Origin of the sequence: Nissabacter archeti (genome assembly GCF_018257325.1) — a bacterium.
Taxonomy (GTDB): Bacteria; Pseudomonadota; Gammaproteobacteria; order Enterobacterales; family Enterobacteriaceae; genus Chimaeribacter; species Chimaeribacter arupi.
The window spans coordinates 1-230,686 of sequence record NZ_JAERKB010000002.1 but is presented as its reverse complement, the minus strand read 5'-3'; the positions used below and the strand labels follow the sequence as shown (position 1 = coordinate 230,686).

Annotated in this window: 198 protein-coding genes, 1 tRNA gene and 1 pseudogene (1 of these 200 cut by a window edge); 99 read left to right on the top strand and 101 right to left on the bottom strand. The window is 58.8% G+C overall.

The window, feature by feature from the left end:
* Positions 1 to 694, top strand: partial view of a TIM barrel protein gene (locus JK232_RS03805; RefSeq protein ID WP_072927584.1) — the 3' portion only. 143 nt of this gene lie to the left of the window's left edge; the window shows 694 of its 837 coding nt (coding positions 144–837); its start codon lies off the left edge, out of view; the stop codon is at positions 692 to 694.
* Between the two features lie 145 nt (positions 695 to 839).
* On the opposite strand, the gene JK232_RS03800 is transcribed toward JK232_RS03805, so the two are convergent.
* From JK232_RS03800 to JK232_RS03775, 6 genes are all read right to left on the bottom strand, one after another.
* The gene (locus tag JK232_RS03800; RefSeq protein ID WP_420847728.1) at positions 840 to 1,814 is read right to left on the bottom strand and encodes an alpha/beta hydrolase; all 975 of its coding nucleotides are present in this window, start codon (positions 1,812 to 1,814) and stop codon (positions 840 to 842) included.
* A gap of 99 nt (positions 1,815 to 1,913) precedes the next feature.
* Positions 1,914 to 2,921 (bottom strand): zinc-dependent alcohol dehydrogenase family protein, encoded by a 1,008-nt coding sequence (locus tag JK232_RS03795; protein WP_072927588.1) that lies wholly within the window; start codon positions 2,919 to 2,921, stop codon positions 1,914 to 1,916.
* Between the two features lie 134 nt (positions 2,922 to 3,055).
* A complete protein-coding gene (locus tag JK232_RS03790) occupies positions 3,056 to 4,387 on the bottom strand; it encodes an MFS transporter (RefSeq protein WP_072927589.1) in 1,332 nt (443 codons plus the stop codon).
* Positions 4,388 to 4,746: 359 nt separating this feature from the next.
* The gene (locus JK232_RS03785; RefSeq protein ID WP_246538251.1) at positions 4,747 to 5,310 is read right to left on the bottom strand and encodes a PadR family transcriptional regulator; all 564 of its coding nucleotides are present in this window, start codon (positions 5,308 to 5,310) and stop codon (positions 4,747 to 4,749) included.
* A 139-nt stretch (positions 5,311 to 5,449) separates the two neighbouring features.
* On the bottom strand, positions 5,450 to 7,195 hold the full coding sequence (locus JK232_RS03780) for a tannase/feruloyl esterase family alpha/beta hydrolase (RefSeq protein WP_212588840.1): 1,746 nt from the start codon (positions 7,193 to 7,195) through the stop codon (positions 5,450 to 5,452).
* 263 nt (positions 7,196 to 7,458) lie between these two features.
* Positions 7,459 to 8,238: a siderophore-interacting protein gene (locus tag JK232_RS03775; protein WP_212588839.1), complete on the bottom strand. Its 780-nt coding sequence runs from the start codon at positions 8,236 to 8,238 to the stop codon at positions 7,459 to 7,461.
* A gap of 542 nt (positions 8,239 to 8,780) precedes the next feature.
* Here JK232_RS03775 and JK232_RS03770 point away from each other — a divergent pair.
* From JK232_RS03770 to JK232_RS03760, 3 genes are read left to right on the top strand one after another with little or no spacing between them, the layout of a single operon-like run.
* Entirely contained in the window at positions 8,781 to 9,506 is a 726-nt protein-coding gene (locus JK232_RS03770) for a gluconate 2-dehydrogenase subunit 3 family protein (protein ID WP_072927602.1), read from the top strand.
* A 56-nt stretch (positions 9,507 to 9,562) separates the two neighbouring features.
* Positions 9,563 to 11,332, top strand: coding sequence for a GMC family oxidoreductase (locus JK232_RS03765; RefSeq protein WP_072927604.1), 1,770 nt, complete (start codon positions 9,563 to 9,565; stop codon positions 11,330 to 11,332).
* A gap of 4 nt (positions 11,333 to 11,336) precedes the next feature.
* Entirely contained in the window at positions 11,337 to 12,608 is a 1,272-nt protein-coding gene (locus tag JK232_RS03760) for a c-type cytochrome (RefSeq protein ID WP_101834471.1), read from the top strand.
* Positions 12,609 to 12,683: 75 nt separating this feature from the next.
* Here JK232_RS03760 and JK232_RS03755 read toward each other — a convergent pair whose 3' ends face one another.
* A complete protein-coding gene (locus JK232_RS03755; RefSeq protein WP_212588838.1) occupies positions 12,684 to 13,886 on the bottom strand; it encodes a BaiN/RdsA family NAD(P)/FAD-dependent oxidoreductase in 1,203 nt (400 codons plus the stop codon).
* 317 nt (positions 13,887 to 14,203) lie between these two features.
* On the opposite strand from JK232_RS03755, the gene pitA reads away from it, so the two are divergent.
* Positions 14,204 to 15,703, top strand: a complete 1,500-nt coding sequence (gene pitA / locus JK232_RS03750; RefSeq protein WP_212588837.1) for an inorganic phosphate transporter PitA — start codon at positions 14,204 to 14,206, stop codon at positions 15,701 to 15,703.
* An 83-nt stretch (positions 15,704 to 15,786) separates the two neighbouring features.
* On the opposite strand, the gene uspB is transcribed toward pitA, so the two are convergent.
* Entirely contained in the window at positions 15,787 to 16,122 is a 336-nt protein-coding gene (gene uspB / locus JK232_RS03745) for a universal stress protein UspB (RefSeq protein ID WP_072927611.1), read from the bottom strand.
* 708 nt (positions 16,123 to 16,830) lie between these two features.
* Between uspB and uspA the strand changes: the two genes are divergently transcribed.
* A complete protein-coding gene (gene uspA, locus JK232_RS03740) occupies positions 16,831 to 17,271 on the top strand; it encodes a universal stress protein UspA (protein ID WP_072927613.1) in 441 nt (146 codons plus the stop codon).
* Positions 17,272 to 17,326: 55 nt separating this feature from the next.
* Here uspA and JK232_RS03735 read toward each other — a convergent pair whose 3' ends face one another.
* From JK232_RS03735 to JK232_RS03720, 4 genes are all read right to left on the bottom strand, one after another.
* Positions 17,327 to 18,154, bottom strand: coding sequence for a MerR family transcriptional regulator (locus JK232_RS03735; RefSeq protein ID WP_241506089.1), 828 nt, complete (start codon positions 18,152 to 18,154; stop codon positions 17,327 to 17,329).
* A gap of 165 nt (positions 18,155 to 18,319) precedes the next feature.
* Entirely contained in the window at positions 18,320 to 19,087 is a 768-nt protein-coding gene (gene rsmJ / locus JK232_RS03730; protein ID WP_101854230.1) for a 16S rRNA (guanine(1516)-N(2))-methyltransferase RsmJ, read from the bottom strand.
* Between the two features lie 3 nt (positions 19,088 to 19,090).
* Positions 19,091 to 21,133, bottom strand: a complete 2,043-nt coding sequence (gene prlC / locus JK232_RS03725; RefSeq protein WP_212588836.1) for an oligopeptidase A — start codon at positions 21,131 to 21,133, stop codon at positions 19,091 to 19,093.
* 117 nt (positions 21,134 to 21,250) lie between these two features.
* Positions 21,251 to 22,963: a multidrug ABC transporter permease/ATP-binding protein gene (locus tag JK232_RS03720; RefSeq protein ID WP_212588835.1), complete on the bottom strand. Its 1,713-nt coding sequence runs from the start codon at positions 22,961 to 22,963 to the stop codon at positions 21,251 to 21,253.
* Between the two features lie 310 nt (positions 22,964 to 23,273).
* Here JK232_RS03720 and JK232_RS03715 point away from each other — a divergent pair, with 310 nt between their 5' ends.
* Entirely contained in the window at positions 23,274 to 24,116 is an 843-nt protein-coding gene (locus tag JK232_RS03715) for a 23S rRNA (adenine(2030)-N(6))-methyltransferase RlmJ (RefSeq protein ID WP_072927620.1), read from the top strand.
* Between the two features lie 83 nt (positions 24,117 to 24,199).
* Here the strand turns inward: JK232_RS03715 and rnz are convergent, their stop codons facing one another.
* The gene (gene rnz / locus JK232_RS03710) at positions 24,200 to 25,117 is read right to left on the bottom strand and encodes a ribonuclease Z (RefSeq protein ID WP_072927622.1); all 918 of its coding nucleotides are present in this window, start codon (positions 25,115 to 25,117) and stop codon (positions 24,200 to 24,202) included.
* A 145-nt stretch (positions 25,118 to 25,262) separates the two neighbouring features.
* Here rnz and gorA point away from each other — a divergent pair, with 145 nt between their 5' ends.
* Positions 25,263 to 26,615 (top strand): glutathione-disulfide reductase, encoded by a 1,353-nt coding sequence (gorA, locus tag JK232_RS03705; protein WP_101834475.1) that lies wholly within the window; start codon positions 25,263 to 25,265, stop codon positions 26,613 to 26,615.
* Positions 26,616 to 26,680: 65 nt separating this feature from the next.
* Here the strand turns inward: gorA and JK232_RS03700 are convergent, their stop codons facing one another.
* The 4 genes from JK232_RS03700 to JK232_RS03685 are packed head-to-tail and all read right to left on the bottom strand — an operon-like array spanning position 26,681 to position 30,343.
* Positions 26,681 to 27,439: an iron ABC transporter ATP-binding protein gene (locus JK232_RS03700; RefSeq protein ID WP_072927626.1), complete on the bottom strand. Its 759-nt coding sequence runs from the start codon at positions 27,437 to 27,439 to the stop codon at positions 26,681 to 26,683.
* A complete protein-coding gene (locus JK232_RS03695) occupies positions 27,436 to 28,440 on the bottom strand; it encodes an iron chelate uptake ABC transporter family permease subunit (protein ID WP_101827773.1) in 1,005 nt (334 codons plus the stop codon). Before JK232_RS03695 ends, JK232_RS03700 begins: the two co-directional genes overlap by 4 nt.
* A complete protein-coding gene (locus JK232_RS03690) occupies positions 28,430 to 29,386 on the bottom strand; it encodes an ABC transporter permease (protein WP_072927629.1) in 957 nt (318 codons plus the stop codon). The genes JK232_RS03695 and JK232_RS03690 overlap by 11 nt, the downstream gene beginning before the upstream one ends.
* Positions 29,387 to 29,392: 6 nt before the next feature.
* Positions 29,393 to 30,343 carry a siderophore ABC transporter substrate-binding protein gene (locus JK232_RS03685; protein ID WP_072927631.1) on the bottom strand — a complete coding sequence of 317 codons (951 nt, stop codon included), beginning with the start codon at positions 30,341 to 30,343 and terminating at the stop codon, positions 29,393 to 29,395.
* A 356-nt stretch (positions 30,344 to 30,699) separates the two neighbouring features.
* On the opposite strand from JK232_RS03685, the gene JK232_RS03680 reads away from it, so the two are divergent.
* Positions 30,700 to 32,898, top strand: a complete 2,199-nt coding sequence (locus JK232_RS03680) for a TonB-dependent siderophore receptor (protein ID WP_072927633.1) — start codon at positions 30,700 to 30,702, stop codon at positions 32,896 to 32,898.
* Between the two features lie 64 nt (positions 32,899 to 32,962).
* Here the strand turns inward: JK232_RS03680 and tssD (JK232_RS03675) are convergent, their stop codons facing one another.
* On the bottom strand, positions 32,963 to 33,442 hold the full coding sequence (tssD, locus tag JK232_RS03675; protein WP_101857668.1) for a type VI secretion system tube protein TssD: 480 nt from the start codon (positions 33,440 to 33,442) through the stop codon (positions 32,963 to 32,965).
* Between the two features lie 279 nt (positions 33,443 to 33,721).
* Here tssD (JK232_RS03675) and arsC point away from each other — a divergent pair, with 279 nt between their 5' ends.
* Positions 33,722 to 34,156, top strand: coding sequence for an arsenate reductase (glutaredoxin) (gene arsC / locus JK232_RS03670; RefSeq protein WP_072927636.1), 435 nt, complete (start codon positions 33,722 to 33,724; stop codon positions 34,154 to 34,156).
* Positions 34,157 to 34,212: 56 nt separating this feature from the next.
* Here arsC and mqo read toward each other — a convergent pair whose 3' ends face one another.
* Positions 34,213 to 35,841 (bottom strand): malate dehydrogenase (quinone), encoded by a 1,629-nt coding sequence (gene mqo / locus JK232_RS03665; RefSeq protein ID WP_072927638.1) that lies wholly within the window; start codon positions 35,839 to 35,841, stop codon positions 34,213 to 34,215.
* A gap of 352 nt (positions 35,842 to 36,193) precedes the next feature.
* Positions 36,194 to 37,204 (bottom strand): alpha/beta fold hydrolase, encoded by a 1,011-nt coding sequence (locus JK232_RS03660; protein ID WP_072927645.1) that lies wholly within the window; start codon positions 37,202 to 37,204, stop codon positions 36,194 to 36,196.
* A 273-nt stretch (positions 37,205 to 37,477) separates the two neighbouring features.
* On the opposite strand from JK232_RS03660, the gene yhjD reads away from it, so the two are divergent.
* The 4 genes from yhjD to JK232_RS22925 all read left to right on the top strand — a co-directional run bounded on the left by yhjD (position 37,478) and on the right by JK232_RS22925 (position 41,638).
* Positions 37,478 to 38,536, top strand: coding sequence for an inner membrane protein YhjD (gene yhjD, locus JK232_RS03655; protein ID WP_079205189.1), 1,059 nt, complete (start codon positions 37,478 to 37,480; stop codon positions 38,534 to 38,536).
* Positions 38,537 to 38,864: 328 nt separating this feature from the next.
* Positions 38,865 to 40,187 (top strand): MFS transporter, encoded by a 1,323-nt coding sequence (locus JK232_RS03650; RefSeq protein WP_072927647.1) that lies wholly within the window; start codon positions 38,865 to 38,867, stop codon positions 40,185 to 40,187.
* Between the two features lie 119 nt (positions 40,188 to 40,306).
* Positions 40,307 to 41,086 (top strand): CDP-diacylglycerol diphosphatase, encoded by a 780-nt coding sequence (locus tag JK232_RS03645; RefSeq protein ID WP_101827776.1) that lies wholly within the window; start codon positions 40,307 to 40,309, stop codon positions 41,084 to 41,086.
* Between the two features lie 423 nt (positions 41,087 to 41,509).
* Positions 41,510 to 41,638: a hypothetical protein gene (locus JK232_RS22925; protein WP_276327348.1), complete on the top strand. Its 129-nt coding sequence runs from the start codon at positions 41,510 to 41,512 to the stop codon at positions 41,636 to 41,638.
* A 54-nt stretch (positions 41,639 to 41,692) separates the two neighbouring features.
* Here the strand turns inward: JK232_RS22925 and JK232_RS03640 are convergent, their stop codons facing one another.
* Together JK232_RS03640 and pdeH are read right to left on the bottom strand one after the other, a co-directional pair.
* Positions 41,693 to 43,768, bottom strand: coding sequence for an AsmA family protein (locus JK232_RS03640; protein ID WP_101827777.1), 2,076 nt, complete (start codon positions 43,766 to 43,768; stop codon positions 41,693 to 41,695).
* A gap of 159 nt (positions 43,769 to 43,927) precedes the next feature.
* Positions 43,928 to 44,719, bottom strand: a complete 792-nt coding sequence (gene pdeH, locus JK232_RS03635; protein ID WP_072927900.1) for a cyclic-guanylate-specific phosphodiesterase — start codon at positions 44,717 to 44,719, stop codon at positions 43,928 to 43,930.
* Positions 44,720 to 45,043: 324 nt separating this feature from the next.
* Between pdeH and kdgK the strand changes: the two genes are divergently transcribed.
* Positions 45,044 to 45,976, top strand: a complete 933-nt coding sequence (gene kdgK, locus JK232_RS03630; protein ID WP_212588834.1) for a 2-dehydro-3-deoxygluconokinase — start codon at positions 45,044 to 45,046, stop codon at positions 45,974 to 45,976.
* 88 nt (positions 45,977 to 46,064) lie between these two features.
* On the opposite strand, the gene JK232_RS03625 is transcribed toward kdgK, so the two are convergent.
* From JK232_RS03625 to hmsP, 3 genes are all read right to left on the bottom strand, one after another.
* Positions 46,065 to 47,549: a M16 family metallopeptidase gene (locus tag JK232_RS03625; RefSeq protein ID WP_072927654.1), complete on the bottom strand. Its 1,485-nt coding sequence runs from the start codon at positions 47,547 to 47,549 to the stop codon at positions 46,065 to 46,067.
* A 299-nt stretch (positions 47,550 to 47,848) separates the two neighbouring features.
* Positions 47,849 to 49,132: a dicarboxylate/amino acid:cation symporter gene (locus JK232_RS03620; RefSeq protein WP_072927902.1), complete on the bottom strand. Its 1,284-nt coding sequence runs from the start codon at positions 49,130 to 49,132 to the stop codon at positions 47,849 to 47,851.
* 209 nt (positions 49,133 to 49,341) lie between these two features.
* On the bottom strand, positions 49,342 to 51,384 hold the full coding sequence (hmsP, locus tag JK232_RS03615) for a biofilm formation regulator HmsP (RefSeq protein ID WP_212588866.1): 2,043 nt from the start codon (positions 51,382 to 51,384) through the stop codon (positions 49,342 to 49,344).
* A gap of 767 nt (positions 51,385 to 52,151) precedes the next feature.
* Here hmsP and JK232_RS03610 point away from each other — a divergent pair.
* Genes JK232_RS03610 through JK232_RS03580 form a run of 7 tightly spaced genes read left to right on the top strand, consistent with a single transcriptional unit; the run spans position 52,152 to position 63,433 of the window.
* Entirely contained in the window at positions 52,152 to 52,619 is a 468-nt protein-coding gene (locus JK232_RS03610) for a cellulose biosynthesis protein BcsO (protein ID WP_212588833.1), read from the top strand.
* On the top strand, positions 52,610 to 53,416 hold the full coding sequence (gene bcsQ / locus JK232_RS03605; protein ID WP_212588832.1) for a cellulose biosynthesis protein BcsQ: 807 nt from the start codon (positions 52,610 to 52,612) through the stop codon (positions 53,414 to 53,416). Before JK232_RS03610 ends, bcsQ begins: the two co-directional genes overlap by 10 nt.
* 18 nt (positions 53,417 to 53,434) lie before the next feature.
* On the top strand, positions 53,435 to 55,531 hold the full coding sequence (gene bcsA / locus JK232_RS03600) for a UDP-forming cellulose synthase catalytic subunit (protein ID WP_101834484.1): 2,097 nt from the start codon (positions 53,435 to 53,437) through the stop codon (positions 55,529 to 55,531).
* On the top strand, positions 55,531 to 57,921 hold the full coding sequence (gene bcsB / locus JK232_RS03595; protein WP_212588831.1) for a cellulose biosynthesis cyclic di-GMP-binding regulatory protein BcsB: 2,391 nt from the start codon (positions 55,531 to 55,533) through the stop codon (positions 57,919 to 57,921). The genes bcsA and bcsB overlap by 1 nt, the downstream gene beginning before the upstream one ends.
* Positions 57,908 to 61,879: a cellulose biosynthesis protein BcsC gene (locus tag JK232_RS03590; RefSeq protein WP_212588830.1), complete on the top strand. Its 3,972-nt coding sequence runs from the start codon at positions 57,908 to 57,910 to the stop codon at positions 61,877 to 61,879. The genes bcsB and JK232_RS03590 overlap by 14 nt, the downstream gene beginning before the upstream one ends.
* Before the next feature lie 6 nt (positions 61,880 to 61,885).
* Entirely contained in the window at positions 61,886 to 62,368 is a 483-nt protein-coding gene (bcsD, locus tag JK232_RS03585; protein WP_246538248.1) for a cellulose biosynthesis protein BcsD, read from the top strand.
* 60 nt (positions 62,369 to 62,428) lie between these two features.
* Positions 62,429 to 63,433 (top strand): family 8 glycosyl hydrolase, encoded by a 1,005-nt coding sequence (locus JK232_RS03580; RefSeq protein WP_212588864.1) that lies wholly within the window; start codon positions 62,429 to 62,431, stop codon positions 63,431 to 63,433.
* A 181-nt stretch (positions 63,434 to 63,614) separates the two neighbouring features.
* Here the strand turns inward: JK232_RS03580 and dppF are convergent, their stop codons facing one another.
* The 5 genes from dppF to dppA form a co-directional block, all read right to left on the bottom strand.
* Positions 63,615 to 64,628: a dipeptide ABC transporter ATP-binding subunit DppF gene (dppF, locus tag JK232_RS03575; RefSeq protein ID WP_072927662.1), complete on the bottom strand. Its 1,014-nt coding sequence runs from the start codon at positions 64,626 to 64,628 to the stop codon at positions 63,615 to 63,617.
* Positions 64,618 to 65,658: a dipeptide ABC transporter ATP-binding protein gene (gene dppD / locus JK232_RS03570; RefSeq protein ID WP_072927664.1), complete on the bottom strand. Its 1,041-nt coding sequence runs from the start codon at positions 65,656 to 65,658 to the stop codon at positions 64,618 to 64,620. The genes dppF and dppD overlap by 11 nt, the downstream gene beginning before the upstream one ends.
* A 10-nt stretch (positions 65,659 to 65,668) precedes the next feature.
* Positions 65,669 to 66,586, bottom strand: coding sequence for a dipeptide ABC transporter permease DppC (gene dppC / locus JK232_RS03565; protein WP_072927665.1), 918 nt, complete (start codon positions 66,584 to 66,586; stop codon positions 65,669 to 65,671).
* Positions 66,587 to 66,596: 10 nt separating this feature from the next.
* A complete protein-coding gene (gene dppB / locus JK232_RS03560; RefSeq protein WP_072927667.1) occupies positions 66,597 to 67,616 on the bottom strand; it encodes a dipeptide ABC transporter permease DppB in 1,020 nt (339 codons plus the stop codon).
* Between the two features lie 183 nt (positions 67,617 to 67,799).
* Entirely contained in the window at positions 67,800 to 69,407 is a 1,608-nt protein-coding gene (gene dppA, locus JK232_RS03555; protein WP_072927669.1) for a dipeptide ABC transporter periplasmic-binding protein DppA, read from the bottom strand.
* An 885-nt stretch (positions 69,408 to 70,292) separates the two neighbouring features.
* On the opposite strand from dppA, the gene budC reads away from it, so the two are divergent.
* From budC to JK232_RS03540, 3 genes are all read left to right on the top strand, one after another.
* A complete protein-coding gene (gene budC / locus JK232_RS03550; RefSeq protein ID WP_072927670.1) occupies positions 70,293 to 71,057 on the top strand; it encodes a meso-2,3-butanediol dehydrogenase in 765 nt (254 codons plus the stop codon).
* Between the two features lie 56 nt (positions 71,058 to 71,113).
* Positions 71,114 to 72,652: an FAD-dependent oxidoreductase gene (locus JK232_RS03545; RefSeq protein WP_072927672.1), complete on the top strand. Its 1,539-nt coding sequence runs from the start codon at positions 71,114 to 71,116 to the stop codon at positions 72,650 to 72,652.
* A gap of 392 nt (positions 72,653 to 73,044) precedes the next feature.
* Positions 73,045 to 73,194: a Hok/Gef family protein gene (locus tag JK232_RS03540; protein WP_072927674.1), complete on the top strand. Its 150-nt coding sequence runs from the start codon at positions 73,045 to 73,047 to the stop codon at positions 73,192 to 73,194.
* A 183-nt stretch (positions 73,195 to 73,377) separates the two neighbouring features.
* Here the strand turns inward: JK232_RS03540 and JK232_RS03535 are convergent.
* The 4 genes from JK232_RS03535 to JK232_RS03520 all read right to left on the bottom strand — a co-directional run bounded on the left by JK232_RS03535 (position 73,378) and on the right by JK232_RS03520 (position 76,534).
* Positions 73,378 to 73,454, bottom strand: a tRNA-Pro gene (locus tag JK232_RS03535).
* Between the two features lie 95 nt (positions 73,455 to 73,549).
* Positions 73,550 to 75,226, bottom strand: a complete 1,677-nt coding sequence (eptB, locus tag JK232_RS03530) for a kdo(2)-lipid A phosphoethanolamine 7''-transferase (protein WP_072927675.1) — start codon at positions 75,224 to 75,226, stop codon at positions 73,550 to 73,552.
* Positions 75,227 to 75,461: 235 nt separating this feature from the next.
* Entirely contained in the window at positions 75,462 to 75,887 is a 426-nt protein-coding gene (locus tag JK232_RS03525; RefSeq protein WP_072927677.1) for an organic hydroperoxide resistance protein, read from the bottom strand.
* Between the two features lie 182 nt (positions 75,888 to 76,069).
* Positions 76,070 to 76,534, bottom strand: a complete 465-nt coding sequence (locus JK232_RS03520; protein ID WP_072927679.1) for a MarR family winged helix-turn-helix transcriptional regulator — start codon at positions 76,532 to 76,534, stop codon at positions 76,070 to 76,072.
* Between the two features lie 256 nt (positions 76,535 to 76,790).
* On the opposite strand from JK232_RS03520, the gene JK232_RS03515 reads away from it, so the two are divergent.
* Positions 76,791 to 77,393 carry an HD domain-containing protein gene (locus JK232_RS03515; protein WP_212588829.1) on the top strand — a complete coding sequence of 201 codons (603 nt, stop codon included), beginning with the start codon at positions 76,791 to 76,793 and terminating at the stop codon, positions 77,391 to 77,393.
* On the opposite strand, the gene JK232_RS03510 is transcribed toward JK232_RS03515, so the two are convergent.
* Positions 77,384 to 78,853: an alpha/beta hydrolase gene (locus JK232_RS03510; protein WP_212588828.1), complete on the bottom strand. Its 1,470-nt coding sequence runs from the start codon at positions 78,851 to 78,853 to the stop codon at positions 77,384 to 77,386. The two genes, JK232_RS03515 and JK232_RS03510, sit on opposite strands and share 10 nt — an antisense overlap.
* Positions 78,854 to 79,084: 231 nt before the next feature.
* On the opposite strand from JK232_RS03510, the gene atzF reads away from it, so the two are divergent.
* The 10 genes from atzF (at position 79,085) to JK232_RS03460 (ending at position 92,631) form a co-directional block, all read left to right on the top strand.
* Positions 79,085 to 80,926, top strand: coding sequence for an allophanate hydrolase (atzF, locus tag JK232_RS03505; protein ID WP_212588827.1), 1,842 nt, complete (start codon positions 79,085 to 79,087; stop codon positions 80,924 to 80,926).
* A 10-nt stretch (positions 80,927 to 80,936) separates the two neighbouring features.
* Positions 80,937 to 84,569 carry an urea carboxylase gene (gene uca / locus JK232_RS03500; RefSeq protein ID WP_212588826.1) on the top strand — a complete coding sequence of 1,211 codons (3,633 nt, stop codon included), beginning with the start codon at positions 80,937 to 80,939 and terminating at the stop codon, positions 84,567 to 84,569.
* Between the two features lie 39 nt (positions 84,570 to 84,608).
* Positions 84,609 to 85,349 carry a GntR family transcriptional regulator gene (locus tag JK232_RS03495; protein WP_072927687.1) on the top strand — a complete coding sequence of 247 codons (741 nt, stop codon included), beginning with the start codon at positions 84,609 to 84,611 and terminating at the stop codon, positions 85,347 to 85,349.
* 139 nt (positions 85,350 to 85,488) lie between these two features.
* Positions 85,489 to 86,760, top strand: a complete 1,272-nt coding sequence (gene urtA / locus JK232_RS03490) for an urea ABC transporter substrate-binding protein (protein ID WP_072927689.1) — start codon at positions 85,489 to 85,491, stop codon at positions 86,758 to 86,760.
* A gap of 58 nt (positions 86,761 to 86,818) precedes the next feature.
* Positions 86,819 to 88,378: an urea ABC transporter permease subunit UrtB gene (gene urtB, locus JK232_RS03485; RefSeq protein WP_246538274.1), complete on the top strand. Its 1,560-nt coding sequence runs from the start codon at positions 86,819 to 86,821 to the stop codon at positions 88,376 to 88,378.
* Entirely contained in the window at positions 88,378 to 89,469 is a 1,092-nt protein-coding gene (urtC, locus tag JK232_RS03480; RefSeq protein WP_072927692.1) for an urea ABC transporter permease subunit UrtC, read from the top strand. Before urtB ends, urtC begins: the two co-directional genes overlap by 1 nt.
* Complete coding sequence (gene urtD, locus JK232_RS03475) at positions 89,459 to 90,253, top strand: urea ABC transporter ATP-binding protein UrtD (RefSeq protein ID WP_175558134.1); 795 nt, start codon at positions 89,459 to 89,461, stop codon at positions 90,251 to 90,253. Before urtC ends, urtD begins: the two co-directional genes overlap by 11 nt.
* A 9-nt stretch (positions 90,254 to 90,262) precedes the next feature.
* Entirely contained in the window at positions 90,263 to 90,961 is a 699-nt protein-coding gene (urtE, locus tag JK232_RS03470; protein WP_212588824.1) for an urea ABC transporter ATP-binding subunit UrtE, read from the top strand.
* A gap of 404 nt (positions 90,962 to 91,365) precedes the next feature.
* Positions 91,366 to 91,554 (top strand): hypothetical protein, encoded by a 189-nt coding sequence (locus JK232_RS03465; protein WP_072927696.1) that lies wholly within the window; start codon positions 91,366 to 91,368, stop codon positions 91,552 to 91,554.
* A 264-nt stretch (positions 91,555 to 91,818) separates the two neighbouring features.
* Positions 91,819 to 92,631, top strand: coding sequence for a hotdog family protein (locus JK232_RS03460; RefSeq protein ID WP_212588823.1), 813 nt, complete (start codon positions 91,819 to 91,821; stop codon positions 92,629 to 92,631).
* Between the two features lie 110 nt (positions 92,632 to 92,741).
* Here JK232_RS03460 and JK232_RS03455 read toward each other — a convergent pair whose 3' ends face one another.
* Positions 92,742 to 92,990, bottom strand: coding sequence for a GlsB/YeaQ/YmgE family stress response membrane protein (locus tag JK232_RS03455; protein WP_072927699.1), 249 nt, complete (start codon positions 92,988 to 92,990; stop codon positions 92,742 to 92,744).
* 406 nt (positions 92,991 to 93,396) lie between these two features.
* Here JK232_RS03455 and bhsA point away from each other — a divergent pair, with 406 nt between their 5' ends.
* From bhsA to JK232_RS03440, 3 genes are all read left to right on the top strand, one after another.
* Positions 93,397 to 93,654, top strand: a complete 258-nt coding sequence (gene bhsA, locus JK232_RS03450; RefSeq protein ID WP_072927700.1) for a multiple stress resistance protein BhsA — start codon at positions 93,397 to 93,399, stop codon at positions 93,652 to 93,654.
* A gap of 192 nt (positions 93,655 to 93,846) precedes the next feature.
* Entirely contained in the window at positions 93,847 to 94,470 is a 624-nt protein-coding gene (locus JK232_RS03445) for a LysE family translocator (protein ID WP_072927702.1), read from the top strand.
* 188 nt (positions 94,471 to 94,658) lie between these two features.
* Positions 94,659 to 95,684 (top strand): SDR family oxidoreductase, encoded by a 1,026-nt coding sequence (locus tag JK232_RS03440; protein WP_241506093.1) that lies wholly within the window; start codon positions 94,659 to 94,661, stop codon positions 95,682 to 95,684.
* 62 nt (positions 95,685 to 95,746) lie between these two features.
* Here JK232_RS03440 and yfcF read toward each other — a convergent pair whose 3' ends face one another.
* Positions 95,747 to 96,376: a glutathione transferase gene (gene yfcF, locus JK232_RS03435; RefSeq protein WP_072927704.1), complete on the bottom strand. Its 630-nt coding sequence runs from the start codon at positions 96,374 to 96,376 to the stop codon at positions 95,747 to 95,749.
* 149 nt (positions 96,377 to 96,525) lie between these two features.
* On the opposite strand from yfcF, the gene JK232_RS03430 reads away from it, so the two are divergent.
* From JK232_RS03430 to yicI, 5 genes are all read left to right on the top strand, one after another.
* Complete coding sequence (locus JK232_RS03430) at positions 96,526 to 97,101, top strand: DedA family protein (RefSeq protein ID WP_212588822.1); 576 nt, start codon at positions 96,526 to 96,528, stop codon at positions 97,099 to 97,101.
* A 305-nt stretch (positions 97,102 to 97,406) separates the two neighbouring features.
* Positions 97,407 to 97,703, top strand: a complete 297-nt coding sequence (locus JK232_RS03425) for a hypothetical protein (protein WP_072927707.1) — start codon at positions 97,407 to 97,409, stop codon at positions 97,701 to 97,703.
* Between the two features lie 370 nt (positions 97,704 to 98,073).
* Positions 98,074 to 98,649, top strand: a complete 576-nt coding sequence (locus JK232_RS03420; protein WP_072927709.1) for a DJ-1/PfpI family protein — start codon at positions 98,074 to 98,076, stop codon at positions 98,647 to 98,649.
* A gap of 254 nt (positions 98,650 to 98,903) precedes the next feature.
* Positions 98,904 to 100,271 (top strand): glycoside-pentoside-hexuronide family transporter, encoded by a 1,368-nt coding sequence (locus JK232_RS03415; protein ID WP_101834529.1) that lies wholly within the window; start codon positions 98,904 to 98,906, stop codon positions 100,269 to 100,271.
* 13 nt (positions 100,272 to 100,284) lie between these two features.
* Complete coding sequence (gene yicI, locus JK232_RS03410; protein WP_101834513.1) at positions 100,285 to 102,612, top strand: alpha-xylosidase; 2,328 nt, start codon at positions 100,285 to 100,287, stop codon at positions 102,610 to 102,612.
* Positions 102,613 to 102,726: 114 nt separating this feature from the next.
* Here the strand turns inward: yicI and JK232_RS03405 are convergent, their stop codons facing one another.
* From JK232_RS03405 to xylF, 7 genes are all read right to left on the bottom strand, one after another.
* Complete coding sequence (locus JK232_RS03405; protein WP_072927712.1) at positions 102,727 to 102,873, bottom strand: Hok/Gef family protein; 147 nt, start codon at positions 102,871 to 102,873, stop codon at positions 102,727 to 102,729.
* Positions 102,874 to 103,233: 360 nt separating this feature from the next.
* Positions 103,234 to 103,380 carry a Hok/Gef family protein gene (locus JK232_RS03400; RefSeq protein WP_072927712.1) on the bottom strand — a complete coding sequence of 49 codons (147 nt, stop codon included), beginning with the start codon at positions 103,378 to 103,380 and terminating at the stop codon, positions 103,234 to 103,236.
* A 360-nt stretch (positions 103,381 to 103,740) separates the two neighbouring features.
* A complete protein-coding gene (locus JK232_RS03395; protein ID WP_072927712.1) occupies positions 103,741 to 103,887 on the bottom strand; it encodes a Hok/Gef family protein in 147 nt (48 codons plus the stop codon).
* Positions 103,888 to 104,172: 285 nt separating this feature from the next.
* Entirely contained in the window at positions 104,173 to 105,351 is a 1,179-nt protein-coding gene (gene xylR / locus JK232_RS03390; RefSeq protein ID WP_072927715.1) for a D-xylose utilization transcriptional activator XylR, read from the bottom strand.
* A 152-nt stretch (positions 105,352 to 105,503) separates the two neighbouring features.
* Positions 105,504 to 106,685, bottom strand: coding sequence for a xylose ABC transporter permease XylH (gene xylH / locus JK232_RS03385; RefSeq protein ID WP_072927717.1), 1,182 nt, complete (start codon positions 106,683 to 106,685; stop codon positions 105,504 to 105,506).
* Complete coding sequence (locus JK232_RS03380; protein ID WP_072927719.1) at positions 106,663 to 108,204, bottom strand: xylose ABC transporter ATP-binding protein; 1,542 nt, start codon at positions 108,202 to 108,204, stop codon at positions 106,663 to 106,665. Before JK232_RS03380 ends, xylH begins: the two co-directional genes overlap by 23 nt.
* A gap of 95 nt (positions 108,205 to 108,299) precedes the next feature.
* Complete coding sequence (gene xylF, locus JK232_RS03375; RefSeq protein ID WP_212588821.1) at positions 108,300 to 109,295, bottom strand: D-xylose ABC transporter substrate-binding protein; 996 nt, start codon at positions 109,293 to 109,295, stop codon at positions 108,300 to 108,302.
* A 380-nt stretch (positions 109,296 to 109,675) separates the two neighbouring features.
* Between xylF and xylA the strand changes: the two genes are divergently transcribed.
* The 4 genes from xylA (at position 109,676) to JK232_RS03355 (ending at position 114,703) form a co-directional block, all read left to right on the top strand.
* Positions 109,676 to 110,995 carry a xylose isomerase gene (gene xylA / locus JK232_RS03370; RefSeq protein ID WP_072927722.1) on the top strand — a complete coding sequence of 440 codons (1,320 nt, stop codon included), beginning with the start codon at positions 109,676 to 109,678 and terminating at the stop codon, positions 110,993 to 110,995.
* Positions 110,996 to 111,098: 103 nt separating this feature from the next.
* On the top strand, positions 111,099 to 112,553 hold the full coding sequence (gene xylB, locus JK232_RS03365; protein WP_101835212.1) for a xylulokinase: 1,455 nt from the start codon (positions 111,099 to 111,101) through the stop codon (positions 112,551 to 112,553).
* A 139-nt stretch (positions 112,554 to 112,692) separates the two neighbouring features.
* Positions 112,693 to 113,715, top strand: a complete 1,023-nt coding sequence (locus JK232_RS03360; protein ID WP_072927725.1) for a cysteine hydrolase family protein — start codon at positions 112,693 to 112,695, stop codon at positions 113,713 to 113,715.
* Between the two features lie 22 nt (positions 113,716 to 113,737).
* Positions 113,738 to 114,703, top strand: coding sequence for a GlxA family transcriptional regulator (locus JK232_RS03355; protein ID WP_072927726.1), 966 nt, complete (start codon positions 113,738 to 113,740; stop codon positions 114,701 to 114,703).
* Here JK232_RS03355 and JK232_RS03350 read toward each other — a convergent pair.
* Positions 114,696 to 115,691 (bottom strand): acyltransferase, encoded by a 996-nt coding sequence (locus tag JK232_RS03350; RefSeq protein ID WP_101827796.1) that lies wholly within the window; start codon positions 115,689 to 115,691, stop codon positions 114,696 to 114,698. The two genes, JK232_RS03355 and JK232_RS03350, sit on opposite strands and share 8 nt — an antisense overlap.
* A 221-nt stretch (positions 115,692 to 115,912) precedes the next feature.
* On the opposite strand from JK232_RS03350, the gene JK232_RS03345 reads away from it, so the two are divergent.
* Entirely contained in the window at positions 115,913 to 117,151 is a 1,239-nt protein-coding gene (locus tag JK232_RS03345; RefSeq protein WP_072927728.1) for an MFS transporter, read from the top strand.
* A gap of 65 nt (positions 117,152 to 117,216) precedes the next feature.
* Here the strand turns inward: JK232_RS03345 and exaC are convergent, their stop codons facing one another.
* From exaC to fdhE, 4 genes are all read right to left on the bottom strand, one after another.
* A complete protein-coding gene (gene exaC / locus JK232_RS03340) occupies positions 117,217 to 118,755 on the bottom strand; it encodes an acetaldehyde dehydrogenase ExaC (protein WP_072927730.1) in 1,539 nt (512 codons plus the stop codon).
* 263 nt (positions 118,756 to 119,018) lie between these two features.
* Positions 119,019 to 119,624, bottom strand: coding sequence for a glutathione S-transferase (locus JK232_RS03335; RefSeq protein WP_072927731.1), 606 nt, complete (start codon positions 119,622 to 119,624; stop codon positions 119,019 to 119,021).
* Positions 119,625 to 119,667: 43 nt separating this feature from the next.
* The gene (locus tag JK232_RS03330; protein ID WP_241506135.1) at positions 119,668 to 120,345 is read right to left on the bottom strand and encodes a DcrB/PsbP domain-containing protein; all 678 of its coding nucleotides are present in this window, start codon (positions 120,343 to 120,345) and stop codon (positions 119,668 to 119,670) included.
* 129 nt (positions 120,346 to 120,474) lie between these two features.
* Entirely contained in the window at positions 120,475 to 121,404 is a 930-nt protein-coding gene (gene fdhE / locus JK232_RS03325) for a formate dehydrogenase accessory protein FdhE (RefSeq protein WP_072927733.1), read from the bottom strand.
* Positions 121,405 to 121,560: 156 nt separating this feature from the next.
* Here fdhE and fdhD point away from each other — a divergent pair, with 156 nt between their 5' ends.
* The 3 genes from fdhD to yiiM all read left to right on the top strand — a co-directional run bounded on the left by fdhD (position 121,561) and on the right by yiiM (position 124,022).
* Positions 121,561 to 122,400 (top strand): formate dehydrogenase accessory sulfurtransferase FdhD, encoded by an 840-nt coding sequence (gene fdhD, locus JK232_RS03320; RefSeq protein WP_072927734.1) that lies wholly within the window; start codon positions 121,561 to 121,563, stop codon positions 122,398 to 122,400.
* Between the two features lie 186 nt (positions 122,401 to 122,586).
* Entirely contained in the window at positions 122,587 to 123,210 is a 624-nt protein-coding gene (gene sodA, locus JK232_RS03315; RefSeq protein ID WP_072927736.1) for a superoxide dismutase [Mn], read from the top strand.
* 128 nt (positions 123,211 to 123,338) lie between these two features.
* Positions 123,339 to 124,022, top strand: a complete 684-nt coding sequence (yiiM, locus tag JK232_RS03310) for a 6-hydroxyaminopurine reductase (protein ID WP_072927738.1) — start codon at positions 123,339 to 123,341, stop codon at positions 124,020 to 124,022.
* 39 nt (positions 124,023 to 124,061) lie between these two features.
* Here yiiM and JK232_RS03305 read toward each other — a convergent pair whose 3' ends face one another.
* The 6 genes from JK232_RS03305 to JK232_RS03280 all read right to left on the bottom strand — a co-directional run bounded on the left by JK232_RS03305 (position 124,062) and on the right by JK232_RS03280 (position 130,738).
* Positions 124,062 to 124,424 (bottom strand): YibL family ribosome-associated protein, encoded by a 363-nt coding sequence (locus tag JK232_RS03305; protein WP_072927916.1) that lies wholly within the window; start codon positions 124,422 to 124,424, stop codon positions 124,062 to 124,064.
* Positions 124,425 to 124,544: 120 nt separating this feature from the next.
* Positions 124,545 to 125,126 (bottom strand): mannitol operon repressor MtlR, encoded by a 582-nt coding sequence (mtlR, locus tag JK232_RS03300; protein WP_072927740.1) that lies wholly within the window; start codon positions 125,124 to 125,126, stop codon positions 124,545 to 124,547.
* A 105-nt stretch (positions 125,127 to 125,231) separates the two neighbouring features.
* Positions 125,232 to 126,377, bottom strand: a complete 1,146-nt coding sequence (gene mtlD / locus JK232_RS03295; RefSeq protein WP_072927741.1) for a mannitol-1-phosphate 5-dehydrogenase — start codon at positions 126,375 to 126,377, stop codon at positions 125,232 to 125,234.
* 195 nt (positions 126,378 to 126,572) lie between these two features.
* Entirely contained in the window at positions 126,573 to 128,501 is a 1,929-nt protein-coding gene (locus JK232_RS03290; protein WP_072927743.1) for a PTS mannitol transporter subunit IICBA, read from the bottom strand.
* Between the two features lie 523 nt (positions 128,502 to 129,024).
* A complete protein-coding gene (locus tag JK232_RS03285) occupies positions 129,025 to 129,810 on the bottom strand; it encodes a DsbA family protein (RefSeq protein WP_072927744.1) in 786 nt (261 codons plus the stop codon).
* Between the two features lie 211 nt (positions 129,811 to 130,021).
* Complete coding sequence (locus JK232_RS03280) at positions 130,022 to 130,738, bottom strand: DUF3053 domain-containing protein (RefSeq protein WP_072927746.1); 717 nt, start codon at positions 130,736 to 130,738, stop codon at positions 130,022 to 130,024.
* Between the two features lie 317 nt (positions 130,739 to 131,055).
* Between JK232_RS03280 and JK232_RS03275 the strand changes: the two genes are divergently transcribed.
* A complete protein-coding gene (locus tag JK232_RS03275; protein WP_072927748.1) occupies positions 131,056 to 131,340 on the top strand; it encodes a helix-turn-helix domain-containing protein in 285 nt (94 codons plus the stop codon).
* A 122-nt stretch (positions 131,341 to 131,462) separates the two neighbouring features.
* On the opposite strand, the gene glyS is transcribed toward JK232_RS03275, so the two are convergent.
* Positions 131,463 to 133,532 (bottom strand): glycine--tRNA ligase subunit beta, encoded by a 2,070-nt coding sequence (gene glyS, locus JK232_RS03270; RefSeq protein WP_072927750.1) that lies wholly within the window; start codon positions 133,530 to 133,532, stop codon positions 131,463 to 131,465.
* A 9-nt stretch (positions 133,533 to 133,541) separates the two neighbouring features.
* Complete coding sequence (gene glyQ / locus JK232_RS03265) at positions 133,542 to 134,456, bottom strand: glycine--tRNA ligase subunit alpha (protein WP_072927751.1); 915 nt, start codon at positions 134,454 to 134,456, stop codon at positions 133,542 to 133,544.
* Between the two features lie 293 nt (positions 134,457 to 134,749).
* On the opposite strand from glyQ, the gene JK232_RS03260 reads away from it, so the two are divergent.
* A complete protein-coding gene (locus JK232_RS03260) occupies positions 134,750 to 136,081 on the top strand; it encodes an MFS transporter (RefSeq protein WP_072927753.1) in 1,332 nt (443 codons plus the stop codon).
* A 238-nt stretch (positions 136,082 to 136,319) separates the two neighbouring features.
* Complete coding sequence (locus JK232_RS03255; RefSeq protein WP_072927755.1) at positions 136,320 to 137,030, top strand: GntR family transcriptional regulator; 711 nt, start codon at positions 136,320 to 136,322, stop codon at positions 137,028 to 137,030.
* A 3-nt stretch (positions 137,031 to 137,033) separates the two neighbouring features.
* On the opposite strand, the gene JK232_RS03250 is transcribed toward JK232_RS03255, so the two are convergent.
* Positions 137,034 to 138,233: an enolase C-terminal domain-like protein gene (locus tag JK232_RS03250; protein ID WP_212588820.1), complete on the bottom strand. Its 1,200-nt coding sequence runs from the start codon at positions 138,231 to 138,233 to the stop codon at positions 137,034 to 137,036.
* A 292-nt stretch (positions 138,234 to 138,525) separates the two neighbouring features.
* On the opposite strand from JK232_RS03250, the gene JK232_RS03245 reads away from it, so the two are divergent.
* From JK232_RS03245 to tssD (JK232_RS03225), 5 genes are all read left to right on the top strand, one after another.
* A complete protein-coding gene (locus JK232_RS03245; protein WP_101827801.1) occupies positions 138,526 to 139,917 on the top strand; it encodes a PTS transporter subunit EIIC in 1,392 nt (463 codons plus the stop codon).
* Between the two features lie 177 nt (positions 139,918 to 140,094).
* Positions 140,095 to 140,457, top strand: coding sequence for a tlde1 domain-containing protein (locus tag JK232_RS03240; RefSeq protein ID WP_246538246.1), 363 nt, complete (start codon positions 140,095 to 140,097; stop codon positions 140,455 to 140,457).
* On the top strand, positions 140,454 to 140,993 hold the full coding sequence (locus JK232_RS03235; RefSeq protein WP_072927761.1) for a hypothetical protein: 540 nt from the start codon (positions 140,454 to 140,456) through the stop codon (positions 140,991 to 140,993). Before JK232_RS03240 ends, JK232_RS03235 begins: the two co-directional genes overlap by 4 nt.
* A 177-nt stretch (positions 140,994 to 141,170) precedes the next feature.
* Positions 141,171 to 141,704 (top strand): hypothetical protein, encoded by a 534-nt coding sequence (locus tag JK232_RS03230; protein ID WP_072927762.1) that lies wholly within the window; start codon positions 141,171 to 141,173, stop codon positions 141,702 to 141,704.
* A 1-nt stretch (position 141,705) separates the two neighbouring features.
* The gene (tssD, locus tag JK232_RS03225; protein WP_212588819.1) at positions 141,706 to 142,191 is read left to right on the top strand and encodes a type VI secretion system tube protein TssD; all 486 of its coding nucleotides are present in this window, start codon (positions 141,706 to 141,708) and stop codon (positions 142,189 to 142,191) included.
* A gap of 43 nt (positions 142,192 to 142,234) precedes the next feature.
* Here tssD (JK232_RS03225) and JK232_RS03220 read toward each other — a convergent pair whose 3' ends face one another.
* The gene (locus tag JK232_RS03220; protein WP_072927765.1) at positions 142,235 to 144,232 is read right to left on the bottom strand and encodes an autotransporter outer membrane beta-barrel domain-containing protein; all 1,998 of its coding nucleotides are present in this window, start codon (positions 144,230 to 144,232) and stop codon (positions 142,235 to 142,237) included.
* A gap of 222 nt (positions 144,233 to 144,454) precedes the next feature.
* Positions 144,455 to 144,625, bottom strand: coding sequence for a YgdI/YgdR family lipoprotein (locus JK232_RS03215; RefSeq protein ID WP_165698478.1), 171 nt, complete (start codon positions 144,623 to 144,625; stop codon positions 144,455 to 144,457).
* Positions 144,626 to 144,806: 181 nt separating this feature from the next.
* Here JK232_RS03215 and JK232_RS03210 point away from each other — a divergent pair, with 181 nt between their 5' ends.
* The 7 genes from JK232_RS03210 (at position 144,807) to JK232_RS03180 (ending at position 152,439) form a co-directional block, all read left to right on the top strand.
* Entirely contained in the window at positions 144,807 to 145,370 is a 564-nt protein-coding gene (locus tag JK232_RS03210) for a DNA-3-methyladenine glycosylase I (protein ID WP_072927767.1), read from the top strand.
* The gene (locus tag JK232_RS03205) at positions 145,367 to 145,801 is read left to right on the top strand and encodes an N-acetyltransferase (protein WP_072927768.1); all 435 of its coding nucleotides are present in this window, start codon (positions 145,367 to 145,369) and stop codon (positions 145,799 to 145,801) included. The genes JK232_RS03210 and JK232_RS03205 overlap by 4 nt, the downstream gene beginning before the upstream one ends.
* Before the next feature lie 164 nt (positions 145,802 to 145,965).
* Complete coding sequence (locus JK232_RS03200; protein WP_072927770.1) at positions 145,966 to 146,628, top strand: OmpA family lipoprotein; 663 nt, start codon at positions 145,966 to 145,968, stop codon at positions 146,626 to 146,628.
* A gap of 107 nt (positions 146,629 to 146,735) precedes the next feature.
* The gene (locus JK232_RS03195; RefSeq protein WP_212588818.1) at positions 146,736 to 147,740 is read left to right on the top strand and encodes a LacI family DNA-binding transcriptional regulator; all 1,005 of its coding nucleotides are present in this window, start codon (positions 146,736 to 146,738) and stop codon (positions 147,738 to 147,740) included.
* A gap of 132 nt (positions 147,741 to 147,872) precedes the next feature.
* Positions 147,873 to 149,999: an alpha-galactosidase gene (locus JK232_RS03190; protein ID WP_212588817.1), complete on the top strand. Its 2,127-nt coding sequence runs from the start codon at positions 147,873 to 147,875 to the stop codon at positions 149,997 to 149,999.
* A 59-nt stretch (positions 150,000 to 150,058) separates the two neighbouring features.
* A complete protein-coding gene (locus tag JK232_RS03185) occupies positions 150,059 to 151,333 on the top strand; it encodes an MFS transporter (RefSeq protein ID WP_101827807.1) in 1,275 nt (424 codons plus the stop codon).
* Positions 151,334 to 151,413: 80 nt separating this feature from the next.
* Positions 151,414 to 152,439 (top strand): LacI family DNA-binding transcriptional regulator, encoded by a 1,026-nt coding sequence (locus JK232_RS03180; protein WP_072927776.1) that lies wholly within the window; start codon positions 151,414 to 151,416, stop codon positions 152,437 to 152,439.
* Positions 152,440 to 152,442: 3 nt separating this feature from the next.
* On the opposite strand, the gene JK232_RS03175 is transcribed toward JK232_RS03180, so the two are convergent.
* Positions 152,443 to 152,688, bottom strand: coding sequence for a helix-turn-helix domain-containing protein (locus tag JK232_RS03175; protein ID WP_072927777.1), 246 nt, complete (start codon positions 152,686 to 152,688; stop codon positions 152,443 to 152,445).
* A gap of 101 nt (positions 152,689 to 152,789) precedes the next feature.
* Between JK232_RS03175 and JK232_RS03170 the strand changes: the two genes are divergently transcribed.
* The 7 genes from JK232_RS03170 (at position 152,790) to JK232_RS03140 (ending at position 160,956) form a co-directional block, all read left to right on the top strand.
* The gene (locus tag JK232_RS03170; protein WP_072927779.1) at positions 152,790 to 153,044 is read left to right on the top strand and encodes a helix-turn-helix domain-containing protein; all 255 of its coding nucleotides are present in this window, start codon (positions 152,790 to 152,792) and stop codon (positions 153,042 to 153,044) included.
* Positions 153,045 to 153,203: 159 nt separating this feature from the next.
* Complete coding sequence (locus tag JK232_RS03165; RefSeq protein ID WP_072927780.1) at positions 153,204 to 153,956, top strand: sugar phosphate isomerase/epimerase family protein; 753 nt, start codon at positions 153,204 to 153,206, stop codon at positions 153,954 to 153,956.
* Between the two features lie 23 nt (positions 153,957 to 153,979).
* Positions 153,980 to 154,915, top strand: coding sequence for a sugar kinase (locus JK232_RS03160; RefSeq protein ID WP_101835267.1), 936 nt, complete (start codon positions 153,980 to 153,982; stop codon positions 154,913 to 154,915).
* A gap of 125 nt (positions 154,916 to 155,040) precedes the next feature.
* Complete coding sequence (locus tag JK232_RS03155) at positions 155,041 to 156,309, top strand: MFS transporter (RefSeq protein ID WP_072927783.1); 1,269 nt, start codon at positions 155,041 to 155,043, stop codon at positions 156,307 to 156,309.
* Between the two features lie 116 nt (positions 156,310 to 156,425).
* Positions 156,426 to 157,403 carry a glyoxylate/hydroxypyruvate reductase GhrB gene (gene ghrB, locus JK232_RS03150; RefSeq protein ID WP_072927785.1) on the top strand — a complete coding sequence of 326 codons (978 nt, stop codon included), beginning with the start codon at positions 156,426 to 156,428 and terminating at the stop codon, positions 157,401 to 157,403.
* Positions 157,404 to 157,534: 131 nt separating this feature from the next.
* Positions 157,535 to 159,595: an alpha-amylase gene (locus JK232_RS03145; RefSeq protein ID WP_212588816.1), complete on the top strand. Its 2,061-nt coding sequence runs from the start codon at positions 157,535 to 157,537 to the stop codon at positions 159,593 to 159,595.
* Positions 159,596 to 159,705: 110 nt separating this feature from the next.
* Positions 159,706 to 160,956 carry a valine--pyruvate transaminase gene (locus tag JK232_RS03140; RefSeq protein ID WP_101827810.1) on the top strand — a complete coding sequence of 417 codons (1,251 nt, stop codon included), beginning with the start codon at positions 159,706 to 159,708 and terminating at the stop codon, positions 160,954 to 160,956.
* 70 nt (positions 160,957 to 161,026) lie between these two features.
* On the opposite strand, the gene ibpB is transcribed toward JK232_RS03140, so the two are convergent.
* Together ibpB and ibpA are read right to left on the bottom strand one after the other, a co-directional pair.
* Entirely contained in the window at positions 161,027 to 161,473 is a 447-nt protein-coding gene (ibpB, locus tag JK232_RS03135; RefSeq protein WP_072927789.1) for a small heat shock chaperone IbpB, read from the bottom strand.
* A 182-nt stretch (positions 161,474 to 161,655) separates the two neighbouring features.
* Positions 161,656 to 162,066: a small heat shock chaperone IbpA gene (ibpA, locus tag JK232_RS03130; RefSeq protein ID WP_072927791.1), complete on the bottom strand. Its 411-nt coding sequence runs from the start codon at positions 162,064 to 162,066 to the stop codon at positions 161,656 to 161,658.
* Positions 162,067 to 162,392: 326 nt separating this feature from the next.
* Between ibpA and JK232_RS03125 the strand changes: the two genes are divergently transcribed.
* A complete protein-coding gene (locus JK232_RS03125) occupies positions 162,393 to 162,731 on the top strand; it encodes a YceK/YidQ family lipoprotein (RefSeq protein ID WP_175558136.1) in 339 nt (112 codons plus the stop codon).
* A gap of 20 nt (positions 162,732 to 162,751) precedes the next feature.
* Here the strand turns inward: JK232_RS03125 and JK232_RS03120 are convergent, their stop codons facing one another.
* The gene (locus JK232_RS03120) at positions 162,752 to 164,035 is read right to left on the bottom strand and encodes a YidR family protein (RefSeq protein WP_212588862.1); all 1,284 of its coding nucleotides are present in this window, start codon (positions 164,033 to 164,035) and stop codon (positions 162,752 to 162,754) included.
* Between the two features lie 337 nt (positions 164,036 to 164,372).
* Here JK232_RS03120 and JK232_RS03115 point away from each other — a divergent pair, with 337 nt between their 5' ends.
* Both JK232_RS03115 and JK232_RS03110 read left to right on the top strand, forming a co-directional pair.
* The gene (locus JK232_RS03115) at positions 164,373 to 164,519 is read left to right on the top strand and encodes a Hok/Gef family protein (RefSeq protein WP_212588815.1); all 147 of its coding nucleotides are present in this window, start codon (positions 164,373 to 164,375) and stop codon (positions 164,517 to 164,519) included.
* A 301-nt stretch (positions 164,520 to 164,820) separates the two neighbouring features.
* Positions 164,821 to 165,027 carry a Hok/Gef family protein gene (locus JK232_RS03110; protein ID WP_338086289.1) on the top strand — a complete coding sequence of 69 codons (207 nt, stop codon included), beginning with the start codon at positions 164,821 to 164,823 and terminating at the stop codon, positions 165,025 to 165,027.
* Between the two features lie 95 nt (positions 165,028 to 165,122).
* On the opposite strand, the gene yidA is transcribed toward JK232_RS03110, so the two are convergent.
* The 5 genes from yidA to dnaA all read right to left on the bottom strand — a co-directional run bounded on the left by yidA (position 165,123) and on the right by dnaA (position 172,217).
* Positions 165,123 to 165,938 (bottom strand): sugar-phosphatase, encoded by an 816-nt coding sequence (yidA, locus tag JK232_RS03105; protein ID WP_072927797.1) that lies wholly within the window; start codon positions 165,936 to 165,938, stop codon positions 165,123 to 165,125.
* 178 nt (positions 165,939 to 166,116) lie between these two features.
* Complete coding sequence (gene gyrB / locus JK232_RS03100) at positions 166,117 to 168,531, bottom strand: DNA topoisomerase (ATP-hydrolyzing) subunit B (protein WP_072927798.1); 2,415 nt, start codon at positions 168,529 to 168,531, stop codon at positions 166,117 to 166,119.
* 19 nt (positions 168,532 to 168,550) lie between these two features.
* Entirely contained in the window at positions 168,551 to 169,639 is a 1,089-nt protein-coding gene (recF, locus tag JK232_RS03095; RefSeq protein ID WP_072927800.1) for a DNA replication/repair protein RecF, read from the bottom strand.
* Between the two features lie 84 nt (positions 169,640 to 169,723).
* The gene (gene dnaN / locus JK232_RS03090; RefSeq protein ID WP_101835239.1) at positions 169,724 to 170,824 is read right to left on the bottom strand and encodes a DNA polymerase III subunit beta; all 1,101 of its coding nucleotides are present in this window, start codon (positions 170,822 to 170,824) and stop codon (positions 169,724 to 169,726) included.
* 4 nt (positions 170,825 to 170,828) lie between these two features.
* Entirely contained in the window at positions 170,829 to 172,217 is a 1,389-nt protein-coding gene (dnaA, locus tag JK232_RS03085; RefSeq protein WP_101827813.1) for a chromosomal replication initiator protein DnaA, read from the bottom strand.
* A gap of 679 nt (positions 172,218 to 172,896) precedes the next feature.
* On the opposite strand from dnaA, the gene rpmH reads away from it, so the two are divergent.
* The 5 genes from rpmH (at position 172,897) to mnmE (ending at position 176,741) form a co-directional block, all read left to right on the top strand.
* Entirely contained in the window at positions 172,897 to 173,037 is a 141-nt protein-coding gene (gene rpmH, locus JK232_RS03080) for a 50S ribosomal protein L34 (protein WP_015842368.1), read from the top strand.
* An 18-nt stretch (positions 173,038 to 173,055) separates the two neighbouring features.
* A complete protein-coding gene (gene rnpA / locus JK232_RS03075; protein ID WP_072927804.1) occupies positions 173,056 to 173,415 on the top strand; it encodes a ribonuclease P protein component in 360 nt (119 codons plus the stop codon).
* Positions 173,379 to 173,636 (top strand): membrane protein insertion efficiency factor YidD, encoded by a 258-nt coding sequence (gene yidD, locus JK232_RS03070; protein WP_072927806.1) that lies wholly within the window; start codon positions 173,379 to 173,381, stop codon positions 173,634 to 173,636. The genes rnpA and yidD overlap by 37 nt, the downstream gene beginning before the upstream one ends.
* Before the next feature lie 2 nt (positions 173,637 to 173,638).
* Positions 173,639 to 175,279: a membrane protein insertase YidC gene (gene yidC, locus JK232_RS03065; RefSeq protein ID WP_072927808.1), complete on the top strand. Its 1,641-nt coding sequence runs from the start codon at positions 173,639 to 173,641 to the stop codon at positions 175,277 to 175,279.
* Between the two features lie 97 nt (positions 175,280 to 175,376).
* Complete coding sequence (gene mnmE, locus JK232_RS03060; RefSeq protein WP_072927810.1) at positions 175,377 to 176,741, top strand: tRNA uridine-5-carboxymethylaminomethyl(34) synthesis GTPase MnmE; 1,365 nt, start codon at positions 175,377 to 175,379, stop codon at positions 176,739 to 176,741.
* Positions 176,742 to 176,817: 76 nt separating this feature from the next.
* Here the strand turns inward: mnmE and JK232_RS03055 are convergent, their stop codons facing one another.
* From JK232_RS03055 to JK232_RS03035, 5 genes are all read right to left on the bottom strand, one after another.
* Entirely contained in the window at positions 176,818 to 177,831 is a 1,014-nt protein-coding gene (locus JK232_RS03055; RefSeq protein ID WP_212588814.1) for an ABC transporter permease, read from the bottom strand.
* The gene (locus JK232_RS03050; RefSeq protein WP_072927813.1) at positions 177,828 to 178,832 is read right to left on the bottom strand and encodes an ABC transporter permease; all 1,005 of its coding nucleotides are present in this window, start codon (positions 178,830 to 178,832) and stop codon (positions 177,828 to 177,830) included. The genes JK232_RS03055 and JK232_RS03050 overlap by 4 nt, the downstream gene beginning before the upstream one ends.
* Positions 178,833 to 180,344, bottom strand: coding sequence for a sugar ABC transporter ATP-binding protein (locus JK232_RS03045; protein WP_072927815.1), 1,512 nt, complete (start codon positions 180,342 to 180,344; stop codon positions 178,833 to 178,835).
* A 60-nt stretch (positions 180,345 to 180,404) separates the two neighbouring features.
* A complete protein-coding gene (gene rhaS / locus JK232_RS03040) occupies positions 180,405 to 181,391 on the bottom strand; it encodes a rhamnose ABC transporter substrate-binding protein (protein WP_079205195.1) in 987 nt (328 codons plus the stop codon).
* Between the two features lie 467 nt (positions 181,392 to 181,858).
* The gene (locus JK232_RS03035) at positions 181,859 to 183,754 is read right to left on the bottom strand and encodes a methyl-accepting chemotaxis protein (protein ID WP_212588813.1); all 1,896 of its coding nucleotides are present in this window, start codon (positions 183,752 to 183,754) and stop codon (positions 181,859 to 181,861) included.
* A 332-nt stretch (positions 183,755 to 184,086) separates the two neighbouring features.
* Between JK232_RS03035 and JK232_RS03030 the strand changes: the two genes are divergently transcribed.
* Both JK232_RS03030 and JK232_RS03025 read left to right on the top strand, forming a co-directional pair.
* Complete coding sequence (locus tag JK232_RS03030; protein ID WP_072927818.1) at positions 184,087 to 184,812, top strand: 4'-phosphopantetheinyl transferase family protein; 726 nt, start codon at positions 184,087 to 184,089, stop codon at positions 184,810 to 184,812.
* Positions 184,813 to 184,901: 89 nt separating this feature from the next.
* Complete coding sequence (locus JK232_RS03025; protein ID WP_101827815.1) at positions 184,902 to 185,489, top strand: NADPH-dependent FMN reductase; 588 nt, start codon at positions 184,902 to 184,904, stop codon at positions 185,487 to 185,489.
* 70 nt (positions 185,490 to 185,559) lie between these two features.
* On the opposite strand, the gene JK232_RS03020 is transcribed toward JK232_RS03025, so the two are convergent.
* Positions 185,560 to 186,897: an NCS2 family permease gene (locus tag JK232_RS03020; protein ID WP_072927821.1), complete on the bottom strand. Its 1,338-nt coding sequence runs from the start codon at positions 186,895 to 186,897 to the stop codon at positions 185,560 to 185,562.
* A gap of 232 nt (positions 186,898 to 187,129) precedes the next feature.
* Here JK232_RS03020 and yieH point away from each other — a divergent pair, with 232 nt between their 5' ends.
* Positions 187,130 to 187,807, top strand: a complete 678-nt coding sequence (gene yieH / locus JK232_RS03015) for a 6-phosphogluconate phosphatase (RefSeq protein WP_101835269.1) — start codon at positions 187,130 to 187,132, stop codon at positions 187,805 to 187,807.
* 9 nt (positions 187,808 to 187,816) lie between these two features.
* On the opposite strand, the gene JK232_RS03010 is transcribed toward yieH, so the two are convergent.
* Positions 187,817 to 189,691 carry a bifunctional sugar phosphate isomerase/epimerase/4-hydroxyphenylpyruvate dioxygenase family protein gene (locus JK232_RS03010; RefSeq protein WP_212588812.1) on the bottom strand — a complete coding sequence of 625 codons (1,875 nt, stop codon included), beginning with the start codon at positions 189,689 to 189,691 and terminating at the stop codon, positions 187,817 to 187,819.
* A 251-nt stretch (positions 189,692 to 189,942) separates the two neighbouring features.
* On the opposite strand from JK232_RS03010, the gene JK232_RS03005 reads away from it, so the two are divergent.
* Positions 189,943 to 190,587 carry a TetR/AcrR family transcriptional regulator gene (locus JK232_RS03005; protein ID WP_072927921.1) on the top strand — a complete coding sequence of 215 codons (645 nt, stop codon included), beginning with the start codon at positions 189,943 to 189,945 and terminating at the stop codon, positions 190,585 to 190,587.
* Positions 190,588 to 190,660: 73 nt separating this feature from the next.
* On the opposite strand, the gene phoU is transcribed toward JK232_RS03005, so the two are convergent.
* The 5 genes from phoU to pstS form a co-directional block, all read right to left on the bottom strand.
* Complete coding sequence (gene phoU, locus JK232_RS03000; protein ID WP_072927825.1) at positions 190,661 to 191,392, bottom strand: phosphate signaling complex protein PhoU; 732 nt, start codon at positions 191,390 to 191,392, stop codon at positions 190,661 to 190,663.
* Between the two features lie 53 nt (positions 191,393 to 191,445).
* Positions 191,446 to 192,222, bottom strand: coding sequence for a phosphate ABC transporter ATP-binding protein PstB (gene pstB, locus JK232_RS02995; RefSeq protein ID WP_072927826.1), 777 nt, complete (start codon positions 192,220 to 192,222; stop codon positions 191,446 to 191,448).
* A 60-nt stretch (positions 192,223 to 192,282) separates the two neighbouring features.
* Positions 192,283 to 193,170: a phosphate ABC transporter permease PstA gene (gene pstA, locus JK232_RS02990; RefSeq protein ID WP_072927828.1), complete on the bottom strand. Its 888-nt coding sequence runs from the start codon at positions 193,168 to 193,170 to the stop codon at positions 192,283 to 192,285.
* 1 nt (position 193,171) lies between these two features.
* Entirely contained in the window at positions 193,172 to 194,128 is a 957-nt protein-coding gene (gene pstC, locus JK232_RS02985) for a phosphate ABC transporter permease PstC (RefSeq protein WP_072927829.1), read from the bottom strand.
* Between the two features lie 80 nt (positions 194,129 to 194,208).
* The gene (gene pstS, locus JK232_RS02980) at positions 194,209 to 195,249 is read right to left on the bottom strand and encodes a phosphate ABC transporter substrate-binding protein PstS (RefSeq protein ID WP_072927831.1); all 1,041 of its coding nucleotides are present in this window, start codon (positions 195,247 to 195,249) and stop codon (positions 194,209 to 194,211) included.
* Positions 195,250 to 195,531: 282 nt separating this feature from the next.
* On the opposite strand from pstS, the gene JK232_RS02975 reads away from it, so the two are divergent.
* From JK232_RS02975 to JK232_RS02950, 6 genes are all read left to right on the top strand, one after another.
* Complete coding sequence (locus JK232_RS02975) at positions 195,532 to 195,870, top strand: hypothetical protein (protein WP_212588811.1); 339 nt, start codon at positions 195,532 to 195,534, stop codon at positions 195,868 to 195,870.
* A 214-nt stretch (positions 195,871 to 196,084) separates the two neighbouring features.
* Complete coding sequence (locus JK232_RS02970) at positions 196,085 to 198,481, top strand: DMSO/selenate family reductase complex A subunit (protein WP_212588810.1); 2,397 nt, start codon at positions 196,085 to 196,087, stop codon at positions 198,479 to 198,481.
* The gene (locus JK232_RS02965; RefSeq protein WP_212588809.1) at positions 198,478 to 199,107 is read left to right on the top strand and encodes a DMSO/selenate family reductase complex B subunit; all 630 of its coding nucleotides are present in this window, start codon (positions 198,478 to 198,480) and stop codon (positions 199,105 to 199,107) included. Before JK232_RS02970 ends, JK232_RS02965 begins: the two co-directional genes overlap by 4 nt.
* Positions 199,100 to 199,954: a dimethyl sulfoxide reductase anchor subunit family protein gene (locus JK232_RS02960; protein WP_072927837.1), complete on the top strand. Its 855-nt coding sequence runs from the start codon at positions 199,100 to 199,102 to the stop codon at positions 199,952 to 199,954. The genes JK232_RS02965 and JK232_RS02960 overlap by 8 nt, the downstream gene beginning before the upstream one ends.
* Before the next feature lies 1 nt (position 199,955).
* Positions 199,956 to 200,834: a 4Fe-4S binding protein gene (locus JK232_RS02955; RefSeq protein ID WP_212588808.1), complete on the top strand. Its 879-nt coding sequence runs from the start codon at positions 199,956 to 199,958 to the stop codon at positions 200,832 to 200,834.
* Positions 200,835 to 200,859: 25 nt separating this feature from the next.
* Entirely contained in the window at positions 200,860 to 201,459 is a 600-nt protein-coding gene (locus JK232_RS02950) for a molecular chaperone TorD family protein (RefSeq protein ID WP_212588807.1), read from the top strand.
* A gap of 163 nt (positions 201,460 to 201,622) precedes the next feature.
* Here the strand turns inward: JK232_RS02950 and JK232_RS02945 are convergent, their stop codons facing one another.
* The 19 genes and pseudogenes from JK232_RS02945 to ravA form a co-directional block, all read right to left on the bottom strand.
* Positions 201,623 to 202,459, bottom strand: coding sequence for an alpha/beta fold hydrolase (locus tag JK232_RS02945; RefSeq protein ID WP_101827822.1), 837 nt, complete (start codon positions 202,457 to 202,459; stop codon positions 201,623 to 201,625).
* A 40-nt stretch (positions 202,460 to 202,499) separates the two neighbouring features.
* Positions 202,500 to 202,754: pseudogene (locus JK232_RS02940) on the bottom strand (carboxymuconolactone decarboxylase family protein); the annotation flags it as partial.
* Positions 202,755 to 203,049: 295 nt separating this feature from the next.
* Entirely contained in the window at positions 203,050 to 204,879 is a 1,830-nt protein-coding gene (gene glmS / locus JK232_RS02935) for a glutamine--fructose-6-phosphate transaminase (isomerizing) (protein ID WP_101827823.1), read from the bottom strand.
* 201 nt (positions 204,880 to 205,080) lie between these two features.
* Positions 205,081 to 206,451 (bottom strand): bifunctional UDP-N-acetylglucosamine diphosphorylase/glucosamine-1-phosphate N-acetyltransferase GlmU, encoded by a 1,371-nt coding sequence (glmU, locus tag JK232_RS02930; protein WP_212588805.1) that lies wholly within the window; start codon positions 206,449 to 206,451, stop codon positions 205,081 to 205,083.
* Positions 206,452 to 206,755: 304 nt separating this feature from the next.
* Positions 206,756 to 207,169 carry a F0F1 ATP synthase subunit epsilon gene (locus JK232_RS02925; protein WP_165698480.1) on the bottom strand — a complete coding sequence of 138 codons (414 nt, stop codon included), beginning with the start codon at positions 207,167 to 207,169 and terminating at the stop codon, positions 206,756 to 206,758.
* Positions 207,170 to 207,198: 29 nt separating this feature from the next.
* Positions 207,199 to 208,581 (bottom strand): F0F1 ATP synthase subunit beta, encoded by a 1,383-nt coding sequence (gene atpD / locus JK232_RS02920; RefSeq protein WP_072927848.1) that lies wholly within the window; start codon positions 208,579 to 208,581, stop codon positions 207,199 to 207,201.
* Between the two features lie 32 nt (positions 208,582 to 208,613).
* Positions 208,614 to 209,477, bottom strand: a complete 864-nt coding sequence (atpG, locus tag JK232_RS02915) for a F0F1 ATP synthase subunit gamma (protein WP_072927850.1) — start codon at positions 209,475 to 209,477, stop codon at positions 208,614 to 208,616.
* A gap of 61 nt (positions 209,478 to 209,538) precedes the next feature.
* Positions 209,539 to 211,080 (bottom strand): F0F1 ATP synthase subunit alpha, encoded by a 1,542-nt coding sequence (atpA, locus tag JK232_RS02910; RefSeq protein WP_072927851.1) that lies wholly within the window; start codon positions 211,078 to 211,080, stop codon positions 209,539 to 209,541.
* A gap of 12 nt (positions 211,081 to 211,092) precedes the next feature.
* Positions 211,093 to 211,626: a F0F1 ATP synthase subunit delta gene (gene atpH, locus JK232_RS02905; protein WP_072927853.1), complete on the bottom strand. Its 534-nt coding sequence runs from the start codon at positions 211,624 to 211,626 to the stop codon at positions 211,093 to 211,095.
* Between the two features lie 14 nt (positions 211,627 to 211,640).
* Positions 211,641 to 212,111 carry a F0F1 ATP synthase subunit B gene (gene atpF / locus JK232_RS02900; RefSeq protein WP_072927854.1) on the bottom strand — a complete coding sequence of 157 codons (471 nt, stop codon included), beginning with the start codon at positions 212,109 to 212,111 and terminating at the stop codon, positions 211,641 to 211,643.
* A gap of 61 nt (positions 212,112 to 212,172) precedes the next feature.
* Entirely contained in the window at positions 212,173 to 212,412 is a 240-nt protein-coding gene (atpE, locus tag JK232_RS02895) for a F0F1 ATP synthase subunit C (protein WP_004093904.1), read from the bottom strand.
* A gap of 48 nt (positions 212,413 to 212,460) precedes the next feature.
* Complete coding sequence (atpB, locus tag JK232_RS02890; RefSeq protein ID WP_072927856.1) at positions 212,461 to 213,243, bottom strand: F0F1 ATP synthase subunit A; 783 nt, start codon at positions 213,241 to 213,243, stop codon at positions 212,461 to 212,463.
* 38 nt (positions 213,244 to 213,281) lie between these two features.
* The gene (gene atpI, locus JK232_RS02885) at positions 213,282 to 213,665 is read right to left on the bottom strand and encodes a F0F1 ATP synthase subunit I (RefSeq protein ID WP_072927857.1); all 384 of its coding nucleotides are present in this window, start codon (positions 213,663 to 213,665) and stop codon (positions 213,282 to 213,284) included.
* A 654-nt stretch (positions 213,666 to 214,319) separates the two neighbouring features.
* On the bottom strand, positions 214,320 to 214,940 hold the full coding sequence (gene rsmG, locus JK232_RS02880) for a 16S rRNA (guanine(527)-N(7))-methyltransferase RsmG (protein ID WP_072927922.1): 621 nt from the start codon (positions 214,938 to 214,940) through the stop codon (positions 214,320 to 214,322).
* Between the two features lie 108 nt (positions 214,941 to 215,048).
* A complete protein-coding gene (gene mnmG, locus JK232_RS02875; protein WP_072927859.1) occupies positions 215,049 to 216,938 on the bottom strand; it encodes a tRNA uridine-5-carboxymethylaminomethyl(34) synthesis enzyme MnmG in 1,890 nt (629 codons plus the stop codon).
* 379 nt (positions 216,939 to 217,317) lie between these two features.
* Positions 217,318 to 217,761, bottom strand: a complete 444-nt coding sequence (mioC, locus tag JK232_RS02870; protein WP_072927860.1) for an FMN-binding protein MioC — start codon at positions 217,759 to 217,761, stop codon at positions 217,318 to 217,320.
* A gap of 91 nt (positions 217,762 to 217,852) precedes the next feature.
* Positions 217,853 to 218,314 carry a transcriptional regulator AsnC gene (gene asnC / locus JK232_RS02865; protein ID WP_072927924.1) on the bottom strand — a complete coding sequence of 154 codons (462 nt, stop codon included), beginning with the start codon at positions 218,312 to 218,314 and terminating at the stop codon, positions 217,853 to 217,855.
* Between the two features lie 101 nt (positions 218,315 to 218,415).
* On the bottom strand, positions 218,416 to 219,876 hold the full coding sequence (gene viaA, locus JK232_RS02860; protein ID WP_101835257.1) for an ATPase RavA stimulator ViaA: 1,461 nt from the start codon (positions 219,874 to 219,876) through the stop codon (positions 218,416 to 218,418).
* Between the two features lie 3 nt (positions 219,877 to 219,879).
* Complete coding sequence (gene ravA / locus JK232_RS02855; RefSeq protein WP_072927864.1) at positions 219,880 to 221,391, bottom strand: ATPase RavA; 1,512 nt, start codon at positions 221,389 to 221,391, stop codon at positions 219,880 to 219,882.
* A 263-nt stretch (positions 221,392 to 221,654) separates the two neighbouring features.
* Between ravA and kup the strand changes: the two genes are divergently transcribed.
* The 7 genes from kup to rbsR all read left to right on the top strand — a co-directional run bounded on the left by kup (position 221,655) and on the right by rbsR (position 229,519).
* Positions 221,655 to 223,523, top strand: a complete 1,869-nt coding sequence (kup, locus tag JK232_RS02850) for a low affinity potassium transporter Kup (RefSeq protein ID WP_072927865.1) — start codon at positions 221,655 to 221,657, stop codon at positions 223,521 to 223,523.
* A gap of 157 nt (positions 223,524 to 223,680) precedes the next feature.
* Positions 223,681 to 224,100: a D-ribose pyranase gene (rbsD, locus tag JK232_RS02845; RefSeq protein ID WP_212588804.1), complete on the top strand. Its 420-nt coding sequence runs from the start codon at positions 223,681 to 223,683 to the stop codon at positions 224,098 to 224,100.
* Between the two features lie 8 nt (positions 224,101 to 224,108).
* Positions 224,109 to 225,626 (top strand): ribose ABC transporter ATP-binding protein RbsA, encoded by a 1,518-nt coding sequence (rbsA, locus tag JK232_RS02840; RefSeq protein ID WP_072927868.1) that lies wholly within the window; start codon positions 224,109 to 224,111, stop codon positions 225,624 to 225,626.
* Entirely contained in the window at positions 225,619 to 226,587 is a 969-nt protein-coding gene (rbsC, locus tag JK232_RS02835; protein ID WP_072927869.1) for a ribose ABC transporter permease, read from the top strand. Before rbsA ends, rbsC begins: the two co-directional genes overlap by 8 nt.
* 32 nt (positions 226,588 to 226,619) lie before the next feature.
* The gene (gene rbsB, locus JK232_RS02830; protein ID WP_072927871.1) at positions 226,620 to 227,507 is read left to right on the top strand and encodes a ribose ABC transporter substrate-binding protein RbsB; all 888 of its coding nucleotides are present in this window, start codon (positions 226,620 to 226,622) and stop codon (positions 227,505 to 227,507) included.
* An 80-nt stretch (positions 227,508 to 227,587) separates the two neighbouring features.
* The gene (gene rbsK, locus JK232_RS02825) at positions 227,588 to 228,514 is read left to right on the top strand and encodes a ribokinase (protein WP_212588803.1); all 927 of its coding nucleotides are present in this window, start codon (positions 227,588 to 227,590) and stop codon (positions 228,512 to 228,514) included.
* Positions 228,515 to 228,517: 3 nt separating this feature from the next.
* Positions 228,518 to 229,519 (top strand): ribose operon transcriptional repressor RbsR, encoded by a 1,002-nt coding sequence (rbsR, locus tag JK232_RS02820; RefSeq protein ID WP_101827826.1) that lies wholly within the window; start codon positions 228,518 to 228,520, stop codon positions 229,517 to 229,519.
* Here rbsR and JK232_RS02815 read toward each other — a convergent pair whose 3' ends face one another.
* Positions 229,520 to 230,209 carry a FadR/GntR family transcriptional regulator gene (locus JK232_RS02815; protein WP_072927875.1) on the bottom strand — a complete coding sequence of 230 codons (690 nt, stop codon included), beginning with the start codon at positions 230,207 to 230,209 and terminating at the stop codon, positions 229,520 to 229,522.
* Positions 230,210 to 230,686 lie beyond the last annotated feature (477 nt).

Genomic DNA, 230,686 nt, shown 5'->3' with positions numbered 1-230,686 from the left:
CGGCCTGAGCACCGGCGAGGTCAGGGCGCTGGCGCAGCAATACGGCATGGACATCATCACCATTAACGCGCTGGGCCGCTTTAACCTCGGGGCGGAGCGCGACAAGGTCTGGGCCAATGCAGAAGCAATGTTGCAGGAAGCGCAGGCGATCGGAAGCCGTGGGCTGATCCTCTGCCCGCATTGCAGCGCCGGTGATGCGCGCAGCGCGGAACAGAAGCAGCAGGAAACACTTCAGGCGCTGATCGCCCTTGCGCCGCTGTTCAAACAGTATGGCGTGACCGGGCTGGTGGAGCCGCTGGGTTTCGGCATCAGTTCACTGCGCTCCTCATTGCTGGCCCAGTCCTTGATCCGGGATTCAGCCGCGCCTTATAAACTGGTGATCGACACCTTCCACCACCATCTGGATGAGGTGGATCAGGCCGCGTTTGATCAGCAAATGGCGATGGAGAGCATCGGGCTGGTGCATCTTTCCGGCGTGGAAGACCCGCGTGACAAATCCCTGCTGACCGATGAAGAGCGCATCATGCTGAGCCAGGGCGACCTGCTGAAAAGCAAACAGCAGGTGGATAACCTGGAACGGCTGGGGTATCAGGGGATCTATTCGTTTGAGCCGTTCTCCTCGGTGCTGGAAAACTGGCAGGAAGCGGATATTGAGCGTGAAATCAAACAAAGCATGGCGTTGATTCAGGGCTGAGGCCACTCGTCAGCTGAGGCCGTTATTGGCGTGATCTGACTGCCCGGCCGCTGTTATGGCCGGGCATTTCTGCGCTGTGCGTGTCAGGCGCGGGGGGAGCGTGTCAGACGAGGTGTGGCAGACGAGATGTGTCAGGCGAGGCGCGTCAGGCGAGGTATGTTTTCAGCGCCTGTGCCGCCTGCGACAACGCCATTTTCACCGCCGGCACCTGGCTGAGCGGGTTCAGCAGCCCGTAATCATGGATCAGGCCGTTATAGCGCACCAGCGTGGTTTCCACCCCGGCTTCATTCAGCTTGCGCCCGTACGCCTCGCCCTCATCACGCAGCACATCAAATTCCGCCACCTGAATCAGGGCGGGCGGCAGCCCGGCAAGCTGGTCAGGCGTGGCCCGCAACGGCGACGCGTGCAGCTCCACGCGCTTGCTCTCATCCGTGGTGTAGTTGTCCCAGAACCATTTCATCATGTTGCGGCTGAGGAAAAAGCCTTCCGGGTAAGACTGGTAAGATCCGCTGTCAAACGCGGCATCCGTCACCGGCCAGAGCAGCAGCTGGAAACGCACATGCGGCGCGCCCTGCTCTTTTGCCATCATCGCCACCACCGCCGCCATATTGCCGCCGACGCTGTTGCCCACCACGGCCAGCCGCCCGCCATCAAGGTTCAGCTCTGCGCCGTGGCCCGCCACCCAGCAGGTCGCGGCATAGGCCTGATGAATAGCCACCGGATATTGCGCCTCCGGGGAGGGCATGTAGTTAACGAACACGGCCGCCGCGCCGCTCTCCACCACCAGATCGCGCACCAGCCGCTGATGCGTCGGGAAATCCCCCAGCACCCAGCCGCCACCGTGGAAGAACATAAATACCGGCAGCATACCCACCGCCCCTGCCGGCCGCACCACGGTCAGGCTGAGATCGTGCCCGCCGCTGTTCACGGTGCGCTCCGTGATCTCCACGCCGGAAAGGTCGACCGCTACGGCGTTCTGCGCATCGGTCAGCACCTGCCGCGCCGCTTCCGGTGAGAGCTGCTCCATCGGCGGGCCACCAGCAGCGTTCAGCTGGCTGAGAAACTGCTCAATATGGCGGTCGGTCGTGGCCTGTTCCGGGGTTATCGCGTTGCTCATGATGTTCTCCTGGGAAAGTGGGACGGGTGAAATCAAAAGATCAGGCGGCCTGAGCGCAGTGTGCAGGCTCAGGCCGCCCGTATGGCGTGGGGTGACGCCGGGTCACTGTTCAATAACGATTTTGCCCATATGCTGGCCGGAATATTCGTAGTTAAAGGCGTCTGCCAGTTCCTCAAGGGCAAAGGATTTGTCGATAAACGGCGTGACGCGGTTGGCGTCCAGCGCGCGGATCATCTCCTGCTGATGGCGGCGGCTGCCCACGGTGATGCCGCGCAGCGCCGCCTGTTTGGCCATCAGCTGGGCGGTGGGCACATCACCCGCCAGCCCGGTAAAGACGCCAATCAGCGCGATATGGCCGCCGATGGCTACCGCATCGATGGAGTTCGCCAGCGTGCCCGGCCCACCGATTTCAATCACATGGTCAACGCCGCGGCCGCCGGTCAGTTCCCAAATCTGTTTGCCCCAGTCCTGGTGCTGACGGTAGTTCACCCCGGCATGCACGCCCATCGTTTTCAGGCGTGTGAGTTTTTCATCAGATGAGGAGGTGGCAAAGACGCGTGCGCCCATCATCTGGGCCAGTTGCAGCGCAAACAACGACACACCACCGGTGCCGAGGATCAGCACATCGTCCCCCGCTTTTAACCCGCCGTTGACCACCAGCGCGCGCCAGGCGGTCAGCCCGGCGGTGGTAAGTGTGGCAGACTGCGCATGGCTCCAGCCCTGCGGCGCAAGGGTGAAGAACCGGGCCGGGCGCACCACCCAGGGCGTAGCATAGCCGTCAATGCCGTCGCCCGGCGTGCCGGAAAACCCGGTCACCGGGCAGGGGCCATCTTCCCAGTCCGGGAAGAAACAAGAAACCACATGGTCGCCCGCTTTCAATGTGGTGACGCCCGCACCGACGCTCTCTACCACGCCCGCGCCATCAGACAGCAACAGCCGCCCGGCCTCTGAGGACATCATCCCGGCCGCTACCGCGTAATCATGGAAGTTAAGGGAGTTGGCGTGGATGCGCACCCGCACCTCACCCGGCCCCGGTTCGCCCGGTTCCGCTACCTGTTCAATCACAATATTTTCGATACCGGGCGTTTGCCCTCGTTTGGCTGCTTTCATTGGATACCACGCTGATTGCTGAAGAGAAAAAGGGGAAACTGTACGGCCCCGCCTGTTTCAAGGGTAGTTCAGGCTGGTTTGTCCGGGAAAGAAAAAGGCACCGCGAAGGGTGCCTGCAGGAGAAAGGAGGCCGGTTACACCTTGAGTTCCATCCGTTTAATCTCGCCGACCACAAACAGGTAGCAGACCATCGCCATCAGCGCGGAACAGCCGACAAAGATCAGCGCGGCGTTGAATGAATGCAGCTCGCTGACCAGGTAGCCAATCACCAGCGGGGTGACGATCGAGGCGACGTTACCGAAAACGTTAAACAGGCCGCCGCACAACCCGACAATCTCTTTCGGTGCGGTGTCGGCAATCACCGGCCAGCCCAGCGCACCAAACCCTTTGCCGAAGAACGCCAGCGCCATCAGCGCCACCACCAGCGTGGTGCTGTCGGTGTAGTTGCACAAAATAATGCTGGACGCGAGCAGCATCCCCAGCACAATCGGCAGTTTACGCGCCAGCGTCAGCGACATCCCGCGTTTGATCAGCGAATCAGAGAACAGGCCGCCCGCCACCCCGCCGATAAAGCCGCACAGCGCCGGGATCGAGGCCACCAGCCCGACTTTCAGGATCGACATCCCTTTGTCCTGCACCAGATAGATCGGGAACCAGGTCAGGAAGAACCAGGTGATGGTGTTGATAAAATATTGGCCGAAGAAAATGCCGAGCATCATCCGGTTCGCCAGCAACTGTTTGAGGTAACCCAGTTTCGGGCCACCGCCCGCTTTTTTCGCCTGCGGGTGATCCATGTCAACTACCGCGCCGCCCTGCGCCACGTATTCCAGCTCACTTTTGGACATCCGCGGGTGGTCGGTCGGGTTGTGGATATATTTCACCCACACCGCCGTCAGCACAAAGCCTATCGCGCCCATCACGGTGAACACATGTTGCCAGCCCCAGGCGTAGGTCAGGTAGCCGAGCAGCGGCGAGAAGATCGCCAGGGAGAAGTATTGTGCCGAGTTAAAAATCGCGGAGGCGGTGCCGCGCTCTTTGGTCGGGAACCAGGCGGCGACAATACGCGCATTGGCCGGGAAAGAGGGAGCCTCAGAAAAACCGAGCATAAAGCGCATGGCAAACATCGAGGCCGCCGCCCAGGCCAACGGCACCAGATGCACAAACCCTTGCAGGAAGGTAAACAGCGACCAGAAAAACAGGCTGTAGGTATAGACCTTTTTAGAGCCGAAGCGGTCAAGCAACCAGCCGCCGGGGATCTGCATCAATAAATAGGCCCAGCCGAATGCCGAAAATATATAGCCCATCGACATGGCGCTGAGGTGCAGTTCTTTACCCACCGCGCTGCCGGCAATAGAGAGGGTGGCGCGGTCAGCATAATTGACCGCCGTCACAATAAAAATAATCAGTAAGATCAGATAGCGGGTGCGATGGCCCTTTGCTGCCGCTTCAACGGTCGTGACGCTCATCTCTTGATCCTCAAAGTGATTGATTTTTTGCCTTTTATTCGGCACAGCGGCATCAGCCCGCCGCCGCGGGAAATAATGGGGGTAATAAACATTCAGGAAAGAAATGAAATCTTAAAGGACATTCATCCGAATACCATTGTGCAAATGTACAATTCACGCGATGAATAAAAGCCGATAAATATCGGGATGCCTAAAGCAATGCGCGATAGATCGCACATTGCTTTTTTAATGGCCGCCAGCAAGGAGGAAAAAGCGTTTTTTCAGCACCGGATCACAAATAATGCGATATGTGCCGGCGCACAAATAAAGGGGAAAGGGTAACGTGCCGATGACACAAGGTACGTCTAACGCAAGGTGCGTCAGCTGCGCTCAATCTCTTTGGCGGTGCGGTCAAGGCTGTCAATAATGGCGTGCAGCGTCTCAGCGGATAAATTCTCTTTCGATAGACGCATATTCAGCGCAGTGCGGAAATTATTAATGGCGCGTTCAATTTCCGGGATAGCGCGGTTATTGGCCAGTACCGTCAGCGCATGTAACCGCCCGGCGGCGCGCGCCAGTGTTTCCCGGTTTTCCTGCAAGAAGGCGGCACCCTGTGCAGTGAGGCGGTAGGCTTTTTTTCCGCCGGCATGATCAAAGGCGTCGATATACCCCATCTCTTCCATCAGCGTGAGATTAGGGTAAATAATGCCGGGGCTGGGCGCATATTCCCCACCGGAGCGATCTTCAATCGCCTTAATTAATTCATAGCCATGTGCCGGGCGGGTTTCCAGCGCCGACAGCATCAGCAAACGAATATCATTGGCATCGAATAATTTTTCACGGCGCTGTTTTTTGCCGCCCATTCCCTGCCTGCGATCGCTCCGTGCTTTTTCACCGGCAGAAAAAATAAGCGGGGCATCGGCATGAGTAACGGGATTTTTCATAGGTCACGGCACAGGCAGGGAAACAGCCCCGAAGCATATCGGGGCAGCCTGCGGATTACAAGGCGCGCGGCCGCCATCGGGGCCGGAAATAAAAGGAGGCTGGAAATAAAATGGGGCAGCCTGTGCTGCCCCAGTGGGATTATTCAATAAAGGTATAAGGCGTGTAGAAATCTTCGCCCAGCCAATGATACGTGTCATATGTCTGGTGCAGGGGCTTACGGACGTAGCTGTCAGCGCGGTTCACATCCCCTTTGCCGCTGTATACCGCGTAATCCGGGTAGGGGAATACCGGGCGTGAGGCGGCATTGGCCGGGACAGTTTCCAGGCGCATCGGTGGCTGTTGGTGCCCGGCGGCCTGCGGCGGCGGGGTGCCTTTCTCCATCATCGGTTGCCCAAAGCTGTTTTTCTGCTGCGGCGCCGCCTGCCAGGTGGTGATGGCCTGCGGGGCGTGGCCGCGCTCCACCCAGTTGACCATTGGGGTAAGCAGGTCGAGCAGGCTTGGGCCTTCACCGCCGGAACAGTGGTACATGCCCGGCAACAGGTAGAGGCGCTCAAAGCTGTCGCGTTTCGCCTCGCCCAGCGTTTTACCCACCGCCGTGTGGTAGGCCACTGAATTCAGCGGTGAAATATGCGGATCGGCCCAGCCGTGCCAGATGATCAGCTTGCCGCCTGCGGCAGCAAACGCCGACAGATCCGGGTTGGTGGCGTCATACAGCGGGTGCAGCGCGCGCAGGGCATCAAAGGTTTCACGGGTGAAGCGCAGATCCTCCAGGGTATAGCCTGCCGGAGGGTTGTTCACAAAACTTATGGTCTTCAGCGCCGGCAGCGCAATATTACGGCTGAAGATCGGGTCATTGGCGGCCTGCGGAATAAACACCCCGGCCCAGGCCAGCTCCGAGCCAAACTGCGGCCCGCCGACAATCATTTTCTGCCCGCTCCCTTCCGCGCGCGGGCCGTCATACAGGCGGCGCAAGGTCGCAACCTGAAGCCCGGACAGGCAAGAGGAGGCATTGTCACCCGCCTTGCAGCGCAGGCTGGAGACATCAAAATGGCACGCCTGCGGATCCGCGATCAGTCCATCTTTCTGGCCGTCCAGGGCGTCACAGTGCGCCAGCACCGCCTGGTGGATCAGCGGCAACTGGGCCGCCGTGATGATCGCCTTGCCATCGCTGCCGGTGTTGGTCACCGCCTGCCAGGCATGGTAGAGCGCGTTCTGCGACTGGAAGTTCATCGCTGCCGCGCCGGCAATCACGCCGTTGAAATCCTGCGGGTAACGCTGGGCTTCCATCAGTGCTTCGCGGCCGCCGTCTGAGCAGCCGTCAAAGTAAGCGTAGGCCGCCGGGTGGTGGTAAAACGCCTCAATAATCTTCTTCGAGGCCACCGCCGTCAGGTGCACGCCGCGGTAAGCGAAATCTTTACGTTTTTGCGCATCGTTGCCGAAGTCTTCCTCTTCCTGGGTGTGGCCCATATTGGTCGAGGCGATGGCGAAACCATTGCTGTTAAGCGGGGCGCAACCCGCTGCCGCGCCGGCCTGCAAATCAATCCGGCCACACAGCCCGCCGCAGCCCACTTGCAGGAAGCGCTGGCGCCAGCTTGCCATCGGCAATGCTACCCGGAAGCCAATGGCCGGGGCCAGCGTGCCCTCCACCATGCAGAACGCTGCGCCGTTCTGCGTGGTCTCGGCGGCAGAGGTAATTTTGCTGCCTGCGCCGCCTATCCCCGTCAGGTCAATATTCGTCAGTGTTGCGCAGCCGGTGGCGGGTTTAATCACAGATAAAGCCGGAACCGGGTTTTCTGCGCTGTGCGCATGGCCACTTAGCCCGCCCATGCCTGCCGTTATTAAGGCAAAGATCGCGCGGTAATACTTATTACGGGTAAACACCATGATTGTTCCTTTTTATTTTATGCCGCCTTCAGCATACCTTTTTACCCACATCCTTAATTCCGGCGTTATTACGTGATGGCGTCAGGCTTTTTTCAGAAAATGAAACAGGATATATCCGGGGAATAACCTTACCCGTTTTTTTTGCAGGGATGCAGCGTGATAAAAATAACGCATGGGGTTCAGGCTATTTTGAATAGCCGCCGCAGGAAATAACCCGGTAAGGCGCACGGGAAATAAGGCTCCCCGGCCAGGGAGCCGGAGAATTATTTCTGATGCCAGTAGGCCACAGCGCGCAGCCTGTCCGGGTTTACGCCCCGTTCAATCAACTGGTCGCTGATCGCTTTCACCCCTTCCCCTTCACCGGTGACCCAGATGAAACTGTCTTCCGGCGGCAGCGCCAGTGCGGCCATGCGGGCGTTAAGCTGTGCAGCATCCGCCGGCAGCCATTCGCACTGCACATGATCCAGATCCGCCAGATAGGCTTTCGCTTCCGGGCGGTGGAGGCTGACGAGCACCGTCAACGTAATGTGCTGATGCGGGGCCAGTGCCAACAGGCGGCGGCGTAACGCCGGCAAACCGGACTCATCACAAAGGTAAATCTGGTGCGCGTAGGTTTCCGGCACCACCAGCGAGCCGCGCGGCCCGCCCATCGCCAGCCCGTCCCCCGGTTTGGCGGCCACAGCCCAGTCACTCGCCAGGCCCTGCGCATGGATGAAGAAATCCACCGTCAGTTCGTTCGTCGCCGCATCAAAATGCAGCGGCGTGTAGTCACGTGAGGCCGGGCGCTGGTCACCCCAGACGATGCCCTCCGGCGTCACCTGCGGCAGGTGCAGCTCGCCGGTTTCCCGATCGGGGAAGAAAATTTTGATGTGGTCATCGAACCCGGCAGAGCTGAAGCCCTTGAGCTGGTCGCCGTGGAACACGATCCGGCGGAAGCAGCCGGCGACGGTGTCCGCCTGTTTTACGGTGATCTGCCGGAACACCAGCGGATTGCGCACGCGGGTGGGTAATGGGGTTAAAGCTGGGGAAGTAGAGTGCTGCATCACGGGGCCTTCTGGTTGAAATAGGAACGTACAGGAGAGGTGCCACCGGGCGGTTCATCACTGCCTGCGGGCGTAAAATATATCTTAGATGTATTTTCACCACAATATCGGGCAGCGGCACGGCGTAGTAAAGTCCTGCCGGTTTCCGGCCGATACTGAGTGTGAGTGCTGCGTTTCTTTTAACATTTCTGTCATATAAACGCGAAAGCGGCCTCATTCGTAACCCTGAAAGCTTGCAGATTGGCAATCAGTAAACCCCTTTACCGAAAAGTGCGGTGCATTGTTACATTTTCAGGCGCAAGGCAGGAACCGGTTCCAGTGCAGGGGTGTGATATTTATCACACTGATATATAAGAAATAGTTAATGAATTTGGCTTTTTAAATTGGTGGGTTTTTAGCCAACTTATTGAATTATATTTACATTTATTCGTATCTTGTAATTCCATTAACATTTTCAGGTGTAGTCCGGCTATGTAAACTAACGAACTTTTAAAGATACCTATAAAAAATTAACAACCCTTTAATGTGAGACACCTCCTTTTATGCTTCTTCAAAAAGAGACTTCCCGACGCAAGTTCCTGCTTGGGTCGCTGGCTGCATTGCCATTAAGCGGCATGATTCTGAAAGGCCTGACAGCCGCAGAAGCCGCTGAACTGGCTGCCCCGGAGCTGGCAGACTACAAACCGATCTTTTTTGGCCCTGAGGAGTGGGCATTTATCCTCGCGGCGACCGATCGCCTGATCCCGGCCGGCGGCAAAGGCAAAGCGCCCGGCGCGCTGGAAACCAATGTGCCGGTGTTTATCGACCAGCAACTGCACGGCGATTTCGGCGAAGAGATTTACATGCAAGGGCCGTTCAATGCGCACGCCCCGGCCACCATGGGTTACCAGCTGCCGTTCCGCCCGCAGCAGATCTATAAAAACGGTATCCGCCTGGTGAATGCCTGGAGCCAGGCAACGCACCAGAAACCGTTCCACCAGCTCTCCCAGCAAGAAAAAGATGACGCCCTGACGCAGATGCAGAAAAACGGCATCGATTTCGCCACGCTGGGCGAAAACGACCTGAAAGCCTCGCATTTCTTTAACCAGCTGCTGACCGATACCAAACACGGCTACCTCTCTGACCCGATTTACGGCGGCAACAAAGGGATGAAAGCCTGGATCGCCATTGGCTTCCCCGGTGCACGCGCCAGCTATCTGGAGTGGGTGAAGCAACACAACATCCCTTATCCGCTGGGGCCGGTGAGCCTGCAGGGCGCGCGTGCCTGAACCGGGCAGCCGTGAGGTGTTTTTAAGCAATTTTTGTGATTTTTACAGGGTAAATGATGGCACAGCTGAATAAAGAAGAAGTCGACGTTGTCGTGGTCGGCCTGGGCTGGGCCGGCTCGCTGATGAGTATCGAGCTGGCAATGGCAGGATTAAAAGTGCGGGCGCTGGAAAAAGGCGCGGACCGTACCTATGACGATTTCGCCTATCCGAAACCGGCAGACGAGTACGCTTACGGCGTGCGTAACAAAGTGATGACCACCCCGGCGGAATCTGCCGTGACGGTGCGCTATACCATGCAGGACACCGCCCTGCCGACCCGTAAATGGGGCGCGTTTGTGCCCGGCGGCGGCGTAGGTGGCTCCGGCCTGCACTGGACCGGGGTACTGATCCGCCCGACGCCGATTGACCTGAAGCTGAAAACCTATGCCGATGAGGCGTACAAGCCGGGTATCCTTCAGGACGATATGCGCGTTATGGATTTCCCGTTCACCTGGGATGAGATCGAACCCTATTTTGACAAGTTCGAGCGCATTTGCGGCCAGTCCGGTAATACCGGTAACCTGCGCGGCAAGATCCTGCCGGGCGGTGACCCGTTCGAAGGCCCGCGCTCCAACCCGATGCCGCTGCCGGCGCTGGATGACACGCTCAACAACGTGATGTTCGCGGAAGCGGCGAAAAAGCTCGGTTACCACCCGTTCCCGAACCCGTCCGCCGCGGTTTCCCGTGCCTGGACCAACCCTTACGGCAACCAGATCGCGCCGTGTAACTACTGCGGCTATTGCAGTAAATACCCGTGCCTGAACTACTCCAAAGCCTCGCCGCAGACGGCAGTGATGGACGCGCTGAAGCGCATGGACAACTTCTCCTACGAAGTGCACGCCAATGTGCTGAAAGTCGAACTGCATGATGACAAGAAAACCGCCAAAGGCGTGACCTACATCGACCGGGACGGCAACGAGTGCTTCCAGCCGGCGAAAATCGTGGTGCTGAGCAGCTTCCAGCTCTACAACGTGCATTTGATGCTGCTCTCCGGCATCGGCAAGCCTTACAACCCGGTGACTGAAGAGGGCGTGGTTGGCCGTAACTATGCGTTCCTGAGCAACGGCGGCGCGACGCTGTTCTTCAAAGACAAAAACTTCAACCCGTTCGCCACCTCCGGCCCGACCGGGCAGATGTTCAATGACATCTCGCCGGGCAACTTCGACGGCCCCGGCCTTGGCTTTATCGGCGGCGCGAAGATCCACAGCTCACAGGCCACCGGCACCCCGATCGGTACCGCATTGCCGAAAGGCGTCCCGAGCTGGGGCACCGGCTGGAAAGAGGGCCTGGAAGAGTGGTACGGCCATTCGATGAAGATCAGCATCACCACCACCTGTATGTCGTATCGTGATATCTACCTCGATCTCGATCCGAACTACACCAATGAGCATGGCCAGCCGCTGCTGCGCATGACCTTCAACTGGAAGCAGAACGAGCTGAAGCTTCAACAGTACCTGAAAGGGATTGTGGGCAACATCGCCAAAGAGCTGAACCCGGACAGCATGAGCATGAGCTTCCTGCCGATGGACGCCACCTTTGACCTCACCAAATACGTCTCCACCCATAACGTGGGCGGCGCGGTGATGGGCGACGACCCGCGCACCTCAGCGCTGAACCGTTACCTGCAAAGCTGGGACGTGCACAACGTGTTTGTGCCGGGCGGCAACGCCTTCCCGCAGAACTTCCAGGCGAACCCCACCGACACCATCGGTGCCATTACCCTGATGGCGGCGCAGGCGATCAAGGAACAGTATCTGAAAAACCCCGGTCCACTGGTGCAGGTGTAAGCACATGAAAATGTTAACAATGAAACGTTTTTTTAAAGTAAGCGCGGTGGCGCTGGCAGCCGGTTTCGCCTGGCAGGCGCAGGCGGCGGATGACGCGCAACTGATTAAGCAGGGTGAGTACCTGTCCCGGCTCGGTGACTGCATGGCGTGCCACTCGCTGCCCAACAAACCGGCCTACTCCGGCGGCCTGGCGATCGAGTCCGATCTCGGCACGATCTACTCCACCAACATCACACCAGACAAGAAGCACGGTATCGGCAATTACAGCGAGCAGCAGTTCTCGGACGCGGTGCGCAAAGGGGTGTTGCCGGACGGCAGCCACCTCTACCCGGCGATGCCGTACCCGGATTACGCCAAAATCAGCGATGAGGATATGCACGCGCTGTACACCTACTTCATGAAAGGGGTACAACCGAGCGCCGAGCAGCCGCCGGAAACCGATCTCAGTTTCCCGTTCAACCAGCGCTGGGGCATGATGTTCTGGAACTGGGTATTTACCACGGACACGCCGTTCAAGCCGATTGGCGGCGCGTCAGCGGAAGTTAACCGCGGCGCTTATATCGTGGAGAGCCTCGGCCACTGCGGCAGTTGCCACACTCCGCGCGGCCTCGGCATGAACGAGAAAGCGCTCGACAGCGGCGAGGATAAGTTCCTCTCCGGCGGCAGCCTGAACCACTGGGATGTGCCGTCCCTGCGCGGCCTGCCGCGCTGGACGGAGCAGGAGATCGTGGATTACCTCCAGACCGGGCGTAATGACAAAGCGGCAGTCGGCGGCGAAATGACCTCCGTGGTCGAGCACAGCTCCTCGCACATGACGGAGGCTGACCTGAAAGCGGTGGCGGCTTACCTGAAGTTCCTGGGCGGCAACCCGGCCCTGCCGGCACGCAATGAGAAAGCGGCACAGGCTACCGAAGCCAAACTCACGGCAGCGAAAAACCTGAGTGAAGGCGAGCGCCTGTACCTCGACAACTGCGGCGCCTGCCACTTTGTCAGCGGCAAGGGCGCACCGGGCATCTTCCCGGAGCTGGACCAGGCCACCATTGTGAATGCGGATGACCCGACCGGCCTGATCCACACCGTGCTGGCCGGCGCGCAACAGCCTTCCACCGCGAAAGCACCGTCCACGCTGGCGATGCCGGGCTTCGCGGCGCGCCTGAGCGATGAAGAGGTGGCCGCGCTCACCACCTTCATTCGTCAGGGCTGGAGCAACCACGCTGAGGCCGTGACCAAAGAACAGGTCGCTGACGTGCGTAAGTCACTGCATCACAAAGAGTAATGCGCCCCCCCGATGGCGCGGGGGACATAAAACGCGGATAAGCAAAAGGGCCTCATCATGAGGCCCTTTTTGTTTTTACGGCTGCTGTTCCGCCACCAGCGCCTGCGCACAGGCCCAGGCGCTGCTCCACGCCCACTGGAAGTTATAGCCGCCCAGCCAGCCGGTGACATCCACCACCTCGCCGATAAAGTAGAGCCCCGGCACGTTGTTCGCCATCATGGTTTTGGAGGAGAGCGCGCGGGTGTCAACGCCGCCCAGCGTGACTTCGGCGGTGCGGTAGCCCTCGGTGCCGTTCGGCTGCACCCGCCACGCCTGCAGGCTCTCTACCAGCGCCGCCTGTTGCGGCACGTTAAGCTGCCTGAGGGTGACGTCCGGCAACTGCCCCAGGGTTTGCAGGCACTCCACCAGCCGCTTCGGCAACTGCTGCGCCAGCGTGTTTTTCAGGCTCTGGTTCGGGTGCGCGCGGCGCTCCTCATCCAGAAACGCTGCCAGATCCAGATTCGGCAGTAAGTTAATGCTCACAAACTCACCAGGCTGCCAGTAGCTCGAGAGCTGGAGGATCGCCGGGCCGGAGAGGCCGCGGTGGGTAAACAGGATGCTCTCTTTAAACGCCACGCCGTTTTCCGCCGTGACCACCGACGGCACCGACACGCCGGACAGCGTTTGCAGGTGCTCCAGCAGCGGCTTGTGCAGGGTGAACGGCACCAGCGCGGCGCGGGTCGGCAGCACCTTCAGGCCAAACTGCTCCGCCAGTTTATACCCAAACGGCGATGCCCCCAGCCCCGGCATCGATAACCCACCGGACGCCACCACCACTGAGCGGGCGCTCACTTCGGCACCGTTCAGCGCCAGCGTGTAGCCGCCGTCACCCTGTGTGACCGCCAGCACCTCACTGCGCAGGCGGATCGTCACCTTGCCCTTCTCACACTCTTTCAGCAGCAGGTCAACAATTTGTTGCGCGGAGTCATCACAAAACAGCTGGCCGAGGGTCTTTTCGTGGTACGCGATACCGTGGCGGTTAACCAGATCGATGAAATCCCACTGGGTGTAACGCGCCAGTGCCGATTTGCAAAAGTGCGGGTTTTGCGAGAGGTAGGCGGCCGGTTCGGTGTACATATTGGTGAAGTTGCAGCGGCCCCCGCCGGACATCAGGATTTTACGCCCGGCCTTTTTGCCGTTATCCAGCAGCAGAACGCGGCAGCCTCCCTGCCCGGCCAGCGCAGCACAAAACATCCCGGCTGCCCCTGCGCCGATCACCACCACATCAAACTGTTCCACTGCCTTACCTCTTGCTTATGAAGTCACTGATTTTACGCGCTATACCTGAATTTTCTGCTACATATAAAGAAGCACCGAATCGCTTCGGGCAGAATATTCAGGCGGCAAATTGTATGTCTGCCCTGATGGAAGTACCAGCGTAAGCAAACGTTAAAAAGCGTAAGCCTTATTAACAGTATGATTCCTTTTAAGTTTTCTTAAAAATACCGTGAGCCTGGCAACGTTTTTGTCAAAAAAATGACATATTTTGCTTTCCGATACCCCCCCTTGTCGCGGATAATGCGCCGCGTTCATGTCCACCAACTGGCGTAACGCTTATGCTACATCTGTTCGCTGGGCTGGATTTCCATACCGGCCTGTTGTTAGTCCTCGCGCTGCTGTTTGTGCTGTTCTATGAAGCCATTAACGGTTTCCATGACACGGCAAATGCGGTAGCCACTGTGATCTATACCCGTGCTATGCGTTCGCAAATTGCGGTCGTAATGGCGGGTTTCTTTAACTTCCTTGGCGTCATACTCGGCGGATTGAGTGTTGCTTACGCTATTGTCCACTTATTGCCTACCGATCTGCTGTTGAACGTGGGGTCTTCCCACGGCCTGGCGATGGTCTTCTCCATGCTGCTGGCAGCGATTATCTGGAACCTCGGTACCTGGTATTTTGGGTTACCGGCCTCCAGTTCCCACACCCTGATTGGTGCCATCATCGGCATCGGGCTGACCAACGCCATCATCACGGACAGCTCCGTGGTCGACGCGCTGAACATCCCGAAAATGGTCAGCATTTTCCTGTCGCTGATTATCTCTCCGCTGGTCGGCCTGGGTCTGGCGGGTGCGGTGGTGTTCCTGCTGCGCCGCTACTGGAGCGGCACCAAGAAGCGCCGCCGTATCCACATGACCCCGGCAGAACGCGAAAAAGTCGACGGCAAGAAAAAGCCGCCGTTCTGGACGCGTACCGCCCTGATCCTCTCCGCGATTGGCGTCAGCTTCTCGCACGGCGCGAATGACGGCCAGAAAGGCATCGGCCTGATTATGCTGGTGCTGATTGGGGTGGCTCCGGCTGGCTTCGTGGTCAACATGAATGCCACCGGTTATGACATCACCCGTACCCGTGATGCCGTGGTGCACCTGCAACAGTATTATCAGCAACACACTGATGCCCTGTCGCATATTGCCGTGCAGAAGCCGCTGGTGCCGACGCCGGAAGAAACCCTGCCGGATACGCCGAAAGAGTTCCACTGTGACAGCAGCCGCGCGCTGGAGGCGATTAACCGCGCCCAGACGTTGCTGACCAACCTGGCCAGCTACAGCGACCTCTCCGTAGACCAGCGCAACCATATGCGCCGCCTGCTGATGTGCGTGGCGGATACCGCTGACAAGGCGGCCAAGTTGCCGGGCACCTCTACGGAAGACAAGCGCTTCCTGAGCAACCTGCGCACTGACCTGCTGGCGACCGTCGAGTACGCACCGGTCTGGATCATTCTGGCCGTGGCGCTCGCGCTCTCACTGGGCACGATGGTGGGCTGGCGCCGTGTGGCGACCACGATTGGTGAGAAGATCGGTAAAAAAGGCATGACCTACGCCCAGGGCGTCTCCGCGCAGATGACCGCGGCGGTGTCGATTGGCGTGGCCAGCTACACCGGTATGCCGGTTTCAACGACCCATGTGCTCTCCTCTGCGGTTGCCGGCACCATGATCGTGGATGGCGGCGGCGTACAGAGCAAAACCGTGAAAAACATCCTGCTGGCGTGGTTCCTGACCCTGCCGATTGCGATTGTGCTTTCCGGCGTGCTCTACTGGCTGGCATTGCAGGTGATTTAACCTCCGTTGCCACCGGCCTCGTCGGGCAACATGCAAAGAAAAGGCGACCCTCCGGGGTCGCCTTTTTTATGCCCGTACCGTACTCAGTACCAGATCATCATCGCGACCAGACTGATGACCACCAATCCGCACAGGGCGCTGGTCAAAATAAACTGCCCGCGAACCCTGGCACAACGGCGGATAAATTCAGGATCATGATGATCAAGATAACGTTGGGAATAGATATAACGCACCAGCCTGATCTGTTTGCTGGGCTGCCCATGTGACGTGAAGAATCCCCCGCCATCCACATACTGATAAAGCAGCGGATCGCAGCCACGCAACACCACCAGCAATGCCCGCAATGAAGAAAAATAGCGCGCCATATTAATCACACATACCACACACAATGCCCAAAACAGCGCAACAGTACTGATCATGATCCCCCCTCAGGGCACCGCTCCCAAAGCCGGCCTGGCCGGTAGGGAACGCACTCGCCCCGCGTCTGCTTGACTCCTGACATACCGGGGCGTTTACCTACCCTCGCCCCTGGATCATCTTTTTGTTGAGCTACCGCCCCCGGCACACGCCGGGCGGTGGCTCCTTATTGAGTGTAGAAAATGAAAAAGTAAAACGGCGTGCCTGTTCATAACAATTTGTTCGAAGCCTGCCGTTTTTTCGCCGTTGCCGTGCTGTGCGCCGCCGGGATCATACCCGGATGCATAAGCGGGACTGTGTGTTGCAGCCGCACGTGACCCCCTTCACGCCCCTGCCACAGCACGGCGGGATTACCCCCGGATTAATGATAAAATCTGGAGTGCCCCAAAGGCGCTATACTTAGCTCATGCTGCTGATATTTCTCACACTAACGCGCGCTGAAAAGGAAAAAAGGGTACTTTTCAGGCGTTAAGGTGTAAAAAAGAGGTAAGCCGCCGTCATGGCGGGGCTGCCGCAGGAGAACAGGATACGCAACAAGGTGTTAAAGGTTGCCGTTGAGGGTGAAAAGCAGCGAGTGCGTTACGCGGCCGGGAACGGCGCGAACAGGTAAAACAATAATGATTCAGACGGGGCTGGCCGCAGCGCATTCTGCTTCCGGGCAGCGCCTCAGAGAGTGATTTTTTAACCGGCTTTATGGAAGGAGTACACTTATGGCTTACCAACATATTCTGATTGCTGTTGACCTGTCCCCGGAGAGCAAAATCCTGGTCGACAAGGCGGTTTCAATGGCAAGACCTTACAATGCCAAAGTCTCCCTGATCCACGTCGATGTTAACTATTCCGACCTCTACACCGGCCTGATTGACGTCAATCTGGGGGATATGCAAAAGCGTATCTCTGAGGAGACCCACAACGCGCTGACGGAGCTGTCGACCAACGCGGGCTACCCGGTGGCGGAAACCCTGAGCGGCAGCGGTGACCTGGGCCAGGTGCTGGTGGACGCGATTAAAAAATATGATGTTGATCTGGTGGTATGCGGCCACCATCAGGATTTCTGGAGCAAGCTGATGTCTTCAGCCCGCCAGCTGATTAACACCATCCACATCGACATGCTGATTGTGCCGTTGCAGGATGATGAAGACGACGAGTAAGGCAGCAAACAGCCTCAGGCTCTGCCGGACGCCCGCGAATGCGGGCGTCTTTTTTTCAGGCAGGCAGATCGGTGACGTTATCCTGAATCTCATTGTCATTCTCCGCCGGCAGAACCAGAGCGTTGGCCGGGGCCATTAACACCGAGGTTGCCGCCGCGCCTACCAGCATCACGGCCAGCCCTTTCGCCAGCCAGGCGTCAAACTGCACCTGCTGCGCCACGGTCAGCGGTTTGTCTGACCAGATAAAGAAATTCTCGGCCTGATAGCGTTCCAGCTCCGGCTCCGGCAGCGGATAAGGCAACAGCTCGACCCGCAGCCCCTCACTGACCAGCCGGATCGCTTCCAGCCACAGCTCCAGGCTGTCTTTGACCTGCCAGGCCAGCAACAGCACCGGCGCACCGGGCCGTTTGCGGGCCGTGTGCATGGCGAAACTGGCATATTCCATGATCGCCACATCCAGCATTGCCCGCTGTTGCAACAGCGCCGATTGGCGGCCGGAACTCAGGAACAGCCGCAGTGGGCGCAGAATATCGTTGACCAGGTTCTCAGAGGGAATTTCACGCCCGTAACGCCACAGCAGATGGCGCAGTTTGGCCGTCTGATGGTGCTCAAGGTGGTAAAGCAGTGCTTCCTGTTGCGCCTGCCAGCCCTGGGAGACCTGTTTTGCATCACCGGTTAAAATGGCACGGATTTGCGTCAGCGGCACCCCGCGTGATACCCAATGCAGGATAATGTGCGCGCGTGAAAGATCGCTGTCTGAATAACGTCGTTTACCGTCTTCACCCTGCAGCGGCTTCAGCAAGCCATGCCGCTGCCAGGAGCGCAGGGTGACCGGGTTGACACCACAAAGTTGTGCCACGACGTCGATACTATAGAGTGCCATGCCGGTTTCCTTAAGTGGGATGGGCGTTTTTTGAACCATACAGGAAAATGCTGCGTTAAAGGAAACTTCTTCGCAACATGAAGGGAAAACAGGCAGAAATGGTGTGCCCCTGCAGCGAAAACGGGGCACATGGCCAGCCGGCGATCCTATACCGTATTCACTGACTTATGACTTGTCCGCTGGGTCAGCGGTGCCGGGATAGAGATCAAACCGGTGGGATTTGGTTTCAATGGCGGCCTGGGCGGCAATGCCGGCCAACGGCGGTGCGTAATCCGGGCGTTTTACCACCACCCGTTTGGACGCCAGCGCTCTGGCTGGAGCCAGCAGCCCGTCAGCATCAAGATCCGGCCCCACCAGGGACTGGAATACCCGCATCTCTTTTTTCACCAGCGCACTCTTTTGCCGGTGCGGATACATCGGGTCGAGGTAGACCACTTCCGGCCGCGGGGTGATGCCTGCCAGCGCAGTCAGGCTGGAGGCGTGCAGCAACGTCAGGCGCTCACGCAGCCAGGGGCCGATTTCTGCATCCTGATAGCCGCGTTGCAGGCCGTCATCCAGCAGGGCGGCCACCACCGGGTTACGCTCAAGCATCCGTACCCGGCAGCCCAACGCCGCCAGCACAAATGCATCACGCCCCAGCCCGGCAGTGGCATCCACCACGTCCGGCAGGTAACTGCCCTTAATGCCCACCGCTTTGGCGACCGCCTCCCCGCGCCCGCCACCGAAACGGCGGCGGTGTGCCATCGTGCCGGTGACGAAATCCACATAGATGGCGCCCAGTTTCGGCTCATCACGCTTGCGCAGTTCGAGACGTTCCGGTGTCAGCACCAGCGCCATCACGGCGTTATCGTCAGAGGTGAGTTGCCAGCGCGCCGCCAAAAGCGATAAGGCGCCGGGATCGGCGCCTTCTTCACAAAGTAAACAGATGCTCACAACTCAGCCTTTGATGCCGTAGTGGCGCAGCATTGCATCGATCTGCGGCTCACGGCCACGGAAGCGTTTGAACAGCGTCATCGGCTCCTCGGAACCGCCGCGCGTCAGGATGTTCTCCAGGAACGACTGGCCGGTTTCGCGGTTAAAGATCCCTTCTTCCTCAAAGCGGGAGTAGGCATCCGCTGAGAGCACTTCCGCCCACAGGTAGCTGTAGTAACCTGCGGCGTAACCCCCGGCGAAGATGTGGCTGAACGCGTGCGGGAAGCGGCCCCAGCTCGGGGACGGCACCACCGCCACCTGTTTTTTCACTTCAGCCAGGGTCTGGAGGATTTCTGCGCCTTTGGCCGGGTCATACTCGGCATGCATACGGAAGTCGAACAGGCCGAACTCCAGCTGACGCAGGATAAACAGCGCCGCCTGGTAGTTTTTCGCTGCCAGCAGTTTGTCGAGCATCTCTTGCGGCAGCGGCTCGCCGGTCTGGTAATGGCCGGAGATAAAGGCCAGCGCTTCCGGCTCCCAGCACCAGTTTTCCATAAACTGGCTCGGCAGCTCCACGGCATCCCACGGCACACCGCTGATCCCGGCGACGCCGGCGGTGTCGATTTTGGTCAGCATATGGTGCAGGCCATGGCCGAACTCATGGAACAGCGTGGTCACTTCGTTATGGGTGAACAGCGCCGGTTTGTCGCCAATCGGGCGGTTGAAGTTACAGGTCAGGTAGGCCACCGGCTTTTGCAGCTCACCGTTGGCTTTACGCAGGCTGCCGGCGCAATCGTCCATCCAGGCCCCGCCACGTTTGTGCTCACGGGCGTAGAGATCGAGGTAGAAGCTGCCGCGCAGTTCACCGCTTTCATCAAACAGGTCAAAGAAGCGTACTTCCGGGTGCCAGGTATCGACGTCGTGGCGCTCTTTGGCGGTGATGCCGTAAATACGTTTCACTACCTCAAACAGGCCGCCCAGCACGCGCTGTTCCGGGAAGTAAGGGCGTAACTGCTCGTCACTGATGGAGAACAGGTGCTGTTTCTGCTTCTCGCCGTAGTAGGAGAGATCCCAGGCTTCCAGCGTCTCAACGCCGTAATGCTCTTTGGCAAAGGCACGCAGCTGCGCCAGCTCCTGCTCGCCCTGCGGACGGGCACGTTTCGCCAGATCCTGCAGGAAGTCGAGCACCTGTTGCGGGCTTTCCGCCATTTTGGTTGCCAGGGATTTCTCAGCAAACGAGGCAAAACCGAGCAACTGGGCCAGTTCGTGGCGCAGCGCCAGTTCTTCGGCCATCACGGCGCTGTTGTCCCATTTGCCGGCGTTCGGCCCCTGGTCGGAAGCGCGGGTGCCGTAAGCACGGTACATCTCTTCACGCAGCGCCTGGTTGTCACAGTAAGTCATCACCGGCAGGTAGCTGGGGATGTCCAGCGTCAGCAGGTAACCTTCCTGATCTTTTGCCTGCGCCAGCGCCTGGGCGGCGGCCAGGGCGCTTTCCGGCATGCCGGCGAGCTCGTTGACGTCAGTAATCAGCTTGCTCCAGCCCATCGTGGCATCCAGCACATTGTTGCTGTAAGTGGAGCCGAGTTCCGACAGGCGGGTCGAGATTTCACCGTAACGCTTCTGCTTTTCCGGTGACAAGCCAATACCGGACAGTTCGAAATCACGCAGGGCGTTGTCCACGGCTTTCTGCTGCGGCGCGGTCAGGCGGGCAAAATTCTCGCCCTCTTTCAGGTCACGGTAAGCCTGGTACAGGCCGGCATGCTGGCCGACCCAGGTGCTGTATTCAGAGAGCAGCGGCAGGCACTGTTCATAGGCGGCGCGCAGCTCCGGGCTGTTTTTCACGGAGTTCAGGTGGCTTACCGGCGAGAAGATGCGGCTCAGGCGGTCATCAGACTCCGCCAGCGGCTGGCACAAATTGTCCCAGGTGTACGGCCCGCCTTGTGCGACCACGCTTTCGACCGTTTTGCGGCACGCATCCAGCGCGGATTCCATCGCCGGCACAATGTGTTCAGGTTCAATTTTAGAGAACGGCGGCAGGGTAAAAGGCGTCAGCAATGGGTTTGTCATAAGGCAGTCCTGTTTATCGTTGTGGGCCGGTTGCGCGCAATCCGCTTCCGGCTGTCAAGGCGCCTCAGCGCCCTTCTGTAAGGCCAATAAGTAACATGAGGCCAAGTGTAGTGAAAATCAATGCACCCCGCTGCCCGGCTGTACACTCTCTGCAGGTGCGTGGTGGCCTTCGCCGGAGAGGGCAGCCTGGTCAATCTGCGCCACGGCATCCCGGCTGGCGGCACGGCGCGCCTCGCCGGTGAGTTCATGCAATTGCCCGGTGCGCATCTCCAGCAGCCGGTCAGCGTGCTCAAAATAGTGGTCGTCGTGGCTGATGGCGAGCACGGTTTTGCCCATCGCATGGAGTTGCGGCAGCAGTTCACGGTAGAAGGTGCGGCGGAATTGCGGGTCCTGATCCGCAGCCCACTCATCCAACAGCAGGATGTCACGCTGTTCAGCCACCGCCATTAACAGCGCCACACGCTTGCGCTGCCCCTGCGACAGCTTCAGGTTGGTAACCTGCCCCGCCTCCCAGGTAAGTTTCTCTGCCATTTTCAGCCGTTGCAGCCAGCTTTCTACCAGCGCGGCATCCGGTTCACTGCCCTGCGGCCCCATCGCCCGGCCAAACAGGTGGAAATCGGTAAACACCGCCGAGAACAACGCGCGGTAGGCGGGCAGCGTGTCTGCCGTGACCGGCACGCCGTCCACCAGCAGGGTGCCGGACGTCGGTGTATACAGCCCGGTCAGCAGCATCGCCAGGGTCGATTTGCCGCTGCCGTTGCCGCCAATCAGGAACACCAGTTCGCCCCGGCGCAGCGTCAGGTTCACCGGGCCGACTTCAAAACCGGCCCCGGCATAGCGGAAGGTCACGTCACGCAGCTCCAGCGTCTGCCAGTTTTTGGCCGCGACGGCGGTGGGGAAGCCCGGCTGGTGCGGCACCAGCTCCAGCGCCTTGAGCTTGCGGAACGCCACCTGCGCGCTGAGCAGCACCGGCAGCGCGCCCACCGCCTGCAGCAGCGGGGTACGCAGAAACAGCAGCGTCAGCGAATAGGTGGCCGCCACCGCAGTGTTGGCCCAGCCGAGGCGGTTAGCCATAAAGAACACCGCCCCGATGGCGCCCAGCATCATGATATTTGACCAGTTCACCGCACTGAGGTGGAAAGTGTCAGCGCGGATCACATGGCAGCGGTACGCCTGCGCATGCTGCTGGTACTCTTCTTCAAAGATATGGCGCGCGCGGCTGCGGTTCAGCGTCAGCTCTTTGCGGCCGTCAATCACCGTCTGGTAGTCCTGATAGAGGGCATCTTCCGCCTCACGCACACTGCTCAGGTGGCGGTAAACCCGCGCCACCAGCAGCCAGCCGCCCACGATGGTCACGGTCAGCCAGAGCGCGGTCACCACCAGCATTTTCGGCGAAAGCCAGCCAAGGTAGAGGGCGCAGCCTATCGTCAGGATGATGCCCTGCAACAGCTCCGGCAGGCGCACAAACGCCAGCGTGATGTTGCGGATGTCACTGCTCAGGCTGGCCTGCAACTGGGCGCTGCCGATCTGCTCAATACGCGCCACGTGCGTATCCAGGATCCGTTTGATGTACTCGCCGCGCAACTGGTAGACGAAATGGTGCCCCAGCGTGGTCAGCGCCAGCTGTGACCCAAGCGTCACCGCCATCAGCAGCACCAGGAAGCCCAGGAATTGCGGCAGCACCGCCAGTGAGCCGTCAAACCGGTTGATTAACTGGGTATTAATGAACGCAATCAGGCCAATACCCAGCGCGGCACTGGCCAGGCTGAGCAGAATCACCATCAGGAAAGGCCAGCGATACTGGCGGTACACAACGCGCAACAACTCCATAGGCTTTTGCTCGGTCAATGGATTTCAAGGAGTTGCATTGTAATCGGGAGGGGGGTGATAGCAAGGGGAATAGCAGGCGGCGAACGTTTCCTGGAACCTGTCTCGCAGAGGGCAAAAGGCTTTTCCCTTTTTCACGGCCAGACAGTTTATACTGTGCGTCATGCCTCCCCTGCAGAATACCGCAGGGCGTTTGCTTTATCGCCCCCGGCGCACCCTGTGCGCCTGCCGCCTGCCAGGCGGGTGCGGTGCGGCGATTGCCATTTTGCCTGATGTCGCAGTGCATCCTTAAAAACCGGAACCCATTACCGCCATGCTTAGTTACCGCCACAGCTTCCACGCCGGCAACCACGCCGACGTGCTGAAACATACCGTTCAGAGCCTGATCATTGAGTCGCTGAAGGAAAAAGAGAAACCTTTCCTCTATCTGGACACCCACTCCGGTGCCGGGCGTTACCAGCTCAGCGGGGAACATGCGGAACGCACCGGGGAATACCTGGAAGGCATTGGCCGCCTCTGGCAACAGGAAGATCTGCCGGAAGAACTGGCACCGTACCTGGAGGCAGTGCACGCCTTCAACCGCACCGGCACGCTGCGTTACTACCCCGGCTCGCCGCTGATTGCGCGCCACCTGCTGCGCGAGCAGGACAAACTGCACCTGACTGAGCTGCACTCCAGCGACTACCCGCTGCTGCGCAGTGAATTCCAGAAAGATGAGCGGGCAAAAGTGCTGAAAGCGGACGGTTACCAGCAACTGAAAGCGCAATTGCCGCCGCTCTCCCGCCGTGGGCTGATCCTGATTGACCCGCCGTATGAAATGAAAACCGACTATCAGGACGTGGTGAAAGGGATTCAGGAAGGCTACAAACGCTTTGCGACCGGCACCTATGCCCTGTGGTACCCGGTGGTTATCCGCCAGCAGATCAAACGCATGACGCGCGACCTGGAAGCCACCGGCATCCGCCGCATCCTGCAAATTGAGCTGGCCGTGCGCCCGGACAGCGACCAGCGCGGCATGACCGCCTCCGGCATGATTGTGATCAACCCGCCGTGGAAGCTGGAACAGCAGATGAACAACGTGCTGCCGTGGCTGCACAAGGTGCTGGTGCCGTCCGGTAACGGCCACACGCTGGTGAAATGGATTGTGCCGGAGTGATGGCCCGCCGTGCCGGGCAACCCGGCGCGGCACAGCGTTTTACGCGCAGGTTTTTATGCGCATACGACAGGGGCGGAATGCCGTCACACCTCAAACACGGCGAAATCACGCGCCAGTTCGGTATTGGGGAAAATGGCCCGGCACTCTGCCAGTAACTGCTCGCACTCGGCAAAACCGTAGCGCGAGCTGAAATGGGTGGCGATCAGCCGTTTCGCCCCGGCCAGCCGGGCAGCCGTAGCAGCCTGCACGGTGGTGGAGTGGCCGCGGCCGTTGGCCTTTTCTGCCATCGCCGCCTCTAACGTCGTTTCGTGCACCATCAGATCCACCCCGTCCGCCAGCAGGTCGGAAACCGGTGTGGGGGCCGTGTCCCCAAAAATCGCCAGCGATTTCCCTTTAGTGGATGGCCCGAGATAAGCGCTGCCGTCAATCACCCGGCCATCGGGCAGCGTCACGGTTTCGCCCCGTTTCAGTTGCTGGAACCACGGCCCGCGCGGCACGCCGTCCGCTTTCAGCCGTTCGCCATCCAGGTAGCCCGGCTTGTCATGCGCCTCAATCCGGTAGCCGTAACACTCCACCACATGGTTCATTGGCCAGGCCGTCACGCGGACGTTGCCGTCATCACACACTTCACCGGCACCTATCTCCACGATCTCCAGCGGGAAGGTCACAAAGGAGCTGCTGAGGGTCAGGCTGGTGTCGATAAACGCCCGGATGCCCTTTGGCCCGTAGACTGTCAGCGGCTCGGTGATCCCGCCCATTGAGCGGCTGGTGAGCAGGCCCGGCAGGCCGAAAATGTGGTCACCATGCAGGTGGGTGATGAAGATTTTTTCCAGCCTGCCCGGTTTCAGCGGGCTGCGCATGAACTGGTGCTGGGTGCCTTCACCGCAATCGAACAGCCAGGTGCCGCCGCTGCGGGCATTGCGCAGGGTCAGGGCAATCGCCGTGACGTTACGCTGCAAACTTGGGGTACCGGCACAGGTGCCGAGAAAGGTCAGGTACATGCTATGCTTCCACTTTGTTAAACGTCTGTATCCGAATAGATCGTTGTCGCCCTATCACAATCATAGGCGCAAACTTTGCGGCAATCGGCAGACTGGCGTTAAACTCTACATCAATTTTTCTTCTCATCTTTATGGAACACTTTCGATGACCAAACATTATGACTACCTTGCAATTGGTGGCGGCAGCGGCGGCATCGCCTCAATTAACCGTGCAGCCATGTACGGCCAGAAGTGCGCGCTCATTGAAGCCAAAGCGCTGGGCGGCACCTGCGTCAACGTAGGTTGTGTACCGAAAAAAGTGATGTGGCACGCCGCACAGATCGCTGAAGCGATCCATAACTACGGCCCGGATTACGGTTTTGACACCACCGTCAACGCGTTTGACTGGAAAAAACTGGTCGCCAACCGTACCGCCTACATCGACCGTATCCATACCTCCTACGACACTGTGCTGGGCAAAAACAACGTCGACGTGATCCGCGGCTATGCGCGTTTCGTTGATGCGCACACCGTAGAAGTGAACGGTGAGAAGATCACGGCTGACCACATCCTGATCGCCACCGGCGGCCGCCCGAGCCACCCGGCGATTCCGGGCGCGGAATATGGCATCGACTCTGACGGCTTCTTCGACCTCGACGAAATGCCGCAGCGCGTGGCCGTGGTCGGCGCGGGTTACATCGCGGTAGAGATTGCCGGTGTGATGAACGCCCTCGGCGCGCAGACCCACCTGTTTGTGCGTAAGCACGCGCCGCTGCGTACCTTCGATCCGCTGATCGTCGATACGCTGGTGGAAGTCATGAACACCGAAGGCCCGTCGTTGCACACGGAATCTATCCCGAAAGCGATCGTGAAAAATGCCGACGGCAGCCTGACGCTGGAGCTGGAAAACGGCAACAGCTTCGAAGTGGATTGCCTGGTGTGGGCGATCGGCCGTGAGCCGGAAACCGACAACCTGAACCTGTCCGTCACGGGTGTGGAAACCAACGAAAAAGGCTACATCAACGTCGATAAATACCAGAACACCAACGTTCCGGGCATTTACGCCGTGGGTGACAACACCGGTGCCATTGAGCTGACCCCGGTTGCCGTGGCCGCCGGCCGCCGCCTTTCCGAGCGCCTGTTCAACAACAAGCCGGACGAGCACCTGGACTACAGCAACGTCCCGACCGTGGTCTTCAGCCACCCGCCGATTGGTACTGTCGGCCTGACTGAGCCGCAGGCGGTTGAGCTGTATGGCGAAAGCGAAGTGAAAGTGTACAAATCCGCGTTTACCGCCATGTACACCGCAGTGACCCAGCACCGCCAGCCGTGCCGCATGAAGCTGGTCTGCGTGGGTAAAGACGAGAAGATTGTCGGTATCCACGGCATCGGTTTCGGCATGGACGAAATCCTGCAAGGCTTCGCAGTGGCGCTGAAAATGGGCGCAACCAAGAAAGATTTCGACAACACCGTGGCGATTCACCCGACGGCGGCAGAAGAGTTCGTTACCATGCGCTAAGCGCGGCGTAACCTGTAAAAAAGGCCGGAGAATTCCGGCCTTTTTTGTTATCTGTACCAGGGCAATCAGCGGTAATAGATGGCAACCGGGCGGCCGCGCACCTGTTCGATGCTGACCTCGGTGTCAAAAATGGCCTCCAGCACTTCCGGGCGCATGATGGCGTCCGGCCCGCCGCGGCAGACCACCCGGCCTGCTTTCATCGCGATGATGTGGTCTGAGTAGGCGGCAGCGAAATTGATGTCGTGGATCACCAGAATAATGGTTTTATGCAGCTCATCCGCCGCACGCCGCAGTTGCTTCATCATCGACACCGCGTGCTTCATGTCCAGGTTGTTGAGCGGCTCATCCAGCAGCACATAGTCGGTGTTCTGGCAAAGCACCATCGCCACATACGCCCGCTGCCGCTGGCCGCCGGAGAGCTCGTCGAGGTAACGATCCTGGAGCGGCACCAGGTCAAGGAACGCCAGCGCAGTCTGGATATGCTGACGATCTTCGTCGTTGAGCCGCCCCTGCGTGTAGGGGTAGCGGCCGAAGCCGACCAGATCGTACACCGTGAGGCGGCTGGTGAAGTGGTTCTCCTGCCGCAGCACTGACAGCCGTGTCGCCATCTGTTTGCCGGGCGTGCGCGCCACATCCAGCCCGCCCACCAGCACCTGCCCGGCATCCGGCGTGAGCAGGCGGCCAATCACCGACAGCAGGGTCGATTTTCCCGCCCCGTTGGGGCCGATGATGGACGTCACGCCCCCGGCCGGGATGGTTTCGGCAATCGCCTGCAATACCGGCGTCTGGTGGTACTGCTTACTGATGTTCTTTATCTCAATCACACGGCCGCCTTTTTGATCAACAGAATGATAAACAGCGCGCCGCCGATGAACTCAATCACCACCGACAGCGTGCCCGCCATGTTCAGCAGGCGTTCCAGAATCACCTGGCCGCCCACCAGCGTAACCGCGCCAATCAGAAACACGCCCGGTAACAGGTGGCGGTGCCGCGCGGAGCCGATGAGCTGATAGGCGAGGTTAGCCACCAACAGCCCAAGAAACGTCAGCGGCCCCACCAGCGCGGTTGACACCGCCACCAGCAGCGACACCAGCAGCAGGATCAGCGTGATCTGTTTCTGATAGGCGATGCCCAGATTGATGGCAGTTTCCCGCCCGAGGGCGATCACATCCAACTGGTGGCGCATCCGCCAGACCATCAGCGCCACCAGGGCGCAAAGCCCGGCAGCCAGCGCGATGATTTCCGGCGCGGCACGGGTAAAGGTGGCAAAAATGCGCCCCTGCAAAATGGCGAAATCCCCCGGCGAGAGCAGGCGTTGCAGCAGCCCGGAGAGGCTGCGGAACAGGGTGCCGCACACCAGCCCCACCAGCAGCACGCGGTGCAGGTCGATGCCTGCCCCGGCCAGCAGCCAGCGGTAAAGGAACAGCGAGAACACCAGCAGCAGCAACGTGTCACAGAGGAATTTCCCGCTGACGCCCAGATGCGCCAGGCCGTTGGCATCAATCAGAAAAATCAGCAGGGTCTGGATCAGGATAAACAGCGCTTCCAGCCCCATGATGGAGGGCGTCAGGATGCGGTTGCCGGTCACGGTCTGGAACAGCAGCGTCGCCGTGCCGGAGGCAAATGCCACCAGCAGCATGGTCGCCAGCACCAGCCCGCGGTGCGTCAGGATGTAGCCGATATTGCCGCCGAGGCCGAGGGTCATAAACCCGGTGACGGCACACCCGGCCAGCGCGGCGAGCAGCAGCAGGCGTTTCGCCGGCCGGCTCAGCGGCTGCCGTGCCTGGGGTTTTTCGGCGTGCCGGCTGCACTCTTTAACGTGCATGGCGCGGGTTCCTTATGATGAGGGCCAAAAATACCGCCGCCCCGATAACCCCGAGGATCACACTCACCGGGATCTCAAACGGCGCGATCAGCAGGCGGCCGATGATGTCGCACAGCAGTACCAGCCCGCCGCCGGCGAAGCAGACCCACGGCAGGGTGCGGCGCAGGTTGTCGCCCATCATCATGCTGACGATGTTGGGCACAATCAGCCCGAGGAACGGCAGCACGCCGATCACCACCACCACCACGCCGCTGATGACCGCAATGATCGCCATCCCTGCCAGCATCACCCGCTGATAATTCAGCCCGACATTCACTGAGAACTCGCGCCCCATCCCGGCCACGGTAAAGCGGTCCGCGATCAGGCAGGCGATAAGCGTCAACGCGCCGACGACCCACAGCAGTTCATAACGCCCCTGCAACACGCCGGAAAAATCCCCGGATTCCCAGCCGCCAAGCGACTGTAACAGGTCAAATTCCATTGCCAGAAACGTGGTAACCGCGCTGAACACCGCCCCGAGCATGATGCCGGTCAGCGGCACCATCAGCGGCGATTTCATCTTCATTCGTCCCAGCAACAGAATAAACAACAGCGTGCCGCCCAGCGCAAACAGGGTCGCCACCAGCATTTTCACCATCACCGGCGCGCCGGGGCTGACCACCATCACCAGCAGCAGCCCCAGCCCGGCGGACTGGGTCGTCCCGGCGATGGAAGGCTCAACAAAGCGGTTCTGGGTCAGCATCTGCATAATCAGCCCGGCCACGCTCATGGCGCTGCCGGCCAGCAGCAGCGCCAGCGTGCGCGGCACCCGGCTGAGCAGGAAGATGTCGCGCATGGCCGGGTCAGACCAGAACCCTGCCGGCGTCACCTGCCCCGCCCCGATAAACAGGCTACAGGCCATCAGGCCCAGCAGCATCGCCAGGCCGGTTAAGGTAAGGAGCTTCATGGTGGGTTACTGCACGGCCGCACTGTCCAGTGCCGCGCTGACCTTGTCCATCAGCTGGGTATAGCTCTGGATGCCGCCGGCGATATACAGGGAGGCAGAATCCAGGTAGATCACCCGCTGGTTTTTCCAGGCGTTGGTCTTCTCAATCAATGGGTTATCCAGAACCTGCTGCGCAGATTGCCCTTCGGCGCGGCCAATCGCGTTATCGCGATCCAGCACAAACAACCAGTCAGGGTTGGCATTGAGGATAAACTCTGACGACACCACGTTGCCGTGTTTACCGGCCTGCGGGAAGGTGGCAGCCGGGGTGAAACCCAACTCATCAAAGATAAAGCCAAAGCGTGACCCGGCGCTGTAGGCGGACATCTTCCCGCCGCTGATCATCAGGATCATCGCCGATCCGGCATGGGCGGACTTTTGCTTAATTTTTTCTGCCTGGGCGGTGAAGTTCGTCAGCAGGGTTTTGGCGTCGGCCTGTTTGCCGAAGATGGCGGCCAGTTGCTCGGTGCGCTGCGCCAGGCTCTGCATAAAGTGTTGCGGGTCAACGTCCAGCGCGACGGTGGGGGCGATTTCGCTGAGCTTGTCATAGGCATCGTGCGCGCGGCCACCGGCGATGATGAGATCAGGTTTGGCGTTGCTGAGCGCTTCATAATCCGGCTCGAACAGCGTGCCGGCATTCAGGTACTCACTGCCGCGGTATTTCGCCAGATAGGACGGCAGATGCGTGCTGGTTTGCGGCACCCCGGCCACCGGGATTTTCAGCGCGTCGGCGTTGTCCAGCGTGGCGGGGTTAAGGATGATCACCTTTTTCGGGTTCAGCGGCACCTGCGTACTGCCCTGTGCATGATCCACTTTCAGGGTTGGGGCGGTGTCGGCCCCGGCAGAAGAGTCATCGCACCCGGTCAGGGCGAGGGAGGCCGTCATCAATGACGCAAACAAAGCTGCACGTAAACGCATTTCATCTCCTGATGTCGCTAAGTAACCACTGATTGCAAATAGTAATCATTACTATTCTTATTTGTCGAGCCGGATGATACCTGATTGAGGGCCAGGATGAACAGTTTGGTTTTTAGCCCCCTCCCCAGCCCTTTTTTTCTGCTGCACTTGCTGACTGCCCACCAGAATTAGGTTTCTTTATTAATCACTTATGGCCGATAACGTACAAAAAAACAGCGTATCTGACCGGTTTGCCGGGTACTGGATAAATTGTGAAGAAATTATGAAAGTTAACGATTCGCTATTTAAATAAAAATGATTATCATTACCATATGCATTTAGTTACAAATTCATATAAAAAACAGGGGCTTTTCTTAATGAATACCACAAAATCTTACCGTCTCCGGCCTTGTGCGGTGATGCTGGCGGGGCTGATTAGCGGAAGTGGTTATGCAGCAGGCGCAACGCCTGCGCTCTCCGGGGACGATGGCGAAGTGATGACGGTGCAGGCCACGGCGGCCGAGGAGCTGAAACAGCAGCCCGGCGTCTCAATCATTACCGCCAAAGATATTGAGAAAACCCCGCCGGTGAACGATCTCTCCGACATCATCCGCAAAATGCCCGGTGTGAATCTCACCGGCAACAGCGCCACCGGCAGCCGCGGCAACAACCGGCAGATCGACATCCGCGGCATGGGGCCGGAAAACACATTAATCCTGATCGACGGCGTGCCGGTGACTTCGCGCAACTCCGTGCGCTACAGCTGGCGCGGCGAGCGTGACACCCGGGGCGACAGCAACTGGGTGCCGCCGGAAATGGTCGAACGCATTGAAGTGCTGCGCGGCCCGGCAGCGGCCCGCTACGGCTCCGGCGCGGCAGGCGGCGTGGTGAACATCATCACCAAACGCCCGACCAATGACTGGCACGGCTCCCTGTCGTTTTACACCAACCAGCCGGAAAACGACAAAGAGGGTGCCACCAAACGCACCAACTTCAGCCTGAACGGCCCGCTGGCGGGAGATGCGCTGACCATGCGGCTGTACGGCAACCTGAATAAAACCGATGCCGATGCGGCTGATATCAACACGGCGCAAAACGGCTCCTACGCCGCCGGGCACGAAGGCGTACGCAATAAAGACATCAACGCCCTGCTCTCCTGGAAAATCACACCGACGCAGATTGTGGATTTCAATTACGGCTACAGCCGCCAGGGCAACATCTATGCCGGGGACACCCAATACAGTAACGGCAACGTCAGCCCAAATGGGTTGGTGTCAACGCTGTATGGGGACGAAACTAACCGGCTCTACCGCCAGAACTACGGCATCACCCATAACGGCATCTGGGACTGGGGCCAGTCCAAATTCGGCGTGTATTACGAAAAAACCAACAATACCCGTATGCAGGAAGGCTCGACCGGCCGGGTAGAAGGGATGATCAACAGTGACGCCTATGACACCAGCCGGCTGGAGAACTATCGCACCAGCGGTGAGCTGAATATTCCGCTGAATCTGTGGGTTGACCAGACACTGACGGTCGGCGCGGAGTGGAACCGCGAGGAGCTTGACGATCCGGCGTCGATGAGCGCCACCAACGCCGCGGGCGTAGCCATCAACGGCATATCAGGCGATCCGTCCGGCCGCAGCAGCAAAAACAGCGCCGAGCTGAGCGCCCTCTATGTTGAAGACAATATCGAGGCCATCCCCGGCACCGTGATAATCCCAGGGATCCGGTTCGACTACCACAGCAAATTCGGCGGCAATTTCAGCCCCAGCCTGAACGTGTCACAGGATCTGGGCGAGGATTTCAAACTCAAAGCCGGGATTGCGCGGGTCTTCAAAGCGCCTAACCTTTACCAGTCCAGCGAAGGCTATCTGCTCTCTACGCGCGGCAACGGTTGCCCGATCGGCATCGCGTCCGGCAGCTGCTATTTGCTGGGCAATGATGACCTCGACCCGGAAGTCAGCATCAACAAAGAGATTGGGCTGCAGTTCAGCCGCAGCGGCTATGAGGCGGGCATCACCTATTTCCGCAATGATTACAAAAACAAAATTGTCTCGGGGACGGACCTCATCGGTTACGCCTCCAACGGCTATAATATCCTGCGTTGGGAAAATGGCGGCAAAGCGCTGGTCGAAGGGCTGGAAGCCAACCTGACGGTGCCGGTTATCCGTGAAAAACTCGACTGGCGCACCAACGCCACCTATATGATCACCTCGGAAGACAAAGAGACCGGCAACCCGCTGTCAGTTATTCCGGAATACACCATCAACACCATGCTGGACTGGCAGGTCACGGAGAAGCTCTCCACCAACCTGACCTGGACGATGTATGGCCGGCAGAAACCGCGTGACTATGCGGAAATCCGTAACGAAGCCGGGGCGATGTCTGACCGGGAAGTGGGCGCGTATTCGGTGGTCGGCATCGGGGCAAATTACGAACTGGTGAAGAACCTGCGCCTGAATGCGGGAATCAGCAACCTGTTTGATAAACAGATCTACCGTGAAAATGAGGGTGCCTCAACCTATAACGAACCGGGCCGCGCCTATTATGCCGGTGTGACCATGTCGTTCTGATACTCACAGACCGGCACCCTGCCTCTGTTTTTGCTGAAAACGCCGGATACCCGGCGTTTTTTTATTATGCTGCTTCACCAGGATCATGATAAATCACCTGGCCTTGATCATCCTTCCAGATAAGCGCCTCATAACGCATATCGAGGGTTTCTGTTATAGAGTACGGCGACGTGTCGGCCTCGCAACAGTGGTCCATATTCACGGAAATAGAGACGATCTGAACCCCGCTCAACGCCAAGGAGAAACGCCTGTTTTCTTGCTGCGCCTTCTGGTTGGGATACACCATTATGTTGACTTCCTGAAGCAGTTGCCCGGTGCATATCGCTTTCTGCAGCAAAGGGCTGGCGCTGTCCAGGGGCTTTTCAATACGCACCGGCCCGCGCCGCCGGGTCAGCACAGGCGGCTGCACATCGTGGTTGGCTGAAATCCCTATGTCATAATCCATCCCGAGGATTTCACAGCTCCCTTCTTTACCCGCCTCTTTTACTGACCCCGGGACCGGCTCCCCGTTTTCATCTTTTAACCACATATAGGCAAACATCATGAATCACATCCTCTGTTTATCTCTGATAGAAAACCGGAGAAAAGAGTACGCCTGCTTGCTCACCCGGTAAAAAGCCAATGCACCGTCACGTTATTCAGGTTAAAAATTTGAGTCTGGCCTCGCAATTATTGAAAGAAACGACGCCGCCGTTTTTAACATTATTCTGAGGCGTATTGACCCCATGAATTTTCGCTTCAGGAAAATAATGCCCGAACTATATGATACGGCCGGACACACGGGCAGCCCGGCCCGTTTAACGGTAATAAGAAGGTGTTTGCGATGACTGAAATCACGATTTACCACAACCCGGAGTGCGGCACCTCGCGCAATACGCTGGCAATTATCCGTAACAGCGGCGTAGAACCCCAGATCATTCACTATCTGGAGACGCCGCCGACAGTGGCGCAACTCACGGCGCTGATCGCCGCGATGGGCATCCCGGCGCGCGACCTGTTGCGGAAAAATACCGCCCCCTACGAGCAGTTGGGGCTGGAGCAGGCAACGCACAGCGATGAACAGCTGATCGCGCTGATGGTCGCACACCCGATTCTGATTAACCGGCCGATTGTGGTCACGCCACGCGGCACGGCGCTCTGCCGCCCGTCAGAAAAGGTGCTGGATCTGCTGCCCGACGCCCAGCAGGGCGCGTTCAGCAAAGAGGATGGCGAACCGGTCATCGGTGCTGATGGCCAACGCATCACACCGGCAGGCTGACCGGCAGCCTCAGGCATAAAAAAGCCCGCATTACGCGGGCTTTTTTTCAGCGGCACTCAGAGTGCGGCTTCGGCGTGGGTAAGGCCGTGCACGGGGGTGCCGGCCGGCGCACTGGCCGGGGCCGGTTGCGGCAGGCTCTCCAGTTGCAGGACGCGGCTGGTCTCTTCCAGCACCTGTTCCGCCAGGGCCGGGTTGCCGTTCAATGACTGGCCATAAGAAGGGATGATCTCTTTGAGCTTCGCCTGCCAGGCCGGCGAGGCGACTTTCTCTTTGAATACCCGCTCCATCAGCTCCAGCATAATCGGCGCGGCGGTGGAGGCACCCGGTGAGGCACCCAGCAGTGCGGCGATGGTGCCGTCACGCGAGGTCACCACTTCGGTGCCGAGGCGCAGTACGCCGCCCTTCTTCTCATCTTTTTCGATGATCTGCACGCGCTGGCCGGCCACCCAGAGTTTCCAGTCCTCTTTGCGGGCCTCCGGGAAATACTCCTGCAACGCACGGTGACGGTCGTCCTCGCTGAGCATCAACTGCCCAATCAGGTATTTCACCAGGTTGAAGTTATCCAGCCCGACGTGCGCCATCGGCATGATATTGCCGGGGCGCAGGCTGCCGAACAGATCCCACAGCGAGCCGTTTTTCAGGAACTTGCTGGAGAAGGTGGCGAACGGCCCGAACAGCAGCACGCGTTTGCCGTCCAGCACGCGGGTATCCAGGTGCGGCACCGACATCGGCGGCGCGCCGACGGTCGCCTTGCCGTAGACTTTCGCCATATGGCGTTTGACCACTTCCGGGTTCTCAGTGACCAGGAATTCTCCGCCCACCGGGAAACCGCCGTAGTTACGCGCTTCCGGAATCCCGGATTTCTGCAACAGTGTCAGGGAGGCACCGCCCGCCCCGATAAAGATGAACCGGGTGCGCACGCGACGCTCGCGGCCGCCGTTTTGCAGGTCGGCGATGGTCACCGTCCAGGTTTTGTCGCTGTTGCGCTTGATGTCACGCACTTCATGGCCGGTCTGGTGCACAAAGTTCGGGCTGTTATGCAGGGAGGTCACCAGCTGGCGGGTCACTTCACCGAAGTTAACATCAGTGCCGATCGGGATGCGGGTCGCCGCCACTTTCTGCTGCGGGTCGCGCCCGTCCATCACCGCCGGGATCCAGTCACGGATTTGCGCCGGGTCTTCGGAGTACTCCATGCCGCGGAACAGGGTGCTCTGTTGCAGGGCCGCATGGCGTTTGCGCAGGAAGTTGATGTTGTCTTCGCCCCAGACAAAGCTCATGTGCGGGACGCTGTTGATAAAGGATCGCGGCGAGTGCATGACGTTACGCTGCACCTGATGCGCCCAGAACTGGCGCGAAATCTGGAACGATTCGTTAATCGCCACCGCTTTGCTGATGTCGATGGAGCCGTCCGGCTTCTCCGGCGTGTAGTTCATTTCAGCCAGTGCGGCATGGCCGGTGCCGGCATTGTTCCAGCCGTTGGAGCTTTCGTCCGCGACGGAAGAGAGGCGCTCCACCATGTGGATCGTCCAGTCCGGCTCCAGCGCCTGTAAATAGGTGCCGAGCGTCGCGCTCATGATGCCGCCGCCGATCAGTACCACATCGACGACCGGCTTTTCCTCTGCTGCCGCTTGCGTAACAGACATTACCGTATTCAAGCAAAGCGCATTGGCACGTAGTTTGTTCATAACCCGTCTCTGCATCCTTGAAAAACAATAACTTCATGAAAATAAAACATGCTGAGTCGTACAACGTCAGCAATGTGTGCATCGCGGCGTTGCATCCTTTATTCCCACAACCGGTTGAAGGTTGAATTTAACAATAAATTAACATATCTGGTCAAGAAATATGAAAAATTCAACTTTTCGTTATCAATATAACATCGTTGTTAGCCCGGCTAAAAAGGATTTTAAACTTTAAAATTTGTCAACAAATTTTGTGTGGGTTTATGGCGAGGGTGTTGATGCGTTGCGCAATTTGTTTAAAAAAGCCGCTGCGCAGGCGCAACGGCTTTGGGGGGGGAAGTGGGGCAACGGCGGCTTAACTGCCGTTATGCGGCGCGGCGAGCCAGCCCATCAGCGCCTGATGGAACGCGGCCGGGTCCTGGATCTGCGGTGAGTGGCCGAGCGCCGGGAATTCCACCAGCGTCGCCTGCGGAATGGCGGCGGCGGTACGTTTGCCCAGCTCCTCATAGCGCCCCAGTTTGGGCTTGAGGTCAGCCGGTGCCTGCGCCTTGCCGATCGCGGTATTATCTTTGCCGCCAATCAGCAGCAGCGTCGGCATTTTCAGGTGCGGGAACTCATACACCACCGGCTGGGTGAAGACCATGTCAGTGGTGAGTGCCTGATCCCACGCGACTTTCTGCTTGTCCGGCCCGGCATACATGCCCGCCAGCATGTTGACCCAGCGGTCATACTCCGGTTTCCACTGGCCGGCATAATAGGTGCTGCGCTGGTAGGCGCGGATGGAATCGGCATTCGTTTTCAGCTCGCCCTGATAGGCGGCATCAATGCCCTGATAAGGGACACCGAGCGCTTTCCAGTCTTCCAGGCCGATCGGGTTCACCAGCACCAGTTGTTCAACCTGCTGCGGGTACATCAGCGCATAACGGGTAGAGAGCATCCCGCCCATGGAATGGCCCATCACCGTCAGGTGCTGCACGTCCAGTTTCTCCAGCAGCGCGTGGGTGTTGGCGGCCAGTTGCTGGAAGCTGAACTGGTAATGTTGTGGTTTGGAGGATTTGCAAAAGCCGATCTGGTCCGGCACGACCACGCGGTAACCGGCGTCACTCAGGGTGGTGATGGTCTGCTCCCAGGTCGCCCCGCAGAAATTTTTCCCATGCATCAGCATCACGGTTTTGCCGTTCGGCTTTGCCGGTTTGACGTCCATGTAGGCCATCTGCAACGGCTGGCCCTGTGAGGTAAAGGAGAAATGTTCCACCGGATGGGGGTAGGTAAAACCAGAGAGTTCAGCGTCATAGGTGGCCGGGGCAGCCAGTGCGGCAAACGGCAGCGCCGCCAGCACCGGTACCAGGGTCGGGAGCAGTTTCATCAGCAGGTTCCTGTTGTTGACTCGTAAACTGTTGGCCGCCAAAAAGCGGCCGGTAAAGGGTGTATGGCGCCGGAATGGCCATCACACCGTAGCACATCCTATCCGGGCATCTGCGTGCCGGGGAAAAAATGACCATTCTTTACGCAATTGCCGGTTTTTTGCCGTTTCCTTTACGCTATCCGGCTGACTCTTCAGGGGTAAACCGGAAAGCCGGGTGGCCTCGGCTATAATTAGCCCCAAGCCCTGACGTTTTCACAAAGGACACTGTACGTAATGCCGAAAGATTCTGAATTGCATCGCGTGGCGCAGCGCAGCGACCACCCGACCATCACGGAGCACGCCACCGCTAACCTGTCGGCGGAAAAACCGCTGATCAATGTCAAAACCGGCAACGCCGACATTGACCACCAGATCAGCCGTTTTTCCCGGCTGGTGGCCCGCTTTCAGGCGTGGGCGCCGGTCGCCCATGTGCTGCGGGCCGTTGAACGTTTTAATGACCGGCTGGGCAGCCAGTTTGGTGCCGCGATCACCTATTTTTCCTTCCTGTCGCTGATCCCGATTCTGATGGTGTCATTCGCCGCCGTGGGGTTTGTGCTGGCCTCGCACCCCGATCTGCTTACCGAGCTGATTGGCAAGATTGTGAACAGCATCAGCGATCCGTCGCTGGCCGCCACGCTGAAAAACACGGTGAACACCGCGGTTCAGCAGCGTACCGCGGTAGGCCTGACCGGTTTGCTGCTGGCGCTCTACTCCGGCATCAGCTGGATGGGCAATTTGCGTGAGGCGATTCTGGCGCAGTCGCGTGAAGTCTGGGAACGTAACCCGCAGGATAAAGAGAAGATTTACCTGCGCTACCTGCGTGATTTTATCTCGCTGATTGGGCTGGTGGTGGCGTTGATCCTGACGCTCTCCCTGACGTCGGTGGCCGGGTCGGCGCAGGAGACGATTGTTGAGGCGCTGGGGCTGTCGCATGTGGAGTGGTTACGCCCGGCGATGACCATCATCGCCCTGAGCATCTCGATTATGGCGAACTATCTGCTGTTCCTGTGGATCTTCTGGATGCTGCCGCGCCACAAGCCGCGTAAAAAGGCGCTGTTCCGCGGCACGCTGATCGCCGCCGTGGGTTTCGAGGTGATTAAGATGATCATGACCCTGACGCTGCCGAGCCTGGCGAAATCCGCCTCCGGCGCGGCGTTCGGTTCGGTTATCGGCCTGATGGCGTTCTTCTACTATTTCGCCCGCCTGACGCTGTTTTGCGCCGCCTGGATCGCCACCGCCAGATATAAAGGCGACCAACCGATTGGTACACCGCCGCCGACAAAAGCACCGTAAACTTCCCTATCATGCCAGGCACCGCCTGATGCCTGGCATGATATTCCAACCTGTTTATCAAAAACCTCTCATAAATGCTGAACTTTGCAGTGGCACACAGCCAAAACCAGCATATCTCACTACCCTGAAAATTTTCTTTCACTGGTTTCTGGTGTCTTCCGCTGTGATTTATCCATACTGCAAACTTATGAAGTGCTAAACCGGTTATCTCAGAAAGAATATTCTTTTTTGCCCCAACACCCGGATTCCGGCGCTTTTTACAGCGTTGAAATGGCGCTTTGCTGTGCTTAAGATGATTTTTTACATAAATCCTAAATAAGATACATTTATGCAAGCCACCATCGCACCGCCCATCGATTCTGAGCAACAGGCCACACCGACCAACTCACGCGGCAAAGTGATCGTTGCTTCCCTTATTGGTACCGCCATCGAGTTTTTTGATTTCTACATCTACGCCACTGCGGCCGTGATCGTGTTCCCGCACATCTTCTTCCCGCAGGGCGACCCGACCGCCGCCACGCTGCAATCCCTGGCAACGTTTGCCATCGCCTTTGTCGCCCGGCCTATCGGTTCCGCCCTGTTCGGCCACTTCGGCGATCGCGTCGGCCGGAAAGTCACCCTGGTGGCGTCGCTGCTGACAATGGGGATTTCGACCGTCCTGATTGGCCTGCTGCCGGGCTACGCCACCATCGGCGTATTTGCCCCAATGTTGCTGGCGCTGGCGCGTTTCGGTCAGGGCCTCGGCCTGGGCGGTGAGTGGGGCGGCGCGGCGCTGCTGGCCACGGAAAACGCCCCGGCGAAAAAGCGGGCGCTGTATGGCTCCTTCCCGCAACTGGGCGCGCCGATCGGCTTCTTCTTTGCCAACGGCACCTTCCTGCTGCTCTCCTGGCTGCTCACCGATGAGCAATTTATGTCATGGGGCTGGCGTGTGCCGTTCATCCTCTCTTCGGCGCTGGTGCTGATCGGCCTGTATGTGCGCGTGTCACTGCACGAAACGCCGGTGTTCGCCAAGGTGGCGAAAGCGGGCAAACAGGTAAAAATTCCGCTCGGCACGCTGCTGAGCAAACATATGAAGGCAACCATTCTTGGCACCTTCATCATGCTGGCGACCTATACGCTGTTCTACCTGATGACGGTCTATTCCATGACCTACGGCACCACTGCACAGCCACTGGGGCTGGGTTACTCGCGCAACAGCTTCCTGTGGATGCTGATGGTGGCAGTGATTGGTTTCGGCATCATGGTGCCTATCGCCGGGCTGCTGGCGGATGCCTTCGGCCGCCGCAAAACCATGATTGCGATTACCCTGCTGATGATCGCCTTCGCCTTTGTGTTCCCGAGCCTGCTGGGGTCCGGTAATCAGGTCTTAGTGATGGGCTTCCTGCTGCTCGGCCTGAGCATCATGGGGCTGACGTTCGGCCCGATGGGTGCGCTGCTGCCGGAGCTGTTCCCAACGGAAGTGCGCTATACCGGTGCGTCGTTCTCCTATAACGTGGCGTCGATCCTCGGGGCCTCGGTGGCACCGTACATCGCCACCTGGCTGGCGACCCACTACGGCCTCGCTTATGTCGGTTTCTATCTGGCGGCGATGGCGTCCCTGACGCTGATTGCGCTGCTGCTGATGAAAGAGACCCGTCACCAGGCGCTGTAAGCCTTACCCTCTCCCCCAGCCGGTGCCCTGCACCGGCTTTTTTCTGTTTGCGTCCCGCCTTTCTTTCGTCATACCCCCCGCGTATGCTCTTTTTTCAACCTGTTACCGGAATCCCTTGTATGCCCCGAATCCGCGGTTATCGTGTATGGAGTGTTCTGTGTATTGCCCTGTGCCTGCTGGCGGCGGGGGCGTACCTCTGGCTGCGCCCGGCCCATCCGGACGCCCTGTGGAAAATTGTCAGTGAACAGTGTCTGCCCAACCTGCAACGTACCGGGCAGGCTTCGCCTTGTGCGCTGGCGAACCCGGCCGCCGGTTATGTGGTGCTGAAAGACCAGAACGGCCCGCTGCAATACCTGCTGATGCCTGCCGCGAAGACAACCGGCATCGAAAGCCCTGAATTGCTGGCGGCGAAAACGCCGAACTTCTTTATGCAGGCCTGGCAGGCGCGCGGCGTGATGGCCCGGCGCTACGGCCGGCCGATTGATGACAGCGTGATTTCCCTGGCGATTAACTCTGAATGGGGGCGGACGCAGAACCAGCTGCATATCCATCTTTCCTGTCTGCGCCCGGCAGTGCAGCAACAGCTTCAGGCGGCTGACCGCCGCATTACGCCGCGCTGGCAGCCGCTGACGCTGGACGGCCGGCCCTGGCTGGCACGGCGGGTCACACCGGAGGAATTCGCGCATGAGGGCGCTTTCCGCCTGCTGGCCGAGGGCGTCCCGGGGGCAAAAGAAAAAATGGGCCATTACGGGCTGGCGATGGTCAGGGCGAAAAGCGGGGATTTCCTGCTGCTGGCGATTGAACGTGACCTGCTGTCACTGAACCTGGCCTCGGCCGAAACGTTGCAGGACCATGAGTGCCGGTTGCTGGAGAACGCCGGTGTACCACCGGGCAGATAACAGACACAAAAAAACCGCTTTTCAGCGGTTTTTTTGTCTGGCTACGCAGTTAGCAGGCTACGCAGACAGGGTATTTCTGTACTTAGATAAAACAAGCAGCAACACGCGAAATAATGATATCGCCCTTGTATATTTTGTCACGCTTTTTTGTAGAAAAATGGCAGGATTTCTATTTTTAATTTAATAGTTAATTAAAATTAAACCAATGATTTATAATAGATTAAATATGAAAGGCTCTTAATCAGCGCGCTACCTTGTAAACTCTTGGCGGGGCCGTTCCGCCTGTTTAGCAGCGGGTCATCGGGCACTGGGTAACGGATATTATTTTCCCCGTGAATAACAAGCAGCAACACGCTGCTTGTTTTTCTGGAGGCTTCCCGGTGGGTTTGCAGAAATAGCGGATCGCCTGTCAGGGATTCGGCAATGAAAACTACGCGTAAAGTGTTTATTACGCTGTTCGTTGCGCTGGTGATGCAGACGGCTGCGGAGGAAGGTTGGCAGATTAACGTCTCCAACGTTCAGCTTCAGCTGAACCTGTTCCAGCCCAGGTAACGCTAAAACAAAAACCGCTCCTTTTGGGAGCGGTTTTTTTATTGCCGTCGTGGCTTATTTACCGGCTTTCATTTTCTGCAACAGCGGGCCGCACTGGTTCTCTTCCCCTTCACTGGGGGAGATCAGCGCCAGCAGCGAGGCAGCGGGGCCGACCACAGCACCGAGCGCCACCGCAGCCGCACCGCGGGCGATAAGCGGCCCTGCTTTCACCCCGGCATCCGGGTCTTTGAAGGTGCCGCGCACATAGAGCGGTGAGCGCAGGGTGATGATGCGCAGCCCTTTACTGTCCGGGTTTATCGAAAGATCCATCCGCTCATTGGCGAAGTTGGTGGTGCCGCTGATGTTGATGATCGCGTTCTCTGTGTCGAACACAAACAGCCGCGGTGCCGCGACCCCGTCCCGGATGTTGATGTCTGCGGCGGCACAGTTGATCGCCACTTCGTCATCCCCGAACAGTTTGCCGACCACGTAATTCCCCACGTTCAGCCCGGCAATCTCCATCAGGTTACGGCTGATCACGCCGTCGTTAATCAACAGCTGCAGCTGGCCGTTACTGCTGCCGAGCAGTGCAGAGACGGAATTCCCGGTGCCGGTAAAGGAGGCATCGCCGTTTAGCTGGCCCAGGCTGCTGCGCATCGCTTCCACGTTCGGGAACAGTTGTTTGAGTTGCAGGCCGCGCGCGTGCATATCCACCCGCCCCGGCATCGGGTTTTTATTGCCCTCAAGCCGGACTGTGGAGTTCAGGTTACCGCCTGCCACGCCGAAGCGCAGCGGGTCGAGCAGCAGCACGCCGTTGGTGAGTTTCAGATGGGTGCTCAAATCGTTCAGCGGCAGGGATTTGCCGTGCTCGATGCGTCTGGCCGCGAATTTCACATCCGCATCCATGACGTCCCAGCTTTTGGTATCGAATTTCTCGACCGGCAGCACTTTATCCGATGGCTGACGGGTGGTTTCGCCGCGTTTCGCCTTATCTTTGTTGGAATCCGCCCCAATCAGCGGCGCGAGGTCAGCAAAGCGCAGCTGTTTCGACACCACATCGCCGGTGAGTTTCGGCCGCGGTTCGCTGGCGCGGTACACCAGCGAACCGTGGATGTCGCTGTCGCCGATTTTCCCGTTGAAATCACGGTAACGGTAGACGGCGCCGCCCTTCTCTTTCAACGCCGCAGAGAGGCGTCCGTCGGTTTCATACGGCGGGGATTGCGGCAGCAGCACGCCGGTCAGGCCATAGAGGTCAGAGAGCGTTTCACCGGAAAGTTTCAGGCGCAGATCCAGCGCGCCGAGGTTGGTCGGGTCGGTTAAGGTGCCGGACACCGCTACCCGCGTATTGCCGGAGCGCACATCCGCCTGCACCGGGAACGGGGTGCGGGCATCCTGCAACGCCAGCAGGCCACCGATTTTCCCGCTGCCGGAGAGCGGCTGGCCGTTGTAGCGGCCGCTCACTTTCCAGCCGAACATAAAGTCCGGCGGCGTGGTGTCGGCTTTCTGTTTCGCGCCCTCGTCTTTTTTCTGCCCGGAAATTTCCGCATACGGCAGCGGTTTGCCGAGCGGGTCAATCACGGCGCGCACGTCGGCTTTGGCAATGGCATCTTTGTAATCGATCTGGCCGCGATCAAAGGCGATATCACCGATGTTGACCGACCAGGCGGACGGTTGCGGGTTGGGATCGGGGTTCTGGCTGCTGGCGAGGTTAAATGTCCAGTTGTTCTTGCCGTCCGCCAGCCGTTGCAGGGCGGCGTCCGGTTTGGTCAGGCGGATATGCGGAATGCTCACGGTTTTGCCCAGCAGCGCCAGCGGGGCCAGGGTGGCATCCGCCCGTTGCAGCATCACCATATTGTTGCCGAGATCTTTAGTGTCCGGGATGCCCTCCGGGTTACCGAGCACGATATCTTCCGCATGGATATGCGGCCACGGCACCCATGAACGCCAGCCGCGCTCCTCTTTCTGGCGTGACCAGTCCACCCCCAGGTTGCCGCGAATGGCAAAAGGCCGGTTCAGCTCGGTGGAGACTTTTTCATTGATGGTAGGTTTCAGGCGGTTCCAGTCAAAGGTCATGATGAACACCACCAGGGCGATCAGCACGACCACCAGGACGCCCACGACCCAGCTTATGATTTTTCCTGTTCGCGACATGAGTTATACCTGACAGAGAATTAACAGTTTCGTCAGCTTAACAATAGTTTAAATTGGCCGGTCTTGCCTGTGCGGCACCCGTGGCAAACGAGGAAAAGAGGCAGTCAGGGCAGAAGGTAACTGGGTTTACAAGGAAAGCCGGGAGTGTAACCCGGTATGTCAGCCGGAGAAAAACAGCGGCAGGCCGGCGTCACGGTCAAAGACTTGCGGGCGGGACATATAGTAGCCCTGGGCGGCATGGGCGTCAGACTCGCACACCATCGCCCACTCTTCGGCGGTTTCGACCCCTTCAATGATCACGCCTTTACTGTAGCGGTTCAGCAGCGTCACCAGCGTAAAGAACAGCCGGGAACCTTCTTCGCTCTGGCGCAGCAGGATAAACAGCTCCCGCGCCACTTTAATGTATTCATACTTCCAGGCAGTGAACGAGCAGAAATTGGCGAGACCGTTGCCGAAATCATCCAGCCATAAACGGTCTGACTGGGCAATCTGGCCCAGTGGCCGGGTCAACGCCATTTCTGCCTGCTCAACCAGTTCGAAACGGACAAACGGCATCGCCGCAATGCGGGCGCACAGGGCCGGTTGCTGCTGCAACGCCTCCAGGGACTGGCCGTCCACATTGATTGAGGCCAATAGCCCGCGCGGCTCGAGTTCGGGCCGCCACTGTTCCAACAGCTGAAGCTGTTCCTGAATAATCAGCAGCCGCCGCGTCACGCTGATGGCGGCGAAATAACGTTCCGGCGAGAGGAATTTCCCAGGGTTTGAAGGATGTGACACGGCGGTCAGCAGCTCCAGACCCAGCATATGGCCGCTGGTCAGGTAAATGGGCTGAAATTTGTAGGTCCGCTGGCATTGCCGCCAGAAACTCTGTTCTTTCGCGCGATCAATCACAGAGAATGATGGCGTGAACAGACCAGACATCATCTTGGTTATCATCGTTGCTGTTGCCATGTTCGTGGTGGTTGAGGGAAAGCCGACATCGTATGCCGGGTGCAGCAGCGGGATGCCACCGCCGATCACCTGCCCTGCGCCGTGTTTTATACGCCTACTTACTATCGGCTTCTGCGCCTAAAACTTTACCTCCGGAAGCCGCTTTGGCGCAGGGTTCGCGGCCCTCTCACGGCGTATGCGCTAAGCTGCTGAAATCCCTGATGACGCCAAAAGCGCGATCTCTGCCAATAATTTTAAAACGTTGTTTTATTAATGTTGACTCACCTTCGCCTTCGGTTAAGACTACCGGAAACCCCTTTTCACTCCTTAAGCAGGCCAGCCACCATGACAAGCCAGAAAATTGCCGTTATCGGCGAATGCATGATCGAACTGTCGCAAAAAGGCGCGGATCTCAGCCGCGGTTTTGGCGGCGATACGCTGAACACCGCCGTCTACCTTGCCCGCCAGGTGCCGGACACCCAGCTGGGCGTGCACTACGTCACCGCGCTCGGCACCGACACGTTCAGTCAGGAGATGCTGGCCGCCTGGCAGCGTGAAAAGGTCAAGACTTCCCTGGTGCAGCGGCTGGAGAACAAATTGCCCGGCCTCTATTTCATCGAGACCGATGCCCAGGGCGAACGCACCTTCTATTACTGGCGCAATGACGCCGCCGCCCGCTTCTGGCTGGACGGCCCGCAGGCTGACACGCTCTGTGAGCAACTGGCGCACTATGACTATCTCTACCTGAGCGGCATCAGCCTGGCGATCCTGACGCCGGAACGGCGCGAACGGTTAATGGCGCTGTTGCGTGACTGCCGCGCCCACGGCGGCAAAGTGATTTTTGACAACAACTACCGCCCGCGCCTGTGGCAACAGCGGGAAGAGACGCAGCAGGCGTATCAGGCGATGCTCGCCTGCACCGACATCGCGTTCCTGACGCTGGATGATGAGGATGCGCTGTGGGGCGAACAGCCGGTTGAGGCGGTGATCGCCCGCACCCGCGCGCTGGGTGTGGCGGAAATAGTGATCAAACGCGGGGCAGACGCCTGCCTGGTGTCTGATGAGCAGGGCACACTGCATGAAGTGGCGGCGGTGAAACTGGCGAAAGAGGAGGTGGTCGACACCACCGCCGCCGGGGACTCCTTCAGCGCCGGGTATCTGGCCGTGCGGCTGACCGGCGGGGATGTGGTGGCCGCGGCTGAGCGCGGCCACCTGACCGCCAGCACCGTCATCCGCCACCGGGGCGCCATCATCCCGCTGGAAGCCATGCCGCGCTGACCGCCGGCTGCGCTGCCCGTTGCGTACCGCAGAAACAGACGTGCCGGCAAATGCCGGCACGTTTTTTTGATGGCCCCACCGTGGCGGGTTACGGCGTGACAGTCGCCGCAGCGTCGGCTTTCGCCTCTTCCACCGACGGCACCACCGCCGGGGCCGGCAGCATCACGCTGTTATAGGCATCCTGCAACGCCTGCACGCTCATCTCCGCTTCGCCTTTCGGCTGCATCAGCACCAGCGCCGGGTCAACCGACAGTTGCTGCTTCAGCTCCTGGTTCAGCAACGGCAGGCTGAGCGAAGTTAAAAATTCCTGGCGCAATTTCTGGTACAGCTCCGGCGCGATGTCCACCACCCCATTTTCCTGCGAACGCAGGCGCTGGGTAATCAGCACATCGGTGCTGGTGCGGGCATAGGTGGCGAACAGCTTGCTGAGTTGCTCGTTCTTCTGCGCCATCAGCGCATCAAACTCCTGCTGCGTCAGGCCGTTATCCCGCACTTTAGCCAGCGCAGTGACCAGCGCGGTAAAGTCCGGCAGCAGCGCGGCGTTCGGGGTTTCCATGCGGATGGCGCACTGGCTGCGCTGGTACTGCACCTGGCAGTCAAAGCCGAGGTTCATCGCCTTGGCCTTGCCGTTCAGTTGCTGTTGCAGGTGCATAAACAGCGCTTCACGCGCCAGATCGCTGCGCCAGTAACGGCTGAGGGCCTGGGAATCGCGGATCGGTTGCCACGGCGCATCCCAGACCAGTGACAACCGATCCTGCGATAAGCTCTCGTTGATCAGCGTGACCGCCTGTGACGGCAGCGGCGACAGGGTCGGCATCACCGGCGGTGTCTCGCGTTTGCCTTTCAGCCCGCCGAAGGTTTTGGTGATTTGCTCGCCGATGCTGCGGCTGTCCACATTGCCGACCACATAAAGGGTCATGGCGTCCGGTGTGTACCACTGGCGGTAGAATTTGTTCAGCTCGTCAATATTGACCGGCCGGTCAGGCCGCTGGCCGGGATCATGCGCCAGCAACGTGGAGCCTTTCATGCGGTAGCGCCACCACGGGTCTTGTGCGTCTGCCGGCTGGGTGCCGATCGGGTCCTGGAAGGCGTCCACCGCCGCCTGCACGGTCGGGGCGTCGGTGACCAGCGCGCCGCTGGCGTCAGACAGCCACGCCAGCGCCTCTTTCAACAGCTCCGGGCGGTTGTTGGGCAGGCTCAGGTTATACATGGTGTAGTCATACGACGAGATGGCCGGCGGCAACGGCCGGTCGTTGTCGATCGCCTGCTGCCACAAAGATTGAAGCTGGGGGGCGCTGAAACTCTGGCTGCGGATCAGTGCCAGGTGCGGCAACAGATGGGCAAAACCGGTTTGTTGCGCGCTTTCCACCAGCGAACCGGCGCGCACGATCAGGCGCAGTTGAATACGGTCGGAGGGACGCTGCGGCGTGGCCAGCAGCTGCCAGGTGAACCCATTGTCCAGCTTACCCTGCTGCCAGGCAGGATCGGGTTGTAGTGCTTCAGCCTGCACGCTGCTGCCGGCGGCAACCAGCAGTAACCCACCAACTAAAAGACGAATTTTGGTGCCCTGCATGTGAACCCCTACTTAAATAACAGTCCGATTTTTCTATTAGAATTCGTTCGTTCCATACTCCGGGAACGCAGCTCTGCCCTGTGCGTGTCAATCATGCGGAAACGGGAGGTAACCCGTGTTTGACAGCGAACCCCTGCCGATGTCACCACGGAAAAGTGAAAAAAAGCGGCGATTTGAACATCAGCGGGCCAGGGGCGGCGGGGTATTATGAGGAAAAGCCACCGCTTACATCAAGTAAAGGGTGGCTTTTAGCAGCAAACCGCGTGCAAGTGCGGCTTAATGCCGCGATAGTGGCGCGATCAGGAAGAGGAGATCGCGCCGGGGGTGGATTTTTTGTCGTGTAACACGGTGTGCAGCTGTTTTTCGTTCAGCTGGCCAACCCGTTTTGCCACCACCACGGTAGCGACGCCGTTACCAATCAGGTTAGTCAGCGCACGCGCCTCAGACATAAAGCGGTCGATGCCCAGAATCAGCGCCAGCCCGGTCACCGGCAGGTGGCCTACGGCAGAGAGCGTCGCCGCCAGCACGATAAAGCCGCTGCCGGTCACCCCGGCGGCCCCTTTTGAGGAGAGCAGCAACACCACCAGCAGGGTTATCTGGTGCCAGATGTCCATGTGCGAGTTGGTGGCCTGCGCGATAAACACTGCCGCCATCGTCAGGTAAATGGAGGTGCCGTCGAGGTTGAACGAGTACCCGGTCGGGATAACCAGCCCCACCACCGATTTCTGGCACCCGAGCCGCTCCATTTTGTCCAGCATCCGCGGCAGCGCCGACTCAGACGAGGAGGTGCCGAGCACAATCAGCAGTTCTTCTTTGATGTAGTTGATAAAGCGGAAAATGCTGAAGCCGGTCACGCGGGCAATCAGCCCCAGCACCACAATCACGAACAGCACGCAGGTCAGGTAGAAGCAGAGGATCAGCTGGCCGAGCTGCACCAGTGAGCCGACGCCATATTTGCCGATGGTGAAGGCCATCGCCCCGAATGCCCCCAGCGGCGCCAGGCGCATGATCATATTGATGATGCCGAAAATGACCTTCGAGAAGCTCTCAATCATATTGAACATCAGCTGGCCTTTGTCGCCCAGCCGGTGCAGCGCAAAGCCAAACAGCACCGCAAACAGCAGCACCTGCAAAATATTGCCGCTGGCGAATGCGCCGATCACGCTGGCAGGGATGACGTCCAGCAGGAACGGGATGATGCCCTGCTGCTGCGCCTGTTCGGCATAGATCGCCACGGATTTGGCATCCAGCGTGGCCGGGTCGATGTTCATGCCGACACCCGGCTCCACCACGTTCACAATCACCAGCCCGATAATCAGCGCCAGCGTACTCACCACCTCAAAATAGAGCAGCGCAATGGCCCCGGTCCGCCCGACCGCCTTCATGCTTTCCATTCCGGCGATACCGGTCACCACGGTACAGAAAATCACCGGGGCGATAATCATCTTAATCAGTTTGACGAAACCGTCACCCAGCGGCTTCATCTGCGCCCCCAGCTCCGGATAGAAATGACCGAGCAACACCCCAATGGTGATCGCGGTTAATACCTGAAAATAGAGGCTCTTAAACAACTTTTTCATGATCGATATCCTGTGCTGGAGAGGACCGCTACCCGCCATCCAAACGGGCATGACAGCAGGGGCGAAAGTAACACCAAGACAACATCTTGGAAATGCCTTGTCTCCCATTGCAACAAATGTTCATGACAAAATATGAGCTGAATCGATTCAATGAAAAAATGAGGGGAATGAATGCGAAGCAGGCCGGGCAATACGCCCGGCCTGAAAAGGTGTCAGCGGCCCGTCTCCTCCGGCAGCAGGTCGGCCGGCGGCAAGCCCTGGCGCAGGAGCGTTTCAAACGCGTTACGCGGCATCGGCCGGGCAAACAGGTACCCTTGCGCCATTGGAATATCGTGGTCTTTCAGCCACTGGTATTGGGCCGCGTTTTCGACCCCTTCCGCAATAATGCTGATGTTCATGGCCCCGGCGATCGAGCTGACAATCCGTACCATCAGGTCATCGCCCGGCAGGCTGCTGATAAAGCTGCGGTCAATTTTAATGATATTGATCGGCAGGCCGCGCAGGCGGTTCAGGTAATTGAGGCTCGAATAGCCCATGCCGAAATCATCCAGCGCCACCGATACGCCGGAATGGTGCAATTCACTGAGCAACTTCAGCGCGCGGTCAAGATCGTCGATGCGGGCAGTTTCGGTAATCTCCAGCACCAGCATCCCCGGTTTGATCTGGTAACGGCTGAGCAGCGTTTTCAGCTCCAGCAGGAAGTTACGCTGCTGAATCTGCACCCCGGACAGGTTTACCGACAGCGGAATGGTGATCCCGTCGCGCTGCCAGTCCGCCAGGATGCGGCAACTCTGCTCCAGCACCCAGTAACCCAGCGGCACAATCAGGCCGATCTCTTCCGCAAACGGGATGAACTCCGCATCCAGGCTGTAATTGCCGTCCGGCATCCGGCGGCGCAACAGCGCCTCGGCCCCGACAATCCGGTTATTTTTCAGGTCAATCTGCGGCTGGAGGAACAGGGTGAATTCGTTGTGCTCCAGCGCCTGCAACGTATCGCTCTCCTGCGTCAGCCGCTGCTGGGTTTTGCGCGTCAGTTCCGGGTCAAAGAACAGGATCTGGTTTTTGCCCTGATGGTGGGCAGACACCAGCGCCGAGCGGGCATTCAGGATCAGCGCCTCTGCCCCCAGGTTGCCGTCACCGGCATAATGGGCGATGCCGATACTGGCGACCGGGCGCACCGTCAGCTCACCCTCGGTCAACGGCGCATTGACCGCCGCCATCACTTCACGCGCCAGCCGCATCGCCTGGAACGGCCGCTCGGCATCGCGCGCCAGCACAATAAACTCATGCGGGCCGGGCTGGCCCAGCTCATCATTGTCAGAGAGCGCGCTGCGGATGCGGCCCACCACCGTCTGCAACATCGCATTGCGCTGGGCCTCGCTCAGCACCCCGGCCGCTTCCTGTAACGTCTCCACATCGATCAGCAACAGGTTAAAGCGCGCCGGGCGCGGCTGGAAACGCAGGTACTGCGCCAGCAGCTCGGTAAACAGGGAGTCATTCGGCAACGCCGTCACCGGGTGGCGCGGCCACTCGCGCGGGTTTTCACCAAAGCGCCGCGCCAGCAACTGCTGGTTCCGGTTGTAGTGGCGCGCCAGCATCCCCAGCTCGTCATCTTTATGCAGCGGCGACACCTTCAGCTGATGGTGCAGGATCTGCCCCTCTTCCAGTGCGTCCAGCTCGCGCGCGATATGGCGCAACGGGTGCACCATCAGCCGGTTCATGCACCAGCTCACCGCCACGGAGAGCACCAGCGCCATCAGCAAATAGGTGGCGAGCAGGGTGATCATGATGCTGCGGATCTGCTGGTAGAGCCGCCAGGAGTCCGCCTGCAACACCAGGTAGGCCAGCGGTTTGGGGTGGGCGGGCATCCGTTCCAGCGTATAGAGCGGCACACTGATGCGCACCGGCAGGTCAAACACGCTGGAGATAATGCCCGGTACCGGCCGTTCCGGCGGAAAATCGCCGTGCAGCACCTGGATATCATTCGGCAGCACCACGTTGGCGCGCGTCACAATGCCGAGCGGCTTAAAGGTATTCAGCAACGCATGTGCCTGCGGCAGGTCAACATTCAGCACGGCCTCCGCCAGCGGCTGGCGGATGGAATGGGCAACCTGTTCCATTTGCTGGGCGTAATCTTCCCGGCGCTGCTGCGCCAGGTGAAACAGCTGGATGGTGATAAAGATGCAGAGCGTTACCAGCGTTACACCGGATACCGCTGCCATCTGCTTAATCGTTAACGAACGTCTGACCCGCAACATACGTCTCCGTCACACACTGGGATCGGCCACCGGCGCGCGCCCGTGGCTGGAAAGAGTTGAGAACTGCGTCCGGCGCGGAAGTGTCTCACGCGGCATCATTGCCTGTTCATCATGTTTTTTGGCCGTCACATCGGAGGTCAACCCCTCCGGCACGGTTCCTCATGGTAATACGTGATCCGCGTTGGTAACAAACAGTTAAATTCATTACCAAAACCAGGGCGGCCCGGACAACCGGCTCAGCGGCCGCCGCCGCACGCCCCAGTATACGGATTTCCCCCCCGCAACGGCCCTGCGGCCGTGATATTCAGCAGGAAAAAGCCGGTTTTCATCCTTATCCTAGCCCAAAGCGGCCCAATTCCCCCTTTTTCAGTGCCCCACCGCCCGCGGCCCCCTGCCGCCTGCGGCTGACGGTGGTCGGATGATCACGCTAAAACATTAAAAATATTTATAAAATTCACTACATCAATATGGGATAAACAGAGCTTTCCGCTGGCAGTAATTTAATGATTCATTTAGGCAAGTATGAAAAAATCCTAATAGGATTTACCTCAGAACAAAACACTAACGCACTCTTCAGGCGCTGTTTTTTCTGCTTAATCGCTGCACTATTAATCTGTTTAGGAATTGATATATTAGGCACGCTCCAGCAACGGGGGGCTGCGACGTCACCTGAACATCCTTTCCTGTAAGGAATGCCGGCACGATTGACTGCGGCTTTTTGCGTCTTTATCCCCGGCATTGACCCCATCGTATAGGCCGCCCTGATGAATAAGTACGACGATATAAAACGCTTCAAAGAAAAAACCCATATGGAAGGGATTGATTACAAGGAAATTTCTGACAGCAGCCAGGAGGGCGCGCAACAGAACTGGGCGATCCTGCGCCAGTTGTCCGCGACGGCAGAGGCCCCCGGCGCCCTGGGCAGCAGCCAGCGCACGGTGCAACCGGCCCCGACGCCGGTGTCAGACCGCGAGTTCGCCACTGACAGCCTGCTCAGCACCCTGAGCGACATGCTGCCGGCGGCCCCGGCCGTTGCCCCGGCCGCACCCCACACCGCCTCACCGGCCCCGGCGGCGGTATCGCCTGCGCAGCCCGCCGCTGCGCCCCCGGCCCCTGAGGCGGCGCGTTACACCTCGCTGTTCCGGCCCAAACCCGTTGCCCAACCGGCGGCGGACAGCCGCCGTGACACACCGCTTCAACCCCTGTTAGAGATGATTGCCTCATGCCGTTAGTCTGTGTCTGCTCGCCCAAAGGGGGCGTCGGCAAAACCACCCTGACCGCCAATCTTGCTTATGCGCTGGCGCGCAGCGGCAGCAAAGTGCTGGTGATTGATTTCGATGTGCAGAACGCCCTGCGGCTGCATTTTGGCGTGCCGGTCTCTGACGGGCGCGGCTTTGTGGCGGAAGCGGCAGACGCCTCCGACTGGAGCCAGTTCATCCTCAAGGCCGGTTCCAATACTTTTGTGCTGCCGTATGGTGACGTGGAAGAGGCGCAGCGCCTCGCCTTTGAGCAGCAGCTCACCACCGATCCGCACTTCCTCGCGCGCGGCCTGCAGTCGGTGCTGAACTACCCCGGCCTAGTGATTCTGGCGGACTTCCCGCCCGGCCCCTGCCCGGCGCTGAAAGCCATGAAAACCCTGGCGGACCTGCACCTGGTGGTGATGCTGGCAGACACCGCCTCGCTGTCGCTGCTGCCGCAGATGGAAAACCACAAGATGATCGGCAGCGCGCTGAACGACAAACAGGGCGACTACTACGTCATCAACCAGATCGACATGCGCCGCACCCTGAGCCGCGACGTCACCCAATTTTTTGAGCAACGCCTGGGTGACCGCCTGCTCGGCACCATCCACCGTGACGAGTGCGTGCCGGAGGCCAACGCCTCCCAGCGGGCAATCATCGATTTCAGCCCGGTCTCTGCCGCGGCCTTCGACATTGAGCTGGTCAGCAAAAAAGTGGCGGCCATCCTGGGCATCAACGTTGGCGATGGTGAATTCCACGCGTCGATCACCCCTCCCCACACTTACTGACAGCGATCCCCTGACGTCATGAACAAACTCCTGTTTTCCCTGCTGCTGCTCCTGCTGCTGCCGGTGGCCCTGCTGGTCATCGTCACGCCGCTCGACAGCGAAAAGCAGTATATTTTCGGCCTGATCGGCATCGCGATGCTGTTCCTGCTCGGCCTGAGCAAAAGCAAAAAAGTCAGTGTGATCATGGTGGTGATGTCGATCCTGATGTCCACCCGCTACATCTACTGGCGCGCGACCGAGACGCTGCACTTTAACTCCACCATTGAGGCGGTGCTCGGCACCGGCCTGTTTGCGGCAGAGCTGTATGTCTGGGTGATCCTGCTGCTCGGCTACCTGCAAACCACCTGGCCGCTGAAACGCACCATTGAACCCCTGCCGGACGACATGAGCCTGTGGCCGACGGTGGACATCTATGTGCCGAGCTACAACGAAAGCCTCGACGTGGTGCGCGACACGGTGCTGGCGGCGCAATGCATCGACTACCCGAAAGACAAGCTGAAAATCTACGTGCTGGATGACGGCAAACGTGATGAGTTCGCGGTGTTCGCCGCCGATGCGGGCGTCGGCTATATCACCCGTAATGACAACCGCCACGCCAAAGCCGGCAACCTGAACCATGCGCTGACGCTGACCAAAGGTGAGCTGATCTGCATCTTTGACTGCGACCACGTTGCCACCCGCGCTTTCCTGCAGGCCACCGTCGGCAGCTTCCTGAAAGAAGAGCGGCTGGCGCTGCTCCAGACGCCGCACTACTTCTACTCGCCCGATCCGTTTGAGCGCAACCTGTCAGCGGCGCGCCATATCCCGAATGAGGGCGCACTGTTCTACGGCCCGGTGCAGCAGGGCAATGACAACTGGAACGCGACGTTCTTCTGCGGCTCCTGCGCGGTGATCCGCCGTGTGGCGCTGGAAGAAATCGGCGGCTTTGCGGTGGAAACGGTGACTGAAGATGCGCATACCGCGCTGAAAATGCAGCGCCTGGGCTGGAACTCCGCGTTTCTGGCGTTGCCGCTGGCCGCCGGGCTGGCGACAGAGCGCCTCGGCCTGCATGTTATCCAGCGTACCCGCTGGGCGCGCGGCATGACGCAGATTTTCCGCGTCGATAACCCGCTGTTCGGCCGCGGGCTGAGCTGGCCGCAACGCCTTTGCTACCTCAACGCCATGCTGCATTTCCAGTACGGCCTGCCGCGGGTGATCTTCCTCACCGCACCGATGGCCTACCTGCTGTTTAACCAGAACATCATCTCCTCGTCGGCGACGATGATTTTCGCCTACATGCTGCCGCACCTGCTGATGTCGGTGTATATCAACTCACGGATGAACGGTCGCTACCGTTACGCCTTCTGGGGTGAAATTTATGAAACGGTGATGGCGTTCCACCTGGTGATCCCGACATTGCTGACGCTGATTTCGCCGAAACACGGCAAATTCAACGTGACCGACAAAGGCGGCCTGCTCGACAACGGCTTCTTTGATTTCAACATCGTGAAACCGCACGTGATTGTGGTGGTGATGATGCTGGCCGGGATTGTGGCGGGCATCGTCCGCGCCGTGGCGCACAACTATTTTGGCGTAGACCCGAAAGTCATGGCGCTTAACATCGGCTGGGGCTGCTTCAGCGTGCTGATCCTGCTGGCGGCGATTGCCGTCGCCAAAGAGACGCGTCAGGTGCGCAAAACCATCCGGATTGATGTGGCGCTGCCGGCGATCGTGCATTACGCCAGCGGTATCTCGGTGCGCACCACCACGGTGGATATGTCGATGGGCGGGGTCAAGCTGGTCACGCCGGATGACCGCTACCAGCATGACGTGATTGAAGAGGTGGAAATCCTGCTGCAATCGGGTGCGGTCTGCATTCCGGTGAGCCTGATCGACGCCACGCCGGAGGTGATCCGCCTGCAATTCGGTGAGATGCCGCTCTCCCGCCGCCGCGAGTTGGTGCGGGTGGTGCTGGCGCGTGCCGATGCCTGGATTGAGCCGCCGTACCCGAAAGATCGCCCGCTGCATTCGCTGATGGGCATCGTGCGCTGTGTGTTTGAGCTCTTCTACCACACCTGGAAAGAGCGCCAGGCACGCCGCCGCAGCGCAAAACTCAATAAGGGTGAGGCCGCCTGATGAACCCGACCCGATTCCTCGCGGCCTTGCGCCGCACCCGCCCGTGGCTGGCGGCCGGCCTCGCCCTGCTGCCGCTGGCTGTCGGCCAGGCGGAGCCGGCCGCGCTGGATCTCTCCACATTGCCGCGCCCGGCAGACAACGCGCCGCAGCCGGACGCCGTGCCGCCAGCGCCGGATATGCCCGCGCCGGATGTGCCGGCCCCGGAGGCTGCGGTGCCGGACATCGCCCTGACGCAGGGCGTGACCACCAGCCTGACGCTGGCGGAGATGGGCCAGCAAAACGGCCTGACGCTGAGCGGCGGCCAACTCCATTCCGGCGTCATCTTCACCCTGCCGGGCGACCAGGTGATGACCAACGCCCGCCTGACGCTGGTGCTCAAGGTCTCCCCTGCCCTGCTGGCGCGTGACACCAGCCTGCAACTGATGCTCAACGGCCAGCCGCTCGGCGCGCTGCCGCTGACCGGCGACGGCAGCCGCGACAACGAGTATGAGCTGGATATTCCGGCCGCGATGGTGGTGTCCAGCAACAACCTGAGTTTCCAGGTGCAGGACAGCAACGCCATGCAGTGCGAGCGCGATTTGTCAGATAAATACTGGGTCACGGTGCTGCCGAAAACCCGGCTGCAACTGGAAGGGCAGCGGCTGAACATCGGCCGCGATCTCGGCCACTTCCCGCGCCCGTTCTTTGATCCGCTCCAGATGAAGGCGTCACAGGTCACGATGGTGTTCCCGGCGTCGCTGCAACCGGCGGAAGTCAGTGCCGCGGCCACCGTCGCCTCCTACCTCGGGATGCGCGCCGGTTACCGCGGCATCGATTTCCCGGTGGCGCTCGACCGCCTGCCGGAACAGAACGGGATTGTGTTCGGCAAACCGGGTGACCGCATCGGCACGCTGACGCTGCCCGCCGCCACCGGCCCGCAGCTCCAGGTGATCGACAACCCGATCAACCCGGTCTACAAACTGCTGCTGGTGATGGGCAGTGACCCGCAACAGCTGCGCCAGGCGGCGTGGCGGCTGGTGAACGCCCCGCTGCCTGCCGGCCAGAGCACGCTGCCGGTGGTGCCGCACGCCATCCCGCCGCGGCAGCCTTATGATGCGCCGCGCTGGATCAACACCCACGCGCCGGTTTCCCTGAAAAGCCTGGTGGCGAACCCGGACGCGCTGACCGCCAACGGCATCTACCATGACAGCATCCATGTGGCGTTCCGCGCCGCGCCGGATCTCTTTATGTGGGACGGCGACACCATCCCGGTGCACCTCGGCTACCGTTTCCCGACGGAAAACTGGATTGATGAGGATAAATCGCAGCTGAATGTCTCGATCAACGGCACCTTCCTGCGCAACCTCACGGTCAACAAAAACGGGCTGGTGGAGAGCGCCTGGCGCGCCCTCGGCGGCGACACCCGGCAGGAGAGCACCACGCTGCGGCTGGCCCCTTACCTGATCTACGGCGACAACCAGCTGACGTTCTATTACGCCATCGCGCCGAAAAAGGATGCGCCCTGTAACCTGCTGACCAGCAGCAATATCAAGAGCCGCATCGATGACGATTCCTATATTGATCTGACGCACACGCACCACTTCTCGCAGTTGCCGAACCTCTCTTACTACGTCGGCGCGTCGTTCCCGTTCTCGCGCCTGGCGGACTTCTCGCAGACGCTGCTGCTGCTGCCGGCACAGCCGGGCGCAGCGGAGCTACACACCCTGCTGGGGCTGATGGGCCGCGCCGGTAATGCCACCGGCATCCCGGTGGCGCAGGTGCAGGTGGCGTTCGGTGTGCCGGGCAATACGGCGGATCGCGACGTGCTGGCGGTTGCGCCGCTGCAGGACAAGGCATTCACCGGGGCCCTGCTGCGCGGCACGCCGTTCCAGCCGGAGAATGACACCCTGACGGTGCGCACGCCGGACATGCCGGCACGCCTGAAAGCCTGGGCCACCGGCGACTGGTTCCGCACGCCGGTCGAGGCTGACCGTTACCTCTCCTCCACCGAGGCGTGGCGCGGTTTCGTCAGTTTCCCTTCCGCCTGGGCGAAAAACCGCGTGGTGGTGCTGGCCACCGCCACCGATGATGACCAACTGCTGAAGATTAACCAGGACCTGAACACCGCCGCGATCAACGCCGGGGTACGCGGCGACCTGGCGGTGATTACCGATGAGAACGGCGTGCGCAGTTTCCGCGTCGGCCCGCAATTCCCGGTCGGCCAGTTGCCGTGGTACCTGATGATTGTCTGGTACGCCAGCCAGCACATTGTGGTGCTGTCGCTGGTGACACTGCTGTTCGCTGCGGCGATCGGTTTGAGCATTTATGTGCTGCTGGCGCGCCATGCGGCACAGCGTCTGGCCCCGCACCGCGGCTCCGCCGGCAAGGATTTTCCTGATGAAAACGAGTAACCCGACGGGGCGCGCGGTGCCCTTCCTGATTCCGTCCCGCCTGCGCCTCGCCCTGTGGGCCGCCGGGCTGGCGGTGCTGCCTGCCACAGCCGCCGGGAGCAACCCGGCGCTGAAAGCGCTGTTTGATCAGGCCGCTTACTGGCATGAGAAAGCGCATGACGAGCTGGCAAGGGACGCCCTGCAAAAGGTGCTGATGGTGGAGGCCGATAACCCGGAGGCGCTCTACCTGATGTCACTGTACGCGATGCAGGGCGGTGACAAGGCCGCAGCGGCGCAGTGGCGGCAGAAACTCAGCGCGGCCTCGCCGGGCGACCCGCGTTTAACTGCACTCGACAACGCCAGCGCGGTGCAGGCGATCCCGCCGACGCAGCTCGCTACCGCACGCCAGCTGGCCGCGCGCGGTGCCGTGGGCCAGGCGCTTGAGGCGTACCGTATGCTGTTCAGCGGCAGTACGCCGCCGGAGAGCCTGGCCGATGAATACTATCTGACGATGGCCGGAGACCAGACGCTGCTGCCGCAGGCGATCGACGGCCTGAAGGCACGGGTTAACGCACGGCCCACGGACAGCGCAGCGCGCCTGGCGCTCGGCAAAGCGATGACTTACCAGGCCGCCACCCGCCGCGACGGCATCAGCCTGCTGGCGGGGCTGTCGGAAAAAAGCACCGATGCCGCGGCGGCGCTGCGCCAGGCGCTGTTGTGGCTCACCCCGCAGCCGGAAGATCAGCCGCTCTATCAGGCGTATCAGCAGCAGCACCCGAACGACAGCGGTGTGATGGCCTATTTCCAGAAAAATGTCGGCGGCGCAGCCAAAGGCGAGGGCTTCACTGCCCTCAACAGCGGCAATACCGGCGATGCCGAGGCCAAATTTGCCTCGGTGCTGGCCACCAACCCAAACGACGCTGACGCCCTGGCCGGGATGGGCTACATCGCCCAGCGCAGCGGCAACTTCGCCAAAGCGGAAGAGTACCTGACCCGCGCCGCCCAACAGGGCGGGCCGGAGAGCGAAAAATGGCGCGCCCAGGCGCAGGATGCCCATTTCTATGCCGCGCTGGCCGACGCCAAAAAAGCGGCCACGGCCGGAGACACCGACCGCGCGCTCACCCTTTCTGCGCCGCTGACCGCTGAGGGCGGTGAAAAAGGCACGGCGGCGGCGCTGTTCCGCGCGGATGTGCTGCGCCGCACCGGCGACCTGCCGGGGGCCGCGCAGCTCTACCGCGCGCTGCTGACGCAAAACAGTGAAAATAATGACGCCAAAAGCGGGCTGTATTATGTGCTGCGCCAGCAAGGGGACAACGCCCAGGCCAATGCGGTGTTGCAAACCCTGCCTGCCGCACTGCGGCCGCGGGTGCAACCTGCCGGGGTCAACGTTGAGCCGCTGCGCCGTGAGGCAGCGGAGGCGCTACAGGCCAATAACCCGCAACGCGCCCTGCTCCTGCTGCAACAGGCACAGGAGAAGCAGCCGGACAACATCTGGGTGACGCTCGACAGGGCGCGCATCCTGGCCAAACTGGGGGACAGCGCCCAGGCGCAGGCGCTGATGGCCCCGGCCGCAGAACCCAATGCCCCGGCCAGCGCCGCCTATGCCGCCGCGCTGTTTGCATCGGAAAACGGCAACTGGCCGCAAACGGACACCCTGCTGGCGCGTATTCCGGCGCGCAACCGCACGGCGGCGATGCGCGAGCTGGCCGGGCGCGCCCGGTTCAACCGGCAGATGGCCGCCGCCAATGCTTACCTGCAAAGCGGCAACCTCACCGCCGCCGCCAATACATTCCATGCGCTGGCGCAAACGCCGCCCACCAGCCCGGCAGACAGCGGTGCGCTGGCGAAAGGGTTACTGGCAGCGGGTGAGGCTGACAGCGCGGTGGCGCTGGTACGCCAAAGTATGCAGCAGGGCGTGAAAGGCAACGCCGGGGATTACGCCGACCAGATTACCGTGCTGAACGCCGCCGGGCTGAGCAGTGAGGCGCAGGCCTGGCTCAGCAACCCGGCAATTCAGGCCAACAGTTCCCCGCAGCAGATCAGCACGTTACGTACCGGCTTTGTGATCAACGAGGCGGATCAGCTGCGTGAGCAGGGGCAGAACGCCGCCGCTTACGACACGCTGATTGTCGCGCTGCAAAACGATCCGCAAAACCGCGATCTCATGCTGGCGATGGCGCGGCTCTACCAGTCCGGCAAGATGAATAAAGAAGCCGGTAAGGTCTATGACTACCTGCTGGCCCGCGACACCCCGGCGCAGGATGCCCGCGCAGGCGCAGTCGATGTGGCGCTGGCCGACAATGACATTCCGCGCGCGCGCCAGCTGATGAGCGGCTTCACCGGCCCGCGCACGCCGCAGCGCTTGTTGCAGGCGGCCCGCGTCGCCGAGGCGCAGGGCGATCACGAGGAGGCGCTCGCCCTGCTGCGCTCGGCCAAAGGCAAGATGATTGGCCTTCAGGGGGCAGACGGCCGCGGCACGCCGTCCATCGCCGGGCTGGCGCTGGCGGATAACCCGTTTATCAACCGCACCACGCGCAGCGCCCGCCCAACCACTGCCTCCTCTTACGGCAGTGTGATGCCGTGGCAGCAATCTGACGCCACCCTCAACGGCGGGCAGATCCCCGGTGCGCCGGTGTCACCGTTGCGGGCGCGCCAATCCGCGACGCTGAAACAGGTCGATGCGATGCTGGACGCGTTGCAGGAACAGCATGCCACCTGGGCGCAGGGCGGCCTGTCGATCCGCGGGCGTGACGGCGAAAGCGGCCTCAGCCAGCTGACCGAGGCGAAAGCGCCGATGACCTTCTCGGCCGAGCCGTTTGACAGCGCGCGCGTCAGCTTCACCGCCACCCCGGTGTCGCTCAGCGCCGGCAGCAGCAGTGATACCGGCAACAGCCGCTTCGGCCAGGGCGCGCTGGCACAGGCGCAATCGGCGAAAGAGACCGTTGCCGCAGCGGCCACCGCAGCCGGGCTGGACATCGCCAGTTACAGTACGCTGGCGAAACTGCAAACGGCCGCCGCTGCCGGCTACATTGCCAACTGCGGCACCAACGCCACCACCGCGCAGTGCGCCGCCTACACCGCGATTACCAGCGCCGACCCGACCACCTACAGCGCGCCGGAATCGGGCAACCAGAACGCGTCCGGCGTGGAACTGGCGCTGGCGGTCAGCGGCGATCGCTATAAAGCGGACATCGGCTCCACCCCGCTGGGGCAGGATCTCAACGCGCTGGTGGGCGGCGTGCAGTGGTCACCGAAGCTTGGCGACAACACCACGCTGACCGTGACCGCCGAACGCCGCGCCGTCACGGACAGCCTGCTCGCTTACGTCGGCACCGAAGACACCTACAGCGGCAAAACGTGGGGGCAGGTCACCAAAAACGGCGGCAGCCTCAACCTCTCCTATGACAACGGCGACGCCGGGTTCTACGCCGGGGTGGGCTACTACAGTTACCTCGGCCACCACGTCGCCTCAAACCAGAGCATTGAAACCAACGCCGGGCTGTATGTGCGCCCTTACCGCCTCGAGGATCGCGAGCTGAAAACCGGCGTTAACGTCGGCTATATGGATTTCTCGAAAAACCTCAGCTACTTCAGCTACGGCCAGGGCGGCTATTTCAGCCCGCAGAACTACGTCAGCGTCGCCTTCCCGGTGGAGTACACGCAGAAGATGGATGACTGGGACCTGAAGCTGAATGCGTCCGTGGGCTACCAGTCCTACTCGAAAGACAAAAGCGCCTACTTCCCGGATGACCCGGCGCTCCAGTCGCAGCTTGAATCGCTGGTCGCGGCCGGTTTCGGCAGCGAGGCGTACTACGCCGGCAGCAGTGAGAACGGCATCGGCTGGAACCTGGGGGCCGCCGGCAACTACCACCTGAACCGCAATATGATCGTCGGTGGGAAAGTGGGTTACGACACCTTTGGTGACTACAATGAAAGCAGGGCGGAACTCTACTTCCGCTATCTGCTTGACAGGAATTAATGCGGAATGAGCCATTTAATGCAAGACGCCCACGCGCAACAACTCGCCTACCACCAGCGCCGCCAGTGCAAACCGGGCTGGCAGGATCTGGTTCAGACGCTGTTTTCCGGCATTCTGTCCACGGCCGAAGGCGAGGACGGCCACCAGTTCCTGCGCCTGATGGGCGGTGACCTGGCGCGCCGCCACCCGCTGCCCGCCTGCCGGACGGTCGGTGAGCTGGAGGACAACCTCAACCGGCTGCTGGCCGGGTTTGACTGGGGTGAAGTGACGCTGATGCCGGGCGAGCGCAGCCTGGCGCTGACGCACATCGCCTGGCCGCAAGCCCCCGATGCCGATCAGGGGAACTGGCAGGCGGCTTTCGCCGCGGTGCTGGAGGGCGCGTATGCCGTCTGGTTGCAGGCGCAGGGCGGCCACGACCGGGTGCCGTTACGCTGGCAGGGCGCCAACCCGCAGCACACCTTACATTTCCGTTACCAGACCGGCCTTTAAGGCGGTTTCCCGGCCGCGCCTTCCCGGTACGGCCGCTGTTTATAGGGATACCCACTGATGATGAGTACCGTACGCCGCATGGCGCTGATTTTCGGGCTGGCACTCAGCCTGTTCTCTTCGCTGGCCTGTGCGCAGGAAACTGGCTGGGATCAGTACAAAACGCGTTTCCTGATGCCGGACGGCAGGATTGTTGACACCGCCAACCGCAATGTCAGCCATACCGAAGGACAGGGTTTCAGTATGCTGCTGGCGGTGTTTAATGACGACCGCGCGACGTTTGACCAGCTGTTGAAATGGGCGGACAAAACCCTCTACCGCAAAGACGTCGGGCTGTATGCCTGGCGTTATGACCCGAATGCCAAAGATAAGGTGGCGGACAAAAACAACGCCTCAGACGGTGACATGCTGATGGCGTGGGCGCTGCTGCTGGCCGGGGAAAAATGGCATAACTCCGTCTATACCGATGCCTCTGAGAAGTTGCAGGCGGCGATTGTGAAGCACAATGTCATTGAGTTCGCCGGGCATACGGTGATGCTGCCGGGCATTTACGGTTTTAACCACACCAGCACCATCACGCTCAACCCTTCCTACTTCCTCTTCCCGGCGTGGAAAGCGTTCTACCAGCACAGCCACCTGAAGGTGTGGAAATCCCTGAATGATGATGGGCTGGCGCTGCTGAAGCAGATGGATTTCGGCAAGGTTGACCTGCCGACTGACTGGGTGACGATGCAGGCAGACGGCACCCTGACACCGGGCAAAGGCTGGCCGCCGCGCTTCAGTTATGACGCCATCCGCATCCCGCTCTACATCAGCTGGGCGGAACCGAATTCCCCGGCGCTGCAACCTTTTATCCGTTACTGGCAGGGCTACCCGCGTGAAAATACCCCGGCCTTTATTGATGTGCAGAGCGGCGCAAAAGCCGACTATCCGCTGTCGCCGGGGATGCTGGCAATCCGCGACGTGACGCTCGGCAATAACTTCTATGTGAATGACACCCTGACGCCGGATGACGGCTACTACTCTTCCGCCCTCCAGCAACTCGCTTACTGGTCACTGCAAAAATAGCCGTAAGCTGAAGGAAAAAACCGGGGAGACCCGGTTTTTTTATGCCGGTAAGGTGGCCAGGACGTAGCCGCTACTTGATCGCTTACTTGTACGCTACTTGATCGGTTACTTGCTCGGTAGTGCGGACAGCGCCCATAAAAAAGGGCGCGATTGCTCGCGCCCTGGGTGGTTTTTAGAGGGATCAGCCGTGGGCCGGTGCGGCCTGTTTTGCTTTTTCCTGCTCGTCCTGATCCACCGCGAAGCAGGCCACCAGCTGGTCGCCGTACTGCTTAAGTTGCGGCTGCTGCTGCGGGCAGATGTGGAATGCCCGGCGGCAGCGGGCATTGAAGGCACAGCCCGGCGGTGGGTTGAGCGGGCTGGGCAGCTCGCCGGTAAGCTTGATGCGCTCGCGGCGCTGGTCCGGGTTCAGGCGCGGCGTGGCAGAGAGCAGCGCCTGGGTGTACGGGTGGCGCGGGTTGTTGAAGATCGCCTCTTTGGTGCCCTTCTCCACACAGCGGCCGAGGTACATCACCATCACCTCATCGGCAATGTGCTCCACCACCGACAGGTCGTGCGAGATAAAGACGTAAGACAACCCCAGCTCCTGTTGCAGATCCATCATCAGGTTAAGCACCTGCGCACGCACTGACACGTCGAGCGCGGAGACCGGCTCATCGGCAATCACCACGTCCGGGTTGAGCATCAGCCCGCGCGCGATGGCGATACGCTGGCGCTGGCCGCCGGAGAACATGTGCGGGTAACGGTCGTAGTGCTCGGTTTTCAGGCCGACTTTCGCCATCATCGCCAGCGCTTTTTCCCGCCGTTCCGCCCCGCTCAGCCCGGTGTTGATCAGCAGCGGCTCTTCCAGAATCTGCCCCACTTTTTTACGCGGGTTCAGCGAGCCGTACGGGTTCTGGAACACGATCTGAATCTTCTGGCGGCGCAGCTTTTCGGCTGTCTCATCCGGTTTCAGCAGATCCTGGCCCTGATAGTACAGCTCACCGCCGGTCGGGATTTCAATCATGGTCAGCAAACGCCCCAGCGTGGATTTACCGCAACCGGACTCGCCCACCACCGCCAGCGTTTTGCCGCGTTCCAGCGTGAACGAGACGCCATCCAGCGCTTTTACCATGCGTTCCGGGGCGAACAGCCCTTTTTTCACCGGGTAGTGCTTTTTCAAATCAATCGCCTGTAACAGCGGCGCATTAGTGGTCATAAGTCGGTCTCCCGGCATCATCAAGCGGGTAGTGGCATTTGGACTGGCGGCCGGGGATCTGGCGTAACGCCGGTTCTACGGCGCGGCAGTGCTCCGTGGCGTACGGGCAGCGCGGGTTGAGCAGGCAGCCGGTCGGGCGGTCATATTTGCCCGGCACCACGCCCGGCAAGGAGGCCAGCCGCGCCTTGTCCGTGGAGAACTCCGGCAGGGCGCGCAGCAGCGCCTGGGTGTAAGGGTGGCGCGGCGCGCGGAAGATCTCCGCGGCCTTGCCCACTTCCACCACCTGCCCGGCATACATCACGATAATCTGGTGTGCGGCTTCCGCCACCAGTGCCAGATCGTGGGTAATCAGGATCAGCGCCATGTTCTCGCGTTGTTGCAGCTCCAGCAGCAGCTCAATGATCTGCGCCTGGATGGTCACGTCGAGCGCGGTGGTCGGCTCATCGGCAATCAGCAACTGCGGGCGGCAGGCGATCGCCATCGCGATCATCACGCGCTGGCTCATCCCGCCGGAGAGCTGGTGCGGGTACACATCCAGCCGCGAGGCCGGGTCAGGAATGCCCACCTGCGTCAGCAGGTCGATGGTGCGCTGGCGGCGGGTTTTTTTATTGCCGCCCTGGTGCACCTTCAGCGCTTCCATGATCTGGTAGCCCACGGTGTAGCACGGGTTGAGGCTGGTCATCGGGTCCTGGAAGATCATCGCGACATCCGAGCCTACCAACTGGCGGCGCTCTTTTTCACTGATCTGTTGCAGGTCACGGCCGTTGAACTCCAGCCGGTCAGCCATCACGCGGCCGGGGAAATCAATCAGCCCCATGATCGCCAGCGAACTCACCGATTTGCCGGAGCCGGACTCGCCGACAATGCCGAGCACCTCGCCCTGTTTCACCTGATAGCTGATGCGGTCAACGGCGCGGAACGGCGCGGTTTTTTCGCCAAAATGCACGGACAGCTGATCCACGGTCAGTAAGGTTTTATTGGTGGCGGAAGCAGATGCTTGCGCCTGAATAGACGTTTCTGTTGCAGACATCGTGCGTCCTCTACTGCTTGAGTTTGGGGTCGAGGGCATCACGCAGGCCATCCCCCATCAGGTTAAATGCCAGTACCGTCAGCAGGATCACCAGGCCGGGGAAGGTCACGACCCACCAGGCGCTCTGGGCGAACTGCAACACATCGGAGAGCATTGTGCCCCACTCAGGCGTCGGGGGCTGCGCGCCCATACCGAGGAAGCCGAGTGCCGCCATATCCAGGATGGCGTTGGAAAAGCCCAATGACGCCTGCACAATCAGCGGTGCCAGGCAGTTGGGCAGGATGTTGACGAACATCTGGCGCATCGCGCCTGCACCCGCCACCCGGGAGGCGGTGACGTAGTCGCGGTTGACTTCCACCAGCACCGCCGCGCGCGTCAGGCGCACATAGTGCGGCAACGCCACAAAGGTCAGCGCCAGCGAGGCGTTGACGATCGACGGGCCGAAAATCGCCACCAGCACCAGCGCCAGCAGCAGGCTCGGCAGCGCCAGCATGATGTCCACCACGCGCATGATGATGATGTCCGTCATGCCGCCGAAGTAGCCGGCCAGCAGGCCGAGCACCACGCCCATCAGCAATGACAGCACCACCACCAGGCAGCCCACCAGCAGCGACAGCCGCGCGCCGTACATCAGGCGTGACAGGATATCGCGACCGACGTCATCGGTGCCGAGCAGGAATTTCCAGCTGCCGCCCTCCTGCCAGACCGGCGGTTTCAGCAGCGCATCGCGGAACTGTTCCGCCGGGGCGTGCGGGGCGAGGAAACCGGCACCAATCGCCAGCACCAGCATGATGATGATGTAGACCAGCCCCACCACCGCCCCTTTGTTACGTTTAAAGTAGTGCCAGAACTCCTGCATCGGGGTCATCGGCACCGGCGCGGTGCTGCGTTGTGACTCTGTGCCGACCGGCTCACTGATTTGAGACATGTGCGCCCCCCTATTTCTTGTGTCGGATACGTGGGTTGACCACGCCGTAGAGCAGATCTACCAGCAGGTTAACCAGAATAATCAGGGTCGCGATCAGCAGCACCCCACCCTGCACCACCGGGTAGTCACGCCGTTGCAGCGCATCGATCAGCCAGCGGCCCAGCCCCGGCCAGGAGAAAATCGTCTCCGTCAGGATGGCGCCTGCCAGCAGCGTGCCGACCTGCAGGCCGATCACCGTGACCACCGGCAGCATGGCGTTGCGCAGGGCGTGGATGATGATCACCCGCATCCGGCTGACGCCCTTGGCGCGCGCGGTGCGGATGTAATCCTCACCCAGCACTTCCAGCATCGAGGAGCGGGTCATACGCACAATCACCGCCAGCGGGATGGTGCCGAGCACAATCGCCGGCAGGATCATGTGCATCACCGCGTCTTTGAAGTCACCCGGCTCGCCCCAGAAGAAGGTGTCGATCAGCATAAAGCCGGTCAGCGGCAGGGTGTCGTCGAGGAACACGGTATCGCTGATGCGCCCGGAAACCGGCGTCAGGTTCAGCTGCACCGAGACCAGCATCACCAGCATGATGCCCCACCAGAAAATCGGCATCGAATAGCCGGTCAGTGAGATGCCCACGGCGGTGTGGTCAAAAATAGAGCCGCGCTTCACCGCAGCCAGCACGCCGACCGGGATGCCCACCACCACCGCAAACAGCATGGCGCAGATGCCCAGCTCCAGCGTGGCGAGGAAACGCGGGATGAACTCATCCCAGACCGGGATGCGGCTTTTCAGCGAGATGCCCAGATCGCCCTGGAGCACGGCACCGATGTAATGGAAGTACTGCTGATACAGGGGCTTGTCCAGCCCCATCTCGGCCATCAATTGCGCGTGGCGCTCGGCGGAGATGCCGCGTTCACCGGCCATAATGGTCACCGGGTCACCGGGGATCAGGTGGACAAACGCGAAGGTCAGCAGGGTAATGCCGATAAACGTTGGGATAACCAGCCCCAAACGCCGGAGTATGAACTGAAACATAACCCGAACTCTCTGTATAAAATGCCCGGAGAACCGTAGCTCGCCGGGCTTATTTAAGGCTCACATCTGAATCGGGCGCAGCGGAAAACCGCGCCCCAACAGCTCACAGTAGTCACATATCGATCCATCGATAAAAGCAGGGACGGCACAGGCCGGGAACCTGTGCCGGATGCCGTGGCGGCATCACTCCATAGAGACGTTTTCGAAGTGGTGTTTGCCCAGCGGGTCAACAACGTAGCCTTTCACCTCTTTGCGCACCGGCTCATAGACGGTGGAGTGGGCGATGATCAGCGCCGGGGCCTGGTCATGCATCACGACCTGCGCCTGTTTGTAGTACTCAATACGCTTGTTGTGGTCGGATTCAGCACGGGCCGGCTGGATCTGGTCTTCAAACGGCTTGTAACACCATTTGGAGTAGTTCGAGCCTTGTTTGGCCGCATCGCAGCTGAACAGGGTGGCGAAGAAGTTGTCCGGGTCCCCGTTGTCGCCGGTCCAGCCCATCATCACCGTCTGGTGCTCGCCCGCTTTGGCGCGCTTGAGGTATTCGCCCCACTCATAGGTCACGATGTTGGCTTTCACGCCGATTTTCGCCCAGTCAGACTGGATCAGCTCCGCCATGCGGCGGGCGTTCGGGTTATACGGGCGCTGCACCGGCATTGCCCAAAGGTCGATGCTGAAGCCGTCCGCCATCCCGGCCTCTTTCAGCAGCGCCTTGGCCTGCTCCGGGTTGTAGTCGTAATCTTTGATGTCGTTGTTGTAGCTCCACATCGTCGGCGGGATCAGGTTTTTGGCGGACTGGCCGGCACCCTGGTAAACCGCGTCGATGATCGCTTTCTTGTTTACCGCCATGCTCAGTGCCTGACGCACTTTCACGTTATCCAGCGGTTTTTTCTCGACGTTGTATGACAGATAACCGACGTTCAGCCCCGGTTGCTGCATCAGGTTGATCGCTTTGTCTTTCTTCATTGACGCGATATCAGCCGGGTTCGGGTACGGCATCACCTGGCATTCGTTTTTCTGCAATTTCGCATAACGCACGGAAGCATCCGGCGTGATGGAGAAGACCAGGCGGTCAATCTGCGGCTTGGTGCCCCAGAAACCATCAAAGGCTTTGTAGAGGATGCGTGAATCTTTCTGGTACTGGAGCAGCTGGAACGGGCCGGTACCGACCGGGTTCAGGTCGATTTTCTCCGGCGTGCCGGCTTTCAGCATGTTGTCCGCATACTCCGCAGACAGGATGGACGCGAAGTCCATCGCCATGTCCGCCAGGAACGGCGACTCCGGGCGGGTCAGCACGAAGCGCACGGTGTGGTCGTCCACTTTTTCAATCTTGCTGATCAGGTCCGGCATCCCCATGCCCTGGAAGTACTCATAGCTGCCGCCGGAGACTTTGTGGTACGGGTTGGCTTCGTCTTTCTGACGGTTGAAGGAGAACAGCACGTCGTCGGCATTGAACTCACGCGTCGGCTTGAAATCCTTGCTGGTCTGCCACTTCACACCTTTACGCAGGTGGAAGGTGTAGGTTTTGCCGTCCGGGCTGATTTCCCACTTCTCAGCCAGGCCGGGCTGAATCTCCGTGGTACCGATTTTGAATTCCACCAGACGGTTGTAGATCGGCACGGAGCTGGCGTCATACGTGGTACCTGAGGTGAACAACTGCGGGTTGAAGCCTTCCGGCGACCCTTCTGAACAGTAGACCAGCGTTTTCGCCTGCACGCCCGCTGCCACAGACAGTGCCAGCAAGCCCATGCCAAACTTCAGTATCCCTGTTTTTCCCAAGGAGATTCTCATTGCGTTACTCCATAGATAGTGATGTGGTGTTGTGTGTTATTTGTACAATCCGGCCTGTAATGTTTTTGTCGGTGGCCGGTTGCGGCTGACGCCGGGAGGCGTCTGAAGGAATACGGTGCGGGTGCCGGTGAAAGCGTTTACCGGCGTGTCCGGGTGCGTGGAATTCACCCGAACTATCCTCTGGTCATACCCCTGAGGCTACCAATTTGGCAACTGTTTGAGGTGACGTCAATATAACCAACGGGCATTTACACAGAGTGTGAGAAACAGCAAACAAACATAAAAAAAACCATTCTCTAACATATTCAGGATTAAATAATGAACAGTGAGAATTAGCAGGCGATTCGTCCCGCTGTAACAGTTTGTCTTCAGAGGTTTCCACCGCTAAAAAACGAAAAAACTTTTTCATCAAATGGCGATAATCTGAGCGGTTATCGCCGGGAAGTGCAGGAAAATCAGCGTAAAATGCTGACCCTTAACCCAAAATGGGGAGCCTTTTTACCATAAGCTGTGCCTATGGCGATGACATCTGCCGCGTAACGAAAAAACGTCTCATTCCGCACTGGTCATTTTTTACCGGACAATATGCTGCCTGGCGGCCCCGCCCACGGCAGAAGCCGCGGCAATCTTCTTCCCTTCCCTTCCGGCGTTTGCCCATCCACGTTCAGCTCCCTGGCCTCTATTAACCCTAAGCTCAATGATCACTCCCAGGTGTGCTGTTAACACTTTTTAAAACTTTAAAAAGGCCGGGAAACAGCAGGTTATCCGGTACGGGAGGGGTTTGGCCGGGGTATTTCCCCGCGGTTTGCTAGGCTTATGACAGACGTAGTGATCACATCAGCAACGTTGCCGGGCATCAGGCCCGGTAACCAGAAAGGAGGCAACATGCAACGATTCAGCAAAAAAGTTGTGGTGGTAACCGGTGCAGGTTCCGGTATCGGCGAATTCACTGCCAAACGCTTCGCCGAAGAAGGCGCGTCTGTGGTGCTGGTAGGCCGCACTGAAGACAAATTGCAGGAAACCTTACAGTCCCTGGCGGGTGGTGACCATCTGGTGCGCCCTACTGATATGGCAGAAGCACAAGACGTTGAGCAACTGGCGGCAGACGTGCTGGCGAAATATGGCCGGGTCGATGTGGTCGTGAATAATGCCGGGGTCGCGGCCCAGGGCAGAGTCCATGAAGGCGATTACGAAAATTGGGAAAAGGCGATCAAGGTTGACCTGTATGGCGTATTCCATAGCTGCCGCTATTTCATGCCGGCGCTGATCAAAAGCCAGGGCAACATTGTTAACGTCTCGTCGGTGTCCGGGCTGGGCGGCGACTGGGGCATGAGTTTCTATAACGCGGCGAAAGGCGGCGTGACCAACTTCACCCGCTCACTGGCGATGGATCACGGTGCCGACAACGTGCGCGTCAACGCGGTCTGCCCCGGCCTTATCATCACGCCGATGGCCGCTGACATCAAAAAGAACGAACCGCTGCTGGACGAGTTCCGCAAGCGTACCCCGCTTGGACGCCCCGGCGAGCCGGAAGAGGTGGCTGCTGTCATCGCCTTCCTGGCGAGTGACGATGCGCGCTACATCACAGGGGTCAACCTGCCGGTAGACGGCGGTATTACGGCGTCCAACGGCCAGCCGAAACAGGCCTGATCCGGGCCTCTGTAAGACGCCCCTCTTCTTACCACCCTACATAAAAGGAGCATGTCGTGGCCTATCAACAAGTCATCGCTTTATCAGCCCTGACCGACAGCCAACCCGAACCGGTTACGCTGGGCGAGCACAAGATCATGGTGGTCCGGCGCGGCGATCGCGTGCACGCCTTCCAGGCAACCTGCCCCCATGCCGGTGCGCCGCTGGCCGAAGGGGCCGTGTGTGACGGCAAGCTGGTGTGCCCGTGGCACAAAGCGGTGTACTCGCTGGATGACGGCATGCTGCTCGAGCCGCCGGCCCTGGAAGGGCTGACCCGCTATGCAGTGAAAACAGAAGCCGGTGCGGTGTGGGTCGACCCGGACATCGCCCTGCCGCCGGCCAGCCCGGACGCGCCGGATGACAAAGGCACGCTGGTGATCCTCGGTGCCGGGGCGGCCGGCAGCGCGGCGCTGAGTGCGCTGCATGAACGCGGCTACCGCGGCCGGATCATCACCATTGATGCCGAAAAACAGGCAGGTTATGACCGCACGGCACTGAGCAAATTCGTGCCGATGGGCAATATGGCGGTGGAAGAGGTACCGGGGCTGCTGGACGATGGCGTCACCGGTGAGGCCAATGTGGAGCGCATTACCGCACGGGTGGCGCAGCTCGACAGCCCGGCGCGCACGCTGGTGCTGGAAGACCAGCGCCGCATCACCTTTGACTCCCTGCTGATTGCCAGCGGCGGGCGGCCCCAGGTGCCGGATCTGCCGGGCGTACACCTCAGCGGCATCCATGTGCTGCGTAATCTCCAGCATGAGAAAACCTTGCTGCACGCGGTGGACACCCTGAAAAAGCTGGTGATCGTCGGCAGCAATTTCATCGGCATGGAAATGGCCGCTGCCCTGCGCAAACGCGGCATTGAGGTGACGGTGATTGCGCCGCATCCGCTGCCGTTCGAAGCACAGTTCGGCCCGCGCATTGCGCACTATTTCCGTGAGCTGCATGAGTCACACGGGGTGACGTTTGTGGATGGCGAAGCCGCCGGATTCCGTGGTGATCGCCGGGTCACGGCGGTGCAACTGAAAGATGGGCGGGAAATTCCTACTGATTTGGTGCTGCTGGCGACCGGCATTGAGCCGGTGACCTCTTTTATCCATGACTTGCCGCTGTGTGAAGACGGCAGCCTGCGGGTAAATCAGGCGATGCAGGCGGCGGAAAACATCTATGCAGTCGGGGACATCGCCACCTTCCCTTATGAGGGTAACCCGATCCGCATTGAACACTGGCGGGTTGCGCAGCAGCAAGGGCGCGTCGCGGCGATAAACATGCTGGGCGGGGACGAGGTCTTCGACCGCATCCCGTTCTTCTGGACACAGCATTACGGCACCCGGTTCGACTACCTTGGCCACCCGCAACGCTGGGATCAGATCGATCTGATCGGATCGCTGGAGGGGCAGGACTTTGTGGCGCTGTATGGCCTGAAAGAGCAACTGGTTGCCGTGGTGGCAACCGGCCGGGAACGCACCACCGGCAGGTTGATGATGGAAATGCAAAAGCATGAGCTGAGCATGGCCCATGCCCGGCGGGTGGTGCATGAAACTGCCCAGGCGTAATGGGCATCTGTTTCCCAGGCCGCCTGCAGGCGGCCTTTTTTATTTCCTTCCCGCGCCCGCCATTATAAAAAAATAACGTTGTTTCCCATCACAAAATAAATGACGCGATCCTGTTACGGGTTTTACGTGATTTATTTAATTGCCTTCAAACTATTTTTTCAGCAACGAATTGCTTTTATTCATGCGACAAAAAAATATCAATGATTAAAAGGAGATAGCATAAGGAAATAAGGCGTACACTGCGCGGCGGGTGCTTAAGGCTGTCTGGCTTAAGCATCGGTCAGGCAGAGAAAAGCCCCACGAGGTTTACACCAACGTGGGGCTAACACTCCACACCTGAACAATGTGGATGTTAGCCTCTTAACCGCCGCAAGGCAATGGAGGGAACTGATATGCTGCATAAGTTTAATACAGGGGTTTTCATGGTGTGCTTCACCATCCTGGTTTTTACCTGGCTGGTGCGTGATTCGCTTTGTGAATTACAGGTCACCATGGGAAACACCACGCTTGCAGCGGTATTAGCCTACGAAGTTAAACGTTAAGAGCAACGGCGGGGCGGCAGATTGCCCCGCTGATTGAGCATTGTCAGGCCGGGCCTTCGGCACCCGTTTTTACCCGCAGTGGCCACACGGCGGGTATCGCGGTAAATCGCAGGCAATAAAAAACCCGCTAACCAGAGGTTGCGGGTTTTTTATTTCACGGGTCGGGAACCGTGATGCAGAATTTGGTCGGTGAGAGAGGATTCGAACCTCCGACCCCTTCGTCCCGAACGAAGTGCGCTACCAGGCTGCGCCACTCACCGAGAGTGCGGGCGCATCTTACTGCCGCTGCGCCTTTATCGTCAATCCCTTTTTTCTGTCCTTTTCATCAACTGTTTATTAATTCATCAGCCCGGCATTACGCCTTACCGGGCAAGTGACACCAGTTGTTTTTCGGGTTGATGCCGCCGTCCGGTGAGGTGAAGCCCAGGCAACCCAGAATCGAGTCATACAGCTCCGTATGGCGATGGGTTTCGCCTATCCGCTGCTGTGCCTGCAACTGCTCGAAGGCGCTGCGGTGCTCCGGCTGGGAGAGGAATTTGTCCGACGCCCAGACCATCAGCGGCACGCGGAACTGCTCCGGCGGGGCCATTTCACGCGGTGTGCCGTGGAAGTGATAGTTATCATCAATCGACTCGCCGTGGTCAGCGGCATAGAACACCAGCGCTTTTTTGTCACGCACCTGATCGATGACGTTATCAATAAAGCTGTCGGTATAGAGCACGCTGTTATCAAACGCGTTAATCAGCTGCTGCTTGCTGCAGGACTGGTCCACGCCCATGCACTCCGGGGTGTAACGCGCATACTCACGCGGGTAACGCTGGGAGTAGAGGTAGTGCGAGCCTTTGGTGTGCAGCACTATCAGGTGCTTGCCGGTCGGGTAGCGCTTCAGCGATTCATGCATCTCGTTCACCAGCAGCATGTCGTCGACCGGTTTACCATCATTGCGTTTTTCAGACGCGATCAGCTCACGGAATGAGAAGTTATTCGGGTTGGTGTTGTTGTAGAACCACACCTCGCTCTGCATGGCGAACAGCTCCGAGGTGAAGCCGAGCGATCGCAGCACGGCAAACACATTCTGTTCTTTCAGCGTGCGTTGCGGGTTATCTTCCACCCCACCCTCACGCACAAACATGCAGCGCAGAGAGAGCTTGGTGGCGGTATCGCACGAGGTGCCTTTAAAGGCCACCAGGTTCTTCTCTTTGGAGAGGCGCGGCGTGGTATCGCGGTTATAGCCGAGCATCCCCATGTGGTCCCAGCGGGTGGTTTCACCAATGATAAACACCACATAGGTATCGTCGATACCAGCCGGGGGAATGTAGGTGAACTTTTTGGCCGGGTCAGCCAGGTCTTCCGCATCCTGGCTTTCGTCATACTGGGTGTAGGCAAACAGGCCAAGCGCGGCCAGCCAGTTAGACGGCAGGTAGGAGTGCGCCACCACGCCGCCATAGCTCGGCATGTCGATATTGGTGACTTTCTCGTTAGCGGACTGTTCGAGGTCCAGCAGACGCAACGGCAGCCACACCAGCAACCCGACACCCAGCAGCACGGCCAGCGGTTTGATGCGGTGCCCCGGTGTTTTGATCTGCTCAATCAGGGTAAAGCTGAGGTTATTTTTCCAGATCAGCAGCAGCGGCAAGGCGCTGACTGTCGCCATCCACAGCACAAAGTGGAAGCCAATCACCTCTTTTGACAGATCCACATCCGTGGTCATTACCGACACAATAATGCCGTAGCCAATCACCACGTTGAAAAAGGTCATGTAGTAGCTGGCCGCCACTGACACCAGCACCAGCAACGAGGCAATCAGGCGGTAAAACAGCTTGCCGCCGAGCGACACCATACGCATCACAAAGAAAGTAAACAGTACGATGGCGATGACTTCCGTCACGGCGGAGATCAATTGTAAGGTATGCACACCCTGGGTGAATGTGTCAAAACGACGGTAAAAAACGGAAAAATTAAGAAAAATGCCGATATAAATCGCTAACAAGAGAGAAAGATTTTGTTGCGATAGAGTTTTAACTCTATTCATGTACTGTCTGAACCCCGGTCCGATAACGCAATCTGAATCAATCAGACATTATTGATCAAATCGGGTTCATTTAGCTGCTGAATAAATGCTTAATGTCTCACCAAAACAAGAAAATTCTGAGCGAAAAGCCGCGAAAATGCCGGAAAAGGAGTTGAAAACAGTTGGTTGATAAAAAAAGAGGGGTAACCCCTCTTTTTTATGCAGAGATTCGCTGTTTTTATTTTCGAAATCAGCCTTATTTGATGTTCAGCGTCACATCAATATTGCCGCGGGTGGCATTGGAATAAGGGCACACCACGTGCGCTTTCTTCACCAGATCTTCTGCTACGCTGCGCTCAACGCCCGGCAGGCTGATGTCCAGTTGTACTTCAATCGCAAAGCCGGTCGGCACCGGGCCGATACCCACCGTGCCTTCAATCTGCGCCTCGGCCGGGATTTTCACTTTTTCTTGTGACGCCACATATTTCAGCGCACCCAGGAAGCAGGCCGAGTAACCGGCGGCAAACAGCTGCTCCGGGTTGGTGGCTTCACCGCCTGCACCGCCCATCTCTTTCGGCACGCCCAGTTTCACATCCAGCACGCCATCTGACGAGGTGGCACGGCCGTCACGGCCGCCGGTAGCTTTAGCATGGGCCTGGTAGACAACTTTTTCGATAGACATACACATTTCCTTCTTCAGGTAGGAACAGAACCGGCCGGGGCCGGGCGATGGTGCAAATATTCACGATTAAATCGTGTGCGATTCAAATAGCACTGACAAGCTAAGTATAGAACAGCGCGCCGCGATGTCGCGGTTTTTACATCCCGCCCGGCGCTAAAGCGCGTTGCCGGACGGGCGGCGGTTCAGCCTTTTTTCAACAGGTTGCTGCGCAACAACTCCAGTTGCTGCTTAATGCCGTTCAACTGCTCAGTGCTGCACGCGGCAGCGCAGGCCACCGCTTCCGGCACCGACTGTGCCTGCGCGCGCAAGCCACGCCCGGCGTCGGTCAGGGTAATCATCACCTGGCGCTCATCCGCGGCGGCACGGCGGCGCGAGAGCAGCCCGGCACTCTCCAGCCTTTTCAACAGCGGCGTGAGGGTGGCGGAGTCCAGGAACAGCCGTTCGCCAATCTCAGAGACCGTGACGCCATCGCGCTCCCACAGCACCAGCATCACCAGATATTGCGGGTAAGTGAGGCCAAGTTGCGCCAGCAACGTGCGATACACTTTGTGCAATGCCAGGTTGGCGGAATAGAGCGCGAAACACATCTGCTGGTCGAGGTGCATCAGCGGCAGATCGGGCAATGCATCATCTGTTTTCTTGTTCATAGTGCCAATATAGATAGTGTGCGATATAATAGCAAGCATTCATGACGCAGATTTGTACGCGCCACTCAGCCTGCTCTGAAAAAGCGGGCTGCCGGCAGCGTAATCCGGTAAACCACGCTATCTTGAAAGAAGTCACAAAGCGTATGAGCCGCCTTCTTCTGCGTGAACCTGTCTTCTTTTACGTAAATGATAGAGAGGCGTGCATGTTTCTTGCCTGCTGATGCAGGCCGCGCCACAGGGATAAAGGGAGAAATTCATGACGACTTTAGTTGAACGCGCCCGTTTATTTGCCGGCAAAGCCCACGCCGGGATTAACCAACGCCGCAAGTATACGGACGATCCTTACATTGTGCATCCGCGCGCCGTCGCGGAGATCGTCAGCCGGGTACCGCACAGCGAAGCCATGCTGGCCGCCGCCTGGCTGCATGACACGGTGGAAGACACCCCGACCACCCTTCAGGACATTGAGCGTGAATTCGGGCAGGAGGTGGCCACACTGGTCGGGATGCTGACCAACGCCAGCCAGCCCGACGAAGGTGACCGCATCCAGCGGAAAAACCTCGACCGCCGCCATACTGCGCAGGCCAGCCCGCAGGCCAAAACCATCAAACTGGCCGATCTGATCGACAACCTCGATGAAATCCTGAAATGTGATGCCGAGTTTGCCAAAACTTACCTGATCGAGAAACGGCTACAGCTTGAGGTGCTGAAAGAAGGCAACAAAACCCTGTGGAAGCGCGCCCGGAAGATCATCGATCAGGCGCTCGACAGCCTGCACCAGCCGCCGTACAACGTCCCAGCCCAATGGTTCCGGGACACTGAACGCGCCTACCTGAACGCCGATCGCCCTCACTCCTGAGCGATACCCTGATCAATCCGCGCCAGCAGATAGGGGTAAAACGGGTTTGACGCGATGCGCATCAGCGCATCCATACTCTCCACCAGTGCCCCGCGCTCGCCGCGCGATGCCAGCGTCCCGAAACTGATGCCGAACTGGCGCGGTGCCGTGGGCGTGCGGCCATAGAGCGAGTCATCCGGCGGGAACGGCAGCGCCACATGGGACAGCGAATAGATCTCCGGCGGGTAAGGGATGCCCAGCACCTGCTGTTGCGGCACCCGCTGCCCGGCACTGAGCGTGGCGGCGACGGCGGACTCCCCGGCGTTGGCCGTCTCCTGCGGGCCATTGCTGATAATGGTGGTGGTGTAACGGCGCGGCGGCGGCGGCAACAGCGTATCGATCGCGGTATCTGCATCCGGCCGCAGCAGCGGGCCGAAATCCGCCCGGCGGTTGATGTCAAACAGCACCAGTTCACTGCCGTTGGCCGGTAACCGGTTATAGAGGGCATCCACCACCGCGCGGGTGCTGACGGTGGAATCCAGCACCGACTGGAACGTCAGCACCGGCGGCAACTGTGCGAGTTGCCCGCTGCGCTGCGCCGCCGCAATCTGCTGTTGCAGCGCCTGGGTCAGTTGCCAGGACTGGCGCGCGCCGTTAACCGGGAACGAGTTGTATTTGAACGGGTTAAACTCCGGCAGAATGCTGAGCCAGGCGGCCTTGGCAAACGGCGGGAACACGGCGGGCCAACCGGCGATCCCGGCAAAGCGGGCGAAGGCGGTCACACCTATCATCGGTGAAATCAGGATCACCCTCTGCGGGCGCGCCAGTGCCCGATCCTGCAAGGCATCCAGCGTATATTTCATCGCCAGCGCTCCGCCGTTGGAAAAACCCACCAGTTGCAGCGGCGCATCCGGCCCCGCTTTTGCCCGTGCCTCACGCACCGCCAGCCGGGTGGCGGCCAGCCAGTCTTCCCAGCTGACGCGGGACAGCGCGCCCGGCACCGTGCCGTGCGCCGGCAACCGGATCCCCACCACCAGCCAGCCCTGCTCCCGGTAGTGCGCCGCCAGGTGGCGCAAACTGTAGGGGGAATCGGTCAGCCCGTGCAGCATCACCACCGCGCCGCGCGGCCGGCCCGGCGGCACCAGCTCATAAGAGCGGTTCCAGTCCTGGCGGAAATGCTCCGGGTAGATCGGGCTGCCCTCAAAATAGCGGTTGAGCGGCACGCGCTCACTGCTGTCGAGTTTCTGCGTCACATTTCGGTAGACGTCATCAAATGCCCGCTGCTCGGCTTTCAGGTAGCCGGCCCAATCGGTGTGGTCCAGCGCATCCGCCTCCAGCTCCGGCGGCGCTTCTGTGTGCCACGGCTCCAGTGCCGGGCCACGCTGGGTGTCATATACCCGCACCGTAAACAGCGTCACCGCCGCGACCGCCACCAAAATTGTCAGGCGTTTTACCCTCTTCCTGAATGCCCGAAACCGCATGCCCTTCCACCGTTGCTGAGTCAATGATGGTGATCATCATAGCCCGCCCAGCGTGAATCCGGCACTTTGTTGGTGTGCGCCTTCAGCGCGCAAAAAATGTTCAGCGCTGGTGCACCGCGTCCCGCCCTTTTGCCTACTCTCAAAAATATCCGCTTTATAACAAACAGTTACATTGTGGCACGCGCTTTGCTCTGGTGAATTCAAACTTGTGTACAGGGTGGAATTCAGCAGATGCAACCGACTCCTTATAACGGCTTTACCCTTGATGAATGGCAACAGCACTATCGCGAGCACTACCGCGCCGCGCCGGAAACGCTTTTCACCACATTACATGAGGTGCTCACCGGGCTGGACGCGCAGGACAACGCCTGGATTTACCGCGCCACGGTGGAACAGCTTAACGCGCAGACCGAAGCTTTATTGCAACGCCTGGAAGCACAGGGCGGCGATCTGGCGGCCTTCCCGCTGTTCGGCGTGCCGTTCGCGGTGAAAGACAACATCGACGTCGGCGGCTGGCCCACCAGCGCCGCCTGCCCGGCGTTCACCTATCAGGCAGAGCGTGACGCCGCGGTGGTGGCGAACCTGCGCGCCAAAGGGGCCATTGTGCTCGGCAAAACCAACCTCGACCAGTTCGCCACCGGCCTGGTCGGCACCCGCTCGCCGTTCGGCGCAGTCCGTAACAGCTTTAACCCGGCCTACGTCAGCGGCGGCTCCAGCGCCGGTTCGGCCTCCGTGGTGGCGCGCGGGCTGGTGGCTTTTGCCCTCGGCACGGACACCGCCGGTTCCGGCCGCGTCCCGGCCGGGTTTAACAATATTGTCGGGCTGAAACCTACCAAAGGCTGGCTCTCCAACCGGGGCGTGGTGCCCGCCTGCCGGCTGAATGACTGCGTCTCGGTGTTCGCCCTGACAGTCACGGATGCGCTGACGGTCGCGGAGGCCGCAGGCGGTTATGACGCGGCCGATGCCTATTCACGCCGCAACCCACACACTGCCCCGGCGATGATGCCCGCCGCCCCGCGCTTTGCGGTGCCGGACAGCCTGGCGTTCTTCGGCGATACGCAGAACCAGCAGGCGTTCGCCGCCGCGCTGGCGCAGCTGAAAGCCTGCGGCGTGACGCTGGAAACCGTCGATTTCAGCCCGTTCCGTGCGTTGGCTGAGCAGCTTTATCAGGGGCCGTGGGTCGCCGAACGTACCGTGGCCGTGGGCGCGTTGCTGGATGAGCAGCCGGAGGCGATGGATCCGGTGGTGCGCGGCATTATTGCCGGCGGCAAAAATTACAGCGCCTGTGATGCCTGGCGCGCTGAATACCTGCGGGCGGAGCTGGCCCGTGAGATCAATGATGCGCTGGCCCCCTTTGATGCGCTGGTGGTGCCGACCTCGCCCACCCTCCGCACGCTTGACGAAATGGCACAGGAGCCGGTGCGCTTCAATTCCCAGTTCGGCACCTATACCAACTTCACCAACCTGGCTGACCTCAGCGCGCTGGCCCTGCCCGCCTCCCTGCGTGAAGACGGCCTGCCCGCCGGGATCACGCTGATCGCCCCTGCCTGGCATGACGCCGCGCTGGCGCACTTCGGCCGGCGCTGGCAACAAAGCCTGACCCTGCCGCTGGGGGCCACCGGCCGGCCGCTGCCGCCCGCTTATCTCACCCCGCCATTGCCGCCCACCGACGGCGTGGTGCAGGTGGCGGTGGTGGGCGCACACCTTACCGGGATGCCGCTCAACCACCAGCTAACCACCCGCCGCGCGGTGTTACTGGCGCAGACCACCACCGCCGCCCATTACCGCCTGTTCGCCCTGCCCGGCACCCAGCCGCCCAAACCCGGCCTGGTCCGCGATGAGGGCGGCAGCGCCATCACGGTCGAGCTGTGGGCGATGCCGCTGGCGCGCTTCGGCGAGTTTGTGGCGGAAATCCCTGCGCCGCTCGGCATCGGCACGCTGGAACTGGCGGACGGCCGCCGGGTGAAAGGGTTTATCTGCGAGCCTGCGGCGCTGAACGGCGCGCAGGAGATCACCTCCTTTGGCGGCTGGCGCAATTACCTCAGCAGCCTCTCTCCCTCCACCGCGTCCTGAGGAGTGCGCCATGTTCACCACTGTTTTGATCGCTAACCGCGGCGAAATCGCCTGCCGGGCCATCCGCACCCTGAAAAAACGCGGCATCACCAGCGTGGCGGTGTATGCCGACCCGGATCGCAATGCACCGCACGTCAGCGAGGCGGAGATCGCCGTCGCACTCGGCGGTGAGAAACCCGCCGACAGTTATCTCGACATCGGCAAAATCCTCGCGGCGGCGAAACAAAGCGGCGCGCAGGCCATTTTCCCCGGCTACGGGTTTTTATCCGAGAGCGCAGAGTTTGCTGACGCCTGCGAAGCCGCCGGGCTGGCCTTTATCGGCCCGACCGCCCGGCAGATCCGCGAATTTGGCCTGAAGCACCGCGCACGGGAGCTGGCTGCCGCCGCCGGGGTGCCGATGACGCCCGGCACCGGCTTGTTGCCGGATCTCGGTGCGGCACTGGCGGCGGCGGAACAGATTGGCTACCCGGTCATGCTGAAAAGCACCGCGGGCGGCGGCGGCATTGGCTTAACCCGCTGTGATGACGCAGACGCGCTGCGGAACGCCTGGGAGAGTGTGCGGCGGCTCGGCGGGCAGTTTTTCCGCGATGACGGCGTCTTCCTGGAGCGCTTTATCGACCGGGCGCGCCACATTGAGGTGCAGATTTTTGGTGATGGCAGCGGCCGCGTGGTGGCACTGGGCGAACGTGACTGCTCACTGCAACGCCGCAACCAGAAAGTGATTGAGGAAACGCCCGCGCCGCACCTGCCGGAAGCGACCCGCACCGCGCTGCACCGGGCTGCCGTGGCGCTGGGCGAGTCGGTCAACTACCGCAGCGCCGGGACGGTGGAGTTCATCTACGACGCCGCGCAGGAGGCATTCTATTTCCTGGAAGTGAATACCCGGCTCCAGGTCGAGCACCCGGTCACGGAGCTGGTCACCGGCCTCGACCTGATCGACTGTATGTTGCAGGTGGCGGCAGGTGACGCCCCGGACTGGCTGCATCTGGCGCGGGCGCCGCACGGGGCGGCGATAGAGGTGCGCTTATACGCAGAAGATCCGCTGCGCAATTTCCAGCCCAGCCCCGGCGTGCTGACCGATGTGCACTTCCCGGAAGGTGTGCGGGTGGATGGCTGGGTCTCGACCGGCAGCGAGGTGTCGGCATTCTACGACCCGATGATCGCCAAGCTGATTGTGTATGGTGAGCACCGCACGCAGGCGCTGGAAAAACTCACGGCGGCACTCAACGCCACCCGGCTGCACGGCATCGCTACCAATCTCGATTATTTGCGCCAGATCGTCGCCACCGACGCCTTCCGCCACGGTGACGTCTGGACGCGGATGCTCGACAGCTTCACCTACCGCCCGCAGGCGATTGAGGTGCTGCAACCCGGCACCTACAGCAGCGTGCAGGATTTCCCCGGCCGCCTGGGCTACTGGGATATCGGCGTGCCGCCGTCCGGGCCGATGGATGATTTCGCCTTCCGGCTGGCGAACCGGATTGTCGGCAACCACCCGGACGCCGCCGGGCTGGAGTTTACCCTCCAGGGGCCGACGCTGCGCTTCCATGCGGATGCCCTGATCGCCCTGACCGGGGCCGACTGCCCGGCCGACCTTGACGGCACACCGGTGCGCTATGCCGAACCGGTGGCGGTCAGCGCCGGGCAGACACTGACGCTCGGCCGTGCGCGCCACGGCTGCCGCACCTATCTGGCGGTGCGCAACGGGCTGGACGTACCGGTCTATCTCGGCAGCCGCGCGACCTTTGCCCTTGGTGAGTTTGGCGGCCACGCCGGGCGCACGCTGCGGGTGGCGGATCTGCTGCCGATCTCCCAGCCACACCTGCCCGCCTGCACCACCCCGGCACCCACTGACGCGCCGCAGGCCGCCGATACCGCACTGCTGCCGCACTACGGCAGCCTGTGGCACATCGGCGTGCTGTACGGGCCGCACGGCGCGCCGGATTTCTTCACGCCGGAATCAATCGCGGACTTTTTCGCGGCCGAGTGGCAGGTGCATTACAACTCCAACCGGCTGGGCGTGCGCCTGACCGGGCCGAAACCCACGTGGGCGCGGCAGGATGGCGGCGAGGCCGGGCTGCACCCTTCCAACGTGCATGACTGCGAATACGCCATCGGCGCGATAAACTTTACCGGCGATTTCCCGGTGATCCTCACCCGTGACGGGCCAAGCCTCGGCGGCTTCGTCTGCCCGGTGACCATTGCCAACGCCGAGCTGTGGAAAGTCGGGCAGGTGAAACCGGGCGACCGCCTGCGCTTCCACCCGATAAGCATTGAGCAGGCACAGGCGCTGGAACAGGCGCAGGCGGGCACCCTTGCCACCCTCAGCCCGGTTGAGGCACTGGCGCTGCCGGTGCCGTCGCTGTTGCCGGGCACCACGCCGTCAGCGGCGATTCTGGCCACGCTGCCCGCCACGGTGGAACGCCCGTCCGTGGTCTACCGGCAGGCGGGTGACAGCTACATTTTGCTGGAATATGGCGACAACGTGCTCGATCTGGCGCTGCGGCTGCGCCTTTACCTGCTGATGCAGGCGATCCGCGAAGCGGCGGTGGCGGGCATTGCCGAACTCGCCCCCGGCGTGCGCTCGCTGCAAATCCGTTATGACAACCGCACCCTCAGCCAGTCGGCGCTGCTCCAGCTCTTGCTGACGCTGGAAAACCAGTTGGGCGACGTCAGCACGCTGAAAGTGCCGACGCGCATCGTGCATTTGCCGATGGCATTTGAAGATTCCGCCACGCTGGGCGCGGTGGAACGCTACCGCGAAACCGTGCGGGAACAGGCACCGTGGCTGCCGAACAACGTCGATTTCATCCAGCGCATCAACGGGCTGGCGAGCCGCGAGGACGTGCGCGACATCATTTTCAGCGCCAGTTACCTGATCCTCGGGCTGGGTGACGTCTACCTCGGCGCGCCCTGCGCCGTGCCGCTCGACCCGCGCCACCGGCTGCTCAGCTCCAAATATAACCCGGCGCGCACCTACACCGCCGAAGGCACCGTGGGCATCGGCGGAATGTACATGTGCATCTACGGCATGGATTCGCCGGGCGGTTATCAGCTGGTGGGCCGCACGCTGCCGATCTGGAACAAATTCCTCAAAAATCCGCAATTCGCGCCCGGCGAGCCGTGGCTGCTGCACTTCTTTGATCAGGTGCGCTTCTACCCGGTCAGCGAGGCAGAACTGGACACCTTCCGCGAGGCGTTCCGCGAAGGGCGCGCCGGGGTGAAGATTGAGCCGGGTGAGTTTGATTTCGCTGAATACACCCGCTTTTTGGCGGAGAACGCCGACGATATCGACGCATTCCGTACCCGGCAGCACACCGCCTTTACCACCGAAGTGGCGCACTGGCAGGCCCAGGAGAGCGCCGCCGTGGCCGATGCCGCCAACCGCCCGCAACCGGTGGAGGAGCAGGAAGGCGAAGGGCAGCTGGTCAGTGCCGATCTCAACGGCAACGTCTGGAAAATCCTGGTGGCGCCGGGCGACGTGGTGCGCGAAGGACAACCGCTGATTGTGGTCGAGGCGATGAAAATGGAGCTGTCAGTCTACGCGCCCTGCGCCGGGACAGTGACGCAGATCCGCTGCCGCCCCGGCCGCCCGGTTGGCCCCGGCGATGCCCTTTTGTGGCTCGATACGGCGGCCTCATAACGGAGACGGGCCGGGCAGACCGGCCCCTTAAGGATGCGTATGCAACTTGCGGGACACCCCACCAAAGCCCGCCCGGAAGGGCTGGCGGAACGGATCTACCAGCAACTGAAACAGGAGATTTTTGACTTTCGCCTGCTGCCCGGTGACCGCTTCAGCGAGAGCGAAATCGCCGGGCGGATGGCGGCCAGCCGCACGCCGGTGCGGCAGGCACTGTTCTGGCTGGAGCGCGAAGGCTATGTCGAGGTGCATTTCCGCAGCGGCTGGCAGGTGAAACCGTTTGATTTCGCCTATTTCGAACAGCTGTATGACCTGCGGATTGTGCTGGAGCTGGAAGCGGTGAAACGGCTCTGCGCCCGCCACGGCGAGACATTGCCCGCGCTGTTGCTGCCGGTGGTGGATTTCTGGGTAGACCAGCCGCCGCTGCCGGACGGCGCGGAGGTGTCGCGCTTTGATGAGACGTTCCACATGGCGTTGGTGGAGGCGGTGGGCAACGGGGAAATGGCGCGCATTCACCGCGATCTCACCGAGAAGATCCGCATCATCCGGCGGCTCGATTTCACCCAGGGTGCGCGCGTTGACGCCACCTACCGGGAGCACGCCGCGGTGTTGCACGCCATTATGCAGCGCCGCACCGACGAGGCGCAGCGCCTGCTGCATGACCACATCGCCGTCAGCAAGGCGGAGGTGCGCAAAATCACCCTGCACCGGCTGCATGAGGCACGCACGGCACCACCCGGTGCAGAGGAGGAGCCTGGGGCGCGCCCCGCCCGGCGCAGTTAGCGCAACACGACCCCGCGCCACCGGCGCGGCACCATAACACCGCGCCCTTTGCGCGGGAACATCACCGCCTGCTGCGGCAGGCAGGGCGTGAGCGGGTTTCCGCGCGCCTTTACTTTCACCTTCATCAGGAGTGCGTTTTATGCAACCTCGTCGCGTTATCCAGGCTTTCGCCCTCTCCGCCACTATGGTCAGTGTTGGCCTGGCGTTCGGCGTTCAGGCCGCTGACACCATCAAAGTCGGCATCATGCATTCGCTGTCCGGCACGATGGCGATCTCTGAAACGCCGCTCAAGGATGTGGCGTTGATGACCATCGATGACATCAACGCCAAAGGCGGCGTGCTCGGCAAAAAGCTTGAGCCGGTGGTGGTCGACCCGGCCTCCAACTGGCCGCTGTTCGCCGAGAAAGCGCGCCAGTTGCTGACGCAGGACAAGGCGGCCGTGGTGTTCGGCTGCTGGACGTCGGTGTCGCGCAAATCGGTGCTGCCGGTGTTTGAGGAGCTGAACGGCCTGCTGTTCTACCCGGTGCAGTATGAGGGCGAGGAGATGTCGCCGAACGTCTTCTATACCGGTGCCGCGCCGAACCAGCAGGCGATCCCGGCGGTGGAGTACCTGATGAGTGAAGACGGCGGCGAAGCCAAACGCTTCTTCCTGCTCGGCACGGACTACGTCTACCCGCGCACCACCAACAAAATCCTGCGGGCGTTCCTGCACAGCAAAGGCGTGCAGGACAAAGACATCGAAGAGGTGTACACGCCGTTCGGTTACAGCGACTACCAGACCATCGTCACCAACATCAAAAAATTCGCCGCCGGCGGCAAAACCGCGGTGGTGTCCACCATCAACGGTGACTCCAACGTGCCGTTCTATAAAGAGCTGGCAAATCAGGGCGTAAAAGCCACCGACGTGCCGGTGGTGGCCTTCTCCGTGGGCGAAGAGGAGTTGCGCGGCATCGACACCAAACCGCTGGTGGGCAACCTGGCGGCCTGGAACTACTTCCAGTCAGTCGATAACCCGACCAACCAGGCGTTTGTCACCGAATGGAAAGCTTACGCCAAAGCACACAACCTGCCGAATGCCGCCTCCGCGGTAACCAACGACCCGATGGAAGCGACCTATGTCGGCATCCATATGTGGGCGCAGGCGGTGGAAAAAGCGGGCACGACCGACGTCAACAAAGTGCGTGATGCGATGGCCGGGCAGACCTTCGCCGCGCCGTCAGGCTTCACCCTGACGATGGACAAGACCAACCACCACCTGCACAAACCGGTGATGATTGGCGAGATTGAGCCGGGCGGCCAGTTCAACGTGGTGTGGCAGACCGATGCGCCGGTTCGCGCCCAGCCGTGGAGCCCGTACATTCCCGGCAATGACAAAAAACCGGATACGCCGGTGAAAACCAGCGGCCAGTAACCGACCGGGGCCGGGTTCGCCCGGCCCGCACAGGAGATCTCTGATGCGACTCCCTTTCATGATGCGCCTGCTGATAGCAACGCTCGGCTGCCTGCCGTGGCTGGTACAGGCCGGCCCGGCGGATGAGTTCGCCGCCGCCAACCGCAGCCGGCAGGCGACGCTGTTACAGGCATGGGCAGCCGACCCGCAGCCGGCGCGGTTGCCGCTGCTGCAGGCGCTGAAGCAGGAAAATGTGGTGGTTGACCAGGCAAAACACGCCTTCACCCGCCAGGGCGATACCCTGACGCCGCTGGAAGGCAGCGCCGCACCGGTGGGCAGCACCAAAAAAGTCTGGCTGAACAACCGGTTGCGGATTTTGATCGCCAATGCGCTGGCCGCACACCGGCTGGTCAGCACCGATACCGCCACCCGGTTGCAGGCGGCGACGTCGCTGCAACGGGAGGCGCAACCTGACCAGTTGCCGCTGCTCACGGCGCGGCTGGCGCAGGAAAAAGACCAGGATGTCCATGCGGCGCTGGTACTGGCGATCGCTAACCTGCACCTGGCCGACGCCGACCCGCAGGTGCGGCTGAACGCGGTCCGGCAGCTTGGTGACGCGGCTGACCCCGACACCCAGGCGCGGCTGCAACCGCTGACCGATGCCCGCACCGAACCTGACGCCGCCGTGCGCCGGGCCGCCGCGGAGAGCCTGGCGCAGATCCAGCACCGGCTGCTGATCGGTGACCTGCTCGGCCAGGCATTTACCGGGCTGTCGCTCGGCTCGATTCTGCTGCTGGCGGCACTCGGGCTGGCGATTACGTATGGGTTGCTGGGCGTGATCAACATGGCGCACGGCGAAATGCTGATGCTCGGCGCGTATGCCACCTGGCTGGTGCAGTCGTTGTTCCAGCACTACGCGCCCGGCTGGCTGGCGCTCTACCCGCTGGCGGCCCTGCCGGTGGCGTTCTTTATCACCGCCGGGATCGGCATGGCGCTGGAGCGCACGGTGATCCGCCATCTCTACGGCCGCCCGCTGGAGACATTGCTGGCGACCTGGGGCATCAGCCTGATGCTGATCCAGGGCGTGCGGATGCTGTTCGGCGCGCAGAACGTGGAAGTCGCCAACCCGGCGTGGCTCTCCGGCGGCATCCAGCTGTTACCGAACCTGGTGCTGCCGTGGAACCGCATCGCGGTGATTGGGTTTGTGCTGCTGGTACTGGCGCTGACCTGGCTGCTGCTGAATAAAACCCGCCTCGGGCTGAACGTGCGCGCCGTGACCCAGAACCGGGCGATGGCCGCCTGCTGCGGCGTGCCGACCGGCCGTATCGACATGCTGGCCTTCGGCCTCGGCTCCGGCATCGCCGGGCTGGGTGGCGTGGCGCTGTCGCAGCTCGGCAACGTCGGCCCGGAACTGGGCCAGGGCTACATCATCGATTCATTCCTGGTGGTGGTGCTGGGCGGCGTCGGCCAATTGGCGGGCAGCGTGGTGGCGGCGTTTGGGCTGGGGATCGTCAATAAAATCCTTGAGCCGCAGATGGGCGCAGTGCTGGGCAAGATCCTGATTCTGGCGCTGATTATCCTGTTTATCCAAAAACGTCCGCAGGGGCTGTTCGCCTTCAAGGGCCGGGTGACTGACTGATGACACAACCACTGACCTTAACCGGCGTGCAGAAAGCGCCTCGCCTGACCCTGAGCCTCGGCACGCTGGCGCTGCTGGGGTTACTGGCGCTGCCTTTTCTGGCGCTGTTGCCGGCGGCGCACCCGCTGGCGATCTCCACCTATACCCTGACACTTCTCGGCAAGATCCTCTGTTATGCGATCGTCGCGATCGCGCTGGATCTGGTCTGGGGCTATGCCGGGCTGCTGTCGCTGGGGCACGGGCTGTTTTTTGCCCTCGGTGGCTATGCGATGGGCATGTACCTGATGCGCCAGGCCGCAGGTGACGGCCTGCCGGCGTTTATGTCATTCCTGTCGTGGACGGAACTGCCGTGGTTCTGGGCCGGGACGCAATATTTTGCCTGGGCGCTCTGTTTGATCGTGCTGGTGCCGGGAGGGCTGGCCTATCTGTTTGGCTTCTTCGCGTTCCGCTCGAAAATCAAAGGGGTTTATTTCTCGATCATGACGCAGGCGCTGACTTACGCCGGGATGCTGCTGTTCTTCCGCAATGAAACCGGCTTCGGCGGCAATAACGGCTTTACCGGTTTCACCACCCTGCTCGGCTTCCCGGTCACCGCCACCGGCACCCGTGTCGGGTTGTTTGTCGCGACGGTGCTGCTGCTGGCCGCCAGCCTGGCGCTGGGCTTTGCGCTGGCGAAAAGCAAATTCGGCCGGGTGCTGACCGCCGTGCGTGACGCCGAAAACCGCCTGACCTTCTGCGGCTATGACCCACGCGGCTTTAAGCTGTTTGTCTGGACGCTCTCGGCCGTGCTGTGCGGGCTGGCCGGGGCGCTCTATGTGCCGCAGGTCGGCATCATCAACCCCGGCGAGATGTCCCCGACCAACTCGATTGAGGCGGCGATCTGGGTGGCGCTTGGCGGGCGCGGCACGCTGGTCGGGCCGCTGCTGGGTGCCGGGATTGTTAACGGGGCCAAGAGCTGGTTCACCGTGGCGATGCCGGAATACTGGCAATTCTTCCTCGGCGGGATGTTCATTCTGGTGACGCTCTGCCTGCCGCAGGGTGTGATCGGGCTGTTACGCCGGAAAAAACAGGGGCAACGCCATGATCACTGAACCGCTGTTTACCCAGCCGCAACCGGCCGACAAATACCGCCACCAGCGTGACCCGATTTTGTCGCTGGAGAAGATTAACGTCAGTTTTGACGGCTTCCGCGCGCTGACCGATCTCTCATTGCAGATCGGTGTCGGGGAGTTGCGCTGCATTATCGGCCCCAACGGCGCAGGCAAAACCACCCTGATGGATGTGATCACCGGCAAAACCCGGCCGCAGAGCGGCAGCGTCACCTTTGACCAGCGCACCGACCTCACCCGCCTGGCGCCGATGGCGATTGCCCAGGCCGGTATTGGCCGCAAATTCCAGAAACCCACGGTGTTTGAGGCGCTGACGGTCTCTGAAAACCTGGAGATTGCGCAGAAGGCGGATAAGTCCGTCTGGGCATCGCTGCGCGCCCGGCTGAGCGGCGAACAGCGTGACCGCATCGATGAGATGCTCACCACCCTGCGGCTGGCCGCCGAGCGCCACCGCCCGGCCGGGCTGCTTTCGCACGGGCAGAAGCAGTTTCTGGAGATTGGCATGCTGCTGGTGCAGGAGCCGCACCTGCTGCTGCTCGACGAACCGGCCGCCGGCATGACTGACGCAGAAACCGAGTACACCGCCGAGCTGTTCCGCTCGCTGGCCGGTAAACATTCGCTGATGGTGGTAGAGCATGACATGGGCTTTGTGGAAACCATCGCTGACTATGTCACGGTGCTGCACCAGGGGCAGGTGCTGGCGGAAGGCTCGCTGCAACAGGTACAGGCCAATGAGCAGGTGATTGAGGTTTATCTTGGGCGCTGAGGAGAAAAGATGTTACAGGTCAATGATCTGAACCAGTATTACGGCGGCAGCCACATTTTGCGCGGCCTGTCGTTTGAGGCACGTGTGGGCGAGGTCACCTGTTTGCTGGGGCGTAACGGTGTGGGGAAAACCACCCTGCTGAAGTGCCTGATGGGGCTGTTGCCGGCTAAATCCGGCACCATTCACTGGCAGAATGAGGCGATCACCCGCCGCAAACCGCACCAGCGGGTGCAGGCAGGCATCGCGTATGTGCCGCAGGGACGGGAAATCTTCCCCCGGCTGACCGTGGAGGAGAACCTGCTGATGGGGCTGTCGCGTTTTAACGGCGCGCAGGCGCGGCAGGTGCCGGAGGAAATTTACAGCCTGTTTCCGGTGCTGAAGGTAATGAAACAGCGGCGCGGCGGCGATCTCTCCGGCGGCCAGCAGCAGCAACTGGCGATTGGCCGGGCGCTGGCCGGTAAGCCGCAACTGCTGATTCTGGACGAACCCACCGAAGGTATTCAGCCCTCGGTGATCAAGGAGATCGGGCTGGTTATCCGCACGCTGGCAGCACGCGGTGATATGGCGATTCTGCTGGTGGAGCAATTTTATGATTTCGCCGCAGAGCTGGCGGACAGTTATCTGGTGATGTCACGCGGCACGATTATCCAGCGCGGGCGTGGCCCGGAGATGGACGCAGACGGGGTACGGGGGCTGGTGGCAATTTGAGGGTGGCCGCGCGTTTGCGGCCCTGCTGTAAAAAGTCAACGTGACGGCGGCTTAAATTAATATCCGGGCTGAATATATTCCAAAATGAAAATATAAAATAAAAATAACGTCGTATTTTATTAACCTGCGCAATAACTCATTCCCCTTATAGATAATTAATTAAAGATAAATCTCTTGACTCATTTTTATCTTTCCCCTTTAATTGCTCACAAGCCCATTGAATAAATACTGTGCTTCCCTATTTTATTAATATGCACAGCCTGCGTTACCAGAAAAACAGCTTAAATAAAGCGTCACCGGTTGTTTAATTTCTGAAAAAGTTATCAATAGGCTTTTGAGGAAATGTAACCACCTTAATAACGATTATTTCCCCATCATGATTCATTTTATAAAAGGATGTTTTTATGCAAATTATCAGCCCATTGAAAGCAAATGAGATCGTCGGCGGCGGCAAACCGAATACATGTAAGGCATTTACCTATATAAGCGACAACAAAAACGCATGTGTTGTCGATTACAGATGCTATAACAAACATGGTAACGTCGATAAAAATAAGTCATTTATCGAATATCATCCGAAAAACTGGTGCTGATGACACGACTCGAACCGGCCTTTTACATGCCGGTTTTTTTAATGGCCGCCACGTCGTTATAAATACGTTAATAGCATCTTACGAAGCACCTTATTATTCTGTTTTTCCATACCTTTCTGATCAGGCTATTTCCGCCCTGTGCCCCTATTAAGGCGATGGCACCAGGCCGCGGCGGTATTGAAAAACATCATAAACAGAACAGGAGATAACGACATTGAATCAGTGCCTGGAAGGAGCCGCGCAGGATATTTTCCGGAGTGCGCAATGAGCCTCATCTATACCGCACAGCATGCTGAGCAGTGGGCCGAATTTTCAGGTGACCGCAATCCGCTGCATTTTGACCTGAAACGGGCGGCAAGCATGGGCTTACCCGAGGTAGCCATTCATGGGATGCGCGCCCTGCTGGACGGCAAAGCCGCACTGAGCCGGGCGGCAGGCCGGGCCACCTTCCCGGAAGACGCCGTGCTGCGGTTTCATGCACGCTTACGGCAGCCGACGCTATGCCGCACCCCGTATGAATTGCCGATCGCCGCATCGCCGGAGGCAAAAAAGTGGCAGGCGAAATGTGTGGCGCGGCACACTGGTGACGTCACCTATTCCGCCGCGCTGCATGAAACGTCAGCCCTCACCTTTGCAGAAGCCTATACCCCGTATGAACTCTGCTACGGCCCGATGTTTGCCCTGTTGGATAAGATCTCTGCTGTGACCGGCGCATACCCCTGGATAGCCCTGGATGCCATGCTGTTCAGCCGGATCGTGCATGCGCCTGAAACCCTGATAACCGTGCATGACGTGTTGCCTGGGTTGCACGCCACCAACCTGGTTGATGTTTTTACGCAGGTGCCGCTGGTGCAAACCCACCATGAAACCCGGTTTTCGGCGTCGCTGCTCTATACCGGCCGGGTGCAACAGCCTGCTTCGTTGCACTATTGCATTACGCCGACACTGGTTCTGGGCGACAGCGCCGGCGGCGTTGTGCTCAGGATGGGGATCCAGTGTTTCCAGCAGCATGAGCCGCTGATGGACGTCGCCGTGACGTTAAAAACCTGGCCGGTATCAGCCCCAGTAAAAGGCTGAAGCCAGGCAGGCGGCAATAAAAAAGCCTGAACCTCTGGAAAGCAGGTTCAGGCTTTTCAGCCGTATCGGGCCTGGCTTATCACGCCGCCGGCCCTGAACAACGGTCTGTGTCAGCTACGGACTTTACGGTAGATAAACAGCACCACCAGCGCACCGATAACCGCGACAACAAAGCTGCCGAAGTTGAAGCCATCCACCCGGCCAAAGCCGAAGAACGTACTGATCCAGCCACCGACCACGGCACCGATGATCCCCAGGATGATGGTAATGAAGAAGCCACCGCCATCTTTGCCCGGCATGATCCACTTAGCCAGGATACCTGCGATCAGACCAAAAATAATCCAAGATAAAATTCCCATAGACTCCTCCAACAGTGTCTTTAGCCGGGCTGTTACGCCATGCGGGCGTCGCCACAGCGACATGTTTACGTTCCTGTGCCGCACCGGCATCTCCCGCCGCGGTGTAAACAAAAGTAAGTCTAGCAGGGGTTAAGAAAACTGCACAAAATCAGCATGTAGGCGCTTATTTCTTCATCTTCGGCGTTTTTTTGTACCGCTTACGGGCCTTTTTCCAGCGCTGACATAAAGCATGTCAATCAAGGTTTGTTCAGGGTAAGGTTGCGTAAAATATACACCAGTTTTTTTGAATGAGTTCCTCAAAACATCCCGTTTTTCTTTTGAACCTCTGCCGCCTATGATTATCTCATCGAAAGGAAACGCCCTTTCAAACCGGATAAATTCAACTCTTACTGACAGGAAATGCATCATGAAAAACATCAAATATTTTGCAGTAGCTGCTACCCTCTCCCTGGCTGCCTTCGCCGGTACTGCTGCGGCAGCAACCCTGACCCAACAAGACGCCGGTGAGAAATTGGGCGTGGTCACTGCCAGCGGTGCAACCGACCTCTCCACCGTAGAAGCGCAACTGGCAGAGAAAGCCCAGCAGGCGGGTGCCTCTTCCTACCGCATCATTTCCGTGACCGGCAACAACAAGCTGCACGGTACAGCTGAACTCTATAAATAAGCCCGGCGTATTCCAGGTGATGCCGGCAGGCGCAACGCGATGCCGGTTCACTGGATGCCTAATGTCACCCCCTTCCCTTAATTACAGCGTGTTTTTCGGCACATCTTCCATAATGACAACCTTTCACTAACAAGCAGTTGCCTGCCTGTTGAGCGGCTTATATGCTGGCCTCTTTCTTTAGCCGGAGCCGCCATGACCCTCACTGAATCCCTGATTTCCTTCTCCTTTGCTGCCGGGGTACTGACCCTGACGCCGGGGCTGGACACCGCCTTAATCCTGCGCACTGCCGCCACAGAAAACAGCCGTAAAGCCTTACAGGCCGCGATGGGCATTAACGCCGGGTGCCTGGTGTGGGGCGCACTGGTGGCGCTTGGGCTGGGGGCGCTGCTGGCCGCCTCCGAGCTGGCGTTTACCACCCTGAAATGGATCGGCGCGGGCTACCTCTGCTGGCTTGGCCTGAACATGATCCTGCGGCCGCGCACCGCTATGGCACCGGAAACGGCAACCGCGGCGTCCCCCGGCAGTAACTGGTTCGTCAAAGGGCTGTTCGGCAATCTCCTCAACCCTAAAATGGGCGTGTTTTATGTCTCCTTCCTGCCGCAGTTTGTGCCGTCCGGTTACCCGATGGCTGCCTCGGTATTTGGCCTGGCGGTGATCCATGTGCTGATCGGCACGCTGTGGTCCTGCACGCTGATTGCCGCTACCCGCCCGCTGGCACGCTGGCTGCGCCGCCCGGCAGTGGTCAAAACGCTGGATCGGCTGACCGGCTGCGTTTTCCTGGCGTTTGCTGCCCGCCTGGCAACCACACGCCGCTAAGCATTTTAGAACGCCGCCCCGGCCGGCCGTGGTAAACCCAGCCATTGCCGGCCGGAAAGCGAGACGCTATTACACCAATTTTGCTCAATTTGTGGACGGCCGTCACATGCCCACTATCCTTTAAGGGTTAACTCCCGCTTTTCCGGCCAGCCCGGACAAAGACAATGCAGACCTTAAGGAGGCAGGAAGTGGAACCCACAGGCAAAAAAGGTATTTCGCGGCGACAGGTGGTCGGCGGCATGTTAGGCGGCGTGGCGGCAGGCATGGCGCTGCCGGGCGTGGCACAAGCCGCCACCGGGGACACCAGCACCGCCGGGCAGGCCGTGCCGCTGGCGGTTAAACAGAACCCGATTGATCAGTATCCGAAACCGCCTTTCGCCCGCCAGCCGCAAGACCCGCCGGGGCTGGCAGGCAAAATGCAGCCGCGCCCCGATCATGGGGAAAACAGCTACCGGGGTGCCGGCAAACTGGTTGGCCGCAAGGCGCTGATCACCGGCGGTGATTCGGGCATCGGCCGTGCCGCGGCCATTGCTTACGCCCGTGAAGGGGCCGATGTCGCCATCAACTACCTGCCAGTAGAAGAACCGGATGCGCGCGAAGTGATCGACCTGATCCGCGCCGAAGGGCGCAATGCCGTGGCGATCCCCGGCGATCTGCGTGACGAGGCATTCTGCAAAAAACTGGTGAGTGAAGCCGTGGAGAAGCTCGGCGGGCTGGACATTGTGGTGAATAACGCCGGTCACCAGCAATCCGTGGATTCGATTCTGGATCTCACCAGCGAACAATTTGATACCACCTTCAAAACCAACGTCTATGCGATGTTCTGGCTGACCAAAGCCGCCATCCCGCATCTGCAACCGGGCGCAGCGATTATTAATACTGCCTCGGTGCAGGCATTCAAACCGGGTGAAGCCCTGCTGGATTACGCGTCAACCAAGGCCGCGATTGTGGCGTTTACCAAAGCGCTGGCCAAGCAGATCGCACAGAAAGGCATCCGGGTTAACGCCGTGGCGCCCGGCCCTTACTGGACACCTTTGCAGTCCAGCGGCGGTCAGCCACAGGAAAAAGTGATGCAATTCGGCAGCGATGCGCCGTTTGGCCGCCCCGGCCAGCCGGTCGAAATCGCCCCGCTGTATGTGCTGCTGGCCTCCCAGGAAGCCAGTTTCACCTCCGGGCAGGTCTGGGGATCGGACGGCGGCACCGGCACGGCCTGATCCTGCGACGGTCTGGGTCTGTTTCAGAGGGCGCGGCATCTGCTGCGCCTTTCTTGTTGATGTTACTGCTTTTGCTGCGACAACATCAGCCAGCGCTGCACGGACGGGCGCTGCCACTGCGCGTGTGCATACGCGGCCAGCCGGGCCGGTACGGCATCCCCGTTCATGATCAGCCGGTTGAGCATCAGCGCCAGCTCGGTATCCGCGATGCTCCACGTCTCAAACAGCGTGTGCTGCCCCTCCGGCAACAGTTTCCCGGCGGCGGCGATCAGTTTCTCTGCGCTCTGCTGCCCGGCAGGGGTCAATGGTGCCATTCGCAACCCGCCGAAAACCACGTCTGTTGGCCGCTCAGTACGGATTGCGCCCAAATCACTGCGCAACCATGCCTGCACTTCCCGCGCTTTTGCCCGCAGCCGGCGCGACGCCGGGTAAAGGGCCACATAATCGGGGGCCGGAAAACACTCTTCCAGATACTCATCAATCGCGGAGGACTCTGATAACCGGAAATCGCCCTCCACCAGCGTCGGCACCCGCTGCGTCAGTGAAAGGGCACTGTATGCCGGTTGCTGCTGTTCACCCGCCCCCAACGCCACGGTCTCCAGCGTGAACGCAACGCCTTTTTCTGTCAGCGCCACAAATGCAGACAGGGCATAAGGGCTGAAATAGTGATCATCCACATACAGGGTAAACATGGTGTGCTCCTTGGCAGCTGAAAAAGACGGCACGGCGAGCGTAGGTTCCCGGCCATTTATTGACTAAGCTATTGTTATCTCTGTTTTGTATTACCTGAGTCAATGTGTTTATTTTTTATTCGCATCAGGCTCAGTCTGTAAGGATCCTTATGCCGGATATTGCACAGCTTATTACTGACTATGGTTATTGGGCGCTGTTGGCCGGCTGCCTGCTGGAGGGGGAAACCATTACCCTGCTCGGCGGTATTGCCGCACATCATGGCTTGCTGAAATTACCCTGGGTGCTGGCAGTCGTGGCCTTTGGCGGCTGCCTGGGCGATCAGATCCTCTACTTTGCCGGACGCCGGTTTGGCCCCATGTTGCTGGGCAAACTGACACGCCGGAAACCGCAGATTGACCGCGCCAACCAGCTCATTAACCACCATCCGGCGTTGTTTGTCCTGGGTGTCCGGTTTATGTATGGCTTCCGCATTATTGGCCCGCTGATTATTGGTGCCAGTAAAATGCCGGTGGCTCGTTTTGTCAGCCTGAACATTCTGGGTGCCTGCATCTGGGCGCTGGTCTGGGTGCTGCTGGGCTATTTCTGCGGCCATTTCATTGAAACCCTGCTGGGGTCACTGGACAAAAAGACGTCCGGCGCGTTGCTGATTATCGGGGCAGTGGCACTGGTACTGCTGCTGAAATTTCTGCTCAGCCGCATGGATAAGCAGAAAAAAAGCAAATAACACGAGCGCTCTGACGCAATTCAGGTTTGCGTCAGGGAGAACACAAATGCGGAAATAGTTTTGGGTTAAAACTACTACCCTCATTATATATTGGACTCAATGCATTATTTCTTAGGATATGCTTACCTGTTATTAACTATGCGACCAAAATCACAGAACTCAGCCCTTTAATTACATAATTTGTCATTACGGCCCTCATTTATTTATATTCACCAAAAAGTTAAATAGCCTGCATAGACTGCGGAAACAGGCTTAACGCCTCTTACCCGCTACGTTTTCATTCTGTTAACCACAAAGGAAATATAATGACTGCACACTGGATTATTAATGAATATCTTGAGGCGTGCTCTTTACCCCAGAATCTGGCCGGTGCCTTTCCCGCACTGGTGGAGCCGCTGGTCGGTATAGGCTATATGCCGGTGCTGTATTGTGGGCACCAGCGTGTTCATGGCACTAATTATATGCTGATTTGTAAGAGAACGCCTTTTGTGCCGGGTTTCCCGTCTACACTGGTGAAATGTGTTATCCATGAAACACTCCCTGTTGCAGGCCAGAGAAATTACCATATTGTTGCTATCGAAGACTTTATGGTTATCCATTAATCACATTTCCCCGTTACATTAAAGAGCATAAAAGGCAGGTGAAATTTACCGCGCTACCCGATGCTCAACACCCTGACCAAAAAAAATCCATCTACCCCACACTTTATTATTTAATGAGGCACACGGCGAGCACGTGCATAATAAAGATACCACGGTATCTTTTATTAACAGGAGAAATAAAAATAAATGGGCGGGCGATTTTGTCCCTCAGCGATTAACCGCCCGTTCAGGGGCCGCTGCCGGCCCCTTCCTGTCACGCTTACCTTTTCTGCGATCCGCCTCGTAAATTTTTAAAACAGCGTTCCAATTATAAAAATCCCTTTGTTATGCTGCCCCCTGGTCGCCCATTCATTAACGAGCAGGAGTCAGGATGAGCAAGCGTGTCGCCATACTGTTGGCAGAAGGATTTGAAGAAGCGGAAGCAGTTATCGTACTCGACGTGTTGCAGCGGCTGGGGGTGGACGTCGTCACCGTGGCCTGCCAGGCCACGCGCCAGGTGGTGAGTTATCACGGGCTGAATGTCACGGCCGACTGCCTGTTATCAGACGTGCGCACCACGCTGTTTGATGCGGTCGTGCTGCCCGGTGGCCCGCAAGGCACGGTAAACCTGGCGGCCAGCCCGCAGGTGACGGAGTTTATCCGTGAACACGATCAGGCAGAAAAATGGATCTGCCCGCTCTGCTCGGCCGCAGCACGGGTACTCGGCGGCAACCGGCTGTTACGGGGGCGGCGCTACGTCTGCTCAGGCGATCTCCACCACACCGTGGATGATGGCGTCTACGTGGATGCGCATGTCGTGGAGGATGGCAACCTGATCAGCGGCCGGGGCCTGGGCGTGGCGTTCGACTTCGCTTTTTATCTGGCCTGGCGGCTGACCGGCGAAAAAGAAGCAATCAATTTTCAGGCGGAACATATTTATTACGACAGCTGGCGCGTCCCGCAGTAATACGCCAATCCATTCCTGTTATTGATAAAACGTGATGCTTCCATCATCACGTTTTATTTTCATCTCCACAGATCCTCTTTTACCGGCCTGTGCTGCCGTAAAGGAAAAAATCCTTTCACAAAAACCGGTTACCGCGATCACATAAATAAAGAAACGTAATTTCATAAACAAATATCAGAATGGCCGCCCTCATCCGGCTGGTTTAAAAACGTGGCTACCTTTACGCGCAGCACGCCTGATTAGGGATGGTTGAAATGAGTGAAGTTCTCTCGGTTAAAGAAAAAATCGGTTACGGTCTCGGGGATGCAGCCAGCCACATCGTGTTTGATAACGTCATGCTGTATATGATGTTTTTCTATACGGATATTTTCGGCATCCCGGCCGGGTATGTCGGCACCCTATTTTTACTGGCCCGCGCGCTGGATGCCATTTCCGACCCCTGCATGGGGCTCCTCGCTGACCGCACGCGCACCCGCTTCGGCAAATTCCGTCCTTATATCCTGTTCGGTGCCATTCCTTTCGGCATTGTCTGCGTCTTTACCTACAGCACCCCGGATCTCAGCATGAGCGGCAAAATGATCTATGCCGCCGTGACCTATACCCTGCTGACGCTGATGTATACGGTGGTCAATATCCCTTATTGCGCCCTGGGCGGCGTGGTCACTGCCGATCCGGCCCAGCGTATCTCTCTGCAATCCTACCGGTTTGTGCTGGCCACCGCAGGCGGCATGCTGAGCACCGTGCTGATGATGCCGCTGGTGTCACTGATTGGCGGGGAGAATAAAGCGCTCGGTTACCAGGGCGGGATTGCCGTGCTGGCGCTGGTCGCGGTGGTGATGCTGGCTATCTGTTTCGCCACCACCAAAGAGCGTGTCAGTGACGAAGGCACACTCAAAGGCACCATGCGTGAGGACTTGCGCGACATCTGGCAAAACGACCAGTGGCGCGTGGTGGGCTGGCTGACGTTGCTGAATATCCTGGCGGTGTCGGTGCGTGGCGGGGCAATGATGTATTACGTCACCTATATTCTCGGCAACCCGGCCGTGTTCGCGATGTTCCTCGCCACCTACTCAGTAGGGAATCTGTTCGGCAGTGCCCTGGCAAAACCGCTCACAGACTGGAAATGCAAAGTCAGCGTCTTCTGGTGGACTAACGCAGCGCTGGCCGTGCTCAGCCTTGCCATGTTCTGGGTACCGGTCAGTGCCAATATCACCATGTTTATCTTCATCTTTATTATCGGTGTGCTGCACCAGCTGGTGACGCCGATCCAGTGGGTGATGATGTCCGATACCGTGGATTACGGCGAATGGAAAAACGGCAAGCGCCTGACCGGCATCAGCTTTGCCGGCACCCTGTTTGTGCTGAAGCTCGGGCTGGCCCTCGGCGGCGCACTGATTGGCTGGTTACTGGCCGGGGCGGGCTACCAGTCCGGCGCGGCAACGCAAAATGCAGCCACCCTCACCAGCATTATCGCCCTGTTCACCCTGGTACCGGGGATCTGCTACCTGCTGAGCGCGTTAATTTGCAAGCGCTTCTATACCCTGCGCACCCCGATGCTGCGAACCATTCTTGATGAGCTGGCCGCAGGCGTTCGCCGTAACCAGCAACAATTTTTGAAGTAACAGGAGAAGTGAGATGAAAATCAGTGACGGCAACTGGTTAATCCAGCCGGGCCTTACGCTTATCCACCCTTTACAGGTATTCGAGGTGCAGCATCTTGCACAGGAAATGGTGGTCTATGCCGCGCCACGGGATGCACGCGAACGGGCCGGGCAGGTTGACTCACCGCTCTTTACCCTGCGCTTCACCGCACCGCAACCCGGCATCATCGGCGTCCGTATTGCTCACTTTGAGGGGGTATTACCGCGCGGCCCACACTACCCGTTGAACTGCCTGGCGGATACCCCAATCCACAGTGAAGAGAACAGCGAATTCGCCGCCCTGCACAGCGGCGACCTGACCGTACGCATTACCAAAGGGGAGAACTGGGCGCTCGACTTCTTGCGGCAGGGTGAACGCATTACCGGCAGCGGCGCAAAATCAGCCGGTTATGTGCAGGATGGCCAGACCGGGAAAAACTACCTCTATGAGCGGCTCGACCTGGCAGTGGGGGAAACAGTGTATGGCCTGGGTGAACGCTTTACCGCTTTTGTGAAAAACGGCCAGACAGTCGAGACCTGGAACCGTGATGGCGGCACCAGCACTGAACAAGCCTACAAAAATATTCCGTTTTACCTGACCAACAAAGGCTACGGCGTGCTGGTAAACCACCCGGAATGTGTCTCCTTTGAAGTGGGCTCGGAAAAAGTCTCTAAAGTGCAGTTCAGCGTGGAAAGCGAGCATCTGGACTATTTTGTGATTGACGGCCCGACGCCTAAGCAGGTACTCGATCGCTACACCCGCTTCACCGGTCGCCCGGCACTGCCGCCCGCCTGGTCTTTCGGTTTGTGGCTGACCACGTCGTTCACCACTAACTATGATGAAGAAACCGTTAACCGCTTTATTGACGGCATGGCAGAGCGCCGGTTGCCGCTGCATGTGTTCCATTTCGATTGCTTCTGGATGAAAGCATTCCAGTGGTGCGATTTTGAATGGGACCCGGCCACCTTCCCTGATCCACAAGGTATGCTGGCACGGCTGAAAGCGCGCGGTTTAAAAATTTGCCTGTGGATTAACCCCTACATCGGCCAGAAATCCCCGCTGTTTAAGGAAGGGATGGAAAAAGGCTTCCTGCTGAAGCGCCCTGGCGGCGATGTCTGGCAATGGGATAAGTGGCAGCCCGGACAGGCCATTGTGGATTTCACCCATCCCGGCGCCTGTGAATGGTATGCGGGGCATCTTAAGCGCCTGATTGACATGGGTGTTGATTGCTTTAAAACCGATTTTGGCGAGCGGATCCCAACGGATGTGGTGTGGGCAAACGGTGCCTGTCCGCAAAAAATGCATAACCATTATGCTTTTATCTACAACGAACTGGTGTATCGCACGCTTCAGGAGAAACTGGGGCGTGATCAGGCGGTGCTGTTTGCCCGTTCAGCCTCAGTAGGCGCGCAGCAATTCCCGGTGCACTGGGGCGGTGACTGCTATGCGACTTATGAATCTATGGCAGAGAGCCTGCGTGGCGGACTCTCACTGGGCCTTTCCGGCTTTGGCTTCTGGAGCCATGACATCGGCGGGTTTGAAAATACCGCTCCGGCGCATATCTACAAACGCTGGTGCGCTTTTGGCCTGCTGTCGAGCCACAGCCGCCTGCACGGCAGCAAATCCTATCGGGTGCCCTGGGCCTATGATGATGAGGCCTGTGATGTGGTTCGCCACTTTACTGAATGGAAATGCCGGATGATGCCTTACCTCTATACACAGGCCGCCGATGCCGCCGAACACGGCACCCCCATGATGCGCGCCATGATGCTGGAATTCCCGGACGATCCCGCCTGCGATTATCTTGACCGGCAATATATGCTGGGTGACAGCCTGCTGGTGGCTCCGGTGTTCAGTGAACGGGGCGATGTCAGTTTCTATCTGCCGGAAGGACGCTGGACGCACCTGTTCAGCAATACCCGTCTTGACGGCGGGCGCTGGCATAAAGAGCAGCATGATTTTACCAGCCTGCCGCTCTATGTCCGCCCGAATACCCTGCTGGCGTTGGGCAGCCAGGATCAACGCCCTGATTATGATTATTGCGAACGCCCGCTCTTCCAGCTGTTTGAGCTGGAAGATGGACACCATGCCGAAAGCCGGTTGGTGGATCAGGCAGGGATGACGCAATTTACCCTGCGGGCTGAACGACACGGCCAACAGATTACATTGCAGACAACAGGCAATGCCCCAGGCTGGCGGCTCTGCCTGCGTAATGTGATGACACTGACTGACGTCCGCCACGCGGGTTATCAGCAGGATGAAAGAGGTACAATGATTACGCCGGAAACAGCCGCCGAAAGCATCACTATTACCCTGCCCTGACCCCCTGCAATCCTGAATAAAAAAGCCCGCCGAAGCGGGCTTGTTAAAAGGGTGCAGGGCAGCGATGCATCGCAACGAAGGGGCGGGCAAGCGCCCGCCCCGGTTGCCTTACCCTCAGGATTCGTAGTCCAGGATGACTGCAACGTCGATATTGTTATTCCTGATCCGCACTTCACAGAGCGAACTGCGCGTTATCCACATAAAAATCAACAACGTGATGCAAATAACGATCACACAAATAACCCCACTTTTTTGCAGCATACTGGCCTCCAATTCCTTGCCTTGCGGCGGGTAAGAGGCTAACCTGATGTTGTTGATGCATCGAGATTGGCCTCACTTGATTTACATTGAGTGGGGCCTTTTCTTTGTCTGTGCCGGACTGCCCGGAACAGACATGTCCAGGCACCCGCCGCTATCATACGCCTTTCGTATTTTTATGTAATCCTTTGATTATATAGAATTTATATCACCTATTTACTGCAAGTATTCATAAGCCTGATGTGTGCGATCTTTTCCGGTATACATAAAAAAGCCCGCCGAAGCGGGCTTGTTGAAAGGGTGCAGGGCAGCGATGCATCGCAACGAAGGGGCGGGCAAGCGCCCGCCCCGGTTGCCTTACCCTCAGGATTCGTAGTCCAGGATGACTGCAACGTCGATATTGTTATTCCTGATCCGCACTTCACAGAGCGAACTGCGCGTTATCCACATAAAAATCAACAAAGTGATGCAAATAACGATCACACAAATAACCCCACTTTTTTGCAGCATACTGGCCTCCAATTCCTTGCCTTGCGGCGGGTAAGAGGCTAACCTGATGTTGTTGATGCATTGAGATTGGCCTCACTTGATTTACATTGAGTGGGGCCTTTTCTTTGTCTGTGCCGGACTGCCCGGAACAGACATGTCCAGGCACCCGCCGTTATCATACGCCTTTCGTATTTTTATGTAATCCTTTGATTATATAGAATTTATATCGTCTATTTGCTGCAAGTATTCATAAGCCTGATGTGTGCGATCTTTTCCGGCATACATAAAAAAGCCCGCCGAAGCGGGCTTGTTGAAAGGGTGCAGGGCAGCAATGCGTCGCAACGAAGGGGCGGACACACGCCCGCCCCGGTTGCCCTACCCTCAGGATTCGTAGTCCAGGATGACTGCAACGTCGATATTGTTATTCCTGATCCGCACTTCGCAGAGCGAACTGCGCGTTATCCACATAAAAATCAACAACGTGATGCAAATAACGATCACACAAATAACCCCACTTTTTTGCAGCATACTGGCCTCCAATTCCTTGCCTTGCGGCGGGTAAGAGGCTAACCTGATGTTGCGAGTCATACAGATCGGCCTCACTTGATTAACGTTAAGTGGGGCCTTTTCTTTGTCTGTGCCGGACTGCCCGGAACAGACATGTCCAGGCACCCGCCGTTATCATACGCCTTTCATTTCATTACTCAACGCTTTGATTTTTTAGGAATTTATTTATATTCACAAAGAAAATGAAAGAGAGAAAGAAAGCCGATGACGCTTTTTCAATACCATTTTTTCCGATCTGACCGCGATCTAATACACACTCTCGCCGTAGCGCTCACGATACTCTTTTGGGGTCATATCATCGTCTTTTTTAAACACGGAATAGAAATACTGTAACGAGGGGTAGCCGCACATCTGCGAAATTTCGTTGATGGAAAGCGATGTTGCTTTTAACAGGTTACGCGCCCGCTCCAGCTTTTCTTCGTGGATGACGCCGTGAATGGTTTGCCCAATTTCATCTTTGAAGCGTTTCTCCAGATTAGAACGGGAAATTCCCACCGCATCCAGCACCTGTTCGACTTTGATGCCCTTACAGGCGTGATAGCGGATGAAGTGCATCGCCTGAATGACGGCCGGATCGCGCAATGAACGGAAATCCGTTGAACGGCGGGCAACCACTTTTACCGGCGGCACTAAAATACGTTGCAGTGGCAGGGAGTTATCACTCAGTAACTGATGCAATAATTTGGCGGCCCGGTAGCCCATCTGGCGCGTGCCCTGCACCACGGAAGAAAGCGCCACGCGCGAGAGGTATCGGGTCAGCTCCTCATTATCAATGCCGATAACACTCAATTTTTCCGGTACCGGAATATCCAGATGCTCGCAAACCTGTAACAGGTGGCGGGCGCGCGCATCAGTAACGGCAATAATGCCGGTCTGCTGCGGCAGGGTTTGCACCCAGTCGGCCAGCCGGTTTTGCGCGTGTTGCCAGTTCTCAGGCGCGGTCTCCATACCCTGATAAACCACACCCTGATATTGTTCAGCCGCAACCTGCGTCCGGAAGGCATGTTCCCGCTCCTGCGCCCAACGTTTGCCGCTGGCACGGGGCAACCCATAGAACGCAAACCGGTTGATGCCCTTCTCTTTCAGGTGCAGAAACGCCGCTTCCACCAGCGCCTGGTTATCCGTGGCGATATAGTGCACGGCCGGGTAATCCTCCGGCCGGTGATACGAACCACCGACCCCGACAATCGGCACATTCACCCCCTGTAACAGGGACTGAATATTCCGGTCGTCAAAGTCAGCGATCACGCCGTCGCCCAGCCAGTCTTTGATGTTGTCAATCCGGCAACGGAAATCCTCTTCGATGAAAATATCCCAGTCGCACTGTGACGCCTGTAAGTACTCGCCTACTCCCTCAACTACCTGCCGGTCATAAACCTTATTGGCATTAAACAACAGCGTAATGCGGTAGCGCTTTTCGAACATGGTGAGTTATCCCGTTGATTCACTGCCTTCTGGATAGCACAGCCACCTGCCTTCATGGCATAAAAGATGAACCAAGTGTGATCCTTCTCGAGCTATTTGTCTGGTGAAGCATTTAATCCGCTTCACACGCCGCCGGTTATCAATGAAGAGGCTCAGGCACGGCGCTTGGTGGCAGAATCCATCCATACCGCCAGCAGCAAAATGGCCCCTTTGACGATGTATTGCCAGAACGTGGGGACGTCCAGCATGCTCATGCCGTTGTCCAGCGACGCCATAATAAACGCGCCCATCACCGCGCCGACGACACTGCCAACCCCGCCCGCCAGGCTGGTGCCGCCGATCACACAGGCGGCAATGGCATCCAACTCGGCAATATTCCCGGCAGAAGGTGAGCCCGCACCCAGCCGGGAGCTGAGGATCAACCCAGCAATCGCGACCATCAGCCCGTTAATGGCAAATACCGCCAGTTTGGTACGCTCAACGTTCACGCCGGAGAGACGTGCCGCATCAATATTGCCGCCAATCGCATAAATACGGCGGCCGAAGGCGGTACGGGTGGCCATAAAAAGACCACCCAGCATCAGGGCAGCCAGCACCAGCACCGGTGTCGGTACGCCGCGGTAATCGTTCAGCAAATAGATGGCACCCAGCACAATAATGGCGGTCAGTGCATGGCCGGACGCCGCTTTCCCGGCCGCAGGCAGCGGCAGGTTCAGCGCCTGCCGTTGTTGACGCCGCCGCCACTGCCAGCCGATAAACAGCAGCAGCGTGACGGCACCAATGCCGAAGCCTACACCGCCCGGCAGGTAGCTTTGCCCAATCAGGGACATGCCTTCACTGGTGGGGGCAACGGTTGTGCCGTGAGTAATCCCGATCAATACCCCACGGAATGCCAGCATCCCCGCCAGGGTCACGATAAATGAGGGCACCTTTCGGTACGCGACCCACCAGCCGTTCCAGGCACCCAACAGCAACCCAAGCGCCAGTGTAACGATCACGGTCAGCGGTAATGGCCAGCCCAGCCAGACATCAAAAATCGCGGCGGCACCGCCAAGCAGGCCCATCATCGACCCCACCGAAAGATCGATTTCAGCGGAAATAATCACGAAGACCATGCCGACCGCCAGAATGCCGGTGATGGCTGTCTGGCGCAGCAGGTTAGAGATATTGCGCGGGCTGATATAGGCCCCGTCCGTGGTAAAGGTGAAAAACAGCATGATGATGACGATCGCGGCCAGCATCACATACACCTGAAGGTTAATGTGCTTCAGGCGCTGCAAAACGCCGCGTGGTTCGGCCACCGGCGCAGCGTCAGACTGTGTAATTTTCGACATAGGGTTCACTCCTGAGAGCCGCTTCCATCACCTGCTCTTGCGTCAGGTTGCGGTTAATAAGGGAGGCTTTGCATTTACCCAGATGCATGACCAGCACCCGGTCGCTCAGGCCCAGAACTTCCGGCAATTCCGATGAGATAACTATCACCGCGATCCCTTGCTGGGCCAGTTGGTTAATCAGTTTGTAGATCTCAGATTTCGCCCCGATATCAATTCCACGCGTTGGCTCATCCAGGATCAGGATGCGCGGGTTGAGCAACAAGCACTTGGCCAGAATCGCTTTCTGCTGGTTACCGCCGCTCAGGCGGCCGATCGCCAGCTCCGGGGAGGACGTCTTGACCCGCAAGGCGCTGATGGAGCGCTGAATAACTGACTGCTCCTGAGCGTCATCCAGCACACTGAGCCGTCCGGTAAAATCAGCCAGCGCGGCCAGGGTGATATTGGCCCCGACCCCCATCACCGGCACGATGCCGTCCCGCTTCCGGTCTTCCGGCACCATGGCAATGCCGCTGCGCATGGCGTCCTGGCAGGTACGAAGGGTGACCGGCTGCCCGTCGATGAAAATGCTGCCCTGCCAGCGTCCCGGATAGGCCCCGAACAGGCACTGCACGGTCTCCGTCCGGCCGGAACCGACCAGCCCGGCGACACCCAGTATTTCACCGCGCCGCAGGCTGAAGCTGACATCATCCACCCGTTTGATATGGCGGTTAACCGGATGCCACGCCGTCAGGTGCTCCACCCGCAGGATCTCCTCCCCCGGCTGATGCTGGTGTGGCGGGTAAAGTTCGGTCAGTTCGCGCCCCACCATCATGGCGATAATGCTCTCCTCGCTCATGGTAGCCGCCTCACGGGTGGCAATGTGCTTCCCATCGCGGATCACGCAGATAAGGTCAGAGATGGCGCTGACCTCATTCAGCTTGTGGGAAATATAGATGCAGGCGATGCCGTGATTGCGCAGGTCGCGGATAATGTCCAGCAGGATGTCCGTTTCCCGCTCGGTCAGGGACGCCGTCGGCTCATCCAGGACCAGCAGCCGCACCTGCTTATTCAGCGCCTTGGCAATCTCCACCAGTTGCTGTTGCCCCAGCCCCAGCTCGCCCACCGGCGTATCGGGGTCTATCTCCAGCCGCACTTGCGCCAGCATCCGCTGACAGCGCAAATACATGCCGTCATAATCCAGCACGCCATAACGGCCCCACTCGCTGCCGAGGAACATGTTTTCCAGCACTGACATCTGCTTTACCAGCGCCAGCTCCTGATGAATAATCGCGATGCCGCGCTGCTCTGTCTCACGGATATTTTTTGCGGCCAGCAGCTCACCGGCGAAATAGATTTCCCCCTGGTAACTGCCGTGTGGGTAAATACCACATAACACTTTCATTAATGTAGATTTACCCGATCCATTTTCACCGCACAGAGAGAGTACCTGTCCGGCGTCCAGTTGCAGGCTGACATTATCGACGGCTTTAACCACGCCAAATTGTTTAGTGATATTATGCATTTCCAGCAGGCAGGGCATAATTCCCTCCAGATGCCGCGTGATTCAGCGATAATCCCGGCCGGTGCCGTAAGGTGAACAGGCCGGCACCGGCGGTAAATGCCGGCAGGCCGGCATTAATAGATATCTGATTTCTTATGGAAACCATCCGCGACAATGGTGCTGTCAATGTTGTTCTTATCAACCTGAATCGGCGTCAGTAAATAAGAGGGCACCTCTTTTTTGCCGTTATTTAATGTGGCATTCGATTTCGGCATGTTTCCGTTACCCAGTTCAACGGCGATTTTTGCCGCCTCTGTGGCTAATTGGGTAATCGGTTTATACACCGTCATGGTCTGGCTGCCCGCCACAATACGTTTTACTGCCGCCAGATCCGCGTCCTGGCCGGAAATAGCCACCTTACCCGCCAGCCCCTGTGCGGACAGCGCCTGAATCGCACCGCCTGCGGTGGCATCATTGGAGGCGACGACGGCATCAATTTTGTTGTTGTTGGCCGTCAGCGCATTTTCCATAATTTTCAGCGCATTTTCCGGCAACCAGGCATCCGCCCACTGATCACCCACCACTTTTATTTTTCCGCTGTCTATCAGTGGCTTAAGTACGTTCATCTGCCCTTTTCGGAACAGTTTGGCGTTGTTATCCACCGGCGAGCCACCCATCAGGAAATAATTCCCCTGCGGCACTTTTTCGATAAGGCTTTTGGCCTGCAATTCCCCGACTTTTTCATTATCAAAAGAGATATAAAAATCGATATCGGCATTATTAATCATCCGGTCATAAGCCAGCACTTTAATGCCTTCCCGCTTGGCTTCGGCAATCACATTACTTAATACTTCGCCGTTATAGGGAATAATCACCAGCACATCCACGCCGCGGTTAATCATATTCTCAATCTGCGACATCTGAGTTTCTTCATTACCATTAGCGGATTGCACAAATACATCCGCCCCCAGGGTTTTAGCCTGGTTGACAAAAATATCCCGGTCTTTTTGCCAGCGCTCCAGCCGCAAGTCATCAATCGCCATGCCGATTTTAATCTCTTTTGCCATCCCCGGCTGGCTGATCAGCGCCAACGCCGCACATACACCGAGCAATACTTTTTTCATTTTCATTGTGTAAACCTTTTTTAATGAACCGTACAGGGTAAGAGAAATGGCCCACTTTTAATGGCTGGTGAATTGTTAACGCTGCATAAATTATCAGCAATTGCAGATTTTAACTGGCCTATTACGTTTTTTAGTTTATTTTCCGTTTTATGATGGAGATCATAGTTCCCTGCTGAAACTTATTTCCAATCAGCCTCAGGCTGGAAAGCATCACGCAAATACCGGCTTTTTTTCGCCTGACAGGGCTATTTATGAGATCTGCTGCACAATTGTGTATTCTCTGAAGTTGAGTGTGAAATAACGTAATTGTGAGGGCTGCCGAAGGATCCCAAGATAACCGCTCCGCATGCTCAGCCAGTGCTGGGCCAGATCCCGAGGAGCCCATAATGCCATCCTATTTTGATCAGCTTGATAAAGTCCGGTTCGAAGGCACCACCAGTACCAACCCGTTAGCATTCCGCCATTACAACCCGGATGAGCTTATCCTGGGCAAACGCATGGCTGATCATTTGCGCTTTGCCGCCTGCTACTGGCACACCTTCTGCTGGAACGGCGCAGATATGTTCGGCGTCGGTGCGTTTGAGCGCCCGTGGCAGCAGTCCGGTGATGCGCTGGCGCTGGCAAAACGCAAGGCGGATGTCGCATTTGAGTTTTTCCAGAAGCTGAATGTCCCGTTCTACTGCTTCCATGATGTGGACGTCTCGCCCGAGGGCAACTCCCTGAAAGAGTACCTGAGCAACTTTGCCGAGATGACTGACATCCTGGCGCAGAAGCAGCAGGAGAGCGGCGTGAAACTGTTGTGGGGCACCGCCAACTGCTTTACCCATCCGCGTTATGCCGCCGGAGCCGCCACCAACCCGGACCCGGAAGTCTTCAGCTGGGCTGCGACCCAGGTCTTCACCGCCATGAATGCCACCCAAAAGCTGGGCGGTGAGAACTATGTGCTGTGGGGCGGCCGTGAAGGCTATGAAACACTGCTGAATACCGATTTGCGTCAGGAGCGGGAACAGATTGGCCGCTTTATGCAAATGGTGGTGGAGCACAAACATAAGATCGGATTCCAGGGCACCCTGCTGATTGAGCCGAAACCGCAGGAGCCGACCAAACACCAGTATGATTACGATGTCGCCACCGTGTATGGCTTCCTGAAACAGTTCGGCCTGGAGAAAGAGATCAAGGTCAACATTGAGGCTAACCACGCCACCCTGGCCGGGCACTCATTCCATCACGAGATTGCCACGGCCATTGCGCTCGGCATCTTTGGTTCGGTAGATGCCAACCGCGGCGATCCGCAACTGGGCTGGGACACTGACCAGTTCCCGGTCAGCGTGGAAGAGAATGCGCTGGTGATGTATGAGATTTTAAAAGCCGGTGGTTTCACGACCGGCGGCCTGAACTTTGACGCCAAAGTCCGCCGCCAGAGCACGGATAAATATGATCTGTTCTATGGGCATATCGGCGCGATGGATACGATGGCGCTGTCGTTGAAAGTGGCGGCGAAAATGGTCGAAGAGGGCGGGCTGGACACATTGGTCGCCAAACGTTATGCCGGCTGGAGTGAGGAGCTCGGCCAGCAGATCCTGCAAGGGAAGCTGTCGCTGGAAGCATTGGCCGCCTACGCTGAACAACATAACCTGGCCCCGCACCACCAGAGTGGCCGCCAGGAACAGCTGGAGAACCTGGTCAACCGCTATTTGTTTGGCTGACCGGTTATTTTGCTGACATCCGGGCGCAAGCCCGAAAACAGGCCGGCGCAGATGCCGGCCTGTGTTGCTCATGTAATTTGTTTGCCTGTTTCGGGGAGAAATCATGTACATCGGTATTGATCTGGGCACATCGGGCGTCAAAGCGATTCTGATCAACGAGGCGGGAGACGTCGTCGCCCAGCAGAGTGAGGCGCTGGCGGTGTCGCGCCCCCACCCGCTGTGGTCTGAGCAAGACCCGCACGCATGGTGGGAGGCAGTTGACCGCGCAATGCAGGGGCTGGGCGGGCAGCAGGATCTCAGCCGTGTGAAAGCCCTGGGGCTGACCGGGCAGATGCACGGTGCCACGCTGCTGGATGCCGACCAACAGGTGCTGCGCCCGGCCATTTTATGGAATGATGGCCGCAGTTTTGCCCAGTGCCGCGCGCTGGAGCAGGCCGTGCCGGATGCGCGCCGCATCACCGGTAACCTGATGATGCCGGGGTTTACCGCCCCGAAACTGCTCTGGGTAGCCCAACATGAGCCCGAGATTTTCCGCCGTGTTGATAAGGTGCTGTTGCCGAAAGATTACCTGCGCCTGCGCATGACCGGCGACTTCGCGACCGATATGTCGGATGCGGCAGGCACTCTGTGGCTGGATGTCGGCAAACGTGACTGGAGTGACACGCTGCTGGCCGCCTGTGGCCTGACGCGTGCGCAGATGCCAACGCTCTATGAAGGCAGTGACATCACCGGCCGGTTGAAACCGGAGGTCGCGCGCCGCTGGGCGATGCCCGACGTGCCGGTGATTGCCGGGGGCGGCGACAATGCCGCCGGGGCGGTCGGCGTCGGGCTATACCAGGCCGGGCAGGCGATGCTCTCCCTGGGCACCTCCGGCGTCTATTTTGCGGTGAGTGACGGCTTCCTCAGTAACCCGGAACAGGCGGTGCACAGCTTCTGCCACGCATTGCCGCAGACCTGGCACCTGATGTCCGTGATGCTGAGCGCCGCCTCGTGCCTGGACTGGGTCTGCCGCCTGACCGGGTGTGACAGCGTGCCGGCGCTGCTGCAACAGGTTGAACAGGCACCGCCGGCTGCGTCTCCGGTCTGGTTCCTGCCCTATCTCTCCGGCGAACGGACGCCACATAATAACCCAAATGCCACCGGTACCTTTTTTGGGCTGACCCACCAGCATGGCCCGGCCGACCTCGGGCGGGCGGTGCTGGAAGGGGTGAGTTTTGCCCTGGCAGACGGGATGGACGTCTTGCACGCAACCGGCCTGCGGCCACAACGCATCACGCTTATCGGCGGCGGTGCGCGCAGTGCCTATTGGCGGCAGATGCTGGCGGATGTCAGTGGCCAGACGCTGGAGTACCGCACCGGGGGGGATGTCGGCCCGGCACTCGGCGCGGCGCGGCTGGCGCAAATCGCCCTCAGCCCCGGCATCCCTTTGGCCGAACTGTTACCGCCGTTGCCGCTGGAACAAACGCACGAGCCGGATGCAGAAAAACATCAGGTCTATGCGGCGCAGCGGGAGACGTTCCGGCAACTTTACCGGCAGCTTGCGCCGTTGATGCAATAAGTCAGGCGTTTCAACGCAGGGCAAGCCTGCCCTGACAGGTGATACGTCCTGCCCTGGCAGGTGAATGGCTGTTTTTGGCATTCCGCTTCTTTTTTACTTACGCCACTATGGGGTTACTTTACTCAGGCGGAGGCCGGATATGTCACAGAGCGCGCTGTTGGTTATCGATGTTCAACACTCCTTTCTCCATAAGCCATTCTGGCAGGAAGAGGATCTGCCGCTGTTCCGACAGCGTTTGCAGCAACTGGTTGAAGGCTGCCAGGCACGCGGGGTGGCGGTCGTGGATGTGTTCCATGTGTCGCAGGGGCCGTTTGCGCTGGCTTCCGGGCTGGTGACCCGGCTGCCGTTCCTGACACATCAGCCGGATCTGGTGGTGCATAAGCAGGTGCATAACGCCCTTACCGACTCCGGGCTGGACCAATGGTTGCGTGACCGCGGCATTAACCATTTGATTATCAGTGGGATGCGCACTGAACAATGCTGCGAGACCACGGCACGGGTAGCCTCCGATCTCGGTTACCGTGTGACATACGTCACCGAGGCGACGCTGACCTTCCCGATGACCCATGCCAACGGGGAAACCAGCACGTCGGCGGCGATCAAGCACCGGACTGAGCTGGTGCTGGCGGAGCGTTTCGCCCATGTCTGCAATGTGGAGGGTGCCTTACGGGAGTTGGATGAGATGCCGGCAGCCGCGCCCGCGGCGGAGGCCGTCTGGCAGCCCCAGCCTTATCTGCCGCGGCCGGTCACGCCGCTTGGCGTGATGACGTTTGGCAACTGGGCGCTGAAGCGTTACGCCATCCGTTATCCGCTGGCGGCCGGGGAAGCGGATTTTGCGGCGGCGCATCCTTTGGTCACCCAGTGGTTGCCGCCGCAGGCGCAAACGCCCCAGCGGCCCGGCGTCGGTTTTTTGATTGAGCATCAGGGCAAGACCATGAACTATCTGGTGGCCGGCTGGTGGGACAATGAAAACGAACTGCGCATGAGCGTCTGGGTCACTGATAACGGTGTCTGGCGTCGTGCGCGTGAAGAGTCATTCTGCGTCTGGGACATGCAGGTAATGGCGTTTGAGCGTGACGCGTTCGTCAGGATGTTGCTACAGGAGCAGCCGGATCGGGCGGGTTATCTGGCGCAACAATTGGCCATCACACCAGGCTACTGACAGCAGGCGGTATAGAAAAGCGATGACCCTGAATCAGGCTGAACGCACCGTTCAGCACAGCATACCTGCGCAGCGCGACGCGTACTTTATCGTGCTGCCGGGCGTTATGGCGCTGGATGTCACCGGCCCGGCAGAGGCGTTACAGCTTGCCGGGCAGTTCGCCCTGCGCTATATCGGCCCGGCCCCGCAGGTCACCAGTTCTACCGGGCTGGTATTAGGTGGGATTTGCCCGTTGCCGGATGTGCTGCCGCCCGGCGCAATCCTGATCGTACCGGGGGTGAAAGATTCGCGTACCGGGTTTGACACTCCCGAGGCGCAGAGGGTGGAGGCGTGGCTGCGGGCACAGCGCCCGGCGCTGGAACAGGGCGATTTGCTGCTGGTCGGTGTCTGTTCCGGCACCCTGCTGGCGGCCCGTGCAGGGCTGCTGGATGGTTACCAGTGCACCACTCACCATGATGTGATTGCCCGGTTGCGGGCGCAGGCCCCGGCTGCCCAGGTGCGGGAAAACCGCATCTTTATTGAAGACCGGCAGGTGCTGACCAGCGCAGGCATCACGGCGGGCATCGACGTCGCACTGCATCTTATCGCCCGGGTGCAGGGGCCGCAGGCGGCCACGGAAGTCGCGCGCGACATGGTGGTCTATTTCCGCCGCTCCGGTGATGACCCACAGCTTTCGCCCTGGCTGCGTTACCGCAACCATCTGCACCCGGCGCTGCACCGGGCGCAGAATGCGTTGATCGCTGCGCCCGAGGCTCGCTGGCAGGTAGAGGAGGTCGCGGCGCGCGCCCATGTCAGTGAGCGCCACCTGACCCGGCTGTTCCGCGAGCATCTCGGCATCAGCGTGCGGGATTACCACGAGCAGCTGCGGCTGGCGGTGGCGCGCCAGCGTTTGCAGGAGGGGTGCGGCGTTGAGCAGGCCGCCCTGGCCGCCGGGTTTACCTCTGCGCGCCAGTTGCGGCGCGCCCAGGCACGCTGGAGCCTCAGCTGACCAGCCGCCGTGGGTCCAGGCGGCGCACCGCATAGCCCAGCAGCAGGCTGACGCCCAGCGCCACCGCGAACACATACACCATATCCAGCAGCGGCCAGCGGATCACATCCCATTTCTGGCTGCGGATAAGGTTAATGATCAACGCATGGAACCCGTAAATCGCCAGCGAGTGATCGGCAACCCGGCGCATACCCGGCAGCATCGCTGTGGCGAGGCTGTTTTTGCCCCAGACAAACAGCGCAATGGCTGCGATAAACACCAGCGGGCCACAGTAAACGTAATAGGTATCGGCAAACGCGCCGTTGATAAACATCTGTTTTTTGGTGGAGACGGCAATCAGCCCTACGGCAGCGGCAAACAGCAGCCCGGCCAGCATCGTAACGCCACGCCGCTGGGTGTCCATCATGCCGATGGCGCGGCCCAGCAGCGCGTACAGCACGTAATAGAAGGTGTCACCGGCCACAAACAGGTTCACCGGGATAAGGTGAAACTGATGCCACGAAATCTGCGCCATTTGCGGGTTCACCAGAATCCCCAGCACCACACCGATAACCAGCGCCGTGCGTGCCGCCACGGGCTTCACCTGGATCAGCGGGGAGAGCAGGTAAATCACCGCGATCGCGTAGAAAAACCAGAGGTGATAAAACACCGGTTTGAACAGCAGGTTACGCAGCGAAGGCCAGAACCCGATGCGGGTAAACAGGGCGATATAAAGCAGCGATACCGCGCTGTAGAACAGCAAACAGCAGCCGATACGCAGCAGGTGCTTCTTTCCGGCACTCTTTTCCCCGAAAAACAGATAGCCGGAGATCATAAAAAACAGCGGCACGCTGACCCGCGACAGGGAATTCAGCAGGTTGGCGATATCCCAGTTCAGGTTGCCGACAGACACGCCGGTGGTCACATAATAGGTGGTGGTGTGGATCAGGATAACCATCAGGCAGGCCAGTGCCCGCAGGTTATCAACCCAGATAAGTCGGTGAGTCATGCCGCTGCCGCATCCTTGTCATTATTTATTGTTAAAAAGAGGTTATATATAGCCGCCCAATTCAACAACCTGAAATCCGCTAAACTCAGATTGTGCGATATTTACCGGGTGTGATTGCCAAGGCCGCCAATTGGCAGCAAAATAGCCGCCCTTACCGTTTTCCCGACGATAGCCTTCGCGGCTTTTTCGGTTTTTCTTTTTTACATTCATTAAGTTAATTTATGACAAACACAATACCTCCTGTTGCCCGACTGGGCCGCCGGGCGCTGTGGTTTCCGCTCTCGCTGGTGCTGTTCGAATTTGCGACCTATATCGGCAACGATATGATCCAGCCCGGTATGCTGGCAGTGGTGGCCGCGTTTCATGCTGGTGAGGAGTGGGTGCCGACCTCCATGACCGCCTATCTGGCCGGCGGCATGTTCCTGCAATGGCTGCTGGGGCCGCTCTCTGACCGGCGCGGCCGCCGCCCGGTGATGCTTTCCGGCGTCGCCTTTTTTACCCTGAGCTGCCTGGCGATCCTGTTTACCCAGACCATTGAGCAATTCATCGCGGTGCGCTTTTTGCAGGGCATCGGGCTGTGCTTTATCGGCGCGGTGGGGTACGCCACCATTCAGGAATCGTTTGAAGAGTCGGTGTGTATCAAAATCACCGCGCTGATGGCGAACGTGGCGCTGATTGCCCCGCTGCTTGGCCCGCTGGCGGGCGCGGCGCTGATCGCCTGGCTGCCGTGGCAGAGCATGTTTGTGCTGTTTGCCCTGCTCTCTGCCTTTGCCTTTTACGGCCTGTGGCGGGCGATGCCGGAAACCGCCACCCGCCGGGGCGAACCGCTGTCTATCAGCGGGCTGGGGCGTGATTACCGGGTGGTGCTGGGCAATGGTCGCTTTGTGTGCGGCGCGCTGGCGATTGGCTTTGCCAGTTTGCCGCTGCTGGCCTGGATTGCCCAGTCGCCGGTACTGTTAATCCGCGGTGAAGGGCTGAGCACGCTGGACTATGGTCTGATGCAGGTGCCGGTGTTTGGCGCGCTGATTATCGGCAATATCACGCTGGCGCGCCTGACCGGCAAAAAGTCCGTGGAAACGCTGATCTGGCTGGGTGCCGTGCCGATGGTCGCCGGGCTGTTGCTGGCGGCTGCGGCCACGCTCTATGCGTCCCATGCCTATCTGTGGATGGTGGCCGGGCTGAGCTTCTACGCCTTCGGCATTGGTATCGCCAACGCCGGGCTTTACCGCCTGACGCTGTTTTCCAGTGAGATGAGCAAAGGCACGGTGTCAGCCGCGATGGGCGTGCTGAGTATGCTGGTGTTTACCCTGGGCATTGAGATTGCCAAAGTGGCCTATGGCTGGGGCGGCAGTGGGGTGTTTAACCTGTTCAACTTCTTAAGCGGCCTGTGCTGGCTGACGCTGGTGGTGCTGTTTATGCGTGGGCATAAGCGCGAACAGCGGGCAATGGGCCTGCATTAATCCCGCCGGTAAGAAAACGGCAACGCTCTGCGTTGCCGTTTTTTTTCGCCTGTGTAAAGGCAGGATCAGAACAGGCCGAGTGGTTTTTCTGAATAGCTGACCAGCAAACATTTGGTCTGCTGGTAGTGTTCCAGCATCATTTTATGGGTTTCGCGCCCGATGCCCGACTGCTTGTAGCCGCCAAACGCCGCATGGGCCGGATAAGCATGGTAGCAGTTCGTCCAGACGCGCCCGGCCTGGATTTGCCGCCCCATCTGGTACGCGACGTTGCCGTTGCGGCTCCAGACGCCCGCCCCCAGCCCGTAATCAGTGTCGTTGGCGATCGCCAGCGCCTCCTCCATGTCTTTAAAGGTCGTCACGGCCAGCACCGGCCCGAAGATCTCCTCCTGGAAGACCCGCATACTGTTTTTACCGAACAGGATGGTCGGCTCCAGGTAGTAGCCCTGCGCCAGATCGCCGCCCAGGGTTTTACGGCGGCCGCCGGTCAGCACGTCCGCACCCTCTTTTTTGCCAATCTCGATATAGTTGAGGATGGTTTCCATCTGCCCCTGCGACACCTGTGCGCCCATCTGAGTGGCGGAATCGAGCGGGTTGCCGCTGCGGATGCTCTCCACACGCTTAATGGCGCGCTCCATAAAGCGCTCGTAAATCGACTCCTGCACCAGCGCGCGGCTTGGGCAGGTACAGACTTCGCCCTGATTGAACGCGAACAGCGCGAAACCCTCCAGCGCCTTGTCAAAGAAAGCGTCTTCTTTATCCATCACATCGGCAAAGAAGATATTCGGCGATTTGCCGCCCAGTTCCAGCGTTACCGGAATCACGTTTTGCGCCGCATAGCTCATGATCTGCTGGCCGACTTCGGTAGAGCCGGTAAAGGCCACTTTGGCGATGCGTTTTGAGGTCGCCAGATATTCACCAATTTCACTGCCGGAGCCGTTGACCACGTTGATCACGCCCGGCGGCAGCAGATCCTGGATCAGCTCCATCATCAGCAGGATCGACATCGGCGTGAGTTTGGCCGGTTTCAGCACAATGCAGTTACCGGCGGCCAGCGCCGGGGCCATTTTCCAGCAGGCCATCAGCAGCGGGAAGTTCCACGGGATAATCTGCCCGACCACGCCCAGCGGCTCGTGGAAATGGTAAGCCACGGTGTCTTGATCAATTTCGCTGATGCCCCCTTCCTGCGCACGGATGCAGGCGGCGAAATAGCGGAAGTGGTCAATCGCCAGCGGCACATCAGCGGCGGTGGTTTCGCGGATCGGTTTGCCGTTGTCCCAGGTTTCCGCGGCGGCCAGCAGCTCGATATTCTGCTCCATACGATCGGCGATACGGTTAAGGATGGTGGCGCGCTGCTGCACCGACATGCGCCCCCATTCGCCTTTGGCCTGGTGCGCGGCATCCAGTGCGCGATCCACGTCTTGCGTGCCGGAGCTGGCGATTTCGCACATCACCTGGCCGGTGACCGGCGTAACGTTCGGGAAGTACTGGTTATTGGCGGGCGGCACCCATTCGCCGCCGATGAAGTTGTCATAACGCGCTTTAAGTTTTAGCGGGAAACCATATTCACCGGGGATCACGGCACTTGAGGGTTGATCATAAGGCATGGTGTGCTCCTTGGCGTGACGGGGCGCACCCGCACGCATGGGTAGTAGGGAGTGTGTAGTACCCGGCACCTCTTTCCCACACAGCAAGCGCTGAACAACCGGGGCCGGGTTGACAGGGTTGCTTAAAATGTAGACGCAGGCGCACCGCACGCCGGGCGCGCACCCTAACTCTTCGAGTTATCTCACACTATTTTTGCCGGCGGCGGGGTTAAGACAGAAAGGCCGGTGCATCACACACCGGCCGGAGAAGAGAGGGCAAGGGGTTAAGGGGGTGTCGTGCGGGCGAAACTTTCCCGCTGGAACAGCCGCTCCACCAGCGCGATCAGCGTTGGCCGCTCAACACACCAGTTCGGTGCCACGCGGCGGAAATTGATGTAGCCCAGCGCACAGGCGACGGCGATGTCCGCCAGGTTGAGCGTTTCACCGTTAAGGTAGCGCCTTGCGGCCGCGTGCTGCTCCAGCGCATCCAGCCCGCGGTTAAGGGCTTCACGCTGGCGCACCACCCACGCTGCGTCCTGTTTATCCGCCTCGCGGCGTTTTTCCAGCACCAGCGCCACGGCGGCGTCCGTCACGCCGTCAGCCAGCGCTTCCAGCCGCCGCACGCGCAGCGCCGCCGCCGGGTCGGCAGGCAACAGGGGCGAACCACCTGGCAAGGTGTCGACATACGCGGCGATCACCGGGGAATCGAACCAGATTTCGCCATCATCCGCGACCAGCGCCGGCACTTTGCCCAGCGGGTTAACGTGCGGCACCTGCGTGCCGTCAGCCCAGGGGGAATCGTTCACAAAATCAAAAGGGATGCCCTTTTCCAGCAACATGACTGAAATCTTGCGCACGTAAGGGCTGGTATAACTGCCGATGAGTTTCAACTTTACCGTCCTCCTTCAGGAATGCGTAAGGGCACCGCAGGCCTTAGCTTTTTACCTTGATGCTGTCTGTGATGGATTTCATCAGGGTGTTATGCGCCTCGCCGTTGTTGACCGGCGTCACCACCTGCAGGGTGATCACCTTTTTGTCGAGCACGGTGAACAGGGTCGTTGCCAGCACCGGCTGGCCCTTCACGCGCTGTTCTGTGTCCATACGGCGGAAACGCTGGCCGCCCAGGGTCAGGGTTTTCTCGTCGGTTTTCTTGATGTCCTGATACTGGTTACTCAGACCGTTCAGCAACCCTTTTGACAGCCCGGCAAACGCCGCGTCACTGGTATCAATCACCTGCCCGGCCGGCGGCACCACTTCAGAGGTCACAGCGAGCTGGCGGCTGTGGCTGTCGATAAACAGCTGGGTATGGGACTGCTCGGTATTGGCGATGCCCGCCTGCTGGGTCTGGTCGGAGAAGCCGGCCGGCAGGTGGAAGCCGATTTTGCCGGTCAGCAGTGACACATCCACGCCGTTGGCTGGGGCGACCGGGGCCGGCTGGCTGCCCTGCACCACCTGGGTTTCCGGTGCCACGGATGACGGGTTCGCGGCCACGGTAGGTTTGGAGGCGGGCGGCGGCGGCGTCGGGGTAGTATCCGGTTTGTCATCACAGGCCATCAGCCCGGCCGCCAACAGTGCCACGGCGGTAAATTTCATTGCGCTTTTTAACATCATCCTTGTTCCTCTTGTTATCAGTTAACGTGTTGCGTACCGCAAGGGTAACCCACGCCGGGGCCGCCACCGCCACAGAATGCTCTGAAACACCGGCGCACCCTTAAGCGTAGCAGCCGCCGACCGCGTTGCTCAGCCGTCGGGGAACAGGAACGGGTTAATACTGCTGCGGGCAAACCCCTCATCTTCCATTTTGGCATCCAGCACCAGCGTGGCGAGGTCATCCGCGACCGGCTCCACGTTCGGGTCATGCTCCTGGAACAGGATTTTCAGGTAGGTGCCGCAGTCGTCACAGCTTTCGGCCTTCACCGGCGAGGAGACATCATCCAGCGACCAGTAATTCAGCCCGTGGGTATGTTCGCAGTTGCTGCATTTGGCCTGCATCACATGCCACTCGCATTCACACAGGTTGCAGTGCAGGTAACGCATCCCGCTCACCGAGCCGAGATGCACCAGGCTGGACACCGGGATGCTGCCGCAGGTCGGGCAGAACTGGCGGTGCTCGCCGTGCTCCACCTGCGCTTTGCCGGGGATCAGCGCCGCCATCTGCGCCCAGTACAGGGAGAGGGCCGCCCAGATAAGCGGGGCAGTTTCGCTGCCTACGTCCGTGAATTCACGGGTAAGCAGCGCGTCGGCGAAATTTTCCAACTGGTTTTCCGAGCACTTTTCCAGGTTCTCCAGCACTGCCCGCAGGTGCGGATCAACCTGCGGGCGCAGTTCGGCGATGATCGCCTGCAACAGCGTGCGCCAGTGCGGGTCACGCACGAAGGTGTGGATATCCAGCGGCGGCAGGGTGGTTTCCGCCGTGCGCGCCAGCAGGGCAGCCATATCCATTGTCAGCGGGTGGTCGTGCAGGGCGTGCTGCTGCGCATCGGCAATCAGCGCGGCAAAGGCCAGCAAATCCTGGAGCGGGCTCTCTTCAGCCAGGTGACGCAGCCGCTCTGCGCGCCGCGCATAGAGACTTTTGAGGTTGGCAAACAGCAGCGGCGGTATGCTATGCGCCGCGGACATCCTGGTTTGGGGTGCGTGGGCACCGTGGTTAGGCACAATACGGATGCTCATGGCGATCGCTCTCCTGATGAATGGCCGTCGTCGTGACAGTGCCAATAGAACAAATCGGTTCTGTTCCCGTCTCAACAGCGCTAAGGTGGGCACTTCTGCCCTTTCCGGCACAGTACCACAGTAACCCTGTGGGTGTTAAAAATCAGGTACAGGCTCGTGAACGAACGTACAAAACAGAGTAACGGCGCAGTCACCGCCGGCGACGCACCGCGTGACGGCGCGCAACAGCGTCAGGTTTTCCAGCGCACCCGGCTGGCCACCGCCGAAGCGGACTGGCTGGCGGAAGAGGTGCCGGTGGCACTGGTGTATAACGGCATCTCCCATGTGGTGATGATGGCAACGCCCAAAGACCTGGAGGCGTTTGCGCTCGGTTTTTCGCTGTCTGAAGGCATTATCGAGACACCGCAGGAGATTTACGGCATCGACATTCTCCCCTCCTGCAACGGCATTGAAGTGCAGGTGGAGTTGTCCAGCCGCCGTTTTGCCGGGCTGAAGGAGCGCCGCCGCGCGATGGCGGGCCGCACCGGCTGCGGGGTGTGTGGGGTGGAGCAGCTCGGCGATCTTTTCCGCCCGCTGGCACCGCTGCCGTTTACCCAGCAGTTTGAGCTGGCCCGGCTCGATGGCGCGCTGGCGTCGCTTAAGGAATATCAGCCGGTCGGCCAGCTTACCGGTTGCACCCATGCTGCCGCCTGGGTCGCCCCGGAGGGCACATTGCTCGGCGGGTGTGAGGATGTCGGCCGCCACGTGGCGCTCGACAAACTGCTGGGCGTGCGCAGCGGGAAACCGGGGTGGCAGGCGGGCGCGGTGCTGGTGTCCAGCCGTGCCAGTTATGAAATGGTGCAAAAAGCCGCGATGTGCGGCGCGGAAATTCTGTTCGCCGTCTCCGCGGCCACTACGCTTGCGGTGGAAGTGGCCGAACGCTGCAACCTGACGCTGGTCGGCTTCAGCAAACCGGGGCGCGCCACTGTCTATACCCATCCGCAACGGCTGTACTGACGCGCTTAGATCGATTTTCCTGCCGATATTTCAGTGCGCTATAAGTCACGGATACCGCCCCGCGCCACCGCCGGGGCGGTCTGAGATAATCATTTTCAATATCATTTAATTAACTATAATGATCCCACTGCTTACGCGGTGCTTGCACCTGCCCTGCGCCGCAAAACACCAATGGAGATGAAGAATATGAGTTACTCACTGCCATCCCTGCCTTACGCATACGACGCACTTGAGCCGCATTTCGACAAGCAGACGATGGAGATCCATCACACCAAACATCACCAGACTTACGTCAATAACGCCAATGCCGCGCTGGAAAGCCTGCCGGAACTGGCTGCCCTGCCGGTTGATGAACTGATCACCAAACTGGACCAGGTACCGGCTGACAAGAAAACCGTGCTGCGTAACAACGCCGGCGGCCACGCCAACCACAGCCTGTTCTGGAAAGGCCTGAAAATCGGCACCACCCTGCAGGGTGAGCTGAAAGACGCCATCGAACGTGATTTCGGCAGCATCGACAGCTTCAAAGAAACCTTTGAGAAAGCGGCTGCGACCCGTTTCGGTTCCGGCTGGGCCTGGCTGGTGCTGAAAGATGACGGCAAACTGGCTGTGGTTTCCACCGCAAACCAGGACAACCCGCTGATGGGCGAAGCCGTTGCCGGTGCTTCCGGTTACCCGCTGCTGGGTCTGGATGTGTGGGAACACGCTTACTATCTGAAATACCAGAACAAACGCCCGGACTACATCAAGGCGTTCTGGAACGTGGTGAACTGGGATGAAGCGGCTGCACGTTTCGCTGCGAAAAAATAATTCCCGTTACACACGCGGCCCCGGCCGCGGTTGACCACAAGAATGCCGGCGCCTGCGCTGGCATTTTTTATGCGCTGCCATAAGCTGGAAGCATCCGCAGGCGTCGCCTGCCACGCAAAGGAGAGACTATGCACTATCCTCAGGTGTTTATCGGCCCGGTCACTGAGCATGAAACCATGCGCCCGAGCGCCATCAGCAAACGGGCCGCAGAAGGCCGGATTTTGCTGACGCCGCTCGGCCTGGAGGGTGACCAGCAGGCAGAAACGCATGTGCATGGCGGGCCGGATCGCGCCCTGTGCCACTTCCCGCGTGAGCATTACGCTCACCTGAGCCAGCAGTTCCCGCAGCAGGCAGAGCACTTCCAGCCGCCCGGCTTTGGCGAAAATATCTCGACGCTCGGCCTCACTGAGCAGAACGTCTTTATCGGGGATATTTTCCGCTGGGGCGAGGCGCTGATCCAGATAACGCAGCCGCGCTCCCCCTGCTACAAGATCGGGATTCACCTGGGCGTGGCGCAGCTTTCACACATTATCCAGCAGAGCGGCCGCTGTGGCTGGCTCTACCGCGTGCTGTCGCCGGGTTACATCAGTGACGGGCAGCCGCTGGAGCTACTGACGCGCAACAGCGAGGTCAGCGTCGCGGAGGCCATTTCGATCGCCTTTAACCAGCCTTATGACGAAGAGCAGTACCGGCGGCTGTTAGGGGCAGCCGGGCTGGCCGCGAGCTGGAGCAAGAAGATGCAGGTCAGGCTGGAGAGCCGGAAGATTGAGAGTTTCAGCGCCCGGATGGACGGCAAACCGCAGGGCGGCTGAAACAGAGAGGCGGGCCGGTAAGCCACCGGCCCGGCAGGTTCAGAACGGTTTTTTCGCGTAGCCGGTCACGACTTTCAGGCCCATTTCGCGGCCCAGGGCCGTCATCGGGTGAACCACGATCAGCCCGCGCACGCTCTTTTTCAGGGTGCCCATATCAGCCTGCTCTTTTTTGGAGATTTCACGGCTGAACGGCAGGCGGGAGAGTTCCTGCGCCTGTTTGCTCAGTTTGCTGATCTGCACCTCTTTCAGGCGGGCGATCTCTTTAACCAGCTTCTCTTTCTCTTCTTCGTGCTTGGCGATCAACTCACCGTTACCCTGCGCGAGGATGGCCGCGTCTTTGTGGTTCAGGGCATCCAGCTTGTCGCTGAGGAGTTTGATCTCTGCTTTTTCTTTTTCTTTCATAGTCATGGCCCGTTTATGCCGCTGTCAGGCACGTTATCAAGAGGGGGATTGGCGCACAGTGTAGCAGGAAGTGGGCGCTTCATCAGCCCGGTGACAGCACCAGCGGGCCGGTATCCGCCTTCAGAATGCCTTTTTCAGGCTGATCCCGGCGATAAGCCCCGTGACCGATAGCACCATCGTGGAGTGCACCATCTGCTGATAGCGCTGGCGCTGCATCGCCTGCAACGCCTCATCCAGCGGCACCACGCCCGGCGTCAGCACCGGGGCAGGCGGCAGGGCGGGCACACAGTGCAATTCGCCAAATGGCCCGAGGATTTCATCATCGGTAAAGCGGTATTCGTTGCCGTCATGGTTCAGCTCCTCGCGCATCGCCATCAGCAGTTCAGCATCTTCATACTCATTACGGCTGATCACCCCCAGCCCGTACATCAGTTTCAGCCGCACCGACAAATCGCCCAGCGGGCCGGAGCCGCTCAGCAGTGGCCCGACGGCGTATTTCACCGCGTAATCATCTTTGCGGAAAACCTGCAATACCAGAATGTTGACGGCTTCAGTGAGCAGCTCAACGGCGGCGATAATAAACCCGCGAACGCTTTTCCCGGCGTTCAGTTTTTCCAGTACCCGGTTTTCAAAGGCCTGTGCAGCTTCAATCATGGCGACATTTTGCGTTAGGGGAGTCACAACGTCCGGAAACCCGGCCATACCTGGCCTCCATACGGGCGGAGGCAACGCCCCCGTGTTGTGAAAAACAGTGCGGGCGGCTGACGGCACCCTGCCGCCAGCCGCTCTTTTTACCACATTTCGCGGTTAGTGGGCGTTATATGCCTCAACCGCTTCGGCCACCGCCGCGCTGTCTGCCGGCAGGCCGGAGATCTGGGACAACGCGCCCTGCGGCCCGAGGTTCGCCAGCAAGTCCACCAGCTCCGCGGCCTGCGGGTCACTTTCGCTGCGGTAGTGCAGCGCTGCCGCGATACCGGTGATCAGGTTGGCGTGCGGCAGGTTGTACTCCAGTGTGCCGAGCAGCGGCTTGATCAGGCGGTCACCGGCGCTGAGTTTACGCAGCGGCTGGCGGCCGACGCGTTCCACATCATCCTGCAGATAGGGGTTTTCGAACCGGCCCAGGATCTTGTTGATGTAGGCGGCATGTTTTTCTGCATCGAAACCGTAGCGTTTAATCAGCACTGCGCCGCTCTCTTCCATCGCGCCCTTCACCACCTTGCGGATGGCCGGGTCCAGGATGGCATCACGGATGGTGGCGTGCCCGGCCTGTTTGCCGAGGTACGCGGTGATGGCGTGGCCGGTGTTGAGGGTGAACAGTTTGCGCTCCACAAAGGCCATCAGGTTGTCGGTGAGTTCCATGCCGGCGATCTGCGGCGGCTGGCCGACGAACTGGGTTTTGTCGACAATCCATTCGCTGAAGGTTTCCACCGTGACTTCCAGCGGGTCGGTGCTGCCGGCAGCGGCAGGCGGCACGATGCGGTCGACGGCGGAATCCGCGAAGCCGACGTGCTCATCCACCCAGGCTTTCTCTTCTTCCGGCAGGGCGTCATAGACGTGCTGTTTAAACTGGCTGGTGCCGCGCACCATATTTTCACAGGCGATGATGTTCAGCGGCTGCTGGTTGCCGAGCTGGTGGCGTTTCACCAGCCCTTTGGCGACGGCCGGGGCGATGCGTTCCAGAATGTTCGGGCCGACGGCGGTGGTGACCAGGTCAACCGATGCGATCAGGTCAATCGCCTCCTGGCTGCTGCTGTTGACGGCGGAGACGTTGCTCACCGGCTCCACACGCGCCTGCTCGCCCACCACGTGCACATCATAGCTGCCGCGGCTGTTGAGCGCGTCCAGCACGGTCTGGTTCACGTCTGCAAACACCAGCTCAATCCCGGCGTCTGCCAGCAATTTCCCGATAAAGCCGCGGCCAATATTCCCGGCGCCAAAATGTAATGCTTTCATCATGTCATCCTTAAAACGAGTGACGATACTGCACGTCACAAACCTGAAAAGCGGGAAGCGCGCAGTGCCCGCCCTTCCCCTGAATCTTGCGGCACGCTATCGCGATAACGTGCCGTGCCCTATAACCCGCACTGCCCTATAACCGCACTGACCTATAAATAGCAACCGGGCCATTACGGCCCGGTCTGTTCAGGGTCAGGCGACCTGTTTTCCGGTCAGCAGGTTAAGCACTTCCTGCACGTCACGGGTGGTGGAGAGCCGTGCGATCACGGTGTCATCATCCAGCGCGTTGGTCAGGCTGGTGATCACATGGATGTGCTCATTGTTGCGGGCAGCGATGCCGATCACCAGTTTCGCCACCTCATCCTCTTCGTCGCCGAAGCGCACGCCCTGCGGGTACTGGCAGAACACCACGCCGGTTTTCAGCACCCGGTCTTTCGCCTCAATGGTGCCGTGCGGCACCGCGATCGACTCACCCAGGTAAGTAGAGGTGAGCTTTTCACGCGCCAGCATGGCCTCTACATATTCCGGCTGCACGTAGCCGCCTTTCACCAGTTGCTCACCGGCGAAGCGGATCGCCTGTTCTTTGTCGCTGGCCTGCTGGCCGAGGAATACGTTGGCCGCCGTCAGGCGGAACAGGTTCTGCTCGGTGGCGTCAAAGCTGTCATCCAGCGTGGTGATCACTTTTTGCTGGTGCAGGCTGCTGTTATTGGCCGCCACCAGGCGGTTGGTCAGGTCGCTGTAGAGCTTGCTGTCCAGGAAGTTGGTCAGCGAAATATGCTGGGCCTGCGGCGCATGGCGCATCGCGCGTTCGGTGAGGTCACGGTGGGTGATCACCAGGTCGACGTCATCCGGCAGGTTGTTGATGGCGCTGTTGGTTACTGACACATTTTTCAGCCCCGCATCCTGCACTTTTTTGCGCAGCACACCGGCACCCATGGCGCTGGAGCCCATACCGGCGTCACAGGCCACAATGATTTTACGCACGGTGCTCATGTCACCGTCATTCGCCATTGCCGTGGCCGCCGCAGGCTGGCCGCCTTTGGACTGGGCTTTCATGTCATGCATCCGGCGGGTGGCTTCTTCCAGGTCGTCTTCTTCTTTCGCTTTGGTGCTTTTCAGCAGGATGGCAGACGCGATAAAGGAGACAGCAAAGGCCACAACGACGGCGCACAGGTTAGCGAAATACGCGCCTTTCGGCGTCATCGCCAGAATCGCCAGGATGGAACCCGGAGAGGCCGGGGAGACCAGGCCGCCGTTCAGCAGGGTCAGCGTGAAGACGCCGCTCATCCCGCCGAGGATCACCGCCAGCAGCAGGCGCGGGTTCATCAGCACATACGGGAAGTAGATCTCATGGATGCCGCCGAGGAAGTGGATAATCGCCGCACCGCCCGCAGACTGCTTGGCATTGCCGCGGCCAAAGAACATGTAGGCCACCAGCACGCCCATGCCTGGGCCGGGGTTGGCTTCGATCAGGAAGAAGATCGATTTCCCGGCTTCCGTAGCCTGCTGGATGCCCAGCGGCGAGAAGATCCCGTGGTTAATGGCGTTATTGAGGAACAGGATTTTCGCCGGTTCGACAAAGATGGAGGTCAGCGGCAGCAGGTTATTGACCACCATGACGTGCACACCGGCCGCCAGCACCTTGGAGAGGGTTTCCACCAGCGGGCCGATGGCGAGGAACGCCAGGATCGCCAGCAGCATCCCGATGATGCCGGCCGAGAAGTTGTTGACCAGCATCTCGAAGCCGCTTTTGATTTTGCCGTCTACCCAGCGGTCGAAGCGTTTGATCGCCCAGCCGCCGAGCGGGCCGGCAATCATCGCGCCGAGGAACATCGGCATGTCTGCGCCGACGATCACGCCCATTGTGGTAATCGCGCCCACCACGCCGCCGCGCTCACCGCCCACCAGTTTACCGCCGGTGTAGCCTATCAGCAGCGGCAACAGGTAGGTGATCATCGGGCCGACCAGCTTGCCTAAGGTTTCGTTCGGCAACCAGCCGGTTGGGATAAACAGTGCGGTGATAATCCCCCAGGCGATAAATGCGCCGATGTTGGGCATCACCATGTTGCTCAGAAAGCGGCCAAAATTCTGGACTTTGACCTTAACGTCTGGTGAAAACATAAAACACACCCCTATTGATACGCGCTGCCAATAAGAGCGCGTGAAGTCGTTGAGACGGGACGGCGAACCCGTCGCTTTTGCCGTATGCAGGGCGGACTCTACCACGCTCTTTTTTGCACGCGTAGCGCCCCGCCTTTTTGTGATCTACCTCACACTATAGCCCCGGTTAACCCGGTACATAGCGTGACGCTCATCACAAAATTGCCTTAAAGAACCGCAAGATAGCCCGGTAAACCGGTTACTGACAGAATAAACCGTGATATGTATCACATTTGTTAAATGCCGATTTTTCTCGAAATTGTGATTTTTCTCACAAATTATTTATCACTGAGACGCCAACGAACTGCTTAAGATTTGTCCTACACCCAACTGTAGCCAATCCAGCCAACAATGTGATGAATTCTGAAAGAATGTGATGGCAGGCAGATGAATGCGTTATCGCAGCGGCAGCGGGCGAAAAGAGGGGAAAACCGGGGGGAACGAGGACGCGGGCCTGCCCTGTGCACAGGGCAGGCCGCCGGGGTTATTTACCCTGCGCTTTGTTAATGGCGGTTTGCAGCGCTTCCGCTGACACTGCGCCCGGCAACACGGTGCTGTTTTGCGCCGTTGCGCCCTGGGTCGGCATCACCACAAACGCCGGGGTGCCGCTGAAGCCCAGCACCCGCGCCAGATCGTCGGTTTTCGCCAGCGCGGCGTGGGTCTTGTTACGGGTGGCTTCATCCGGCTGGGTAGCACCCGCCGCTTTGACGGCAGCCGTGATGTCAGCCTGCGTCAGTTTGCCCTCATCATGGCCGGTATGGTAAATCGCATTGTGGTAAGCGAAGTAGGCGTCTGCGCCCTTCTCTTTGTAGACCGCCATGCCGGTTTCCGCCGCAGTGATGGACGGCTCCCAGCGCTGGCCAAAGATCGGCCACTCTTTAAACACAAACCGCACCTGCGGGTTGGCTTTCACTGTCTGTTCCACCAGCGGGGCCATGTGGCTGCAATAAACGCACTGGTAATCGAAGAACTCCACCAGCGCCACTTTGGCATTTTTCGGGCCGATGGCCGGGGTGTCAGCGTCATTCAGCAACGCCTCGCTGTTTTGCAGCACCGCATTCAGTGACGCCTGTTGCTGCTGCTCCTGCTGTTGCGCTTCCAGTTTCTGGCTGGCCTGCACCAGCACTTCCGGGTGCTGCACCAGATAGTCAGCGGCAATTTTGCCGATCGCTTCCTGCTGGGCAGGCGTAAAGGCGGGGGCATCCGCCGCGTGGGACAAAGCCGGTGCCAGCATCAGCACACTGGCCAGCGTCATTACAGGGTATTTCATAGCATTTCCTTCTGGTTATCACGTTTCCCGGCGGCGTGGTGTTTTCCGGCAGGCACTTTTCCGGCGACATCACGTTGTCTGGTGAAGTTCGCAGCCTACGGTATCCGCTGCTTTGCCGGTCGTCAAAAACGACCACATTTTCTCACGCACGCTTCACTGAGAGGCAGGATGTAAAAAAGCCACCCGCAGGTGGCTTGGGTACGGCAGGCGATCAGAACTGGCCGAGCATCGCTTTTTGCGCCGCCAGCAGCGCCGATTGTTTCGTTGTCAGCTCTGACATCATGGTGTTGTACTGCGTCACCTGCTGCTGGGTCTGAAGCTGTACCTGGTTATTGCTGAAAGTGACCTGGTTCCCCTGCTGGATCAGGTAATCCCCCACCTGCACCACGGATTGCGCGAACCCTGCCAGCGCCGGGATCACCGGCATAATGCCGTTGGCCGGGCGGGTCACGATGTTGTCATACGCCTGGTTGTAGATGCCTTTCAGATCGTCCGGGTGTTTCATCGCCGCGTGCGCAGTGTCGGCCTGCGCTTTGGCCGTCTGGATCTGCTGGCCGAGCATGTTCAGCGCGCCCAGCTCCTGCGCCAGGGTATCATGCTGCTGCATATAATCCTGCGGCACGCGGATCTGCCCGAGGGTGTTCACCACCGGCCCCAGGCTGTTGTTGATGCCCTGTTTCATCTGGCGGGAGAAGGTCACCAGCACCTGATAATCATTGGCATAGTTGCCGAGTTTTTGTTTCTGGTCTTCGCTCAGCGTCGGCAGGTTCTGCCCGCTGCGCATCACGGTGTTTTGCAGGTAGTCGATGAACGCCTTGCGCTCGTCGCCCTCTTTGTCGCCACAGGCGGTGAGCTGCAATACCACCATAAGTGCCAGTAACGGCGCCATCCAGCGCGCAACGGTTCTGCTGTTAATCCCTGCTGCCATGTGCCCAACTCCCCTTCGATGTCCATGATTTCCGCCCACTGTGCGGGCATGTTTTGTGCCCTAAGAATAGATCATCTGCCGTTGAGAAGGTACTCATCCTGTGCAGGGTTGCGAGCGCGATCCAGCGGTAAATTCGCCGGGTTTTCCCGGCATATGTTCGGAAAAGTGACAATTCAGGGACAAAATAACAGCAAAATATGCACAAAATTTCCCCCTCCCCGGCGAATTCTGGCTTATAGTCTTAGTGCTTATAGTTTTAAGCAAAAAGGAATGACGGTTGTTGAATGTCGTCGTAACAGCTAGTTTCGGGAGCCACTATGGATCGTGAATTGTTCAATGAATTACTGGATAGTTTTGAATATGGGGCATTACCTGCCGGGAATTTGATGGCAAATCAAGGCAATGACCAATTGCCGGAACCGAAAAAGCTGCGTGAACGCGCAGGGATGCAAATCGATGAGTTCGCCAAATGCATGGGTGTCAGTGTGGCGCAGGTGAAAAAGTGGGAAGCCAACAGTTGCCGCCCCTCTTCCACCGCACAGAAACTGATGCGTTTGCTGAATGCCAACCCGTATCTCAGCCGTCAATTGCTGGAAAGCTAATCCGGCAGCCTGACGCACCTGCCCGCTTCGCTGAAGGGGCCGCCCAATAAAAAACCCGCCGGAGCGGGTTTTTTTCTGCCTGGCCAGTTAGCCCGGCGTTTATCTGCCTGATAAGGCGTGTGTTACTGCAACAGCGAAATGTCCGCGACCTGCAGGAACAGGTCACGCAATTTGCTCAGCAGGGTCAGGCGGTTGATACGCACGGCCTGGTCATCTGCATTCACCATGACTTTTTCGAAGAAGTTATCGACCGCTTCACGCAGTTGGGCCAGTTCACCCAGCGCTTCCTGATAACGGCCTTCCGCGTAGTACGGTTGCAGCTTGCTGCTGAGCGCCATCACGAAGGTAGCCAGCTGGATCTCTTCGTTCTCTTTCAGCAGCGACGCCTGCACGCTGTCGTTCAGCGTTTCGGTGGATTTCGCCAGAATGTTGGAGACGCGTTTGTTGGCGGCAGCCAGCGCGGCGGCGGCTTCCAGGCCACGGAAATGCGACACCGCTTTCATCCGGGCATCGAAATCTGCCGGGCGGGTCGGGCGGCGCGCCAGCACGGCCTGGATGGTGTCGACCGCGTGGCCCTCTTCCTGGTACCAGGCGCGGAAGCGGCCCAGCATGAATTCCACCACGTCATCCACCACCTTGGCGTTGGTCAGCTTGTCGCCGTACAGGCGCACCGCTTCTTCCGTCAGGGTTTGCAGATCGAGGTCCAGGTTCTTCTCTACGATGATGCGCAGCACGCCGAGCGCAGCGCGGCGCAGGGCGAACGGGTCAGAGGCCCCTTTCGGGTGCTGGCCGATGCCGAAGATGCCCGCCAGGGTATCCATTTTGTCGGCAATCGCCAGCGCGCAGGCCACCGGCGAGGCCGGCAGGGCATCGCCGGCAAAGCGCGGCTGGTACTGTTCGTTCAGTGCCACGGCCACATCTTCCGCTTCGCCGTCGTGGCGCGCGTAGTGCATCCCCATCACGCCCTGGGTGTCGGTGAACTCAAACACCATGTTGGTCATCAGGTCACATTTGGAGAGCAGGCCGGCACGGCGCGCGTGCTCAACATCCGCGCCAATCTGGCCGGCGATCCAGCCCGCCAGCGCCTGAATGCGGTCGGTTTTGTCGCGCAGGGTGCCGAGCTGTTTCTGGAACAGCACCGTTTCCAGGCGCGGCAGGTTATCTTCCAGCCGCTGTTTGCGGTCGGTATTGAAGAAGAATTCGGCATCCGCCAGACGCGGGCGCACCACTTTTTCGTTACCGGAGATAATCTGCTGCGGATCTTTCGATTCAATGTTGGCAACGAAAATGAAGTTCGGCAGCAGTTTGCCTGCGGCGTCATACACCGGGAAATATTTCTGGTCACCTTTCATGGTGTAGACCAGCGCTTCCGCCGGTACCGCCAGGAATTTCTCTTCGAATTTCGCCGTCAGCACCACCGGCCACTCCACCAGCGAGGTGACCTCTTCCAGCAGGCTGTCGCTCAGGTCAGCCCGGCCGCCAATCTGGCGGGCAGCCTCTTCGGCGTCGGCTTTGATTTTGGCTTTGCGCTGTTCGTAATCGGCCAGCACCTTGCCGCGCTCCAGCAGGATCGCCGGGTACTGGTCAGCGTGGTCGATACGGAATTCCGGCTCGCCCATAAAGCGGTGGCCGCGGATCACGCGATCGGAAGCGATGCCCAGAATGGTGGCCGGGATCAGCTCATCACCCAGCAGCAGCGTCACGGTGTGCACCGGGCGCACGAACTGCACGTCGGAATCACCCCAGCGCATCAGTTTCGGGATCGGCAATTTGCTGAGGGCGGTGGCGACCATGCCCGGCAGCAGGCTCTGCGCGCTTTCGCCTTTCACGTGGGCGCGGTGAACCAGCCACTCGCCTTTGTCAGTGCTCAGGCGATCCGCCTGATCCACGGTGATCCCGCAGCCGCGCGCCCAGCCTTCGGCCGCTTTGGTCGGGTTGCCGTCGGCGTCGAACGCCTGGGCAATTGCCGGGCCGCGTTTTTCGATTTCGCGGTCAGCCTGGGCAGCGCTCAGCGCCGGTACTTTCAGCGCCAGGCGGCGCGGCGCGGCGAACCACTGCACATCGCCGTGTTGCAGGCCGGCTGCGTCAAGTTCCGCCGTGACATTGGCGGCAAAGGATTCAGCCAGTGAGCGCAGCGCCTTCGGCGGCAGCTCTTCCGTGCCGATTTCCACCAGGAAAGTCTTGTCAGTCATGGCTGTCTCTCACTTCTCGTTCTTTTTGCACATCGGGAAGCCCAGCGCCTCGCGCGAGGCGTAATAGGCTTCGGCCACGGATTTGGTCAGGGTGCGGATGCGCAGAATATAGCGCTGGCGCTCAGTCACGGAGATCGCCTTGCGGGCATCCAGCAGGTTGAAGCAGTGGGCAGCTTTCAGGATGCGCTCATAGGCCGGCAGCGGCAGCGGTTTTTCCAGCGCCAGCAGCTTCTGGGCCTCTTTCTCATACTGTTCGAAACAGGTGAACAGGAAATCGACGTCAGCGTGTTCGAAGTTATAGGTGGACTGTTCCACTTCGTTCTGGTGGAAGATATCGCCGTAGGTGGTTTTGCCCAGCGGGCCGTCACACCAGACCAGATCGTAGACGCTGTCCACGCCCTGGATGTACATCGCCAGGCGCTCCAGGCCGTAGGTGATCTCGCCGGTGACCGGCTTGCACTCCAGGCCGCCCACCTGCTGGAAGTAGGTGAACTGCGTCACTTCCATGCCGTTGAGCCACACTTCCCAGCCGAGACCCCAGGCACCCAGCGTCGGGTTTTCCCAGTTGTCTTCCACGAAGCGGATGTCATGTACCAGCGGGTCCAGCCCCAGTTCTTTCAGTGAGCCGAGGTACAGCTCCTGAATGTTGTCCGGCGATGGCTTGATGATCACCTGGAACTGGTAGTAGTGCTGGAGGCGGTTCGGGTTCTCGCCGTAACGGCCGTCGGTCGGGCGGCGGGAAGGCTGAACATAGGCAGCGGCAATCGGCTCCGGGCCGAGGGCGCGCATACTGGTCATCGGGTGGGAGGTGCCGGCACCGACTTCCATGTCCAAAGGTTGGACGATGGTGCAGCCCTGGCGTGCCCAGTAATCCTGAAGGGTCAGGATCAGGCCCTGAAAGGTCTTGGTATCAAACTTTTGCATGTTGGATTCGCAGCGATACAAGTGGATTTAGATGGAATGGGCCAGTATACCCGTTGACCGGCAGATATACAGCCTCAATCCCGCAGAGGCGGCACCCGCGGGCCGCGGCTGTTATTACGTTGTGTCGGTTGTTGCGGCGCTGCCCTCTTTTTTGCCCGAAAACGCGCACTGATCCGGCGTTATGGCCGGGCCAACGCACCGCCACGGCGCAACCTGCCCCTTTTTTGCCGCGAAAACGGGTGGCATCAACTTTGCTAGCTATCCCTGAGCCTATTGCGCACAAGGAGCAGGTTATGCCCACCGTCCACGACAGCCGTTACCGTTACCGTATTTTTGCGATGGTGTTTTTCATCGCGCTGATTAACTACGTCGATCGCGGCGCGTTGTCCTTTGCGGCCAACGACATCGCCAATGAATTCCACTTCAACAAAGCGCAACTGGGCGCGGTGCTGGGCTATTTTGGCTTCGGCTACCTGTTCGGTTCGCTGTGCGGCGGGTTCCTGGCCGACCGCATCGGCACCAAAAAAGTGTGGCTGCTGGCCGGGGTGCTCTGGTCACTGCTGGAGATTGCCACCGCCTGGGCCGGGGAAGTCGGCATGGCGCTGTTTGGTGGCTCGGCAATCATGGGCTTTGCCGCACTGCGCATCCTGTTCGGCTTCTCCGAAGGCCCGGCGTATGCGCTGATGAACAAAACCATTGCCCACTGGGCACCGCAAAAAGAGCGCGGCTTTTCGCTCGGCATCGGGTTGCTCAGCACGCAGGTCGGCTCGTTGCTGACCGCGCCGCTGGCGGTGGGGCTGCTGTTGCTGACCGATGACTGGCGCAGCATGTTCATCCTGCTCGGCCTGTTCTCGCTGCTGGCCATCGGGCTGTTTGCCCGCGTGTTTACCGACTTGCCGCACCAGCACCCGAAGGTCAACCCGGCGGAGCTGGCGATCATCACCGGCGATCAGGCCACCCAACGCGCCCAGCCGCGCCTGCCGTGGTGGCGTTTCTTCAGCAGCCGCACGCTGGTGCTCAATGCGCTGGGTTACTTCTCCTTTTTATATGTCACCTTTGTGCTGGTCACCTGGAGCCCGAAATACCTTCAGGACACCTTTAACTATGACCTGCACTCACTCTGGTATGTGGCGATGATCCCGTGGAGCGGTGCCTGTTTCACGGTGCTGCTGGGCGGGAAAATTGCGGACACGCTGCTGAAACGCACCCGGAACCTGCGGCTGGCGCGCAACCTGTTCGCCGCCGTGACCCTGCTGCTGACTGCCGGCTGCTTTGTGCTGATCCCGTTTATGCACTCCCCGGCAGCCATCATCGCGTTGATGACGTTGGGTAACGCCCTGAATGCGCTGGTCAATAACGTGTACTGGTCGGTGGTGATTGATGTCTCGCCCACGCCGTCGGTGGGGGCTTACAGCGGCATGACGCTGGCCATCGCCAACCTGGCGTCTATCCTTGCCCCGACCCTGAGCGGCTGGCTGGCGCAACACCACGGCTATAACGCGATGTTTTTCGCCACGGCGGCGGTGTCATTTTGCAGCATGTTCTGCATGACGCTGTTGCAGCCGGAGAAGAAACTGCACGCCCCGGCCGGTGCGCCTGCCTGGAAAAAGGGCGTGGCCTCCTGAAGCGCATCCCGGCCGGATCCCTTATACTCCGCGCAAGTGACAGCAGGAACAGGAGGAAAAGATGGGATTTGTCGGCTGGATTATGACGGGGATCGCCATCGGCCTGATCATCGGCGTACTGATGAAGGTCTTCGGTAAAAACAAACAGAAGTAACTGAGATGCCGCCTCACCAGGCGGCATTTTTTATCGCCGTTCGGCGCTATAGTGGTGCCACCGAGGGGTGACGGCTAACCGACCATGAAAAAAAGAGAGTTCATCGCGCAGGATCTGCTCAGCAAAATCTACCAGCACCGCGACAGCCCGCTGGAAAAACTGCCGCCGGAGCGCCGGCTCGCTGAAGAGTATGGCGTTTCACGCTTTACCCTGCGCAAAGCGCTGGAGAAACTGGTGGCCATCGGGGCGGTACGCATTGTGCAGGGCGCCGGCATCTTCATTAATCCCGGCGTCGGCAACAACCCGCTGATTTATAACTCGATTACCGAAAAGAAATTCAACCAGATCAGTTACCGCCTGCTGGAACTGCATAAACGCCGCCCGGACAGCGAGGAGCGGCAGATTTTCGGCCTGACGGACGACGATTTTATCTGGGCGTTTACCCGGCTGCGCAAAGTGGATGCGGCTAATGTGCAGCTTGAATACGCCCGGATGCCCGCTGCCGGGTTTGCTGACCTGACGCCGGACACTATTGAGCACTCAATCCAGCAATACCTGCTCAGCAAAGGGTGCGCCCTTTCCCATTCCCTGACCCACTACCGCGCCACCACCGTCAGCAAGGCCCAGGCGGAACTGTTAGCCTGCAAGAAAGGCATCGCGGCCATGCACATCCTTAACCGCGGCATTCTGCCCGATGGGCGGGTGGCGATTTTCAGCGACATCATTGATATCGACTACGCCTGTTCTTATGTGATCCCGTTTAACCGCGATAATCTGGCATTCCGCCAGACCTGACGCTCAGGGCGTATGCATTGCCCCGTTCGGCAGGCGGCTTTGCGTCCACTCATGCGGCCGGTAGACCACCGGGAATGCACCGGCGGCCGCCTCGTCAAACCCGACGCCGATGCCCGGCTGCTCCAGGGGGTAGAGGTAGCCCGCTTCCGGGGCCACCGCGCCCGGAAAGACCCGCAGGGTAGCGTCCGGATAGGCCACAAACTCCTGGATTGCCGCGTTGTGCAGGTGAATGTTGAGATGGGTGTTCACGGCTGCGCCGATTGGCGTCATGTCCGGCGGGCAATGCCATGCCAGCCGCACGCCGAAACTCTGGCAGAAATGGCCCAGCTTCAGTGCCGGGGTAATGCCGCCAATCTGCGACACATGGCAGCGCAGGAAATCGAGGCGCCGGTTAATCACCAGCTCTTTCCACTCGGCCGGGTTATTGAACAGCTCCCCGGTCGCCAGCGGCACTGCCGTCTGCTGGCGGAGTTGCGCCAGCCACTCGTTCTGCTCCGGCGGCAGGATGTCCTCAATAAAATAGGGCTGGTAGCGCTCAAGTTGCCTGGCAAACTGCACCGCCTGCTGTGGGAACAGCCGTTCGTGCACATCATGCAGGATATGGAACTGGTGGCCATATTTCTCACGCAGCGCCTGGAACATGGCGAGCGTGGTTTCCATATAACGCTCCTGATCGTAATAGGCCCCCGGCGTCGGCGCACGGGTGGCATGTAAATCCGGCGCGTGGCCGCCATAAAACCCCAGCTGGCAGCGGATATGGCGATAGCCCTGCGCCAGCAGCCGGTCCACCTCCAGGCAGAGCGCCTCCAGCGTGTCACCGGCGGCGTGGCTGTAAGCAGCGATCGCATCCTTTGATTTCCCGCCAAACAGCTGATAAAGCGGCATGTCCGCCAGTTTGCCTTTGATGTCCCATAAGGCCATATCAATACCGGCGATCGCATTGTTGATCACCGGGCCGTTCCGCCAGTAGGCGTTGACCATCATCATCTGCCAGAGATCTTCGATGTGGTTCGCATCCCGCCCGACCAGCAAAGGCCGGAGGTATTCGTCGACCATGACTTTTACCGCCAGCGGCCGCTGCTGAAAGGTCGCGCAGCCCAACCCGGTGATCCCTTTATCTGTGGTGATCTTTACCACCACCAGATTATGGCGGTCAGGGCGGGTGATCCGGCATTCAATATCGGTAATCAGGGTGGGCTGCATTGCTTTCTCCTTCACGGAAAGGGTATTTCCCGGCCAACGAGGGGAATAGAAAAAATAATGATTTTTCTCATTTCATCCTATTCCGGCGCTATTTGTAAACGGATAATCCGAACTTTTATTTTGGTCTGGAAAAGGGAAATAATGCCGTTAAAAACCAGACCAATTCGTTTTTCACCCCGTGTGCTGCCTGAGGATGTGACGCACCGCATGGTTTATTGGCTTGTTTTGCGCAGAGGGCCACCCTACCATCCTTTTCTATCAGGAGTCCCTTCTCGTCTGACAGTGAGGCCTTATGGAAAATACCCAGGCAGCCCAGGCCATTATTCCGCTGATGGGCGGTAATAATAATATTAATAAGATCTGGCATTGTATGACGCGCCTGCGTTTTGACGTGGTGGATGAAAGCCGCGTGGAGTGGGACGCCATTAAAAAGCTGCCCGGCGTATTGGGTGCACAATATCAGCGCGATCAGGTACAGGTTATTATTGGCCCACAGGTCACACTCTGGTATCAGGCCATTATGGCGAAACGCGATCCTGCCGCCGGGGAGGCCACCGTAAAAACGCATAAGGGGCTGATCTCGCGGTTTATGGATACGGTCTCCGGCGTGTTTGGCCCGATTGTTCCGGCCATCGCCGGGGCGGGAATGATAAAAGGGTTACTTGCCGGGCTGATTGCGCTGAATATTATTTCCGCCAAAAGCGACACAGTGATGGTGATTGATCTTATCGCCAGCGGGGTGTTCTATTTTCTGCCGTTTTTCCTCGCCGTCTCTGCCGCGCGGATATTTAACACCAATGAATACCTGGCCGCCGCCGTCGCTGCCTGCCTGATGTACCCCACATTAATGGACGCCGCCAAAGCGTTGGCCGCGCATACGCCGGGTGCGGCCGGTGCTTTCTATTTTATCGACGTGATCCCGGTATCTGTTTTTAACTATTCGGCCAGCGTCATTCCGGTGATTATGTCTGTCTGGGCGCTGAGTTATATTCACCGCGGGGTCAATGCCCTGATGCCGGAGGTGTTCAAAACCGTCTTTACCCCAACGCTGACGCTGTTTATCACCGCACTGGTTTCATTAACGCTTATCGGCCCGTTGGGGATCTACGTAGGGAAAGCGCTGGCGCTGTTTATTCAGGGGCTGTTTGATATTTCTGCGGTATTTGCCGGGGTCATTGTCGGCGCAATCCGCCCGGTGGCAGTACTGACCGGAATGCACCACGCCATGACGCCGGTCGCGCTGCAAAATTTTGCCACCAAAGGCTATGATATGCTGATGCCGATGATGTTTATGGCCAATATGGCCATTGCCGGCTCCACCTTCGCGCTCTGTTTTCACAGCAAAACCCGTGCAGAGCGATCGGTCGTGCTGTCAGCGGCAATTTCTGCCCTGTTAGGCATAACTGAACCGGCACTGTTTGGCGTGCTGACGAAATATAAAAAAGCGTTTATTGCCACCACCATCAGCAGCGCCCTGGCCTCTGCCTTTATTGCCTTCTTTGGCGTACGGCTCTACGGCTATATTCTGTCGAGTATCTTCAGCCTGCCCGCCTATATCGGCCCCTACTTTATGTATATTCTGATGGGCGTCACGCTCTCATTAGGACTGGCTTTTTTACTGACCTATTTTATGGTGGTCAAAGGCAAGCCCCTGATCCAGCCTGACCCCGAAACCGCCCGCTGATCCGCCCCGGCCGCCTTAAGCGGCCTTTTTCTGCTGTCAATTCCTCTTCTGAATAATCCACTGCATTTTATAACCTTCACCAATTAGTTAATTATTTCTAACATATCAATTCAGTTGAATTTATTACCCTATAGGCAGCTAATTATTCCCGGCCACGCAAGGTGATAACAGGAGATAATGATGACATGGGAATATAATCAGCAAACGGGCGAATTAAGGCATAACGGCGAGTTTATTGCTCAGGGGTATAGTGGGAAAGGCGTAGCTAAAAATGATCCATCAAAGCAGCATATTAGGGATAACGGCCCCATCCCTAAAGGCTATTGGCGAATTGCCGGTCATAACAATAATAAGAGCCCCTGGACGCTCGTATTAGAGCCTTTAGCGGGAACCAATACATTCGGACGTGACTCTTTTTTAATTCATGGCGATAACCGGAGAACCGTGGGGGACTCATCTAAAGGCTGCATCATTATTAATGGTGCCGAATTACGCAGCAGTATCTTTAATTCAGGCGATACCGTATTGGTGGTCAGATGAAAAAGATACTACCTCTTGCACTTATATTATCCTTTAATGTGTTTTCTTCTGAGAAGGGAAAAGAAAATACATCGCCAATTATCGCTGCCTCCCAATTAGCTGAGCGTGTCCGTCAACAGGGGGCACATAAGGTACTTCACGATATGTTTTACTACGATGTCAATGCCGATAGCGGGGAGTGGAATTACATTTTAAATCACCTTACTAATGGGAACAGTGACTGGCTCAACGTTATACCTTTGCTTGCCGACGCGGGCGCTGAAGGTATGAATATTGATATCAGTCAGGCATTAGCCTTAGCGCTGGTGAAGAACACCGATGGGGTATTAGCCATTCTTGATGACCGTATTATCCCCATCAGTACGAACGAGGTTTGCTCCCTGCCGCTTTATAACATGACCATCCCTGAAGAAAACGAGTATGTCGTTAAAGCCATTCAGGCGCTCTATAAAAGCAACAGCGTGCAGGCACAGAAATGTTTGCAGGAATTAATCACAACCGTAGGCCAATCTGACCCCTCCTGGGTGGTGGATTGATATGGTAATTTCAGTCTATATCTTCCTGAAAGGCGACGCGATTGGCCAGGGCTATTTTTTAATCCATGGAGATAACTCTGACACTATTGGCAATTCATCTGAAGGCCATATGATTATTAACGGTGCCGGGCTGCGGAGACGTATTTATAACTCAGGCGATACAATATTGGTGGTCAGATGAAAAAGATAATACTTCTTGCAGTCATATTATCCTTAAATGTTATGGCTTCTGACGAGAAAAAGGAGAAGCGGTCACCCATCATCACTGCGTCTCAATTAGCTGAACTCGTCCGCCAACAGGGAGCTGACAATGCGATTTCAACGCTTTCCGGCACTGATGGTGATGGTGGGGAGTGGAAGTATGTGATGGATAAGATTTCCTCCGGAAAGAGTGAGTGGCTTAACGTTGTACCTTTACTTGCCGACACGGGCCCTGAAGGCATGAGCATTGATATCAGCCGTGCAGTAGCGCTGGCACTGGTAAATAACACTGAAGGTGTATTGTCTATTATTAATGACCATTTCATCCCCATCAGTACACGTGATGTCTGTTCCATGCCGTTCAATAACAAGACCCGGCCTGAACGAAATGAGTATGTCGTCAACGCCATCCAGGTGCTCTATAAAAGCAACAGCGTGCAGGCGCAGAAATGTTTGCAGCAATTAATCAAAACCGTAGGCCAATCTGACCCGTCGTGGGAGGGGGATTAACATGGCAATACCCGTTTATATGTACCTGAAAGATGATGCGAATAACCTTATCAAAGGCGGTGTCGATGTTTATGGCCGGGAAAACAGCGTGGAAGTGCTGGGTTTTCATCATAGCGTGGATATGCCCACCGATGACCATACCGGGAGAATCAGCGGAAAATGCCAGCACCTGCCTTTTCTGATTGAAAAAGAGATCGACTGCGCCACACCCTATTTATATAAGGCACTGACATCCGGGCAAACCCTGAATTCCGTAGAATTAAAACACTACCGGATTAATGATGCCGGGCAGGAAGAGGAGTATTACACCGTTCTGCTGGAACAGGCGAAAGTCGTCAACGTTCTCCCCCTCATGCATGACATAAAAGATGCTACCAAAGAGAAATTCAACCATCTTGAACTGGTCGAATTCCGCTATGAAAAAATCATCTGGCACTATCTCGACGGCCATCTTATCCACAGTAATAGCTGGTTAGAGCGCGCATAAATAAGGCCGCCCTGAGGCGGCCTGCTTATTTCCGGTAACGCTGTCAAAACCGGGCGCTGACGCCGAGGTTATACATAAACTGCTCGCCGCTGCTGAGGCCGCCGGTCTGGGAGACCGCCGCAAAGGCCGCGACGTTGTCAGTCAGCGGCAGGTTAGCCCCAACCGTGACGTCTACCCAGTTGGTGTCCTGCGTGGCGCTGGTACGGGAAAAACGGGTCTGGGTCGATTTAATCCCACCGCCGGCGCGGTAGATATCGTCGCCGAACTGGTGCTGATAACTCAGCTCCGCATAGGGATTAATGCGGGTAAAGCGTGCATCCATCCGCCAGCCCAGTGCGCCAATCTGCGAATGGTAGGTCTGGTCGTCAAACCGCATGGCGGTGCTGCGGCTGCTTTTCTCACTGTAACCGTCCACGCTGCTGTAATCCCAGGCAAACTGCGCCATCGGGCCGGTGGTCAGCCAGCTTGCGACCGGGAAATCCCAGCCTGCCGTTAACCGGGCGCCCACCTGTTTGCCGTCAGTGTCGCCCTCTTCCCGGCGGGTGGCCTCGCCCAGCCGCATACTGCGGTTGATGTCATCGAAATTCACCGTCGCCCAGTGCACATCGGCATTAAACCAGCCATTTTCAGCGACGTTCACCGTGCTGTAAGCCGACAGCAACCAGCCGCGCGCCTTGTAGTTATAGCGGCTGGAGGGGCGCTGGCGGTCGTCGGCACCGGCCAGCAGTGCGCCCACCAGCCAGGTGTCGGTCAGCTGGTAATCCATGCCGATACTGACGTTATGCGAGGTGGCGTTGCCGTCCCCTGCTGCCGTATTGGCGCTGTACTCCATATGCTGCCCCATATAACCGCCGAACATACCGAGGCTGCCCTGTGGGTTAGGGGTGGTGCGCAATTGCTGGAAGCGGCTGTCGAGGATCCCTTGCGCGTTGCGCCCCAATGCCAGCGTGGCCTGGTTCAAAGCCACTGCCTGCGCCGGGCCGTCCAGCACGGACTGGATATAGTCGGCGATCAGCGCATGGGTCTGTGGGCTGGGGTGCAGGTGATCGGCAAACAGGAACGCCTGGCTGCTGCTGAAGCCGGGCGTGGCGGCATTACACAGCGCCGCAGAGAGCCCCGGCGGGCAGGCCATACCGGCGGTGTTGGTCAGGCCATAAATCGCCGGATCGATAAGCACTTCATTCAGCAGGCCGTCCACGTCCACACGCACGATATTGCCACCGGTCGCGGCCAGCGCGGCGTCTTCCGTCTGGTTATACACCGCTGTCAGTGTGCCCGCCGCCGTGGCGAGCTGGTCATAGGCAGCGATTAAGGTCTGCGACAATGTCTGCGCCACGGCATCGGGCGCGCCGGTGGATTGCACCGCGGCGGTCAGGGCCTGATGGATAGCAGTAAGGCGGGCCGCGGCGTCAATGGTCCGCTGGCTGTTGAGCACGCTATAAGCCGCCTGCAACGCCGCGTCGGCATTGGCCGGCAGCGCCGCCGTGATCACCAGCTCCATGATCGCCGGCGTCAGGCCGATGTTCGGCACCGTCGGCACAATCACCGTGCCGGCCCCGGCATTGACCAGCGCCTGCACCTGCCCGGCGGCAGCACCGGCACTGGCGGCCGCTACCGCGGCAGCGGTGTCGATATTCAACGCGGCCGCCGCCAGATCATTCCCGCCGACCCAGTGAATGTAGAGGCCATCACGGTCAGCCTGCCCGCCGGTCAGGCTCAGATATTCACTGACCTGATCGCCGGTAGTATTGTAAAGGGGGTCGGTTTCCGGCACGGCGGTAGCGCCGCCGGTGGCATAGTTGGTTCCGCCGGATTGCGAGGGCGCCAGCGTCTGCCCGGCGCGTTCCGCCAGGATCTCATCATAGAGCGCGGCATCGGCACCGCTGTAGGTAAAGCGGCCAATATTCCCGGAATCACTCAGGCTGTCGCCAAAGACATATACCGCGTCATAGGCCTGCGCTGAATTACTTCCCCACAACATCATTGCCACTGCCAGTGCAGCCGCTTTTTTACGGCCGTCAGATTTTTTTATCTCCGGCATGGGGACTCCAAAGAGCCATCAGGCTATATCAAGGAACAGAATAGGTTACGCCAGCACAATCAGGATTGGTTTACTTTTGCTTTAATTTTGCACAATGCAAGTATAACTATTGTTCGCTTCTGACGGGCGTCAAGGTATCTGATTGAAAAAATGCAGGAGGTCGCACAGGTTGGGGAAAAGAGGGCATAAAAAACCCCGGCACGGCGGCCGGGGCGGGCAAGATTACGATTGCGGCTGGCCTACCGGCCCGGCGCCCAGCGTGCCGCCCGGCGATGCCTGGCCACTCGGCGCGTGCGGGCGGCCATCCTCTTTGACGGCGCTGCTCTGGTGTGAACAGCCCGCCAGTGACGTTAATGCGGTGACCACCAGCAGGAGCGTTGACAGCTTTTTCATATAACCACCTCGTTGTAAAGGGAATAAAGGTCTTTCTGAAAACGTGAAAACTAAAGCATAGACAAGGAATCGCCACCTTACCGGCTGATTTTCCTTTGCATTCATCCAGGACGCACCCCGGCCGCCGCGCTATGATTCGGTATACGCCGTTATTGCCCGTCCGGGAGAGAGGGAAACCGTTATGTTGCGTTGTCGCTGGGTCAGCGCTGACCCGCTGTATATCGACTATCACGATCATGAGTGGGGCGTGCCGCAGCACGACAGCCGCGTGCTGTTTGAGATGCTCTGCCTGGAAGGGCAGCAGGCCGGGCTTTCCTGGATCACGGTGCTGAGAAAACGTGCCCATTACCGCGAATGTTTTCATGATTTTGACCCGCACAACGTGGCGGCGATGAAGCCTGCGGATGTCGACAGGCTGATGCAGGACGCCGGGCTTATCCGCCACCGCCGCAAGCTGGAGGCGATCATTATCAATGCGCGCGCCTGGCTGGCCATGGCGGAAGCGGGCGAAGATTTCACCCGCTTTATCTGGGGGTTTGTTGACCACCAGCCGCAGCTGAACCGCCCGCAGGGCGCGGCGATCCCGGCCAAAACTGCCGCGTCGGAGGCGCTCTCTAAGGCGTTGAAGAAACGTGGCTTTACCTTTGTCGGCCCGACCATCTGTTACGCCTTTATGCAGGCGTGCGGCCTGGTGAACGATCATCAGGCGGACTGTTTCTGTTGCCCGGAGCAGGCCACGGTATGATCCGGGCGTTCCGGCCGGCGGATATGGAGCCGCTGATGGCGCTGTGGCTGGCGAGCACCATCGCCGGGCACCCGTTTATTGAGGCGCGCTATTGGCATGAAAGTGCGCCGCTGGTGCGCGAAGCCTATCTGCCGCGTGCCGATACCTGGGTGGATGAGCGCGACGGCGGGCTGGCCGGGTTTATCAGCGTGATGGACGGCCGTTTTGTCGGCGCGCTGTTTGTGGCACCTGCACGCTTCGGCACCGGTGTGGCGGATGGCCTGATGGCCTGGGTGCAGCAGCGCTTTCCCCTGCTCAGCCTGGAAGTCTATATGCGCAACCACCGGGCGGTGGCCTTTTACCGCAAATGGGGGTTTGTGCCGCAGCGGAAACTGCGCCACCGCGACACCCACGCGATGACGCTGATCATGGCGTGGAAAGCGCAGCCCTGACCCGTAACATTTTGAGAATTATCTCTAGCACTTTTCTTAGTTTTCCCGGTCATAATGCCCCTCTGCCGCGCGGTTGGCCCGGCAACTCAAAAGATAATGACCTGTGCTTGATTAATTAGGTGAGGGCACTCTTCACCATGCTGACTTGTTACAAAGGATCGACAATGAAAAAACGTACGCTGATTGTGGCCGGCGCGCTTAGCCTGTCACTGGCCCTGGCGGGCTGTACCACCAACCCTTACACCGGTGAGCGTGAAGCCGGGAAAGCCGGCATCGGTGCCGGGCTGGGGGCCGCACTGGGCGCAGGCGTCGGGGTGCTCTCCTCCTCCAAAAAAGACCGCGGCAAGGGCGCCCTGATCGGCGCGGCAGCCGGGGCAGCCCTGGGCGGCGGCGCAGGCTACTACATGGACGTGCAGGAAACCAAACTGCGCCAGAAAATGCAGGGCACCGGCGTCAGCGTGACCCGCGAAGGCGACAACATCGTGCTGAATATGCCGAATAACGTCACCTTTGATACCGACGCCAGCAACCTGAAACCGGCCGGGGCCAATACCCTGTCCGGCGTGGCGATGGTACTGAAAGAGTATGAGAAAACCGCCGTCAATGTGATCGGCTATACCGACAGCAGCGGCGCGCGTGCACACAACATGACGCTCTCCCAGCAGCGTGCAGACAGCGTCGCCAGTGCGCTGATCACCCAGGGCGTTTCAGCCGCGCGCATCCGCACCAGCGGTGCCGGCCCGGACAACCCGATCGCCTCCAACAGCACCGCAGAAGGCAAAGCGCAGAACCGCCGCGTTGAGATCACCCTCAGCCCGCTGCAATAAACGCTTTTCCGTGACGAACAAAGCCCGGTGCCGTGCGCCGGGCCTCTCCGCTCTGCCCCCACTCTGTGCTACTCTCGCTGCGTCTTCCCTGCCGCGTGGAATCTCCTATGTCACTGAAAGCGCTGGCCCGTGAGCTGGGCCTCTCCGTCACCACCGTCAGCCGGGCGCTGAACGGCTATGACGATGTGGCCCCCGCCACCAAACAGCGGGTGGATGCCGCTGCCCAGCGCATGGGTTACCGCCCCAACACGCTGGCGCGCCGCCTGAAAATGGGCAAGATCGATGCCGTGGGGTTGCTGTTTCCGTTCGAACCGCGCCCGTTGAACAACTCGGCGTTCATCGAGATGGTAGGGAGCATCAGCCATGAACTGGCGCGCCAGGAGATCGATCTGCTGCTGGTGGCCGAGGAGCAGGAACCCGCAGGCATAGCGCGGCTGATTGAAAGCAAACGGGTGGATGCGCTGCTGGTGGCGCACACCCAGCCGGACGACCCGCGCCTCCAGGTGCTGCAACAGATCGGTTTCCCTTTTCTGGCGCTCGGCCGCAGCCGGCTTACCCAGCCTTACGCCTGGTTCGATTTCGATAACCATGCCGGTACGCTGCTGGCGGTGAACCACCTGGTCGCGCTCGGCCACCAGCGCATCGCCTATCTGGGGGAAACCAGCCCGCAGACGTTTGTCGGCCAGCGCCGCCAGGGCTTTCTGGACGGTATGCAGAGGAACGGATTGCCGCTGCCGCCGGCGTATCTTGGCCGGATTTTGCCGACCCGCCGCGCCGGTTACCAGGCGACGCGCGCGCTGCTGGCCCTGCCGCAACCGCCCACGGCCCTGATCACCGACAACAATATGCACGGCGAAGGCGCGGTGATGGCGCTGCATGAGGCGGGGCTGCTGGAGAGCGGCCAGGTTTCGCTGGTGATCTATGACGGCCTGCCGCCTGACAGCCTGATTGACCTGCCGATCACTGCCGTGACCCAGGCGACACGCGAAGCGGTCGGGCGGCAGATCGCGGAAATGACGCTGGCGCTGATCCGCGGCGAGCCGGTCAGTAGCTTGCAGGTACTCTGGCAGCCTGCCTTACAGCCCGGCATCAGCTCCCATCCCCTGCGTTAACCGTCACGCTTTCCGCCGCTTTCCCGATAATTTTTTATCCTGATCACACATCCCACACCTTTTTCTATCCATCCGAAACGTTTCGGATCAATGCTTACCGTGCTGATTCACGCTTTTTCACGGAGTTTTGTCATGGATAACCCAATTTGCCGCCTGACCAGCCCTGCCACGGATGTCGTGATCCGTTGCACCCCGGTGGCTGAAATTCTCTACTGGGGGCCGCACCTGCCGGCTTTCAATGCTGAAGATATCGCGACCCTGAGCCGCCCGGTGCCGAATGGGCGGCTGGATGTGGATGTGCCGCTGACCCTGGCGGCAGAGAATGGCCGCGGGCTGTTTGGTTCACCGGGTGTGGAGGGGCACCGTGACGGGCTGGACTGGTCACCGGTGTTTACCACCTGCCGGGTCGAGCAACAGGACAACGGCGTGGTGATCACCGGTGAGGATCAGCAGGCCGCCCTGCGTTTCACCAGTGAAGTGCACCTGGATGCACAAAGCGGCGTACTGCGCGTGCGCAATACCCTGACCAACCTGCATACGCAGCCTTATCAGGTCGGCCGCCTCGCCGTGACCCTGCCGCTGCCGGAACAGGCGGCAGAGGTGATGGGCTTCCACGGCCGCTGGGTACGTGAGTTCCAGCCACACCGCACCCACCTGTCGCATGGCGGCGTGGTGCAGGAGAACCGCCGCGGCCGCACCTCCCATGAATATTTTCCCGGCATGATCCTCGGCCAGCCCGGCTTTTCAGAGCAACAGGGCGAGGTCTGGGGCGTGCACCTGGGCTGGAGCGGCAACCATCGCCTGCGCGCCGATGTGAAAACCGACGGCCGCCGCCAGGTGCAGGCCGAAGCGCTCTATTTTGCCGGTGAGCAGAGCCTCGGCGCGCAGCAGAGCCTCAGCACGCCGTGGCTCTACGCCAGCTACAGCAGCACGGGTATGAACCTGATGAGCCAGCAGTTCCATCGCCATGTCCGCAGCCAGATCCTGCGCTTCCCCAGCGCCCGCCCGCGCCCGGTGCACCTCAATACCTGGGAAGGGATCTATTTTGACCACGACCCCAGCTACATCATGGCGATGGCCACCCAGGCCGCCACGCTTGGCGTTGAGCGCTTCATCATTGATGACGGCTGGTTCCGGGGGCGCGACCATGACCGCGCCGCACTGGGCGACTGGTATCTGGATGAGAAAAAATACCCCAATGGCCTGGCACCGGTGATTGAGCACGTTCACCAGCTGGGTATGGAGTTCGGCATCTGGGTCGAGCCGGAGATGATTAACCCGGACTCCGATCTCTACCGCGCGCACCCGGAGTGGCTGCTGGCGCTGCCGGGCTATCAGCAGCCGCCGGGGCGCTTCCAGTACGTGCTCGATTTAAGCAACCCGGCGGTGTTTGATTACCTGCTCACGCGCATGAGCTGGCTGCTGGGCGAGCATGATATCCAGTATGTGAAGTGGGATATGAACCGCGAGGTCGTGCAGCCGGGGCATGAAGGGCGGGCAGCGGCGACCGCGCAAACCACACAGTATTACCGGTTGCTGGATACGCTGATGGCGCGCTTCCCGCAGGTGGAGTTTGAGGCCTGCGCCTCCGGCGGCGGCCGCATCGACTATGAAGTGCTCAAGCGCAGCCACCGTTTCTGGACGTCTGACAACAATGATGCCCTGGAGCGCCAGCGCATCCAGCGCGGCATGAGCTACTTCTTCCCGCCCGAGGTGATGGGGTCGCATATTGGCGCCGATCGCTGCCATGCGACCTACCGCCGCCACGACATCCAGTTCCGCGGCCTGACCGCGCTGTTCGGCCATATGGGGATTGAACTCGACCCGGCCAACGCCGGTGAGCAGGAACAACACGCCTTTGCGCACTATATTCAGTTGCACCGCCAGTGGCGCGACCTGCTGCACAGCGGCGACAGCGTCCGGCTTGATCACCCTGACCCGGCCACACTGGCGCACGGGGTGATAAGCCCGGCGCGCGACCGGGCGATTTTCTGCGTGGCCCAGCTGGCGATGCCCACGTACTCGATGCCGGGGCGGTTGCGTATTCCGGGATTGCTGCCGGATGCCCGCTACCGTGTGACCGTGCTGGACGCCCCGCCGGTGATAGCCGAAGAACAGGGCGGCCATGTGATGCGGGTGCTGCCCGGCTGGCTCAGCGCACCGGTGGAGGCCGGCGGCAGCTGGCTGGCCCAGGCCGGGCTGGCGCTGCCGGTACTTGACCCGGAAAGCGCCCTGCTGTTGGGCATTGAACGCTGTTAACCCGATCAGGCCGGGCAAACGCCCGGCTTTTTATGACAGGCCGTGCAAGGAAAAACCTTATGAATTCACCCGTCTGTACTTACAAAAACAACAGGAACTTCTGGATTTTCGGCGCTTTCTTTTTCCTCTATTTCTTCATTATGGCAACCTGCTACCCGTTCCTGCCGATCTGGCTGGCAGATGTCATTGGCCTGAGCAAAACCGAGACCGGCGTGGTGTTTGCCAGCATGTCGCTGTTTGCCATTGTGTTCCAGCCCATATTCGGCCTCATTTCTGACAAGCTCGGCCTGAAAAAACACCTGTTATGGGTGATCGCGGTGCTGCTGTTCTTCTTTGCGCCGTTCTTCCTCTATGTGTTCGCGCCGCTGCTGCGCTTTAACGTGCTGCTGGGCGCGCTGTGCGGCGGGGCGTACATCGGCTTCGTGTTCGCCGGCGGCTCCGGGGCCACCGAAGCCTATATCGAACGGGTAAGCCGTAACAGCCACTTCGAATATGGCAAAGCGCGGATGTTCGGCTGTTTTGGCTGGGGGTTGTGCGCCTCCACCGCCGGGATCATGTTCAGCATCAACCCGGACATCGTGTTCTGGATGGGCTCCGGCGCGGCGGTGTTGCTGATGCTGCTGTTGCTGATTGCCAAACCCCAGGAGAACCGTAATGCCGTGGTGGTGAATGCCCTGGGGGCGAATGCCCGGCAGTTCAGCCTGAAACAGGTCGGCGAGCTGTTCCGGATGCGCGCGCTGTGGCTGTTTATCTTCTACATCATTGGGGTGGCCTGCGTGTATGACGTGTTTGACCAGCAGTTCGCCAACTTCTTCAAGACGTTCTTTACCTCCCCGCAGCACGGCACCGAGGTGTTCGGCTTTGTCACCACGGCCGGTGAGTTGGCCAACGCGCTGATCATGTTCTGCTCGCCGTGGATCATTAACCGCATCGGCGCAAAAAATACGTTGCTGGTCGCGGGCACCATTATGTCCGTGCGGATTATCGGCTCGGCATTTGCCACCAGTGCCGCAGAGGTGATCGTGCTGAAAATGCTGCACGCGCTGGAAGTGCCGTTCCTGCTGGTGGGGGCCTTCAAATACATTACCGCCATTTTTGACACCCGCTTCTCCGCCTCTATCTACTTGATTGGCTTTTGCTTCTCGAAACAGCTGGCGGCGATTTTCCTCTCTGCATTCGCCGGATCAATGTATGACCGCATCGGCTTCAGTGACACTTATTTCATTCTCGGCGGCATTGCGCTGAGCGTGACGGTGATTTCCGCCTTTACCCTCAGCAGCCGCCCGAAAAGCCTGCCGGACACGGATGCCCTGCCCGGCCGCGCCGCCTCATAGCAGCCAAAAGCGGCTGCCGTATATTCGGCAGCCGCTGCAGTATGGTAGTCTCCGGTGTCAGTTAGCCAGGAGGATATGCAGTGAACAGAAGTAAGGGTGCGGGGCGCGCAACCATCAGCGATGTCGCCAGAGCGGCAAATACCGGTAAGACCAGCGTGTCGCGTTATCTTAACGGCGAACAGAACCTGCTCTCCGATGACCTGAAACAGCGCATCGAGACGGCAATTCATTCACTCAATTACCGGCCGAGCCAGATGGCGCGCAGCCTGAAAGGCGGCCAGACCCGGCTTATCGGCCTGATCATTGCTGACATTACCAACCCCTACTCCGTTGACGTGATGCGCGGGGTCGAAGCCGCCTGCCGCCGTCAGGGCTTTACCCTGCTGGTGTGTAACACTAACAATGAGATCAACCAGGAGCAGCACTACCTGCAACTGCTGAGCAGCTATCAGGTAGAGGGCATTGTGGTGAACGCAGTGGGGATGCGTGAAGAGGCGCTGTCGATGCTGCAACAATCGCTGCTGCCGATGGTGCTGATTGACCGCAAAATCCCTGACTTCACCTGTGATGTGGTGGGGCTGAATAACCGCGAAGCGGCGACGCTCGCCACCCACCACCTGATCGATCAGGGCTTCGAGGCGATTCTGTTCCTGAGTGAGCCGGTAGGCACCGTGAATACGCGGCTGGAGCGGCTGGACGCTTACCGCGCCACCATGCAGGCCTACCCTGATTTACAGGCCCGGAGCGCGGAAGTGCTGCTGACGGACAGCGCGCAGCTCGATGCCGTGCTCAGCGATTTCAGCCGCAGCAACCGTGGCCGCCGCAAAGCGGTGCTCTCGGCAAATGGTGCACTGACGTTACATATAGCCCGCGCTATGCGCCGCCTCGGCATCCGCTGGGGCAGTGACATCGGCCTGCTGGGCTTTGATGAGCTGGAGTGGGCAGAGCTGGCGGGCGTCGGCATCACGACGTTCAAACAACCGACGTATGAAATGGGTTACGCTGCGCTTGAGCAGGTAGTGAAACGTATTCAGGGCTGCCAGGACGACCCGTGCGAACAGGCGTTTTCCGGCGAACTGATTGTGCGGGGGTCGACGTCGCTGTGAGGCTCAGGGCTTCGGCATAGGGTTCATCACTGCGCCCAGCACATCGGCTGGGTTAAGCGAAAGCAAATGGGCCAAATGCGCAAATTCGATCACGTCTAACCGTCTTTCGCCATTTTCCACTTTCGCGATAAAGGATTGCGGGCGCTTTAATGCTGACGCCAGTTGCTGCTGGGTCAGCCCTTTCTCACGCCTTGCCGTGCGTAACAGGCTGATGAGCCGTTGGTATTCTTCCGCATAAATAGATGACATGCCTGACGCCTCGCTTTTATCCCAAAATCGAATATCAGCTATTTACGCGGTTATCCCAAAACCGGATAATTCGTCAATCTGATCTGGCAAAGGAAATGCACATGGAACCTCAGGACTGGCACTCAGCCGACATCATCGCCGCATTGAAAAAACGCGGCACCAATCTCTCCGCCCTTTCCCGCCAGGCCGGGCTGGCGCGGTCTACCCTGTCCAACACACTGGTACGCCCGTGGCCGAAAGGCGAATGGCTGATAGCCGAAGCGCTGGAGGTTCACCCGGCGGTGATCTGGCCCAGCCGTTATCAGGGTGAACAGGCATTGCGCCGACCGAGAAACCCTGCAAAGCCTTCTCTCTGATTCAACGAACTCTGTGACGGCGATCGTAAATCAGCATTTCCCCGCTTTTCAGTGGAACCGGTTCCATCTAACGTGTTATTAACATCAACGGCCGGTTTTTGAACGTTCACCGTTCATCAGGGTTGAGTGCGGCGGACATTCCGCCAATGAGGAACAGAGATGACCAGAGAAATTGTTGTAGTAACCGCCGCTTACGGCAGCGATCGCGTGCGTGAGCTGGGCGGCCAGGCGGCGCTGTTGCCGGTGATTGCCAAAGCCGGGGCCGACAGCGTGGAGATCCGCCGCGAACTGTTTGACACCCTGTCGCTGACGGAACTGCCGGCATTGGGCGACACCATCGCCCATCACCAGCTGGGGTGTGTTTACTCCGTGCCGGAGGCGCTGTTCCGCGAGGATGGCGCATTGCATACCGGGCTGGAGGGCTTCTTTCTGGAAGCACAGCAACTGGGCGCGCGGGTGATGAAACTCTCGCTGGGCCACTACCGCCCCGGCACCAATCTGTCGGTGCTGAAAAAGGTATTGGACGCCCAGCCGGTGCGGCTGGTGGTGGAAAATGACCAGACGCCGGACTGCGGCATCCTGCTGCCGATGAGCGCCTTTTTGCGTGCCGCGTCAGACGCCGGCCTGCCGCTGGGCATGACGTTTGATATGGGCAACTGGCACTGGGTCGGGCAGGCGCCGCACTGCGCGGCGGACACGCTGGCCGATCACGTCACCTATGTGCACGTCAAAGCCGCCACACGCCACGCCGGAAAATGGCAGGCGGTGGCGCTGGACAACAGCGACGGCCAGTGGCGCGAGCTGCTGAACCGCCTGCCGATGGACGCCCCCCGCGGCATTGAATTCCCCCTGGAGGGCGACGACCTGATTGCCGTTACCCGCCATTATGTTGACCTGCTTCGCGCGGAGTGATGATGACGACTGAAAATAATGCAATGACCCCGCTGGACGCAGTGACCTTTGGTGAAGCGATGGCGATGTTCGTCGCTGACCAGCCCGGCGATCTGGCCGGGGCCGAACACTTCACCAAACGGATTGCCGGCGCAGAACTGAACGTGGCGATTGGCCTGGCCCGCCTGGGGCTGAACGTCGGCTGGGCCAGCCGGGTCGGTAATGATTCGTTTGGCCGCTATACCTTGCAGCAGCTGGAAAAAGAGCGGATCAACAGCGCGCAGGTCACGGTGGATGCGCGCTACCCCACCGGTTTCCAGTTAAAAGACAAACGCTTGGATGGCACCGATCCCACCGTGGAGTATTTCCGCAAAGGGTCGGCGGCCAGCCACCTCTCGCCGGAAGATTTTAACGCCGATTACTTCGGCGCGGCGCGCCACCTGCATTTGAGCGGCGTGGCGGCGGCCCTGTCCCAAAGCTCGCTGGCACTGGCGCGCCATGCGGCCAAAGAGATGCGCCGGATGGGTAAAACGATTTCCTTCGACCCCAACCTGCGGCCGGTGCTGTGGCCCAGCGAGGCGGCAATGGTGGAAGCACTGAATGAGCTGGCTTTCCAGGCGGATTGGGTGCTGCCGGGGCTGAAAGAGGGCCAGATCCTGACCGGTAAACAGACCCCGGAGGAGATCGCTGATTTTTACCTGTCCCGTGGGGTAAAAGCCGTGGTAATTAAACTGGGGGCTGACGGTGCCTGGTTTAAAAGTGCCGACGGCGAACAGGCCACTGTTCCGGCCTGTCGTGTAGAGAATGTCGTGGATACTGTGGGTGCCGGTGACGGCTTCGCGGTCGGGGTGATAAGCGCCCTGCTGGAGGGATTATCGCTGCACCAGGCCGTCGGGCGCGGCAATAAAATCGGCAGCCTGGCCGTGCAGGCCGTCGGGGACAGCGAAGGCCTGCCGACCCGCGCCGCCCTCGGTGAATAGCCGCGTGATGCATCCGGTACGGGAGTTCGCCCGATAACAGAACACATACCCTATTTACTCAGCATCGCAGCCTCTGCCCTACACAGACGTGCGCTGAGTGCGTTGACCTGACAAAGGACCAGAACATGAACGAAGCCAAAATAGCCACCAAACGCTGGTGGTACATCATGCCGATCGTGTTTATTACTTACAGCCTGGCGTACCTCGATCGCGCTAACTTCAGCTTTGCCTCGGCCGCCGGCATTAACGAGGATCTTGGCGTCACCAAGGGCATCTCCTCCCTGTTAGGGGCGCTGTTCTTCCTCGGCTATTTCTTCTTCCAGATCCCCGGCGCGATTTATGCCGAACGCCGCAGCGTGAAAAAGCTGATCTTCTGGTCATTGATCGTCTGGGGCGGCTGCGCCTCGCTGACCGGGGTGGTGAGCAATATCCCGATGCTGGCGGCCATCCGCTTCGTGCTGGGTGTGGTGGAAGCGGCAGTGATGCCGGCGATGCTGATCTACATCAGTAACTGGTTCACCAAGTCCGAGCGCTCACGTGCCAATACCTTCTTGATCCTTGGTAACCCGGTTACGGTGCTGTGGATGTCCGTGGTGTCCGGTTATTTGATCCACGCATTCGGCTGGCGCGAAATGTTCATCATCGAGGGCATCCCGGCGGTGATCTGGGCTTTCTGCTGGTGGGTGCTGGTAAAAGACAAACCGTCACAGGCCACCTGGCTGAGTGCGGAAGAGAAAGCGGCGCTGGAAGCGCAATTGCAGAAAGAGCAGGAAGGCATCAAAGCGGTACGTAACTACGGCGAGGCGTTCCGTTCCCGCAATGTGATCCTGCTCTGTATGCAGTATTTCGCCTGGAGCATCGGCGTGTATGGGTTTGTGCTGTGGCTGCCGTCTATCCTGCGCAGCGGCATGGAGATGGGCATGGTGGAAGCGGGCTGGCTCTCTGCCGGGCCGTACCTCGCCGCCACCGTGGCGATGATCGTGGTTTCCTGGCTCTCTGACAAAATGCAGAACCGTAAGCTGTTCGTCTGGCCGCTGCTGCTGATTGGCGCGCTGGCATTCCTCGGTTCCTATCTGGTGGGGGCAAACCACTTCTGGGTGTCGTATGGCCTGCTGGTGGTGGCCGGTGCGGCGATGTATGCGCCTTATGGCCCGTTCTTCGCCATTATCCCGGAGATGCTGCCGCGTAACGTGGCGGGCGGCGCGATGGCGCTGATCAACAGTATGGGCGCGCTCGGCTCCTTCTTCGGCTCCTGGTTCGTCGGCTACCTGAACGGGGCCACGGGCACCCCGGCGGCGTCTTACATGTTTATGGCTATCGCGTTGCTGGCGTCGGTGCTGCTGACGCTGGTGGTCAAACCGGCCCCCAGGCAACCCCACGCCCAGGCAGCCTGATTGACGCAATTTGTTAACCTCCGCGCAACATTGTGGCAAACGCCCAATCGTGCCGCGCGGAGGTTGTGCTATTTTGAATAATCCCTTCTACAACAACCCATTTCCCGGAGTGTGCAATGAAGCCATCCATCGTCCTGTATAAAAAACTTCCTGCCGATCTGCGCCAGCGCCTTGACCAGCATTTCAACGTCATTGAATTCAACGGAATGAACAGCACCACCCGCCCCCAGATCCTGGATGCCCTGCAACAGGCGGAGGGGCTGATTGGCTCAAACGGTAAAGTAGACAAAGAGCTGCTGGATCATGCCCCGCGCCTGCGCGGTGTCTCCACCATCTCGGTGGGCTTCGATAATTTCGATGTGGAAGAACTGACCCGCCGTGGTATTCCGCTGATGCACACCCCTACCGTGCTGACCGATACCGTGGCCGACACCATGATGACCCTGGTGCTGGCGACAGCCCGCCGGGCAGTGGAGTCGGCGGAGCGCGTCAAAGCCGGTGAGTGGAACGGCAGCATCGGCGCGGACTGGTTCGGCGTGGACGTGCACCATAAAACCATGGGTATTCTGGGCATGGGCCGCATCGGCCTGGCGCTGGCAAAACGCGCCCACCTCGGCTTTGATATGCCCATCCTCTACACCGCCCGCCGCCAGCACGCCGAGGCGGAAAACAGCTTCAATGCGCGCCGCTGTGATCTCGATACGCTGCTGTCTGAGTCCGATTTCCTTTGCATCAGCCTGCCGCACACGGATGAAACCTTCCATATGATCAGCCGTGAACAGCTGGCGAAGATGAAATCCAGCGCTATTCTGGTCAACGCCGGCCGTGGCCCGGTGGTGGATGAAGAGGCGCTGATTGAGGCGTTGCAACAGGGCGTGATCCACGCGGCCGGGCTGGACGTGTTCGAGCAGGAGCCGCTGCCGAAAGACTCGCCGCTGCTGAAAATGCCGAACGTGGTGGCGTTGCCGCACATCGGCTCTGCCACCCATGAAACCCGCTACGGCATGGCGGCCTGCGCAGTGGATAACCTGATCGCCGCGCTGACCGGTGAAGTCAAAGAATTCTGCGTGAACCCGGAAGTGCTGAAGAAGTAAGCGGCTGAAAAAGTCACTCCTCCTCCCGCCTCCTCCACCGCGCCCCCATGCCGGGGAGGAGGCGGATTTCTATACAACCCGCACACTGTCATGGCTCTCTCCGACCCCGTTAACCAGGAAGATGGATCGCCATGAAATTTCTCGCCTTTGCTGCCCTGTTTCCGCTCTCTGCGCTCGCCCAGTGGAGCCTGCCCGCCTTTCCCCCGCTCACTGAGCAGCCGCCCGGTCTGTTTACCGGCAGCGCCGCGCTGAAGAAAGGGCAACAGCCGTTACAGTTCACCCATGACGAGCAGTGCTGGCAGCCCGCCGGTGCCGTGCGCCTTAACCAGACGCTCTCTCTGCAACCCTGCGGCACTACCCCAGCGCCCGCCTGGCGGCGCTTTCGTGACGGGCAGTATCAGGTGCAGGTGGATACACGCAGCGGCACACCGACCCTGCGGCTGACAATAAAAGAGAGCGAAAGCCCGGCTGCCGCGCCGGTTGCCGTTTGCCCGCGCTGGGACGGCAAACCGCTGACGGTCACGGCCGGCCCGCTGTTCCGGGAAGGCGAAACAGTGCGCGACGCCTATTCCGGCCGGACGGCGCAGGTCAAAGACGGGCAGATTACCCTGCAACCGGCTCCCGGCAGCGGCGGCCTGCTGTTGCTGGAGGCGGCCGACAGCCCGGCCGCTGCGCCGTTTAACTGGCATAACGCCACGGTCTATTTTGTGCTGACCGATCGTTTCGCCAACGGCAACCCGGATAACGATCACAGCTATGGCCGCCTCCCGGACGGGAAGCAGGAGATCGGCACCTTCCACGGCGGCGATCTGGCCGGGCTGACGCAAAAACTCGACTATCTGCAACAGCTCGGCATCAACGCGCTCTGGATCAGCTCGCCGCTGGAGCAGATCCACGGCTGGGTCGGCGGCGGCACCAAAGGGGATTTCCCGCACTATGCCTACCACGGTTACTACATGCTCGACTGGACGCGGCTCGATGCCAACATGGGCAACGAAAATGACCTGAAACGGCTGGTGGATGAGGCGCACCGGCGCGGCATCCGCATTCTGTTTGATGTGGTGGTGAACCACACCGGTTACGCCACGCTGGCTGATATGCAACAGTTCGGCTTCGGCACGCTCTACCTGAAGGATGCAGAGCGGGAAAGGCTGCTGGGCAAAAACTGGACGGACTGGACGCCCGGCACCGGCCAGACCTGGCACAGTTTCAATGATTACATCAATTTCGGCGACAAAGCGGGCTGGGCAAGCTGGTGGGGTAAAAACTGGATCCGCACGGACATCGGTGATTATGACGCACCGGGCTACGACGACCAGACCATGTCACTGGCGTTCCTGCCGGACATTAAAACCGGGTCCGCCGCTGCCGCCGGGCTGCCGGTGTTCTACCGGCATAAACCGGATACCGCTGCCCGTGAGATCCCTGGTGCGACAACGCGTGACTACCTGACCCACTGGCTGAGCCAATGGGTGCGTGACTACGGCATTGACGGTTTCCGCGTCGATACCGCCAAACATGTGGACAAAGCCACACTGGCACAGCTTAAGCAACAGGCCGCCACTGCGCTGGCAGCGTGGAAAGCGGCGCACCCCCAACAGGCGCTGGATAACGCACCATTCTGGATGACCGGCGAAGCCTGGGGGCACGGCGTGCTGAAAAGTGACTATTATCAGCACGGTTTTGACGCAATGATTAATTTCGATTTCCAGGATCAGGCCGCGGGCGCGCTCGGCTGTTACGCACAGATTGGCCCTGTTTATCAGCAGATGGCGGAAAAATTGCAGGAGTTCAATGTACTGAGTTACCTCTCTTCCCACGATACCCGGCTGTTCTTTAATGAGGATGCAAAAGGCGACCTGCACGCGCAGCAACGTGCCGCTGAATTGCTGTTACTGGCCCCCGGCGCAGTACAGATCTATTACGGCGATGAGAGTGGCCGCCCGTTTGGCGCAACCGGTTCTGACCCGATTCAGGGCACCCGTTCAGAGATGAACTGGGCGCAATTACAGGCGCCTGCACGCGCGGCATTGCTGGCACACTGGCAAAAAATCTCGCAGTTCCGGGCGCGGCATCCGGCAGTGGGTGCCGGTCAGCAGCATATGCAGCCCGATCAGCGCTATTTCGCGTTCAGCCGCTCCCTGAACCGCGACCGGGTATTGGTGGTCTGGGCCGGGAACCCTGCACCCTGAACCGGTGCCTGAAAAAGCCTGTTACCGTGGAAACCGGACACTGATTGCACCTGCCTCTCAGTAGCGTTAAGGTGAATCACCACACACCGATAACAACTGATTAGCATTTTATGAAGTTTTCACGTTTTGGCGAAAAATTTACCCGGTTCTCCGGCATCACCCGCCTGATGGGCGATATGAATGACGGCCTGCGTACGCCGGGCGCGGTGATGCTGGGCGGCGGCAACCCCGCGCAGATCCCGGAGATGCAAACCTATTTCCAGCAGTTGTTTGACGAGATGCTGGCGCAGGGCAAGCTGAATGAGGCGCTGTGTAACTATGACGGCCCCCAGGGCAAGGATGCGCTGCTGCGCGCCCTGTCCGGCATGTTGCGTGAGGAGCTGGGCTGGGAGATCTCCCCGAAAAATATCGCCCTGACCAACGGCAGCCAGAGCGCCTTCTTCTACCTGTTTAATCTGTTTGCCGGTCGCCGTGCTGACGGCAGCATGGGCCGCGTGCTGTTCCCGCTCGCGCCGGAATACCTCGGTTATGCCGATGCCGGGCTGGATGAAGACCTGTTCGTCTCTACCAAACCCACCATCGAACTGCTGCCGGGCGGCATGTTTAAATACCACGTCGATTTTGATCATCTGAACATCACCGATGACATCGGCGTGATTTGCGTTTCCCGCCCCACCAACCCCACCGGCAATGTGCTGACCGATGAGGAGCTGATCCGCCTGGATGCGCTGGCGCAACAGCACGATGTGCCGCTGCTGATTGATAACGCCTACGGCGTGCCGTTCCCCGGCATTATCTTCAGTGAGGCCACGCCGTTGTGGAACCCGAATACCATTCTCTGCATGAGCCTGTCGAAACTCGGCCTGCCCGGCGCGCGCTGCGGCATCGTGATCGCCGATGAGAAAGTGATCACCGCCATCAGCAATATGAACGGCATCATCAGCCTGGCACCGGGCGGCATCGGCCCGGCGATTGCCACGGAGATGATTGAGCGCGGCGATCTGCTGCGCCTGTCAGAGGAGGTGATCCGCCCGTTCTACTTCGAACGTGTCCACCACACGATTGAGATTTTGCGCCGTTACCTGCCGGAAGAGCGCTGCCTGATCCATAAACCGGAAGGGGCGATTTTCCTCTGGCTCTGGTTCAAAGACCTGCCGATCACCACCGAAACCCTCTACCAGCGCCTGAAGCAGCGCGGGGTGCTGATGGTGCCGGGCAACTACTTCTTCCCCGGCCTGGCGCATGAATGGCCGCATACCCACCAGTGTATGCGCATGAACTATGTGCCGGACCCGGCGGTCATCGAGCGCGGTGTCGCGATCCTGGCCGAAGAAGTGGCGCGCGCCCACGCAGAAGGCTGATAGCCATAAAAAAGGGAGAGCCAGAGGCTCTCCCTTTTTTTACGCGCGTGTTAACGGCAACGGTGCGGCATCAGCTCTGCTGGTTTTCCAGCGCCGGGCGGCTGGTGCTGTTACCGATGGCAATGCGCTGCGGCTGAAGTTCAGCCGGGACTTCGCGCACCAGGTCGATGTGCAGCAAGCCGTTGGTGAACTCCGCCTGCGTGACCTGCATATGCTCAGCCAGCGTAAAGCTCAGGCTGAACTCTTTGCAAATCAGCCCCTGATGCAGGTACTGCACCTCTTTTTTCGGGGGCGTCGGCGTGCCGCGCACGGTCAGCCGTGGGCCTTCGACTTCAATATCCAGCTCATCCTGTTTGAAGCCGGCCAGCGCCAGCGAAATGCGGTAGTGGTTGTCATCGCTTTTTTCGATGTTATAGGGCGGGAAGCCCTGGGCATCCGGGCCGCCCTGCATGGAGCTGGCCAGTTTGTCGAAGCCAATCCACTGACGCAGTAAAGGGGACAGATCGTAATTACGCATACTAAAACTCCTTCTATGAAGCGAGATAATATTCCCGGCGAACCGGGCAGCCTCCTGACGGCAGGCTGTAAGGGAAAAAGGGGGCAGTGATACCCGGTTTTCAGGGTGAATTAATTCACGATGAAATTAACTCACCGCAATGTCATCACTATGTCATATATATTAAGTAAACCTTTTGGGGCTTATTTAATTTCGATCCGGCGTGGTTTCAGGGTTTCCGGTACAATACGTTCCAGATCGATAAACAGTAACCCGTTTTCCAGATTGGCGCCTTTTACCTGAATATGTTCTGCCAGCTGGAATTTGCGCTCGAAATTGCGTTCGGCAATGCCCTGATATAAATAGGTACGATCCGCCGGCGGGTTGGCGCGCGCGCCTTTCACCACCAGCAGGTTGTCATGGGCGGTGATATCCAGCTCGTTGTCAGCAAAACCGGCGACCGCAATAGCGATGCGATAATGGTTTTCATCCACCAGCTCAACGTTGTAAGGTGGGTAGCCGCCGCCCTGATTCTGGCCGGACTCAATCAAATTAAACAGGCGGTCAAAGCCGATGGCGGAACGGTATAACGGGGCAAGATCATAATTACGCATTTTCTTCTCCTGACAGGCAGCGAGTGAATAAAAAGCCTTCCGGTTGGACAGGCTGCGGTGTGAATACCCTGACGGCGTACTCTTTTCCTACCGCAATAATAAAATGGTGTCAGCGCCACGCTTTTCAAGATCATTTTTTTACTTTTTTTTGCCGCTTTTTTTGTCCTGCGCAAAACAACCCGGCGAAATCTGCCTGATGATTTACACTGAAATGAGACGACCGCCACAGTGCCTATGTGTGAGCACTTCAACAAGAGCGGACTAATGCTATAAGTCTGTCAACACAGCAGACATACCAGCACGCAGCATGGGATGGGTTTACTATGATAAGAACAGCATTATTGCCGATAGCAACCGGCTGGGCATTGATGGCCACTGCCGGCTGCTCCAGCGTAATGAGCCATACCGGCGCCGATCAGGGGTATTACCCCGGCACCCGCGCCAACGTGGAAATGATGAAAAGTGACGAGACCAGTTGGGCGCTGACGCCGCTGCTGGCCGTTGACCTGCCGTTCAGCGCCGTCGCCGACACGCTGATGCTGCCGTATGACTACTACCGCGCCGGGCGGGACAAAGCCCCCGATTCGCCGCGTGAACGCATTCGCCAGAGCGAAGCCCGAACCCTGGCGACCAGCGGTGCCACCCAGGTTGCCGTGGCACCCTGAGGGACGGGGCCTTTTGCTGTTCAGTGAACGTCGGTAACAAACAACTGCGCACGGCCGTCAAGGTTACGCATAAATGCCACCCGGTTGCCGTCCGGCGAGATAACCACTGCGTCACCCAACGGCGGCGCCTCAGTGCGTGCGGTCAGCCGTGACATTGCACCGGTGGCGGCATCGCACAGCATTACGCTGTTATCACAGATCAGGGCCAGCTTTTTGCCGTCTGCCCGCCAGCTGAACGCCGATTGGATCGGGTGCGGGCCGTGGGTAATCTGGCGCGGTTCGCCGCCATTCGGGGAGATAGCCCATACCTGCACCACGCCCTGCGCATCTTTCATCAGAAACGCAATCTCACTGCCGTCTGGCGATGCCCGCAGCCAATGGCGCGGCTGGCTGACCACGCCGGGAAAGGCACGCCCGGTGGTAAAGGTCAGCCGCCGTTGCATTACCCCACGCGGCGGGGCCGGCATCGCGGTTTCCGTGCCCTGCAACGGAATGTCACCGGCGTGGGCCAGGTCGGCATCGTTCTCCGGCAAATCCACCACAAACACTTCCGGCACTTTCTCACCTGACGGCGCGCGGGTATCGCCGATAAACGCCAATGCCCAACGCTGGCGGCGGCCATCCTGTTTCACATAGCCCTCCCGGCCGATCCACCCCTCCTCGTAAGCGCGGCTAATCTCATCGCTGCCGGGCTGGGGTTGCGGCGTGGTGCGGCTCACCAGCACACAAAAGTGGCTGCCGTCATACTCGCGCGGGTGGTGTTTTGCCGGGGCAACCGCATGCAGCGGCACGGCAATGCCGACGTTGCGTAAATCCAGCGCCGGATCGCGCATATGCAGCACATGATCGTTATAGGTAAAACTGAGGCGGCTGCCGTCTGGGCTGAAAACATGCACATGGCTGCCGCCGCGTAATGCGCCGGGCGTATAGGGCGCGGTGATGCTCAGGGCATCCAGCGTGACGGCTTCGCTGCGATCCGGCTCACTGACAATCACACCGCGCCGGTGGTGGAAATCGTAACGCCATTCGCTGTCCGGTCGTTCCGGGCCGTGGATAAAGGCGTACCGGGCCGGTGCGTCCGGGCTGACTGTGACGACGCCGACATGCGCACCGTCACGCGCGGTATAGATAACCTCCGTGTTACCGTTCGTCACGTTAACCCGTTCAATCGTCAGCCCAGTAAACTCCCCGCCATGGGGGCGGACGTCATACACCAGCCACTGGCTGTCGGGTGTCCAGACATTGATATTGGTCAGTTGATGGCCGCGGTCATCAAAGGTCAATTGCGTTTCATTTGCCACGATAGTGTTCCTGTTGCGCGTATAGCGTCAGGTTAACCGATCCTGCGGGCGCTGCAAGATAAGGGGAGATTCCGGATAGAGGCATTGTCAGGAAATATAGGTTTCACATGCAATATATCGGCAACGATATATAAATAAAATCCTAAATAATCAAAAGGTTGTGCAGAAAAAAGAAAGGCGTATGCTACCGGCGGGTGCCTGGACATGTCTGTTCCGGGCAATCCGGCACAGACAAAGAAAAGGCCCCACTCGACGTTAATCTAAGTGAGGCCTATCTGTATGCTTGAACAACATCAGGTTAGCCTTTTACCCGCCGCGAGGCAAGGAATCGGAGGCCAGTATGCTGCAAAAAAGTGGGGTTATTTGTGTGATCGTTATCTGTATCACCCTATTGATATTTATATGGATAACGCGCAGTTCGCTTTGTGAAGTGCGGATCAGGAATAACAATATCGACGTTGCAGTCATCCTGGACTACGAATCCTGAGGGTAAGGCAACCGGGGGCGGGCGTGTGTCCGCCCCTTCGTTGCGACGCATCGCTGCCCTGCACCCTTTCAACAAGCCCGCTTCGGCGGGCTTTTTTTATGTATGCCGAAAAAGATTGAACGCATCAGGCTGATGAATACTTGCAGCAAAAAGATGATATAAATTCTATATAATCAAAGTATTACACAAAAACACGAAAGGCGTATGATAGCGGCGGGTGCCTGGACATGTCTGTTCCGGGTCATCCGGCGCAGACAAAGAAAAGGCCCCACTCAATGTAAATCAAGTGAGGCCTATCTGTATGCTTAGCAACATCAGGTTAGCCTCTTACCCGCCGCAAGGCAAGGAATTGGAGGCCAGTATGCTGCAAAAAAGTGGGGTTATTTGTGTGATCGTTATTTGCATCACGTTGTTGATTTTTATGTGGATAACGCGCAGTTCGCTTTGTGAAGTGCGGATCAGGAATAACAATATCGACGTTGCAGTCATCCTGGACTACGAATCCTGAGGGTAAGGCAACCGGGGCGGGCGTGTGTCCGCCCCTTCGTTGCGACGCATCGCTGCCCTGCACCCTTTCAACAAGCCCGCTTCGGCGGGCTTTTTTCAGGCGTTCAGCACGAATTTTTCAATCGCATACGCGACACCGTCTTCCGTGTTGTTTTTGGTGATATATTGCGCGGATTCTTTCACTTTATCGATAGCGTTGCCCATCGCGACCCCCAGCCCGGCATATTGCAGCATCGCAATATCATTTTCCTGATCGCCCAGCGTCATAATGTTTTCACGTGGAATATTGAGTGTCTGCGCCAGCGCCTTCACGCCCTCGCCTTTATTGACGCGCTTATTCAGGATTTCGAGGTAGTATTCCGCGCTTTTCATGATGGTATAGCGTGCTTTGACCTCGTCCGGGATACGGCGGATCGCATCATCCAGAATCTCCGGCTCATCAATCATCATCACTTTCGGGAAGGTGAGTGAGCGGTCCATCTCCTCGACACTGCGGTATTTAAACGGCATACCGGTCAGGTTAGCCTCAAACACCGTATAGCGGCTGATGTCTTTGTTGGCGGTATAGAGCGTGGAGTGGGTCAGCGCGTGGTAATGCACGCCCAGCTCACGCGACAGGTTTTCGAAGAACAGATAGTCATCGAAAGAGAGGGTGACTTCTGCCACACACTCCCCATTAATCGCGCGCTGCACTAGGGCCCCGTTATTGGTGATGCAGTATTCCCCCTCTTCCTGCAAATTCAGTTGCATCAGGTAACGCTCAACACCGATGTAGGGGCGGCCGGTGGCCAGAACAACCCGGACGCCCTGTTTACGGGCGGCAGCTATGGCCTGCTTCACGGCCGGGGTCACTTCATGCTGCGGGTTGAGCAGCGTGCCGTCCATATCGATTGCGATTAATTCAATAGCCATAGCATCCTCAGTGTCAGGGAAAGGTAGTGCGTCATGCTAACGTGATTAAGCGCACATTAATAGAACAGCGCTGCACGCGTTTTTCTGAAAAAAAATCCGGCCGCAGTGACCTGGGCCGGATTAGTTTTTCGCGCATGGGGAAAGCAATCAGAAAACAATCGCTTACTGCTGCCAGAAATCAGATATCGATATTGGCGGCTTTCAGGGCGTTCTCTTCGATGAAGGCACGACGCGGTTCCACGGCATCCCCCATCAGGGTGGTAAACAGCTGGTCAGCGGCAATCGCATCCTTGACGGTAACGCGCAGCATACGGCGGCTTTCCGGGTCCATCGTGGTTTCCCACAGCTGTTCCGGGTTCATCTCACCCAACCCTTTATAACGTTGGATCGCCAGGCCGCGGCGTGACTCTTTCACCAGCCACTCCAGCGCCTGTTCAAAACTGGCCACCGGCTGACGGCGTTCGCCACGTTCGATGAAGGCATCTTCTTCGATCAGCCCACGCAATTTCTCGCCCAGCGTACACAGCTTGCGGTATTCGCCGCCATGAATAAAGTCGAAGTCCAGCTCGTAATCGGTGTCCACGCCATGTGTACGGATGCGCAGCACCGGTTCGAACAGCTGACGCTCACGGTTTTCGCGTACCACGGCATTGTAGGTGCTGCCGTGCTGCTCTTTCTCATTCAGCGCGCTGACCAGTTGCTCCATCCACGCCTGCACTTTCGCCTGATCGCTGAGGTCACCTTCTGCCAGCGTCGGCTGGTAGATCAGGTTATTCAGTAATGCACGCGGGTAACGGCGCTCCATGCGGTTGATCAGTTTCTGGACGCTGTAATGCTCTGCCACCAGCTTCTCCAGCGCCTCACCGGCCAGGGCCGGGGCGTGGGCGTTGCTGTGCAGCGTAGCACCGTCCAGCGCGATGGAAATCTGGTATTGATCCATCGCTTCATCATCTTTGATGTACTGTTCCTGCTTGCCTTTTTTCACCTTGTAAAGCGGCGGCTGGGCGATAAACACATGGCCACGCTCGATGATTTCCGGCATCTGACGGTAGAAGAACGTCAGCAGCAGGGTACGGATGTGCGAACCGTCGACGTCAGCATCGGTCATGATGATGATGCTGTGGTAGCGCAGCTTGTCCGGGTTGTATTCGTCACGCCCGATGCCGCAGCCTAAGGCGGTGATCAGGGTGGCGACTTCCTGGGAAGAGAGCATCTTGTCAAAGCGCGCCTTCTCCACGTTCAGGATTTTCCCTTTCAGCGGCAGGATCGCCTGGTTTTTACGGTTACGGCCCTGTTTGGCGGAGCCGCCCGCGGAGTCACCCTCCACCAGGTAGAGTTCAGAATGCGCCGGGTCACGCTCCTGGCAGTCCGCCAGTTTGCCCGGCAGGCCGGCCAGATCCAGCGCACCCTTGCGGCGGGTCATTTCACGGGCTTTACGCGCCGCTTCACGCGCACGGGCTGCATCGATGATTTTGCCGACGACGATTTTCGCGTCGTTCGGGTTTTCCATCAGATAGTCCACCAGCTTCTCGTTCATCAGCGACTCAACCGCGGATTTCACTTCTGACGACACCAGCTTGTCTTTGGTCTGGGAAGAGAATTTCGGGTCCGGCACTTTTACGGAGACCACGGCAATCAGCCCTTCACGCGCATCGTCACCGGTGGCGCTGATCTTGGACTTCTTACTGTAACCCTCTTTGTCCATATAGCTGTTCAGGGTACGGGTCATCGCGGCACGGAAGCCGGCCAGGTGCGTACCGCCGTCACGCTGCGGGATGTTGTTGGTGAAGCAGTAAATGTTTTCCTGGAACCCGTCGTTCCACTGCAACGCCACTTCCACGCCGATGTCATCTTTTACGGTGGAGAAGTAGAAGACGTTCGGATGGATCGGGGTTTTGTTTTTGTTCAGGTACTCAACAAACGCCTTGATACCGCCTTCGTAATGGAAGTGGTCTTCCTTGTCCGTGCGCTTGTCACTCAGGCGGATCGCCACGCCGGAGTTCAGGAAGGAGAGCTCACGCAGGCGTTTTGCCAGAATGTCATACTGGAATTCGGTGTGGTTGGTAAAGGTCGCGTAGCTCGGCCAGAAGCGCACCATCGTACCGGTCTGCTCGGTTTCCCCGACGACTTTCAACGGCCCCTGCGGTTCACCCATCGCGTAGGTCTGCTCATGCACTTTCCCTTCACGGCGGATAACCAGCTCCAGCTTCTCGGACAGGGCGTTAACCACTGACACACCCACGCCATGCAGGCCGCCGGACACCTTATAGGAGTTGTCGTCGAATTTACCGCCGGCGTGCAGTACGGTCATGATGACCTGCGCCGCGGAAACGCCTTCCTCTTCGTGAATACCGGTCGGGATACCGCGCCCATCATCCTGTACGGAAACAGAATTATCAGCGTGGATAGTGACCTGAATCTCTTTACAGTGGCCCGCGAGTGCTTCGTCGATAGCGTTGTCCACAACCTCGAATACCATGTGGTGCAGACCGGTGCCGTCATCGGTATCGCCGATATACATGCCCGGGCGCTTGCGCACCGCGTCCAGCCCTTTTAATACCTTGATACTTGAGGAGTCATAAGAATTCGACATCAACGTTTCTCACTCATTTTTAGTCCTGTGGTTGAACGGTTATTTTACCCTGTTCTACGCGGAACATCTTGCCCTTTTCACCTGCCATATCGGTTACTTGCTCAGCGCTGACGGCGCTGACAAAGACCTGGGCCTGGGTCGCTTTCAGGCGTTGTGCCAGAAGGCGGCGACGGTCGGTGTCGAGTTCAGAGGCAAAATCGTCAATCAGATACAGGCAACGCCGCCCGTTCTGTCGGGTGAGGAACTCACCCTGCGCCAGCCGCAGCGCGCACATCAACAGCTTAAGCTGGCCGCGGGAAAGCAGGTCTTCTACCGGGGTGCCCTCCGCGCGGATGCGGAAGTCGGCCTTGTGCGGGCCAACGGCGGTATAGGTGAGCGCCCGGTCACGCTCGAACTGCCGCGCCAGCAGCTCTGCATAGTCGCTCTCTTTATCCCAGCCGCGCTGGAAAGAGAAACTCAGGGCAAACTCCGGCAGGAACTGCGCGCATGTGGCGGTAATGTCGGCGGCGATGGCGTCACTGTAGGCCGCGCGCCATTCGCTGATGCGCTCCGCCAGCGGCACCAGCTCTTGATCCCAGGCACGCAGCTGTGAATAACGGCTGACCTGGCGCAGCGCGGCGTTGCGCTGCTTGAGCAGCCGTTTCAGGTTGCTCCAGGCCTGGAAAAAACCGGGATCGTTATGGAAACAGCCCCAGTCGAGGAAAGCGCGCCGGTACTTTGGCCCGCCGTTCAGCAGGGTAAACCCTTCAGGCGTGATCAGCTGCATCGGCAACAGGTGCGCCAGCTCCGCCACTTTATGGCCGTCACCGCCGTCGATACGGACTTTGGTGTCGCCCTGGCGGCTTTTCGCCAGCCCCACCGCCACTTCGCGCTCACCGCCGGTGTCGATCCGCCCGTGCAGCACAAACTCCGGCTGGTCGTGGCGGATCACCCGTCCGGCTTGCAAGCTGCGGAACGCGCGCCCGTGCCCCAGCGTATAGACCGCTTCCAGCACGCTGGTTTTACCGCTGCCGTTGGCCCCAACCAGAAAGTTGAAGCCGGCATCCAGCGGCAGGTCTGCCGATTCGATATTGCGGAAGTCTTTAATCAGGAGGCGCGTCAAAGCCATGTCATCGGGCAACCACTGTGGTGGCAGAGGTCACGCCGTGACCTCTGCCGGTTTCAGGAATAGATATGGGGGCAAAATGACCAATTACAAGCGCATTGGCATGACAACGTAGGCCGCTGCCTGGCTGGCGTCATCCTCAATCTGTACGCTGGATACGGAGTCCGTGAGCAGCAGGCGCACGTTCTCGCACTTCAGTGCGTTGAGCACATCCAGCACGTAGCTGACGTTGAAGCCGATCTCCATCTCGGTGCCGTCATAGATGACATCCAGGATCTCTTCCGCCTCTTCCTGCTCGGGGTTATTGGCGGTGATCTTCAGCTGGTTATGGCTGACATACAGCCGCACGCCGCGGAACTTTTCGTTGGAAAGAATAGCGGCACGGGCAAACGCCTGTTTCAGCAGATCGCAGCCTGCCTGCAGGGTTTTGTCCGGGTTTTTCGGCAATACGCGGCGATAGTCCGGGAAACGGCCATCCACCAGCTTGGAGGTAAAGATGAAATCACCCACATGCGCACGGATATTGTTGCTGCCAATCTGCAATTGCAGCGGCGTGTCACCGCCGTCCAGCAGACGCACCAGCTCCATGACCCCTTTGCGCGGCACAATCACGGAATGCGACGGCAGGGATTGCCCAACCGGCATAGCGCACACCGCCAGGCGGTGGCCGTCAGTGGCGACGGTACGCAACTCTTCGTCTTCGGTTTCGAACAACATACCGTTGAGGTAGTAACGCACATCCTGATGCGCCATCGAGAACTGCGTGGCTTCAATCAGGCGCTTCAGCGTGGCCTGCGGCAGGGTGAATTCCACCTCGCTTTGCCAGTCATCCAGGTTGGGGAAATCGGTCGCGGGCAGCGTAGAGAGCGAGAAACGGCTGCGGCCGGAGCGTACCAGCATCCGCTCGCCGTCCAGCATCACGTTGATCTCCGCGCCTTCCGGCAGGCCCCGGCAGATGTCGAAGAATTTACGTGCCGGTACGGTGGTTGCGCCCGGCTCATGTGCGCCGGACAGCGCCACGCGCGCCACCATTTCCATTTCCAGGTCGGTACCGGTCAGCAGCAACACGCCGTCCGTGACCTGCAACAGCAGGTTACCCAGAATCGGCAACGTTGGCCGGCCGCCCAGCGGGCTGCTGACCTGTTGCAACGGTTTTAACAGATGCTCACGTTCAACAATAAATTTCATAGCGCTACGAGGATAATGTTCTGATTAAATTGGAAAAATCTTCTTTGATGTCGTGGCTTTCTTCACGCAGCTGCTCGATCTTGCGGCAGGCGTGCAACACCGTGGTGTGGTCGCGGCCACCAAACGCGTCGCCGATTTCCGGCAAACTGTGGTTGGTCAGCTCTTTGGCCAGCGCCATCGCCATCTGGCGCGGGCGGGCCACGGAACGTGAGCGTCGTTTCGACAGCAGGTCAGCGACCTTAATTTTATAATATTCAGCCACTGTTTTCTGAATATTATCGATGGTGACCAGCTTCTCCTGCAGGGCCAGCAGGTCACGCAGGGCTTCACGCACGAAGTCAATCGTGATGGCCCGGCCGGTGAAGTTCGCGTTGGCGATCACGCGGTTCAGTGCGCCTTCCAGCTCACGCACGTTAGAGCGCAGGCGCTTGGCAATAAAGAAGGCCACTTCACCCGGCAGGCGGATGTCATTCTCATCCGCTTTTTTCATCAGGATCGCCACACGGGTTTCCAGCTCCGGCGGCTCAATGGCCACCGTCAGCCCCCAGCCAAAGCGGGACTTCAGCCGGTCTTCCACGCCGTTAATCTCTTTCGGGTAGCGGTCAGAAGTCAGGATAATCTGTTGGTTGCCTTCCAGCAGCGCATTGAAGGTGTGGAAAAACTCCTCTTGCGAGCGCTCCTTATTGGCAAAGAACTGGATGTCATCGATAAGCAGTGCGTCAACCGAACGGTAATAGCGTTTGAACTCTTCAATGGCGTTGTTTTGCAGCGCCTTGACCATGTCCTGCACAAAGCGCTCAGAGTGCATATAGACCACTTTCGCATTGGCCTTGCGCGCCATAATGCCGTTGCCCACCGCGTGCAACAGGTGGGTTTTACCCAGGCCGGTGCCGCCATAAAGGAACAGCGGGTTATACGCGCCGCCGGGGTTGTCCGCCACCTGGCGGGCCGCCGCGCGCGCCAGCTGGTTCGACTTACCCTCAACGAAGTTATCAAAGGTGTGCTTGGGGTTGACGTTGGAGCGGTAAGAAAGCTCCGGCTGCAATGCGGCGCGGTCCCAGCTTGGCCGGGCAGGGGCCGCACGGACCACCGGTGCCGCCGGGGCGCTGATGCTCGCCGCCGCGACATCCGCCATCGCCGGCATCGCGGGCTTGCTGCCCACTTCAAAACGCAGCAACGGCGCGTCCGGGCCACAGAAGTCATTCAGCAACCCGTTGATGTTGTTTAAGTATTTATCGCGAACCCAATCCAGGACGAAACGGTTTGGGGCATACAGTGCCAGGGTATTGTCACTCAGTTCCGCCTGTAGGGGGCGTATCCACATACTAAATTCTGTGGCAGGTAATTCATCCTGCAATCGGGCAAGACACTGCTGCCAAAGCGAAAGTGACACGGCGGACTCCACTCGAACAAGATCAACAAAAGAAAAGGATCAGGATACGTTTTAAATTCATGATTTTTGACACATGCCAGTTTTTGCAGAGGCAGCGGCATGCGAACCGATTTTGACGGTTTGTGTCCGCCGTGATCCAGCGGTGGGATCGCGATCGGAATGGCGGATCATAACGCAATCCGCAAAAGAGATCCTCCCCTTCCTCACAGATTAGATCCTTTTTATCCACAGGTTTTCGTTTCCCTGTGACTTTCCTGGTGACATACCCTGGGAAAAGGCGATCCGGAGGCGAAACTAAGTGTACGCTATCGGGCTAAAAATGCCGCACCTTCGGCCCAGCCTGTGAATAAAAGAGAATTGTCCGAAGAGTGAACAACAGGATCGTGAAACCCCTCATAGGATCGGCCTGCGATCCTTGCGCTTTGTTGACGAGTCCGTATAATCTTCGCCCTACGTGTGATGCCTGTGTTCCTGATGGTCCAACCAGACGGGATAGGTGGTGACCACGGGCCACTTGGTAAACAACCGGGTAGGCGTGCAATGTGAATTGACTCAGGACTGTACAATTATTACAATCCCGCTTCTTTATATGTTGCGATTGAGGCGTCGGTCGTTGTCACGCCGAATAGCCAAACGCGTTTACTGATCAGTAATTATTTAAGTTTAGGTAGAAATCGCTATGAAACGCACTTTCCAACCGTCCGTACTGAAGCGCAACCGTAGCCACGGTTTCCGTGCTCGTATGGCCACCAAAAATGGTCGTCAAGTTCTGGCCCGCCGTCGTGCGAAAGGCCGTGCTCGTCTGTCTGTTTCTAAGTAATAAAAGCTAACCCTCTTAGTGGGCAAGCTCGCATTTCCCAGGGAGTTACGTTTGTTAACTCCCACTCATTTCACTTTCGTCTTCCAGCAGCCACAACGGGCTGGCACGCCGCAACTGACTATACTCGGCCGCCTGAACACGCTGGGGCATCCCCGCATCGGTCTTACCGTCGCCAAAAAGAACGTCAAACGCGCCCATGAACGCAACCGGATCAAACGCCTTACGCGTGAGAGCTTCCGTTTGCATCAGCATGAGCTGCCGCCGATGGACTTTGTGGTGGTCGCGAAAAAAGGAATTCAAGACCTTGATAACCGGGCGCTGACGGAAGCGTTGGAAAAATTATGGCGCCGCCACTGTCGCCAGGCTCCCGCCTCCTGATCGGGCTGATACGCGGCTATCAGCTATTTATCAGTCCGTTACTGGGGCCACATTGCCGCTTCAGGCCCACCTGCTCTCACTATGGAATTGAGGCATTAGGCCGTTTCGGCATGGTAAAAGGCAGTTGGTTGACAATCAAACGCGTATTAAAATGCCATCCCCTGAACCCAGGTGGCGATGATCCGGTGCCGCCGAAAACCGACAATAACAGAGAACACTAACGATGGATTCGCAACGCAATCTCTTTCTCATCGCTCTGCTGTTTGTGTCTTTCATGATCTGGCAGGCCTGGCAAACGGACCATGCTCCGCAACCGGCCAACCAGACCACGCAACAGACTGCCAACACAGCCTCCGGTGATGCTTCCAGCCAGGCGGTTCCCGCCAGTGGCCAGGGTAAACTGATCACCGTTAAAACGGATGTTTTGTCACTGACAATCAACACCCGCGGCGGCGACATCGAACAAGCGCTGCTGTTAGCCTACCCGCACACCCTGGGTTCAGAACAGCCGTTCCAGTTGCTGGAGACTTCCCCGTCCTTTGTTTATCAGGCGCAAAGCGGCCTGACCGGCAAAAATGGCCCGGACAACCCGAACAACGGCCCGCGTCCGCTGTTCCAGACGCCTCAGGACACCTTCACCCTGGCTGAAGGCCAGGACGAGTTGCGTATCCCGATGACCTACACCGACGCCCACGGCGTGGTGTACACCAAAACCTTCGTGCTGAAGCGCGGCCAGTATGCGGTTAACGTTGACTACAATATCAACAACGCCAGCACCACGCCGCAAGAGATGACCCTGTTCGGCCAGCTCAAGCAGACGGTTGACCTGCCGAAGCACCGCGACACCGGCAGCAACAACTTTGCCCTGCACACTTACCGTGGCGCGGCCTTCTCCTCTTCTGATGACAAGTACAAGAAGTACAGCTTCGATGACATCAAAGATGAGAACCTGAACATCACCACGCAAGGCGGCTGGGTAGCGATGCTGCAACAGTACTTCGCCACCGCGTGGGTGCCGTCGGCCAAAGACAGCAACACCTTCTACTCCACCAGCATGGGCAGCGACCTCGCCGCCATCGGCTTTAAAGGCGTGCCGTTTGTGGTGCAGCCGGGTGCGCAGCAGAATGTGTCCGCGATCTTGTGGGTCGGCCCGGAAATCCAGGACAGAATGGCCGCAGTGGCACCGCACCTTGACCTGACCGTAGATTACGGCTGGCTGTGGTTCATCTCCCAACCGCTGTTCAAGCTGCTGAAGTTCCTGCACAGCTTCATCGGTAACTGGGGCTTCTCGATCATCGTCATCACCTTTATCGTGCGCGGTATCATGTACCCGCTGACCAAGGCGCAGTACACCTCGATGGCGAAGATGCGTATGCTGCAACCGAAAATCCAGGCTATGCGTGAGCGCCTGGGTGACGACAAGCAGCGCATGAGCCAGGAAATGATGGCCATGTACAAGGCAGAGAAAGTGAACCCGCTGGGTGGCTGCCTGCCGCTGATTATCCAGATGCCAATCTTCCTGGCGCTGTACTACATGCTGATGGGCTCCATCGAGCTGCGCCATGCGCCGTTCGCCCTGTGGATCCATGACTTGTCCGCACAAGACCCGTACTACATCCTGCCGATTCTGATGGGCGTGACGATGTTCTTCATCCAGAAGATGTCGCCGACCACGGTAACCGACCCGATGCAGCAGAAGATCATGACCTTTATGCCGGTCATCTTCACGGTGTTCTTCCTGTGGTTCCCGTCTGGCCTGGTGCTGTACTATATCGTCAGTAACCTGGTGACCATCCTCCAGCAGCAGATGATTTACCGTGGCCTGGAAAAACGTGGCCTGCACAGCCGTGTGAAAAAGAGTTAATCCGCACCGGTAAGCGACGGAAAGCATAAAGAAGGCGGTCAGATGACCGCCTTCTTTTTTATTTGATTCGTTAACGCCCACTACCAAAGAGAACGCTATGAGTACCACCGATACGATCGTTGCGCAGGCAACGCCACCGGGCCGCGGCGGCGTCGGCATTTTGCGTATTTCCGGCCGGGCTGCCCGCGAGGTGGCCGAGGTCGTGCTCGGTAAACTGCCTAAACCGCGCTACGCCGACTACCTGCCGTTCCGCGACGCTGACAACAGCACGCTGGATCAGGGTATCGCGCTGTGGTTCCCCGGCCCGAACTCCTTTACCGGGGAAGATGTGCTGGAACTTCAGGGCCACGGCGGGCCGGTGATTCTGGATTTGCTGCTGAAACGCATCCTGGCGCTGCCGGGCGTGCGTATCGCCCGGCCGGGCGAGTTCTCAGAGCGGGCCTTCCTGAATGACAAACTCGACCTGGCGCAGGCGGAAGCCATCGCTGACCTGATCGATGCCAGCTCCGAGCAGGCGGCCCGTTCAGCGATGAACTCGTTGCAGGGCGCCTTCTCCACCCGTATTCACCAACTGGTAGAAGCCCTCACCCACCTGCGCATCTATGTGGAAGCGGCGATCGACTTCCCGGATGAGGAGATCGACTTCCTCTCTGACGGCAAAATTGAAAAGCAGCTCAATGCGGTGATGGACGATCTGGACGCCGTCCGCGCCGAAGCGCGCCAGGGCAGCCTGTTGCGTGAAGGGATGAAAGTGGTGATCGCCGGGCGGCCGAATGCCGGCAAATCGAGCCTGCTGAATGCGCTGGCGGGCCGTGATGCCGCGATTGTCACTGACATCGCCGGCACCACCCGCGACGTGCTGCGCGAGCATATTCACATCGACGGTATGCCGCTGCACATCATCGACACCGCCGGGCTGCGTGACGCCAGCGATGAAGTCGAGCGCATCGGCATTGAGCGCGCCTGGAAAGAGATTGAGCAGGCAGACAGCGTGCTGTTTATGGTGGACGGCACCACCACCGACGCGGTAGAGCCTGCTGAGATCTGGCCGGAGTTTATGGCACGCCTGCCTGCCAGCCTGCCGATCACCGTGGTACGCAACAAAGCCGATGTCACCGGGGAAGCGCTGGGCATCAGTCGCATCCACGACCACACGCTGATCCGCCTTTCCGCCCGCACCGGCGACGGCGTGGACGTGCTGCGTGAGCACCTGAAGGCCAGCATGGGCTTCAATACCAATATGGAAGGGGGCTTCCTGGCGCGCCGCCGCCACTTGCAGGCGCTGGAACAGGCGGCACAGCATCTGGTGCAGGGCAAGGATCAGCTGCTGGGTGCCTGGGCGGGCGAACTGCTGGCGGAAGAGCTGCGGCTGGCGCAGCAGGCGCTGAGTGAGATAACCGGGGAATTCACCTCGGACGACCTGCTCGGCCGCATCTTCTCCAGCTTCTGCATCGGCAAATAACACGCCGCTGCCTGAGGTAAAAAGCCCGTGTTAACGCATGTTAACGCGGGCTTTTTTATTGTTGATTGTCCGGCGGTCAGGCGGCGATGCGTCGCCGCCGTTGCATAACCCGGCGGGTAAGAATCGGCAGGGTGATAACGACGATCAGCATCAGCCCGACAATGATCGACATCACAATGCCCGGCACGTTAAGCAGGCTCAATCCGAACGTCACCAGCCCCATCAGGAACGCGGCGATGATCACGCCCGGCATACTGCCGGAACCGCCCAGGATATTCACGCCGCCCAGTACTGCCATCGTCACCACGCTCAGCTCCCAGCCCACAGCGATGGTCGGCCGCGTGCTCCCCAGGCGGGAAGTCAGCAGCACCGCCGCCAGCCCGGCCATCACGCCTACCAGCACAAACAGGATCAGGTTATGGCGTTTGACGTTAATGCCGGAATACCACGCACCGGTAGGGTTATTGCCGATGGCGTACGTCCGGCGGCCAAAGTTGGTTTTGTGCAGCAGGAATGCGAACGCGACAGCCAGCACGATAAACAGCGCAAACTCAAAAGAGAGCGCTTCCCAGACGTAGCCCTGGCCGAACCAGGCAAACTCCGGCGGATAGGCATTCAGCGCCTGATCGCCCAGCAGGATATAGGCGATGCCGCGGTAAAGGCTCATGGTGCCGATGGTGATCACGATAGACGAGAGGTTAAAGCGCGTCACCAGCAGGCCGTTCACCAGCCCGCACAGCAGCCCGACGCCCAGCCCGATGCCCACCAGCCCCGCCGTCCCTACCCCGGCCTGTGCGCAGAAGCCCATCACCGTGGAGCTCAGCGCAATGGTGGAGGCCACCGACAGATCAATTTCACGGGCGATAATCAGCATCGCCATCGGCAACACAATGATCGCTTTCTCCGTGAAGTTAAAGGTGGCATCCGACAGGTTCCAGATGTTCAGAAAGTAGGGGGAAGCCAGCGCGTTCGCCACAAAGACGGCCAGCGTCACGGCCAGCAGAAACGTTTCCCAGCACAGCAGCCGCCGGGCCCGTGACGGCGGCGGTGAAAGCGGCGCGGCGCGGTCAGAAATCAGCGTCTTACTCATGGTTTCACCCCTTCTTTTTGTCTCGACAGCGCCACGTCACGCAGGATAAGCCGCCCTTTGCGCTTGTTGCCGCGCTCATTCAGCAGCACCGCAATCACAATGACGCCCCCGGAAATCGCCATCTGCCAGAAGGGCGAAATGCCGATCACCGGCAGCGCGTTATTGATTACGCCCAGGAACAGCGCGCCCATCAGGCAACCCCACACGCGGCCGATGCCGCCCATGGTGCTGATGCCGCCAATCACACAAGCCGCGACGATTTGCAGTTCAAACCCGTTTGCCACATCGACGTAGGCCACGGCAAAGCGGGAAATCCACAGATAGCCGCAGAAACCGGCCAGCGCACCGGAGAGGCTGAAACTGATGAACTGCATTTTCCCGGCGTTGATGCCGGTGTAATACGCGGCCGTGGCGTTGCCGCCGGCGGTGTACATCGCCCGCCCGGTGCGGCTGTAGAGCAGGAAATACCCCACCAGCAGCAGCGCGGCGACGGCACACCAGCTCAGCACCGGCATACCCAGCACCTCAGTGCGCGGCAGGCCGAGGAAATCGCTGCTCATCTGGTGCGCGTTAATCCAGCCACCGTCCGACAGCAGGAAAATAATGCCGCGGTAGATACTCATGGTGCCGAGCGTGACCACAATCGCCGGGATGCCGAGTTTCCACACCAGCAACCCGTTGATCATCCCCATCACCAGCCCAAGCAATGTGGCAACCACCAGCAGCACCCCAACCGGGATCGCCGGATGGTGGAAGTTAAGCAGCGCCACGATCATGCCGGTCAGCGCCAGGTTGGCCGCCATCGACAAATCAATGCCTTTGGTCAGCAGCACCATCATCTGGCCCAGCGCCAGAATGATCAGGATCGACGTATCGTTAAAGATTTCCACCAGATTGCCCGGCCGCAGGAACGAGGGCGCGCGGCTGCCGATCGCCAGGACCATCAGCAGAATCACCCCGGCCAGCAGGGCCTCACGGTGTTTAAGCAGTGTTTGCCACATTTATGCAGCCTCCTCGCCGGCACCGCTGGCGGCGCTGACAATCATTTCGGCGCTGGCCTCACCGGCCCGGAATTCCGCCACCATCAGCCCTTCATGCATCACGATAATCCGGTCAGCCATGCCCATCACTTCCGGCAATTCCGACGACACCATAATCACTGCCAGCCCCTGCCCCACCAGTTCAGACATAAACTGGTGCACGGCGGCTTTGGAACCGATATCGATGCCTTTGGTCGGCTCATCCAGGATGATTACCGTGGGCTGGGTCGCCAGCCATTTGCCGATCACCACTTTTTGCTGGTTGCCGCCGGAGAGCGTTTCCACCGGCTGTTTCCAGCTGAACGCCTTGACCTGCAAGCGCCTGGCGTACTCATCCGCCAGTTGGGCTTCGCGTGCCTCATTCAGGATGCCGTTGGGGTTGAGGCGGCTCAGTTGCGGCAGGCTGATGTTCTGGCTGATGGGCAGCTGGATAATTGCCCCCTGTTTCTGGCGCTCCTCCGGCACACAGACAATCCCGGCGTTGATGGCGTCTGCGGGCTGGCGGAAATGCAGCGCCTGGCCGTTCAGCCGGATCTCACCGTGGGAAGGCTGCGTCACCCCGGAGAGTGCCTGCATCAGTTCAGTCCGCCCCGCGCCCACCAGCCCGTAGAAGCCGAGGATCTCCCCTTTGCGCAGGGAGAAATTGATATGCGCAAATTCGGTGGGGTGGCAGAGGTCGTTGACTTCCAGCACCGTGTCGCCGGGTTCGGTATGGATTTTCGGATAGGCGTGGGTGATTTCGCGCCCGACCATCATCGTCACCATGTGCTTTTCAGTGATGTCGCTGATCTGCCCGGAACTGATGTACACGCCGTCGCGCAGAATGGTGTAGTGGTCGGCAATCGCGAAGATTTCGTCGAACTTGTGTGAGATAAACAGAATGGCTTTCCCTTCGCGTTTCAGCCGTTCAACAATCTGGTAAAACTCGGTGATCTCATGCTGTGACAACGCCGCCGTCGGCTCATCCAGAATCACCACCTGGGCGTCAAATGACAGTGCGCGCGCAATCGCCACCATATGCCGCTGGGCAATGCTCAGGGTTTTCAGCGTCACGCGCGGGTCAATCTGTACTTCCAGGCGGGTAAGGATGTCGCGTGCCTGCTGGTGCATGGCGGGCCAGTCGAGTTTTTTGAAAAAACCGCGATAGCGGTAGTGGCCGACAAAAATGTTTTCCGTCACCGTCAGCTCATCAAACAGCACGGTTTCCTGATGGATGGCGGTGATACCGACTTTGTGCGCCGCCTCGGGCGTGGGCAGGGTAATCGGAATTGCCTTGTAGAGCAGTTCACCCTCATCGGGCTGATAGATGCCGGTCATCACTTTGACCAGCGTGGATTTTCCGGCACCGTTTTCACCGATTAATGCCGTGACTTTGCCGGGCCAGAGATCCAGTTGTACGTTTTCAAGTGCGCGCACGCCAGGGAAGGTTTTGGTGATTCCCTTGAGCGACAGCAGCGGAGTGGCGATGGTCATGGTGATATTCCCCAGCCAGGAAGCAAAAAGGGCGGTGGCGCGCCACCGCCGGTTTCGTCATCAGAAAATTTTGGAGAATTTATCGATATTGGCGGCGTCGTAGACGAACGGTTCCGCCATCGCGCCGCTGCCTTCGGCATCCAGCTTCACTTTGCCGAGTTTGCCCATGCTGGCTTCCGTTTTGGTGGCGGTGCCTTTGACCAGATCGTCAGCCAGATAGGTGGCGGCGTAGCCGAGGTCGATCGGGTTCCAGATGGCGAAACTTTTCGATGCCCCGGATTTCACCGCGCCCGCCATTTCAGACGGCAACCCCAGCCCGGTGACGTACACCTGGCCAATTTTTCCCTGATCTTTCACTGCCTGCGCGGCCGCCACGATCCCCACTGACGAGGGCGAAACGATCACTTTCAGGTCAGGGTAAGATTTCAGCAACCCGACGGTTTCACGGTAACTTTTATCTGACAGATCATCGCCATAGGCCACCGTCACCAGGTTTACCGACGGGTACTTCGGCAGCACCTTTTTCATCTCCTCAATCCAGATATTCTGGTTGGTGGAGGTCGGCGTGGCGCTCAGCACTGCCACATCCCCTTTTTCCACCTTCAGCGCTTTCAGCGCGTCAGCGGCCAGCTTCACGTTGGTTTCGCCAATCAGGGCGTTGTTGGAAGGGTTAAGGTGGATCTGGCGGCCCGCTTTCGCCACGCCGGAATCCCAGGAGACCACTTTAATGCCGCGCTGCATCGCTTTTTTCAGCACCGGCACCACGGCGTCCGGGTCATTGGCGGAGATGGCGATGGCGTCCACACCCTGGGCGATCAGCCCATTGAGCACTTCAATCTGGGCTTCCGCGGTGGTGGTGGTGGGGCCGGTGTAAATGACTTTCACATCCCCGATCTCTTTGGCGGCCTGCTGGGCGCCGACGTTGGCCGCCTCAAAAAAACCATTGCCCAGGGATTTCGCCACCAGGGCAATTTTCACCTCAGCCAGGGCGGAACCGGACAGCGCCAGGGCGATAAGGGTGAGCGTACAACCTGCTCTTGTTTTCATTTTCATTGCTGGTACTCCACATGTAGGGTCTCGGATTGCAGGGGTTTTTTTAGGAATTTTTATAGGTGGTTAACGATCTACCGCTGTGGCAAGAGGATTCACGCCGAACGTTTACCGGGGACGATAAAACCGTAACACGTTGACGGCGGGTGATTACAGAACCCTTCTGAAAATAGTTATCTCCACTCTAGAAAGTAACGGCGCCCACGACCTTCACGCCAATGACAGCCCTTTTCTGCCACTGGCAAAGAAGTAAAGGTAGGCGTGAGAGAGGTCACAATTTGCTGTTTTAAGAAGGGGACGCGGGGGAAACCGGTGAAGGCTTTCTGATAAACGCGGCGGCATGGAAGGTGCGCCAGGGGCGGGGTCTGTCAGCCATAAAAAAGCCTGGCGCCGGGGCAGTCCGGCGTCAGGCGGGTTATTTGTGTCGTTCAGGTTGCGACAGGCTGCGTCATAAGAAAGCAGGCTTACAGTTTAAAGCTGTTCACCACGCTCTCCAGTTGCTGGGTCTGCTCCTGCATCGCCTGGGCAGCGGCAGACACCTGCTCTACCAGCGCGGCGTTCTGCTGGGTAGTGCCGTCGAGCTGGTTAATCGCCAGGTTCACCTGTTCAATGCCGAGGCTTTGCTCCTGGCTGGAGGAGAGGATCTCGTTCATCAGCGTCGCCACGTTGTTCACGCCCTGCCGTAAATCCTGCATGGTGTGCCCGGCGGTTGCCACCAGTTCAGTGCCGAGGGTGATGTCCGCCACTGAATCTTCAATCAGTTTCTTAATCTCCCGGGCTGAGGTGGCCGACCGTTGGGCCAGGCTGCGTACTTCCGCCGCCACCACGGCGAAGCCGCGCCCCTGTTCACCAGCGCGCGCCGCTTCGACTGCCGCATTCAGCGCCAGGATGTTGGTCTGGAACGCGATGCTGTCGATCACGCTGATGATATCCACAATCTTTTTCGACGAGCGGTTGATCGAGCCCATGGTATCCACCACCTGGCTGACCACATCGCTGCCTTTCTCCGCCACGCCGGAGGCGTTACGCGCCAGCTGGTTGGCGTGCTCGGCATTACCGGCGTTCTGCTTCACGGTGCTGGTGAGCTGCTCCATCGAGGCGGCGGTTTCTTCAATCGAACTGGCCTGATCTTCCGTACGCGCAGACAAATCCATGTTGCCGCCGGCAATCTCACGCGCGGCGGAGGCGATGGTCAGGCTGCTCTCGCCAACCTGCCGCAGGATCTGTTGCAGGTGCGCCAGGAAGCCATTAAAGCTCTGGTTGATGGCGTTGAATTCCGGGCTGGTGCTCTCCGGCAGCCGCTGGGTCAGGTCTGCACCCCCCGCCGAAAGCGCGGTGATGTTGTCGCGCAACGCTGCCAGGCGGCGCATAAACAGCCGCAGGGTGACAATCAGGAACGCCAGCAGGATCAGCATCACCGGCACCTGCACGGCGGCCAGGCTCAGCAGCACGCTGTTGCTCTGTTTCACCAGCAGGCGGGTCGGCAGATCGGTGGCGATAAACCACGGGCTGTGCTCGATATTGTGCAGGAACAGCGTATGTGATTCGCCGTCCGCCTCAAACTCCGTCTCTGCCTGGCGGCGATCGCCGCTCGCCGCCAGCATCTCTGTCACCTGGCGGGCCATCGGGGTGTTGAGTTCGGCCAGATTTTTCAGGCTGCCGGCCTGCGCCGGGTCGCTGCTGCCGACAATTTTGCCGTCCTGTTCCACAATCAGGATGCGGCCGTTAATTACCTGCTCCTGCTCTTTTACCAGGCTGTTAAAGAAGCCAAGCGTGACATCAATGGTCGAGACGCCCCACGCTTTATCGCCTTTGTAGATCGCCATCGCACAGTTGGTGCGCGGCTGTGGGCTGGCGCTGTCCTGATAGGCTTTCGCCCAGGCGCAAACGCCGCGCGAGGCTTTCATGCCGTCACGGAACCAGGGCTGATCGTAATAATTAGGGGATTTCCCGGCGTTCCAGGTTTCGTTAAACACCAGTTTGCCGTCAGTTCCCCTGGCATAAAAGGTGCTGAACTTGTCACGCACCGCATCGCGCATATACGGCAACGGCCAGACCCCGCCGCCAAACACATTGGTATCGCCATACTGGTCAATCAGCCCCGGCAGCAGGGAATCAATAGAGACGCTGTCCATCAGCGTGGCGGTCTGGGTAATGCTGCGCGCCTGGGTTTCGACCCGGTTCATCCGGTCATTGACCACGGTGGCAATACGCTCGACATTGCCGGAAACCAGCACGCTTTCGCTGTGTTTGAGTTTGGGGGCAATAAAAATCTGGATAACGATTAGTGTAATGATCAGCAATGCGGCAAAAAGCACGCTGATTAACAGAGTAAACCGGGCCTGCGTTGTTTTTAACATGTTCGCGATACTCACCGATAAAAGAGCCAAATAGCTGTTCAACGGGTATCGGCGCTGATATAAACAACTTTATTTATGATAGTGAACACTCACTTTCCATGTAAGCTACTGTAATCAAGGGGATGAGAAGAAAGAGTCAGCAGTCTGGTGAGATTTAATTATAATTATGCGAACCCCGTCACCTTTGCCGTGATACATCCGGCAAGGTGGGGCCGGCGCAATGCCGTTATTTCCCCTTCCGCTAAAGCAGCCCTGGTGTTGCCGTGAAACGGTTGGTGATATTCTTGGTCAAATAAAAAAGGTATGTGCTAACCATTATCAGGGAGTGAACAATGGCGTGCCATTATGCGAAATGGACTCTGTCCGATACCCAGCCGGATTTGCGGCGCCTGAACCCGGAACTGGCGACCGCCGCCGCGGCATTTTCAGTGAAACGGCGGCAGCGTTACCTGCATGGCCGGGTCTTGCTGGCCGAAATGATGGCCTATTTTTACGGTATCCCCCTTCTGCCGAAAATCATCACCCCGCCCAGTGGGCGCCCCTGCTTTGCCGACACCAACCTGCCCGATTTCAGCCTGGCTTATGCCGGGAATACCCTTGGGGTAATGCTGAGCAGCGAGGGCAAAGTCGGGCTGGATATGGAAGTGATCCGGGCGCGCAGCAGCCGCATTCTGCAACTGCATAATGCGCACCTCAGCTCGGCGGAGCAGGCCTGGGTGGCTGAACAAAACGAGCCGATGGAAGCCTCTACCCAGCTCTGGTGCATCCGCCAGAGCGTTCTGAAGCTCTCGGGGCTTGGCAACAGCGGGCTGAACACGGTGCGGCTGCATCCGGCTTCGGCACGGCTGCGCTCCAGTGTGCTGCCGGATGTGCAGGTCGCCAGTGACAGCGACTCCCTGTTTGCCTGGGCGTGCGCGCAATCCCCGACGCTGGGCCGCATGGTGCAGTGGCGCTACCACCCTGACACCGGCTTCAGCCAGATTCAGGAGAGCCTGACCGCCCAGCAGGCACTCTCCTCGCACTTTATGAAAATGCTCAGCCTGCCGCCCACCCGCTAATCCGGCTCGCTGCCGCCGGGCCATACCGGCTTTCTGCTACGCTTAATCAGGCTATTTCCCCGGCGGGCCGTGCCCGGCCTGCCCTTTTCATTGATAAGGAGTCCCGGATGTCTGCTCAACCCCTGCATATCGTTACCCTGCTTGGCAGCCTGCGCAAAGGTTCATATAACGCGATGGTGGCGCGCACCCTGCCGAAACTGGCCCCGGAAGGCATGACCATCAGCGCGCTGCCCTCGATTGCCGGCATCCCAATGTATGATGCCGATTTCCAGCAGGAAGAGGGCTTCCCGGAACGGGTTGAGGAGATTGCGGCGCAGATCCAGAAAGCCGACGGCGTCATTATCGTGACGCCGGAGTACAACTACTCCGTGCCGGGCGGCCTGAAAAATGCGATTGACTGGCTCTCGCGCCTGCCGCAACAGCCGCTGGCGAAAAAACCGGTGGCGATCCAGACCAGTTCGATGGGGGCGATTGGCGGGGCGCGCTGCCAGTACCATCTGCGCCAGATCCTGGTTTACCTGGATGCGCTGGTGATGAACAAACCGGAATTTATGGGCGGGGTGATTCAGAACAAAGTGGATGAGCAGATTGGTGAAGTCATTGACCAGAACACGCTCGATTTCCTCAGCGGCCAGCTCACCGCGTTCGGCCAGTACATCCAGAAAGTCAGCGGCTGAGTGCGCTTGGCTGCCCATAAAAAAGGCCGATCGTCAGATCGGCCTTTTTGCGTTTGAGGCAATTTAGCGCTTAGTGCGCATCAACAAACGCGATTTTCAGCACAAACAGCAGCGCGACCACGATCACGCATGGGTTGATCTCTTTCCAGCGCCCGGTGCCGAGTTTCATCACACAGTAAGAGATGAAGCCCAGCGCGATGCCTTCGGTGATCGAGAAGCTGAACGGCATCATCACAGCGGTGATAAAGGCCGGTACGGCTTCGGTGAGGTCATCCCAGGTGACGCGCGCCAGGCTGGAGGTCATCAATACCCCCACGTAGATCAACGCACCGGCAGCGGCATACGCCGGTACCATCCCGGCCAGCGGCGAGATAAACATCACCAGCAGGAACAGGATGCCGACCACCACCGCCGTCAGGCCGGTACGGCCGCCCACGGAGACGCCGGAGGAGCTTTCAATGTAGGCGGTCACGGAAGAGGTACCGACATAGGCGCCCACTACCGAGCTGATGCTGTCCACAAACAGCGCCTGCTTCATGCGCGGGAATTTGCCTTTGGCATCCGCCAGCCCGGCTTTGTCCGTGACGCCAATCAGCGTACCGGAGGAGTCAAACAGGTTAACCAGCATAAAGGAGAAGATCACGCCCGCCAGCCCGAGGTTAAACGCCCCGGCCAGATCGACCTGGCCCACCACGGAGGTGATGCTCGGCGGCAGCGCCACAATCCCACCGTATTTCACATCGCCAATCGCCCAGCCACACAGCGTGGTGACCACAATCGACACCAGCACCGCCGCATGGATGTTACGGGACGCCAGAATGGCAATAATGAAGAAGCCCAGAATACCCAGCAGCACGTTATGTGAGGAGAGGTTGCCGATGGTCACAATGGTGTCCGGGTTGGCCACAATGATGCCGGCGTTTTTCAGCCCCATCATGCCGATAAACAGCCCGATGCCGCTGGTGATGCCCACACGCAGGCTGACCGGGATGTTGGCAATCATCCAGTAACGGATGCGGAACAGGGTCAGCAGCAGGAAACCGATTGCGCCCCAGAAAATAGCACCCATCGCCACCTGCCATGAAATGCCCATCGCGCCGACCACCACAAAGGCGAAGAACGCATTCAGGCCCATCGCCGGTGCCAGCGCCACCGGCAGGTTAGCCAGCAAGCCCATAAAGATACTGCCGAACGCCGCAATCAGGCAGGTGGTCACAAAGACCGCCCGGACATCCATGCCCGCCACCCCGAGAATCTGCGGGTTTACAAAAACGATATACACCATCGTAAGGAAGGTGGTCAGCCCGGCAATCACTTCAGTACGTGCCGTGGTACCGTGCTGCTTCAGCTTGAATACGCGCTCAAGCAGGCCGTTATCATCAGCCGCGCTTGGTTGTGGTTTGCTCATTTATCTGATTTCCGAAGAGGGAAAAGGAGGGTCGGGGCTATCCTATAACAAAAAATAGGAATTTTGACGGGGCCTTCACACTTTTTTTCGCGGATTTTACCCGCAGGATAACGTTTTCGCCGGGCAAAAAAACGATAAGCGCGGCTGAACCCTTTTTTATTTTCATTGCGGCCCCTGGCGGAATGATGGTGTCATGCCGTACGCCAAACCGGCCGGAGAACAGGAGCACAAAATGCGCGATACCGGATGTGTGTTTTTTGATTGTGACGGGACACTGGTAGACAGTGAAGTGTTGTGCAGCCGCGGCTATGTGGCGATGTTCGCGCATTACGGCATCACCCTGACGCTGGAAGAGGTCTTTAAGAAATACAAAGGGGTAAAACTCTACGACATTATTGCGCAGGTCGGGCAGCAACACCGGTTGTCCGCACCGGTCGGGGAGATGGAGGCGCGTTACCGGCAGGAAGTGGCGCAGCTTTTTGAGCAGGAATTAGTGGCCATCGACGGCGCACGCGAGCTCCTGATGCAGATTCAGGTGCCGGTGTGTGTGGTGTCCAACGGGCCGGTCAGTAAGATGCAGCACTCCCTTGGCCTGACCGGCCTGTTGCCCTTCTTTACCGACGGCGATCGCCACCGGCTGTTCAGCGGCTATGACATCCAGCGCTGGAAGCCGGACCCGGCCCTGCTGCACCATGCAGCCGCACAGATGGGCGTAGAGACCGGGCGCTGCATACTGGTGGAGGATTCGGTCGCCGGTGCCCAGGCCGGGATCGCGGCAGGCATCCCGGTGTTCTATTACTGTGCCGATCCGCATAACCCGGTGATTGACCACCCGCTGGTGACGCCTTTCCATGACATGCGCGCCCTGCCCGGCCTGTGGCGTGAGCAGGGCTATCGCCTGACGCGCTGAGCCGCGCGGTCAGGGCTGCTGTTGCATCGTCAGCCGTACCCCGGCGTTGGCTTCGCCATACTGCGCATAGCCGCCGCGCCGCTCCAGCAACTCGAAGAAGAAACGCCCGTCCGCCACCGGCCGGGTGTAAGCGTGCAACAGCTCGCCGCCCTGCTCATCGCGGTCGTAAAGCACATGGTGCGTCTCCAGTTGATGGAGGAATGCCTGATCCAGCCCGAAGCGGGCGGCCAGATCCTGATAGTAGTTTTCCGGCACCGGCAGCAGCGCCTGCCCCAGTTCACGGGCGGCACGCACGGCACTGAAAATATCGCCGGTGGCGAACGCGGCATGTTGCAGCCCCGCGCCCTGATAACGTTGCAGCGTGCGGGCGATCAGCGTCTCGCGGCTCTGGGAAATGTTCAGCGGCAGCCGCACGCGGTTTTCCGGGCTGTGGGCCAGTTGGCTGCGCACAATGCCGAACGGATCGTTCATCTCCTGGGTGCTTTCCAGTTCAAAGCCCAGCACGCTGCGCAGGAACATTACCCAGTTCTGGCGCATCGCTTCCGGGATCGCCATCGCCAGGTGGTCGATGCCCAGCCAGCCGGCGGACGGCGGCGGGGTGTCGTGCAGGTGGAAATCCTGCGTCCAGCTCGTTTGGGCGTCCTGTTCAATCAGGTAGATCAGGCTGCCGTCCGGCAGGCAAACCGCCGGGATCTGCCGCTCATTGGGGCCGGCCTGCGGCGCAAAGGTGGCGTAGCCGTAATCCTGCGCCCGTTGCAGCAGGCGTTGCGTACCTTCCACCTTCAGCGCCAGCGCGCACATCGAGAGGCCGTGGCGCTCGTGATAGGCCGCCGCAAAACTGTCCGGCTGGCGGTTGACGATCACATTAACCGGGCCGTTCTGAAACAAGGACACCGCTTTGGAACGGTGATCACCCCGGTGTACCAGCCCAAGCTGCTGTAACCCGGCCGCCAGTGGCGGTGCGTCGTCCGCGCCGGCGCTGAATTCAATAAACTCTACCCCGTGGTAACGCGGCAATGGTGCCGAGGCAAACAGCGCCTCAGGCAGCGCGGGCTGATTGGCCTGCGCCAGCGCCAGCCGGGTCTGTTCTTCGATATAGAGCAGCGAGCGGTAGCCGTCCTGGGCAGTCGGCGTGGCCGGTTCCGCGCGGAAGGTGTCGTTGAAAATCTCCAGCGACCACGGCCCGCGGTAGCCTTTTTGCGTCAATTGCGTGGCGAATTTGACCAGCGGCAATTCGCCCTGGCCGGGGAAGCAGCGGAAGTGGCGGCTCCACTCCAGCGTGTTCATCTGCAAAACCGGCGCGTCGGCCAGTTGCAGGAAGGTGATTTTCTCCAGCGGGATGTCATCCAGCTCATCCAGCGAGTCGCCCAGCGCCAGAATGTGGAAACTGTCGAGCACGATGCCCATCGCCGGGCTGTCGACCTCGCGCACGCGATCCCACGCCTGCCGGTAGCGGTTGACGTGCGCGCCCCAGGCCAGCGCCTCATACCCCACGCGGATGTCATGCTGCTCCGCCAGCGTGGCCAGCCGCGCCAGATCGGCGATCTGCTCATCACGCACGGCGCTGCTTTGTGGCGACACGTTGCTGCACACCAGCAGCGTATCGCAGCCGAGCTGGTGCATCAGGTCAAACTTCAGGCGCGCGCGCTCGAGGTGGGTGTCGAGCTGGTCACGCGGGTTGCCCTCAAAGTTGCGGAACGGCTGGAACAGCGTGATCGCAAGCCCCAGATCGGCGCAGCGTTGGCGGATTTCCGCCGGTGAGCCCGGATAGTAGAGCAGATCGTTTTCAAACAGTTCGATGCCGTCAAACCCGGCATCGGCGATGGCCTGTAATTTTTCCGGCAACGATCCCGAAACCGAGACCGTGGCGATAGAACGTTGCATACTTTTCCCCTTTTCAGTCAGGCAGATCGGACAACAAAAACCGGCTTGCCGGCATCAGGGGAAAGGGCCGCAAAACATGCGGAAACCGGCAGCATATCTGTTAAGTTTTGAACCAGGAGGTTCATTTAGTCAAGGCAGGGAGGCGTAACAGGCCGTTTCAATTGTCTCGCGGAGGTGCAATTGTAACGCTCCGGCAGAATCGCTACTCTTTGCGCAGAGAGTTAATCCCTGCTTATTGTAAGGAGCCTGTTCTGAGCAGCCAAGAAACCCCGTCCGCCGGGCGGAAGAACGATCCGGTCGGCCTGAAAAAGCGGATTTTTGCCAGCGCGCTGGCGGAGTTTGCTGAATCGGGCCTGAACGGCGCACGTCTGGAGAAGATTGCCGAACATGCCGACACCACTAAAAGAATGGTGGTGTATCACTTCAAGAATAAAGAAGCGCTCTATATCAGCGTGCTGGAGCATGTTTACGGCCAGATCCGCCGCCATGAGGTGAGCCTGAACCTGGCGGCACTGCCGCCCGCTGAGGCGCTGGTGAAGCTGGTGGAAGCCAGTTTTAACTTCCATGTGCAGAACGCTGATTTTATCCGGGTGATCTGCATGGAGAACATGATGCGCGGGCGCTATATCCGCCAGTCCACGCAGATCAAAACGCTGAACCGCAGCGCGCTCACAGTCCTGGAAGATATTTTAAGCCGCGGCAAACAGGGTGGGCTGTTCCGGGCAGATGTGGCCGCGCGCGATGTGCACCGGTTGATCAGCAGTATGAGTTTCCATCAGGCCGCCAACCAGTACACCTTCGACACGCTGTTTGAAGGGAATTCCCAGGACGAGAGTTACATCGCCCACTTCCGCCAGATTGCGGTACAGGTGACGTTACGCTTCGTCACGCTGTAGTTATTGATGCTGACGTTATTGATGCTGACGTTAGTGATGCGGTAAGTTACCGATGCCGCGATCGCCGTTATGATCAGGACGGCGAGTTGTCCTTGTCGCCTGCCAGCAGCACATCCAGCGCATCACCGCCAAGGTGGCGGAAATCCTGCCCTTTCACGAAGTAGAAGATAAATTCACAGATGTTCTGGCAGCGGTCGCCGATCCGCTCAATCGAGCGGGCGCAGAACAGCGCGGTCAGCACGCTGGGAATGGTGCGGGAATCTTCCATCATGTAGGTCATCAGCTGGCGCACAATGCCTTCATACTCCTGGTCGACCTTTTTGTCTTCGCGGTAAATCCGTACCGCTTCATCCAGATCCATCCGGGCAAAGGCGTCCAGCACGTCATGCAGCATCTGCACTGTGTGGCGGCCCAGCGACTCCAGGCTGACCAGCAGCGGCTGGTGCTGGTGGGAGAATTTCTCCAGCGCCGTGCGGCAGATTTTATCCGCCACATCGCCGATGCGTTCCAGCTCAGAAATGGTTTTGATGATCGCCATCACCAGCCGCAAATCGCTGGCGGTGGGCTGGCGTTTGGCGATGATGCGCACACAGGCCTCGTCGATCGCCACTTCCATCATGTTGACCTTGCGGTCACCTTCAATCACCTGGGTGGCGAGGTCGCCATCCTGATTGTGCATGGCGGTGATGGCGTCAGTGAGTTGCTGTTCCACCAGCCCGCCCATGGTTAATACCTGGGTACGGATATGCTCCAGCTCGGCATTGAACTGACCGGAGATGTGTTTATTTAAATTCAGATTGTCCATGTGCTTATCCTGTTGGCGCTGTCAGGCGGATGCATGCCGTACCCACGACGGGATCAACCGTAACGGCCGGTAATGTAGTCTTCGGTCTGTTTCTGGGCCGGAGAGGTGAACAGGGTGTCCGTATCACTGAACTCAATGAGTTCGCCCAGATACATAAATGCCGTGTGATCTGAGCAGCGTGCAGCCTGCTGCATGTTGTGCGTCACGATCACCACAGTGTAATCCTGTTTCAGCTCAGTAATCAGTTCTTCAATTTTCCCGGTAGAGATCGGGTCAAGGGCTGAACAGGGCTCATCCAGCAACAGCACTTCCGGGCGGATAGCGATGCCGCGCGCAATGCAAAGGCGCTGCTGCTGGCCGCCGGAGAGGCTGTAGCCGCTCTGGTGCAGCTTGTCTTTGGACTCATTCCACAACGCGGCCTTGGTCAGCGCCCACTGTACACGCTCGTCCATGTCCGCACGGGAAAGGTTCTCAAACAGCCTCACGCCAAAGGCGATATTGTCATAAATTGACATCGGGAACGGCGTCGGCTTCTGGAACACCATGCCGACTTTCGCCCGCAGCAGGGCGATGTCTTGTTTGTCGGTCAGGATATTTTCGCCATCCAGCAAAATATCCCCTTTCGCGACCTGCTCCGGGTAGAGCTGGTACATTTTGTTGAAGGTACGCAGCAGGGTTGATTTCCCGCAGCCCGACGGGCCAATAAAGGCGGTCACTTTATTTTTGGCGATATCCAGCGAGATATTTTTCAGCGCGTGGAATTTGCCGTAATAAAAGTTAAGGTCGCGGACCTGAATTTTGCTCGCAGCTACGTCAGTTGCCATACTCATCACTCTGTCTCTCGGTTTGCCGGCGTGGCCTGAGGCCCCGCCGGGCGATACGGTGGCCAATTAATGTTTCTTTTTGGCAAAAATGATGCGCGCCACGATGTTCAGCAGCAGAACGCACAGGGTAATCAACAAGACACCGGCCCAGGCCAGTTCTTGCCACTCCGCAAACGGGCTCATCGCAAATTTGAAAATGGTCACCGGCAGGTTGGCGATCGGCTGCATCAGGTCGGTGCTCCAGAACTGGTTGGAGAGCGACGTGAACAGCAGCGGGGCGGTTTCCCCGGCGATACGGGCAATCGCCAGCAGCACCCCGGTGATGATCCCGGAGACGGACGCCTTCACGGTGATCGCTGAGATCATTTTCCATTTCGGGGTACCCAGCGCATACGCGGCTTCGCGCAGGCTGTCCGGCACCAGTTTCAGCATGTTTTCAGTGGTACGGATAACAATCGGGATCTGCAACAGGGCCAGCGCCATCACGCCTGCCCAGCCGGAGAAGTGGCCCATTTGCGCCACCACCAGCGTATAGACAAACAGCCCGACCACGATGGACGGCGCAGAGAGCAGAATGTCGTTAATGAAGCGGATGGTTTCAGCCAGCCAGGATTTACGTCCATATTCCGCCAGGTAAATACCGGCCAGAATGCCGAGCGGCGTCCCGACCAGTGTCGCCCAGAGGATCAGCATCCCGCTGCCTAAAATGGCATTCAACAGGCCGCCGCCGGCGGTGTTCGGCGGCGGGGTCATTTCGGTGAACAGCGCCAGCGACATACCGTCGAACCCTTTGGTCACGGTGGTCAGCAGGATCCAGCAGAGCCAGAACAGCCCGAATGCCATGGTCGCCATCGATAAGAACAGCGCCAGGCGGTTCTTCTGACGCCGCCAGGCCTGTTTTTTGCGGCGCGATTCACGCAGCGCCGCAGTTTGTTGCATATCTATCGTCGTCATTTCAGCGGCCCTCGTTTTTCGCCAGGCGCATCACCATCAGTTTTGACAGTGCCAGGACGATAAAGGTAATCACAAACAGAATCAGGCCCAGCTCCATCAGTGCAGAGGTATGCACGCCGGATTCCGCTTCCGCAAATTCGTTGGCCAGTGCGGAGGTGATACTGTTACCCGGCATGTAAAGCGACGGGCTGTCGAGCTGGTAGGTGTTACCGATAATGAAGGTCACGGCCATTGTCTCGCCCAGCGCGCGCCCCAGCCCCAGCATGATGCCGCCAATCACCCCGTTTTTGGTGAAAGGCAGCACAATGCGCCAGATCACTTCCCAGGTGGTGCAGCCGATGCCGTAGGCGGACTCTTTCATCATGACCGGCGTCTGTTCAAACACATCACGCATGACCGCGGCGATATAAGGAATGATCATGATGGCGAGGATCACCCCGGCCGCCAGGATACCGATGCCGAATGCCGGGCCGGAGAACAGCTCGCCGACAATCGGAATACCGGAGAGCACGTCGCCGACCGGTTGCTGGAAGTAAGTGGCAAACAGCGGGGCGAACACAAACAGCCCCCACATGCCGTACACGATACTGGGGATCGCGGCCAGCAGCTCAATCGCCACACCTAACGGGCGTTTCAGCCAGTTCGGTGCCAGTTCAGTCAGGAACAGGGCAATCCCGAAGCTGACGGGGACCGCAATAATCAGGGCGATCAGGGAAGTCACAATCGTGCCGTAGATCGGCACCAGCGCGCCAAACTGTTCGGCGGGCGCATCCCACTCTTTCGTCCACAGGAAGGAGAACCCGAATTTCTGCATACTCGGCCAGGAGGCCACGATCAGGGAGACGATAATCCCGCCCAGCAGAAATAGGGTAATCAGCGCAGCCAGTCTGACCAGTGCGCTGAAAAGATAGTCACCGTGCTTGCCCGGTGGTTTCATAGCCGGCTTATACTCAGCCATACGACACTCTTCTCATTAACGATACTGCCCGGCCGGGGCCGGGCTTGATAACCCGGCAACGCCGGGTCGCGCTAGCGGGATCAGAACAGAGATTTTCCGCTGCTGTCTTTGATATTTTCTTTCCAGGACGCACGGATTTGCGTGACCACGGCGTCAGGCAGGGTGGCGTAATCCAGATCGTTGGCCACCTGATTGCCGTTTTTGTAGGCCCAGTCGAAGAACTTCAGCACTTCAGCCCCTTTCTCGGCGTTCGGCTGGTTCTTGTAGATCAGGATGAAGGTCGTGGAGGTAATCGGCCACGCGTCGCCGCCCTTCTGGTTGGTCAGGTCCTGCGCGAAGGATTTCGTCCAGTCTGCGCCTTTCGCGGCGGCACTGAAGGCTTCTTCCGTCGGGCTGACGGCCTGGCCGTCGGCGTTCACCAGTTTGGTGTACGCCAGGTTATTTTGTTTGGCGTAAGCGTATTCCACGTAGCCGATAGACCCCGGCAGACGCTGTACGAACGCGGCGACGCCGTCGTTGCCTTTACCGCCCAGACCGGCCGGCCAGTTCACGGTGTTGCCCGCGCCCACTTTCTCTTTCCAGGCCGCGTTGACTTTCGCCAGGTAGCTGGTGAAGACGAAGGAGGTGCCGGAACCGTCAGCACGGCGTACCACGGCGATGTTCTGATCCGGCAGTTTCACGCCTGGGTTCAGTTTAACGATGGCCGGGTCATTCCACTTTTTGATGTTCCCCAGGTAGATGTCACCCAGTGTCTGGCCGTCCAGCGTCAGCTCACCGGATTTCACGCCCGGCAGGTTAACCGCCAGCACCACGCCGCCGATCACGGTCGGGAACTGGAACAGGCCGCTGCTGTTGAGTTTGTCTTCTGCCATTGGGGCATCAGAGGCGCCGAAGTCCACGGTTTTGGCGATGATCTGTTTCACGCCGCCGGAGGAGCCAATCCCCTGGTAGTTGACCTGATTACCGGTCTCTTTCTGATAACTGTCCGCCCATTTGGCATAAACCGGCGCCGGGAAGGTGCCGCCGGCACCGGTCAGGCTGGCTGCGGCAAACGCTGACATCGTGGTTAACGAGAAGGTGGCTGCCACAATACCGGCGACGGTGGTACGCATCAGTTTCATAATTTCTCCTGGGGGAAATGGCACTCCGGCTTAAGCCGTTTTATGAGTATGTGAATTGCTGCTGATGGCAAAATAGGACAGTTCGGTGACAGTAAAATGTATGTAATGTGACATTTTTATGACACCCCCTGCACGGCCCACATCGGCCCGCTTAATCGACGACTAAGGAGCTGGCGTTTCACACTCATGACAAAAGCCTGGATACAGATCAGGAATTACTTACACAGTAGAGAATAGTATAGCCGGGCTACTTCATTTCTCTATTTTGCTAAGGAAGCACAAATGAAAAAGTCGCTTATTGGAATGGTATTGGGCATTGCGGCACTCTCATCAACCGGGGCGCTGGCGAAAGCCGTGGAGTGGGGCGAAGGTAAGCCGCCACAAGGCCCGATTTATGAGGTTTTTCTGGGAGATGATGGGCGCTTATATAAAGGTTATCGGAATAGTGACAGAGAAATATCAGAAACAGGGGAAAAAGTTTATACCAGCAGCAGTACAGAAAAATTGTCGCAAGAAAGGAATGAGAGACGTGCGGCTGAAGAGCAAAAGAAAATGGTTAGCGATATGGAGTCAGAAATGAGAAGCCTCCAGGCCGAAATAACCCGCCTCCAACAGAGATAAGCCCCCTTTCACACCGGGACAGTTTACCTTATCGGCCCGAATAAAATATTCATAATCTAAATATATAACCCCATAATATCACTGGAAAATATATTTCCCCCTCCCGCTCCCGCTTTATTTCCCGCTATCCCCCGCTTACCGTCATTATATTGACGTTCATCATAGTGAGCGCCCTGGCAGCTTTATAGGCTCTTTCCTTTTTTGGATAGAGCCTATGTCAACGCAAAAAAATCCCGGTTCCGATCCGGCCCCTCTGGGTGGCTTGCCGCTAAGCCGGCGGCAGTTTGTTCAGGCCGGCAGCGCCCTGATGGCGGTGCCTTTTCTTGCCGGGCGCAGCGTTTGTGCCCAGCCCCCTGAAACCGCCTCCCCCTCCCCTGCCGCACCGGCGGCACAGGTTGTGCCGACCTGCAGCACCTTTGACTGCGGCGGCAAATGTGACATCCGCGCCCATGTTGAACAAGGCATGGTGACGCGCATCTCTACCCGCCCGGACAGCGCGCTGGCCCCGGAAATGCCGGTGATGCGCGCCTGCGTGCGGGGCCGCGGCTACCGGAAATTTATTTACCACCCTGACCGGCTGCAATACCCGATGAAACGGGTCGGCAAACGCGGCGAAGGTAAGTTCGAACGCATCAGCTGGGACGAAGCCACCACCCTGATTGCCGATAACCTGAAGCGCATTACCGCCCAGTATGGCCCGGCGTCGCGTTTCGCCCACACCAATACCGCCGTCAGCGGCGGCACCTTCTCCGGGGACAAAATGTTGCGCCGCCTGTTCAACCTGACCGGCGGTTACCTGGAGCACTACCACTCCGTCAGCATGGGCAACACCGCCGCGGCCACGCCCTACACCTACGGCACCGCCGCCAGCGGCAGCACCCTGGACACGCTGGCCGATACCAGGCTGGTGATCCTCTGGGGCCATAACCCCAATGAGACCGTGTTCGGCCATACCAACCACTACTACCAGCAGATGAAAGCCAACGGCACCCGCTTTGTGGTGGTTGACCCGCGCTACTCCGACACCGCCGCCTCGCTGGCCGACCAGTGGATCCCGCTGCTGCCGACCACCGACAACGCCCTGATGGACGCGATGATGTACGTCATCATCAGCGAAAACCTGCACGACCGCGCCTTTATTGACCGCTACACCCTCGGCTTTGATGAGGCCTCCATGCCTGAGGGCGTGCCGCCGAATGAGTCACTGGTGGCTTACCTGTTTGGACTGAAAGATGGCATCGAAAAAACGCCGCAATGGGCGGAAAAAATTACACGCGTCCCAGCGGAGACAATTCTTCAACTGGCGCGCGATTACGCCACCACCAAACCCGCTGCCCTGATCCAGGGCTGGGGGCCGCAGCGCCATAACTGCGGCGAACGCACGGCGCGCGGCTCCACCCTGCTGGCCTCCATCACCGGCAATGTCGGCGTGCGCGGCGGCTGGGCAGCCGGTTACGGCGGCATCGGCAACCGTAAATTCATGACCGGCCCGGAGTGCCCGGACAACCCGGTGGCGGCCAAAATCTCCATCATGAACTGGGTGCAGGCGGCGGATGACGCCACCAAAATCACGCCGGAAATGGGGCTGAAAGGCGCAGAGCGGCTGGAGAGCAACATCCGCATCCTGTTCTCGCTCGGCAGTAACTACCTGGCGAACCAGAACCCGGATCTGTTGCAGGCGGTGAAGGTGCTGGAAGATGAATCGCGCATTCACTTTATTGTGAACAGCGATCTCTACCTGACCCCCAGCGCCCGCTATGCTGACCTGTTGCTGCCGGAAACCAGCTTTATGGAGCGCTGGAACATCGGCGAAACCTGGGGCACCGGCAACTACGTCATCCTGTCTGAGAAGCTGATCGAGCCGGACTTCGAACGCCGCTCTGATTATGAGTGGCTGCGTGAGGTAGCGGCAAAACTCGGCGTTGAACCGCAATTCAGTGAAGGCCGCTCGGAAAAAGAGTGGATCGCCCACATCGTCGAGACCACCCGGCAGGCAATGCCGGACGAGCATTTCCCGACCTTCGAAGAACTTTGCGTTAAGCGCCAACACCTGTTCAAAGGCGCGCCGCATGTCGCGTTTGAGAAAAACATCGAAGACCCGGCCAACAACCCGTTCCCGACGCCGTCCGGCAAAATTGAGCTGTTCTCCAAACGGCTGTATGAGATGCAGCACCCGGAAATCCCGGCGCTTTCCCACTACGTGCCTGCCCATGAGGGGCCGGAAGATGCGTTGCGCCGGCGCTACCCGTTGCAGCTGATCACCTGGAAAGGGAAAAACCGCGCCAACTCCACCCAATACCCGAACCCGTGGATGCAGGAAGTGCAGGAGCAAGTGCTGTGGATCAACCCGCAGGACGCCGGGCAACGCGGCATCCGCCAGGGCGACACCCTCCGCATCTTTAACGATCGTGGGGTGATGGCAATTCCGGCCCACCTGACCGCGCGCATTATGCCCGGCGTGGTGGCGCTTCAGGCCGGGGCCTGGTGGCAACCGGATGAGCACGGGGTGGATCGCGGCGGCTGCCCGAACGTCCTGACCTCTGCCCGCATCACACCGCTGGCAAAAGGCAACTCCCACCAGACGTTGTTGGTTGAGGTAAGCAAAGCATGAGTACATTTCAGGAATTCCCGCCGGTCAGCGATCGGCAATTAGGCTTTTTTATCGACTCCTCCCGCTGCTCCGGCTGCAAAGCCTGCCAGGTCGCCTGCAAGGATAAAAATAACCTTGAGGTCGGGCGGCGTTTCCGCCGGGTGTATGAAGTGCAGGGCGGCAGCTTTATCCCAACCGGCAACGGCGGGCTGCGCAACAACGTGTTCGCCTACACGCTGTCGGTTTCCTGCAACCATTGCAGCGACCCGGTCTGTACCAAAAACTGCCCCACCACCGCGATGCACAAACGCCCCGGCGACGGCATTATGCGGGTCAATACCGATAAGTGCGTGGGCTGCGGCTATTGCGCCTGGTCCTGCCCGTACGGCGCGCCCCAGCTCAATACCGAAACCGGGCAGATGTCCAAATGCGATTTCTGCATCGACCTGCAAGCCAACGGCGAGCAGCCGGTCTGTGTGGCGACCTGCCCGCTGGGTGCCATTAAATTCGGCCCGATCGAGGAACTGCGCGCTAAGTACGGCACGCTGAGCGACGTCAACGGCCTGCCTGATTCCACGCTGACCCGGCCCAACCTGGTGGTAAAAGCGCATCAGGGCGCACAACAAGAGGTAAATCACGATGAATGAGTGGCCGTTACTGGTATTTACCCTGCTGGTGCAGGCGTCGGTAGGGATGGTGCTGATCGGCGCGCTGGGCGGCTACTGGCTGCGCCGGGCCGTGACGGCTGAACAACGCTTTCTGGCGTTGCGCCCGCTGATGCTGCTCGCCCCTGTGCTGGCGGCAACCGGGCTGCTGGCCTCCGTGGCACACCTGGGTTATCCGCTGAATGCGTTTCATGCGCTGCGCCATGTCGCCACCTCCTGGCTGAGCCGGGAAATTCTGCTGGCGAGCCTCTACCTCGGTATTGTGGGCCTGGCTGCGCTGCTGGCGCTGCTCACCCGCCGGGCTTACCCGACCCTGTTGCTGCTGGGCGGGCTGGTGGGGCTGGCAGATGTCGGCTGTATGGCAGGCATTTACATCAACAGCGCGGTAGTGACCTGGATGCACCCAAATACCGCCGTGGCGTTTTACGGCACGGTGTTCACGCTGGGCGTGATGCTGGGCGTGGTGGCGCTGTGCCGCCGGCCGGTCAGTTTACCGCTGATGCAGCGCCTGTTGCTGACGGCGCTGCTGAGCAGTATTGCGACCGCCGCGGCGCACTGGCTGGTGACGCCCGGTTACCTGCATTTTATGGCGCAGGCAGTTCAGCCGGTCACCCTGCCGTTTGATGCCGTGGCCGCGTTTCTGCGCAGTGCACCTTTGCGGATGATCAGCACCGCCCTGCTGATGGCAGCGATCGCGTTGCTGGTGCTGCTGCTCTACCCGGCCCGCCAGCGCGTGACCGTGCTGTACCGCGGCGGCATCGCGGCAGCGGCATTGCTGGTGCTGCTGGCTCACGTGGGCAGCCGTTACGCCTTCTTTATGCTGCACTGATATGCGTATCCTGCCTTTTACCTCTCCGCTGATGCCGTCCGGCATCAGCGGCCATTGTATCCGCACAAAAACCCAGCACGGCGGCTGCTCCGCCTGCGCGACAATTTGCCCGACCGGCGCGGTTTCGCTAAAGGCGCGCCAACCGGTGCTGGAGTCGGGGAAATGCCTGAGCTGTGGCGATTGTTTGTTCGTTTGCCCCACGGAGGCCATTGACTCCCTATCCCCAATAGAGAGGAATTATCACGGCAACACCTTGTCCGGCAAGGGGAACCGGTTCGTCCCGTCGGTGAACGAATTACTGTTGTGGCACGCGTTGCGTGGGATCCGGCAGGTGTCGATCGATCCCGGCAACCGCGCCTGGCAGGCGGCCGTTGTGGCATTAAATTGCGTGCTCGCCCGTATTAATGAGCCAATCTGGCAGATCCTTTACCCCGATGGCGAGCCGATCGACCATGCGCGCCGCCGTTGGCTCAGCCGTCCTTTCATTCCCTCCCACGCCGCCGATCGTATGCCGGCAGGCCAACGGGCGGTACGGGCGGCGTTTCCGGCCATCAGCTGGTTTCAGGTGTCAATCGACACGGCCGCCTGTTCATTGTGTGGGGCCTGTAGCCGCCTCTGCCCGGAACAGGCGATCACACTGACCGGCACCGATCTTCAGATCGATCCCGCCCGCTGCACCGGCTGCCTGGCCTGCGAGGGCGTCTGTTTCCCTCAGGCGATCCATGTGAAACCCTGGGCAGCGCCTGCCCACCCACGCACGCTGCCGGTAACGGCTTGCCGGTGCCGCAATTGCCGCACCGCCTTTGTCAGCTTTTCCGCGGATGACACGCTCTGCCCACTCTGCCGACGCCATACCCACGGGATGCGCACGTTAACCTGATGACATAACACTGATAAGAAAAGCGATGATGATTGAATTACCAATACTTTCCCGGCAATTGAATTTGCTGGGATGCGGCTTCCGTTTGCCGCCCACCCACCCTGATATGGCCGGGGTGCTGGCGCTGTTTGCCTTACCTGACTGGGCAGGCCATTGGCCGGGCGTTGAAAAACCCCACCTCACCCGGCTGGCTGCGGCCTTTATGCCGCTGGATCTGCCGTCTGTTGCGCACGCCTGGCAGCGTTTGTTTGCCGGGCCGGGCACACGGCCTGCGCCGCCGTGGGGCTCGGTGTATCTCGATCCGGAACGGGTAGTGCGCGGCTGCTCCACCGTGGCTCTGAGCCATTTTCTGCAACGCGAACGGCTGCAACTGCATACGGAGTCGCCGGAGCCGCCCGATCATCTGGGGTTAATGCTGTTTCAGGCGGCGGTGCTGGCGGCAGAAGGGCGTGAGGCGGCGTTACTTGTGTTGCTGGAAGAACATCTGTTGAGCTGGTTACCGTTGTTCGTCCACCAGCTCCGTCAGGCTGAACACCCCGGCTTCTATCCGGGGCTGGCAGAGCTGACGCTGCTGACCGTGCAGAGCGCGGTGGCCACCCTGAAAAACCGGCCGGAGCCGGTATAGAGGGCCGATCACCGTTATCCTTACAGGGCGTCAGGCTTTTGGGAGGGGAACACTGCCTGGTGAAGTGCCATCGCTTACTCCTGCTTATAGAAAAAGGCATAAAAAATCCGCGATACCGGTCAATGTGCATCGCGGATTTTTCGTTCACCCTTTGCGGGAGAAATTAAGCACGGATGAATGCCAGCAGATCCGCGTTGATCACCTCAGCGTGGGTCGTATGCATCCCGTGCGGATAACCGGGATAGAGCTTGAGCGTGCTGTCAGGCAGCAATTTATCCTGAAGTAATGACGCCACTTTGTAGGGCACCACCTGATCGTCATCACCCTGCATAACCAGCGTCGGCACCGTGATCGCCTGTAAATCTTCCGTCTGGTCGGTTTCAGAAAAGGCTTTGATCCCTTCGTAATGCGCTTTGGCACTGCCCATCATGCCTTGCCGCCACCAGTTTTGGATGGTGCCCTGGGAAACCTGCGATCCTTCCCGGTTGAAGCCATAAAACGGCCCGGACGCGACATCCAGATAGAACTGGGCACGGTTGGCGGCCAGGGCGGCACGAAATCCATCAAACACGTCGCGCGGCGTGCCGTCAGGGTTGTTTTCCGTCTTCACCATCAGGGGCGGCACCGCGCTGATCAGTACGGCTTTCGCCACACGGCCCTGCGGCTCCCCATATCTGGCGACATAACGGGCCACCTGGCCGCCGCCGGTGGAATGGCCCACATGGATCGCGTTATAGAGATCCAGATGTTCAACCACCGCCGAGGCATCCGCCGCGTAATGATCCATGTCATGCCCATCACTGACCTGATCCGAGCGGCCATGCCCGCGCCGGTCAATCGCGATCACCCGAAAACCTTCTGCCAGGAAGAACAGCATCTGGTTGTCCCAGTCATCGGCACTTAACGGCCAGCCATGATGAAAAACAATAGGTTGTGCGTCCTGCGCCCCCCAGTCTTTGAAGAAAATGTTCACGCCATCTTTCGTCGTTACATATGCCATAGCACAAACTCCTCATGTAATAGAAAAACCACAGGGGTTGTTAATACGTGTAGAGCTTAAAGGGCGTAACAGCCGGAAAATCAACGTCAGTATCATTGACGCGGTTGAACATATTGGTAAACAGAATTGCCGTTACCGCACCGATATTTTCAACCACTTGCTGGTCAGTGAATCCTGCTGACCTCAAGGCAGTCACATAGCCCGCTGCTACTGTGCCACGCGTAGTGACCAGAATCTGCACAAATTTTAACCCCGCATCGATTTTGGACTCTCCGTCAACGTATCCCTGGCGTAGAGGGTCTGGGCTTCCGGTTAACCGGCGTTAGGGCCAACACGTTGGCGCAAAGCATGAAAACGCGGCATTCCAGGGTAACAATGAAAGATGACAGGATGCAGAGCAGTGAGAAGCAGATCGGGGTAGCCCGGCATGACGGCCGGTTCAGCGAAGTAAGGACAAGGGGTAAAAAGGATTGGGGTATTCGCGGCCATTGAAAACACCCTGCTCTCTTTCCGGTTCCGGCCTTATGCAAAGCCGGAACCGGGGTGATGTCAGGGTGCTGATCTTTTTCTGTCGCCGCTATCGCAGGCCGTTATTCGACGGTCACCGATTTGGCCAGGTTGCGCGGCTGGTCGACGTCGGTGCCTTTGATCAGCGCCACGTGGTATGCCAGCAGCTGCAACGGCACGGTGTAGAAGATCGGGGCAACAATCTCTTCAACGTGCGGCAGCGGGATGATCTTCATGCCTTCACTGTCACTGAAACCGGCATCCTGGTCGGCGAACACATAGAGCAGGCCGCCACGGGCGCGCACTTCCTCGATGTTGGATTTCAGCTTCTCCAGCAGTTCGTTGTTTGGGGCGACCACAATCACCGGCATATCGGCATCGATCAGCGCCAGCGGGCCATGTTTCAGCTCACCGGCGGCGTACGCCTCCGCGTGGATGTAGGAGATCTCTTTCAGCTTCAGCGCCCCTTCCATCGCGATCGGGTACTGATCGCCACGGCCGAGGAACAGCGCGTGATGTTTGTCTGAGAAACCTTCGGCCAGCGGTTCGATCGATTTGTCCAGCGAGAGCATCTGTTCAATACGCGCCGGCAATGCCTGCAACGCATGGACGATCTCATGCTCAACGCTTTCGCTCATCCCTTTCAGGTGGCCCAGGCGCGCCACCAGCATCAGCAGCACGGTCAGCTGCGTGGTAAAGGCTTTGGTGGATGCCACGCCGATTTCAGTGCCCGCTTTGGTCATCAGCGCCAGATCAGACTCACGCACCAGCGACGAGCCGGCCACGTTGCACACCGCCAGCGAACCGAGATACCCCAGCTCTTTGGAGAGGCGCAGTGCGGCCAGCGTGTCGGCCGTTTCGCCCGACTGGGAGAGGGTGATGATCAGGCTGCCCGGCCGCACCGCAGATTTGCGGTAACGGAATTCGGAGGCGATCTCGACATCACAAGGCACGCCCGCCAGTGACTCAAACCAGTAACGCGCCACCATGCCGGAGTGGTAAGAGGTACCGCAAGCGATGATCTGCACATGCTGCACGCGCGCCAGAATATCGTCGGCCTGCGGGCCCAGCTCGCTCAGGTCAATCTGGCCGTGGCTGAAACGCCCGGCCAGGGTGTTTTTGATCGCCTGCGGCTGCTCGTAGATCTCTTTCTGCATGTAGTGGCGGTACGCGCCTTTGTCACCGGCGTCGTACTGCACCTGGGATTCAATCTCCGGGCGCACCGCCGGGTTACCCTGTTTGTCGAAAATGGTGACGCTGCGGCGGGTGACTTCCACCACGTCGCCCTCTTCCAGGAACTGGAAGCGACGGGTCACCGGCAGCAGGGCCAGCTGGTCAGAGGCGATGAAGTTTTCGCCCATGCCGCGGCCAATCACCAGCGGACTGCCGGAACGAGCGGCCACCAGCACGCCGGGGTTACGGCTGTCCATGACAACGGTGCCGTACGCGCCGCGCAGCTGGGGGATCACGCGCTGGACGACGTCCAGCAGCGATCCGCCCTGTTGCAGCTCCCAGTGCACCAGATGCGCAATCACTTCAGTATCGGTTTCTGACACAAAGCGGTAGCCGCGTTCGATCAGGATTTCACGCAGTGGCTCATGGTTTTCAATAATGCCGTTGTGCACCACGCTGACGTACTCAGAAACGTGCGGGTGCGCATTCGCTTCAGACGGCTCGCCGTGCGTTGCCCAGCGGGTATGGGCGATGCCGGTGCCGCCGGTCAGCGGCTCCGCTTCAACCGCTTCCGCCAGTTTCTGCACTTTGCCGACCCGGCGCACACGCGCCATGTGGCCCTGGCTGTCCACCACCGCCAGGCCCGCGGAGTCATAACCGCGGTACTCAAGACGACGTAACCCTTCAATCAGGATTTCAGCAATATCACGTTGCGCTACTGCGCCAACAATTCCACACATGGATGTTAATTCCTATTAAGGCCACTTGATGGCCTACGATGTCTTCGACCTGATAGCCCGGTGTTTCCGGGGTCCCCGAGCCTTGTAGAGAGCGGGGTTATTATGTTTTGGCCTGCGCTCCGGCAGAACACAGGGCAAAACAGAGTCGGGGGCCACGCCCCCAACTCAGGCGGCTGCGCGCTTTTTATCCGCGCTTTTTCATCAACGTTTTTTCACCGGGCGCTGCCAGTCCGGTTTGTGCTGTTGCGGCACCCGGCTGATGAGCAGGCCGTTGTCCGGCACATCACGCGTGACGGTGGTACCGGCAGCGATGGTGACCTGGTTGCCGACGCTGACCGGCGCCACCAGCTGGGTATCAGAGCCGACAAACACGTCATTCCCAATCACCGTTTTATGCTTGTTCGCGCCGTCATAGTTGCAGGTGATGGTGCCCGCGCCGATATTAACGTTGCTGCCAATCTCCGCGTCGCCTAAATAGGAGAGGTGGCCGGCTTTGGTGCCTTTGCCCAGACGGGCTTTTTTCACTTCCACAAAGTTGCCGACATGCACGCTGTCTGCCAGCTCGCTGCCTGGGCGCAACCGGGCAAAAGGCCCCACCGTGCAGCCGGTGGCCAGCGTCGCATCTTCAATCACCGTGTAGGGGCTGATGTCACTGTCATCGCCGATTTCGCAGTTCTTCAGCACGCAGCCGGCCGCAATCTTCACCCGGTTACCAAGTTTGACCCGGCCTTCAATAATCACATTCGTGTCGATCACCACATCACGGCCGTGCTCCAGCGTGCCGCGCAGGTCAAAACGCGCCGGGTCGAGCAGCATCACCCCGGCCAGCAACAGCTTTTCTGCCTGCTCGGCCTGATAAATACGCTCCAGGCGGGAAAGTTGCAGGCGGTTGTTTACGCCTTCCACTTCACTTAACCGCTCAGGGTGAACGGCGGCGATGGTATGGCCTTCTGCGTGCGCCATCGCGATGATGTCAGTGATGTAGTATTCGCCCTGGGCGTTGTTGTTCGACAGGCGGCCCAGCCAGCGTTTGAGATCGCCCCCGTTGGCCACCAGAATGCCGGTATTCACTTCCGTGATTGCCCGCTGTTCCGGTGTGGCATCTTTCTGCTCAACAATCCCGGCCACCTGGCCATGTTCACGCACGATGCGGCCATAGCCGGTCGGATCATCAAGGTTTACCGTAAGCAGGCCGATGCCGCCCGCCGGTTTGGCCTGGAGCAGGTGTTGCAGCGTGGTCACTGAGATCAGCGGCACATCGCCGTACAGCATCAGGATATCTTCGTCATCGGCAAAGTGCGGGGCAGCCTGCTGCATGGCGTGGCCGGTGCCGAGCTGCTCTGCCTGTAATACCCAGTTCAACGGGGTATGCGACAGGCGCTCTTTCAGCAAGTCACCGCCATGACCATAAACCAAATGCACCTGCGCGGCGCCCAGCTGTGTCGCGGCATCGATAACATGTTGAACCATAGGCTTACCGGCCAGAGGGTGCAGGACTTTCGGAAGATCGGAATACATGCGCGTTCCCTTGCCGGCAGCAAGGATCACAACGCTCAATGAGCTGTTCGACATAAGCAATCTGATAGCCTTATTAAGAAGTGAAAAGTAAACCTGTTCGCTGAACCAAATACTACATATTTTTCAGTGAAAATGCTGCGTAAGCCGCACCAGACAAGGCTTACCGGCTTACTGCTCACCATAGCGAATTTTGGCGTCACGCGCCGGAAAAGCAGGGGGTTTTTTAGGGGATCTGGGGAATTTTTCGCCAGGGAAGAAAAGAACGCCCGGCTTTTTTAAAGGTAAAAAAAAAGCGACCCGCAGGCCGCTTTCTTATTGACGCAATAACGGTTTCTCCGCTCTCGCGGAGAGCACGCGATTACATCGCTTTTCTGGTCAACTCGATGACGCGCAGTTTCGCGATCGCTTTGGCCAGTTCAGCCGACGCCTGAGCATAGTCGACGTCACCGTGAGAGCTATGGATATGTTCTTCCGCCTTGCGCTTAGCTTCCAGCGCGCGAGCTTCGTCAAGATCCTGCCCACGAATGGCGGTGTCAGCCAGAACGGTTACCGCACTCGGCTGCACCTCAAGGATGCCGCCGGAGAGGTAGATATACTCTTCTTCACCGTGCTGTTTAACAATACGCACCATGCCAGGCTTAATGGCAGTGAGCAGCGGCGCATGGCCAGGGAAAATACCCAGCTCACCTTCGCTACCCGTCACCTGGATTTTCTGCACCAGACCGGAAAACATCTGTTTTTCAGCACTGACGACATCCAGATGGTAAGTCATTGCAGCCATGTCACCCTCCTCTCAAAGCGTTACAGTTTCTTGGCTTTTTCCACTGCTTCATCAATGGAGCCAACCATGTAGAACGCCTGCTCCGGCAGGTGGTCGTAATCACCGTCCATAATGCCTTTGAAGCCGCTGATGGTGTCTTTCAGGGAGACGTATTTGCCCGGTGCACCGGTGAATACTTCTGCCACGAAGAACGGCTGGGACAGGAAGCGCTGAATCTTACGGGAACGGGCAACCACCAGCTTGTCTTCTTCAGACAGCTCGTCCATACCCAGAATCGCGATGATGTCTTTCAGCTCCTGGTAACGTTGCAGCAGAGACTGCACGCCACGCGCCACATCATAGTGTTCCTGACCAACAACCAGCGGGTCCAGCTGACGGCTGGTGGAGTCGAGCGGGTCAACCGCCGGGTAGATACCCAGAGAAGCGATTTGACGGCTCAGTACCACGGTAGCATCCAGGTGGGCGAAGGTGGTCGCCGGAGACGGGTCAGTCAAGTCATCCGCAGGGACGTAAACGGCCTGTACGGAGGTGATAGAGCCGGTCTTGGTTGAGGTGATACGTTCCTGCAGAACGCCCATCTCTTCCGCCAGGGTCGGCTGGTAACCTACTGCGGACGGCATACGGCCGAGCAGTGCGGATACTTCAGTACCGGCCAGGGTGTAACGGTAGATGTTGTCAACGAACAGCAGAACGTCACGACCTTCGTCACGGAATTTCTCAGCCATGGTCAGGCCGGTCAGTGCAACGCGCAGACGGTTACCCGGCGGCTCGTTCATCTGGCCATACACCAGGGATACTTTGTCGATAACGTTGGAGTCGGTCATTTCGTGGTAGAAGTCGTTACCTTCACGGGTACGCTCGCCCACGCCTGCAAACACGGAGTAACCGGAGTGCTCGATCGCGATGTTACGGATCAGCTCCATCATGTTTACGGTTTTACCTACACCCGCACCACCGAACAGACCGACTTTACCGCCCTTAGCGAACGGACACATCAGGTCGATAACCTTGATGCCGGTTTCCAGCAGTTCCTGGGAGCTGGACAGCTCTTCGTAGCTTGGTGCCGCGCGGTGGATCGCCCAACGCTCTTCTTCACCAATGTCGCCTTTCATGTCGATTGGTTCACCCAATACGTTCATGATACGGCCCAGAGTTGCTTTACCCACCGGCACTTCGATCGGGTGTTGCAGGTTGATAACATTCAACCCACGACGCAGGCCGTCGGAGGTGCCCATTGCGATACAACGGACAACACCGCCACCCAGCTGTTGCTGAACTTCCAGCACCAGTTTGGACGCGCCGTTGTCAACCTCAAGTGCTTCGTACACGTTTGGTACGGCATCCTGAGGGAACTCGACGTCCACTACGGCGCCGATTACCTGGATAATCTTTCCAGTAGCCATCTTGAATCCTCTACGTAATTCGTAAACCTAGCTTAAACCGCAGCGGCCCCCGAGACGATCTCGGTAAGTTCTTGAGTGATGCTGGCCTGACGGGCTTTGTTGTATACCAACTGAAGCTCTTTGATCAGGCTACCGCCGTTATCGGTTGCGGCTTTCATCGCGACCATTCGTGCGGCCTGCTCGCTGGCCAGGTTTTCCACGACGCCCTGATAAACCTGTGATTCCACATAGCGACGCAGCAGGGTATCCAGCAGCGACTTCGGATCGGGTTCATACAGGTAATCCCAGGATTTCTTCTCCAGAACGCCATCTTCCGCAGGCGGAAGCGGCAGCAGTTGAAGAACCTGCGGAACCTGGGACATCGTATTGATAAACTTGTTACTGACGATGTAAAGCTTGTCCAGACGACCTTCGTCGTAGGCTTGCAGCATCACTTTCACCGGGCCAATCAGATCAGACAGGGAAGGTTTATCTCCCATGCCGGTGACCTGGGCAACCACGTTGCCGCCTACGGCGCCAAAGAAAGAAGCTGCTTTCGAACCAATCACAGCCAGATCGGCCTGAACGCCTTTATCGGACCAGCCTTTCATGTCTGCCAGCAGTTTCTTGAACAGGTTAATGTTCAAACCGCCACACAGACCACGGTCAGTAGACACCACCAGATACCCAACGCGCTTCACATCGCGGTCGTCCAGGTAGGGGTGTTTGTATTCCAGATTACCTAACGCAAGGTGACCAATCACATTGCGCATGGTTTCTGCATAAGGACGGCTGGCTGCCATGCGCTCCTGCGATTTACGCATTTTGGAGGCGGCGACCATCTCCATCGCTTTTGTGATCTTCTGCGTGTTTTGCACGCTTGCGATCTTACCACGTATCTCTTTTGCGCCGGCCATCTCTGCTTCTCCTCATTGCCAGACGGCCTGCTGTTCTTTCAAACAGCAGGACCGTTCAGCGTTACCAGGACTGGGTTGCTTTGAAGGTATCCAGCAGGCCTTTCAGCTTGCCTTCAATCTCATCGTTGTAACCGCCAGTTTGGTTGATTTGGTTCAGCAGATCACCGTGTTCGCGATCGGCGAAGGCCATCAGGGCAGCTTCGAAGCTCACCACTTTGGACACTTCGACGTCTTCCAGATAACCACGCTCCGCAGCAAACAGCACCAGGGCCTGTTGAGCAACGGACATCGGCGCGTATTGTTTCTGTTTCAGCAGCTCGGTCACTTTCTGACCGTGGCTCAGCTGTTTACGCGTCGCGTCATCCAGATCGGAAGCGAACTGAGAGAACGCTGCCAGTTCACGGTACTGTGCCAGTGCGGTACGGATACCACCGGACAGTTTTTTCATGATCTTGGTCTGTGCTGCACCACCCACACGGGATACGGAGATCCCTGGGTTAACCGCAGGACGGATACCGGAGTTGAACAGGTTGGATTCCAGGAAGATCTGACCGTCGGTAATGGAGATTACGTTGGTCGGAACGAACGCGGAAACGTCACCCGCCTGCGTTTCAATCAGCGGCAGCGCAGTCAGGGAGCCGGTTTTACCTTTCACTTCACCCTTGGTGAATGCTTCAACGTACTCGGCGTTAACACGCGCAGCACGCTCCAGCAAACGGGAGTGGAGGTAGAACACGTCGCCCGGATAGGCTTCACGGCCCGGCGGACGACGCAGCAGCAGGGAGATCTGACGGTAAGCAACAGCCTGTTTGGACAGGTCATCGTATACGATCAGCGCATCTTCACCGCGGTCACGGAAGTATTCGCCCATGGCGCAACCGGCATACGGTGCCAGGTATTGCAGTGCAGCGGATTCAGACGCCGTTGCCACAACCACGATGGTGTTGGCCAGTGCGCCGTGCTCTTCCAGTTTACGTACCACGTTAGACACGGTGGACGCTTTCTGGCCGATAGCCACGTAGATACATTTGATGCCGGAGTCGCGTTGGTTGATGATCGCATCGATCGCCAGCGCGGTTTTACCGGTCTGACGGTCGCCGATGATCAGCTCACGCTGGCCACGGCCGATTGGAATCATCGCATCCACAGATTTGTAACCGGTCTGAACCGGCTGATCAACGGATTGACGGGCGATAACGCCCGGTGCGATAGCTTCAACCGGGGAGAAGCCGTCGTTGTCGACCGGCCCTTTGCCATCGATAGGTGCACCCAGGGTGTTCACCACGCGGCCCAGCAGGCCACGGCCGACCGGCACTTCCAGGATACGGCCGGTGCATTTCACCTTCATGCCTTCAGCCAGGTCCGCATACGGACCCATCACTACAGCACCGACAGAGTCGCGTTCCAGGTTAAGTGCGATAGCGTAACGGTTGCCGGGCAGGGCGATCATCTCACCCTGCATTACATCGGCCAGGCCGTGTACGCGAATGATCCCGTCACTGACGGAAACGATAGTACCTTCATTGTGAGCTTCGCTCACTACATTGAACTGAGCAATGCGCTGCTTGATCAGTTCGCTGATTTCGGTGGAATTCAGTTGCATGCTCCAGTCCCCTTAAGACTGCAAGACGTCTGCCAGGCGATCCAAACGACCGCGTACGCTGCCGTCAATCACCATATCGCCCGCGCGGATTACGACGCCGGCCATGACAGACTTATCAATTTTGCAATTCAGCTTAACTTTGCGTGACAGACGTTTTTCCATCGCAGCGGTAATTTTTACCAGCTGGGCATCATTCAGTGTGGTGGCGGAAATCACTTCGACTTCGACCGTGGCCTCGAGGGAGGCGCGCAGTGCAATGAACTGCTCTAACACTTCAGGAAGGACGGATAAACGGTTGTTCTCAGCCATCACCTTAATCAGGTTCTGGCCGGCTTGGTCGAGTTGATCACCACATACGGCAATGAACGTTGCAGACATGGTTTCCGGTGCCACAGCACCGGAAAGCAAGGCTTTAATCTGTTCGTTGCGCGTCACTTCAGCGGTAAACGCCAGCATTTGCTGCCAGCGGTCGATGCATTGGTGCTCAACGGCAAAGTCAAATGCTGCTTTGGCGTAGGGGCGAGCTACCGTGACAAATTCAGACATCAGCCCCTCCCTCCTTACAGTTCAGCGACCAGTTTATCAACGATGTCGCTGTTAGCAGCTTCATCCACGGAACGTTCAATGATCTTCTCGGCGCCAGCAATTGCCAGTACAGCGACTTGCTTACGCAACTCTTCACGAGCGCGTTTACGTTCGGCTTCGATCTCAGCCTGTGCTTGCGCCACGATTTTGTTACGTTCCTGCTCTGCTTCGGCTTTTGCGTCCTCGACAATCTGAGAGCCACGCTTGTTAGCTTGCTCAATGATTACCTGGGCTTCGGCCTTGGCTTTTTTCAGCTGGTCGGTCGCATCGGCTTGCGCGAGGTCCAGATCTTTTTTGGCACGTTCTGCTGAAGCGAGACCGTCAGCAATTTCTTTCTGACGCTTCTCGATGGCTGCCATAATTGGCGGCCATACATACTTCATGCAGAACCAGACAAACAGGACGAACGCGATGGCCTGGCCGAGGATTGTTGCGTTAAGATTCACAGCACAATGCCTCTTTCAAAGTTAATAGTTTGATGTGGTCTACGGTAGAGAAAAATCTCTACTAGGCGACCGCAAACATCACGTACAGACCCAGACCAACAGCGATCATCGGGATGGCGTCAACCAGGCCCATAACGATGAAGAATTGTGTACGCAGCAGAGGAATCAGGTCAGGCTGACGTGCAGCGCCTTCCAAGAATTTACCACCCAGGATGCCGATACCGATCGCAGCACCGATTGCCGCCAGGCCCATCATCACAGCGGCAGCCATGTACAGCAGATCCATACTCAGGTTTTCCATGACAGTCTCCAGTTTGTTTCAGTTAAACGCAGTAGTGTTGAAAGAAAATCAGTGTTCTTCAGATGCCATCGACAGATAAACAATCGTCAGAACCATGAAAATAAAGGCTTGCAGCGTAATGATCAGGATGTGGAAAATGGCCCACGGCACACTCAGAACCCACTGTGACCACCACGGCAGCAAACCGGCAATCAGGATGAAGATCAACTCACCCGCATACATGTTGCCGAACAGTCGCAGACCCAGAGAAACAGGTTTGGACAGCAGGCTGACACCTTCCAAGATCAGGTTGATTGGAATGAATACCGGATGGTTGAACGGCTGCATCGTCAATTCTTTAACGAAGCCGCCAACCCCTTTCATTTTGATGCTGTAGAACAGAATCAGAATGAATACGCCCAATGCCATCGACAATGTGATGTTCACATCGGCGGTAGGCACCACACGCAGGGCAGGAAGCCCGAGGACATGTTCACCGAGATAAGGCAGCAGGTCGATAGGCAGCAGGTCCATCATGTTCATCAGGAAAACCCAGACGAAAACGGTGAGCGCGAGCGGTGCAATCACCTTGCTCTTGCCGTGATACATATCACGCACACTGCTGTCGACAAACCCGACAACCAGCTCAACGGCTGTTTGCAGTTTGCCAGGAACGCCACTGGTGGCGTTTTTTGCTACTTTACGGAAAATAACCAGAAAGAGCAGACCGAGGACCACGGAGAAAAACATCGAATCGATGTTTATCGACCAGAATCCCGTCCCCACCTGCAGCTGAGTCAGGTGGTGACCGATATACTCTTGAGGAGTAGAGATTTCTCCAGATGCAGACATGATGCCTCTTACCCTTTTGTAGTTAGATACAAAAACCGCTATGCGCGGTAACTGTTAATCACGGCTGGTGCCAGTATCTGCGTGAGCAACACCGAGAGATAGGTTATGCCGAGCGGGATAAACACCGCCTTGAGCACGCCCAGGGCGATTATCACCAACGCAATGGTGATGACAACCTTCAACGCTTCTCCGATGGCGAACGACCAGGCGACTCGGCCAGAGAGCGGCGTATTTGCCTGGTGACGCCACGCAAACAGCATAAACAGTGCATTCGGTAACCAGGCGGCAAACCCGCCGGCTAAAGCAGAAACACTCCATTCCAGGCCTTTTAGCCCAAAGACGGCACTGAGCAGAACAAAGGTCAATAACTGCACTGACAGCAGTTTTCCGGCAACCTTCCCGCTGTAAAGGGATGCAGACATGACGTTTGTTCTCTCCGTAACTCAGTGGAGGTATGCTGAGTGTCGTATAAAACTGCCTTTGTACGACCGAGTCAAGCAGCAAAAACCGAGCAAATTATACGGTTCACTCAAGCGAATTCAATCGATAAGTAGCGAAAAGGTGAACAATTATTTAAATTTAATTCTGTAGGGCTATTTTCCTAAGGAAACTATCCCCAAAATGACAAGATAATAACTGTCTGATTATTCCACTACCATTCATATAAGTGTGCACAAGATCACACAAAATAGTTTTGCAGACCCGGACAAATCCATGCTGCGCGTTGCTCTGACAGCAGATTGATTTTTAAACCTTATAAAAATCAATCTGCTAAATTGTTTGCTGCGCAAAAGAAGATGAAAACTTAATTCAAACCTTTTTTTGACATTTCAGCCCAAAAATAAGCAACAAAAAAATTACATTTAATAGATTCACTTGAGAATGAATCTCATTACCACGCAACGCATTTTCAGGATTTTACGCAGCCATTCAAATAACCATGCTGCAACTCTGTGAAATATTGGTAACCGTTGCGCACATCGTACCAATATAATTAGCAGGCTTATGTTAACGCCCGCAACGGCCAGATGATTTATCCTTTTTTGATAAAGCGCAAAAACAGCGCGCTTTTAAAATCACCGGGCTTTTAAGATAACCAGGTGCCGCTCACCCTCAAGTTCAGGCACTGACAGTTTTACTACCTGCTCCACCCCTACCCTCTCCGGCAACGTGGCAAGTTCTTCATCAGGACGCACCCCTTTCAGGGCATAGAACCGCCCCTGGGTCGGCTCCGGCAGATGGTGGCACCAGGAAACCATATCCTGCAATGAGGCAAAGGCACGGCTGATGACACCGTCAAACGGCGGCTCAGCAGGGAATTCCTCAACCCGGCTCTGCACCGGCGTAATGTTAGTAAGTCCTAACTCATGCTGTACCTGGCGTAAAAAACGCACGCGTTTGCCCAGGCTGTCCAACAGCGTGAAATGCGCATCAGGGCGGACAATGGCCAGCGGAATGCCGGGCAGGCCCGGCCCGGTACCCACGTCAATAAAGCGGCTGCCCTGCAGATGAGGGTTAACCACGATGCTGTCGAGAATATGGCGTACCAGCATCTGGTAAGGGTCGCGCACTGAGGTCAGGTTATAGGCTTTGTTCCATTTATCCAGCATACCCACGTAAGCCAGCAACTGGTGCTTTTGCTGATCGGGCAACACAATGCCGGCCTGGTTAAGCAACGCGTCGAGTTTTTGCAGCACAGGGAATTCCTTTGGCGCAGCATCACTGCTGCGGTTAAACATGATTCAGGGAATGTAAAACAAGACCGGGGCCGCCTGAGCACAGACAGACGGCCCCGTTGATCAGGCTCAGGCGCTGCGGCGCAGCAGGCCTTGCTTTTTCAGCCAGATCAGCAGAATAGAGATTGCCGCCGGTGTAATGCCTGAAATACGTGATGCCTGGCCGATCGAGTTCGGTTTGTGATCGTTGAGCTTGGCAATCACTTCGTTCGACAGGCCGGATACCTGATGGTAGTCCAGATCCGCCGGCAACAGGGTATTTTCATTACGCTGCTGCTTGTTGATCTCATCCTGCTGGCGGGCGATATAGCCTTCGTACTTGACCTGGATCTCCACCTGCTCTGCAGATTGCGGATCGCTCAGGCCCGGTGCAAACATCGGCATCCCGATCATCTGCTGATACGTCATTTCAGGGCGGCGCAGCAGTTCTTCACCACTGGCTTCGCGGGAAAGCGGTGCTTTCAGCAGGGCATTGACCTGTTCCACCTGTTCGGAGTGCGGGTGAACCCACAGGCTGCGCAGACGCTGGCGCTCCTGCTCGATCTGTTCAACTTTCTCACTGTAACGGGCCCAACGCGCATCATCCACCAGGCCAAGCTCACGCCCTTTTTCGGTCAGGCGCAGATCGGCGTTGTCTTCACGCAGCATCAGGCGGTACTCCGCCCGTGAGGTGAACATACGGTACGGCTCTTTGGTGCCGAGGGTGCTGAGGTCGTCAACCAGGACGCCGAGGTAAGCCTGATCGCGGCGTGGTGCCCAGCCCTCGTCCTCATTGGCGTAACGGCCGGCGTTCAGGCCTGCCAGCAGCCCCTGGGCCGCGGCTTCTTCGTAACCGGTGGTGCCGTTGATCTGGCCGGCAAAGAACAGGCCCTGGATGAATTTGCTTTCCAGGGTCGGTTTCAGATCGCGCGGATCGAAGAAATCGTACTCGATCGCATAACCGGGGCGCACAATGCGCGCGTTTTCCAGGCCGCGCATGGAACGGACAATCTGCATCTGAACATCAAACGGCAGGCTGGTGGAGATGCCGTTCGGATAAATTTCGTTGCTGGTCAGCCCTTCCGGTTCAAGGAAGATCTGATGCGCATTACGATCGGCAAAGCGCATGACTTTGTCTTCGATCGACGGGCAGTAACGCGGGCCGATCCCTTCGATGATCCCGGCATACATCGGGCTGCGATCCAGGTTCTGGCGGATCACCTCATGGGTCTGCTCATTGGTGTGCGTGATGTAGCACGGGATCTGCCGCGGGTGCTGTGAGGCATTGCCCATGAACGAGAACACCGGCGCGGGGTTATCACCATGCTGTTCATCCAGCACGCTGAAGTCGATGGTACGCGCATCGATCCTAGGAGGTGTCCCGGTTTTCAGGCGGTTCACACGCAGCGGCAGTTCACGCAGACGGCGTGACAGCGAGATCGCCGGAGGATCGCCTGCGCGGCCCCCACTGAAGTTTTCAAGGCCAATGTGGATCTTCCCATCAAGGAAGGTGCCCACGGTCAGCACCACCGCTTTGGCGCGGAATTTGAGGCCCATCTGGGTCACGGCACCCACCACCCGATCGTTTTCCACGATCAGATCGTCAACCGCCTGCTGGAAGATCATCAGGTTCGGCTGGTTCTCCAGCGCAGTGCGGACGGCCTGGCGGTAAAGCACCCGGTCAGCCTGGGCACGCGTGGCACGCACGGCCGGCCCTTTGCTGGCGTTTAGTATCCTAAACTGAATCCCCGCATGGTCGATAGCCGTGGCCATTAACCCGCCGAGGGCGTCCACTTCTTTAACCAGATGTCCTTTTCCGATGCCACCGATCGCCGGGTTACAGGACATTTGTCCAAGCGTATCAATGTTATGCGTTAATAATAGGGTTTGACGTCCCATCCGGGCAGCCGCCATGGCAGCCTCGGTACCGGCATGGCCGCCGCCGATAATGATGACGTCAAAATGGTCTGGATAAAACATGGTACTGCACCTCGCGGTTATGCGAATGATCGTGGTTTGCCCTTGGGGTGGGGGATTCTACTGAAGTTTAGCCGTGCAACCAAGCAGCTTAGGATCGCAGGTAATTAAAAGAAGATCTTTTTATTTAAAGATCTCTTTATTAGATCTCTTATTAGGATCGCGATCCTCTGTGTATAACCCTGAATTCTTTATTTGATCCAACGGATTACTACAGATCATTAGCTGTGAATGATCGGTGATCCTGCCACGTATAAGCTGGGATCAGATCGGCACTTTATACACAGGCATCTGCGGGGAGCAAGGTTGTTATAGGGATAACTACCGGTTTTACCCAGCTTTAAACCGTAGTTATCCACAACTGATCGCGCGATCTTTGACCTTATTTGAGTAAATTAATCCAGTTTTTGACCCATTCTTCAGCCGGGTCTTCCGGGATCTCATGTTGGGTGACGTCGATCTCAAGGCGATCACCGATCTTTTTGGCACCCTGCGCGATCAATACGGACTCGATCGTTTTGATCGCGCCGCAGAAGGTGTCGTACTCGCTGCTGCCAAGCCCGATGGCCCCAAAACGCACCTGGGAGAGATCCGGCTGCTGCGCGTTGATCGCGTCCAGCAAGGGTTGCAGGTTATCAGGCAGTTCCCCGGCACCGTGTGTCGAGGTGACAAGCAGCCAGATCCCGTCTGGTGTCAGCTCATCAAGCTCTGCGCCGTGCAGGGTTTCCGTTGAAAAACCAGCCTCTTCCAGTTTCTCAGCGACATGTTCAGCTACATATTCGGCGCTGCCGAGCGTACTGCCGCTGATGAGGGTAATGTCAGCCATAATGATCCCACATGATATAAAGAGCGCGTATTGTACGCTGTGAATCAGCTGGGATCTACCTGTGGACAATATGGGTATGGCTTTTTTACGATCAGGGCGAGATCGCCCGCATGATAGGGTTCTGTAACGAGATTAATGTCTCTGTGGACTGGATCTCGTCGATGGTCTGGATCTTGTTGATAAGTACCTGTTGCAGGGCATCGATCGACCGGCACATTACTTTAATAAAGATGCTGTAGTGCCCGGTGGTGTAATAGGCCTCGACCACCTCCTCGAGACTGTCGAGTTTTTTCAGGGCAGACGGGTAATCTTTGGCACTTTTCAGGATGATGCCGATAAAACAGCAGACATCGTAGCCCAGCTGTTTAGGGTTCACCTGCACACAGGCGCCGGTAATAATGCCGGCCTGCTTCATTTTCTCTACCCGCACATGGATCGTACCGGGGCTGACGTTAAACACTTTGGCCAGTTCTGCATAGGCGGTACGCGCGTTCTCCATCAGGGCGTTCAGGATGCCGCGATCGAGATCATCGATCTGATAAACTTCAGTCACTTTTTCCACCTCAGCGTCAGGATAGGTTAATGCCCAGACGATAGAGGATCTCCAGGGGCGGAACCAGAATTATCGCCTGAGGAAGGCTGCCGGGCGGGGGATTAACGGCGCAGACGGCGCAGCAGGCGGCTTTTCAGCCCGGTATCAAAACGCCAGATATAATCGAAGATGCGCATGATCCCCGGTTTGCCATAGGCTGACATTGCCACCGCATGGAAGCGTTGCTGATGGCGCTGCCGGTGTTGCTGGATCTGTTCTACCACCGGATCAGGCAGGCGCTGGGCTATAAAGTCGGAAATGACTACCGCGTCGGCATCAAACCAGGCGCGATCCTCCATTTTTTTCAGCGTCGCCGACAGACAGGCCGCCAGATCGGTGCCGCCGCGGAAATGCTGGCTGAGGAAACGGATCGCCTGTTCGATCCCGCTGGCGGCAGTTAACTCATACTGCACGATCTCCGTGGCGAACAGCATAATGAAACAACGGCGTTTGTCTGCCAGCGCAATACGTAACAGGGCCAGGCAGAAGGCTTTCGCACACTGTTCATTGAAACCGCCCATCGAGCCGGATGTATCCACGCAGACAATAAAAGGCCCGCGCGGCTGTTCTTCCTGCTGATGGTGGGTGACCGGGCGCATCATGACGCGCTCTTGCCACGCGTCGCCTTGCAGCCGGTAGGTCATCAGCTGCTTTTCCAGCAACCGCCGGTAAAACTCAAACTCCAGTTCGCTCAGTCCCAGCATCGCCAGTTCCGTGGGCAGCAGCCTTAAGATGTCATCACTTTGATGGATACCGCTGACCTGCTCAGGCACGGTGGCCGGTTCACGTACCAGCGTGCGGTAAGGTTCCATCGCGGCATTATCCTGCGGGATGCTTTTCGCTGCCTGGCTGCGCCCCAGCTGTTCCGCCAGCCGGTTCAGTTCCGGTTGCTGTTGCAGAAAAGCCCCGTAATCCAGCAGCTGCCGGTAATTGCCGGCATAGAGTTCACCCCGGCTCATATCCCAGAGACGCCCGGCCGCGCTGTCATTTTCCGCCAGCAGCGGGGCCAGCGCGCCGCTCATCGCCAGCCGCTGCTGGAGATCGGCCAGCAGTTGCTCGCGCTCCTGCTCCAGTAACTGATGATGCAGGGTGACTGCCTGTAACGTCAGGCTCAGGCGCCAGCGCTGGATAAACAGGGTCTGCAGGCCGTCACCGGGTGGGTGGCTGAGATCGGCACTCGCCACCAGCGTCTGTGCTTCCGGGGCGAAAGGGGAATCCATGGCGTTGAGGCTGCGCACGATGTCAGGCAGGTGCTGGTAAAAGGTGGCGGGGCTTTCGGTCATGCTGCGCTGGTAAAAGTAGAACTCCTTCGCCAGGGCGGGCGGCACCGTCGATTCATTGATGCGCCGCGATAACGTCTGTTTCCAGGCGGGGAGATCCTTCAGCAGGGCGCGCTTCAGCCGGGGGAATTTCTCAAAGAACACCACCAGCTGCGGCGTCGCCAGTAAGCTGATGATGATCTCCTCAATCAGGTCGCCCTGATTGATCGCCAGCAACATATCCAGCGTATGCAGGCTCATCATGATCTATTTACCGCGGAAGGTCTGCTGCTGCTGTTTTATCTGCTCTGCGACCTGCATCAGGCTGGCTTCAATTTTTGCCAGCCAGGCCGCCGGCACAAACAGGCAGGGCTGGTGCGAAGAGAACAGCCGGCGCTGCTGGGCCAGCTTTTCAGCCAGCGTATCGAGCTGCGCCATGATTTCGGGCGGCACTGTGGTCTGCTGCTGCTCGCCCGGCAGGGAGAGCACCGATCGCTGGCGGCTGACGTCCAGCACTGACAGCTGGAGTTTTTCATCCACCTCCAGCTCCACCTGCTGGGCAAATCCGATGCCGTTGAGCTTCGCGCGTGCCTGGCCGCCTTTTTGCAGCCAGGTATCCAGCTCACTCCGCTCCATCAGCAGGTGGGTCACCTGGATCTCATGCAGGTGCAGCGGCGTATGCAGCAGCAGCGTCAGTGATGTGTCACTGTTTTCCAGCGTCAGTTCGTAATGGGGCACACGGCTGAACATAGAGGCCTTTTTGCTGACCTTGATCGCCTGGCTGTCGCTGAGCTTCTGCTGTTCACGCAACCATTGCTGGTGAAGCTGGTGGGTTTGCAGGATCAGGCTCTGCTGTTGATACGCCTGGGTTGTGAGCAGCTGTTCAAGCTGCTGCTGGAACAGGGTGTAAGTATTGAGATCGTGCCAGAGGCAGTCTTTGAGCAGAATCAGGTCCACCGGCGAGATGGCGGTGCGGCCGCTGAAAAAGGCGCTGGCCTGTAACAGGCGTAACGCCTTTTTCCAGCGGCGGTCAGAGACGTAAGGGGCATTTTCCTGGGCATCCAGTTGCTCACGCAACTGGAATATCAGCTCGAAGCAGGCGTCCGGCAGGGTAACGGCATTGATGTCGCGCTGCCATTGATGGAACTCTTCATCCGTGATGCTGAGGTTCTCCGGCACCGGGTTCTCATGCTCACCGGCACGGTGGGTCAGCAGGGCACGGAAATTCTGCTTCTCCTGCACTTTATCCAGCCACAGGCGGATCAGCATCCGGTCATATAAGGCTTCGAGGCTGCTGTCCGCTTCCGGCAGTTCGTTGGAGGCGGTGACCAGCAGCCGCAGCGGGATGGCGGCCTCATCATCGCCGTTACGGAAACGGCGCTCGTTGATGGCGGTTAACAAGGTGTTCAGGATCGCCGGCCCGGCTTTCCAGATCTCATCCAGAAAAACGATTTCCGCTTCCGGCAGGTAGCCGCGTGTCAGGCGCTGGTAACGCCCCTCATCTTTCAGCGCCTGAATGGAGAGCGGCCCGAAGACCTCCTCTGGCGTGGAGAAGCGGGTCATCAGGTATTCAAACGCCCTGGCATGGCGGAACGCGTATTTCAGCCGGCGGGCGATCAGGCTTTTCGCAATGCCCGGCGGCCCGAGCAGAAAAACACTCTCGCCACACAGCGCCGCCAGCAGGCAGAGCCGGATGGCATCCTGACGTTCGTAAAGGCCACTCTCAAGCGCATTGCCAAGCCGCGCGATGCGGTCAGCCAACCCTGTTGCGTTCACCATGATTACTCTTCGTTTTCTTTCAGTTAACGCATTCTGGTTTGCGGTATAAGAATAATCCACACTTATTTTTTGCTGCGATAGCTTGTTGATTCACAGCAATTTTCTATCATCAATAAATCCCGGCTGAGAGGCAGGGGCCGGGCCTGAAAGGGCATATAAGGATAGGCAATCATGGTAAATCATGCATACTGTGCGGTTTTGGGTGGGCGTAACGACACCAGCGTACGCTTCGCTTATGGACGTTCCAGCAAAAGAAACGAGTTATGAGCACAGAGCATAAACAGTCATTGTCAGCCATGACCCTGGCCGCTATCGGGGTTGTCTACGGTGATATTGGTACCAGCCCTCTTTATACCTTGAGAGAGTGTTTTTCCGGCCATTATGGTTTCGACGTTCAGCCTGATGTGGTGTTCGGGTTTCTCTCCCTGATTTTCTGGATGCTGATCCTGATTGTCTCCCTGAAATATCTCTCCTATGTGATGCGGGCAGATAACGCCGGGGAAGGCGGGATTTTGACGCTGATGTCACTGGCGGGACGCAATACTTCTGCGCGTACCACCGCGGTGCTGGTTATCCTCGGGTTGATTGGCGGCAGCTTCTTTTATGGCGAGGTGGTGATTACACCGGCCGTGTCGGTGTTGTCCGCGATTGAGGGGCTGGAGATCGCCGCGCCGTCGCTTGACCCGTATATTGTCCCCTGCTCGATTGCCGTGCTGACCCTGCTGTTTATGATCCAGAAACACGGTACCGGCAGCGTCAGTAAACTCTTCGCCCCGGTGATGCTGGTCTGGTTCCTGGCGCTGGCCGTATTGGGCGTGCGCAGCATTATGGATAACCCGCAAGTGTTGCAGGCCCTGAACCCCGCCTGGGCCCTTGATTTCTTTGTGTCTCACAAAGCAGCCTCATTCTTCGCGCTGGGCGCGGTAGTGCTGTCGATTACCGGGGTAGAGGCGCTGTATGCTGATATGGGCCACTTCGGGAAATTCCCAATCCGCCTGGCATGGTTCAGTGTGGTATTGCCGTCACTGGTGCTGAATTACTTCGGCCAGGGGGCTCTGCTGCTGAAAAACCCGGAGGCGATCAAGAACCCGTTCTTCCTGCTGGCACCTGACTGGGCGCTGATTCCGTTGATGCTGCTGGCGACACTGGCTACCGTTATCGCCTCCCAGGCGGTGATCTCCGGCGTCTTCTCCCTGACGCGCCAGGCGGTGCGCCTGGGGTATCTGCCGCCGATGCGCATTATCCACACCTCAGAAATGGAATCAGGCCAGATCTATATCCCGGTGATTAACTGGACGCTCTACGCGGCCGTGGTGATTGTGATTATCAGCTTTGAGCACTCCAGTAATCTGGCTGCGGCGTACGGTATTGCCGTCACCGGCACCATGGTGCTGACCAGTATCCTCTCCTGTACCGTGGCGCTGAAAAACTGGAACTGGAATGTGGTGCTGGTGGGCGCATTGCTGGCGGTCTTGCTGATTATTGATGTGCCGATGTTTGCCGCCAACGCCACTAAACTCTTCTCCGGCGGCTGGCTGCCGCTGATGCTGGGGCTGGTGATGTTCGTCATCATGACGACCTGGAAAAGCGAGCGGTTCCGCCTGCTGCGCCGGATGCATGAACACGGCAATTCACTGGACGCGATGATCGCCTCGCTGGAGAAATCCCCGCCGGTGCGCGTGCCGGGCACGGCGGTTTATATGTCACGCGCCACCAATGTGATTCCGTTTGCCATGTTGCACAACCTTAAGCACAACAAGGTGTTGCATGAGCGTGTGGTATTGCTGACCCTGCGTACGGAAGATGCGCCTTTTGTGCATAACGTCCGCCGCGTGGCGATTGATCAGCTCTCGCCTACCTTCTGGCGTGTGGTAGCCAGTTACGGCTTTAAAGAGACGCCTAATGTCGAAGAGATTTTCCACCGCTGCGGCCTCGAAGGGCTGCCGTGCCGGATGATGGAAACCTCCTTCTTTATGTCCCATGAATCACTGATTGTGGGCAAACGCCCCTGGTATCTCCGGTTACGCGGCAAGCTGTTTGTCACGCTCAGCCGCAACGCCCTGCGGGCGCCGGACCAGTTTGAAATTCCGCCTAACCGGGTGATCGAACTCGGCACCCAGGTCGAAATCTGACAATAAAGGGCTTCTCCGGAAGCCCTTTTTCATGCGCTTCTCCTTCTGCCAGCGAAACGTTTCGATAGCGATCACATTTCTCTCTCTTTCCTTTTGCCTTATCGCGCGGTTTTTTTACACTGCTGTCAGCGAAACGTTTCGCTGACGGAGCCTAGCCATGAAAAAAGCCGCGTTACTCAATGCTGAACTCTCTTATGTGATTGCCAAACTCGGGCATACCGATCAACTGGTGATTGCTGATGCCGGGTTACCGGTGCCCGCTACCACGCAGCGGATCGATCTGGCGCTGACCCACGGCATACCGGGGTTTATGCCGGTGCTGGACGTGGTCACGCAGGAGATGCAGGTAGAACGGGTGCTGCTGGCAGAGGAGCTGAAAACGCATAACCCGGCGATCCACCAGCAACTGTGCGGGCATCTGGCACACCTGGAGGCGCGGCAGGGCAATACGATTGAGGTGACCTACCTTCCTCATGCTGCATTCAAAACACAAAGCGCGCAGAGCCGGGCGATTGTGCGTACCGGTGAATGCTCGCCGTATGCCAATATCATCCTCTGTGCCGGTGTGACGTTCTGAGGCCCCCTATGCAAGCGTTGCTGGAACTCAAAGGTATTGAAAAATCCTTCCCCGGCGTCAAAGCCCTGTCCGGCGCGGCGCTGTCTGTTTACCCCGGCCGCGTAATGGCGCTGGTTGGGGAGAATGGGGCCGGTAAATCCACCATGATGAAAGTGCTGACCGGCATCTACCAGAAAGAAGCGGGCAGCCTGAAATTCCTGGGGAAAGAGACGGTGTTTGCCGGGCCAAAAGCCTCGCAGGAAGCCGGGATCGGCATCATTCACCAGGAACTGAACCTGATCCCCCAGCTCACCATTGCCGAAAACATCTTTTTGGGTCGCGAGTTTGTAAACCGGTTCGGCGGTATCGATTGGAAGAAGATGCACGCAGAAGCCAGCAAATTGTTGGCACGGCTTAATGTGCGCCACCGCAGCGACCGGCTGGTGGGCGACCTGTCGATTGGCGATCAGCAGATGGTGGAAATTGCCAAGGTGCTGAGCTTTGACTCCCGGGTCATCATCATGGATGAACCTACCGATGCCCTGACAGACACCGAAACGGCCTCCCTGTTCAGCGTGATCCGTGAACTGCGCGCACAGGGGTGCGGCATTGTGTATATCTCCCACCGGATGAAAGAGATTTTCGACATCTGTGATGACGTGACGGTATTCCGTGACGGGCAGTTTATCGCGGAGCGCGCCGTGAGCGCGCTGGATGAGGATTCGCTGATTGAGATGATGGTCGGCCGCAAACTGGAAGACCAATACCCCCGGCTGGCGTTACCCCAGGGGGAGCGCCGCCTGTTAGTGCGTAACCTCAGTGGGCCGGGCGTGGAGCAGGTCAGCTTTACCCTGCACCGCGGCGAAATCCTCGGCATTTCCGGGTTGATGGGCGCAGGCCGTACCGAACTGATGAAAGTGCTCTATGGCGCCCTGCCCCGCCTTGGCGGTTCGGTGGAGATTGACGGGCGTGACGTCACGGCCCGCTCCCCGCAGGAAGGGTTGGCCAACGGCATCGTCTATATCTCGGAAGACCGCAAACACGATGGGCTGGTGCTCGGGATGTCCGTTAAAGAGAACATGTCATTAACGGCACTGCGCTATTTCAGCAAAGAGGTCGGGCGGCTGCGCCATGCCGATGAACAGCAGGCGGTCAGCGACTTTATCCGCTTGTTCAACATCAAAACCCCGTCAATGGAACAGCCGATTGGCCTGCTCTCCGGCGGCAACCAGCAAAAAGTGGCCATTGCCCGCGGCCTGATGACCCGGCCAAAGGTATTGATTCTGGATGAGCCAACCCGCGGCGTCGATGTCGGTGCCAAAAAAGAGATCTATCAGCTTATCAACCAGTTTAAGCAGGATGGCCTCAGCATCATTCTTGTCTCTTCCGATATGCCGGAAGTGATGGGTATGAGCGACCGCATCCTGGTTATGCATGAAGGGCGCATCAGTGGCGAATTCACCCGCGAACAGGCGACCCAGGAAGTGCTGATGGCAGCCGCCGTCGGCAAGCTTTACGGCGCAACACAGGAATTATCCCATGAGTAGTCACGTATTGCCGGCCAAGCGCTGGTTCAACAAAGCCTGGTGGCTGGAACAGAAATCACTGATTGCGCTGGCGGTGCTGATTGCCGTGGTGTCATCAATGAGCCCGAATTTCTTCAGCCTGAATAACCTGTTCAATATCCTGCAGCAGACCTCGGTCAACGCCATTATGGCCGTCGGCATGACGTTGGTGATCCTCACCTCCGGCATTGATTTGTCTGTCGGGTCTTTGCTGGCGCTGACCGGTGCGGTGGCAGCCTCGCTGGTGGGCATGGAAACCAACGCCTTTCTGGCCGGGGCCGCCGCGCTGGGGCTGGGGGCGCTGATTGGGGCCGGTACCGGCGCAATAGTGGCGAAAGGCAAGGTGCAGGCGTTTATCGCCACCCTGGTGATGATGTTGCTGCTGCGTGGCGTGACAATGGTCTACACCAACGGCAGCCCGGTCAATACCGGCTTCTCTGAGGTGGCTGACACCTTTGGCTGGCTTGGCATCGGCCGCCCGCTCGGCATCCCGACGCCGGTCTGGCTGATGGCGGTGGTCTTCCTTGCCGCCTGGTACATGCTGCACCACACCCGTCTGGGGCGTTACATCTATGCGCTGGGGGGCAATGAGGCAGCCACCCGCCTTTCCGGCATCAGCGTAAATAAAGTCAAAATCATCGTTTATGGACTGAGCGGCCTGCTTTCGGCCCTGGCCGGCCTGATTGAAGTGGCGCGCCTCTCCTCCGCACAGCCTACAGCCGGGACGGGTTATGAACTGGATGCGATCGCCGCCGTGGTTCTGGGCGGAACCAGCCTGGCAGGCGGCAAAGGGCGGATCGTCGGCACGCTGATTGGCGCGCTGATCCTCGGGTTCCTGAACAACGGGCTGAATCTGCTCGGCGTCTCTTCTTACTACCAGATGATCGTTAAAGCCGTGGTGATCCTGCTGGCGGTGCTGGTGGATAACAAAAGCAGCAAATAATTTTCCGATTACCTTTTTAAAGGACGCTTACCATGATGATGAAAAAATTGGCTACGCTGGTCTCTGCGGTTGCCCTGACCGCCACCTTCAGTACGAATGCCCTGGCAAAAGATACGCTGGCGCTGGTGGTCTCGACCCTCAATAACCCGTTCTTTGTTTCCATGAAAGAGGGCGCGCAAAAAGAGGCGGATAAACTGGGCTATACCCTGGTGGTGCTGGACTCACAAAACAACCCGGCGAAAGAGCTGGCCAACGTACAAGACCTGACAGTGCGCGGCACCAAACTGATGCTGATCAACCCGACGGACTCCGATGCTGTGGGTAACGCAGTGAAAATGGCGAACCAGGCGAATATTCCGGTCATCACCCTCGACCGTGTGGCGACCCACGGCACCGTCGTCAGCCATATCGCCTCTGACAACCGCGCCGGCGGCGCGATGGCGGGTGAGTTTATTGCCAAAAAGCTGGGCAACGGCGCAAAAGTGATTGAGCTGCAAGGCATCGCCGGGACGTCAGTGGCGCGTGAGCGTGGGGAAGGGTTCAAACAGGCGCAGGAAAAATATAAGTTTGCCCTGCTGGGTAGCCAGCCGGCAGATTTTGACCGCACCAAAGGGCTGAACGTGATGCAGAACCTGCTGACAGCCCATCCCGATGTGCAGGCGGTCTTCGCTCAGAATGATGAAATGGCCCTTGGCGCCCTGCGCGCCCTGCAAACGGCCGGCAAAAGTGATGTGCTGATCGTCGGATTTGACGGAACGGCTGACGGCGTTAAGGCGGTTCAGGGTGGTAAGCTGGCGGCAACCGTGGCACAGCGCCCTGATCAAATCGGGGTCATCGGCGTGCAGACCGCAGATAAAGTCCTGAAGGGTGAAAAAGTGGCGGCGATAAATCCGGTTGATTTGTCGCTGGTGACGAAATAAACCTGAGGGTAACCGGGACAATGCGCCGCCGTAACCGAGGCGGCGTTCTTTTATCAGAGACGGGTTCAGGAAGGACAGCGATGAAGAGCGGCAAGTTAGTGGTTCTCGGCAGTATCAATGCCGATCATATTTTGAATACGGCACACTTCCCTCGCCCCGGCGAAACGGTGATCGGTTCACGGTATCAGGTTGCCTTCGGCGGCAAAGGCGCTAACCAGGCGGTGGCGGCCGGGCGCAGCGGTGCGGACATCACCTTTATTGCCTGTGTCGGGGCGGATGATATCGGCGAACGTGTCAAGCAGCAGCTGGCGACGGACAATATTGATATCGGGCCGGTTGAAGCCGTGCCTGATACCACCACCGGCGTGGCGCTGATTATGGTCAACGGCGAGGGCGAGAATGTAATCGGCATTCACGCCGGGGCCAATGCGGCCCTGACGCCCGGCTATCTCTCACGCTACCAACAGGCGGTAACCGACGCCTCAGCGCTGCTGATGCAGCTGGAATCCCCGCTTGAGACGGTGATGGCGGCGGCTAAACTGGCAAAAGCGCACCAGACCCGTGTGGTGCTCAACCCCGCCCCGGCCTGTACCTTGCCGGATGCGTTGTTGGCCTGCGTCGATATGATTACGCCTAATGAGACCGAAGCCGAGGCGCTTACCGGTATCGCCGTCACGACAAATGAAGAAGCCGCCCGCGCAGCAGCCTGGCTGCATAATAAAGGTGTCGCAACGGTCCTGATTACGCTGGGCAGCCGCGGCGTCTGGTTAAGTGAACAAGGTGCCGGACAGCTTATTCCCGGTTTCCGTGTGAATGCCGTGGACACCATTGCCGCCGGTGATACCTTTAATGGGGCGCTGATAACGGCGCTGCTCGAGCAACAACCTATGGCTGAGGCGGTACGCTTTGCCCATGCCGCGGCGGCAATTGCCGTGACCCGGCCGGGAGCCCAGCCCTCTGTGCCATGGCGAAATGAGATTGATGACTTCTTACAACAACAGGGGTGATGTTTGGCCACAATGAAAGATGTCGCCCGGCTGGCGGGTGTTTCTACCTCAACCGTCTCTCACGTGATTAATAACAACCGCTTTGTCAGCGACAGCATTCGTGAAAAAGTGCTGGTGGCGATTGAAACACTGAATTATGCCCCTTCTGCACTGGCGCGCAGCCTGAAGATCAACCAGACCCACACCATCGGTATGCTGCTGACCGCCAGCAGCAACCCGTTTTATGCGGAACTGGTGCGCGGCGTGGAGCGCAGCTGCTATGAACGCGGCTACAGCCTGATTATCTGTAATACCGAAGGCGACGTAGAGCGTATGAACCGTAATCTGGAAATGCTGCTGCAAAAGCGCGTGGACGGATTACTGCTGATGTGCACAGAAACGCACATTCCTTCACAGGATGCCCTGCGTCGCTACCCTTCCCTGCCGATTGTCATGATGGATTGGGCACCTTTTGGCGATGCCAATGACATCATCCAGGATAACTCGTTGCTGGGAGGGGAACTGGCGACGCGCTATTTACTCAGCCAGGGATACCAGCGTATCGCCTGCATCGCCGGGCCACAGGATAAAACCCCGGCCAGAGCGCGGCTGGCCGGTTTCCAGCGCGCCATGCAACAGGCGGGGTTGCCGGTACCGGAAGAGTACATCATTTATAGTGATTTCGAATTCCAGGGCGGTATGACTGCAATGTCGCAACTGCTGGCCCTGCCACACCCCCCGGAGGCGGTCTTTACCAGTAATGACGCGATGGCAGTGGGCGTGTATCAGGCGCTTTACCAGCATGGCCTGACGATCCCGGCAGACATGGCGGTGATAGGGTATGACGATATTGAACTGGCTCAATATATGACGCCGCCATTAACCACGGTGCATCAGCCCAAAGATGATTTGGGCGAGCTGGCGATTGATACGCTGTTACACCGGTTGAATAATCCAACGGCGGAGCCTCAGATGCTGGTGTTAACGCCGGAGTTGCGGGTACGTGATTCTGTCAGTGTCCGTTGATCAGTCTGCATCTGTCAGCAGTGCCAGACAGGCTGCATGAGCTGCGGCGCTGTCGGAGGCCAGAATCGCCGCGACAATCGCATGATGGTGGTGAAGTTTAATCACCTCATTCCCGGTTATGGTCTGGAAGTAGCGGTGATAGACCGAGCTGAACAGATTGGCGAATGACGTCAGGAACGGGTTGGCGCTGGCTTCATAAATCAGCTGGTGGAATTGGCCATCCACCGCAATCCATCGTTCACGATCGAACGCGTCGTCCAGTGCGCGCATTTCCCCCATATATAAAGAGAGCTGGTGCTTCTGTTCCGGCGTTGCCTGCGTCGCTGCCAGAAAACAGGCCTGGGGTTCCAGGGCGGTACGCATAATAAGGAAGTGCTGCATCACCTCCTGGCTGTTTTCCCGGTTCATCCACCATGTCAGCAAATCCTGATCAAGGAAGTTCCAGTTAGTCTGCTGCATCACCCGCGTACCGATACGCGGGCGCGGTAACACCATGCCTTTGGCCGCCAGCGTCTTGACCGCTTCCCTTACCGCCGTGCGGCTGACGCCATAAATACCGGCCAGTTCCATTTCACCCGGCAGGATGCTGCCTTCTTTATAATGGCCGGACAGCAGCTGCTGAGCGATTTTCTCTGCAAGGAGGTAAGAAAGATTGCGCTGAGCAGCCTGTTGCTGCGCATTGATCGGCATGATAGTTGTCCTGAATAGCGATGTTGGTGCAGCCTGTACTTTACCGATTATGGGCAAAACCAGCGCTGGAAAGTAAGAAAAAGCGGGAAATTGCTGCTTTAAACTTCACTTTGTCTAAACATTCGCCGGTTGAATAATTTTTTGAATTTAGGGGTTGCAGGCTGTCAGGAACTCCCTATAATGCGCCTCCACTGACCGGGAACAACGACCAACACGTCGCCGGGTCAGGAAGAGATAAGCCGGCGGAAACGCCAAATTCTTTGAGAATAAAGCTTGACTCTTCAGCGGGAAAGCGTAATATGCACCTCCCGCGTTACCGAGAAAGATAACGGTAACCACTGCTCTTTAACAATTTATCAGACAATCTGTGTGGGCACTCACAAGACAATATCAAGCATCTTCGGATGCACAAAATATTAAGTCTTGAAGAGTGACTAACTAAAGTAATTTAGACAGTAACCTTTGAGCATCGCTATT

Bases quoted from the DNA above. Each gene is read 5' to 3' on its own strand.
- JK232_RS03330 (WP_241506135.1), bottom strand. From the start codon at position 120,345: ATGATGTTAAAAAGCGCAATGAAATTTACCGCCGTGGCACTGTTGGCG.
- tssD (WP_101857668.1), bottom strand. From the start codon at position 33,442: ATGATGTTTGCCTATATGTGGTTAAAAGATGAAAACGGGGAGCCGGTC.
- JK232_RS03345 (WP_072927728.1), top strand. From the start codon at position 115,913: ATGACAAACACAATACCTCCTGTTGCCCGACTGGGCCGCCGGGCGCTG.
- yidD (WP_072927806.1), top strand. From the start codon at position 173,379: ATGGCGCCGCCACTGTCGCCAGGCTCCCGCCTCCTGATCGGGCTGATA.
- atpB (WP_072927856.1), bottom strand. From the start codon at position 213,243: ATGTCTGCATCTGGAGAAATCTCTACTCCTCAAGAGTATATCGGTCAC.
- yhjD (WP_079205189.1), top strand. From the start codon at position 37,478: ATGCCGAAAGATTCTGAATTGCATCGCGTGGCGCAGCGCAGCGACCAC.
- kdgK (WP_212588834.1), top strand. From the start codon at position 45,044: ATGACAAGCCAGAAAATTGCCGTTATCGGCGAATGCATGATCGAACTG.
- JK232_RS02970 (WP_212588810.1), top strand. From the start codon at position 196,085: ATGTCAACGCAAAAAAATCCCGGTTCCGATCCGGCCCCTCTGGGTGGC.
- JK232_RS03735 (WP_241506089.1), bottom strand. From the start codon at position 18,154: ATGGCACTCTATAGTATCGACGTCGTGGCACAACTTTGTGGTGTCAAC.
- urtA (WP_072927689.1), top strand. From the start codon at position 85,489: ATGCAACCTCGTCGCGTTATCCAGGCTTTCGCCCTCTCCGCCACTATG.
- JK232_RS03420 (WP_072927709.1), top strand. From the start codon at position 98,074: ATGAGCAAGCGTGTCGCCATACTGTTGGCAGAAGGATTTGAAGAAGCG.
- JK232_RS03165 (WP_072927780.1), top strand. From the start codon at position 153,204: ATGACCAGAGAAATTGTTGTAGTAACCGCCGCTTACGGCAGCGATCGC.
- JK232_RS03350 (WP_101827796.1), bottom strand. From the start codon at position 115,691: ATGACTCACCGACTTATCTGGGTTGATAACCTGCGGGCACTGGCCTGC.
- pstA (WP_072927828.1), bottom strand. From the start codon at position 193,170: ATGACGACGATAGATATGCAACAAACTGCGGCGCTGCGTGAATCGCGC.
- JK232_RS03255 (WP_072927755.1), top strand. From the start codon at position 136,320: ATGAAAAAAAGAGAGTTCATCGCGCAGGATCTGCTCAGCAAAATCTAC.
- uspA (WP_072927613.1), top strand. From the start codon at position 16,831: ATGGCTTACCAACATATTCTGATTGCTGTTGACCTGTCCCCGGAGAGC.
- JK232_RS03155 (WP_072927783.1), top strand. From the start codon at position 155,041: ATGAACGAAGCCAAAATAGCCACCAAACGCTGGTGGTACATCATGCCG.
- xylH (WP_072927717.1), bottom strand. From the start codon at position 106,685: ATGTCGAAAATTACACAGTCTGACGCTGCGCCGGTGGCCGAACCACGC.
- JK232_RS03245 (WP_101827801.1), top strand. From the start codon at position 138,526: ATGGAAAATACCCAGGCAGCCCAGGCCATTATTCCGCTGATGGGCGGT.
- JK232_RS03590 (WP_212588830.1), top strand. From the start codon at position 57,908: ATGAAAACGAGTAACCCGACGGGGCGCGCGGTGCCCTTCCTGATTCCG.
- JK232_RS03210 (WP_072927767.1), top strand. From the start codon at position 144,807: ATGTTGCGTTGTCGCTGGGTCAGCGCTGACCCGCTGTATATCGACTAT.
- rpmH (WP_015842368.1), top strand. From the start codon at position 172,897: ATGAAACGCACTTTCCAACCGTCCGTACTGAAGCGCAACCGTAGCCAC.
- JK232_RS03230 (WP_072927762.1), top strand. From the start codon at position 141,171: ATGAAAAAGATAATACTTCTTGCAGTCATATTATCCTTAAATGTTATG.
- JK232_RS03625 (WP_072927654.1), bottom strand. From the start codon at position 47,549: ATGCAGGGCACCAAAATTCGTCTTTTAGTTGGTGGGTTACTGCTGGTT.
- dppB (WP_072927667.1), bottom strand. From the start codon at position 67,616: ATGTTTCAGTTCATACTCCGGCGTTTGGGGCTGGTTATCCCAACGTTT.
- atpE (WP_004093904.1), bottom strand. From the start codon at position 212,412: ATGGAAAACCTGAGTATGGATCTGCTGTACATGGCTGCCGCTGTGATG.
- glyQ (WP_072927751.1), bottom strand. From the start codon at position 134,456: ATGCAAAAGTTTGATACCAAGACCTTTCAGGGCCTGATCCTGACCCTT.
- ibpB (WP_072927789.1), bottom strand. From the start codon at position 161,473: ATGCGTAATTACGATCTGTCCCCTTTACTGCGTCAGTGGATTGGCTTC.
- mnmG (WP_072927859.1), bottom strand. From the start codon at position 216,938: ATGTTTTATCCAGACCATTTTGACGTCATCATTATCGGCGGCGGCCAT.
- JK232_RS03020 (WP_072927821.1), bottom strand. From the start codon at position 186,897: ATGAGCAAACCACAACCAAGCGCGGCTGATGATAACGGCCTGCTTGAG.
- mtlR (WP_072927740.1), bottom strand. From the start codon at position 125,126: ATGGCCGGGTTTCCGGACGTTGTGACTCCCCTAACGCAAAATGTCGCC.
- JK232_RS03140 (WP_101827810.1), top strand. From the start codon at position 159,706: ATGAAGTTTTCACGTTTTGGCGAAAAATTTACCCGGTTCTCCGGCATC.
- uspB (WP_072927611.1), bottom strand. From the start codon at position 16,122: ATGATCAGTACTGTTGCGCTGTTTTGGGCATTGTGTGTGGTATGTGTG.
- rbsA (WP_072927868.1), top strand. From the start codon at position 224,109: ATGCAAGCGTTGCTGGAACTCAAAGGTATTGAAAAATCCTTCCCCGGC.
- JK232_RS03645 (WP_101827776.1), top strand. From the start codon at position 40,307: ATGCCCCGAATCCGCGGTTATCGTGTATGGAGTGTTCTGTGTATTGCC.
- uca (WP_212588826.1), top strand. From the start codon at position 80,937: ATGTTCACCACTGTTTTGATCGCTAACCGCGGCGAAATCGCCTGCCGG.
- gorA (WP_101834475.1), top strand. From the start codon at position 25,263: ATGACCAAACATTATGACTACCTTGCAATTGGTGGCGGCAGCGGCGGC.
- mioC (WP_072927860.1), bottom strand. From the start codon at position 217,761: ATGGCTGACATTACCCTCATCAGCGGCAGTACGCTCGGCAGCGCCGAA.
- urtC (WP_072927692.1), top strand. From the start codon at position 88,378: ATGACACAACCACTGACCTTAACCGGCGTGCAGAAAGCGCCTCGCCTG.
- atpA (WP_072927851.1), bottom strand. From the start codon at position 211,080: ATGCAACTGAATTCCACCGAAATCAGCGAACTGATCAAGCAGCGCATT.
- JK232_RS03680 (WP_072927633.1), top strand. From the start codon at position 30,700: ATGAATACCACAAAATCTTACCGTCTCCGGCCTTGTGCGGTGATGCTG.
- JK232_RS03185 (WP_101827807.1), top strand. From the start codon at position 150,059: ATGAATTCACCCGTCTGTACTTACAAAAACAACAGGAACTTCTGGATT.
- JK232_RS03415 (WP_101834529.1), top strand. From the start codon at position 98,904: ATGAGTGAAGTTCTCTCGGTTAAAGAAAAAATCGGTTACGGTCTCGGG.
- JK232_RS03380 (WP_072927719.1), bottom strand. From the start codon at position 108,204: ATGCCCTGCCTGCTGGAAATGCATAATATCACTAAACAATTTGGCGTG.
- JK232_RS03280 (WP_072927746.1), bottom strand. From the start codon at position 130,738: ATGGCAGCAGGGATTAACAGCAGAACCGTTGCGCGCTGGATGGCGCCG.
- JK232_RS03790 (WP_072927589.1), bottom strand. From the start codon at position 4,387: ATGAGCGTCACGACCGTTGAAGCGGCAGCAAAGGGCCATCGCACCCGC.
- JK232_RS03305 (WP_072927916.1), bottom strand. From the start codon at position 124,424: ATGAAAGAAAAAGAAAAAGCAGAGATCAAACTCCTCAGCGACAAGCTG.
- JK232_RS03010 (WP_212588812.1), bottom strand. From the start codon at position 189,691: ATGCAACGTTCTATCGCCACGGTCTCGGTTTCGGGATCGTTGCCGGAA.
- JK232_RS03195 (WP_212588818.1), top strand. From the start codon at position 146,736: ATGTCACTGAAAGCGCTGGCCCGTGAGCTGGGCCTCTCCGTCACCACC.
- rbsB (WP_072927871.1), top strand. From the start codon at position 226,620: ATGATGATGAAAAAATTGGCTACGCTGGTCTCTGCGGTTGCCCTGACC.
- JK232_RS03715 (WP_072927620.1), top strand. From the start codon at position 23,274: ATGCTTAGTTACCGCCACAGCTTCCACGCCGGCAACCACGCCGACGTG.
- JK232_RS03685 (WP_072927631.1), bottom strand. From the start codon at position 30,343: ATGCGTTTACGTGCAGCTTTGTTTGCGTCATTGATGACGGCCTCCCTC.
- atzF (WP_212588827.1), top strand. From the start codon at position 79,085: ATGCAACCGACTCCTTATAACGGCTTTACCCTTGATGAATGGCAACAG.
- JK232_RS03030 (WP_072927818.1), top strand. From the start codon at position 184,087: ATGGCGTGCCATTATGCGAAATGGACTCTGTCCGATACCCAGCCGGAT.
- JK232_RS03170 (WP_072927779.1), top strand. From the start codon at position 152,790: ATGGAACCTCAGGACTGGCACTCAGCCGACATCATCGCCGCATTGAAA.
- JK232_RS03205 (WP_072927768.1), top strand. From the start codon at position 145,367: ATGATCCGGGCGTTCCGGCCGGCGGATATGGAGCCGCTGATGGCGCTG.
- JK232_RS03360 (WP_072927725.1), top strand. From the start codon at position 112,693: ATGTCACAGAGCGCGCTGTTGGTTATCGATGTTCAACACTCCTTTCTC.
- bcsD (WP_246538248.1), top strand. From the start codon at position 61,886: ATGAGCCATTTAATGCAAGACGCCCACGCGCAACAACTCGCCTACCAC.
- JK232_RS03110 (WP_338086289.1), top strand. From the start codon at position 164,821: ATGCTTAGCAACATCAGGTTAGCCTCTTACCCGCCGCAAGGCAAGGAA.
- JK232_RS03215 (WP_165698478.1), bottom strand. From the start codon at position 144,625: ATGAAAAAGCTGTCAACGCTCCTGCTGGTGGTCACCGCATTAACGTCA.
- bcsQ (WP_212588832.1), top strand. From the start codon at position 52,610: ATGCCGTTAGTCTGTGTCTGCTCGCCCAAAGGGGGCGTCGGCAAAACC.
- glmS (WP_101827823.1), bottom strand. From the start codon at position 204,879: ATGTGTGGAATTGTTGGCGCAGTAGCGCAACGTGATATTGCTGAAATC.
- dnaN (WP_101835239.1), bottom strand. From the start codon at position 170,824: ATGAAATTTATTGTTGAACGTGAGCATCTGTTAAAACCGTTGCAACAG.
- pstB (WP_072927826.1), bottom strand. From the start codon at position 192,222: ATGAGTATGGCAACTGACGTAGCTGCGAGCAAAATTCAGGTCCGCGAC.
- JK232_RS03780 (WP_212588840.1), bottom strand. From the start codon at position 7,195: ATGGTGTTTACCCGTAATAAGTATTACCGCGCGATCTTTGCCTTAATA.
- JK232_RS02975 (WP_212588811.1), top strand. From the start codon at position 195,532: ATGAAAAAGTCGCTTATTGGAATGGTATTGGGCATTGCGGCACTCTCA.
- atpD (WP_072927848.1), bottom strand. From the start codon at position 208,581: ATGGCTACTGGAAAGATTATCCAGGTAATCGGCGCCGTAGTGGACGTC.
- JK232_RS03395 (WP_072927712.1), bottom strand. From the start codon at position 103,887: ATGCTGCAAAAAAGTGGGGTTATTTGTGTGATCGTTATTTGCATCACG.
- mtlD (WP_072927741.1), bottom strand. From the start codon at position 126,377: ATGAAAGCATTACATTTTGGCGCCGGGAATATTGGCCGCGGCTTTATC.
- JK232_RS03540 (WP_072927674.1), top strand. From the start codon at position 73,045: ATGCTGCATAAGTTTAATACAGGGGTTTTCATGGTGTGCTTCACCATC.
- JK232_RS03045 (WP_072927815.1), bottom strand. From the start codon at position 180,344: ATGACCATCGCCACTCCGCTGCTGTCGCTCAAGGGAATCACCAAAACC.
- xylR (WP_072927715.1), bottom strand. From the start codon at position 105,351: ATGTTCGAAAAGCGCTACCGCATTACGCTGTTGTTTAATGCCAATAAG.
- bcsA (WP_101834484.1), top strand. From the start codon at position 53,435: ATGAACAAACTCCTGTTTTCCCTGCTGCTGCTCCTGCTGCTGCCGGTG.
- JK232_RS03250 (WP_212588820.1), bottom strand. From the start codon at position 138,233: ATGCAGCCCACCCTGATTACCGATATTGAATGCCGGATCACCCGCCCT.
- kup (WP_072927865.1), top strand. From the start codon at position 221,655: ATGAGCACAGAGCATAAACAGTCATTGTCAGCCATGACCCTGGCCGCT.
- arsC (WP_072927636.1), top strand. From the start codon at position 33,722: ATGACTGAAATCACGATTTACCACAACCCGGAGTGCGGCACCTCGCGC.
- JK232_RS02955 (WP_212588808.1), top strand. From the start codon at position 199,956: ATGCGTATCCTGCCTTTTACCTCTCCGCTGATGCCGTCCGGCATCAGC.
- JK232_RS02950 (WP_212588807.1), top strand. From the start codon at position 200,860: ATGATGATTGAATTACCAATACTTTCCCGGCAATTGAATTTGCTGGGA.
- prlC (WP_212588836.1), bottom strand. From the start codon at position 21,133: ATGACAAACCCATTGCTGACGCCTTTTACCCTGCCGCCGTTCTCTAAA.
- JK232_RS03510 (WP_212588828.1), bottom strand. From the start codon at position 78,853: ATGCGGTTTCGGGCATTCAGGAAGAGGGTAAAACGCCTGACAATTTTG.
- glyS (WP_072927750.1), bottom strand. From the start codon at position 133,532: ATGACTGACAAGACTTTCCTGGTGGAAATCGGCACGGAAGAGCTGCCG.
- JK232_RS03610 (WP_212588833.1), top strand. From the start codon at position 52,152: ATGAATAAGTACGACGATATAAAACGCTTCAAAGAAAAAACCCATATG.
- JK232_RS03465 (WP_072927696.1), top strand. From the start codon at position 91,366: ATGCAAATTATCAGCCCATTGAAAGCAAATGAGATCGTCGGCGGCGGC.
- urtE (WP_212588824.1), top strand. From the start codon at position 90,263: ATGTTACAGGTCAATGATCTGAACCAGTATTACGGCGGCAGCCACATT.
- ravA (WP_072927864.1), bottom strand. From the start codon at position 221,391: ATGGTGAACGCAACAGGGTTGGCTGACCGCATCGCGCGGCTTGGCAAT.
- JK232_RS03035 (WP_212588813.1), bottom strand. From the start codon at position 183,754: ATGTTAAAAACAACGCAGGCCCGGTTTACTCTGTTAATCAGCGTGCTT.
- yiiM (WP_072927738.1), top strand. From the start codon at position 123,339: ATGCACTATCCTCAGGTGTTTATCGGCCCGGTCACTGAGCATGAAACC.
- JK232_RS03640 (WP_101827777.1), bottom strand. From the start codon at position 43,768: ATGTCGCGAACAGGAAAAATCATAAGCTGGGTCGTGGGCGTCCTGGTG.
- JK232_RS03760 (WP_101834471.1), top strand. From the start codon at position 11,337: ATGAAAATGTTAACAATGAAACGTTTTTTTAAAGTAAGCGCGGTGGCG.
- rbsK (WP_212588803.1), top strand. From the start codon at position 227,588: ATGAAGAGCGGCAAGTTAGTGGTTCTCGGCAGTATCAATGCCGATCAT.
- dppA (WP_072927669.1), bottom strand. From the start codon at position 69,407: ATGAGAATCTCCTTGGGAAAAACAGGGATACTGAAGTTTGGCATGGGC.
- JK232_RS03525 (WP_072927677.1), bottom strand. From the start codon at position 75,887: ATGTCTATCGAAAAAGTTGTCTACCAGGCCCATGCTAAAGCTACCGGC.
- JK232_RS03235 (WP_072927761.1), top strand. From the start codon at position 140,454: ATGAAAAAGATACTACCTCTTGCACTTATATTATCCTTTAATGTGTTT.
- budC (WP_072927670.1), top strand. From the start codon at position 70,293: ATGCAACGATTCAGCAAAAAAGTTGTGGTGGTAACCGGTGCAGGTTCC.
- JK232_RS03240 (WP_246538246.1), top strand. From the start codon at position 140,095: ATGATGACATGGGAATATAATCAGCAAACGGGCGAATTAAGGCATAAC.
- JK232_RS02815 (WP_072927875.1), bottom strand. From the start codon at position 230,209: ATGCCGATCAATGCGCAGCAACAGGCTGCTCAGCGCAATCTTTCTTAC.
- JK232_RS02960 (WP_072927837.1), top strand. From the start codon at position 199,100: ATGAATGAGTGGCCGTTACTGGTATTTACCCTGCTGGTGCAGGCGTCG.
- JK232_RS03405 (WP_072927712.1), bottom strand. From the start codon at position 102,873: ATGCTGCAAAAAAGTGGGGTTATTTGTGTGATCGTTATTTGCATCACG.
- JK232_RS03720 (WP_212588835.1), bottom strand. From the start codon at position 22,963: ATGGAGTTGTTGCGCGTTGTGTACCGCCAGTATCGCTGGCCTTTCCTG.
- JK232_RS03050 (WP_072927813.1), bottom strand. From the start codon at position 178,832: ATGTGGCAAACACTGCTTAAACACCGTGAGGCCCTGCTGGCCGGGGTG.
- atpH (WP_072927853.1), bottom strand. From the start codon at position 211,626: ATGTCTGAATTTGTCACGGTAGCTCGCCCCTACGCCAAAGCAGCATTT.
- bhsA (WP_072927700.1), top strand. From the start codon at position 93,397: ATGAAAAACATCAAATATTTTGCAGTAGCTGCTACCCTCTCCCTGGCT.
- pdeH (WP_072927900.1), bottom strand. From the start codon at position 44,719: ATGGCAACAGCAACGATGATAACCAAGATGATGTCTGGTCTGTTCACG.
- JK232_RS03690 (WP_072927629.1), bottom strand. From the start codon at position 29,386: ATGAAGCTCCTTACCTTAACCGGCCTGGCGATGCTGCTGGGCCTGATG.
- JK232_RS02925 (WP_165698480.1), bottom strand. From the start codon at position 207,169: ATGACTTACCATCTGGATGTCGTCAGTGCTGAAAAACAGATGTTTTCC.
- rnz (WP_072927622.1), bottom strand. From the start codon at position 25,117: ATGTACCTGACCTTTCTCGGCACCTGTGCCGGTACCCCAAGTTTGCAG.
- JK232_RS02965 (WP_212588809.1), top strand. From the start codon at position 198,478: ATGAGTACATTTCAGGAATTCCCGCCGGTCAGCGATCGGCAATTAGGC.
- exaC (WP_072927730.1), bottom strand. From the start codon at position 118,755: ATGCCTTATGATCAACCCTCAAGTGCCGTGATCCCCGGTGAATATGGT.
- mnmE (WP_072927810.1), top strand. From the start codon at position 175,377: ATGAGTACCACCGATACGATCGTTGCGCAGGCAACGCCACCGGGCCGC.
- viaA (WP_101835257.1), bottom strand. From the start codon at position 219,876: ATGATGAGCCTGCATACGCTGGATATGTTGCTGGCGATCAATCAGGGC.
- yieH (WP_101835269.1), top strand. From the start codon at position 187,130: ATGCGCGATACCGGATGTGTGTTTTTTGATTGTGACGGGACACTGGTA.
- JK232_RS03520 (WP_072927679.1), bottom strand. From the start codon at position 76,534: ATGAACAAGAAAACAGATGATGCATTGCCCGATCTGCCGCTGATGCAC.
- xylB (WP_101835212.1), top strand. From the start codon at position 111,099: ATGTACATCGGTATTGATCTGGGCACATCGGGCGTCAAAGCGATTCTG.
- JK232_RS03695 (WP_101827773.1), bottom strand. From the start codon at position 28,440: ATGCACGTTAAAGAGTGCAGCCGGCACGCCGAAAAACCCCAGGCACGG.
- gyrB (WP_072927798.1), bottom strand. From the start codon at position 168,531: ATGTCGAATTCTTATGACTCCTCAAGTATCAAGGTATTAAAAGGGCTG.
- phoU (WP_072927825.1), bottom strand. From the start codon at position 191,392: ATGGACAATCTGAATTTAAATAAACACATCTCCGGTCAGTTCAATGCC.
- JK232_RS03115 (WP_212588815.1), top strand. From the start codon at position 164,373: ATGCTGCAAAAAAGTGGGGTTATTTGTGTGATCGTTATCTGTATCACC.
- yfcF (WP_072927704.1), bottom strand. From the start codon at position 96,376: ATGTTTACCCTGTATGTGGATGATCACTATTTCAGCCCTTATGCCCTG.
- bcsB (WP_212588831.1), top strand. From the start codon at position 55,531: ATGAACCCGACCCGATTCCTCGCGGCCTTGCGCCGCACCCGCCCGTGG.
- JK232_RS03355 (WP_072927726.1), top strand. From the start codon at position 113,738: ATGACCCTGAATCAGGCTGAACGCACCGTTCAGCACAGCATACCTGCG.
- atpG (WP_072927850.1), bottom strand. From the start codon at position 209,477: ATGGCCGGCGCAAAAGAGATACGTGGTAAGATCGCAAGCGTGCAAAAC.
- pstS (WP_072927831.1), bottom strand. From the start codon at position 195,249: ATGAAACTGATGCGTACCACCGTCGCCGGTATTGTGGCAGCCACCTTC.
- JK232_RS03260 (WP_072927753.1), top strand. From the start codon at position 134,750: ATGCCCACCGTCCACGACAGCCGTTACCGTTACCGTATTTTTGCGATG.
- xylF (WP_212588821.1), bottom strand. From the start codon at position 109,295: ATGAAAATGAAAAAAGTATTGCTCGGTGTATGTGCGGCGTTGGCGCTG.
- JK232_RS03175 (WP_072927777.1), bottom strand. From the start codon at position 152,688: ATGTCATCTATTTATGCGGAAGAATACCAACGGCTCATCAGCCTGTTA.
- JK232_RS03200 (WP_072927770.1), top strand. From the start codon at position 145,966: ATGAAAAAACGTACGCTGATTGTGGCCGGCGCGCTTAGCCTGTCACTG.
- dppF (WP_072927662.1), bottom strand. From the start codon at position 64,628: ATGACCACTAATGCGCCGCTGTTACAGGCGATTGATTTGAAAAAGCAC.
- dppC (WP_072927665.1), bottom strand. From the start codon at position 66,586: ATGTCTCAAATCAGTGAGCCGGTCGGCACAGAGTCACAACGCAGCACC.
- JK232_RS03460 (WP_212588823.1), top strand. From the start codon at position 91,819: ATGAGCCTCATCTATACCGCACAGCATGCTGAGCAGTGGGCCGAATTT.
- sodA (WP_072927736.1), top strand. From the start codon at position 122,587: ATGAGTTACTCACTGCCATCCCTGCCTTACGCATACGACGCACTTGAG.
- yidA (WP_072927797.1), bottom strand. From the start codon at position 165,938: ATGGCTATTGAATTAATCGCAATCGATATGGACGGCACGCTGCTCAAC.
- JK232_RS02945 (WP_101827822.1), bottom strand. From the start codon at position 202,459: ATGGCATATGTAACGACGAAAGATGGCGTGAACATTTTCTTCAAAGAC.
- pstC (WP_072927829.1), bottom strand. From the start codon at position 194,128: ATGGCTGAGTATAAGCCGGCTATGAAACCACCGGGCAAGCACGGTGAC.
- JK232_RS03660 (WP_072927645.1), bottom strand. From the start codon at position 37,204: ATGAAACTGCTCCCGACCCTGGTACCGGTGCTGGCGGCGCTGCCGTTT.
- JK232_RS03220 (WP_072927765.1), bottom strand. From the start codon at position 144,232: ATGCCGGAGATAAAAAAATCTGACGGCCGTAAAAAAGCGGCTGCACTG.
- JK232_RS03430 (WP_212588822.1), top strand. From the start codon at position 96,526: ATGCCGGATATTGCACAGCTTATTACTGACTATGGTTATTGGGCGCTG.
- JK232_RS03495 (WP_072927687.1), top strand. From the start codon at position 84,609: ATGCAACTTGCGGGACACCCCACCAAAGCCCGCCCGGAAGGGCTGGCG.
- rbsC (WP_072927869.1), top strand. From the start codon at position 225,619: ATGAGTAGTCACGTATTGCCGGCCAAGCGCTGGTTCAACAAAGCCTGG.
- rhaS (WP_079205195.1), bottom strand. From the start codon at position 181,391: ATGAAAACAAGAGCAGGTTGTACGCTCACCCTTATCGCCCTGGCGCTG.
- JK232_RS03285 (WP_072927744.1), bottom strand. From the start codon at position 129,810: ATGAAATACCCTGTAATGACGCTGGCCAGTGTGCTGATGCTGGCACCG.
- JK232_RS03425 (WP_072927707.1), top strand. From the start codon at position 97,407: ATGACTGCACACTGGATTATTAATGAATATCTTGAGGCGTGCTCTTTA.
- JK232_RS03290 (WP_072927743.1), bottom strand. From the start codon at position 128,501: ATGTTTTCACCAGACGTTAAGGTCAAAGTCCAGAATTTTGGCCGCTTT.
- JK232_RS03515 (WP_212588829.1), top strand. From the start codon at position 76,791: ATGACGACTTTAGTTGAACGCGCCCGTTTATTTGCCGGCAAAGCCCAC.
- tssD (WP_212588819.1), top strand. From the start codon at position 141,706: ATGGCAATACCCGTTTATATGTACCTGAAAGATGATGCGAATAACCTT.
- JK232_RS03770 (WP_072927602.1), top strand. From the start codon at position 8,781: ATGCTTCTTCAAAAAGAGACTTCCCGACGCAAGTTCCTGCTTGGGTCG.
- JK232_RS03400 (WP_072927712.1), bottom strand. From the start codon at position 103,380: ATGCTGCAAAAAAGTGGGGTTATTTGTGTGATCGTTATTTGCATCACT.
- pitA (WP_212588837.1), top strand. From the start codon at position 14,204: ATGCTACATCTGTTCGCTGGGCTGGATTTCCATACCGGCCTGTTGTTA.
- urtD (WP_175558134.1), top strand. From the start codon at position 89,459: ATGATCACTGAACCGCTGTTTACCCAGCCGCAACCGGCCGACAAATAC.
- JK232_RS03650 (WP_072927647.1), top strand. From the start codon at position 38,865: ATGCAAGCCACCATCGCACCGCCCATCGATTCTGAGCAACAGGCCACA.
- atpI (WP_072927857.1), bottom strand. From the start codon at position 213,665: ATGTCTGCATCCCTTTACAGCGGGAAGGTTGCCGGAAAACTGCTGTCA.
- JK232_RS03785 (WP_246538251.1), bottom strand. From the start codon at position 5,310: ATGAAAAATCCCGTTACTCATGCCGATGCCCCGCTTATTTTTTCTGCC.
- ibpA (WP_072927791.1), bottom strand. From the start codon at position 162,066: ATGCGTAATTATGATCTTGCCCCGTTATACCGTTCCGCCATCGGCTTT.
- glmU (WP_212588805.1), bottom strand. From the start codon at position 206,451: ATGTCGAACAGCTCATTGAGCGTTGTGATCCTTGCTGCCGGCAAGGGA.
- JK232_RS03160 (WP_101835267.1), top strand. From the start codon at position 153,980: ATGACCCCGCTGGACGCAGTGACCTTTGGTGAAGCGATGGCGATGTTC.
- JK232_RS03145 (WP_212588816.1), top strand. From the start codon at position 157,535: ATGAAATTTCTCGCCTTTGCTGCCCTGTTTCCGCTCTCTGCGCTCGCC.
- JK232_RS03795 (WP_072927588.1), bottom strand. From the start codon at position 2,921: ATGAAAGCAGCCAAACGAGGGCAAACGCCCGGTATCGAAAATATTGTG.
- yidC (WP_072927808.1), top strand. From the start codon at position 173,639: ATGGATTCGCAACGCAATCTCTTTCTCATCGCTCTGCTGTTTGTGTCT.
- recF (WP_072927800.1), bottom strand. From the start codon at position 169,639: ATGGCTTTGACGCGCCTCCTGATTAAAGACTTCCGCAATATCGAATCG.
- fdhE (WP_072927733.1), bottom strand. From the start codon at position 121,404: ATGAGCATCCGTATTGTGCCTAACCACGGTGCCCACGCACCCCAAACC.
- eptB (WP_072927675.1), bottom strand. From the start codon at position 75,226: ATGAATAGAGTTAAAACTCTATCGCAACAAAATCTTTCTCTCTTGTTA.
- mqo (WP_072927638.1), bottom strand. From the start codon at position 35,841: ATGAACAAACTACGTGCCAATGCGCTTTGCTTGAATACGGTAATGTCT.
- urtB (WP_246538274.1), top strand. From the start codon at position 86,819: ATGATGCGCCTGCTGATAGCAACGCTCGGCTGCCTGCCGTGGCTGGTA.
- JK232_RS03455 (WP_072927699.1), bottom strand. From the start codon at position 92,990: ATGGGAATTTTATCTTGGATTATTTTTGGTCTGATCGCAGGTATCCTG.
- xylA (WP_072927722.1), top strand. From the start codon at position 109,676: ATGCCATCCTATTTTGATCAGCTTGATAAAGTCCGGTTCGAAGGCACC.
- JK232_RS03445 (WP_072927702.1), top strand. From the start codon at position 93,847: ATGACCCTCACTGAATCCCTGATTTCCTTCTCCTTTGCTGCCGGGGTA.
- JK232_RS03275 (WP_072927748.1), top strand. From the start codon at position 131,056: ATGGATCGTGAATTGTTCAATGAATTACTGGATAGTTTTGAATATGGG.
- JK232_RS03580 (WP_212588864.1), top strand. From the start codon at position 62,429: ATGAGTACCGTACGCCGCATGGCGCTGATTTTCGGGCTGGCACTCAGC.
- yicI (WP_101834513.1), top strand. From the start codon at position 100,285: ATGAAAATCAGTGACGGCAACTGGTTAATCCAGCCGGGCCTTACGCTT.
- ghrB (WP_072927785.1), top strand. From the start codon at position 156,426: ATGAAGCCATCCATCGTCCTGTATAAAAAACTTCCTGCCGATCTGCGC.
- JK232_RS03055 (WP_212588814.1), bottom strand. From the start codon at position 177,831: ATGAGTAAGACGCTGATTTCTGACCGCGCCGCGCCGCTTTCACCGCCG.
- dppD (WP_072927664.1), bottom strand. From the start codon at position 65,658: ATGTCTGCAACAGAAACGTCTATTCAGGCGCAAGCATCTGCTTCCGCC.
- JK232_RS22925 (WP_276327348.1), top strand. From the start codon at position 41,510: ATGAAAACTACGCGTAAAGTGTTTATTACGCTGTTCGTTGCGCTGGTG.
- JK232_RS03765 (WP_072927604.1), top strand. From the start codon at position 9,563: ATGGCACAGCTGAATAAAGAAGAAGTCGACGTTGTCGTGGTCGGCCTG.
- rbsD (WP_212588804.1), top strand. From the start codon at position 223,681: ATGAAAAAAGCCGCGTTACTCAATGCTGAACTCTCTTATGTGATTGCC.
- JK232_RS03190 (WP_212588817.1), top strand. From the start codon at position 147,873: ATGGATAACCCAATTTGCCGCCTGACCAGCCCTGCCACGGATGTCGTG.
- JK232_RS03775 (WP_212588839.1), bottom strand. From the start codon at position 8,238: ATGCAGCACTCTACTTCCCCAGCTTTAACCCCATTACCCACCCGCGTG.